184 protein-coding genes, 2 tRNA genes, 3 rRNA genes, 1 other RNA gene and 4 pseudogenes (1 of these 194 only partly in view) are annotated in these 230,686 nt (G+C 69.9%); 77 read left to right on the forward strand and 117 right to left on the reverse strand.

The features are described 5' to 3' along the window. Both OG975_RS18335 and OG975_RS18340 read left to right on the forward strand, forming a co-directional pair. A protein-coding gene (locus OG975_RS18335) for a peptidase domain-containing ABC transporter (RefSeq protein WP_406330351.1) crosses the window boundary here: on the forward strand, positions 1–866 show its 3' portion. 1,222 nt of this gene lie to the left of the window's left edge; 866 of the gene's 2,088 nt are visible here — the last part of the coding sequence; its start codon lies beyond the left edge, outside the window; it ends in the stop codon at positions 864–866. A gap of 42 nt (positions 867–908) precedes the next feature. After that, positions 909–2,210 carry a glycosyltransferase gene (locus OG975_RS18340; RefSeq protein ID WP_406330352.1) on the forward strand — a complete coding sequence of 434 codons (1,302 nt, stop codon included), beginning with the start codon at positions 909–911 and terminating at the stop codon, positions 2,208–2,210. Between the two features lie 66 nt (positions 2,211–2,276). Here OG975_RS18340 and OG975_RS18345 read toward each other — a convergent pair whose 3' ends face one another. Beyond that, positions 2,277–3,029: an MBL fold metallo-hydrolase gene (locus tag OG975_RS18345; RefSeq protein WP_406330354.1), complete on the reverse strand. Its 753-nt coding sequence runs from the start codon at positions 3,027–3,029 to the stop codon at positions 2,277–2,279. A 260-nt stretch (positions 3,030–3,289) separates the two neighbouring features. Between OG975_RS18345 and OG975_RS18350 the strand changes: the two genes are divergently transcribed. After that, a complete protein-coding gene (locus OG975_RS18350; protein ID WP_406330355.1) occupies positions 3,290–3,748 on the forward strand; it encodes a type II toxin-antitoxin system PemK/MazF family toxin in 459 nt (152 codons plus the stop codon). A gap of 244 nt (positions 3,749–3,992) precedes the next feature. Here the strand turns inward: OG975_RS18350 and OG975_RS18355 are convergent, their stop codons facing one another. The 7 genes from OG975_RS18355 to clpS all read right to left on the reverse strand — a co-directional run bounded on the left by OG975_RS18355 (position 3,993) and on the right by clpS (position 8,912). Then, positions 3,993–4,943, reverse strand: coding sequence for a PLP-dependent cysteine synthase family protein (locus OG975_RS18355; RefSeq protein ID WP_406330356.1), 951 nt, complete (start codon positions 4,941–4,943; stop codon positions 3,993–3,995). Positions 4,944–4,960: 17 nt separating this feature from the next. Beyond that, positions 4,961–5,239, reverse strand: a complete 279-nt coding sequence (locus OG975_RS18360; protein ID WP_406330357.1) for a MoaD/ThiS family protein — start codon at positions 5,237–5,239, stop codon at positions 4,961–4,963. A 121-nt stretch (positions 5,240–5,360) separates the two neighbouring features. After that, entirely contained in the window at positions 5,361–5,462 is a 102-nt protein-coding gene (locus OG975_RS18365) for a putative leader peptide (protein ID WP_313904860.1), read from the reverse strand. Between the two features lie 130 nt (positions 5,463–5,592). After that, positions 5,593–6,015, reverse strand: a complete 423-nt coding sequence (locus OG975_RS18370; protein ID WP_406330358.1) for a Mov34/MPN/PAD-1 family protein — start codon at positions 6,013–6,015, stop codon at positions 5,593–5,595. A gap of 112 nt (positions 6,016–6,127) precedes the next feature. Next, positions 6,128–7,597 carry an amino acid permease gene (locus OG975_RS18375; protein ID WP_406330359.1) on the reverse strand — a complete coding sequence of 490 codons (1,470 nt, stop codon included), beginning with the start codon at positions 7,595–7,597 and terminating at the stop codon, positions 6,128–6,130. A gap of 320 nt (positions 7,598–7,917) precedes the next feature. Next, complete coding sequence (locus OG975_RS18380) at positions 7,918–8,523, reverse strand: DUF2017 domain-containing protein (RefSeq protein ID WP_406330361.1); 606 nt, start codon at positions 8,521–8,523, stop codon at positions 7,918–7,920. A gap of 71 nt (positions 8,524–8,594) precedes the next feature. Continuing rightward, the gene (clpS, locus tag OG975_RS18385) at positions 8,595–8,912 is read right to left on the reverse strand and encodes an ATP-dependent Clp protease adapter ClpS (RefSeq protein ID WP_330304891.1); all 318 of its coding nucleotides are present in this window, start codon (positions 8,910–8,912) and stop codon (positions 8,595–8,597) included. A 112-nt stretch (positions 8,913–9,024) separates the two neighbouring features. Here clpS and OG975_RS18390 point away from each other — a divergent pair, with 112 nt between their 5' ends. Next, the gene (locus OG975_RS18390) at positions 9,025–10,353 is read left to right on the forward strand and encodes a nicotinate phosphoribosyltransferase (protein WP_406330362.1); all 1,329 of its coding nucleotides are present in this window, start codon (positions 9,025–9,027) and stop codon (positions 10,351–10,353) included. A gap of 206 nt (positions 10,354–10,559) precedes the next feature. Further along, on the forward strand, positions 10,560–11,144 hold the full coding sequence (locus OG975_RS18395) for an isochorismatase family protein (RefSeq protein WP_406330363.1): 585 nt from the start codon (positions 10,560–10,562) through the stop codon (positions 11,142–11,144). Positions 11,145–11,216: 72 nt separating this feature from the next. Here OG975_RS18395 and OG975_RS18400 read toward each other — a convergent pair whose 3' ends face one another. Then, complete coding sequence (locus tag OG975_RS18400; protein ID WP_406330364.1) at positions 11,217–11,552, reverse strand: hypothetical protein; 336 nt, start codon at positions 11,550–11,552, stop codon at positions 11,217–11,219. A 121-nt stretch (positions 11,553–11,673) separates the two neighbouring features. Then, entirely contained in the window at positions 11,674–14,025 is a 2,352-nt protein-coding gene (locus OG975_RS18405) for an immune inhibitor A domain-containing protein (protein ID WP_406330365.1), read from the reverse strand. A gap of 440 nt (positions 14,026–14,465) precedes the next feature. Between OG975_RS18405 and OG975_RS18410 the strand changes: the two genes are divergently transcribed. Then, positions 14,466–14,756: a hypothetical protein gene (locus OG975_RS18410; RefSeq protein WP_406330366.1), complete on the forward strand. Its 291-nt coding sequence runs from the start codon at positions 14,466–14,468 to the stop codon at positions 14,754–14,756. An 86-nt stretch (positions 14,757–14,842) separates the two neighbouring features. On the opposite strand, the gene OG975_RS18415 is transcribed toward OG975_RS18410, so the two are convergent. Then, positions 14,843–15,544 carry an RDD family protein gene (locus OG975_RS18415; protein ID WP_406330367.1) on the reverse strand — a complete coding sequence of 234 codons (702 nt, stop codon included), beginning with the start codon at positions 15,542–15,544 and terminating at the stop codon, positions 14,843–14,845. Positions 15,545–15,635: 91 nt separating this feature from the next. Next, entirely contained in the window at positions 15,636–17,237 is a 1,602-nt protein-coding gene (locus OG975_RS18420; RefSeq protein WP_406330368.1) for an RDD family protein, read from the reverse strand. A 269-nt stretch (positions 17,238–17,506) separates the two neighbouring features. Here OG975_RS18420 and OG975_RS18425 point away from each other — a divergent pair, with 269 nt between their 5' ends. Continuing rightward, positions 17,507–17,980 carry an SsgA family sporulation/cell division regulator gene (locus OG975_RS18425; protein WP_406330369.1) on the forward strand — a complete coding sequence of 158 codons (474 nt, stop codon included), beginning with the start codon at positions 17,507–17,509 and terminating at the stop codon, positions 17,978–17,980. A 42-nt stretch (positions 17,981–18,022) separates the two neighbouring features. Here OG975_RS18425 and OG975_RS18430 read toward each other — a convergent pair whose 3' ends face one another. Further along, complete coding sequence (locus OG975_RS18430; RefSeq protein ID WP_406330370.1) at positions 18,023–19,438, reverse strand: FAD-binding oxidoreductase; 1,416 nt, start codon at positions 19,436–19,438, stop codon at positions 18,023–18,025. Positions 19,439–19,530: 92 nt separating this feature from the next. On the opposite strand from OG975_RS18430, the gene OG975_RS18435 reads away from it, so the two are divergent. Continuing rightward, complete coding sequence (locus OG975_RS18435) at positions 19,531–21,042, forward strand: tetratricopeptide repeat protein (RefSeq protein WP_406330371.1); 1,512 nt, start codon at positions 19,531–19,533, stop codon at positions 21,040–21,042. 35 nt (positions 21,043–21,077) lie between these two features. Here OG975_RS18435 and nthA read toward each other — a convergent pair whose 3' ends face one another. The 6 genes from nthA to hppD all read right to left on the reverse strand — a co-directional run bounded on the left by nthA (position 21,078) and on the right by hppD (position 24,425). Further along, positions 21,078–21,662 carry a nitrile hydratase subunit alpha gene (nthA, locus tag OG975_RS18440; protein ID WP_406330372.1) on the reverse strand — a complete coding sequence of 195 codons (585 nt, stop codon included), beginning with the start codon at positions 21,660–21,662 and terminating at the stop codon, positions 21,078–21,080. Beyond that, positions 21,652–21,942, reverse strand: a complete 291-nt coding sequence (locus OG975_RS18445) for an SH3-like domain-containing protein (protein ID WP_330304902.1) — start codon at positions 21,940–21,942, stop codon at positions 21,652–21,654. The genes nthA and OG975_RS18445 overlap by 11 nt, the downstream gene beginning before the upstream one ends. Then, positions 21,935–22,216 (reverse strand): hypothetical protein, encoded by a 282-nt coding sequence (locus OG975_RS18450; protein ID WP_406330373.1) that lies wholly within the window; start codon positions 22,214–22,216, stop codon positions 21,935–21,937. Before OG975_RS18450 ends, OG975_RS18445 begins: the two co-directional genes overlap by 8 nt. 19 nt (positions 22,217–22,235) lie before the next feature. After that, a complete protein-coding gene (locus OG975_RS18455; protein WP_406336320.1) occupies positions 22,236–22,997 on the reverse strand; it encodes a Teichoic acid biosynthesis protein C (Precursor) in 762 nt (253 codons plus the stop codon). 3 nt (positions 22,998–23,000) lie between these two features. Then, on the reverse strand, positions 23,001–23,159 hold the full coding sequence (locus OG975_RS18460) for a hypothetical protein (RefSeq protein WP_406330374.1): 159 nt from the start codon (positions 23,157–23,159) through the stop codon (positions 23,001–23,003). A 120-nt stretch (positions 23,160–23,279) separates the two neighbouring features. Beyond that, positions 23,280–24,425: a 4-hydroxyphenylpyruvate dioxygenase gene (hppD, locus tag OG975_RS18465; protein ID WP_406330376.1), complete on the reverse strand. Its 1,146-nt coding sequence runs from the start codon at positions 24,423–24,425 to the stop codon at positions 23,280–23,282. Between the two features lie 147 nt (positions 24,426–24,572). Here hppD and OG975_RS18470 point away from each other — a divergent pair, with 147 nt between their 5' ends. The 7 genes from OG975_RS18470 to OG975_RS18500 all read left to right on the forward strand — a co-directional run bounded on the left by OG975_RS18470 (position 24,573) and on the right by OG975_RS18500 (position 29,790). Further along, positions 24,573–25,043, forward strand: a complete 471-nt coding sequence (locus OG975_RS18470) for an Lrp/AsnC family transcriptional regulator (RefSeq protein WP_327429064.1) — start codon at positions 24,573–24,575, stop codon at positions 25,041–25,043. Positions 25,044–25,085: 42 nt separating this feature from the next. After that, positions 25,086–25,733, forward strand: coding sequence for an ABC transporter permease (locus OG975_RS18475; RefSeq protein ID WP_406330377.1), 648 nt, complete (start codon positions 25,086–25,088; stop codon positions 25,731–25,733). A 34-nt stretch (positions 25,734–25,767) separates the two neighbouring features. Continuing rightward, entirely contained in the window at positions 25,768–27,018 is a 1,251-nt protein-coding gene (locus OG975_RS18480) for a betaine/proline/choline family ABC transporter ATP-binding protein (protein ID WP_406336322.1), read from the forward strand. Beyond that, complete coding sequence (locus tag OG975_RS18485) at positions 27,015–27,869, forward strand: ABC transporter permease (RefSeq protein ID WP_406330378.1); 855 nt, start codon at positions 27,015–27,017, stop codon at positions 27,867–27,869. The genes OG975_RS18480 and OG975_RS18485 overlap by 4 nt, the downstream gene beginning before the upstream one ends. A gap of 32 nt (positions 27,870–27,901) precedes the next feature. After that, positions 27,902–28,882 carry a glycine betaine ABC transporter substrate-binding protein gene (locus OG975_RS18490; RefSeq protein WP_406336324.1) on the forward strand — a complete coding sequence of 327 codons (981 nt, stop codon included), beginning with the start codon at positions 27,902–27,904 and terminating at the stop codon, positions 28,880–28,882. Positions 28,883–28,983: 101 nt separating this feature from the next. Continuing rightward, positions 28,984–29,592 carry an ArsR/SmtB family transcription factor gene (locus OG975_RS18495; RefSeq protein WP_406330379.1) on the forward strand — a complete coding sequence of 203 codons (609 nt, stop codon included), beginning with the start codon at positions 28,984–28,986 and terminating at the stop codon, positions 29,590–29,592. A gap of 12 nt (positions 29,593–29,604) precedes the next feature. Continuing rightward, positions 29,605–29,790, forward strand: a complete 186-nt coding sequence (locus OG975_RS18500) for a hypothetical protein (RefSeq protein WP_406336326.1) — start codon at positions 29,605–29,607, stop codon at positions 29,788–29,790. A 7-nt stretch (positions 29,791–29,797) separates the two neighbouring features. On the opposite strand, the gene OG975_RS18505 is transcribed toward OG975_RS18500, so the two are convergent. Genes OG975_RS18505 through OG975_RS18515 form a run of 3 tightly spaced genes read right to left on the reverse strand, consistent with a single transcriptional unit; the run spans position 29,798 to position 32,508 of the window. Then, positions 29,798–30,586, reverse strand: coding sequence for a S16 family serine protease (locus OG975_RS18505; protein WP_406330380.1), 789 nt, complete (start codon positions 30,584–30,586; stop codon positions 29,798–29,800). Between the two features lie 15 nt (positions 30,587–30,601). Continuing rightward, the gene (gene menC / locus OG975_RS18510; RefSeq protein ID WP_406330381.1) at positions 30,602–31,723 is read right to left on the reverse strand and encodes an o-succinylbenzoate synthase; all 1,122 of its coding nucleotides are present in this window, start codon (positions 31,721–31,723) and stop codon (positions 30,602–30,604) included. Further along, positions 31,720–32,508 (reverse strand): chorismate synthase, encoded by a 789-nt coding sequence (locus OG975_RS18515; RefSeq protein ID WP_406330382.1) that lies wholly within the window; start codon positions 32,506–32,508, stop codon positions 31,720–31,722. Before OG975_RS18515 ends, menC begins: the two co-directional genes overlap by 4 nt. 112 nt (positions 32,509–32,620) lie before the next feature. Between OG975_RS18515 and OG975_RS18520 the strand changes: the two genes are divergently transcribed. Further along, entirely contained in the window at positions 32,621–34,192 is a 1,572-nt protein-coding gene (locus tag OG975_RS18520; RefSeq protein ID WP_406330383.1) for a PucR family transcriptional regulator, read from the forward strand. Here the strand turns inward: OG975_RS18520 and dapE are convergent. The 5 genes from dapE to OG975_RS18545 all read right to left on the reverse strand — a co-directional run bounded on the left by dapE (position 34,189) and on the right by OG975_RS18545 (position 41,817). Beyond that, positions 34,189–35,307 (reverse strand): succinyl-diaminopimelate desuccinylase, encoded by a 1,119-nt coding sequence (gene dapE, locus OG975_RS18525; protein WP_406330385.1) that lies wholly within the window; start codon positions 35,305–35,307, stop codon positions 34,189–34,191. The two genes, OG975_RS18520 and dapE, sit on opposite strands and share 4 nt — an antisense overlap. Next, positions 35,304–36,797, reverse strand: a complete 1,494-nt coding sequence (locus OG975_RS18530; protein WP_406330386.1) for an amino acid permease — start codon at positions 36,795–36,797, stop codon at positions 35,304–35,306. The genes dapE and OG975_RS18530 overlap by 4 nt, the downstream gene beginning before the upstream one ends. Before the next feature lie 559 nt (positions 36,798–37,356). Beyond that, positions 37,357–37,998: an IclR family transcriptional regulator gene (locus tag OG975_RS18535; RefSeq protein WP_369259812.1), complete on the reverse strand. Its 642-nt coding sequence runs from the start codon at positions 37,996–37,998 to the stop codon at positions 37,357–37,359. A 435-nt stretch (positions 37,999–38,433) separates the two neighbouring features. Beyond that, positions 38,434–40,236, reverse strand: a complete 1,803-nt coding sequence (locus tag OG975_RS18540) for a DEAD/DEAH box helicase (protein ID WP_406330387.1) — start codon at positions 40,234–40,236, stop codon at positions 38,434–38,436. A 135-nt stretch (positions 40,237–40,371) separates the two neighbouring features. After that, complete coding sequence (locus OG975_RS18545) at positions 40,372–41,817, reverse strand: MFS transporter (protein WP_406330388.1); 1,446 nt, start codon at positions 41,815–41,817, stop codon at positions 40,372–40,374. A gap of 240 nt (positions 41,818–42,057) precedes the next feature. Between OG975_RS18545 and OG975_RS18550 the strand changes: the two genes are divergently transcribed. The 4 genes and pseudogenes from OG975_RS18550 to OG975_RS18565 form a co-directional block, all read left to right on the forward strand. Continuing rightward, positions 42,058–42,155, forward strand: a tRNA-OTHER gene (locus OG975_RS18550). Between the two features lie 8 nt (positions 42,156–42,163). Beyond that, positions 42,164–42,235 (forward strand) — tRNA-Cys (locus OG975_RS18555). A 482-nt stretch (positions 42,236–42,717) separates the two neighbouring features. Beyond that, positions 42,718–43,431 carry a hypothetical protein gene (locus OG975_RS18560; protein WP_406330389.1) on the forward strand — a complete coding sequence of 238 codons (714 nt, stop codon included), beginning with the start codon at positions 42,718–42,720 and terminating at the stop codon, positions 43,429–43,431. 173 nt (positions 43,432–43,604) lie between these two features. Beyond that, a pseudogene (locus tag OG975_RS18565) lies at positions 43,605–43,754 on the forward strand (alkene reductase); the annotation flags it as partial. A gap of 7 nt (positions 43,755–43,761) precedes the next feature. On the opposite strand, the pseudogene OG975_RS18570 reads toward OG975_RS18565, so the two are convergent. After that, positions 43,762–44,009: pseudogene (locus OG975_RS18570) on the reverse strand (GNAT family N-acetyltransferase); the annotation flags it as partial. A 310-nt stretch (positions 44,010–44,319) separates the two neighbouring features. Here OG975_RS18570 and OG975_RS18575 point away from each other — a divergent pair. The 3 genes from OG975_RS18575 to OG975_RS18585 all read left to right on the forward strand — a co-directional run bounded on the left by OG975_RS18575 (position 44,320) and on the right by OG975_RS18585 (position 48,913). Further along, positions 44,320–45,492, forward strand: coding sequence for an IS4 family transposase (locus tag OG975_RS18575; RefSeq protein ID WP_405868176.1), 1,173 nt, complete (start codon positions 44,320–44,322; stop codon positions 45,490–45,492). 321 nt (positions 45,493–45,813) lie between these two features. Next, entirely contained in the window at positions 45,814–47,469 is a 1,656-nt protein-coding gene (locus tag OG975_RS18580) for an IS1182 family transposase (protein ID WP_406326582.1), read from the forward strand. Between the two features lie 685 nt (positions 47,470–48,154). Continuing rightward, entirely contained in the window at positions 48,155–48,913 is a 759-nt protein-coding gene (locus tag OG975_RS18585) for a DUF4365 domain-containing protein (protein WP_406330390.1), read from the forward strand. Positions 48,914–48,986: 73 nt separating this feature from the next. Here OG975_RS18585 and OG975_RS18590 read toward each other — a convergent pair whose 3' ends face one another. The 12 genes from OG975_RS18590 to OG975_RS18645 form a co-directional block, all read right to left on the reverse strand. Beyond that, the gene (locus tag OG975_RS18590; RefSeq protein ID WP_406330391.1) at positions 48,987–50,207 is read right to left on the reverse strand and encodes an SUKH-4 family immunity protein; all 1,221 of its coding nucleotides are present in this window, start codon (positions 50,205–50,207) and stop codon (positions 48,987–48,989) included. Between the two features lie 161 nt (positions 50,208–50,368). Beyond that, positions 50,369–50,533 (reverse strand): hypothetical protein, encoded by a 165-nt coding sequence (locus tag OG975_RS18595; RefSeq protein ID WP_406330392.1) that lies wholly within the window; start codon positions 50,531–50,533, stop codon positions 50,369–50,371. After that, on the reverse strand, positions 50,530–52,839 hold the full coding sequence (locus tag OG975_RS18600) for a xanthine dehydrogenase family protein molybdopterin-binding subunit (RefSeq protein WP_406330393.1): 2,310 nt from the start codon (positions 52,837–52,839) through the stop codon (positions 50,530–50,532). The genes OG975_RS18595 and OG975_RS18600 overlap by 4 nt, the downstream gene beginning before the upstream one ends. After that, complete coding sequence (locus OG975_RS18605) at positions 52,836–54,359, reverse strand: 2Fe-2S iron-sulfur cluster-binding protein (protein WP_406330394.1); 1,524 nt, start codon at positions 54,357–54,359, stop codon at positions 52,836–52,838. Before OG975_RS18605 ends, OG975_RS18600 begins: the two co-directional genes overlap by 4 nt. Next, entirely contained in the window at positions 54,356–55,249 is an 894-nt protein-coding gene (locus OG975_RS18610) for an FAD binding domain-containing protein (RefSeq protein ID WP_406330395.1), read from the reverse strand. Before OG975_RS18610 ends, OG975_RS18605 begins: the two co-directional genes overlap by 4 nt. Before the next feature lie 280 nt (positions 55,250–55,529). After that, the gene (locus OG975_RS18615; protein WP_406330396.1) at positions 55,530–57,194 is read right to left on the reverse strand and encodes a beta-N-acetylhexosaminidase; all 1,665 of its coding nucleotides are present in this window, start codon (positions 57,192–57,194) and stop codon (positions 55,530–55,532) included. A 1-nt stretch (position 57,195) separates the two neighbouring features. Further along, entirely contained in the window at positions 57,196–58,041 is an 846-nt protein-coding gene (locus tag OG975_RS18620) for a carbohydrate ABC transporter permease (RefSeq protein ID WP_406330397.1), read from the reverse strand. Then, positions 58,038–59,039, reverse strand: coding sequence for a carbohydrate ABC transporter permease (locus OG975_RS18625; protein WP_406330398.1), 1,002 nt, complete (start codon positions 59,037–59,039; stop codon positions 58,038–58,040). Before OG975_RS18625 ends, OG975_RS18620 begins: the two co-directional genes overlap by 4 nt. Positions 59,040–59,320: 281 nt before the next feature. After that, positions 59,321–60,628, reverse strand: coding sequence for an extracellular solute-binding protein (locus OG975_RS18630; protein WP_406330399.1), 1,308 nt, complete (start codon positions 60,626–60,628; stop codon positions 59,321–59,323). Then, a complete protein-coding gene (locus OG975_RS18635; RefSeq protein ID WP_406330400.1) occupies positions 60,625–61,629 on the reverse strand; it encodes a tetratricopeptide repeat protein in 1,005 nt (334 codons plus the stop codon). The genes OG975_RS18630 and OG975_RS18635 overlap by 4 nt, the downstream gene beginning before the upstream one ends. Before the next feature lie 100 nt (positions 61,630–61,729). Further along, positions 61,730–62,032: a DUF3039 domain-containing protein gene (locus tag OG975_RS18640; protein WP_327429095.1), complete on the reverse strand. Its 303-nt coding sequence runs from the start codon at positions 62,030–62,032 to the stop codon at positions 61,730–61,732. Positions 62,033–62,107: 75 nt separating this feature from the next. Then, positions 62,108–62,680 carry a YqgE/AlgH family protein gene (locus tag OG975_RS18645; protein WP_406330401.1) on the reverse strand — a complete coding sequence of 191 codons (573 nt, stop codon included), beginning with the start codon at positions 62,678–62,680 and terminating at the stop codon, positions 62,108–62,110. Between the two features lie 282 nt (positions 62,681–62,962). Here OG975_RS18645 and murA point away from each other — a divergent pair, with 282 nt between their 5' ends. Further along, on the forward strand, positions 62,963–64,303 hold the full coding sequence (murA, locus tag OG975_RS18650; protein WP_406330402.1) for a UDP-N-acetylglucosamine 1-carboxyvinyltransferase: 1,341 nt from the start codon (positions 62,963–62,965) through the stop codon (positions 64,301–64,303). A 121-nt stretch (positions 64,304–64,424) separates the two neighbouring features. Here the strand turns inward: murA and OG975_RS18655 are convergent, their stop codons facing one another. The 6 genes from OG975_RS18655 to OG975_RS18680 all read right to left on the reverse strand — a co-directional run bounded on the left by OG975_RS18655 (position 64,425) and on the right by OG975_RS18680 (position 71,702). Then, entirely contained in the window at positions 64,425–64,706 is a 282-nt protein-coding gene (locus OG975_RS18655) for an HU family DNA-binding protein (protein ID WP_007382399.1), read from the reverse strand. A 453-nt stretch (positions 64,707–65,159) separates the two neighbouring features. Next, positions 65,160–66,584: an NAD-dependent malic enzyme gene (locus OG975_RS18660; protein ID WP_330304929.1), complete on the reverse strand. Its 1,425-nt coding sequence runs from the start codon at positions 66,582–66,584 to the stop codon at positions 65,160–65,162. A 431-nt stretch (positions 66,585–67,015) separates the two neighbouring features. Then, positions 67,016–69,457 (reverse strand): HelD family protein, encoded by a 2,442-nt coding sequence (locus tag OG975_RS18665; RefSeq protein ID WP_406330403.1) that lies wholly within the window; start codon positions 69,455–69,457, stop codon positions 67,016–67,018. Positions 69,458–69,539: 82 nt separating this feature from the next. Continuing rightward, entirely contained in the window at positions 69,540–70,322 is a 783-nt protein-coding gene (locus OG975_RS18670) for a zf-HC2 domain-containing protein (protein WP_406330404.1), read from the reverse strand. A 38-nt stretch (positions 70,323–70,360) separates the two neighbouring features. Further along, the gene (locus tag OG975_RS18675; protein WP_037619265.1) at positions 70,361–70,891 is read right to left on the reverse strand and encodes a sigma-70 family RNA polymerase sigma factor; all 531 of its coding nucleotides are present in this window, start codon (positions 70,889–70,891) and stop codon (positions 70,361–70,363) included. A 226-nt stretch (positions 70,892–71,117) separates the two neighbouring features. Beyond that, on the reverse strand, positions 71,118–71,702 hold the full coding sequence (locus OG975_RS18680) for a CGNR zinc finger domain-containing protein (RefSeq protein WP_406330405.1): 585 nt from the start codon (positions 71,700–71,702) through the stop codon (positions 71,118–71,120). Between the two features lie 163 nt (positions 71,703–71,865). Here OG975_RS18680 and OG975_RS18685 point away from each other — a divergent pair, with 163 nt between their 5' ends. Further along, entirely contained in the window at positions 71,866–72,423 is a 558-nt protein-coding gene (locus OG975_RS18685) for a DUF1772 domain-containing protein (RefSeq protein ID WP_406330406.1), read from the forward strand. On the opposite strand, the gene OG975_RS18690 is transcribed toward OG975_RS18685, so the two are convergent. The 3 genes from OG975_RS18690 to OG975_RS18700 form a co-directional block, all read right to left on the reverse strand. Further along, positions 72,372–73,523 (reverse strand): uroporphyrinogen-III synthase, encoded by a 1,152-nt coding sequence (locus OG975_RS18690; protein ID WP_406336328.1) that lies wholly within the window; start codon positions 73,521–73,523, stop codon positions 72,372–72,374. The genes OG975_RS18685 and OG975_RS18690 overlap by 52 nt on opposite strands. 185 nt (positions 73,524–73,708) lie before the next feature. Then, positions 73,709–75,091 carry a nitrate/nitrite transporter gene (locus OG975_RS18695; protein WP_406330407.1) on the reverse strand — a complete coding sequence of 461 codons (1,383 nt, stop codon included), beginning with the start codon at positions 75,089–75,091 and terminating at the stop codon, positions 73,709–73,711. Positions 75,092–75,245: 154 nt separating this feature from the next. After that, positions 75,246–76,259, reverse strand: coding sequence for a hypothetical protein (locus OG975_RS18700; RefSeq protein ID WP_406330408.1), 1,014 nt, complete (start codon positions 76,257–76,259; stop codon positions 75,246–75,248). Positions 76,260–77,022: 763 nt separating this feature from the next. On the opposite strand from OG975_RS18700, the gene OG975_RS18705 reads away from it, so the two are divergent. From OG975_RS18705 to OG975_RS18715, 3 genes are read left to right on the forward strand one after another with little or no spacing between them, the layout of a single operon-like run. After that, a complete protein-coding gene (locus tag OG975_RS18705) occupies positions 77,023–79,254 on the forward strand; it encodes a glycoside hydrolase domain-containing protein (protein ID WP_406330409.1) in 2,232 nt (743 codons plus the stop codon). 30 nt (positions 79,255–79,284) lie between these two features. Further along, on the forward strand, positions 79,285–79,761 hold the full coding sequence (locus OG975_RS18710; RefSeq protein ID WP_406330410.1) for a hypothetical protein: 477 nt from the start codon (positions 79,285–79,287) through the stop codon (positions 79,759–79,761). Next, the gene (locus OG975_RS18715) at positions 79,758–80,549 is read left to right on the forward strand and encodes a hypothetical protein (RefSeq protein WP_406330411.1); all 792 of its coding nucleotides are present in this window, start codon (positions 79,758–79,760) and stop codon (positions 80,547–80,549) included. The genes OG975_RS18710 and OG975_RS18715 overlap by 4 nt, the downstream gene beginning before the upstream one ends. Before the next feature lie 149 nt (positions 80,550–80,698). Here OG975_RS18715 and OG975_RS18720 read toward each other — a convergent pair whose 3' ends face one another. From OG975_RS18720 to OG975_RS18745, 6 genes are all read right to left on the reverse strand, one after another. Further along, positions 80,699–80,917, reverse strand: a complete 219-nt coding sequence (locus tag OG975_RS18720; protein WP_406330413.1) for a hypothetical protein — start codon at positions 80,915–80,917, stop codon at positions 80,699–80,701. Positions 80,918–81,003: 86 nt separating this feature from the next. Further along, on the reverse strand, positions 81,004–81,453 hold the full coding sequence (locus tag OG975_RS18725; protein WP_406330414.1) for a hypothetical protein: 450 nt from the start codon (positions 81,451–81,453) through the stop codon (positions 81,004–81,006). A 277-nt stretch (positions 81,454–81,730) separates the two neighbouring features. Continuing rightward, entirely contained in the window at positions 81,731–82,147 is a 417-nt protein-coding gene (locus tag OG975_RS18730) for a contact-dependent growth inhibition system immunity protein (RefSeq protein WP_406330415.1), read from the reverse strand. A 75-nt stretch (positions 82,148–82,222) separates the two neighbouring features. Next, positions 82,223–86,608, reverse strand: coding sequence for a polymorphic toxin type 28 domain-containing protein (locus OG975_RS18735; RefSeq protein ID WP_406330416.1), 4,386 nt, complete (start codon positions 86,606–86,608; stop codon positions 82,223–82,225). A 7-nt stretch (positions 86,609–86,615) separates the two neighbouring features. Continuing rightward, entirely contained in the window at positions 86,616–86,927 is a 312-nt protein-coding gene (locus OG975_RS18740) for a hypothetical protein (RefSeq protein ID WP_406330417.1), read from the reverse strand. A gap of 142 nt (positions 86,928–87,069) precedes the next feature. Then, positions 87,070–87,522, reverse strand: a complete 453-nt coding sequence (locus tag OG975_RS18745) for an ATP-binding protein (protein ID WP_406330418.1) — start codon at positions 87,520–87,522, stop codon at positions 87,070–87,072. 231 nt (positions 87,523–87,753) lie between these two features. On the opposite strand from OG975_RS18745, the gene OG975_RS18750 reads away from it, so the two are divergent. Together OG975_RS18750 and OG975_RS18755 are read left to right on the forward strand one after the other, a co-directional pair. Then, a complete protein-coding gene (locus OG975_RS18750) occupies positions 87,754–88,608 on the forward strand; it encodes a helix-turn-helix domain-containing protein (RefSeq protein WP_406330420.1) in 855 nt (284 codons plus the stop codon). 71 nt (positions 88,609–88,679) lie between these two features. Beyond that, positions 88,680–88,829 (forward strand): hypothetical protein, encoded by a 150-nt coding sequence (locus OG975_RS18755; RefSeq protein ID WP_406336330.1) that lies wholly within the window; start codon positions 88,680–88,682, stop codon positions 88,827–88,829. On the opposite strand, the gene OG975_RS18760 is transcribed toward OG975_RS18755, so the two are convergent. The 10 genes from OG975_RS18760 to OG975_RS18805 all read right to left on the reverse strand — a co-directional run bounded on the left by OG975_RS18760 (position 88,783) and on the right by OG975_RS18805 (position 100,057). Then, positions 88,783–89,472 (reverse strand): hypothetical protein, encoded by a 690-nt coding sequence (locus OG975_RS18760; RefSeq protein ID WP_406330421.1) that lies wholly within the window; start codon positions 89,470–89,472, stop codon positions 88,783–88,785. The genes OG975_RS18755 and OG975_RS18760 overlap by 47 nt on opposite strands. Positions 89,473–89,491: 19 nt before the next feature. Then, positions 89,492–90,115, reverse strand: a complete 624-nt coding sequence (locus tag OG975_RS18765; protein ID WP_406330422.1) for a hypothetical protein — start codon at positions 90,113–90,115, stop codon at positions 89,492–89,494. Between the two features lie 91 nt (positions 90,116–90,206). Then, positions 90,207–91,553 (reverse strand): putative T7SS-secreted protein, encoded by a 1,347-nt coding sequence (locus tag OG975_RS18770; RefSeq protein ID WP_406330423.1) that lies wholly within the window; start codon positions 91,551–91,553, stop codon positions 90,207–90,209. Then, positions 91,550–91,873, reverse strand: coding sequence for a hypothetical protein (locus OG975_RS18775; protein WP_406330424.1), 324 nt, complete (start codon positions 91,871–91,873; stop codon positions 91,550–91,552). Before OG975_RS18775 ends, OG975_RS18770 begins: the two co-directional genes overlap by 4 nt. Before the next feature lie 128 nt (positions 91,874–92,001). Next, on the reverse strand, positions 92,002–93,045 hold the full coding sequence (locus tag OG975_RS18780) for a hypothetical protein (protein WP_406330425.1): 1,044 nt from the start codon (positions 93,043–93,045) through the stop codon (positions 92,002–92,004). Then, entirely contained in the window at positions 93,033–93,689 is a 657-nt protein-coding gene (locus OG975_RS18785; protein WP_406330426.1) for a hypothetical protein, read from the reverse strand. The genes OG975_RS18780 and OG975_RS18785 overlap by 13 nt, the downstream gene beginning before the upstream one ends. A 241-nt stretch (positions 93,690–93,930) precedes the next feature. Further along, positions 93,931–95,217 (reverse strand): acyltransferase, encoded by a 1,287-nt coding sequence (locus tag OG975_RS18790; protein ID WP_406330427.1) that lies wholly within the window; start codon positions 95,215–95,217, stop codon positions 93,931–93,933. Continuing rightward, complete coding sequence (locus tag OG975_RS18795; protein WP_406330428.1) at positions 95,214–97,451, reverse strand: glycosyltransferase; 2,238 nt, start codon at positions 97,449–97,451, stop codon at positions 95,214–95,216. Before OG975_RS18795 ends, OG975_RS18790 begins: the two co-directional genes overlap by 4 nt. Next, positions 97,451–98,440, reverse strand: a complete 990-nt coding sequence (locus OG975_RS18800) for a hypothetical protein (RefSeq protein WP_406330429.1) — start codon at positions 98,438–98,440, stop codon at positions 97,451–97,453. The genes OG975_RS18795 and OG975_RS18800 overlap by 1 nt, the downstream gene beginning before the upstream one ends. A 552-nt stretch (positions 98,441–98,992) precedes the next feature. After that, a complete protein-coding gene (locus tag OG975_RS18805) occupies positions 98,993–100,057 on the reverse strand; it encodes a LysR family transcriptional regulator (RefSeq protein ID WP_406330430.1) in 1,065 nt (354 codons plus the stop codon). 83 nt (positions 100,058–100,140) lie between these two features. On the opposite strand from OG975_RS18805, the gene OG975_RS18810 reads away from it, so the two are divergent. Beyond that, positions 100,141–101,511 (forward strand): MFS transporter, encoded by a 1,371-nt coding sequence (locus tag OG975_RS18810; RefSeq protein ID WP_406330431.1) that lies wholly within the window; start codon positions 100,141–100,143, stop codon positions 101,509–101,511. A gap of 240 nt (positions 101,512–101,751) precedes the next feature. Next, complete coding sequence (locus OG975_RS18815; RefSeq protein WP_406330432.1) at positions 101,752–102,027, forward strand: hypothetical protein; 276 nt, start codon at positions 101,752–101,754, stop codon at positions 102,025–102,027. A gap of 51 nt (positions 102,028–102,078) precedes the next feature. Here the strand turns inward: OG975_RS18815 and OG975_RS18820 are convergent, their stop codons facing one another. From OG975_RS18820 to OG975_RS18830, 3 genes are read right to left on the reverse strand one after another with little or no spacing between them, the layout of a single operon-like run. Next, complete coding sequence (locus OG975_RS18820; protein ID WP_406330433.1) at positions 102,079–102,888, reverse strand: ABC transporter permease; 810 nt, start codon at positions 102,886–102,888, stop codon at positions 102,079–102,081. After that, positions 102,885–104,513 (reverse strand): ABC transporter permease subunit, encoded by a 1,629-nt coding sequence (locus tag OG975_RS18825; RefSeq protein ID WP_406330434.1) that lies wholly within the window; start codon positions 104,511–104,513, stop codon positions 102,885–102,887. The genes OG975_RS18820 and OG975_RS18825 overlap by 4 nt, the downstream gene beginning before the upstream one ends. Continuing rightward, positions 104,510–105,460, reverse strand: coding sequence for an ABC transporter ATP-binding protein (locus OG975_RS18830; RefSeq protein ID WP_406330435.1), 951 nt, complete (start codon positions 105,458–105,460; stop codon positions 104,510–104,512). The genes OG975_RS18825 and OG975_RS18830 overlap by 4 nt, the downstream gene beginning before the upstream one ends. Positions 105,461–105,587: 127 nt before the next feature. Here OG975_RS18830 and OG975_RS18835 point away from each other — a divergent pair, with 127 nt between their 5' ends. From OG975_RS18835 to OG975_RS18870, 8 genes are all read left to right on the forward strand, one after another. Beyond that, positions 105,588–106,826 carry a sensor histidine kinase gene (locus OG975_RS18835; RefSeq protein ID WP_406336332.1) on the forward strand — a complete coding sequence of 413 codons (1,239 nt, stop codon included), beginning with the start codon at positions 105,588–105,590 and terminating at the stop codon, positions 106,824–106,826. A 25-nt stretch (positions 106,827–106,851) separates the two neighbouring features. Further along, positions 106,852–107,544, forward strand: a complete 693-nt coding sequence (locus OG975_RS18840) for a response regulator transcription factor (RefSeq protein ID WP_406330436.1) — start codon at positions 106,852–106,854, stop codon at positions 107,542–107,544. 198 nt (positions 107,545–107,742) lie between these two features. Then, positions 107,743–109,038, forward strand: coding sequence for an ABC transporter substrate-binding protein (locus OG975_RS18845; RefSeq protein ID WP_406330438.1), 1,296 nt, complete (start codon positions 107,743–107,745; stop codon positions 109,036–109,038). Beyond that, positions 109,035–110,000 carry a sugar ABC transporter permease gene (locus tag OG975_RS18850; RefSeq protein ID WP_327429137.1) on the forward strand — a complete coding sequence of 322 codons (966 nt, stop codon included), beginning with the start codon at positions 109,035–109,037 and terminating at the stop codon, positions 109,998–110,000. Before OG975_RS18845 ends, OG975_RS18850 begins: the two co-directional genes overlap by 4 nt. After that, positions 109,997–110,818: a carbohydrate ABC transporter permease gene (locus OG975_RS18855; protein ID WP_330304964.1), complete on the forward strand. Its 822-nt coding sequence runs from the start codon at positions 109,997–109,999 to the stop codon at positions 110,816–110,818. Before OG975_RS18850 ends, OG975_RS18855 begins: the two co-directional genes overlap by 4 nt. Before the next feature lie 11 nt (positions 110,819–110,829). After that, positions 110,830–113,079 carry an alpha-xylosidase gene (gene yicI, locus OG975_RS18860; RefSeq protein WP_406330439.1) on the forward strand — a complete coding sequence of 750 codons (2,250 nt, stop codon included), beginning with the start codon at positions 110,830–110,832 and terminating at the stop codon, positions 113,077–113,079. 2 nt (positions 113,080–113,081) lie between these two features. Further along, entirely contained in the window at positions 113,082–114,095 is a 1,014-nt protein-coding gene (locus OG975_RS18865; RefSeq protein WP_406330440.1) for a LacI family DNA-binding transcriptional regulator, read from the forward strand. A gap of 119 nt (positions 114,096–114,214) precedes the next feature. Then, positions 114,215–117,097, forward strand: a complete 2,883-nt coding sequence (locus OG975_RS18870; RefSeq protein WP_406330441.1) for a glycoside hydrolase family 3 C-terminal domain-containing protein — start codon at positions 114,215–114,217, stop codon at positions 117,095–117,097. Between the two features lie 79 nt (positions 117,098–117,176). Here OG975_RS18870 and ssrA read toward each other — a convergent pair. The 5 genes from ssrA to ftsE all read right to left on the reverse strand — a co-directional run bounded on the left by ssrA (position 117,177) and on the right by ftsE (position 121,177). Further along, positions 117,177–117,564: a transfer-messenger RNA gene (ssrA, locus tag OG975_RS18875) on the reverse strand. A 98-nt stretch (positions 117,565–117,662) separates the two neighbouring features. After that, complete coding sequence (gene smpB / locus OG975_RS18880) at positions 117,663–118,196, reverse strand: SsrA-binding protein SmpB (protein ID WP_406336334.1); 534 nt, start codon at positions 118,194–118,196, stop codon at positions 117,663–117,665. Between the two features lie 82 nt (positions 118,197–118,278). Continuing rightward, entirely contained in the window at positions 118,279–119,466 is a 1,188-nt protein-coding gene (locus OG975_RS18885; protein WP_406330442.1) for a S41 family peptidase, read from the reverse strand. A gap of 67 nt (positions 119,467–119,533) precedes the next feature. Beyond that, positions 119,534–120,454, reverse strand: a complete 921-nt coding sequence (gene ftsX / locus OG975_RS18890; protein WP_406330443.1) for a permease-like cell division protein FtsX — start codon at positions 120,452–120,454, stop codon at positions 119,534–119,536. A gap of 33 nt (positions 120,455–120,487) precedes the next feature. Beyond that, entirely contained in the window at positions 120,488–121,177 is a 690-nt protein-coding gene (ftsE, locus tag OG975_RS18895) for a cell division ATP-binding protein FtsE (RefSeq protein WP_406330444.1), read from the reverse strand. A 416-nt stretch (positions 121,178–121,593) separates the two neighbouring features. Between ftsE and OG975_RS18900 the strand changes: the two genes are divergently transcribed. After that, positions 121,594–121,785 (forward strand): hypothetical protein, encoded by a 192-nt coding sequence (locus OG975_RS18900; RefSeq protein ID WP_028805018.1) that lies wholly within the window; start codon positions 121,594–121,596, stop codon positions 121,783–121,785. Positions 121,786–121,889: 104 nt separating this feature from the next. On the opposite strand, the gene OG975_RS18905 is transcribed toward OG975_RS18900, so the two are convergent. The 4 genes from OG975_RS18905 to OG975_RS18920 form a co-directional block, all read right to left on the reverse strand. Further along, positions 121,890–122,507 (reverse strand): hypothetical protein, encoded by a 618-nt coding sequence (locus OG975_RS18905; protein ID WP_406330445.1) that lies wholly within the window; start codon positions 122,505–122,507, stop codon positions 121,890–121,892. Between the two features lie 326 nt (positions 122,508–122,833). Beyond that, positions 122,834–123,940 (reverse strand): peptide chain release factor 2, encoded by a 1,107-nt coding sequence (gene prfB, locus OG975_RS18910; protein WP_406330446.1) that lies wholly within the window; start codon positions 123,938–123,940, stop codon positions 122,834–122,836. A gap of 330 nt (positions 123,941–124,270) precedes the next feature. After that, positions 124,271–125,515: a serine/threonine-protein kinase gene (locus tag OG975_RS18915; protein WP_406330447.1), complete on the reverse strand. Its 1,245-nt coding sequence runs from the start codon at positions 125,513–125,515 to the stop codon at positions 124,271–124,273. A 222-nt stretch (positions 125,516–125,737) separates the two neighbouring features. Further along, positions 125,738–127,474 carry a serine/threonine-protein kinase gene (locus tag OG975_RS18920; RefSeq protein WP_406330448.1) on the reverse strand — a complete coding sequence of 579 codons (1,737 nt, stop codon included), beginning with the start codon at positions 127,472–127,474 and terminating at the stop codon, positions 125,738–125,740. A gap of 465 nt (positions 127,475–127,939) precedes the next feature. Here OG975_RS18920 and OG975_RS18925 point away from each other — a divergent pair, with 465 nt between their 5' ends. The 7 genes from OG975_RS18925 to OG975_RS18955 all read left to right on the forward strand — a co-directional run bounded on the left by OG975_RS18925 (position 127,940) and on the right by OG975_RS18955 (position 142,794). After that, positions 127,940–131,719, forward strand: coding sequence for an FHA domain-containing protein (locus OG975_RS18925; protein ID WP_406330449.1), 3,780 nt, complete (start codon positions 127,940–127,942; stop codon positions 131,717–131,719). Positions 131,720–132,073: 354 nt separating this feature from the next. Continuing rightward, entirely contained in the window at positions 132,074–133,489 is a 1,416-nt protein-coding gene (locus OG975_RS18930; RefSeq protein ID WP_406330450.1) for an ABC transporter substrate-binding protein, read from the forward strand. Positions 133,490–133,496: 7 nt separating this feature from the next. Then, complete coding sequence (locus OG975_RS18935) at positions 133,497–134,843, forward strand: carbohydrate ABC transporter permease (RefSeq protein ID WP_406330451.1); 1,347 nt, start codon at positions 133,497–133,499, stop codon at positions 134,841–134,843. Beyond that, entirely contained in the window at positions 134,840–135,748 is a 909-nt protein-coding gene (locus tag OG975_RS18940) for a carbohydrate ABC transporter permease (RefSeq protein ID WP_406330452.1), read from the forward strand. The genes OG975_RS18935 and OG975_RS18940 overlap by 4 nt, the downstream gene beginning before the upstream one ends. A gap of 174 nt (positions 135,749–135,922) precedes the next feature. After that, positions 135,923–138,190: a CDP-glycerol glycerophosphotransferase family protein gene (locus tag OG975_RS18945; protein WP_406330453.1), complete on the forward strand. Its 2,268-nt coding sequence runs from the start codon at positions 135,923–135,925 to the stop codon at positions 138,188–138,190. 154 nt (positions 138,191–138,344) lie between these two features. Continuing rightward, complete coding sequence (locus OG975_RS18950) at positions 138,345–140,540, forward strand: CDP-glycerol glycerophosphotransferase family protein (RefSeq protein WP_406330454.1); 2,196 nt, start codon at positions 138,345–138,347, stop codon at positions 140,538–140,540. A gap of 4 nt (positions 140,541–140,544) precedes the next feature. Continuing rightward, positions 140,545–142,794, forward strand: a complete 2,250-nt coding sequence (locus OG975_RS18955; RefSeq protein WP_406330455.1) for a CDP-glycerol glycerophosphotransferase family protein — start codon at positions 140,545–140,547, stop codon at positions 142,792–142,794. Between the two features lie 25 nt (positions 142,795–142,819). Here OG975_RS18955 and OG975_RS18960 read toward each other — a convergent pair whose 3' ends face one another. Beyond that, on the reverse strand, positions 142,820–144,037 hold the full coding sequence (locus tag OG975_RS18960) for a hypothetical protein (RefSeq protein WP_406330457.1): 1,218 nt from the start codon (positions 144,035–144,037) through the stop codon (positions 142,820–142,822). A 310-nt stretch (positions 144,038–144,347) separates the two neighbouring features. Here OG975_RS18960 and OG975_RS18965 point away from each other — a divergent pair, with 310 nt between their 5' ends. Then, positions 144,348–145,928, forward strand: coding sequence for a hypothetical protein (locus OG975_RS18965; RefSeq protein WP_406330458.1), 1,581 nt, complete (start codon positions 144,348–144,350; stop codon positions 145,926–145,928). A gap of 25 nt (positions 145,929–145,953) precedes the next feature. On the opposite strand, the gene OG975_RS18970 is transcribed toward OG975_RS18965, so the two are convergent. Beyond that, positions 145,954–146,367, reverse strand: a complete 414-nt coding sequence (locus OG975_RS18970) for an organic hydroperoxide resistance protein (RefSeq protein WP_406330459.1) — start codon at positions 146,365–146,367, stop codon at positions 145,954–145,956. 125 nt (positions 146,368–146,492) lie between these two features. On the opposite strand from OG975_RS18970, the gene OG975_RS18975 reads away from it, so the two are divergent. Then, a complete protein-coding gene (locus OG975_RS18975) occupies positions 146,493–147,011 on the forward strand; it encodes a MarR family winged helix-turn-helix transcriptional regulator (RefSeq protein WP_406330461.1) in 519 nt (172 codons plus the stop codon). A gap of 92 nt (positions 147,012–147,103) precedes the next feature. Here the strand turns inward: OG975_RS18975 and OG975_RS18980 are convergent, their stop codons facing one another. Beyond that, positions 147,104–148,651 (reverse strand): glycosyltransferase family 39 protein, encoded by a 1,548-nt coding sequence (locus tag OG975_RS18980; protein WP_406330462.1) that lies wholly within the window; start codon positions 148,649–148,651, stop codon positions 147,104–147,106. Between the two features lie 131 nt (positions 148,652–148,782). Between OG975_RS18980 and OG975_RS18985 the strand changes: the two genes are divergently transcribed. The 3 genes from OG975_RS18985 to galE all read left to right on the forward strand — a co-directional run bounded on the left by OG975_RS18985 (position 148,783) and on the right by galE (position 152,790). Continuing rightward, positions 148,783–150,066 carry a glycosyltransferase 87 family protein gene (locus tag OG975_RS18985; protein ID WP_406330463.1) on the forward strand — a complete coding sequence of 428 codons (1,284 nt, stop codon included), beginning with the start codon at positions 148,783–148,785 and terminating at the stop codon, positions 150,064–150,066. A 55-nt stretch (positions 150,067–150,121) separates the two neighbouring features. Beyond that, on the forward strand, positions 150,122–151,717 hold the full coding sequence (locus OG975_RS18990; RefSeq protein ID WP_406330465.1) for a glycosyltransferase family 2 protein: 1,596 nt from the start codon (positions 150,122–150,124) through the stop codon (positions 151,715–151,717). 92 nt (positions 151,718–151,809) lie between these two features. Then, positions 151,810–152,790, forward strand: a complete 981-nt coding sequence (gene galE, locus OG975_RS18995; RefSeq protein ID WP_406330467.1) for a UDP-glucose 4-epimerase GalE — start codon at positions 151,810–151,812, stop codon at positions 152,788–152,790. Positions 152,791–152,846: 56 nt separating this feature from the next. Here the strand turns inward: galE and OG975_RS19000 are convergent, their stop codons facing one another. Continuing rightward, positions 152,847–153,773: an oxidoreductase gene (locus OG975_RS19000; protein WP_406330469.1), complete on the reverse strand. Its 927-nt coding sequence runs from the start codon at positions 153,771–153,773 to the stop codon at positions 152,847–152,849. A gap of 118 nt (positions 153,774–153,891) precedes the next feature. Between OG975_RS19000 and OG975_RS19005 the strand changes: the two genes are divergently transcribed. Next, complete coding sequence (locus tag OG975_RS19005) at positions 153,892–154,509, forward strand: TetR/AcrR family transcriptional regulator (RefSeq protein ID WP_406330470.1); 618 nt, start codon at positions 153,892–153,894, stop codon at positions 154,507–154,509. A gap of 86 nt (positions 154,510–154,595) precedes the next feature. After that, a complete protein-coding gene (locus OG975_RS19010; protein ID WP_406330472.1) occupies positions 154,596–155,279 on the forward strand; it encodes a class I SAM-dependent methyltransferase in 684 nt (227 codons plus the stop codon). A gap of 19 nt (positions 155,280–155,298) precedes the next feature. Here the strand turns inward: OG975_RS19010 and OG975_RS19015 are convergent, their stop codons facing one another. Together OG975_RS19015 and OG975_RS19020 are read right to left on the reverse strand one after the other, a co-directional pair. Next, positions 155,299–155,946 carry a response regulator gene (locus OG975_RS19015; RefSeq protein ID WP_406330473.1) on the reverse strand — a complete coding sequence of 216 codons (648 nt, stop codon included), beginning with the start codon at positions 155,944–155,946 and terminating at the stop codon, positions 155,299–155,301. Between the two features lie 46 nt (positions 155,947–155,992). Then, a complete protein-coding gene (locus OG975_RS19020) occupies positions 155,993–157,171 on the reverse strand; it encodes a histidine kinase (RefSeq protein WP_406330474.1) in 1,179 nt (392 codons plus the stop codon). A 196-nt stretch (positions 157,172–157,367) separates the two neighbouring features. Between OG975_RS19020 and OG975_RS19025 the strand changes: the two genes are divergently transcribed. Then, a complete protein-coding gene (locus OG975_RS19025; protein WP_406330475.1) occupies positions 157,368–157,559 on the forward strand; it encodes a hypothetical protein in 192 nt (63 codons plus the stop codon). 76 nt (positions 157,560–157,635) lie between these two features. Here the strand turns inward: OG975_RS19025 and OG975_RS19030 are convergent, their stop codons facing one another. Then, a complete protein-coding gene (locus OG975_RS19030) occupies positions 157,636–158,274 on the reverse strand; it encodes a TetR/AcrR family transcriptional regulator (RefSeq protein WP_406330476.1) in 639 nt (212 codons plus the stop codon). Positions 158,275–158,469: 195 nt separating this feature from the next. On the opposite strand from OG975_RS19030, the gene OG975_RS19035 reads away from it, so the two are divergent. Both OG975_RS19035 and OG975_RS19040 read left to right on the forward strand, forming a co-directional pair. After that, positions 158,470–159,390 (forward strand): ABC transporter permease, encoded by a 921-nt coding sequence (locus OG975_RS19035; RefSeq protein ID WP_406330477.1) that lies wholly within the window; start codon positions 158,470–158,472, stop codon positions 159,388–159,390. A 4-nt stretch (positions 159,391–159,394) separates the two neighbouring features. Then, the gene (locus OG975_RS19040) at positions 159,395–160,216 is read left to right on the forward strand and encodes an ABC transporter ATP-binding protein (protein WP_406336336.1); all 822 of its coding nucleotides are present in this window, start codon (positions 159,395–159,397) and stop codon (positions 160,214–160,216) included. A 123-nt stretch (positions 160,217–160,339) separates the two neighbouring features. Here the strand turns inward: OG975_RS19040 and OG975_RS19045 are convergent, their stop codons facing one another. From OG975_RS19045 to OG975_RS19060, 4 genes are all read right to left on the reverse strand, one after another. Continuing rightward, positions 160,340–161,491: a glycosyltransferase gene (locus OG975_RS19045; RefSeq protein WP_406330478.1), complete on the reverse strand. Its 1,152-nt coding sequence runs from the start codon at positions 161,489–161,491 to the stop codon at positions 160,340–160,342. Further along, complete coding sequence (locus OG975_RS19050; protein ID WP_406330479.1) at positions 161,488–164,373, reverse strand: CDP-glycerol glycerophosphotransferase family protein; 2,886 nt, start codon at positions 164,371–164,373, stop codon at positions 161,488–161,490. Before OG975_RS19050 ends, OG975_RS19045 begins: the two co-directional genes overlap by 4 nt. Positions 164,374–164,410: 37 nt before the next feature. Then, entirely contained in the window at positions 164,411–164,968 is a 558-nt protein-coding gene (locus OG975_RS19055) for a GtrA family protein (RefSeq protein WP_406330480.1), read from the reverse strand. 170 nt (positions 164,969–165,138) lie between these two features. Next, positions 165,139–170,079, reverse strand: coding sequence for an NAD-glutamate dehydrogenase (locus OG975_RS19060; RefSeq protein WP_406330481.1), 4,941 nt, complete (start codon positions 170,077–170,079; stop codon positions 165,139–165,141). Positions 170,080–170,837: 758 nt separating this feature from the next. On the opposite strand from OG975_RS19060, the gene OG975_RS19065 reads away from it, so the two are divergent. Next, positions 170,838–171,404 carry a DJ-1/PfpI family protein gene (locus tag OG975_RS19065; RefSeq protein ID WP_327429176.1) on the forward strand — a complete coding sequence of 189 codons (567 nt, stop codon included), beginning with the start codon at positions 170,838–170,840 and terminating at the stop codon, positions 171,402–171,404. A gap of 161 nt (positions 171,405–171,565) precedes the next feature. Here the strand turns inward: OG975_RS19065 and OG975_RS19070 are convergent, their stop codons facing one another. The 3 genes from OG975_RS19070 to OG975_RS19080 form a co-directional block, all read right to left on the reverse strand. Continuing rightward, entirely contained in the window at positions 171,566–172,231 is a 666-nt protein-coding gene (locus OG975_RS19070) for an HAD family hydrolase (protein WP_330305001.1), read from the reverse strand. Positions 172,232–172,379: 148 nt separating this feature from the next. Continuing rightward, complete coding sequence (locus OG975_RS19075) at positions 172,380–172,895, reverse strand: DUF6912 family protein (RefSeq protein ID WP_406330482.1); 516 nt, start codon at positions 172,893–172,895, stop codon at positions 172,380–172,382. 290 nt (positions 172,896–173,185) lie between these two features. Continuing rightward, positions 173,186–173,425, reverse strand: coding sequence for a hypothetical protein (locus OG975_RS19080; protein ID WP_406330483.1), 240 nt, complete (start codon positions 173,423–173,425; stop codon positions 173,186–173,188). 247 nt (positions 173,426–173,672) lie between these two features. Here OG975_RS19080 and OG975_RS19085 point away from each other — a divergent pair, with 247 nt between their 5' ends. After that, entirely contained in the window at positions 173,673–174,083 is a 411-nt protein-coding gene (locus OG975_RS19085; protein ID WP_406330484.1) for an Rv3235 family protein, read from the forward strand. Between the two features lie 173 nt (positions 174,084–174,256). Here OG975_RS19085 and secA read toward each other — a convergent pair whose 3' ends face one another. Continuing rightward, positions 174,257–177,094, reverse strand: a complete 2,838-nt coding sequence (gene secA, locus OG975_RS19090; RefSeq protein ID WP_406330485.1) for a preprotein translocase subunit SecA — start codon at positions 177,092–177,094, stop codon at positions 174,257–174,259. Positions 177,095–177,336: 242 nt separating this feature from the next. On the opposite strand from secA, the gene OG975_RS19095 reads away from it, so the two are divergent. After that, positions 177,337–177,921 carry a GNAT family N-acetyltransferase gene (locus OG975_RS19095; RefSeq protein ID WP_406330486.1) on the forward strand — a complete coding sequence of 195 codons (585 nt, stop codon included), beginning with the start codon at positions 177,337–177,339 and terminating at the stop codon, positions 177,919–177,921. Between the two features lie 333 nt (positions 177,922–178,254). Next, on the forward strand, positions 178,255–179,430 hold the full coding sequence (locus OG975_RS19100; protein ID WP_406330487.1) for a winged helix-turn-helix domain-containing protein: 1,176 nt from the start codon (positions 178,255–178,257) through the stop codon (positions 179,428–179,430). A gap of 64 nt (positions 179,431–179,494) precedes the next feature. Here the strand turns inward: OG975_RS19100 and OG975_RS19105 are convergent, their stop codons facing one another. The 7 genes from OG975_RS19105 to mtnA all read right to left on the reverse strand — a co-directional run bounded on the left by OG975_RS19105 (position 179,495) and on the right by mtnA (position 188,435). Continuing rightward, positions 179,495–180,241 carry a response regulator gene (locus tag OG975_RS19105; RefSeq protein WP_406330488.1) on the reverse strand — a complete coding sequence of 249 codons (747 nt, stop codon included), beginning with the start codon at positions 180,239–180,241 and terminating at the stop codon, positions 179,495–179,497. A 206-nt stretch (positions 180,242–180,447) separates the two neighbouring features. After that, on the reverse strand, positions 180,448–181,140 hold the full coding sequence (hpf, locus tag OG975_RS19110) for a ribosome hibernation-promoting factor, HPF/YfiA family (RefSeq protein ID WP_381254718.1): 693 nt from the start codon (positions 181,138–181,140) through the stop codon (positions 180,448–180,450). 316 nt (positions 181,141–181,456) lie between these two features. Then, positions 181,457–182,431 carry a ComF family protein gene (locus OG975_RS19115; RefSeq protein WP_406330490.1) on the reverse strand — a complete coding sequence of 325 codons (975 nt, stop codon included), beginning with the start codon at positions 182,429–182,431 and terminating at the stop codon, positions 181,457–181,459. A gap of 231 nt (positions 182,432–182,662) precedes the next feature. Beyond that, on the reverse strand, positions 182,663–184,510 hold the full coding sequence (locus tag OG975_RS19120) for an LpqB family beta-propeller domain-containing protein (RefSeq protein WP_406330491.1): 1,848 nt from the start codon (positions 184,508–184,510) through the stop codon (positions 182,663–182,665). Beyond that, positions 184,500–186,590 (reverse strand): MtrAB system histidine kinase MtrB, encoded by a 2,091-nt coding sequence (gene mtrB / locus OG975_RS19125; RefSeq protein WP_406330493.1) that lies wholly within the window; start codon positions 186,588–186,590, stop codon positions 184,500–184,502. The genes OG975_RS19120 and mtrB overlap by 11 nt, the downstream gene beginning before the upstream one ends. Position 186,591: 1 nt before the next feature. Next, positions 186,592–187,281, reverse strand: a complete 690-nt coding sequence (gene mtrA / locus OG975_RS19130; RefSeq protein WP_150136091.1) for a two-component system response regulator MtrA — start codon at positions 187,279–187,281, stop codon at positions 186,592–186,594. Between the two features lie 8 nt (positions 187,282–187,289). Beyond that, a complete protein-coding gene (gene mtnA / locus OG975_RS19135; protein ID WP_406330495.1) occupies positions 187,290–188,435 on the reverse strand; it encodes an S-methyl-5-thioribose-1-phosphate isomerase in 1,146 nt (381 codons plus the stop codon). Between the two features lie 140 nt (positions 188,436–188,575). Between mtnA and OG975_RS19140 the strand changes: the two genes are divergently transcribed. The 5 genes from OG975_RS19140 to OG975_RS19160 are packed head-to-tail and all read left to right on the forward strand — an operon-like array spanning position 188,576 to position 194,210. Continuing rightward, on the forward strand, positions 188,576–189,940 hold the full coding sequence (locus OG975_RS19140) for a glycerophosphoryl diester phosphodiesterase membrane domain-containing protein (protein WP_406330496.1): 1,365 nt from the start codon (positions 188,576–188,578) through the stop codon (positions 189,938–189,940). 4 nt (positions 189,941–189,944) lie between these two features. Then, positions 189,945–190,691: a DUF4129 domain-containing protein gene (locus OG975_RS19145; protein ID WP_406330497.1), complete on the forward strand. Its 747-nt coding sequence runs from the start codon at positions 189,945–189,947 to the stop codon at positions 190,689–190,691. After that, positions 190,688–191,911 carry a DUF4350 domain-containing protein gene (locus OG975_RS19150; RefSeq protein WP_406330498.1) on the forward strand — a complete coding sequence of 408 codons (1,224 nt, stop codon included), beginning with the start codon at positions 190,688–190,690 and terminating at the stop codon, positions 191,909–191,911. The genes OG975_RS19145 and OG975_RS19150 overlap by 4 nt, the downstream gene beginning before the upstream one ends. Continuing rightward, the gene (locus tag OG975_RS19155; protein ID WP_406330499.1) at positions 191,911–192,900 is read left to right on the forward strand and encodes an AAA family ATPase; all 990 of its coding nucleotides are present in this window, start codon (positions 191,911–191,913) and stop codon (positions 192,898–192,900) included. The genes OG975_RS19150 and OG975_RS19155 overlap by 1 nt, the downstream gene beginning before the upstream one ends. Next, positions 192,900–194,210 carry a DUF58 domain-containing protein gene (locus tag OG975_RS19160; RefSeq protein WP_406330500.1) on the forward strand — a complete coding sequence of 437 codons (1,311 nt, stop codon included), beginning with the start codon at positions 192,900–192,902 and terminating at the stop codon, positions 194,208–194,210. Before OG975_RS19155 ends, OG975_RS19160 begins: the two co-directional genes overlap by 1 nt. Before the next feature lie 113 nt (positions 194,211–194,323). Here the strand turns inward: OG975_RS19160 and rrf are convergent. From rrf to OG975_RS19180, 4 genes are all read right to left on the reverse strand, one after another. Further along, a 5S ribosomal RNA gene (rrf, locus tag OG975_RS19165) occupies positions 194,324–194,440 on the reverse strand. 86 nt (positions 194,441–194,526) lie between these two features. Continuing rightward, positions 194,527–197,649, reverse strand: a 23S ribosomal RNA gene (locus OG975_RS19170). 315 nt (positions 197,650–197,964) lie between these two features. Further along, positions 197,965–199,490, reverse strand: a 16S ribosomal RNA gene (locus tag OG975_RS19175). Together the 16S, 23S and 5S rRNA genes form the textbook arrangement of a ribosomal RNA operon. A gap of 610 nt (positions 199,491–200,100) precedes the next feature. Further along, a complete protein-coding gene (locus OG975_RS19180) occupies positions 200,101–201,108 on the reverse strand; it encodes a stage II sporulation protein M (protein ID WP_406330501.1) in 1,008 nt (335 codons plus the stop codon). Between the two features lie 129 nt (positions 201,109–201,237). Between OG975_RS19180 and OG975_RS19185 the strand changes: the two genes are divergently transcribed. Further along, positions 201,238–202,215 carry an RDD family protein gene (locus OG975_RS19185; RefSeq protein WP_406330502.1) on the forward strand — a complete coding sequence of 326 codons (978 nt, stop codon included), beginning with the start codon at positions 201,238–201,240 and terminating at the stop codon, positions 202,213–202,215. Between the two features lie 63 nt (positions 202,216–202,278). Here OG975_RS19185 and OG975_RS19190 read toward each other — a convergent pair whose 3' ends face one another. Together OG975_RS19190 and ahcY are read right to left on the reverse strand one after the other, a co-directional pair. Then, a complete protein-coding gene (locus OG975_RS19190) occupies positions 202,279–202,893 on the reverse strand; it encodes a hypothetical protein (RefSeq protein WP_406330503.1) in 615 nt (204 codons plus the stop codon). 99 nt (positions 202,894–202,992) lie between these two features. Continuing rightward, complete coding sequence (ahcY, locus tag OG975_RS19195; RefSeq protein ID WP_406330505.1) at positions 202,993–204,450, reverse strand: adenosylhomocysteinase; 1,458 nt, start codon at positions 204,448–204,450, stop codon at positions 202,993–202,995. Between the two features lie 314 nt (positions 204,451–204,764). On the opposite strand from ahcY, the pseudogene OG975_RS19200 reads away from it, so the two are divergent. Beyond that, positions 204,765–205,005, forward strand: a pseudogene (locus tag OG975_RS19200) (PTS sugar transporter subunit IIA); the annotation flags it as partial. A gap of 109 nt (positions 205,006–205,114) precedes the next feature. Continuing rightward, positions 205,115–205,801, forward strand: a complete 687-nt coding sequence (gene lepB / locus OG975_RS19205; RefSeq protein WP_406330506.1) for a signal peptidase I — start codon at positions 205,115–205,117, stop codon at positions 205,799–205,801. A gap of 64 nt (positions 205,802–205,865) precedes the next feature. Here lepB and OG975_RS19210 read toward each other — a convergent pair whose 3' ends face one another. From OG975_RS19210 to OG975_RS19240, 7 genes and pseudogenes are all read right to left on the reverse strand, one after another. Next, positions 205,866–206,843, reverse strand: coding sequence for a cation diffusion facilitator family transporter (locus OG975_RS19210; protein ID WP_406330507.1), 978 nt, complete (start codon positions 206,841–206,843; stop codon positions 205,866–205,868). Positions 206,844–206,955: 112 nt separating this feature from the next. Beyond that, on the reverse strand, positions 206,956–208,107 hold the full coding sequence (gene manA, locus OG975_RS19215; protein ID WP_406330508.1) for a mannose-6-phosphate isomerase, class I: 1,152 nt from the start codon (positions 208,105–208,107) through the stop codon (positions 206,956–206,958). A gap of 159 nt (positions 208,108–208,266) precedes the next feature. Next, the gene (locus OG975_RS19220; protein ID WP_406330509.1) at positions 208,267–209,394 is read right to left on the reverse strand and encodes an SIS domain-containing protein; all 1,128 of its coding nucleotides are present in this window, start codon (positions 209,392–209,394) and stop codon (positions 208,267–208,269) included. 80 nt (positions 209,395–209,474) lie between these two features. After that, positions 209,475–209,645 carry a Trm112 family protein gene (locus tag OG975_RS19225; RefSeq protein ID WP_242765862.1) on the reverse strand — a complete coding sequence of 57 codons (171 nt, stop codon included), beginning with the start codon at positions 209,643–209,645 and terminating at the stop codon, positions 209,475–209,477. A 363-nt stretch (positions 209,646–210,008) separates the two neighbouring features. Then, positions 210,009–211,373 (reverse strand): phosphomannomutase/phosphoglucomutase, encoded by a 1,365-nt coding sequence (locus OG975_RS19230; RefSeq protein ID WP_406330511.1) that lies wholly within the window; start codon positions 211,371–211,373, stop codon positions 210,009–210,011. A gap of 136 nt (positions 211,374–211,509) precedes the next feature. Continuing rightward, a pseudogene (locus OG975_RS19235) lies at positions 211,510–213,179 on the reverse strand (L-lactate permease). A gap of 262 nt (positions 213,180–213,441) precedes the next feature. After that, positions 213,442–213,924 carry a DUF3499 domain-containing protein gene (locus tag OG975_RS19240; protein ID WP_406330513.1) on the reverse strand — a complete coding sequence of 161 codons (483 nt, stop codon included), beginning with the start codon at positions 213,922–213,924 and terminating at the stop codon, positions 213,442–213,444. A gap of 272 nt (positions 213,925–214,196) precedes the next feature. Between OG975_RS19240 and OG975_RS19245 the strand changes: the two genes are divergently transcribed. Further along, positions 214,197–214,646, forward strand: coding sequence for a metallopeptidase family protein (locus tag OG975_RS19245; RefSeq protein ID WP_406336338.1), 450 nt, complete (start codon positions 214,197–214,199; stop codon positions 214,644–214,646). A gap of 123 nt (positions 214,647–214,769) precedes the next feature. On the opposite strand, the gene OG975_RS19250 is transcribed toward OG975_RS19245, so the two are convergent. The 3 genes from OG975_RS19250 to OG975_RS19260 all read right to left on the reverse strand — a co-directional run bounded on the left by OG975_RS19250 (position 214,770) and on the right by OG975_RS19260 (position 220,458). Then, positions 214,770–216,269: a DUF5719 family protein gene (locus OG975_RS19250; protein ID WP_406330514.1), complete on the reverse strand. Its 1,500-nt coding sequence runs from the start codon at positions 216,267–216,269 to the stop codon at positions 214,770–214,772. After that, positions 216,266–219,955 (reverse strand): glycosyltransferase, encoded by a 3,690-nt coding sequence (locus tag OG975_RS19255; RefSeq protein ID WP_406330515.1) that lies wholly within the window; start codon positions 219,953–219,955, stop codon positions 216,266–216,268. The genes OG975_RS19250 and OG975_RS19255 overlap by 4 nt, the downstream gene beginning before the upstream one ends. Positions 219,956–220,194: 239 nt before the next feature. Further along, positions 220,195–220,458, reverse strand: coding sequence for a WhiB family transcriptional regulator (locus OG975_RS19260; protein ID WP_003975777.1), 264 nt, complete (start codon positions 220,456–220,458; stop codon positions 220,195–220,197). Between the two features lie 711 nt (positions 220,459–221,169). Between OG975_RS19260 and OG975_RS19265 the strand changes: the two genes are divergently transcribed. The 4 genes from OG975_RS19265 to OG975_RS19280 all read left to right on the forward strand — a co-directional run bounded on the left by OG975_RS19265 (position 221,170) and on the right by OG975_RS19280 (position 225,178). After that, complete coding sequence (locus OG975_RS19265; RefSeq protein WP_406330516.1) at positions 221,170–221,658, forward strand: cysteine dioxygenase; 489 nt, start codon at positions 221,170–221,172, stop codon at positions 221,656–221,658. A 74-nt stretch (positions 221,659–221,732) separates the two neighbouring features. Continuing rightward, complete coding sequence (cofD, locus tag OG975_RS19270) at positions 221,733–222,728, forward strand: 2-phospho-L-lactate transferase (RefSeq protein WP_406330517.1); 996 nt, start codon at positions 221,733–221,735, stop codon at positions 222,726–222,728. Next, positions 222,725–224,047 (forward strand): coenzyme F420-0:L-glutamate ligase, encoded by a 1,323-nt coding sequence (locus OG975_RS19275; RefSeq protein WP_406330518.1) that lies wholly within the window; start codon positions 222,725–222,727, stop codon positions 224,045–224,047. The genes cofD and OG975_RS19275 overlap by 4 nt, the downstream gene beginning before the upstream one ends. Before the next feature lie 129 nt (positions 224,048–224,176). Next, on the forward strand, positions 224,177–225,178 hold the full coding sequence (locus OG975_RS19280; protein ID WP_406330519.1) for a DNA-3-methyladenine glycosylase family protein: 1,002 nt from the start codon (positions 224,177–224,179) through the stop codon (positions 225,176–225,178). 209 nt (positions 225,179–225,387) lie between these two features. Here OG975_RS19280 and OG975_RS19285 read toward each other — a convergent pair whose 3' ends face one another. Then, positions 225,388–226,470 carry a sugar phosphate nucleotidyltransferase gene (locus OG975_RS19285; RefSeq protein ID WP_406330520.1) on the reverse strand — a complete coding sequence of 361 codons (1,083 nt, stop codon included), beginning with the start codon at positions 226,468–226,470 and terminating at the stop codon, positions 225,388–225,390. A 161-nt stretch (positions 226,471–226,631) separates the two neighbouring features. Next, positions 226,632–228,023 (reverse strand): peptidoglycan recognition protein, encoded by a 1,392-nt coding sequence (locus OG975_RS19290; protein ID WP_406336340.1) that lies wholly within the window; start codon positions 228,021–228,023, stop codon positions 226,632–226,634. 111 nt (positions 228,024–228,134) lie between these two features. Between OG975_RS19290 and OG975_RS19295 the strand changes: the two genes are divergently transcribed. Both OG975_RS19295 and OG975_RS19300 read left to right on the forward strand, forming a co-directional pair. Then, a complete protein-coding gene (locus tag OG975_RS19295) occupies positions 228,135–228,890 on the forward strand; it encodes a TIGR03089 family protein (RefSeq protein WP_406330521.1) in 756 nt (251 codons plus the stop codon). 211 nt (positions 228,891–229,101) lie between these two features. Beyond that, positions 229,102–230,454 carry an LCP family protein gene (locus OG975_RS19300; RefSeq protein WP_406330522.1) on the forward strand — a complete coding sequence of 451 codons (1,353 nt, stop codon included), beginning with the start codon at positions 229,102–229,104 and terminating at the stop codon, positions 230,452–230,454. The last annotated feature ends 232 nt before the right edge of the window (positions 230,455–230,686 follow it).

Genomic DNA, 230,686 nt, shown 5'->3' on the forward strand with positions numbered 1-230,686 from the left:
TGGTCGCCTGGGCGGGGCTGACGCAAATGCTCTCCGGCTCGCTCACCGTCGGTCAGGTCTTCGGCTTTCTGACCATGTCCGGCTACTTTCTCGGCTCCATGGACTCCGTCGCCTCCCTTCAGGTCACCGTACAGCGCACCTCGGCCGCCCTCGGCCGCTATCGGGACGTGGTCCTCCAGCGGGACGACGCCCGTCAGGAACTGCCGGAGTCGGAAGCGCAGACACCGCTCGAACCGGCCGACCTCTCCGTCAGATCGCTGCGTTTCTCCTACGAGGGCTCCGGGCGCGACGCGCTCGCGGACTGCGACCTCGATGTCCCCCACGGCACGAGTGTGCTGCTGCGGGGCGCGAACGGATCGGGAAAGAGCACGCTGCTCGCCCTCCTGGCCGGGACGCACTCCGGCTATCGCGGGAGCATCACCCTGGGCGGCGCCGAAGTCAGCCGGATCCGCGAGTCCGAGCTGCGCCGCCGCGTCCTCTACGTACCGGAGAACCCGGTGCTGCTGACCGCGTCCCTGCGCGAGAACCTGACACTCGGCGTCCCCCACGGCGAGGCCGACATCATCGAGGCCTGCCGCGTCGCCTGTTTCCTGGAAGTCCTCGAAACCCTCCCCGAAGGGCTCGACGAACCCGTACGGGACACGGGTGCGGGCCTGTCGCGGGGGCAGATCCAACGGCTCTCGATAGCCCGCGCCGTGCTGCACGCCCCGCAGGTCTATCTCTTCGACGAGTCGTTCAGCGGCATCGACCGTGAGACCTTCACCCGCGTCTGGGGTCACCTCCGAACCGTCAAGGGGACCAAGATCGTGGTCTCGCACGGCCATGTCCAGGACGTCACGTTCGACCTGAGCCACTCCATCGACTGAGCACGCACCGACCGAACTCGATCAGAAGGACCTTGCCACACGATGAAGTTCGCGGAACTGCTGGATCTCGCCCGCACGCCCGACGGCCTCCCCCCGTCCCGGCTCGCGTCCGATCTGGCCCTGGTCACCACCGTGTCGATGGACCTGGCGGCGGCGCGGCTCCCTTCGCCGGACCCGGTCGAACTGGCGGCGCGCTATGAACGCCACCGCCCCGCACCGGTCACGGCCGCGGTCCTCACCCGTGACGAGGAGGACGGCATCGCGCGCTGCCTCACAGCACTCGCCCAGGACATCGACCACTGCCTGCTGATCGACTCCGGGTCCACCGACGCCACTGTGGAGCGGGCCCGCGCGGCCCGCGGTGACGTACGGGTGCTGTCCGCGCCGTGGGTCGACGACTTCTCCCACCACCGGAATCTCGCCCTCCGGCACATCACGGAGGGCTGGATCCTCTACGTGGACGCGGACGAGGTCCTCCAGCTGGAGCACGCGGGCAGATTGAGGCGTGCCCTCGGCCTCCTCGACTTCCTCCTGCCGGCCACCGACTTCGTCGTGTCCCCCGCCATCGTCGACGTCGAAGGGCCGACATACACCAACACCCAACGCGTCCTTCGGGCCGGTGGCCCCTTCCGCTTCCGGGGGCGGGTTCACGAACATCCCTACGACGACGCGGGCAACGCCCCCGCCCGCGTCCAGATCGACGCCCGCCTTGACCATTCGGGATACCTGCCGGAGGTGATCGAGAAGCGCGGAAAACAGGATCTGTACGGCAGGTTGAGCCGGCTGTGCCGCGACGAGGAGCCCGACAACCCGAAGTGGGTCTACTACGAGGTGCGCGACACCGTGGACTACCGGACGGCGTCCAGGGAGGAGCTGATGACTTCCTTCGCCCGGGTGGAGGCGACCGTCGCCGAGCCGGTGGCCGGGGCGCCCGACTACCGGGCGGAGCGGGTCGTCGACGCGTGGATCCTGCTGTGCGAGCTGGCCGTCCGCTTCGGCGGGACGGACCACATCGTGCGGTACGCCGCCCGGCTCGCCGAGGCCGGACGGACGGTGGAAGCCACGTACTACCGCACCGTCATGGAGTCCAGCCGGCTCCTCGGCCGTCTCTCCGCACTCGTCGACGCGGTCGCCGCGGTCGAGCCGGACGAGGAGCCGGGCAACCGCCATCTCATGGCCAGGCTGTTCGAACTGCAGTCGACGCTCGCCCTCGCCAGCGGCAGATACGAGACGGTCGCACCCGCCTACCGCAAGGCCGTCGCCCGCGGTGCCGGGGAGAGCGTGACCGAGGACTTCGAGATGCTGGCGCGCGTACTGCCCGGCGTGCGGGACAGCACCCGATAGGGGCCGCGGCGGCGCGAAGGCCCCCGGAACCGATGGGTTCCGGGGGCCTTGTCCTCCGTACGGGCTCTAGATCTCGTACGACAGCCCGGGCATCGCCAGTTCCGCCGGACCCGCGTACACCGCACGCGCGTCCTCCAGGTTGATCTGGGGGTCCGTCCACGGCGGGATGTGGGTGAGCAGGACGCGGCGGGCTCCGGCGCGGGTGGCGGTCTCGCCTGCCTCGCGGCCGTTGAGGTGGAGGTCGGGGATGTTCTCCTTGCCATGGGTGAACGCCGCCTCGCACAGGAACAGGTCCGTGTCGCGGGCGAGTTCGTCCAGGGCCTCGGTCACGCCCGTGTCCCCGGAGTACGTGAGGGACCTGCCCTCGTGCTCCACTCGGATGCCGTACGCCTCCACGGGGTGGCGCACCCGCTCCGTGTGCACGGTGAACGGGCCGATGTCGAACGTGCCCGGCTTGACGGTGTGGAAGTCGAAGACCTCGCTCATCGAGGAGGCGGACGGCGTGTCGGCGTACGCGGTGGTCAGGCGCTGTTCGGTGCCCTCGGGGCCGTAGACCGGGATGGGGGCGCAGCGGCCGCCGTCATGGCGGTAGTAGCGCGCGACGAAGTACGCGCACATGTCGATGCAGTGGTCGGCGTGCAGATGGCTGAGGAAGATCGCGTCGAGGTCGTAAAGACCGCAGTGGCGCTGCAGCTCGCCAAGGGCACCATTGCCCATGTCGAGAAGCAGCCGGAAGCCGTCGGCCTCTACGAGGTAGCTCGAACAGGCCGATTCCGCGGACGGGAACGACCCCGAGCAGCCGACGACGGTGAGCTTCATATGAGCTGGAACCTCCGCGCTGGCAGGAAGTGCAGAGAGTAGATGCGGGGTGCAGATACTCGGATGCAGATACGGGAACGGGGGTCGTGCGGTCCGTCGAGCGTAAGGCGCAAAAGGGCCGGTCGCTCCTCCGCCAGGGGCCGTTGTGGGCGAACTCACCTGTGCTGTCACCGGTTCGGATGGACATGAGGTGGGCCGGACCCGCCCGGGTCCTTCGAGGCGGGGGGCGAGCGGGGATACGCGCCGGTACCTTCTTCGGTATGGACACGTCCTGGTGGCTCGCGCTCGCGGCGGTGGTGCTGCTCGCGCTGGTCGCGACGCTGGTGGACGGCTGGGGGCGCCGTGGGCGCCGGCCGGCTGGGCGTACGCGTCCGCCGGGGCGGGCGGGTGGGCGTCGGCGGGGGGCGCCGCGGCCTCGCCCCGCGGAGATCTGGTGGGCGAACGTGCCCTACGAGGACGGGCCCGGGGGTAAGGACCGGCCGTGTCTGGTGCTCGCTGTGCGGGGGGATCGGGTGACCGTCGCGAAGATCACCAGCAAGTACCACGATGAGCGGGCCGGGGTGATTCCGCTGCCGCCGGGTGCCGTGGGGGATGCCCACGGGCGGGCCAGCTTCCTTGAGACGGATGAACTGCGGGAGATGCTTGTGTGGGACTTCCGGCGGAGGGTGGGCGTGGTGGATCCGGTGCTGTGGGACCAGGTCCGCTACCTGGCGGGCTGAACAGGCGCTTTGTTCGCCCCCGCCGCCCCTACCCGTCCCATCCCTGGGGGCTCCGCCCCCAGACCCCCCTAAAGATTGCGCAGTTCCCCGCGCCCCTTTTAGGGGCGCGGGGAACTGCGCAATCTTTTGGACCAGCCCCCACCGGCCCGCACCCGACACACAACCGAACGGGGTCGAAGGGGCAGAGCCCCTGGGGATGGGACGGGTAGGGGCGGCGGGGGCGGAGAAAAGGCCGCTGGAGCCCTTACGCCCAGAGCTGGCCCTGCAGAGTCTCGATCGCTTCCTCTGTCGTCGCGGCGGTGTAGACGCCCGTCGAGAGGTACTTCCACCCGCCGTCGGCGACGATGAAGACGATGTCGGCGGGCTCGCCCGACTTGACGGCCTTGTTGCCGACACCGATCGCGGCGTGCAGCGCGGCCCCGGTGGACACCCCCGCGAAGATGCCCTCCTGCTGGAGGAGCTCCCGGGTCCGGGTCACCGCGTCCGCGGAGCCGACCGAGAAACGGCTGGTGAGGACCGACGCGTCGTACAGCTCGGGAACGAAGCCCTCGTCGAGGTTGCGCAGGCCGTACACCAGGTCGTCGTAGCGCGGCTCGGCGGCGACGATCTTGATGTCGGGCTTGTTCTCGCGAAGGAAGCGGCCGACGCCCATCAGCGTCCCCGTCGTCCCCAGCCCGGCCACGAAGTGCGTGATCGAGGGGAGGTCGGCGAGGATCTCGGGCCCGGTCGTCGCGTAGTGCGCGCCCGCGTTGTCCGGGTTGCCGTACTGGTAGAGCATGACCCAGTCGGGATGCTCGGCCGACAGTTCCTTGGCGACCCGTACGGCGGTGTTGGAGCCACCGGCGGCGGGGCTGGAGATGATCTCGGCGCCCCACATGCCCAGCAGGTCACGGCGTTCGTGCGAGGTGTTCTCGGGCATCACGCAGACCATGCGGTAGCCCTTGAGCTTCGCGGCCATGGCCAGGGAGATGCCGGTGTTGCCGGAGGTGGGCTCCAGGATCGTGCAGCCCGGCGTCAGCCGGCCGTCCTTCTCCGCCTGTTCGATCATGTGGAGGGCCGGGCGGTCCTTGACCGAACCCGTCGGGTTGCGGTCCTCCAGCTTCGCCCAGATGCGGACGTCCGCGGACGGCGACAGCCGCGGCAGGCGCACCAGAGGGGTGTTGCCTACCGCGGCGAGCGGGGAGTCGTAGCGCATGAGGGGTCAGCAGCCGATCAGAACATGCCGCCGGCGACGGCCGGCAGGATCGTGACGCTGTCGCCGTCGGTCAGCTTGGTGTTGATGCCGTCGAGGAAGCGGACGTCCTCGTCGTTCAGGTAGACGTTGACGAAGCGGCGCAGCTCGCCGTTGTCCACGATGCGGGCCTGGATGCCCGCGTGCCGGGTCTCGAGGTCGGTGAAGAGCTCGGCGAGGGTCGCGCCGCCGCCCTGGACGGCCTTCTCGCCACCGGTGTAGGTGCGGAGGATGGTGGGGATGCGGACCTCGATGGCCATGGTTGCGGGCTCCTGTCGGAAGGAAAGTCAGGTCGGTGGGCGCGCGGCAGCGCGGTGAAGCGGGAAAGCAAGGGGTACGCCGGGTGCGTAGCCGCGGCTCACGGCCGTACGGCGGCGGCAGTCAGCGCGTACAGATGGCGCTCTGCAGCCTGCACAGGTCGACGTGCAGCCGCGCCACGAGCAGCATGCCCGGCGTCTTGTCGCTCACGTCGTGGGAAACCATGGGCTCATCGTATCGATTCCCGGTCCGGGTCCCGGAGTGTGATCTCGCATACCGGACACTTTTCAACCGGTGGGTGAGATCGGCAGGCGGGTGAGCGGCTCAGTAGCGGCTCAGTATGCGTGTCCGCGGCTCAGTACGTCTCCACGACCCTGATCTCCTCCTCCGTCACGTCGCCCTCCACGATCCGGTAGGAGCGGAACTGGAACGGGCCGGCGTCGTCCGTGTCCGCCGTGGAGACGAGGACGTAGTGCGCGCCCGGCTCGTTCGCGTACGAGAGGTCCGTGCGGGACGGGTACGCCTCGGTCGCCGTGTGGGAGTGGTAGATGATCACCGGCTCCTCGTCGCGGTCGTCCATCTCGCGGTACAGCTTCAGCAGGTCGCCGGAGTCGAACTCGTAGAACGTGGGCGAGCGGGCGGCGTTGAGCATCGGGATGAACCGCTCGGGGCGGCCCGTGCCCGCCGGGCCCGCGACGACGCCGCACGCCTCGTCGGGGTGGTCCTGGCGCGCGTGCGCGACGATCTGGTCGAAGAGGGCCTGGGTGATGGTCAGCATGTTCGTCAGGATAATTCGTCGCGATAAGCAGACGGGCCGCCCCGTACCGAGGCGTGGTACGGGGCGGCCCGCATGGTGAGCTGCTCAAAGAGCCCGGATGCTCACCGGATGCTCAGCCGACCTTCTCGAACTCCGGCTCGCGGCCCTCGCGGCCCTCGATGACCTGCGGGTTCCGGGCCTTCAGGATCGCCCAGCCGACGGCCAGGGCGGCGGCCCAGACGGCCATCACGTAGAGACAGACGCGGGAGTCGGGGTCGTACGCGATGAGGCCGGTGACGAAGAGCAGGAACACCACGGCGATCCAGCTGCACTTCGCGCCGCCCGGGGCCGGGAAGGAGGACGCGGGCAGCCGGCCCGCGTCGACCGCGCGGCGGTACAGGATGTGGCTGACCAGGATCATCAGCCAGGTCCAGATACCGGCCGCGGTGGCCACCGAGGTGACGTAGCCGAAGGCCTTCTCCGGGACGACGTAGTTCAGGACCACGCCGATGCCCATGAAGAGGACCGAGACGGTGATGCCGAGCGCCGGGGTCTTGCTGGCCGACAGCTTGCTGAAGGCGCGCGGGGCCTCGCCGCTCTCGGCGAGGTTGCGCAGCATGCGGCCCGTGGAGTACATGCCCGAGTTGCAGGAGGACAGCGCGGCGGTGAGGACGACGAAGTTGACGATGCCCGCGCCCGCCGGGATGCCGATCATCGCGAAGGCCTTCACGAACGGGCTCACGCCCGGCGCGAACTCGGTCCACTTCACGACGCAGAGGATGACCGTGAGGGCACCGACGTAGAACAGCGCGATGCGCCAGGGCAGGGTGTTGATCGCCTTGGGGAGGGTCTTCTCGGGGTTCTCCGACTCGCCCGCCGTGACACCGACCAGCTCGACGGCCAGGTACGCGAACATCACGCCCTGCAGGGTCATCAGGGACGAGCCGATGCCCTTGGGGAAGAAGCCGTCGAACTCCCAGAGGTTGGAGACCGCGGCGGTGTCGCCGGCCGAGCTGAAGCCGAAGGTGAGCACGCCCAGGCCGATCACGATCATGCCGATGAGGGCGGTGACCTTGATCATCGAGGCCCAGAACTCGATCTCGCCGAACACCTTCACCGAGATCAGGTTGGCGACGAAGAGAACGACCAGGAAGACCAGGGCCGACACCCACTGCGGGATCGCCGGGAACCAGTAGTGGACGTAGATGGCGGCGGCGGTCAGTTCCGCCATGCCGGTGACCACCCACATCAGCCAGTACGTCCAGCCGGTGAAGTAGCCGAAGAAGGGGCCGAGGAACTCGCGGGAGTACTCCGCGAAGGAGCCCGAGACCGGGCGGTAGAGCAGGAGCTCGCCGAGCGCCCGCATGATGAAGAAGATGATCACGCCTGCGAGGGCGTACATCAGGATGAGGCTCGGCCCCGCCTTGGCGATGTTCGCCCCGGCATTCAGGAAGAGGCCCACGCCGATGGCGCCGCCGATCGCGATCATCTGGACCTGACGGCTGCCGAGCCCGCGCTCGTACCCCTCTTCGGGGGCGTCGCCGTTCACGGCCTCACTGCCGGCACGGCCCTGATCGTGCTTACCGACCTGCGAGGAGGTCATGCGTGGTGCGCCTTTCTCCATGCCGATCCGAGCCAGTCCCTTGGCTTCGGATCGGTTTCCGATCCCCCCGGATAGGTGGAGCTGTGCCTGGCCGGCGATCCGCCGGCTCGGTGGCGCACCCGACCGGACATGGGTGGTGTCGGTCGGGCGGTCGTGAAGATCTATCACGGTCGCGACAGGGCACGGCGGTGGCCGATGTAAGGCACACCACAGGGAGAACCGGACAAACGACTACCTAGGCGCGCACAACAGGCCACAGTGGTGACAGGATCGTTATCCGGATTTGAGCGTCCGCTGAGCGAACACCTGATCGGGACGAGTCAGGGCATAAGGGTTTCGACGAGGGTCTCCTGGAGCCCGCCCAGCCACAGATACGCCATCACCATCGGCTTGCGCGGGTCCTCGTCCGGAAGCCGGTAGAGGAGGTCGGTGTCCTCCTCGTCGACGACGTCGAGTCGGGAGCCGATCGCCAGCCGCAGATCGTTCAGGGCGCGCAGCCACTGCTCGGACTCCTCGGCGGACAGCTTGAGGACGGCGCCGCCGTCACCCCCCGTGGTGAGCGCGTCGAGGGAGCGGATCACCGTGAGGGCGTATCCGCGCTTGGCCGCGCGCAGGTCGTTCTCGGTGAAGCGGCGGAACTCCGCGGAGTGCGCGCGCTGCTCCTCGGCCTGCTCGGGCGAGGTGGCCTCGACGTCGGGGCCGCTGTACGCGTCGGGGAACAGGCGCTTCAGCACGGGGTCGGCGGGCGGCTCGCTGGGGCCCTCCGCGAACAGCTCGGCGAGCGGGTCGTCGGGGGCGTTCTCCGCCGGGCCGGGACCGATGAGCTCCAGGAGCTGGACGGCGAGGGAGCGGATGATGGAGATCTCGACCTCGTCGAGCGCGACGGCCGCGCCGCCACCGGGGATCGGTTCGAAGTGTCCTGGCATGGGAGTGAGTTCGCTACTTCCGGTCCTGCGCCTGAATGTGCGGGCTGTACGGGCTGGGCGGACTGTGCGGGCTATTTCCGGTCCTGCTGGAGGGTGGCCCACAGACCGTAGCCGTGCATGGCCTGTACGTCGCGCTCCATCTCCTCGCGCGAGCCACTGGAGACGACCGCCCGGCCCTTGTGGTGGACGTCCATCATGAGCTTGGTGGCCTTGTCCTTGGTGTAGCCGAAGTACGTCTGGAAGACATACGTCACGTAGCTCATGAGGTTGACCGGGTCGTTGTGAACGATCGTCACCCAGGGAACGTCGGGCTCGGGTACGGCGAAGACCTCCTCCGCCGACTCGGTCTTTTCGATCTCTAGGGGTGCGGGAGCCGTCACACCGCCCATGCTGCCACCAGAGGGGGGCACCCGCACAAATGGACCCCCCGAAAACCGTACGGTCCGCGGAAACCGGACCCACAAATCGTCAAGGTGACGAGATGGGGGGTACGATCCCGTCATGAACACAGCGGACCTCGGGCTGCCGGTGGATGTTCCCTCGACGGCGCTCTTCACGGACCAGTACGAGCTGACGATGCTGCAGGCCGCGCTGGCCGCGGGGACCGCCGAGCGGCGCTCGGTCTTCGAGGCCTTCACGCGGCGGCTGCCCGACGGGCGGCGCTACGGAGTCGTGGCGGGCACCGGGCGCGTGCTCGACGCCGTCGAGAACTTCCGCTTCGACGCGGACGTCCTCGGCTTTCTGCGGGAGCGGAGGATCGTGGACGAGCCGACCCTGGAGTGGCTCGCCTCGTACCGCTTCAGCGGCGATGTGTGGGGCTATCCCGAGGGCGAGGTGTACTTCCCGGGCTCGCCGATCCTGCGGGTCGAGGGCTCCTTCGCGGAGTGCGTGCTCCTGGAGACGGTGATCCTCTCCATCCTCAACCACGATTCCGCCATCGCCGCCGCCGCCTCCCGGATGGCCTCCGCCGCCGGTGACCGGCCACTGATCGAGATGGGCGCCCGGCGAACGCACGAGCTGGCCGCCGTCGCCGCCTCACGGGCCGCGTACGTCGGCGGGTTCACCACGACCTCCGACCTGGCCGCCGGGTTCCGGTACGGGATTCCCACCGTCGGCACCTCGGCGCACGCCTTCACCCTGCTGCACGACCACGAGCGGGACGCCTTCCAGGCCCAGGTGAACTCGCTCGGCCGGGGCACGACGCTGCTCGTGGACACGTACGACGTCGCCGAGGCGGTACGGATGGCCGTCGAGGTCGCGGGGACCGAGCTGGGCGCGGTGCGCATCGACTCCGGTGACCTGCTGCTCGTCGCGCACCGGGTGCGGCAGCAGCTGGACGAGCTGGGCGCGGCCAAGACGAAGATCATCGTGACCTCCGACCTGGACGAGTACGCCATCGCCTCGCTGGCGGCGGCGCCCGTGGACGCGTACGGCGTCGGCACCCAGCTGGTGACGGGATCCGGCCATCCCACCTGCTCCATGGTCTACAAGCTGGTCGCCCGCGCCGAGTCGGCGGACCCGAAGGCTCCGCTGGCGCCCGTGGCGAAGAAGTCCTCCGGCGGCAAGACGTCCATCGGCGGGCGCAAGTGGGCCGCGCGGCGCCTGGACGAGCAGGGCATCGCCGAGGCCGAGGTGATCGGCACCGGGCCGGTGCCTGGTGAGCTGGCCGACCGGCAGCTCCTGGTCGAGCTGATCAAGGGCGGGCAGGTCGTCGCCCGCGAGCCCCTCGACGTCGTACGGGACCGGCACGCGGCGGCCCGTGCCAATCTGCCGCTGTCGGCGACGCAGCTGTCGCGCGGGGAGCCGGTGCTTCCCACGGAGTACATCTGAGTTGCCGGAGGTGAGCGGGGCGTGTGTGGCGCCGTGCATGAACCTCCGGTGAGCGGGAATGCAACGGCAGCGTGCCCGCACGGCTCGCGGAAGCCGGATACCCCCTCCCGCAGCGCACGTGAAGTCTCTAGGCTCGGTAGTTCATACATACGGCCGGGCCCGCACCCCTCCCCACCGAACCGCTGCCAAGCCGAAGGACACCGACCATGCGCCGCGCCTTGATCGTCGTAGACGTGCAGAACGACTTCTGCGAGGGCGGCAGCCTCGCGGTGGCCGGGGGTGCCGATGTGGCCGCCGCCATCACGGAGCTGATCGGGCAGGCCCCCGCCGGCTACCGCCATGTCGTCGCGACCCGCGACCTCCACATCGCTCCCGGCGGCCACTTCGCCGACAACCCCGACTTCGTCCACTCCTGGCCCGCGCACTGCGTGGCCGGCACGGAGGGGGTGGGCTTCCACCCGAACTTCGCCCCGGTCGTCGCCTCCGGCGCGATCGACGCCGTCTTCGACAAGGGTGCCTACGCGGCGGCGTACAGCGGCTTCGAGGGCGCCGACGAGAACGGGGTCTCGCTGGGCGACTGGCTGCGGGCCCGCCAGATCGACGAGGTGGACGTGGTCGGCATCGCCACGGACCACTGCGTGCGCGCGACCGCGCTCGACTCGGCGCGCGCGGGCTTCCGCACCCAGGTGCTCCTCGACCTCACCGCAGGGGTGGCCGAGGAGACGACGGAACGGGCGCTGGAGGAGCTGCGGGCGGCCGGGGTAGACCTCACGGGCAAGCCTGTGGTCTGAGGCGCGACACAGGGCCCCCGTCGCCTGAGGCGCGACGCAGGGCCCCGTGGTCCACGACCCGGCACAGGGGGCCTACGCCGGTGCCGCCGGGCGCCTCAGCAGCGCTCTGACCGGGTGCCACAGCTCTTGCGACAGCTCCGCGACACCGTTGTCAGGAGCCATGCGCCATATGAGGCCGTCGGGGTGGTGCAGGACCGCGGTGACCTCGTCCGGAGTGGGGGGCGCCGCGTTGCCGCGGAGGTAGACCGCACGCATGCCCAGGTTGCGCAGCCGCGTCAGGGCGCGGGCGCGGTTCTGGGCGAGGACCAGGAAGCGCACGCTGCCGCCGCCCGAGCCCGGCGGGCTGGGCAGATTCAACGCCACCACCACGCTGCCGTTAGGCAGCTTGCAGAAACCTCCTGCGGCCATGCAGTCACACCCCCGTGCGAGTCAGTGTCAATAAGAGAACCACAGGACGCACCTAAACACGATCGGCGGCAACCCGCCAGAGGGTTGCCGCCGATACGCTTCTGACCTGCGGAAATGCCGACTACTTCACCGCGGGGCCCACCTGGAGCGAGATCGTGGAGCCATCGAAGGCCTCCTTGACGATCTTGATCTTGGTGTTGGTGTCAGTGATCTTGACACCGGCCAGCGGGGTGCTGTCGTCGTAGTAGGTGCTGGTGTGGTCGTTGAAGACCGGCACACCCTTCGACGAGGGGATCTTCGTCGCGACGTCCGCGTTGTGCAGCGTGATGCCGTCCGTGCGGTACAGGCTGAACGGCGAGTCGTACGCCTGGATACGGCTGCGCATCAGCGTGCCGTTCGACCACTTCAGCGCCGCCGGGTGCGAGTCGACCGGCAGGACCAGACCGACGCCCGGGTGGACGCTGGTGTTGTTGTCCGCCTGCGAGGTGTCCCACTTCCAGATCAACAGGCCGTTCTGGTACGGGTAGTGCTCCACCCAGTCCGGACGGGTCGTCGAGAAGCCGAAGTTGTACGGGCCGACCTTGAGGGTCTTGTCGTACGAGACGTACTGGCGGTTCTCCGCGAGGTAGTACTGCGCGTAGTCCTTGGTGAAGGACGCGCCGATGCGGGAGAAGCCGCTCGCCGTCCACGCCGCGTCCGCGCTCTCCGCGTTGTCGGAGAACAGGGCGGTGCCGTCCGCGGTCACGGTGATCTCGTCGGCCGCGAAGCCCTTCTGGGCCACGCCGCCGTCCGTCTGGTAGCGGAAGCGGACGTCGACCTTCTTGCCCGCGTAGGCGTCGAGCGAGTACGACAGCTTCTTGTAGCCGTCGGCCGTGCCGGTGAGGGCGGGCTTGTCGCTGGCGTCACGCGGGATGGCGGCGCCGTCCACCGTGCCGTCGAGCGCCGTCCAGTTGGCGCCGCCGTCCGTGGAGACCTCGGTGTAGAGGTAGTCGTAGTTCGCCTCGATGTCGTAGTAGCCGTCGAGGGTCAGCGTCGCCGAGGACTTGCCCGTGAGGTCCACGGAACGGGTCAGCGTGTTCTTCAGGTTGTCACCGCTGCCGCTCCACCACTGCGTCGAGCCCTGGGCCGGGGTGACGACCGTGGTGGTGACTTCCTTGTCGGGCAGCGAGACCACGAGGGCCTGCTTGTTCTTGGTGTTGTACTCGGCGACACCCAGCTTGTGCTTGGACTTCGTCCCGGCCTTCGCGGTGTCGTAGTTGAGCCAGCCGAGCTGGAGCTTGTCCCAGGCGTTGAAGTTGCCGGGGAGGTCGCCGATGGCTTCCTTGCCGGTGCCGAGCCAGGAACCGGAGGACATCAGGGTCCAGAAGCCGGTGGAGTTCTCACCGCCGCCGGTGGTGTCGTAGTGGTCCGGCAGACCGAGGTCGTGGCCGTACTCGTGGGCGAAGACGCCGAGTCCGCCGTTCTCCGGCTGGATGGTGTAGTCGCCGACCCAGATGCCGGTGTCGCCGATCTGGGCGCCGCCGAGCTTGTTGTCGGACGGGCCCGTGGCGCCCGCGTCGGTGCCGAACGCGTACCAGCGGTGGGCCCAGATCGCGTCGGTGCCCTGGACGCCGCCGCCCGCGGACTCGTCCTCACCGGCGTGCACGATCTGGAAGTGGTCGATGTAACCGTCGGGCTCGTTGAAGTTGCCGTCGCCGTCGAAGTCGTAGCGGTCCCACTGGTCGAAGTTGGCCAGGTCCGCCTTGATGGCCGCGTCGGTCGCCCCGGCCGCCTTCTGCTGGGCGACCCAGGCGGTCACGCCGTCACTGACGACGTTCCACACACTCGGGCAGTTGGTGGAGCCGCAGGCGTTGTTGCCGTAACGGGCCTCGTTGTAGGGGACCTTGACCCAGTCGGCGACCTCGCCGTCGACCGAGTAGCGGCCCGAGGACTGCTTCTCGTAGAAGGTCTTCATCGACGCGGTGCCGGTGCCGAAGTAGAGGTCCTTGTAGTGCGCCTGGTTGTAGTCCGCCTGCCAGGCCGTGCTGTTGTCCTTGGTGCGGTCGGGCTGGGCTATCTGGTTGTGCAGCGGGCCCGCCGTGCCGCCGGCCGTGCTGTCGGTCTTGTCGCCGAACTCGACCAGGATCGTGAAGATCTTGTCGGTCTTCTCGCGGCCGAGCTCGACGTACTTGCTGTCGCCCTTCTTGCTCTTCAGCTGGACGACCTGCGAGCCATTGCGGTCCTGGACCTTGGCGTCGCCGGATATGACCTGGTTCAGGGCCTCCTGGCGCTGAGCGGCCTGGGTCTTGCTGAGCGGGCCGTCGAGGTCGTGGTCGACATCGGTCTTGGCCGGCTGCGGGTCGTGGCGCTCCACGCTCGCCGACGACGATGCGTCGTCGGCCTGCGCCACGGCGAACGTCGAGAACGTGGCGGTGGCCGCCGCGAGGGCTACGCCCACCGCGGTCGCTCTGAACGTCCATGGTCTGCTGGTCACTTGATGTCCTCCCCCGCGCCCGCTCACGCGGAGGGGGATCCCGGTCTCGGAGGTCCGCGCGCGTAACGCGATTCAAGTGACGACATTTGACCGGAGTTACCAAAGAAAAGACAGACCTTGACTTGGACCTGGCAAGTGCCTTATGCGGAGCGTATGTTCGCTATCCGAACACCCCGCGAAGCCCCCAACGGGCGCGCCCGCATGTCCACTTGCTGGACGTGATGACTCCGTGCGCCCCCTGTGCTCCGGCACCGTGGGTAAGGTCACGCTTACCGGACGTTCCACTCGGGCATGCAGGCGAATAGAGTCGATTGGCGGAGCGTCGGAAGTCGGCGGAAAGCCAAGCCGACACCGTTGTCTCACCCCCGATTCTTATCCGCACCCTCCCCCATCGCGAGAGGCACCCGGGGGGAGAACCCCCACCCGAGGACACGATTGCCATGCCTCGTCCGACCGCCGCACAGCTCGCCTACGGTTCCTGCACCGTGATCTTCTCCACCCTCGCCATGCTGCTGCTGTCTCAGACGAGTTCGGGCCTGGGGATCGCGCTGATCACCCTCTCGGCGCTCGCACTCGGGCTGCTCGTGGCCGTGACGGTCCCGCTGCCGAAGCCCGCACCGTCCGCCGCGGCGCCCATGCCGACGCCCGTGCCCGTCCCCGTGCCCCTCAGGGAGGAGCGGGTACCCGTCGCCGCGTCGTCCGAGCCGGTACGCGAACCGGCGGGACCGTGACGCGCCGAGTCCTCGTACGCGAACCGGCAGGCCCGTGAAGCACGGACCCGCCGTTCGTCGGAGCGCTGCCGCCGCCCTGCCGGGCGTCAACTGGTGCTGACCACCACCGTCTTGGCCGCCTTGTCGTGCAGGCCCTGCTTGTAGGGCTTGTCGAAGAAGCTCCAGCCGCCTGCGATCGCGGTCCAGATGCAGGCACAGCAGAACGCGAACGGCAGCCACAGGACCAGCGAGCGGATCAGCATGGTCTGCGCGGAGGGCGTGGCGCCGTTGTCGAGGTTGGCCACCCGCAGGTTGAACACCTTCTTGCCCAGGGTCTGGCCCGACTTGCTCATCATCACGGTGTCGTAGGCGACGTAGAGCACGGCGGCGAGGACTTCCTTCCCGAAGGAATCGCCCCACTTGATCTTGTCCGTGTCCATTGTGTACTGGTGGAACCCGAACGCCCAGGACAGCAGCCACACCACGATGCCTACGAGGATCATGTCCATGATCCTCGCCAGCACCCGTTTGCCGCTGTCGGCGAGCGGAGGCATCCCAGCGAGCGGATCGCCGCCGTAGGGGCCGCCTGCGCCGTAGGGATCGCCACCTCCGTAAGGGGGTGGCTGGCTGCCGCCGAACGGAGGCGGCTGACCGCCTGGCGGGGAGTCGTACGGAGAACCGCCGCCCGCAGGCGGCGGCGTGGGGCTGTCGTACGGGGAACCGCCGCCCTCGGCAGGCGGGGGCTGCTTCTTGAACGGGTCTTCGTCCGGTGGCTGGCCGGAGCCTGGGGGCGGCGGTTCGCTGCTCATGGCCCGAGTCGACCGCGAACCCCCCGGTTCCGCATCCGGCGAGCGGCCGTCCGGGGGACCCCGATCGCCCTGTCCGTACGGCCGCGGACTCCTACGACGACGCGGCTACGAACGTGTGCGCCGCCTTGTCGTGCCAGCACTGGCGCCACGGCTTGTCGAACAGACACCACAACACGCCGACGACACCGACGGCCAGGAGGCCCGGAACGCTGTAGACGAGCCAGCGGCGCAGGGCCCGGCCGAAGGACGGGGGTTCGTGGCCCTCGATGTCGCGCACCTCGATGCCGCACAGCTTCTTGCCGAGGGTGCGGCCCCACTTGGCGGTGGGCAGCGCGTCGTAGAGAACGCCGCAGAGCAGCAGCACGGCGAGGACGATGCCGAGGTAGCCGGCGGTCGTGCCGTCGACCAGCCAGACCGTGACCTTCTCGCCGGAGAGCTTGGCCGCGTCGACCTTTTCGTTGATGTGGTCGACCGCCTTGGTGCCCAGCGGCACGGCGGCCACGGCGGTGACACCGGCCAGCACGACGGTGTCCACGAGCCGTGCGGCCAGCCGCTTGCCCAGGCCCGCGGGCCGCGCCGCCGAGTGCCGCCGCGCGGCCGCCTGGAAGATGTCGTCGACCGGCGGCTTCCACGGCGCGACCGGCTGCCCCTCCTCGCCCGGGGCACCCGCGAGCTGGTGCACCTGCTGGGCCCAGGAGGGCTGACCGCCGCCGGCGCCGCTGGCCATGGGGGTGGAGCCGCCGGACTGCTGGGGAACGGACGGGGAAGCAGGAGTGGCGGGCGTCGCGGGAGCGGCAGGGGTGGCGGGGGCGTTACGGGCAGCGGCGGCGGCCTGGGCGGCCTGCCCGGCGCCGAAGCCACCGCCGGCGCCACCGGAAACGCCGGCGGCACCGGACGTACCGGCCGTGCCCGGCGGAGCGGACTGAGCGGACTGAGCGGACTGAGCGGACTGAGGGGACGCGCCCGCCGACGCGCCCGTGCTCCCGGTCTGCGCCCCGCCCTGCCGCTCCGTGCGCGGGAGCGCACGGAAGGCCATGGTGCCGTCGGAAGGAAGGGGGTCCTGGGCGCCGGGGGTGGCGGAACCCGGGTTCCCAGTACTGCCGGCGCCTGCCGGGCTCTCCGTCCCCGCCGGCCGCACCGGTCCCGTGGGACGGCGGAACACCACGGTGCCACCGGACGCCGGCGGCTGCTGGCCGCCGGCGGAGTCCGCGGGCGGGATCGTCGCCGTGCCGTCCGTGCGGGAGGACTTCCCGTCGGGCTGGACGATCGCGTCCACCGGCTGTGCCGCGCGGGGCACCCGCGGGTCGGCGCCCTGAGGCGCGCCCCAGGACACCCTGCGGTCCTGTTCGCCGCCGAAGCCGGTCTGCTGGGAGCGGTCGGCGCCCCACGCGGCGGCGGACTCGGGCCGGCTGCCGTGCTGCGCCTCGGCGGGGCTCGCCGGACGGGGCTGCGGGTCCTCGTCGAAGAAGTGGGGCCCCGTCTCCTCCGCCGGAGCCGGCGCCGGAGCGGGCACATGCACGGGGCGTGCGCCGGGCGGCGGCGCGAGCGGTTCGCCGTCCAGGGGCGCCGGACGGCTCGTACCCGGCACCCAGGCGGCACCGTTCCAGTACCGGACATATCCAGGAATGGAGGGATCCGGGTAATACCCTTCGCGGGGCCTGTCGTCACCGGGGGCCGGGGTTGGGGCGCTCATGTCCGTCGTCCCGTATCTGCTCGGGGGTCTTTTTGAGGGTCCACATCTATCAGACGGGCGCGCTTGTCACTGCCGCTCCCGCCGTACCCACCCCTTTCGGGCGCGGTTCCGCCATGTCTTGCGAGCGGGCTTCCGGAGCTGTCCGAGCGGTGCCCTGAGCCGGTCCGAAAAAATTTTCCGGAACCCGCGTAATGGTTCCGCGCATACGCGCTCTCCACTCGTACGGGCCCACCCACAGGGCCCCGTACGACGAAAGGAAGCGCACCGACATGCACACCGTGGTGAAACGCGAACTCGAGCTCAAACTCGTCCTGTCGCCCGAGCGCAGCATCCCCGTCCCGGCGCGGCTCAGCTACCGCACCGACGATCCGTACGCCGTCCACATCACCTTCCACATCGGCTCCGACCATCCCGTCAACTGGACGTTCGCCCGCGAGTTGCTCGTCGAGGGGGTGTTCCGGCCGTGCGGGCACGGCGATGTGCGGATCTGGCCGACCAAGGTCGCGGGCCGCAGCGTCGTGCTGATGGCGCTGAGTTCGCCGGGCGGCGACGCGCTGCTCGAAGCGCCCTCCGCGCAGGTGTCCGCCTGGCTGGAGCGCACCCTGCGGGCGGTCCCCCCGGGCTCTGAGGCCGAGCAGCTCGGTATCGACGAGGGCCTCGCCGAGCTGCTCGCGCCCACACCGGCCGACGATCTGTGGCTCCGCGATCCGTGGCCGTCGGACGAGTCCAAGGACGGTGAGTAGGCCTGGGCCGGTCCTCTGGTGCCGGAAGAGCTCGCCCGGGCCTCAGAAGAGCTTGCCCGGGTTCAGGAGCCCCAGCGGGTCGAAGGTCGCCTTGACCGCCCGCTGCATCTCCACGCCCACCGGGCCGATCTCGCGCGCCAGCCACTCCTTCTTCAGGACGCCCACGCCGTGCTCGCCGGTGATCGTGCCGCCGAGTTCCAGGCCGAGGGCCATGATCTCGTCGAAGGACTCGCGGGCGCGCCGGGACTCGTCGGGGTCGGTGGCGTCGAAGCAGACGGTGGGGTGCGTGTTGCCGTCGCCGGCGTGCGCGCAGACCCCGATCGTCAGGGAGTACTTGTCGGCGACGCGCTCGATCCCTTCGAGCATGTCGCCGAGCCGCGAGCGCGGCACGCACACGTCGTCGATCATCGTCGTGCCCTTGACCGCTTCGAGCGCGGTGAGCGACAACCGCCTTGCCTGGAGGAGGAGTTCGGACTCGGCCGCGTCCTCCGCGGGGACCACCTGCGTCGCGCCCGCGGCCTCGCAGAGGGCGCCGACCGCCGCGAGGTCGGCCGCCGGGTCGTGGGTGTCGAAGGCGGCGAGGAGGAGCGCCTCGGTGGTCTCCGGGAGGCCCATGTGCGCCATGTCGTTGACGGCCTTCACCGTCGTACGGTCCATGAGTTCGAGGAGCGACGGCACATGGCCGCCCTCCATGATCCGGCACACGGCGTCGCAGGCGGCCCGCGCCGACCCGAACTCGGCGGCCAGCACCAGCTGCTGGGGCGGCTGCGGCTTGAGCGCCAGGATCGCCCGTACGACGATGCCGAGCGAGCCCTCCGAGCCGACGAAGAGGCGGGTGAGGTCGTAACCGGCGACGCCTTTCGCGGTGCGGCGGCCGGTGGACATGAGCCGTCCGTCGGCGAGCACGACATCCAGTCCCAGTACGTACTCGGCCGTCACCCCGTACTTCACGCAGCACAGGCCGCCGGAGGCCGTGCCGATGTTGCCGCCGATGGTGCACATCTCCCAGCTGGAGGGGTCCGGCGGGTAGTACAGGCCGTGTTCGTTGACGGCGCGGGAGAGCGTGGCGTTGATGACGCCCGGCTCGACGACGGCGATGCGGTCGACCGGGCTGATCTCCAGGATCCGGTCCATCTTCACCAGGGACAGCACGATGCAGCCGTCGGAGGCGTTGGCGGCGCCCGACAGGCCGGTGCGGGCGCCCTGCGGGACGACCGGGACCCGTAGCTCGGTCGCGGTGCGCATCACGTGCTGGACCTGCTCGACGGTGCGGGGCAGGACGACGACGGCCGGAGTGCCCGCCTCGCAGAAGCTCGCCATGTCGTTCGCGTACGAGACCGTGATGTCCGGGTCGATGAGGACGGCCTCGGCCGGCAGGCCGCTCAGCAGGCGGTCCACGAGGTTGCCGGTCGCTGCCGTGCCTTTGTTGTGCGGCGCTTCGCTACGGCTCATGATCACAGCTTCGCACTCAGGGCCATCGGTGTGAACCCCATCCACTCGTGGCTTGGGATGCCGGGGTGTGGTCTTCGTACTGGCGCACAGTGAGCGGCATGGAGATCGAAGAGCGACAGCCGGTCCTCACCGGGCTGCAGCCCGGGAAACCCTCCGGGCCGCGCCTCTCCCCCCTCGCCAAGCGCTTGCTCATCGGTGTGGTCGCGGGCAGCGTCGTCCTCGGCGGTGTGCTGGTGCTGCTGCCCCCGACACGGCATGCCGTGGCGCCGCGGCCCGTGGCGGGTCCGCCGGGCCGGGTGAACACGGCGGTCACGGCCGGGGTGCCCGTCGCGGTGTCCGATCTGGTGGCGGTCATCGGAGACCGCGAGGACCGTCTGCGGACCCATCCGCGCGACGGGCAGGCCTGGGCGGTGCTCGGCAACGCGTATGCGGAGCAGGCGCGGCGGACCGGGATGCCCGCGTACTACCCGAAGGCCGAGAAGGCGCTGCGTGCGTCGCTGCGGTCCAGGCCGGAGAAGAACCAGGCGGCGATGGACGGCCTCACGGCGCTCGCCAACGCGCGGGGCGACTTCCTGGCGGCGAAGGAGTGGGGCGAGGCGGCTGTGGAGCAGTCGCCGAAGCGGTGGACGACGTACGCGCTGCTGATCGACACGTACACCGGCCTCGGTGACTACAAGGCCGCCCGCAGGACCCTCGAAAAGCTCCAGGAACTGCACAAGGGGCCGAGGGTGCTGGCACGGGCCTCGCGCGTCTACTGGAACCTCGGCTGGCGTGAGGACGCCGCCGCCACGATCAGCGACGCGGCGGCGGGCGCGGCGACACCCGCCGAACGGGCGGCCTATCTGCAGCAGGCCGGTGAGCTGGCCTGGGAGCGCGGTGACGTCAAGGAGTCGCTGCGCTACTACAAGGGCGCGCTGGCCAGCGACCCCGACGAGCACGGGTCGCTCGCCGGACAGGGGCGCGCGCTGGCGGCGCTCGGGCGCATGTCGGAGGCGATGCGCTCGTACCAGACGGCGCTCGCCAGGCAGCCCGCGCCGCGGTACGCGCTGGAGCTGGGCGAGCTGTACGAGAAGCTGGGGCTCACGGGGGCCGCGCGCGTGCAGTACGACCTGCTGCGGGACCGGGTGCGGCAGGACGAGGCCGGGGGTGTGGACGACGAGCTGGTCCTCGGGCTCTTCGAGGCGGACCACGGTGACCCGCAGGCGGCGGTGCGGCGGCTGCGCGCCGAGTGGGAGGCGCAGCCCGGCATTCCCGTCGCGGACGCGCTGGGCTGGGCGCTGCACCGGGCCGGGGACGACAAGGAAGCGCTGAAGTTCGCCAAGAAGGCCATGGACAGGGAGCACGGGGGCGGCGTGCGCAGCGCGCTGTACGCCTACCACCGGGGCCAGATCGAACGCGAACTGGACCTCGTCGGCCCGGCCCGCCGCCACCTGGCCGAGGCCCTCCAGATCAACCCGCACTTCTCGCCGCTCTTCGCCCCCTCGGCCCACGCGGCGCTGACGGCGATGGGAGAACCCAGCGAGGCGGGTCCGCCCGATCCGTCGGAGGAGACCGAGGAGCCGGCCGCACCGGAGCGCGCGACGACGCCCGCCCTGAGGCGCCCGGCGTAACGCCGAGCGCCCCGGGGTCACCGGGATCACCGGGTTCAGACGGCCGCCGTGCCGATCAGCGCGTTGCGGGTGACGAGGGCCGCCAGTTCCGTCTCCGGGAGGGACTCCGTGCCGGCGGGGCGGCGCGGAAGGACCATGTACCGCGTCTCCGCGCTGGAGTCCCACACCGAGATCTCGGTGCCGGCCGGGAGGGTGAGGCCGAACTCCGCGAGGACCGCGCGGGGTTCGCGGACGACCCGGGAGCGGTAGGCCTCGGACTTGTACCAGCTCGGGGAGGGGCCGAGAAGGCGGAGCGGGTAGCAGGAGCAGAGGGTGCAGACGATGACGTGGTGCACGGACTCCGTGTTCTCGACCACGCGCAGACGCTGGTACGAGCCCTCCATGAAGCCGAGTTCCTGGACGGCCGCCGTGCCGTCGGTGAGCAGCCGGGACTTGTAGTCCGCGTCCGTCCAGGCGCGCGCCACCACCCGCGCGCCGTTCGCCGGGGACGACCGCGCCAGGAACGCGTCGATCGCCTCGTCCAGCGTCCCGCCGGAGAGCACCCCCTTCTCTTCGAGCAGGGTCTCCAGGCGCCGCACCCTGCGGGAGATCAGCGCGTCGTCGTGGTGGTCACCGCTCATTGTGCCGGTCCTCTTCCAAGTAGCTTTCCCACAAGTCCAGTACGACGTGATGGTCGCCCTCGCCCCACAGATCACGGGCCGCGAACCGGACCGCGTACACCTGCTCGACCGGGGCGTCCGGGCTGCCCTGCGCGCTGACGTCCGCGAGTTCGGCGCGGCCCTCCGGCTCGACCACGACGCCCCGCTTGCCGCGGGCGTAGCGGGGCAGGCGGGTGTGGTGCGCCGGGTCGTGGCCGAAGGTGCGGACACGGGTGCCGGGCGGGAAGCGGTCCTCAGCCATCCAGCTCGCCCGGCTCGATGACGCCCTTGCGCTCCAGCAGGGCGCAGATGGCCGTGAACCAGCGCTCGTAGTACGAGGCCGCCAGGTACTCCTTGGCGGGCATCGACTCGATCGCGTCCCGGAACTCGTTGGTGTTGAACAGCCCTTGCCCGCGCAGGGCGTTGAAGAGGCCGACGACGCGGGCCTCCCAGTCCGCGTGAAAGGGCTCGGTGTCGTCGGTGGTGTCGATGGCACCGAACCCCTGCGTGCCGCCTACGTCGTTGATCCTGGACATGCGGTCAGATTACGGGCTGCTACTGCGCGGGCGTGAACGGCTTGTAGAAGATCGAGAACTTGCGGGCGTTCTCGGCTCCCGAGGCGAGCCCGATGCACAGTCGGGGGCCGCCCTTGCCGGCCTTGCGGCGGATGGCGAGGCCCTCGGGTTCGCGGTAGTCGAGGGAGCGCCCGGCCTCGGTCCGCTCCCGCTGGAGCAGGTTGCCGGTGCGGATGTCGAGGCAGGAGAGGTAGATGTTGCCGTGCCCTGAGGGCGGGTTGGTGGCGTCGTCGTACGCCGTGCCCGCCAGCTGGTAGAGGTGGTCGCCGTGCAGCGCGTAGCCCTGGAACGGGACCTCGGGGTCCGGGTGGGCGCCGGTCTGCGGGAAGTCGGCGAGGTGGGTGGAGTAGTCGCCGGCGGTGAACGTGTCGAGGTCGTAGACGCGGTAGCGCGCGGTGCCGCCGACACGGTGGCGTACGGCGATGCGCTTGCTCGCCATGCAGACGGAGGGCTGGTTGTTGACGGAGCCCGGGATCGGCATGCGGACGTTGACCTTGTCGAGCGTGCGGGTGGCGCCGTCGACGAAGCGGAAGCGGGTGACGCCCTTGCCGTACCCCTTCACCGCCTGGGCCTCGGTCCAGATCCACACCGTGCCGTCGGCGGCGTTCTGGACGCCCATGCTCACCCCGTGCCCGAAGCGCGGCAGCCGCATGTGGCCCAGCCGGTTGCCGTCGTAGTCGAGCTTGCTCAGGACCAGATCCCCCGCCGCCCTGCCGCCCGGCGCGATCTGCAGGACGTACAGCCGCTAGTTCACCTCGTCGAAGGCGAAGGACTGCGGAACCGTCCCCACCTGGAGCGTGGCCTTCTGCCACAGCCAGCGCTCGGCCGCCACGGCGAGGTCTATGTTCCCCCAGAGGGGGGACCCCCAGTCCCCGGTGGTGGTGCCGGCCGGTGTCTCCGCCATGAGGTGCTGTCCTCCCCTGTCCTGTGGACGCCCTCGCGGCGCCCACAGGACCCGAGAGTCCCAACCTGCCTACCTTGGTTGCAAGTTCAACACTCTCGCGCGACCCGATCCACAGCTGGTCTACAGGTTTCCGCGCTTCTCCTGCTCCCGCTCGATCGCCTCGAACAGGGCCTTGAAGTTGCCCTTGCCGAAGCCCATCGAGCCGTGCCGCTCGATGATCTCGAAGAAGACGGTCGGACGGTCCTGGACCGGCTTGGTGAAGATCTGCAGCAGATAGCCGTCCTCGTCGCGGTCGGCGAGGATCTTCAGCTCGCGGAGCGTGTCGACGGGCACGCGGGTGTCGCCGACCCACTCGCCGAGGGTGTCGTAGTACGAGTCCGGGGTGTCGAGGAACTGGACTCCGCCCGCGCGCATGGTGCGTACGGTCTCGACGATGTCGTTCGTGTTCAGCGCGATGTGCTGGACGCCCGCGCCGCCGTAGAACTCCAGGTACTCGTCGATCTGGGACTTCTTCTTGGCGATGGCGGGCTCGTTGATCGGGAACTTGACCTTGAGCGTGCCGTCGGCGACGACCTTCGACATCAGCGCGCTGTACTCGGTCGCGATGTCGTCGCCCACGAACTCCTTCATGTTCGTGAAGCCCATGACCTTGTTGTAGAAGCCGACCCATTCGTTCATCCGGCCGAGCTCGACGTTGCCGACGCAGTGGTCGATGGCCTGGAAGGTGCGGCGGGCCGGCGGCTCGACGATCGGCTTCGCGGCCACGAAGCCGGGGAGGTACGGGCCCTCGTAGCCCGAACGGTCGACCAGGGTGTGGCGGGTCTCGCCGTAGGTCGCGATCGCGGCGAGGACGACCGTGCCGTGCTCGTCCTTGATCTCGTACGGCTCGGTGACCGAGCGGGCGCCGTGCTCGACGGCGTACGCGTACGCGGCGCGCGCGTCCGGGACCTCGATGGAGAGGTCGACGACGCCGTCGCCGTGCGCGGCCACGTGCTCGGCGAGGAAGTGGCCCCAGGGGGTGGCGGCCTTGATGACGGAGGTGAGGACGAAGCGGGCCGAGCCGTTCTCGAGGACGTACGACGCCGTCTCGCGGCTGCCGTTCTCCGGTCCGGAGTACGCCACGAGCTGCATACCGAAGGCCGTGGAGTAGTAGTGCGCGGCCTGCTTGGCGTTGCCGACGGCGAAGACGACCGCGTCCATTCCCTTGACCGGGAAGGGGTCTGCCTGCCGGGCGGTGTCGGGAGTGTGGTGGGTGGTCTGAGTCATGGCGGCAGACTCTCTCCGTTCCGCAAGGTGCGCAATAGTTCGCATTTCAGCTGGGCAATATGCTCAGGAGATGGCGCGTTTCGGCGGGCGTTCTGTACAGGATGACCATCTCGCGAGGCGTACGAACCAGGGAAAGGGGTGGCCCCCGTGGCGATCGATCATCTGGACGGCCGGATCATCGTGCTGCTCGCCGAGGAACCGCGCATCGGCGTCCTGGAGATGTCCCGGCGGCTGGGGGTCGCGCGCGGCACGGTGCAGGCGCGGCTCGACCGGCTTCAGTCCAATGGAGTCATCCGGGGATTCGGGCCGCAGGTGGACCCGGCAGCCCTCGGGTATCCCGTCACCGCGTTCGCGACGCTCCAGATCCGGCAGGGGCAAGGGGCGGACGTACGGGCGCACTTGGCGACCGTCCCGGAGGTGCTGGAACTGCACACGACCACCGGCAGCGGGGACATGCTGTGCCGGCTGGTGGCCCGCTCGAACGCCGATCTCCAGCGTGTGATCGACCGGGTTGTCGGTTTTGATGGCATCGTCCGGGCCGCCACGGCGATCGTCATGGAGAACCCCGTTCCGCTGCGGATCATCCCGCTGGTGGAGCAGGCGTCGGGAGATTCCTGACGCAAAGGGGTCCGGACCGCGGGTGAGGAGAGGTCCGGTGCCGTGAGCTTCTGGGAGTACCTGAGCAGCCGCCATCAGCAGCTGCTCGCGGACGCGTACCAACACGCCAGCGTGGTCTTCCAGTGCATGGTCGTCGCGACGGCCATCGGTGTATTCATCGGCGTCGCCACCTACCGCGTCGAGTGGGCCAGCAATCTCGCCACGACCACCACCTCCACCATCCTGACCATGCCCTCGCTCGCCATGATCGGTCTGCTGATCCCGATCGTGGGCCTGGGCGTGCCGCCGACGGTCATCGCGCTGACGCTGTACGGGCTGCTGCCGATCGTGCGGAACGCGATCGTGGGCCTGCGCGGGGTCGATCCCTCGCTCGTGGACGCGGCGACGGGCATCGGGATGTCGCGGCTCGCCCGTCTCGTGCGGGTCGAGCTGCCGCTGGCCTGGCCGCCGATCCTCACCGGCATCCGGATCTCCACACAGATGCTGATGGGCATCGCGGCCATCGCGGCGTACGCCTCCGGTCCCGGCCTCGGCAACGAGATCTTCCGCGGCATCGGCTCCCTGGGCAGCAAGAACGCGCTCAACCAGGTGCTCGCGGGCACGATCGGGATCATCATTCTGGCGCTGCTGTTCGACGCCGCGTACGTGCTCATCGGACGGCTGACCATTCCGAGGGGGATCCGTGACTGAGTCCGCCGAGTCCGCCACGTCCACCGCGTCCACTGTGAGGACCGCCGGCGGGCACACGTCCACGACCGGCGCGACCATCGAGCTGGAGAACCTCACCAAGCGCTATCCGGGCAGCCGCGAGCCCGCCGTGGACAGTGTCCACATGGAGATCAAGGCGGGCGAGCTCGTCGTCTTCGTCGGCCCGTCCGGCTGCGGGAAGTCGACGACCCTGAAGATGATCAACCGGCTCATCGAACCGACCGGCGGCCGCATCCGCATCGGCGGCGAGGACGTCACCGACATGGACCCGGTGAAGCTGCGCCGCAAGGTCGGGTACGCGATCCAGTCCTCCGGGCTCTTCCCACACATGACGGTCGCCCAGAACATCGCGCTCGTCCCTAGGATGACCGGCTGGTCCAAGTCGAGGATCAAGTCGCGGGTCGAGGAGATGCTGGACCTGGTCGGGCTCGACCCGGGCGAGTTCCACGGCCGCTATCCGCGCCAGCTCTCCGGCGGTCAGCAGCAACGCGTGGGCGTGGCCCGGGCGCTCGCGGCCGATCCGCCCGTCCTGCTGATGGACGAGCCCTTCGGCGCGGTGGACCCGATCACCCGCGACCACCTCCAGGACGAGCTGATCCGGCTCCAGCACGAGCTGCACAAGACGATCGTCTTCGTCACCCACGACTTCGACGAGGCGATCAAGCTGGGCGACCGGATCGCGGTCCTGCGCGAGCGCTCGCACATCGCGCAGTTCGACACCCCGGAGGCGATCCTCACCAACCCGGCCGACGACTTCGTGTCGGGGTTCGTGGGCGCGGGCGCCGCCCTGAAACGGCTCAACCTCACCCGCGTACGGAATGTGGAGATGACCGACTACCCGACGGTGACCGTGGACGACCCGCTCCAGGAGATCTTCAACAAGCTCAGGGGCAGCGGTACGAACGAGATCCTGCTGCTCGACAAGCGCGGCCGCCCCTACAAGTGGCTGCGGCGCGGCGACCTGATGCGGGCCAAGGGCTCGCTCGCCCGGGCGGGCACGCTGGTGCACGACACGGTGACCCGGGACGCCACGCTGCGGGACGCCCTGGAGGCCGTGCTCACCGACAACACGGGCCGGGTCGCGGTCACCGGGCGGCGCGGGGAGTTCATCGGGGTCGTCGACATGGAGACGCTGATGAACTCCGTGCACGAGCTGCTGGAGGCCGACCGGCTGGAGGCGATGGAGCACCAGCACGAACTGGAGGAGGCCCGCGCCCAGCAGACCCACTTCGAGCAGGAGGGCGACGGAGGGGAGAAGAAGGCGTGATCACACCGCCTGTGGATCAGCGGCCCGAGGGCGAGCACGAGGTCAAGGGGCTCGCCTTCCGGGACGAGGGCGAGGCCGAGCAGGAGGCTCCCCCGCCGGTCGTCACGCTCAAGCCCCGGATCACCTGGCAGAAGCTGACCTTCCTGCCCGCCATGATCGTGGCCCTGCTGCTCGCCACCTGGCTCTGGTTCCAGCAGGCGACCCTCGACGCGATCTCCGAGAACGCCCTGTCGAACGGCCAGGTGTCGAAGGCCCTGTGGCAGCACATCCAACTGACCGCGATCTCCACGTTCTTCGTCGTGATCATCGCCATCCCGCTGGGCATCCTGCTCACCCGCAAGGCGTTCCGGAAGGCGACTCCGCTCGCGATGACCATCGCCAACATGGGGCAGGCCACGCCCGCCATCGGCCTGTTGGCGCTCCTGGTGATCTGGCTCGGCACCGGCGAGAAATCGGCCCTGATCGGCATCACCATCTACGCCATCCTGCCGGTCCTGTCCAACACGATCGCGGGCCTGAAGGCCAACGACCCGACGCTTCTGGAGGCCGCGCGCGGCATCGGCATGTCGCCGCTCGGCGTGCTGTCCCGGGTCGAACTCCCACTGGCCGTACCGCTGATCCTCGCGGGCGTCCGTACGGCACTCGTCCTGAACGTGGGCACGGCGACCCTCGCCACCTTCGGCGGAGGCGGCGGCCTCGGCGTACTCATCACCACCGGAATCACCACCCAGCGCATGCCGGTCCTGGTGCTCGGCTCGATCCTCACGGTCTCGCTCGCCCTGCTCGTCGACTGGCTCGCCTCACTGGCCGAACTGCTGCTCAGGCCGCGCGGGCTGGAGGCGGGGTCATGAGAAACGCGAAGCACACGAGGCATGCGAGGCGTATGTGTCTGCCGCCGGCCAGAAGACGTACGTGTCTGCTGCTGGCCGGGGCCCTCGTGCTGGCCTCCGGCTGCGGGCTGACCAGCGGCTCCCCCATGCTCGACGACGTCAAGCCCGGCTCGATCGGGCAGGGCGAACCGCTCAAGGGCGCCCACCTCACCGTGACGTCCAAGGAGTTCACCGAGCAGCTGATCCTCGGCGCGATGATGGGCATCGCCTTCCAGGCGGCCGGCGCGGACGTACTCGACCGCACCGGCATCCAGGGGTCGATCGGCTCCCGCGAGGCCGTCAAGAACGGGGACGCGGACGCCATGTACGAGTACACGGGCACGGCCTGGATCACCTACCTCGGCAACAGCAAGCCCATCCCCGACCCGCAGCAGCAGTGGCAGGCGGTGCGTGACGCCGACCTCAAGAACGGGCTGACCTGGCTGCCGCCGTCCGCCCTCAACAACACGTACGCGCTCGCCATGAACCAGGCCAACTTCAAGAAATACGGCACGAAGACGCTGTCGGACGTGGCGGCGCTGTCCAAGACGGATCCCGGCGCGGTGACGCTCTGCGTGGAGAGCGAGTTCGCCAACCGGGCCGACGGGCTGCCGGGCATGGAGAAGGCGTACGGGATGGATGTGCCCGCGAAGAACATCACGCAGATGGACACCGGGATCATCTACACCCAGGTGGCGAAGGGGAGTTGCACGTACGGAGAGGTGTTCACCACCGACGGGCGCATCAAGTCGATGAACCTGGAGGTGATGCAGGACAACAAGAAGTTCTTCCCCAACTACAACGCGGCGCCTGTGATCAACTCCAAGGCCCTGAAGGAGTATCCGGCGATCGCGGAGGTCATCGATCCCGTGACCAAGAAGCTGAACAACACGGTGGCGCAGGAGTTGAACGCCAAGGTGGATGTGCAGGGGCAGGATCCGCACGAGGTGGCGCTGGACTGGATGACGCAGGAGGGGTTCGTCAAGAGCGGGTGAGTGGCCCCGGGGCGTACGAGGACTCGACTCCGAAGACTTACAAAGGAGTAGTTGCAAAGAACCCCTTGCAACTACTCCTTTGCAACGCTACCTTTGCATGCATGCAGGAGCCCGAAGAACCGACGACACCGGCCTCGAACGAACTGGCCCCCCGCACCCTCGACGCCCGCTCGCTGCGCGGCCTCGCGCACCCGCTGCGCATGCAGCTGCTGAGCGCGCTGCGGCGGGGCGGACCGGCCACCGCGTCCCAACTGGCGGCGAAACTGGGCGAGTCCAGCGGAGCGACCAGCTACCACCTGCGCCAGCTCGCCGCGCACGGCTTCGTCGAGGACGCCCCGGAACACGGCAAGGGGCGGGAGCGCTGGTGGAAGGCCGTCCACCAGGGGCTGATCTACGACAGCACCCGGTTCACGGGCTCCGATCCGGAGTTGCGCGGAGCGGAGGACACCTTCCTGCACGAGATCGCGAACACCCACACCCGCGAGCTGTCCACCTGGATCGCCACCCGGCACGAATGGTCCACGGCTTGGTCCGGGGCCACCGACATGAGCGACATGACGCTACGGCTGACGCCCGAACTCGCCACCGAGCTCGTCGCCAGGATGCACGAACTCATGGACAACTACCGTGCGTTGGCTCCCGCCGAGGGCACCCTTGACGCCGAGCAGGTCCGCATCCACACCCACGTCTTCCCCATCAACCAGGACTGAGAGGCACCGATGCTGCACCCCGACACGCACCTCGCCCTGCACCACACCCGCGCCGCCGAACTCCGCGCCCAGGCCGAAACCCACCGGCTCACCACCGAGGCCAAGCGGCCGAGCGAGCTGCGGGCCCGGCTCGGCTGGACCCTCGTGGAGGTCGGCCTCCGGCTGGCCGCCACCCCCCGGATGGCAGCCGCGCACTAGGCAGCCCCTAGCAGCTCGGAACCGAGCCCTTCCCCTTCTCCAGGGAGACCAGGGCGTCCACCGCGCCCTTCAGCGTGGTCACCGGAACCAGCCGCAGCCCCTTCGGCAGCTCCGACTTCGCGTCCGAGCACTCCGCCTTCGGGACCAGGAAGACCGTCGCGCCGTCCCGGCGGGCGGCCTGGGTCTTGAGGGCGACGCCCCCGACCGCGCCGACCGTGCCGTCCGCGTCGATCGTCCCCGTACCCGCGATGGTGCGTCCGCCCGTGAGGTCGCCGCCGCTGCCGTCGCCGTCCAGCTTGTCGACGATGCCGAGCGAGAAGAGCAGCCCGGCGCTGGGACCGCCCACGTCGGCCAGTTTGAGCGTGACCTTCACGTCGTTCTTCTCGTGCAGATAGGACAGCGCCGCCTCGGTGGCCGTGTCCTGGGACTTCTTCATCTGGTCCGCGTTGTGCTGCTCGATCTCCTTGACGGTGTTCCCGCTCGGGTAGACCGAGTCGCGCGGCATCACGGCCCGGTCCGTGGCGAACCAGCTGTCGAGCACATCGCCGAGGGAGACCCGTGCGTCCGGGCCCGTCGCCTCGATCGTCGTCATCCGCAGCTGCCCGCTGGTGTCCCGCGTGGGCGCTCCGCTGACCGTGATCACCGGGTCGCCCTTGTTCTCGCCGAGGACGTTCGCCGTCATGCCGGGCTGCGCCACGGAGAACGGCAGCGGCGCGAACACCGCCGTGGCGAGCAGAGCCACGACGGGGAGGGCGCAGACGGCGACGGCCTTGGGGCGCGTGAGACGAGAGAGCACGGGATCAATCTAACGTCACCGCACGGTAGGGCCCCCGTACAGGTCCCGTCGTGCGGCCTGGAAGCGGCGCAGCGCCTCCGGCAGCGGCTCGATGCCGATGCCGGGTGTCGTCGGGACCCGCAGATGTCCGTCCTCCAGGACGAAGGGCTCGGTGATGTCCTCGGCGAAGTAGCGGCTGGACGCGGAGGTGTCGCCGGGGAGGGTGAAGCCGGGCAGCGCCGCGAGGGCGAGGTTGGGGGCGCGGCCGATGCCCGTCTCCAGCATGCCGCCGCACCACACCGGCACCCCGTGCGCGTGTGCGACGTCGTGGATGCGGCGGGCCTCCAGATAGCCGCCGACCCGGGCGGGCTTCACATTGACCACCCGGCACGCGTCCATGGCGATCGCGGACGCGGTGTCGCGGGCGCTGTGCAGCGACTCGTCGAGACAGACGGGGGTGGCGATCCGCTTCTGGAGCTGGGCGTGGGCGTGGAGGTTGTTCTCCTCCAGCGGCTCCTCGATGAGCAGCAGCCCGAACGCGTCGAGCCGGCGCAGCTGCTCGGCGTCCGCGAGCGAGTACGCCGTGTTGGCGTCGACCTGGAGGGGCAGCGCGTCCCCGAAGCGCTCCCGTACGGCGCGTACGGGCTCGACGTCCCAGCCCGGTTCGATCTTCAGCTTGATGCGTACGTAGCCCTCGGCCAGGTAGCGCTCGACGTCGTCGAGGAGTGCCGGAACGGAGTCCTTGATGCCGACGGAGACACCCGCCGGCACCCGGTCGTGCACGGCCCCGAGGTAGGTCGCCAGCGACATGCCGTACGCGCGCAGCTCGGCGTCGAGGACCGCCGTCTCCAGGGCCGCCTTGGCCAGCTCGTGCCCCTTGATCTTCGCCATCGCGGGGGCGAGCGCGGCTGCCGTGAGCTGCGGCAGGGCAGCCACACGCGGCAGCAGGAAGTCGCGGAGCACGATCTCGGCACCCGCCACGAACTCCGAGCAGTACAGCGGCTCGGGGTCGGCGGCGAACTCCGACCAGCCCTCGGCCGCGTCCGTGACGACGTGCAGCAGGAAGGTGTCCTTCGTCGTCATGGTCCCGAAGGACGTACGGAACGGGGTGACGAGGGGCAGCGCGATGTGGACGACTTCGACGCGTTCGAGCTTCATGCGGTGCCTTCCTCGGACGGGCGGGTGTCGGACGGGCGGGTGAGGGTGTACCAGCCGTCGCGGGACATCCCGGTGGCGGCGTACCCCTGGGCGAAGGCCTCCGTGAAGACCTCGCGGACGGCGTACCGCCAGCGCAGCGCCAGCAGCGGGTCGGCGGCGCGGAGTTTGACGATGTCGTCCGGTACGCGGCACCAGACGTGGCGGTCGGCGGGGTCGCGGCGGGCCAGCGGGCCGCCGTCGGGGGCGAGGTGGGTGGCGGGCGCGGCGTCGCGGTCGCCTTCCTCGGCCGTACGGTCACGGGGTGCCGCCAAGTCCCACGTCACCGTCAGCCGGTCGCTCTCGTCGCCGTCGTTCACGCCGTCGGCCATGGGCCCGTAGAAGTCGACGAGGTACTCCGTGCCGGCGGCCCCCAGTTTGACCAGGTTGAAGCGGGCGTTGCGGCCGACCAGCGGGTCGAAGGTCCAGCGCATGGAGCGGGCGCCGCGCTCCACGGCCCAGGCCCGCTGGGCCTGCTTCACGGCGTACCCGAGCCCGCGATCGGCCGCGGCGACCAGGGAGTACGTGTCCCGCGACGCCGGCTCCCCGAACACGGCGACGGAGGCTCCGGCGAGCCGCGTTCCGTCGTACGCGGCATGCACCGCACCCCCGGCGTGCACCAGGCTGTGCAGCACCTCCGCCGGATAGGGCGGGGTGCTGCGGGGTGTCTGCCAGACGTCGCTGAAGAAGTCGGCCACAGCGGCGATCCCGGCGACGTCGTGAACGGTACGGATGCTGACTTCGGTCATGAAACCGAGTCTCGGAGCTGGTGACGGCGCTCACGTTGTACATCAGGACAACAACTGCGTACGTTCCTGATGAGATCGGCCAACCATCGCCTCACCCTGGAGGAGGGAACCCATGGACGCCTGCACCCTCGGTGACCTGCTGGACGTCATCGGCGGCCCCTCCGTACGGCTGCACACAGCGCCCGCCGGGCTCACCGTGCCCGTCACGGAGGCGCTGCTGTACGACGCCCACGCACCGCTCCCCCGGGTGCCCGGGGCGCTGCTGCTCGCGGTCGGGGTGCGTGCGTCCGCGGCGGGGCCGCTGGCGCGGGCCGCGGCGGAGGCGGGGATGAGCGGGCTCGTCGTGCGCGGCCCGGACGGCCCGCTCGCGGAGGCGGAGTCCGCGGGTGTGGCCCTGCTGTCCGTGGACGAGGACGCCGCCTGGCACCACGTGCACCTGCTGCTCGCCTCGGCGATCGGCGCCCGCCCTTCAGCCGCCGCCAGCGGCCTGGGCGACCTGTTCGCGCTGGCCGACGCGGTGGCCGCGTCCGTCGGGGGCGCGACCGCCGTCGAGGACCCGCGGCAGCGCATCCTCGCCTACTCGACCGTGCCCGGGCAGCCGGTCGACGAGGACCGCAGACAGGGCATCCTCGGCCTCCAGGTGCCGACGAGCCCTGAGAACAGCGAGCAGTACCGGGTGCTGTTCGCGGCGCCGGGGCCGGTGCGGCTGCCCGCGTTGCGGGACGGGGATCTGCCGCGCCTGGCCGTCGCCGTGCGCGCCGGCGGCGAGACCCTCGGCTCGCTCTGGGTCGTCGACGACGGCAACCTCGCGCCGGACGCCGAAGAGGCCCTCGCCCAGGGCGCGTCCACGGCGGCGCTGCTCCTGCTGCGGGCGCGGGCCGCGCAGGAACTGGCCCGGCACCAGAACGGCGACCTGCTGCGCCGCCTCCTCGACGGCACCGCCGACCCGGCCGGCGCGGCCCACCGCCTGGGCTTCGGCCTCGGCCCGGACGGCAACCCGGCGCCCGTCCGTGTCGCCGCCTTCGTCCTCGACTCGGCGGTCTCGGCGGCGGACGTCGAACAGACCGCGCTACGGCTCCTGGACCTCGTACGCCTCCAGTGCGAGGCGCGCTACGGGCGGCACGCCTGCGTCCTCACCGACGGCGTCGTGTACGCGCTGCTGCCCGCGCTCGGCGAACTCGGCGGTACGCGCCACAAACGCCTGGCGGAGGACATCGTCGGGCGGGCGGGGCAGGCGCTGCGGGTGCCCGTGCGGGCGGGGTTGGGGGATGTGGTGGCGGGGCTCGCCGAGGTGCGGGCCTCCCGGGACGACGCGGACCTCGTGCTGCGCGTGCTCGGCCCGGAGCTGCCCGTGGCGTCCGTGGCGGAGGTACGGCCCCGGGTGACCCTCCTCCGGCTCACCGAAGTCCTCGGCGAACGGCGGGAGTTGAGCACCGGGGCGTGGCGGACGGTCCTCTCGTACGACGCCGAGCACGGCACCGAATACGCCCGCACCCTCGTCTCCTGGCTGGACGCCGGCTGCGACATGGCGGGCGCGGCCCGGCTGCTCGCCGTGCACCCCAACACCTGCCGCTACCGCCTCAAGCAGGCCCAGCAGCAGCTCGGCATCGACCTCGACGATCCGGACGAACGGCTGGTGCTGTGGCTGCAGTTGCGGACCCTTGCGGGGCTCAGGGCCGACTAGGACCCCATCACCGGCTGAAGCCAGCTCCTGAGCCGCTCCTCGCACTCCCTGAGCTGCGCCACCGGCACGTACTCCCCCGCCGTGTGCGCCAACACCGGGTCGCCGGGGCCGTAGTTCAGCGCGGGAACGCCGAGCGCGGCGAACCGGGCGACATCGGTCCAGCCGAGCTTCGGGCGGGGCTCTGCGCCCAGTACGGCGACGAGCGAGGCCACCGCGTCCTGCCCCAGCCCGGGAAGCGCACCCGGCACGACCTCGGTGACGTGGACCTCGTACTCGTCCTCGGGAAACAGATCCCGTACGTACGCCTCCGCCTCCTCGGCCGAACGGCTCGGCGCGAAACGGGCGTTGACGGTGATCACGCACTCGTCGGGTACGACGTTGCCCGCGACCCCGGCCCGTACGGCGACGGCGTTCAGCCCTTCCCGGTACTCCAGGCCGTCGATCACGACCCGCTCGGGCGTGTGGCCGGCGAGCCGCTGGAGGACGGCCCCGGCGCGGTGCGCGGCGTTCACGCCCCGCCATGCCCGCGCGGTGTGGGCGCGCTCGCCGCGCACGGTGATGTCCGCCATCAGGACGCCCTGGCAGCCGGCCTCGACCCCGGCGTCGGACGGCTCCATGAGGATCGCGAAGTCGGCCTTGAGGAGCTCCGGCCGCTCGGTGGCGATCCGGCCGAGCCCGTTGCGGTCGCCCTCGACCTCCTCGCACTCGTAGAAGACGTACGTGAGGTCCCGCGCGGCCGGTGCGGGGACGGTGGCCGCGAGGCGCAGGGCGACCGCGAGACCGCCCTTCATGTCACAGGCGCCGAGGCCGTGGAGGAGGTCGCCGTCGAGGCGGGCGGGGAGATTGCCCGCGGCGGGCACGGTGTCCAAGTGGCCCGCGATCAGTACCCGTTCGGGGTGGCCGAGGTCCGTGCGGGCGACGACCGAGTTGCCGACGCGTTCGACGGTGAGGTGCGGGAGGGCGGCGAGGGCCGTCTCGACGGCGTCCGCGAGGTGGGCCTCCTCGCCGCTCTCGGAGGGGATGTCGACGAGGGCGCGGGTGAGGGTGACGACGTCGGTGGTGAGGTCGACAGACGTATGGGAAGAGGCGTCAAGAGACGTGCCGGGGAAGGTCATGCGGATTCCTGGGCGAGTTCGGGGTCGGGGTCCTGGAACTCGGGGCGCCGGTCGAGCTTGGAGTTCTTGATCCCGTAGAGCCAGTAGATCACCAGCCCGACGGCCATCCACCCGCCGAACGCGACCCATGTGTCCGTCCCCAGGCTGAACAGCATGTACGCGCAGAAGCCGACGCCCAGGATCGGTGTGACCGGCGAGAAGGGCACCCGGAAGGAGCGGGGTGCGTCGGGGCTGCGCCGGCGCAGCAGGATGACGGCCAGGTTGACCAGCATGAAGGCGAAGAGCGTGCCGATGCTGGTGGCGTCGGCGAGGGCGCCCAGCGGGACCAGTGCGGCGAGCACGGCGATGAAGCCGGAGACGATGACGGTGTTGGCGCGCGGCACCCCGGTGGTGGGGTGCACCTTGGAGAACAGCGGCGGCACCAGCCCGTCCCGGGACATCGCGAAGAGGATGCGGATCTGCCCGTACTGCACGGTGAGGACGACGCTGGTCGTGGCGACGACGGCGCCGATGGACAGCAGGATCGGCCAGAGGCTGCCCCCGCCCACCGACTGCACGAGCACCTCGCTGAGCGTGGCCTCCGTGCCCTCGAACTTCTGCCACGGCATCGCGCCGAGCGCGGCGACCGCGACGAGGACGTAGAGGGCGGTGACGAGGACGAGGGAGAGGATGATCGCGCGGGGCAGGTCGCGCTGCGGGTTCTTGGCTTCCTCTCCTGCGGTGGAGGCGGCGTCGAAGCCGATGTAGGAGAAGAAGAGGGAGGCGGCGCCCGCGCTCATGCCGGCGGTGCCGAGCGGGAAGAGCGGGGTGAAGTTCCCGGCACGGAAGGCGGTGAAGGCGACCGCGCAGAACATGACCAGGGCGGCGATCTTCACGCCGACCATGAGGGTGTTCGCGACGGCGCTCTCGCGGGCGCCCCGCAGCAGTACGACCATGGAGAGGACGACGATGGCGGCGGCGGGGATGTTGAGGACGCCCCCTGTGCCGGGCGGCGCGCTGAGCGAGTCGGGCAGGGTGACCCCGACGGTCAGATCGAGCAGTTCGTTGACGTACTGCCCCCAGCCCACGGCCACGGCCGCGACGGACACCCCGTACTCCAGGATCAGACACCAGCCGCAGACCCAGGCGACCAGTTCGCCGAGGGTGGCGTAGGCGTAGCTGTAGGAGGAGCCGGAGCCGGGGATCATGCCGGCCAGCTCGGCGTAGGAGAGAGCGGAGAAGAGAGCGGTCACCCCGGCGAGCACGAACGACACGACGATGGCCGGGCCCGCCTCGGGAACGGCCTCCCCGAGCACCACGAAAATGCCCGTCCCGAGCGTGGCTCCCACACTGAGCAACGTGAGCTGCCCGACCCCCATGGTCCGCTTGAGCGGACTCCCGGCCGCCTCGGCAACCAGCGATCCGACCCCCTGCCGCCGGGTCAGCCGAGCCGCCCACCCGCCGCCTCCTCCGCCGCCGTCCGCCCGCGCACGCACTGTCTCCGTGTCCACGCCCTGCTCCCTCCACCGCACCGTTCCGCCATCAGTGCCCTGATGATGCGGAGGGCGGGGCGACGGACGGTGAGAGCATCGGCCAGAGATGGCGGGGGCGGTTTGGCGGCTTGGCCAAAGCCGGGGGGTGAGTGGAAACACGGGCGGGCGTTGCGTGCAGGCGGGCAGGGGTGGCGTCGCAGCCGCCCCAGCGGTGGGCAATCGTGCCGCTGGGGCGGTGCCCGTCCCGAAGAGAGCGGCACCCCGTACAGTGGTTCGTCGGCTGCGGGGCAGTGGGGGCTGGTCGCGCAGTTCCCCGCGCCCCTCAAAACCGCCGGCCCACCCCAGGTGCCTTTAAGGGGCGCGGGGCTGTGACATTTGCGGCTCCGCCGCGGGGCGCGACCAGCCCCCACCCACCCGCAGCCAAAGAACACACCCCGGGGTCGAAGGGGCGGAGCCCCTGGGGATGGGACGGGTAGGGGCGGCGGGGGCGAAGAACCCCCAGGGCTACCGGGCCGACGCCGGGCCGCGCGACCCTCCCCGAGCTGAGCCCCGGCGCCGGGCACGCGCCGAGCCGGCGTCAGCGCAAGGCGTCCGCGACCTCCCGGGCCGCGTCCACGACCCGCGGTCCCACCCGCTCCGGCACGGAGTCCGCCAGCATGACGACACCCACGCTGCCCTCGACCCCGGTCACACCGATCAGTGGCGCCGCGGCGCCACTGGCCCCCGCCTCCAACTCCCCATGCGTGAGCGTGTACCCGGGCTCCCCCACCGGCGCCTGCCGGGCGGCGAGAATCGCCCGCCCCGCGGCACCCCGGTCCAGCGGATGCCGGAACCCGGCGCGATAGGCGACGTGGTAATCCGTCCACGTCGGCTCCACGACCGCGACGGCCAGTGCCTCGGTCCCGTCGACCAGCGTGAGATGAGCCGTGGCCCCTATGTCCTCGGCCAGCGCCCGCAACGCGGGCAGCGCGGCCTCCCGCACCAGCGGATGCACCTGGCGGCCCAGCCGCAGCACGCCGAGCCCGACCCGGGCGCGGCCACCCAGATCACGGCGTACGAGTGCGTGCTGCTCCAGCGTGGCGAGCAACCGGTACACAACGGTCCGGTTGACGCCCAGTTTGTTCGAGAGCTCGGTGACGGTCAGCCCGTGGTCCGTGTCGGCGAGCAGCTTGAGGACGCGCAGTCCCCGGTCGAGCGTCTGAGAGGTCTCCGCGGTCACGACGCCCACTCCTTAGTGGTGAGGTCGACGGCCCCCTCGCGGCGGTTGCGCCACCGAGTCCCGTCGGCGACGCGCTTCAGAGGCCGCCGGTCGGCTGACGACCCGGGCTCTTCCCGGGCGGAGTCGCTTCACGGCTGCGCTCCGCGGCGGCGCTGCCACGGGGCGTGTGCGTAGCCGGGACAGTAGCGAGCCGGTCCGCTCAGCGGAAGTCCACGTCCAGAATCCGGGCACTGGCTGGTACGGACTGATTCCGTTTGCCCCCATACGCACGGCGCTCATCACACGGCGTGCACGACCCGCGCACACAGCGCACACGCCCACAAACGCGCCCCCGAAAGGGGCGCGAGGAACTGCGCGACCAGCCACAGACGGTCCGCGGCCGAAGAACAACCGGCACACCCCGGAACCGCGACCGCCCCGGCACAGCGCCCAGCGTCACCGCATACGGGTGGCCCACTCCTGCACCTTGGCGATCCGCTGCCGCAGCTGTCCCGCCGTCGCCTCCGCGCTCGGCGGCCCCCCGCACACACGCCGCAGCTCGGTGTGGATCACGCCGTGCGGCTTGCCGCTCTGATGGACGTACGCGCCGACCATGGTGTTGAGCTGTTTCCGCAGCTCCAGCATCTCCTTGTGGGAGACCACGGGCCGCCGCTCGGCGGGCAGTTCGAGCAGATCCGCTTCCTCGTCAGGCTTCTTGCGGCTGTGCGCGATCTGCCGGGCCTGCCGCTTCTGGAGGAGCATCTGCACCTGGTCGGGTTCGAGAAGCCCCGGAATGCCGAGGTAGTCCTGCTCCTCCTCGCTCCCCGGGTGGGCCTGCATCCCGAACTCGGCGCCGTCGTACAGCACCCGGTCGAAGACGGCCTCGGACTCCAGCGCCTCGAAGGAGAACTGCTCCTGCTCGCCGGTGTCCTCGTCCTGCTCCCGGTTCGCCTCGTCCATCTCCTGCTCGGACTCGGCGTACGGGTCCTCCTCGCCCTCCTTCTTGGGCTTGTCGAGGACGTGGTCGCGCTCGACCTCCATCTCGTTGGCGAAGCCCAGGAGGTCGGGGACGGTCGGGAGGAAGACGGAGGCGGTCTCGCCGCGCCGCCGGGACCGTACGAAACGTCCGACGGCCTGGGCGAAGAAGAGGGGCGTGGAGATGGTGGTGGCGTACACGCCGACCGCGAGCCGCGGCACGTCGACGCCCTCGGACACCATCCGCACCGCGACCATCCACCGGTCGTCGCTGTGGCTGAACTCGTCGATGCGGTTCGAGGCGCCGGTGTCGTCGGAGAGGACGAGGGTCGCCTTGGTCCCGGTGATCTCGCGGATCAGCTTGGCGTACGCGCGCGCCGAGTCCTGGTCGGAGGCGATGACGAGCGCACCGGCGTCCGGGATGCCCTTCCTGACCTCGGTCAGCCGCTGGTCGGCGGCGCGGAGCACGCTGGGCATCCATTCGCCGCGCGCGTCGAGGGCGGTGCGCCAGGCCTGCGAGATGGCGTCCTTGGTCATGGGTTCGCCGAGGCGAGCGGCGATTTCGTCGCCCGCCTTGGTGCGCCACCGCATGTTGCCGCTGTAGGAGAGGAAGATGACCGGCCGCACGACCCCGTCGCCGAGGGCGGACCCGTATCCGTACGTGTAGTCGGCGGAGGACCGCCGGATCCCGTCGTTCCCCTCCTCGTACGTCACGAAGGGGATGGGGTTGGTGTCGGACCGGAAGGGCGTACCGGTGAGCGCGAGCCGCCGGGTGGCGGGCTCGAACGCCTCAAGACACGCCTCACCCCAGGACTTGGAGTCACCGGCGTGGTGGATCTCGTCGAGGATGACGAGGGTCTTGCGCTGCTCGACGCGATTGCGGTGCAGCATGGGCCGCACACCGACACCGGCGTACGTCACGGCGACGCCGTGGTACTCCTTGCTGAGCGGCCCCGCGCTGTACTCGGGATCCAGCTTGATCCCTATCCGCGCGGCCGCCTCCGCCCACTGCTTCTTCAGATGCTCGGTCGGCGCGACCACGGTCACCTGCTGCACGACATGGTGGTGCAGCAGCCAGGACGCGAGCGTCAGCGCGAACGTCGTCTTGCCGGCGCCGGGCGTGGCGACGGCCAGGAAGTCGCGCGGCTGCTCCTGGAGGTACCTCTCCAGCGCCCCGTGCTGCCAGGCACGCAGCTTGTTGGCGGTACCCCAGGGGGCGCGTCCAGGGAAGGCGGGTGAGAGGTGGTGCGAGGAGGAGGCGGCACTGGCGGCGGTGGTAGTCACGGTCTCCGTGTTTGGGGTCGAGCGGCTCGGCTACGTATGACAACCGGGCCACCCTACCGGCGACCCGGATGTGTCAACGCGCGGACGACGCCGGGTCACCCGTGGATGGGACTGAGCTCACATCACTGCTACCACTCAAGAGCGTGCCCGCACCCGCGTCGTCACCCAAGCCCCCACCAGCGCCACCCCGGCCATCGGCAGGAACACGGCGGAGAAGGCGGCGGGGTGGGAGCCGGTCGCCGAGGTGGCCGTATCCGTGATGGCGCCGCCGCCGAGGGCCGCGAAGGCCGCGCCGCCCACGGCGAGCAGCAGCACGTTCGACAGACCGTCGGAGATCTGCAGCGCGGCGGAGTTGGCCCCGGTCTCCTCCGGCGCCGAGAGGCGCAGCAGCAGCACGCTGGTCGAGGCCGTCACCAGCCCCATGCCGAAGCAGCCGAAGCCCCAGGCCACGGCGACGATCCACACCGGCACGGAGTGGATCAGCACGCTGGGCACGGTGGCGATGGCGGCCGCGAGCAGCACCATGCCGAGGAACATCAGCCGGGCCCGGTACGGCTCCGTCCGGGGCCGCGACTGCACATACGACCCCAGCGCCCAGGTCCCGCCGGCCGCCGCCAGTGAGAACCCGGCGAGCGTCGGCGACAGCCCGCGCTGGGTGACCAGCATGAGCGGCACGAAGGACTCGGCGGCGATGAAGGCCCCGGCCGCGACCCCGCGCAGCAGCACCACGGACGGCAGCCCGCGCGCCGCCCGGTACGTGCCGCGCGGCAGCAGCCCGAGGACGGCCGGCACGAGCAGCGCCGCGCCGGCGAGGGCGGGGACGAGCGAGAGCCAGTCCAGTTCCTGGGCGGCGTACTGGAGGAGCGCGGCGCCGAGCGAGATCCCGAGCGCGAGCCGGATGCGCCGCCGGTCGAGGGGCGCGCGGCCGGCCGCCTCGCGCGGGCCGGACGTCCGCCGCCGGATCTGCGGCAGCGCGAGCGCCAGCGGAAGGACGACCAGGACTGGTATCCCGGTGAACACCCAGCGCCAGCCGAGGTGTTCGGTGACCGCGCCCGCGATCAGCGGTCCGACCACGGACGGGACGACCCAGCCCGCCGCGAACGCCGCCATGATCGCCGGGCGCAGCCGCTCCGGGTAAGCCCGCGCCACGACGACGTACAACGCGACGACGACCAGCCCGCCGCCGAGCCCCTGCACGGCCCGCCCGAGGATGAACACCCACATGGTCCCGGCGGTCCCGGACAGCAGCAGCCCCGCCGCGAAGGCCGTGATCCCCGTGGTCAGCGGCGCCAGGGGCCCGTCCCGGTCCCCCCACTGCCCGGCAAGCACCATCCCGAACAGACTCGTCGTGAAATACGCCGAGAACGCGAACGCGTACGCCGACACCCCGTCGAGCTCCCGCGCCGCCACGGGCATCGCCGTCCCCACGGCCGTCGCCTCGAACGCGATCAGCAGCTCCACGAACACGATCCCGATACTGAGCGCCCGGTAGGGACGGCTCAGCACACCCCCCTCGGCACCTTCCGACCCCTCGGCCTCGGACGGAACCGGCGTGGCATCCCGCGCTTCCAGTGCTGTCATGACCGCCAGCGTAAGAGTCACACCGGGCGCTGGCCCCTGTCGGAAGACCGTGATCAACTGCGCCTTTGGTCCTACGACCAGCCGCCCCACACCCCCACCAGCCGACCACCACCCGACGTTTCATGAACGGCGTATGGCAGTCCCATTGCAGCACCCACCCACCCCTTGAGCCACGCCCACGCCCCCGCCTACGGTCAACCCATCAGGTCGGAACGAGTGAGCCGTGCCGCACCTGAGTCCGGCCGTGTGCCCGAGTGGTTTAGGGACTCGCCTGCGCTGCATCCATCAGCGGGCTCCGCCCGCGGGGAGTCACGTGGGTTCAATTCCCGCCACGGCCGGTGCGTATGGCCGTGTGCCCGAGTGGTTTAGGGACTCGCCTGCAAAGCGAGTTACGTGGGTTCGATTCCCGCCACGGCCTCAACTGCCTGACCAGGCAAAACGAGAGGGCGGCACCTCAGAGGGGTGCCGCCCTTTTCGTCGGCCGTCTCAGTTGCGAGGCGAGCTTCGCCCAGATCCAACAGTGGACAGTCGATGGGATTTTCAGGGCCACGGAGAGCCACAGCCCACGACGCCAGCAGTGCAAGGCCTGCGCTCGGCACAGTGGGGAGCCTCAGTAGGCGCGGATGGCCATCATCACGACCATGGATGCAGGGCTGTGCGTCAACGACTGACGCCAGGTCGGACCCTTCTGCCGGCCGCCCTCCTCTACGGGAGGGCGGCCGGTCCCGTTGCCCCAAACGGGGGGAAGGGCACGTCTTCGCCCGGCATGGCACCTCACCAGGGATGACGTGGATGCTATGGAGCTCCGGGCGACTACGTAGAGCTCCTGATCGGTTGCAGATAGCGATGATCCCTTTCACGGTGGGCACAAGATCCGACGCACCATCGAAGGGAACATCCATGCCTGCTCTGCCCGCACGGCGCATCGCGTCCTCCGCACTCTGCGCCACGCTCCTGCTCGGGATCGCCGCACCGGCCTCCATAGCCGCGGACAGCGCCTCGGCGCGTGGCCGCACCCACGCGGCGGCACCCGTACCCGGAGCGGACGCGCTTCTCGCGCAGGTCCAGACCCTGGCCGACATCGGCGGCGTACTGACCCCGGTCACCGAACTGCTCACCGCCGCGCTGAAGGCGGACAACGGTCAGCTCTCCGCCGACGAGGCGGCGAAGCTCGGCCAGGCGGTGAAGGACGCGATCGCCAAGGTCACCGCGGCGGCTCCGGCGACGCCTCCGGTCACGTCCACGCTCCCGGCCGCTCCGGCGCTGCCCACCGTGCCCGCGCTGACGAAGAGCGCCGAGGGCAAGGGCGGCGACAGGGCGCCGGGCGCCAAGCAGCCGCGCGCCGAGGCTCCCTCGGACCTCAAGGGTGACGCGCTGGCCGCCCTGCAGAAGGCGGTCGACACCCTGCTCAAGGCGGTCACGTCCGGCGACGTCGCCCAGGTCGCGCCCGCGGTCACCGGCGTGGTGACGGGTCTCGTCAACTTCGTCGTGGCCACGGTGCTCGGCGGCGGTCTGCCGGCGGCGAACCTGCCCGGCCTGCCGGCGCTGCCCAGCGTGACGGGCGCACTGCCCACGGGTTCACTGCCGACGACTGGGGTCCTGCCCGCCGCCTGAGCCCCTGGAGCGATTCCTGAGCCCGGGGCGCCTGCCTGAGGCGAAGCAGCCGCCACCCCGCCGTCGTGCCGACCGTCCCTGGTCGGCACGACGGCGGGGTGTTGTCACGAACATTGCACCATCGACGGCAACCCTGAACCGCGCCGCACTTGAGAACGCGGCCCGGCGGGTGGGCATTCGGCCGCCTGTTCATCGCCAACCCCGACCTCGTACGTCGGATGCGCGAGGACGCACCCCTCAACCACTGGAACCGGCCGACGTTCTACGGCGGCGCCGAGGGCTACACCGACTACCCGGCCCTCCCCGCCGCCAACGGCTCCTGACAGCCCCCAGGACGGACCATTCCAGGCGCTGGTAGCCGCGTTCCACGCAGATCCGCGCGAGTCCCGTCAGGAGTGCCTTGCCGCGGGCGGCGGGGCGTACGTAGAGGTTTCCAGGTAGATGCCGTGGACTCCGCGCCAGGTGGAGAAGTTGAGGAACCACAGGGCGAGCCGACCGGATCGCCCTGTGGTGTCGTCGGCTGACCGACAGCGTTCGGAGGGTCGAAGCCACTGACCCCACGGGGCGGAGGTGGCCACGCTACAAGTCCAGCGACGATGTCACCGTTGCCTTGTGCCAGTGGTGATAGCGACTGGTCAGCACGGGCCCCGACCGTCTCGGTTTCCGTCTCATTCACTCCCGTCCGGAGCCGTCCACGGCCGTTCACGCTCCGGGCGGGAGTACGGGAATGAACGAGGCTGAACACCCCTGGATCAGGCTCTGACCAGTCTGGACGAACCTGCAAAGCGAGTTACGTGGGTTCGATTCCCGCCACGGCCTCTAGCGCCAATGCCGTTGCGTTAGCTTGCGGGCGTACGCTGAAGTTCAGTGGTCCCGGGGGTGGTTCGGGTGGCTGCAAGCGTCTCTGAGTTATCGGGTTTAGGCCTGCTGACCTGGGTCTATCCGCCAGGTCTGGTGGATCGGGTGGTGGCTGCCTGTGGTCGTGTGGAGCAACGCAAGCGCCTGCTCCCGGCCCGGCTGGTGGTGTATTTCGTGCTGGGGCTGGCCCTGTTCTCGCCCGCTCCGTATCTGGACGTGATGCGGCATCTGGTCGAGGGACTGCGCGGTCTGCGCCTGCTGGGCACCTGGCATGTCCCGGCGAAGTCGTCGCTGTTTCGGGCCCGGCAGCGGCTGGGCCCGGAACCGCTGCGGGTGCTGTTCACCACGACCGCGAAACCGATGGGCACCGAAGCCACCCCGGGCGCCTTCTGGCGCGGACTGCGGCTGCTGGCGGTGGACGGGACCTGCTGGGACGTCGCCGACAGCCCGGCCAATGAGGCTGCCTTCGCACGCCCCGGAAACACCCGCGGCCACGACAAAAGCGCCTTTCCCCAGGTGCGGATGGCCTGCCTGGTGGAGGTCGGCACGCACCTCGTACTGGACGCCGAACTCGCCGGCTGCCGCACCGGGGAAGTGACCTTGGTGAGCCGTCTGCCCCGTTCCTGCGGCCCCGGGCAACTGGTCCTGGCCGACCGCGAGTTCCTCGGTGTGCCGTTGTGGCGGTCCTTCACCGCCACCGGCGCTCAGCTGCTGTGGCGGGTGCCCGCCAACCGGGTCCTGCCCGTCGAGCGGCAGTTGCGGGACGGGTCCTGGCTTTCGCGCATCCACGCCCACACCGATCCGGCCCACACCGACCCGGTCACCGTGCGGGTAATGGCCTACCGGCTGAACGGCACCGGCCATGCTGCCGAGGGCTACCGGCTGGTGACCAGTCTGCTCGACGCCCGCCGCTATCCCGCCCGCCAGCTGGCCGCGCTCTACCAGGAGCGCTGGGAAGTAGAGAGCGTCTTCGCCGAGATCAAGACCCATCAACGCGGAGCCCACGTCGTCCTCAGCAGCAAAACCCCCGACGGCGCCCTGCAGCAGATCTGGGCACACCTGCTGGTCCACCACGCCCTGCGCGAACTGATGGTGAGAACGGCCGCGACCCGGGGCCTGGACCCCGACCGGATTTCCTTCACCGAAACTCTGCGCTCCGCCCGACGCAGTGTGACCGTCACGCCGGGCAGTTTTTCCCCCTGACCTCCTGGTCAGAACGCTCGTCCTGCTCCAGCACGACCTACTCGAACGACTCCTGCCGGCCAGACGCCTGCGCAGCCAGCCCCGCGTCATCAAACGCAAGATGTCCAACTACCGGCTCAAACGGGCCGAACACCACACCTGGCCCCAACCCACCCGAACCGGCACCCGAGCAATCACCATTCAACGACCCCAACCCGCAAACCCGTAACGCAACGGCATGACTCTGTTGGTGATCTTGGCGGGGTGGTGACGGCGGTCGCTGGTGGTGGTTGGCTGGTCGGTAGCGGGGCGGCCTCGGTTTAGGGGCGGTGGACGGTGTCGATGCGTCCGGCAAGTTTCCAGCGGATTCCCCCGGTGACGGTCCGGACGGCGTGGGCGGCGTGTCCGAGGGGGACGCCGGTGATGCTGATGCGGGACCGGCTGGATGTGGTGTTCGCCGACGAGGACTTCGCTCATCTGTATCCGGCCGATGGCCGACCGGGTTTCTCGCCAGGGCAGTTGGCGCTGGTGTCGGTGCTGCAGTTCGCGGAGAACCTTTCGGACCGGGCGGCGGCGGATGCGGTGCGCACGAGGATCGACTGGAAGTACGGGCTCGGCCTCGAACTGGACGATCCGGGGTTCGACTATTCGATGCTCAGCGAGTTCCGGGCCCGGTTGGCCGAGGGCGACCGGGCCGATCAACTGCTGCAGTTGATGCTGGACCGCTTGGTGGCGGCCGGGCTGCTCAAGGGGCGGGGCCGACAGCGTACCGACGCCACCCATGTCCTGGCGGCGGTGCGGCGTTTGAGTCGGCTGGAGTTGGCGGGCGAGAGCGTTCGGGCTGCTCTGGAGGAGATCGCCGAGGCCGATCCGGACTGGCTGGTGCCGCTGATCGAGCCCGAGTGGGCCAAGCGGTACGGCCGGAAAGTCGAGATCGGGAAAGTCCCGGGCGGCAAGGTGGCGGTGCGCGAACGCGCCGAGGAGTTCGGCCGGGACGGGCAGAGACTTCTCACCGCGGCCTGGGCGGCCGACGCCCCACCCCGTCTGCAGATGCTGCGGCAGGTGGAGATCCTGCGGCAGGTCTGGATCCACCAGTACTACTGGGATCGCGAGGGGCAGCTGCGCTGGCGGGAGGGCACTGCCCTGCCGCCGGCCTCCCTGCGGTTCGACTCCCCGTATGACACGGACGCGCACTACTGCGTCAAACGTGATGTCGAGTGGAGCGGATACCGGGTTCATTTCACCGAGTCGTGTGATCAGGACCTGCCGCACCTGGTGGTGCACGTGGCCACCACCATTGCTCCCGTCCAGGATGGGCAGTTGACCGAGAAGATCCACGACGACCTCGCGACCCGTCGCCTGGCTCCTGCCGAGCACATCGTGGACACCGCCTACCTCACTCCCGCCCACGTCGAGCGGGCCCAGCGCGTCCACGGCATCACGCTGCTCGGCCCGATCCTCGCCGACAACAGCCGCCAGGCCAAAGCCGGCTCGGGCTTCGACAAGGCGGCCTTCACCATCGACTGGGTCAACGAGCAGGCCATCTGCCCGCGCGGTGCGACCAGTGCGTCCTGGACCAAGCTGAATATCTCCGGCCACACCTATCTTCAGGCCCGCTTCGCCGAGACCGACTGCCGGCCCTGCCCAGACCGTGCCCGGTGCACCTCCTCCGCCACTCGAGCCCGCTCCGTCGCGGTGCTGCCGCGGGCACTGCACGAGATCCAGATGCGCAATCGGCTCGACCAGCAGACCGAGCAGTGGCAACGTCGGTACGCGATCCGCGCCGGCATCGAGGCCACCCTCTCGCAAAACGTCCGAACTCACGGCCTGCGCAGAGCCCGCTATCGAGGCCTGGCCCGCACCCACGTGCAGCACGTCCTGACGGCCATGGCCTGCAACCTCAGCCGCCTCGCAGACTGGAACGACACCGCCCCGTCGGCCCGCCGGGCACCCCGCTTCCGAACTCTCTGCAACACAGCCGGATTCGCGATCACCTGACGCCCGAGATCACCAACAGAGTCACGGCATTGCCTCTAGCGCTGGGCTGACCAGCAAGAACGACCGCATGAGGGCGGTATGACGCACCGTTGGAACGGTGCTGGGCAGTCGCTTGCACGCCTGCGGACGGACGTAGGACGCCCACCCGAGCCCCCGGACAAGGGGCGTCATGAGCACCGCTACGGCCACCAAGCCGCGCAAGAGCCCGTTTCCGGGCCGCTACTGCCGACAAGCGCGGTCAGGCCTATCGGGCGGACGGCGCAGACCGGCATGGCGGGCAGACCGATCAGCGGAATCGGAACAGGGCGTGGTCGTCCATCGGCTCAGGCCGTTTCAGGCCGTCGGAACGCGTCGACGTTACGCGCGCACCAGTCCGCGAAAGTCCGCGGCTCGCGTCCGAGCAGTCGCTCGAAGGTGTCCGTCCGGAACCCGACGGTGTCGGCGCGCATGAGGTTGAAGCCCTCGATTACGGCGACTCCGCCATCACCTGACACTCCCACGCCCCCGTCTGAACAGATCCGGGTTCGATTCCCGCCACGGCCTCCAAAACCGGCGTCGCTGCCGACCACGCGCTCCCGTGGTGCGGGGGCGGCCGCACTCTTTCCGGGCGCTCTCTTCCGGGCGTTCACCGTCACTGCTCCGCCGTAGCCTGTCCCCTTCATCAGGTGTCACGGGGGGCGGCGGTATGGCGAAGGTTCCTGAGAGTCGGCGGGTTGGGCGGGTCGCGGTGAACAAGCTGCGGTCGCTGCTGGAGCAGCATGGCCACATCGTCCAGGAGATCGACGGGGTGAACGACCACGGTGAGGATCTGTACGTCACCTTCGTGCACGCCGGCCGGCGGACCGATGCCTCGGTCGCGGTGCAGGTGAAGGGAGGCGCATCGCATCGCACGCGCCGCGGGTACCGGGTGCCTGTGGGGCAGCACGCCGAGAACTGGCGCAACAGCAATGTGCCCGTGCTGTGCGCGGTCCACGATCCTCAGCCCGACACCCTGTTCTGGGGCAACGCCACGCGTCAGCTTCGAAGGGCACAGGCGCAGCGCAAGACCTTGAAGTCCATTGTCCTCGGCAGGGAATCGGTGCTGAACGACGACACCGTGGACGACTTCGTACGACGGGCCCGCCGTTACGTCGATCTGGAGCGCGAGGGCCTGGGCAGGTGGGCCGACATGGCGGGTGTCGAGTTTGGCGAGACGGACATCGTCAAGCCCTTTGAGAACGAGTACGGCGAGCCCATGGTCTTCTGGCAGCGCAAGGGCGTTCCCCTCGCGACGCTCCTGCACCACGACCTGGACTGGGAACCCGTCCCCATCAGCGAGGACACCCTGAGGTTCGGACCTCTCTTCCCCTCGGTCGCCGGTGTCATCCTCAACGACGCCGAGGCACACTGGCTGGCGGCCTGTTTCAAGGCCAGCGAATGGTGGCGCCGTCCCGAGAGCGATTGAAGGATTGAAGGGCCGAGCGCTCGCCCGTGCCGGACGCTTCTCGCCGCCGCCCCGGCACCGCTTCGCGCGCCCTCTACCCGTACAGCGACCCGTACAGCGTTCCGCCCGCCTGGTCCTCGAATATCTCCGGCCAGTAGCGCCAGCCGTCGTCGCCGGGAAGGGAGAGGGTGGGATCGCAGGCGACCGGGTCGACCGTGGCGAGGGTCTGGGCCATGGTGGCGGCGAGTTGTTCGTAGGAGTCGGTGAGGTGGTGGGCCGCGTCGAGGGACTTCTCGCGGTGGAGCAGCCAGAGCGTGAAGGCGAGGGTGGAGATGTCGGCGTTGAGGGGGCGGAGGGTGAGGTCGGGCTCGCTCCAGGCGAGGACCGCGCCCGTGGTGCCGTCCACGACGAGGCTGGTGTCCTCCAGGAGGTAGCCGAGGCGTATCAGGCGGTCCGCGGTCGTGGGGAGTTCGTCGGCGGAGAACTCGCCCTGGCGCTCGTCCGCGTAGTACTCGGTGAGGGCCGGCAGGGGCACCTCCGTGTCCAGCTGGAAGAGGAAGCCGTCCTCAGGCAGGCCCGTCTCCCGCAGGAAACGGCGGGTGGGCTCGTGCGTCAGCGCGGACGGGAAGTCGACGTCCTCGAAGCGCATGATCTCGCCCGTGCCGAACTCCTCGTCCAGCAGTCGCTTCGGCAGGTCGAGGACAAGCCCCTCGCCGGGGCCCGCGATCCGGGCGAGCGGGCGGATCAGGGCGGCCATGCGCCAGTACGGCGGCACATGCCCGAACACGCCCGCGCCCGCAGCCTCACCCGCGCCCACACCCACACCCACGCCCGACGTGAACATCTCCGTCAGGCGGGCAGTCGTCTCCGTGACCGTCTTCGGGCCGAACGGGCCCCGAGGCGCCGTCAGTTCCTCCGTGGCCGCCGTGAAGCGCAGCAGTGCCTCCAGGGAGGGGGCCAGGGGCGACAGGGGGGACAGGTCCAGCAGGGCGGGGTTCGGGTGGACGTACGTCGTGGAGATCTTCCCGTTCGTCCCGTCCAGCACGATCGACTCAAGGTCCCTGTCCAGGTTCCTCAGCGCCCCTATGACGAGCTGGTCCCGCAGCTCCTCGGCGAGCTTCTCCGCGTCGCCGGCCAGGTCGGCGAGCCTCCGCAGCCCGTGCTCCCGCAGCGCGGCGAACCCCAGCAGCCGGCCGTCGGACGGCAGCCCGGGTCCCCTCAGCCACCGTCGCGTCCCCGCGTGCGTGACGTACGGATCCAGCTCCTCGTCGGTCAGTGTGATCGCGCCGCCGACACCGATGTCAGTCGTGCTCATGGCTCCCCCGCGCAGATGAACACATCGTGCTTCCCCCAGGCAGGAACACCCCGGCGTCCCGCGGCAGTTCCTCATTGAGCCAGAACCATACGCCGCACCACTGACAACGCCGGAAACACGGGGAAACACGCCGGAGCACGCGGAAACAGGGGCCCCGCCCCTCAGCTGAGGTACACGCCGCCCACGACGACCACCAGGGCCGCCAGCACGAACAGCAGCACCCAGATCAGCAACTTCCCGACGCTGGGCGGGGGTTCGTAGCGCGGCTGCTCGGGGCCGTCGTTCAGTGGCGGTTCGCCGCTCAGCGGCTCGTGCGGTGCGCTCATGATCCCGTCACCACCACCGCCGCCTGCGGGCGGATCGGGAGGCGGTTGACCGGCCGTCCCGTCGCCGCCCGTACGGCGGACGCGACCGCCGCGGGGGACGTCACGACCGGCACCGCGCTGACCGCCTTCGCGCCGAACGGGGCGACGACATCGCGCTCCTCGACCAGCTTGACGATGCGGATGTCGGGCGCGTCCAGGGCGGTGGGGAGGGCGTATCCGGTCAGGTCGGGGTGGCGGACCAGGCCGCGGGCCGTGCGCAGGTTCTCCGTGAGCGCGGCGCCGACGCCCTGGGTGACGCCCGCCTCGATCCGGGCCGTCAGCTGCGCCGGGTTGAGGATCCGGCCCACGTCCTGGGCGAGCGCCAGCTCCACCACCCGGACCGAGCCCAGCTCGATGTCGACGTCCACCACCGCGCGGATCGCGCAGAAGGCCAGGCCCACGAAGGCGTCGCCCTGGCCCTCGGCGTCCAGCGGTTCGGTGGGGTGCGGGCGGCACTGGGCCGTGGCCCACAGTTCCTTGCCGTCCATGGCCTCCGTCACGGTCGTGGACAGCACACCGTCGTACGACGTGATCTTGCCGTCGGTGATCTGCAACAGCTCCGTGGACATGCCGAACTTGTGCGCCAGGGGCTGCAGCAGTTGCGTACGGACCATTTTCGCGGCGCGTTCGACCGCTCCGCCCGACACCCATGTGTGGCGGCCACGGCAACTCGGGCCCGCGGGCGGCTGGTCGGTGTCGACCGGCGCCACGTGCACCTCGTCGATGCCGAGCGTCTCCTGGACGATCTGCCGGGCCAGCGTGGTGAAGCCCTGGCCGGTCTCCACGGCCGCGCAGAGCACGGTGGCAACGCCGTCATGGACCTTGACCGTGGCCGTCGAGACCTCGTCCGCGCCCTCCGAGCCGAGCATGTGGACCATGCCGACGCCATAGCCGACACCACGGCGTACGGCACCGGGTTCGCCCGCGCCTTCGAGGCCCCCGGGGAGCAGCCACTCGTCCTCGGGCGTGTCCTTGGGCAGCGCGGGGAGCGGGAAGTCCCGCACGGCCTGCAGCAGTTCGGCGACCGGCGCCGGGCACGTCACCGTCTGGCCGGTCGGCAGGACGTCCCCCGTGGCCATCGCGTTGCGCAGGCGCAGCTCCGCGGGGTCGATGCCGAGCTTCTTGGCCAGCTTGTCCATCTGGGCTTCGTAGGCGGCGCACACCTGCATGGCGCCCTCGCCGCGCACATGGCCGGAGGGCGGGTTGTTGGTGCGTACGGCCCAGCCCTCGATGAAGGCGTTGGGGACGACGTAGGGGCCGCAGGCGAAGGAGACCGCGGCGGCCAGCGACTCGGCGGACGTGTCGGCGTAGGCGCCCGCGTCGAGCAGGATCTGGGCCTCGACCTTCACCAGCCTGCCCTCGGCGTCCGCGTGGTGGCGGTAGCGCAGCAGCGTGGGGTGGCGGTGGGCGTGGCCGAGGAAGGACTCCTCGCGCGTGGCGGTGAGCTTCACCGGGCAGCCGGTCTTCAGGGCCAGCAGGCCGAGCGGGAGCTGGAAGCCCTGGTCCTCGCGGTCGGCGGTGGCTCCGGGGACGCCGGTGACGACGACCTTCACGCGCTCGGGTTCCAGGCCGTAGCAGGCGGCGGCCGCGTCGCGGTCGGTGTGCGGGTCGGTGGACGCCACGTAGAGCTCGACTCCGCCGTCGGGGCGGGGCACGGCGAGGCCCGCCTCCGCGCCGATCGGGGCCGGGTCCTGGCGGCCGATGCGGTACTGGCCCTCGACGACGATCTCGCCGGCCGCCTCCGGGTCGCCGTGGCGCAGCGGGATGTGGCGGATCAGGTTGCCGTCGGGGTGCAGGGGCTCGGCCTCGAAGGCCTGCTCCGGGTCGGTCACCGCGTCGAGTACTTCGTACTCGACGATGACAGCGGCGGCGGCCATCCGCGCGGTGTCCGGGTGGTCGGCGGCGACGGCCGCGATGGGCTCCCCGTGGTGGCGTACGACCTCGGAGGCGAACACCGGGCGGTCCGCACGGCCGCGGCCGTGCAGCGCGCTGCCGGGCACGTCCTCGTGGGTGATGACCGCGCGCACGCCGGGCATCTCGCGCGCGTGGCTGGTGTCGATGGACACGATGCGCGCGTGTGGGTGGGGCGACCTGAGCACGGCGGCCCACAGCAGGCCCTCGGCCCACAGGTCGGCCGCGTACGGGAAGGTGCCCTCGGTCTTGGCGCGGGCCTCGGCGGCGGGCAGCGAGACGCCCAGCCCGTGCGGCAGGGGCTCGGGACCGCTCTCGGGTGCCGCCGGTGTCGCGGTCGCGGCTTCGTTGCTCACGCCTGGCCTCCGTCCTGGCCGTACGGCTGCTCATGCGGCGCTTGGGGGTCGTACGGAGAAGTGGAAGTGTCGTCGTACCGTGCCTGCGGTGCGGCCGGTCCGGCCGATGCCTCGAACGCCGACGGGTGGACGCCGCCCGCGCCGGGACCCGCCTGGTGCGGGATGCGTGCCTCGTCCGCGTCGGGCGCGGCTTCGGCGGCGGCCGCGGAGTGCGCCTCGCGTTCGTTGACGACCTCGCGCACGGCGTCCAGGACCCCGCGGTAGCCGGAGCAGCGGCACAGGTTGCCGCACAGCGCCTGGCGGGCTTCCAGCTCGGTCGGCGCGGGGTTGCCCTCAAGGAGGTCGTGCACGGTCATCGCCATGCCTGGTACGCAGAAACCGCACTGCACGGCGCCGCACTTGGCGAGCGCCCGCTGCACGTCGGAGGGCTGCCCGTCGGTGGCCAGGCCCTCGACGGTGCGCACCTCGCTGCCGGCGGCGGTGACGGCGGGCACCAGGCAGGACGCCACGAGCCGTCCGTCCACCTGGACGTTGCAGGCGCCGCACTCGCCCTGCGAGCAGCCGTCCTTGGCGCCCGCCAGGCCGAGCCGCTCGCGCAGGACGTAGAGCAGCGATTCGCCGATCCAGGCGTCGGTCACGGGACGGTCGGCGCCGTTGACGCGCAGGACGTAGGAGGCGAGGGGGTGTTCGTCGTGCGGGGGCGGCGCGGCGGTGTCGGCGTCCTGCGCCTCTTCGGCGGCGGCCCCCTCGGGAGCCTCGGCGGCCTCGGGGTCCTCGTGCGCCGGGTCCGGTTCGTGCGCCTCCGGAGCCCCGGTGGCCCCGTGCGCGGGCCCGGCGACCGGCGCGGAAGCCTCGTGAGCGGGCTCGGCGGCCCGCTGGGCGGCCTGCGCGGGCGATTCCGTATGAGACCCGGCCGACGGCTCCATGGAGGCCTCAGCGGCCGTTTCCCGCTGCTCGGCCGACCACGCCTGTCCGATGGCCTCCGTGGCCCAGGGGGCGGCCGCGCCGCCGGGGAGCGTGGCGGGCGGTGTCCCGCCCCACTGCTCGACGAGCGCCGAGGTGGTGAACTCGCCCGATTCGTCCGGAAGATCACCGCCGGCCACCGGAATCGACCACTGTCCGGTCACATCGTGCCCGGGGGCGGCGCCCGTCTGCGCGGCCTCGTTGAAGTCCCACTGCCCGGTGGCTCCCGGGTGGTACGCGAACCGGTCGTCGTGCGCGGCGTCGTGCGGCGCGGCGTTCGGATCCGGCCACTGGACGGCGCCGGCCGGCACGGTCCACGTCCCCGTGGCCGCCGGGTCCGTCGCCTCGGGTGTCGCGGGGGTCACGCTGATCTGCGGGGGCACATAGCCATGGCCGGGTGCCGCGAGCGGGCTGTCCCGGTCGGCGAGGAGGGCTTCGATGCCCCCTTCGGGGAGCTTGACGAAGGCGGTGGCGCCGTCGTCGTAGTCGCCCTGGGGCAGCGGATCCCAGCGGCCGCCGCTCGGCGGGGCGCCCTCTCCGTGCTGGTCGTCGGTCACGACAGTGCCCTCCCCAGTGCTCGTCGGGCCAGCGCGGCGACGGTGCGCCGCAGGTGCAGTACGGCGGGCGGAAGCTGCTGCACGGAGCCGTCCGCGTCGGGGACGGGGTCGGGGATGCAGGCCGCGGCCACGTACTCCCCGAACGCGGCGAGCGCCTCCGGCACGATCGTCCGGTTGTTGTCCCAGTCGATCAGCTGGGCGACCCAGGCCTCGGCGTCCAGCGGCCGCAGCGGCATCGGCGCTATGGCTCCGACGGCGCACCGCACTCCGCGCCGCGCGGGGTCGAGGACGAGGGCCACGGACGCGATCGCGCGGCCGGGTCCGGTGCGCCCCGTCGCCTTCAGGAAGACCTGCGGGGCGTGCAGCAGCGGCACGCGCACGTAGCCGATGAGTTCGCCGCCGCGGAGCATCTCCATGCCCGCGAGCAGGTGCGACACGGGGATCTCGCGGCGGGCTCCGCCCTGGCCCGCGATGATCAAGGTGGCTTCCAGAGCGGCCAGTACGGGCAGCGCGTCCCCCGTAGGGGCGGCCGAGGCGATATTGCCGCCCAGGGTGCCCGCGTTACGGATCTGCGGCGGACCGGCGGCGCGCGCGGCGGCGGCCAGTGCCGGGATCAGGGCCGCGAAGTCGGGGCGCCCCATGCGGGCGTGGGTGAGGCCCGCGCCGAGCAGCGCGTGGCCGTCCTGGTACTGCCAGCCGCGGATCTCGCTGATCCGGCCGAGGCCGACGAGCGCGGCGGGCCGCAGCTGTCCGGAGTTGACGGCGGCCATGAGGTCGGTGCCGCCGGCCACCGGAACGGCGGCGGGCATGGCGGCCAGCGCCGCCACTGCTTCGTCCAGCGACGCGGGCAGCGTCACGGCCTGCGCCGCCTGCGGTGCGTGCGTGGTCAAACCGGCTGCCCCTTCCCGCTGCCCCACCTGGTCCCACCTGTGCTGCCGTACGGTACGTGCTGACAGGGCGGACGTGGCAACTCTGGCACATCTTCCCCGGCCCTCGACGCGGGGGTCCGCTAGGAGGCATTCGCCCCTCTCACCAGGGAGATGGTCCGTTTTCGTACGGCATCACCCGTGAGTGCGAATTGCCACTCTTCGGTGACCCTTGGGCGCCTTTTCCCTTGTGGGGCCACAGTTCCAGGGTGAACACCCCGGGACACGCGTCTTCGGAGTCACCTCACACGTTTGGGGGCGCCCCCTCGATCGGGCGTCCGAGGCCACCCGTCATCCCTTCGGGGGCAGGCCGCCGCTGCCACGGCAGCGGACCCGCGGGCGGGCGATAGTCCACTCCAAGGGCGTCAAGTCGCCCGTAGTGGGCGGTCATCCGCCGTTCGAAGCCGGCGAAGTCCCGTTCGGCGGGGGCGGGCAGGGCACTCCAGGCGACCTCGGCGAAGGCCACGAGCCGCGGGTACGTCTGGTAGTCCACGCGCGCGTGGTCCTCCATCACCTCGGTCCACACGTTGGCCTGAGTGCCCAGCACATGCCGTGCCTCCGCCTCGGTGAGCTGCGGCGGCACCGGCTCGAAGCGGTAGACGTCCTCCAGGGTGCGGACATAGCCGATGGGCATCGGCTCGTCCTCGCCGGCGGCCTGACGGTGGTCCAAGTACACCTGCTGCTCGGGGCACATGACGACGTCGTGGCCCGCGCGGGCGGCCGTGACACCGCCCTGGTAGCCGCGCCACGAGGACACGGCCGCGCCGTCCGCGAGCCCGCCCTCCAGGATCTCGTCCCAGCCGATCAGCCGACGCCCGCGGGCGGAGAGCCAGTTGTCGAAGTGCCGGACGAACCAGGACTGCAACTCGTCCTCGTCCGCGAGCCCGAGTTCCTTGATGCGCGCCTGCGCGGTGGGCGACTGCCGCCACTGGTCCTTGGCGCACTCGTCGCCGCCGATGTGCACGAACTCCGAGAAGGGTCCGGCGTCCGCCGGGAACAGGTCGAGGAGTTCCTCGAACACCCCCTCGTAGAAGCGCAGGGTGTTGTCAGTGGGGGCGAGTACGTTTTTGGAGACGCCCCAGTTGTCCCAGACGGAGAGGGAGGTCGTGTCGATGACGTCGGTGTTGCCGAGTTCCGGATACGCGGCGATGGCGGCCTGCGAGTGCCCCGGGATGTCGATTTCGGGGACGACGCTGATATGCCGCTCGGCGGCGTACGCGACGATCTCGCGGATGTCGTCCTGCGTGTAGAAGCCCCCGTGCGGCTTCTCCTCCCACAGCGGCGAGGCGCGATGGCCGAATTTCGTGCGCGCCCGCCAGGACCCGACCTCCGTCAGCTTCGGGTAGCGCTTGATCTGAACACGCCATCCCTGGTCGTCAGTGAGGTGGAAGTGGAAGACGTTGAGTTTGTGGGCGGCCAGGAGGTCGAGATGGCGCAGGACCCCGTCCTTGGGCATGAAGTGCCGGGAGACGTCGAGCATGAGGCCGCGCCAGCGGAATCGCGGGGAGTCCTGGATGTGGGTCACCGGCAGTCGCCACTCCCGGCCGGGAAGCGGCGCCCGCCGGAAAGCGTCGGGGCCGAGCAACTGCCGCAGCGTCTGAGCGCCCCAGAAGAGCCCGGCGGCGCCACCGCCGACGAGGTGCACGCCCTTCGGCGTGACGGCCAGACGGTAGCCCTCGTCGCCGAGGTCCTTGGTCACCATGGAGTGGATGGACACACGGATGACGTCGTCGTCTTCCCCGTCCCCCGGCTTCAGGGGCAGGCCTGTGGCCGCGCCCAGCACGCCCCGCAGCCAGCGTTCCGTCCGCTCCGTGCCCTCACCCGCGGCCAGCTTCGTCCCGGGCCCCAGCTCGTAGAAGTCGGCCCCGTGGTCCGTCACATGGCGGGGCGCCGGAATCACATCAATCACGTCAGTCCTTTACCGCTCCGCCGAGGCCGGAGACCAGTCGTCGCTGTACGAGTACGAAGAAGATCAGCACCGGAATCGTCATCACTGTGGAGGCCGCCATCACGCCGCCCCAGTCCGGCTCGTCCGGCTTGTAGAAGACGAGGAGGGCCATCGGCAGGGTGGACTGCGAGGTGTCGCTGATGATGAAGGACTTGGCGAACAGGAAGTCGTTCCAGGCCGAGATGAAGGAAAAGACGCTCGTGGCCACAAGTCCCGGGAAGACGAGGGGGAAAAGGATCTGCCACAGGAATCGCGCGCGGCTCGCCCCGTCGATGTACGCGGCCTCCTCCAGCGCGTCCGGTACGGCCTTCACAAAACCCCGCAGCATCCAGATCGCGAAGGGCAGCGAGAAGGCGAGGTGCGGCAGGATCAGCGAGCCCAGCGTGTTCAGTTGGCCCATGTCCCGCATGAGGAAGAAGAGGGGGATCGTCAGGGCCTCGACGGGCACCATCTGCGCGACCAGGAACATGATCAGCAGGGTGGTCCGGAATCGGAAGCGGAATCGTGTCACCGCGGTCGCCGCGAGAAACGCGATGAGTGCGGAGGCGACGACCACGGAGCACGCGACCACCAAGCTGTTGAGGAAGTACCGGCCGAATTCCTGCTGCCCGAAGACGCGCCGGAAGGAATCGAGGGAGGGCGAAAGCGTCCAGGGCCGTGGCTCGGTCGACTCGACCTCTCCGGCCGGTTTGAAGGCGCTGAGCACCATCCAGTAGAGGGGGAAGGCGACCACGGCCGCGATCAGCAGCGCGGACACCTCGGCGGCGAGCCGCCACGGGCGCCGTACAAGACCCCTGACGAGGTTCACAGTTCCTCCCCCTGCCTGCGGAGCAGCCGCAGATAGACCAGCGTGACCGCGAGCAGGATCACCAGCATCACCACGCCGATCGCCGAGCCGAGGCTGTACTGCGAGGCGGCGAACGCCTTCTGGTACGCGTACACGTTCAGCACGAGGTTCTGTCCGGCGATGCCGCCGCCGTTGGTCATCACGTAGATCTGCGTGAAGACCTTGAAGTCCCAGATGACCGACTGGATGGTGACGACCACCAGGATCGGCCGGAGCAGCGGCGCGAGCACCGAGCGCCAGATCCGCCACTGCGAGGCACCGTCCAGGGCGGCCGCCTCCAGCACCTCGGCCGGTACGGCACGGATCCCGGCGTACACGGTCACCATCACGAACGGGAAGGAGCACCACACCACTTCGAGGAGCACGAGGGCGAAGGCGCTGTAACGCCCGTACGTCCATGAGTGGTCGCCGATCCCGAGGACCCGGTTGACGGGGCCGAAGTCGGGGTCGAAGAGGAACAGCCAGACCGTGGAGCCGGTGACGGCCGGGGTCGCCCACGCCCCGAGCGCGGCCAGCATCAGGGCCAGCCGGGGCACGGCCCGCACGCGCGTGAGGAGCACCGCGAGCGCGCAGCCGGCCGCCAGCGTGGACACCACACAGGCCGCCGCGAACACCAGCGTCGCGAGGAGCACCTGCCAGAACTGGTCGTCGGCGAACAGCGTCCGGTAGTTGCCGAACCCCTCGAAGGTGGTCGGTTCGCCACCGCTGACCTGGGCCTGGGTGTACCGCAGGAACGAGATCAGGCCGAGCTGATAGATGGGGTAGAGGAGCAGAGCACCGAGCACGACGAGGGCGGGGGCGAGATAGAACCAGGGCGTCCAGCCACCGCGCCCAAGCCGGGACCCCCCGGACACACCCCCGCCGCCACGCCGCCCGGACGCCGACTTCCGTACGGGGGTGCCAGGGCCGGGGCCGGGACCGGGTGAGGCTGGACGCTCCCCCGCAACCTGGCCGGGCAAGGCCGCGTGGTCCACCGCCCCGCGATCGGGGTCGAGGTCGGCGGGATCCGGCTCGCCGGAGCGACCTGCGCCAGCAGCGCTGCCGTGGCTGCCACTGCCTTCGCCGCCGCCAGCGTGATCGCCGCCGCCTTCGCTGCCACTGCCGTCGGCGGGGCCGCGGCCAGGCCCCGCCCCGGATTCGGCGCCGGTTCCTCTGCCTGCGCCCGGGCCCGCACCCTCCGCGGTGCCGGTTGTGCCCTCGGGCGGTGCCCCCGTCGGGGCAAGAGGCTTCTCCATCGGCTTCACCCGGCGGAGCTGAACGCGTCGTTCATCTTCTTCGCCGCGTCCTTCGAGGCCGCCGCCACGTCCTTCTTGCCGCTGACGATCTCCTGGAACATCGTCGGCAGGACGAGCGAGGCGTCGATCTGCGCCCAGGCGGGGGACGCCGGTACGAACTTGGCGCCCGCGGCGAGGGTCTTCACGAAGGGGGCGACGAACGGCTCCTTGGCGGCGACCTCTTCCCGCACGTCGGTGTAGGTCGGCAGGAAGCCCATCGCGTCGAACAGTTCGCCCTGGGTCTTCTTCGACGCGAGCTGCTCCATCAGGTCGACGGCGAGCGTGCGGTGCGAGGTGCTCTTCAGTACGCCGATGTTGTTGCCGCCGGCGAACGCCGGAGCGACCGAGCCCGACGTCAGCCCGGGCAACGGCACGACCGCGTACTTGCCCTTGACCTTGCCGGCCTCGATCGCCGCGTGGCTGAAATCGCCGCCGATGGCCATGCCCGCCTTGCCCGAGGCGAAGGCGGTCACCGTGTCGTTGCCGCCCATGCCCGCGCACTTGGCGGCCGGACAGTTGGTGTCGCCGAAGAGCGAGGTGTAGGCCTTGATGCCCTTCTGGGCGTCCGCGCTGTCGATGGTCGCGGCATAGGAACCGCCCTTGCCCTCGGCGAGTTCACCGCCCTGGGACCAGATGAACGGCATCGCGCCGTACGTGTAGGCGCCGCCGACCGCGAGACCGTACAGGTCGGGTCTGGCCGCGTGGATCTTCCGGGCCGTCTCTGCCAGCTCGGCCTGGGTCTTGGGGACTTCGAGGCCGAGTTCCTTGAGGACGTCCGTGCGGTAGTACAGCGCGCGTACTCCGACGAAGTAGGGGGCGCCGTAGATCTTCCCGTCCACCGTCACCGACTGCCTGGCCGTCGGGTCGGTGTCCTTGGACTCGGACCAGTCGGTGAACTCCTTGGTGATGTCGGCGAGTCCGCCGTCCTTGACGTATCCGGCCGTGTCCGTGTTGCCGTACTCGATGACGTCCGGGGCGCTCTTGGGGTCGTTGAAGGCGGCCTTGATGCGCTGGGCACGGGTCTCCACGGGGATGTACTCGATGGTGACCTTGGTGCCCTTGTGGGCCTTCTTGAAGGTGGCGACGGCCGCGTTGACGACCTTCTGCTTCGGCGCGTTGTTGACCTCCTGGAAGAGCCAGACCCGCAGGGTGCCGGTCTTCTCGTCCTTGCCGGAGGAGGAGTTGTCGGAGGTCTGGGGGGCGCAGGCGGTGGCGGTGAGCCCTGCGACGACGAGGGCGGCTATGGGGGCGACCGTTCGAACAGAGAGCTTCATCGAGCATCCTCCGATGGGGTGCGTTGCAACATGCGCAATGGCGGTTTCGCTCTGCACAACACACCGGAGGCTATGAGTGCATGAACATGCCCACAAGAGGTCTCAACCACTCTGTGACCACGGGACGCACTCCGTGCAACGCTCAGACGCCGGTGGCCTTCTCCCGTTCGGCCCGCACGGCCTCCCGGACCCCCGCCGCGATCTGCGTCCCGATCAGCGCGAGCAGAGACGACGCCCCAGAGCGGAAGGTTCGCCCAGGAGGACTCCGGCCCCGCGAGGGGCATGACGCAGAGGCCGGCCGCGCTCCCCCACCAGCCGAGGGTCACCGCGACCTTCACCCGCGCCTCTCGGCCTCCGCCGCCGTACAGCCGCTCGTTGGTGGCGCGTATCTCGGCGAACCGCGCCGGCCAGCCGAGACCGGCCCGTCGAGGACTTCTCACGAAAAGCACGATCGCCAGGAACGACACGGCCCGCACCGTCTGGAAGCCGGCCCGCAGCCCCTCCGGCCAGTCCCCCACCAAGGTCAGGGTGCCGGCGACCAGGAACACCGCGAGCACCACCCAGATCCACGGGTTCGGCCGCCACGGCTGCCGCAGCGCCCCGCGTCCGCCCCCGAGCTCCTTCGCCCGCTTCCATTCCCGCCGGGCCTCGGCGCCATGGCCGCCCGCCTTGTAGAGGGCCGACCCGAGTGCCCGGTGCGGCGCCGCCTCATCCGGGGCCAGCCGGACGGCAGTGCGCGCCGCGGCGACAGCCGAATCCCCTCGCCCCAGCAGCCAGTCCGCGTCGGCGATCGCGACCCATCCCCGCCAGTCGCCCGGATCGAGCGCCACCGCCCGCTCCGCCAACGGCAAAGCCGCCTCCGGATCACGGAGTTGCAGCAGCACGGACGCCGCCAGGCTGAACTCCTCCGCGCTGCGCGGCTCCGCCCGCTCCACCAGCGCCCGGCTCTCACGGAACTTCCGCGCCCCGGCCAGCTCCCGCGCCCGCAGCAACGACTCCACGCCCCACCCCCACGTACGACAAGACCGCGGCGCCCCTCACCAGGGGCGCCGCGGCCATGCTCGGTCTACGCGGCGTACTGCGCCCGGGGACCCGGTGGCGTTACTTCTTGCCGCCGTCGCCGCCCTTGCCCTTGTCGCCACCGGCGCCCATGGACTCGTAGATCTCCTTGCACATGGGGCACACGGGGTACTTCTTCGGGTCGCGGCCGGGGACCCACACCTTGCCGCAGAGGGCCACGACGGGCGTGCCGTCGAGGGCGCTCGCCATGATCTTGTCCTTCTGGACGTAGTGGGCGAAGCGCTCGTGGTCCCCGTCACCGTGCGACACCTGCGGCGTCGGCTCTACGAGGGTCCCCGTCCCCGTGCCTCGCTGGGGCTGGGTCTCAGGCTCAAGAGTGCTCATAACGCCAAGGGTACTGGGGCCCACACCCTTCAGTTGAGGGAAGGTCGCCCGGTAATCGCCCGGCCGTCGCACTCATTAGTTGAGCGACGGGTCGTCCGGGTACGTCGCCACCATCGCCAGCTCGTTGCGCTGGCGGCGCAGGACCTCGCGCCAGAGCCGTTCGGGGGACGGGGAGGAGACGTCTCCGGGTTCGGACTCGACGACGTACCAGGCGCCCTCGACGAGTTCGTCCTCCAGCTGGCCGGGGCCCCAGCCCGCGTATCCCGCGAAGATGCGCAGGGAGCCGAGAGCCGCGGCGAGGAGTTCGGGCGGGGCCTCCAGGTCGACGAGGCCGATCGCGCCGTGCACGCGGCGCCAGCCGAGGGGGGTGCGTTCGCCGGACGCGCCGCCCGGGATGACCGCGACGCCCAGCGCCGAGTCCAGCGACACCGGGCCGCCCTGGAAGACGACACCGGGTTCGACGGCCAGGTCCGCCCAGGCCTCCAGGATGTCGCCGACGTCCACCGGGGTCGGCCGGTTGAGGACGACACCGAGCGAGCCCTCCTCGTCGTGGTCGAGGAGCAGCACCACCGCGCGGTCGAAGTTGGGGTCCGCCAGGGCGGGCGTGGCCACGAGCAGTCGCCCTGTGAGCGAGGACACCTCGGTCATGCCAGACATGATCCCGCATCTTCCCCAGGTAGGGGGAGCCAATACCCGTACCCGGGTGAATGCAGCTCAGGGCTCACAGAAGCGTCCCCCGCGCACGCCGGTGCCGGTGACCCCGTGTGCCCGATTCGGAACGGTTCGTGTTGTGGCAAAGCTATGACGCACCTGAGTGGTCCTTGGGCTTACTGAGGGGGGGTGGGCGGCCATTACCCTTGCTGTTCGGCTCCTGTAACAAGGGGCCTGCCGTCGAATCACACCTGCCCAACTCATCGGAACGCGAGATACATGACCGTCAATGACGATGTCCTGCTTGTCCACGGCGGAACCCCGCTCGAGGGCGAGATCCGTGTCCGCGGTGCGAAGAATCTCGTACCCAAGGCCATGGTCGCCGCCCTGCTGGGCAGTGAACCGAGCCGGCTGCGCAATGTCCCCGACATCCGCGACGTGCGCGTCGTCCGCGGGCTGCTGCAGCTGCACGGTGTGACGGTCCGTCCGGGTGAGGAACCGGGCGAGTTGGTGCTCGATCCGTCGCACGTCGAGAGCGCGAACGTCGCCGACATCGATGCCCACGCGGGTTCGTCGCGCATCCCGATTCTTTTCTGTGGCCCGCTGTTGCACCGTCTGGGGCACGCGTTCATCCCCGGCCTGGGCGGCTGTGACATCGGCGGCCGGCCGATCGACTTCCACTTCGAGGTGCTGCGGCAGTTCGGCGCGAAGATCGAGAAGCGGGCGGACGGCCAGTACCTGGAGGCCCCGCAGCGGCTGCGCGGCACAAAGATCCAGCTGCCGTACCCGTCCGTCGGCGCGACCGAGCAGGTGCTCCTGACGGCCGTTCTGGCGGAAGGCACCACCGAGCTGTCCAACGCGGCCGTGGAGCCCGAGATCGAGGACCTCATCTGCGTACTGCAGAAGATGGGCGCGATCATCGCCATGGACACCGACCGGACGATCCGCATCACGGGTGTGGACTCGCTCGGCGGCTACACCCACGCGGCCCTCCCGGACCGCCTGGAGGCCGCCTCGTGGGCTTCCGCGGCGCTGGCGACCGAAGGCAACATCTACGTCCGCGGCGCCCAGCAGCGCTCGATGATGACGTTCCTGAACACCTACCGCAAGGTGGGCGGGGCGTTCGCGATCGACGACGAGGGCATCCGCTTCTGGCACCCGGGCAGCCAGCTCAAGTCGATCGCCCTGGAGACGGACGTCCACCCGGGCTTCCAGACCGACTGGCAGCAGCCGTTGGTGGTGGCCCTCACCCAGGCCACCGGCCTGTCCATCATCCACGAGACGGTCTACGAGTCCCGTCTCGGCTTCACCTCCGCGCTCAACCAGATGGGCGCGCACATCCAGCTCTACCGCGAGTGCCTCGGCGGCTCCAACTGCCGCTTCGGCCAGCGCAACTTCCTGCACTCGGCCGTCGTTTCGGGCCCGACGAAGCTCCAGGGCGCCGACCTGGTCATCCCCGACCTCCGCGGCGGCTTCTCGTACCTGATCGCCGCCCTCGCGGCCCAGGGCACCTCCCGGGTCCACGGCATCGACCTCATCAACCGCGGCTACGAGAACTTCATGGAGAAGCTCGTCGAGCTGGGCGCGAAGGTCGAACTGCCGGGCAAGGCGCTCGGGTAACAGCAGTCGTACGTACGACGATGGGGCGGCCCCCGGTGAAGGGGGCCGCCCCATTGGCGTTACTGCCGGCGTTGCTTCGCCTCGTACGCGTCCCGTGGCGTACAGGAACGTACAGGAGGACTTACTTGCCCTTGGCGGCTTCCTTGAGCTTCGAGCCCGCGGAGACCTTCACGCTGTAGCCGGCCGGGATCTGGATCGGGTCGCCGGTCTGCGGGTTGCGCGCGGTGCGAGCGGCACGGTGGGTGCGCTCGAAGGTCAGGAAGCCGGGGATGGTGACCTTCTCGTCGCCCTTGGCGACGATCTCGCCGACGGTCTCGGCGAACGCGGCCAGAACGGCGTCGGCGTCCTTGCGGGTCACCTCGGCGCGGTCGGCCAGCGCGGCCACCAGCTCACTGCGGTTCATGTTGTTACTCCCGTGTTCTTCTTGCTGTTGAGGCGTGCCACGCGGCGGAGCCGCATATTGGGCACAGCGAAGACGATGCTGCCAGGGTCCTCGGTCGGTCCCCGGACCCGGGTCCGTCACCAGACCCTCGCGCCCGAAGACGCATCCTGCCCCCACCTGCGGCGGGAAAGCCAATCCGGCACCCCTGGGAGTCACACGAACACCCTTGGGAGTCACACGAAGAGGCCTGCAAGGCCTGAGCCTGGCCGCCACCCTAGAGGGCGCCCACAGCCCCGGCGTCCCGCGACGCGCCGATGCCCGGGGGCCGTGGCGATCCTCACAGCCCCCGCTCGCGCCTCCAGCGCCGGTCGGCACCACCCAGCCCGTCCGGCGTTTGAGGACGAGGCCGTTCAGGCCGACAGCGGGGGTCTGGGGGCGGCAGCCCCCAGCAAGCCCCACACCAACGCCGGACGCCTACTCAGCAGAGGCCGACGCCCCAGCCGCCCGAGCCGCAGAGCGAACCGCTCCGGCGACCGCGCCCGCGACCTTGTCGTTGAAGACGCTGGGGATGATGTAGTTCGGGTTGAGCTCGTCCTCGGTCACCACGTCCGCCAGGGCGGCCGCGGCGGCCAGCATCATCTCCGTGTTGACCGTGCGGGACTGGGCGTCCAGGAGGCCGCGGAAGACGCCCGGGAAGACCAGGACGTTGTTGATCTGGTTGGGGAAGTCGGAGCGGCCCGTGGCGACAACTGCCGCCGTCTGGCGGGCGATTGCCGGGTCGACCTCGGGGTCGGGGTTCGCGAGCGCGAACACGATGGCGTTCTCGGCCATGGCGGCCACGTCGTCGCCGTCGATGACGTTCGGGGCGGAGACGCCGATGAAGACGTCCGCGCCGCGCACGGCTTCCTTCAACGTGCCCGTGAGGCCCTCGGGGTTGGTGTTGTCGGCGATCCAGCGCAGCGGCGTGCCGGCGGCGGCGTCCACCAGGTCCGTGCGGTCCGCGTGCACGACACCGTGGATGTCGGCGACGACGGCGTTCTTGACGCCGGCGGCGATGAGCAGCTTGAGGATGGCCGTACCGGCCGCGCCCGCACCGGACATGACGACACGGATGTCGCCGATCGCCTTGCCCGCCACACGCAGGGCGTTCGTGAGGGCGGCGAGCACGACGATCGCGGTGCCGTGCTGGTCGTCGTGGAAGACGGGGATGTCGAGGGCCTCGCGCAGCCGGGCCTCGATCTCGAAGCAGCGGGGGGCGGAGATGTCCTCCAGGTTGATGCCCGCGAAGCCGGGGGCGATCGCCTTGACGATCTCGACGATCGCGTCGGTGTCCTGGGTGTCCAGGCAGATCGGCCAGGCGTCGATACCGGCGAAGCGCTTGAAGAGGGCCGCCTTGCCCTCCATGACCGGCAGAGCGGCCATCGGCCCGATGTTGCCCAGGCCCAGCACCGCGGATCCGTCCGTCACGACCGCAACGGAGTTGCGCTTGATGGTGAGGCGGCGGGCGTCCTCGGGGTTCTCGGCGATCGCCATGCACACGCGGGCCACGCCCGGGGTGTAGATCATGGAGAGGTCGTCACGGTTGCGGATCGGGTGCTTGGACTGCATCTCGATCTTGCCGCCGAGGTGCATGAGGAACGTACGGTCCGAGACCTTGCCGAGGGTGACGCCCTCGATGCCGCGGAGCTGCTCGACGATCTCGTCGGCGTGCGCCGTGGAGGTCGCCGCGATCGTGACGTCGATCCGGAGCTTCTCGTGGCCGGAGGCGGTCACGTCGAGGCCGGTCACCGAGCCTCCGTGGGACTCGACGGCCCCGGTGAGCTGGGAGACCGCGGTTCCGCTCGCGGGCACCTCCAGCCGGACCGTCATCGAGTAGGAGACGCTGGGCGCCGTTGCCATGGCCGACTTCCTCTGCTTTCACCGTGTCGCTGGTATGCCGTCCGATCGTCGCACCTACCGCCGAGTACGCGGTAGCCGCCCCGGATTGCGAACGTTTTGTTCACAGCTGAGGGCACAGCTAAGGGCACAGACTTTCGGAAAACAACTTCCACCATACGAGAAACGATCAGGCAACGAAAGAGGCCCACGTCACGGGGTGACGTGGGCCTCTTCTGCGTCCTCATCTTCAAGGACAACGTTCAATGACACCGACCCGCCATGCTCGCCTCGCGGCAAGTGGTCGCTCGTAGCGACGAAGGTTGGGCCCGGGGGCTTGGATCGGGCCGGTGTCACGTCAACGGTAACAAACGATCCCCGCAAGGCAATTCCCGCCCCGAGAGTTCTTTTGCGAGAGGTGAGCCGGACGGGTGGGCGGGAGACCGGGTCGCGCATCAGTCCCGGAGCAGATCTGGCACCCCGTTCGCATCGGGCTCGTCACGGTCGCTGGAGATGACGGTCAACTGCTGAGTGGCCCGCGTGAGGGCGACGTACAGCACACGCAGCCCCGCGGGCGACTCGTCGGCGATCTCAGCGGGCGAGACGACCACCGTGGCGTCGTATTCCAGCCCCTTGGCCTCCAGACTGCCGAGCGCCACCACCCGGTCACCGAGCCCGGCGAGCCAGCGCGCGGCCTCCTCGCGCCGGTTCATGGCGACGACGACGCCCACGGTGCCGTCCACACGGTCGAGCAGCTGGGCCGCCTCGGCGCGCACGGTCTGCGCGAGGGAGTCCCGTACGACCGCGAAGCGCGGCTCGACGCCCGTGGACCGTACGGCCGACGGGGACGTCGAGCCCGGCATCGCGAGCGCGAGGACCTTGGCGGCCAGCTCGGCGATCTCGGCGGGGTTGCGGTAGTTGACGGTGAGGGTGAAGCGGCGCCGGGGACGGGTCCCCAGGGCCTCGTCTCGGGCCTCGGCGGCCTCGTCCGGGTCGGACCACGAGGACTGCGCCGGGTCGCCGACGACCGTCCACGTGGCGTGCCGGCCGCGCCGCCCGACCATCCGCCACTGCATCGGCGTGACGTCCTGCGCCTCGTCGACGATGACGTGCGCGTACTCGGTCCGCTCCTGCGCCAGCCGCTCGGCGCGCTCCCACTGCGTCTCCTCGCGGGTGGGCATGAGCTCTTCGAGGCCGGTGAGCTGGTCGAGCGGGTCCAGCTCGCGCCGCTTCCTGGGCCGGGCGGGGGTGCCGAGGATGGCGTTCAGCTCGTCGAGCATCGCCACGTCGTGCACGGAGAGCCCGTCCCGCTTGAGCGAGCGCGCTACCCGCCGGACCTCGCCGGGGTTGAGGATCCGCCGCGCCCAGCGCCCGAGCCGCCGCTCGTCGGCCATGGCGGCCAGCACGCCCCGCGGGGTCAGCTCCGGCCACCACGCGTCCAGGAACGCGATGAAGCTGTCCTCCGACGTGATGTCCTCGTCGAACGACGACCGCAGCTCGGCGGCCAGCTCCGGGTCCGAGTGCCGCGTCCCGGCGCCCGACTGCGCCCACAGCGCGTCGAGCAGCAGCTTGCGGGCGCGCGGGCGCAGCAGGTTGACGGGGGCGGTCCCGCTCAGCGCGTTGCGCCGGATCCGGTCCAGCTCCGGGGCCTCCAGTTCGAGACGGCGCCCGAACGCGACGACACGGAGCCGGGTGGGCACCGCCGCCGGGCCCTGCGGCTCGGCGTCGTCACCGAAGGCGAGCTGCCCGGCGTCGCCGCCCGCGCCGCGATGCCCGGCGCCGCCGTTCCGCCCGGAGCGCGAGGACCCGGGGTGCGGCGCCGGTTCGAGGATGCCGCGGGCCGCGTGCCGCAGCACCTTCAGCATCCGGTACGAGCCCTTGGCGCGGGCCACGGCCGGAGCGTCGTACAGGGTGGCCTCCGCGCCGTCGACGAGCGAGCCGATGGCGCGGATGGCGACCTGGCCCTCCTCGCCGAGGGAGGGGAGGACGCCCTCGGTGTAGGCGACGAGGAGCGGGGTCGGGGAGACGATCAGGATGCCGCCCGAGTAGCGCCGGCGGTCCTGGTAGAGGAGGTACGCGGCCCGGTGCAGGGCCACCGCCGTCTTGCCCGTGCCCGGGCCGCCCTCGACGTACGCCACCGAGGCGGCGGGGGCGCGGATCACCAGGTCCTGCTCGGCCTGGATGGACGACACGATGTCGCGCATGGTGTGGCTGCGGGCCTGGCCGAGCGCCGCCATCAGCGCGCCGTCGCCGATCACGGGGAGTTCGCGGCCGTCGAGGGAGGCCTTCAGCTCCGGGCGCATCAGGTCGTCCTCGACGCCGAGAACCTTGCGGCCCTTGGAGCGGATGACCCGACGGCGTACGACACGGCCCGGGTCGACCGGCGTCGAGCGGTAGAAGGGAGCCGCGGCGGGCGCCCTCCAGTCGATCACCAGCGGGGCGTAGTCCGTGTCGAGGACGCCGATCCTGCCGATGTGGAGCGTCTCCGCGATGTCCGCGGTGTTGTCCTCGCGGACGGCACCCTCGGCCGGTTCGACCGCGGTGTACGCGCCGTCCGGACCCTTCTTGCCGTCCTTCCCGAGGAGCAGGTCGATACGGCCGAAGAGGAAGTCCTCGAACTCGTTGTTGAGGCGGTTGAGGTGAATTCCCGCGCGGAACACCTGGGCGTCCCGCTCCGCGAGCGCCCCTGGAGTACCGACCTGACCGCGCTTGGCGGCGTCGTTCATCAGGAACTCCGCCTCGTGGATCTTCTCCTCGAGGCGCCGGTACACCCGGTCCAGATGTTCCTGTTCGACGCTGATCTCTCGGTCCCGTACGGAGTCGTCCTTCATGGAGTCGACCGTCACGGATTCATGGACCGAGCCGAGCGCGGTTTCCTGCTGAGCCTGAGCGGCCACCGGGCCCCCTTCTGACGTGCTGGGCAGCCGTCAACCGTACGCGAAGGGGGCTCCGTAATCTACGCGCGCGCTCCGGGTTCGCTCACGCGTTCACCTCCACGAGCCGCTTCCCGTCGAACGTCATGACCTCGAAGTGGTCGATCTGGTTCGGCGAGAAGGCCGCGCCGCCGTGTACGTAGAGCGGGGATTTCGCCTCTTCGGTCTTGGCGTTCGCAATGCCGTAACCCCACTTCGGGACGGCCCAGGAGGTCACCGTCTCGCGCTCGCCGTTCTTGCCGACGGCGATCAGGGAGCACTTGAGCGGGCCCTTGACGTTCTTGAGCTGGAGGACGGCGTGGGTGCCCCAGTCCTTCTTCTCCACGGCGACGACGGCGTTGACCTTGGTGCTCGGGTCGGTGGCCGACTTCTTGTCCGTCATGACGTCGAAGGCCGCCTTGGCCGGGCTGGTGGCCATCGCCACGGGCGGCGACGTACTGCTGTCGCTGCCACCGTTGACCGCCATCACCGTCAGCGGACCGCCGATGATCAGCGCGGCCGCGGCCGCCACCAGGTACATCCCGCGCCGGCGCTTGACGGCGCGCCGCTCCGACACCTCGTCGACCAGCTGCTCCGCGAGCCGTGGGCTCGGGCGTGCGGCCAGCGACTCACCGATGGCCGGCGTGCCCTGCGCGGCGGGGAGATCCGCGAGCGCGGCGAGCATCGGCTCCATCCCGGCGAGCTCGTCGAGCTGCTGGGCGCACCACTCGCAGGTCGCCAGATGCGCCTCGAAAGCGGTTGCTTCGGCGTCGTCGAGAATCCCGAGGGCGTAGGCGCCGACGGTCTCGTGGATGTCTCCGGGGTTCTGCTGTCCCCGTGGACCCTGCATGGCTCCTGGACCACCCGTTCCGTAACCCCCGTACGTGTTCATGCCGTCACCCCCCGCTCCTCCAGCGCCAGCTTCATCGAACGCAGGGCGTAGAAAACCCTTGAGCGCACGGTGCCGCTGGGTATGCCGAGCGTCTCGGCCGCCTCATTGACCGTACGCCCTTTAAAGTATGTTTCGACCAGGACTTCCCTGTGAGCAGGGGTCAGGTCGTCCAGCGCGTCCGACAGTGTCATCAGCCACAACGCCTTATCGATCTCGTCCTCCGCGGGAATGACCTCCAGCGGTGACGGATCCACCTCCTGCGGCCGGGCCTGCCGGCTGCGGTGGCCGTCGATGACGATGCGCCGGGCGACCGTCACCAGCCAGGGTCGTACCGAACCGGTCGCACGATTGAGCTGACCGGCGTTCTTCCAGGCACGGATGAGCGTCTCCTGCACGACGTCCTCGGCGCGCTGCCGGTCTCCCGCGACCAGCCGCAGGACGTACGCGAGCAACGGCCCCGCGTGTTCCCGGTACAGGGCACGCATCAGCTCCTCGTCAGGTTCGGTCGACGAGGACTGCTGGGACATGCGATGTCGGGCCCTGGGCCTTCGTTCATCAGCCACGGCGGAATCCTTACGCACGCCTACCTCCGGTGTCCGGGGGTTCCCCCAGTCGGTCGCTCATCCCGGGGTACGTGCCTGGGCGTGCGTGTGTTCAAAGAGCTCACAGATATTTCTTGTTGGAGTTGTGAAGGCGGTGCGAAGGGCGTGTATTGATCACCTCGGGTCACTGGAAGATCACGTACGGGTGTGGTCAGGCGCGTGCGAGGGCCGCCCGGCGCCGGTGCCGGGCCACTCGCTCCCGGTTGCCGCACACCTCACTGGAACACCATCGTCGGCGACGGCCCCGGGATGTGTCGAGATAGACGATCGGACAGTTGTCCCCCTCGCACTGCCTCAGACTCGCCCGCGCCACCGGATCGGTGAGCAGTTCGAGGGCGTCCCGCGCGACGACACAGAGCAGTTCGGCGCAGCCGGGCGGGGTGCGCAACCGGCGGTGCAGCGAACCGTCGTCCGCGCGTACGGCCCAGGGGGCGGGCGGGGTGCCCAGCGCGACCGCGTTGACGCGGGCGAGCGCCGCGTCGGCGGGCCGTGCGTCGAGTTCGCCGCGCACCAACTGCGCGATGTGTCCGCGCAGTTCCCGGAAGCCCATGAGCCAGGAGGCGTCCGCGTCCAGGGCCGTGCCCGGGGGCACGAGTCCGCACGCGGCGATCCAGGCGCGCAGCCGGACGGCCGTGTCGAGCCGTTCCTCGGGGTGGGTGGTCGCGGTCAGGTCCAGGCAGATCCGCCCGGAGTCGAACCGCAGCTCGTACGAGGCCGTGGCCATGCCCGATGCCATGTGCCTGTCACCGCCTTGGGGTTACCCGCTGTCGTACTCCCTACAGTGCATGCCCGCACGCGCGGCCGGAAGACTCAGTACCGCTCCTCTGCTGGACGCGTGCGTATGCGGCCGCGCGTCTGAGCCATGTCAGCCGTGCCACGGCGCCGGTTGACTGAAGGACATGACAGACAACAGCACGGGGCGGCGTACGACCGCCGGAGGTGTACTGGGTGCGGCCACGGTCGCGATGGGCCTGATCGCCGGGGTCTTCTACATATTCGCCTGCGACGTCATGCCGTCGCTGGCCCGCAGCGACGACCGCGTCTTCATCGAGGTCATGCAGAACATCAACGACGTGATCCAGAACCCGGTGTTCTTCCTGAGCTTCATGGGCGCGCTGGTCCTGACGGCTCTCTCCGCCTGGCAGTTGCGCGGTTCCGGCGCACTCCGGTGGTGGGTGTACGCCGCCCTCACCGCGTACACCCTCGTCTTCCTCGTCACCGTCGCCGTGAACATCCCGCTCAACAACGACCTCGCGAACGCCGGCGACCCGGCGAAGATCGCCGACCCGGCCGCCGTACGCGCGAAGTTCGAGGACACCTGGGTGGCGTGGAACGTCGTACGGGCCCTGCTGTCGACGCTCGCGCTGGCGTGCCTCGCCCGGGCCCTGCTCCTGTACCGACGCCCTTACACGTCCGCGTACTTGGAGTCCGCGGCCGGGTCGAGCGCCAGCCGGTAACCGCGCTTGACGACGGTCTGGATGAGCTTGGGCGCGCCAAGTGCCGTACGCAGCCTGGCCATCGCCGTCTCGACGGCGTGCTCGTCCCGCCCGGCGCCGGGCAGCGCGCGCAGCAGCTCGGCGCGGGCCACCACCCAGCCGGGCCGCCGCGACAGGGCCCGCAGCAGCGACATCCCGGCCGGCGGTACGGGCCGCAGCGCCCCGTCCACCATCACGGCATGCCCGCGGATCTCCACCCGGTGCCCGGCGATGGGCAACGCCCGTGCCCGCCCCGGCAGTTCCTGACACAGCAGCTGTACGAGGGGGCCGAGCCGGAAGCGCTCGGGCTGGACGGTGTCGATGCCCCGGGCCTGCAACGGCAGCGCGGTGACCGGGCCAACACAGGCGGGCAGTACGTCGTGGTGCAGGGCGGCGAGGAGTTCCGGGAGCAGTCCGCGGTCCTCCGCCCTGGACAGCAGGGAGGCGGCGGCGGGCGCGCTGGTGAAGGTGAGCGCGTCCAGGCCGCGGGTCACGGCCGCGTCCAGCAGCCGGTCGACGGGCCCGATGTCCTCCGGCGGCATCCACCGGTACACAGGGACCCCGACGACCTCGGCACCCGCGGCCCGCAGCGACTCCACGAACCCGGGCAGCGGCTCGCCGTGCAGCTGGATGGCGATACGGCGCCCGTCGACGCCCTCGTCGAGCAGCCGGTCGAGCACCTCGGCCATGGACTCGGAGGACGGCGACCACTCCTCCGTCAGCCCCTGGGCCCGTATGGCGCCCTTGACCTTGGGCCCGCGGGCGAGCAGCTCGACCCCGCGCAGCCGGGCCAGCAGATCCTCGCCGAGCCCCCAGCCGTCGGCGGCCTCGACCCAGCCCCGGAAGCCGATGGCGGTGGTCGCCACCACCACGTCCGGCGCGTGGTCGATCAGTTCCTTGGTGGCGGTGAGCAGTTCGCTGTCGTCGGCGAGCGGCACGATGCGCAGGGCCGGCGCGTGCACGACGGAGGCACCGCGCCGCTGGAGCAGCGCCCCGAGCTCGTCGGCCCGGCGCGCGGCGGTCACGCCCACGGTGAATCCGGCCAGGGGACCGTTCTGCGGTCGCTGCTGTTCGTCGTACATGGCTCTCGTCTCGCGCTCGTCGAGTCGTCGTGCAGGGGGTGGTGCTGTGCTGCTGTCCCAGATGCTGCTGGTCGGCTGTCCCAGTTGCTGTGGCCCGGCGCTCTTGGGGCGCTCGCTCATGGCCGAGCCGAGCCTGTCAACGCACCGTGACAGGCTCGGTTCAGTCATATGTCGCTCGTGTTACGTCACACTTCGGCGTAGCTGAGCTGGGCCTTCGTCTCGGTGGAGGCCGTGGCCGGGGCCTCGGCGGCGGCCGGGCGGCGAAGGTATACGGCCCAGGTGACCACGAAGCAGGCCGCGTAGAAGGCGAGGAAGGTGACGAACGCGCCGGTGCCGGAGCCGGAGCTGAGGAACGACTGCCGGAAGGCGAGGTTGATACCGACGCCGCCGAGCGCGCCCACCGCGCCGATGAGCCCCATGGAGGCACCGGAGAGCCGGCGCCCGTACGAGGCCGCTTCCTCACCGCTCAGCCCCTTGGCGACGGCCTTCGCCTGGAAGATCCCGGGGATCATCTTGTACGTCGATCCATTGCCGAGCCCGGTGAGCACGAAGAGCACCACGAACACGCTGACGAACAGCGGCAGCGACTTCTGCATGCTGGCGAAGACCAGGCCACCGGTCGCCGCGGCCATCGCGACGAAGTTCCACAGCGTGATCTTCGCGCCGCCGTACCGGTCGGCCAGCCAGCCGCCGACGGGCCGGATCAGCGAGCCGAGCAGCGGGCCGATGAAGGTGAGGTAGGCGGACTGCAGCGGCGTACGCCCGAACTGCACCTGAAGGACCTGCCCGAAGGCGAAGGCGTAGCCGATGAAGGAGCCGAACGTCCCGATGTAGAGGAAGGACATGATCCAGGTGTGCGCGTCCTTCGCGGCGTCCTTGGCGGCACCGGTGTCGTTCTTCACGGAGGAGATGTTGTCCATGAAGAGGGCGGCGAGCACGGCGGCCACCAGGATGAGCGGGATGTAGATCCCGAGCAGCACCCGCGGCCCACCGCTCGCTCCGATGATGGCGAGCGCCACGAGCTGGATGACGGGTACGCCGATGTTGCCGCCGCCCGCGTTGAGGCCGAGCGCCCAGCCCTTCTTCTTGAGCGGGAAGAAGGCGTTGATGTTGGTCATGGAGGAGGCGAAGTTGCCACCGCCGATGCCGGCCAGCAGACCGACGACCAGGAAGGTGTTGAACGAGGTGCCCGGCTCCATCACCACGAACGCGGCGACGCTCGGTACGAGCAGCAGGGCCGCCGACACGATGGTCCAGTTCCGCCCGCCGAAGATCGCGACAGCGAAGGTGTAGGGCACCCGCACGACCGCGCCGACCAGCGTCACCATGGACGTGAGCAGGAACTTGTCGGCCGGGGTGAGCCCGTACTCGGGCCCCATGAACAGGACCATGACCGACCACATGGTCCAGATCGAGAACCCGATGTGCTCGGAGAGTACGGAGAAGAGCAGATTCCGTCGGGCGACCTTCTCCCCCTTCTCCTGCCAGAAGGCCTCGTCCTCGGGATCCCACTCCTCGATCCAACGGCCTCCCCTGCTTGGTGCGGGGGCTGTACTAGGGGCTGTCATGACGCCTCCACGGGGCTCCGGTGCGGTGCGCGTGTCTTTCCTGGGGATGACAACCGAAGGTAGGGAGGACGCGTTTCGGCCCTGTGGCTGTGGGTGACCGGAAGGGAACGTTGCTCTCACTCGGCGGCGGGGGCGACGGTGAGGGCGCGGCGGCTCACTGCTGCGGGGGCTGCCCCGTGGGGGGCTGGGGCTGACCGCCGTAGGGGTGGGACTGCGGGGGTACGGCGCCGGGCGGGGCGGTGTAGGGGCCGGGGGCCTGCTGACCTGGGGTCTGCTGCCCGGGAACCTGCTGACCAGGGTACGGCGTGCCGGGCGGCTGCTGACCGTACGGGCCGGGGGCCTGCTGACCGTAGGGAGCGGGGGCCTGCGGAGAGTAAGGGCCAGGGACCTGCTGACCGTACGGAGCGGGGGCCTGCGGGGTATAAGGACCGGGGGCCTGCTGACCGTACGGGCCGGGGGCTTGCTGACCGTACGGAGCGGCAGCCTGCGGGGTGTAAGGACCAGGGACCTGCTGACCGTACGGACCGGGGTTCTGCGGAGCGTACGACGCGTAGGGGCCCGGCGCCTGCGCCGCATAAGCCGTCGGCGGCAGATACCGCACCCGCCCGCCCTCCTCCGTCACGGGCGCGAACCCGGCGGCCTGCAAGCGGGCCGCGAACTTGGCGTTGCGCTTGCGGGTGACGACGAAGCCGATGCCGAGGACCGCCATCAGCACCGCCCACACGATGCCCGCCACGGTGAAGGCGATGGTGTCCCCGCCGGTCCGGACCGCGAGGATCACGCACGCGATGGTGAAGCCGACCGCCCCGTATCCCATCCGCTTCTCGGCGTTCTTGCCGGTGAGGTCGAAGTTGATGCGGGCCTTGAGCAGCTCCAGCGCGTCGGGGACGACGGGCGGCAACGACTCTCCGTCGCCGGCCTTCGGATACTGCGCCCAGTTCTGCGCGGCCCGCGTCTGCGCCTGCGGACTGGGGTCGGGCACGATGAGCATCGTGAGCGCGTTGTTGCGCCCGCTGCCCTGACGTACGTCGGCGTACTCGTACCCGAACTGCTGGGCGATGAAGGCGAGTCGGGCCAGTTTCTTCACCGAGGCCATGGGACTCGTGAGCTGGACCGCCTCCCCCGCGGCCATCAACTGGAACATCTTCCGGATCTGCCGCTTACTCATGCAGCCCCCAACTCCCCACCGGGCCAACCGGACCCACCGGACCCACCGGACCCACCCGTTCACTTACGCAACGGAACCAGCCTTTCACGCGCCCTCGCCTCCGCAGAACGGCAGGGCAACCTGGTTTACCGGGCCTTGACCCGGCCTTGACGGGAACGGCGGGACCAAGCCAATTCCCCGCGGGGGACGAGACGTTGGACGAGACCACACCCACCCCTCCGGTTCACAGCAAACGCACAGATCCCGGGCGCATCCACTCTCCCGCCCAGTCTCTCGGACGGCCTCGCGTCCCCGCCGTCGCGATCCGGCCATGCTCCGCACCGCTCTTGCCCGGTGCTCCGCCCGCATGCCTATGGTGATCGCCGTGCCGGGCGGCCCTGACCAGGCCTCCAGGACGCGCTGACCAACACCTGGGGGAACCATGTTCACGGGGGATCGCGCCTCACGCACCGCACACGTCACGTGTGCCTCACCTGTTGTACGAGCCTCACGCGCCGTACACGTCGTACGTGCCCCACGCGCCGTACGTGCCACACGAGCCGCACGCGCCGCACGCGCCTGATCGGCCGTCTCACCACTCCCGCCGCAACACCTCTTCAGCGGACCGGAACGCCCACGTGTCCGGAGCTCCGCCGTGCGCCGCCGTGCGCCGCCCTGCCCTGCATCGCCTTGGCTTGGCCCGCTTTGCTCTGCTTTGCCCTGCATTGCTCTGCCTCGCCGTACGCGACACCCGTAGCCGAAGCCGAAGGAGAACCCGCGCCCCATGGCCGACGAGATGGTCCGGAGAGCTCAGCAGTTCGTCAACCGCACCTACCCCAACATGCTCGGCATCCCTGCGCTGGACGAGAACGGCCAGACCGGCTGGCCGACGATGTACGCGCTGACCCGCGCGCTCCAGTACGAACTCGGTGTCCCGACGCTGTCGGACACGTTCGGCCCCACCACCCTGTCGACGCTCGCCTCGAAGTTCCCGAAGCTGAACGCCTCGACGACCCCCTCGGCGAACTTCGCCCGCATCATCCAGTCCGCCCTGTACTGCAAGGGCTACGACGGCGGTGACATCGACGGGAAGTACAACTCCCGCGTCGAGTCCTCGGTGGCGAAGCTGAAGACGGACATGGGCGTGGACGGCCTGTTCCCCGGCGGCGACCTGATACCCAAGGTCTTCAAGGGCCTGCTGAACATGGACGCCTATGTGACCGTCAACTCCGGTTCCGACGGCATCCGCAGCGTGCAGCGATGGCTGAACGGCCGTTACGTCAACCGCGCGGACTTCTTCATCATCCCGTGCGACGGCCACAACTCCCGTGACGTGTCCAAGTCCATGCTCTACGCCATCCAGTACGAGCTGGGCATGGCCGACGGCACGGCGAACGGCGTCTTCGGTCCCGGTACGAAGTCCGGCCTCAAGTCCCACACCGTCTCGACCGGTTCGTCGGGCACATGGGTCTCCCTCTTCTCCGCGGCGATGATCCTCAACCTGCGGCCGGTCTCCTTCTCCTCCAGTTTCACCTCGTCCCTCGCCGACGCGGTCAGGACGTTCCAGTCGTTCGCCAAGCTCTCGGTGAACGGCAGCGGCGACTTCCAGACCTGGGCCTCGCTCCTCGTCTCGTACGGCGACCAGGACCGCAAGGGCGAGGCGTGCGACGGCGTCACGAAGATCACCGCGGCGCGCGCGGCGGCCCTGAAGGCGGACGGCATCAAGTACGTCGGCCGCTACCTCACCAACCCCAGCACGACCTCACTGCCCGAGAAGGCGATCCAGCCGGGCGAACTCCAGACGATCGCCGACAGCGGCCTGCGCTGCTACCCGATCTACCAGACCTTCGGCCGCGACGCCTCCGGCTTCACCTACCCCGCCGGGCGGGCCGCCGGCTACGCCGCCGTCAACGCGGCGCTGGACCACGGGTTCAAGCCGGGCGCCCGTATCTTCTTCGCCGTCGACTTCGACGCCCTCGACGCCGATGTCACCTCGAACGTCCTGCCCCACTTCAAGGGCATCGAGGACTCGATGGCGGACGCCGGGAACCCGTTCAAGGTCGGTGTGTACGGTCCGCGCAACGTGTGTACGCGGGTCGCCGAGGCCGGCCACTCCACGGCCTCGTTCGTCTCCGACATGTCCTCCGGCTTCTCGGGGAACTACGGCTACCCGCTGCCGAGCGACTGGGCCTACGACCAGGTCGTCACGCGCACCGTCGGCTCCGGCGACGGGAAGATCGAGATCGACAACAACATCGCCTCCGGCCGCGACATCGGCGAGAACTCGTTCAACAAGCCGCGCGGTGTCCTCCCGGACGTCCGCTTCCTCGGCGGCTACCTGAACGCGCTGCATGACGACATCGGCAAGTACATGCAGTCGATCGGCTTCCCGAACGACGGCGGCAACCGCATCTTCAGCCACACCCAGTGCTTCGAGACCGTCCTCGCCAACGACGACGTGGTCACCGCGCAGTCCAACCGCTACAACATGCGCAAGGCGCTGATCCAGACGTCCGCGTACTGGGAGATGCGCCACTACGACATCATCGACCAGGCCGTGGACGCCGCCGTCGTCTACTACCACACCGGTGTCGGCGGCGGCATGACCCCGAAGCGCGACTCGTCCACGGGCATCGCGCAGATCAGCGGCGAGGTCGGCATCCGCGCCTGGAACCACTGCATCAACAAGGGGTACGTCTCCGGCACGATCCTCGACCCCGCCAAGGACGCCGACATCTGGACGATGTGGCAGAAGGTCAACAAGGACAACGCGTACGCCCTCCAGACCGTCTCCCTGATCCACCTGTGGGACGCGGAGGGCAAGCCCGGCGGCCAGAACCCGCCCGCCGGCGAGACCACGCTGCGCTCCATGCGCCTGGACTACACCGAGTCGGAGATCTTCCAGGTCCTGCGCCGCTACCAGGGCTGGGGAACCGAAGCGGAGGAGCACGCGACCAAGCGTATGGCGTTGTACCAGATCTTCGAGAAGTACAACGGCATCGTCCGGAACCTGTAGCCCGCCGAAGAAGCCCCCTGAGGAAGAGACATGAGTGACGACCAGCCCAACGTCATCGCCCTTCTGCTGATCGGCCTCGTAGGCCTGGCCGTCGCCGGCGGGTTCGCGGTGTTCGGCTTCACCACGCTCGCCCGGCACGGCATCAGGCACGCGAAGAGGGAGACCGTGCTCCGCGGCTTCGCGGGCCTGGCCGCCGCGGCGGCGGCCGCCATGTACGTATGGGGCGCCCTCCACCTCGTCAAGGACGAGTCGATGACGACCGAGGCATGCCGCGCCGCGGTGGGCCGGGCACACGCCGCCGACATCACCGGCTCCGACGTCTCCTACCTCCCGCTGCACCTGAACTGCCATGTCAGGGGCGCCGGTTCGTACGCCGCCGCCGTACCGGACTACGTCAACCCCGCAGTCCTGGGCCTGGCCCTGACCGCCGTCGCTCTCGGAGTCTTCGCGGCCTTCGCCTCGGAGCTCCGCGCCAGAGACAACTTCAGGAAAGAGAAGGCCAGTTGAACACCAGCCAGAACACCCCGCAGAACTCCACTCCCGCCGAGGCCACCGACGTATCCCGCCGTACGGTCCTCACGCGCACGGCGGTGATCACGGGCGCGGCGATAGCGGCCTCCCTCCCCGCCTCGCAGTTCCTGGCGAGCCCGGCGTACGCGGCGGGAAGGACCCCGGGCCCGGGCCCCGTCCCCGGCACGAACCCGCTCTCCGCGAAGGTGCGTGAGGCTGTCCGCAAGGCCGAGGCACGCGCCAGACGCGTGATGACGGGCAAGCCGTCCCGCAACGGCTGGGAGATGGAGCGCGTCGCCGACGACGGCGGCAACATCTTCACCCGCCCCGTCCCCGGCACCCCGCTCACGGGCAGCGCGGGCATCGCGGTCCGCATGGGCGACGTCGAGACGGTCCTCGTCCACGTCATCCGCCGCTTCCACTACGAGATCGACGAGCTCCGCAAGGGCGACGTCACCGGCTGGCGCACACCGGCCACGCTCCGCAAGGGCCTGCCAGAATCCAACCAGGCCTCCGGAACAGCGGTACAGATCCGCCCCGGCTCCTACCCGGCGGGCACCCGGGGCGGCTTCTTCCCCCAGCAACAACTGCTGATCAAGGACATCCTCGCCGAACTCAACGGCACGGTCCGCTGGGGCGGCAACGACCCCAAGCCCGACGAGTCCCTCTTCTACATCGCCGTACGCCCCAACGACTCCCGCCTGGCCCGCACCGCAGCCCGCATCCGCCGGTGGGACGAGACGCCGGGGCGGGGGGCGGGGGTGTTGGCGGATGTGACGGGCTGAGACTGGGCGGGGGGCGTTGCGGGCGCGGGGGAACACGGCTCCCGCGACGATGAGCAGGCTTGGTCCGAGGGCTTCGGCCAAGCCTGCCCCCTGCCCGAACACGCCCAGGCACCGGCGGGCGGCGCCGGCGGAGGGGTGCTGCCTGTGGCTCAGGGGCTGTCGGAGGCGAGGTAGCCACGCGCTTTGGCCAGCCGAGCCTTGGCGGCCCGGAACGCGATCCCGGAATCCTCAGACCCCAGCACCACCTCGAAGAACGCACCACCATGGGTGGCCAGGCCCTTTTCCACCCACTCTTCGGGTGGATTCGAGGGGAAGCTCCTCGTATCGAACCCCAGAGTCACCGAGTTTTCACGTTCGTCGATGTGCACGTAGAGGAGACCGCACCGAACTCCACGACGTGTTTGTATCCCTCGCCTGCAGCCTCATCTGATGGACGCGGCGCAAGAATCACCGATCATGGTCGTGTCACGAGCTCTACATGCGCCACGAAGAACTCGAACCGGTACTCCTGCTCGCTGACTGCGGCCACCGTACCGAGGTCATGCGCGAGGAATACCCATGGGGCGTCCCTGGCCTGCCGGATCGAGGTGAACCAGGCAGGCGGCATCCGGAACTCGATCCACGGTGCGAGGTCCAGGTCAGTGAACAAGAAGGCCGCTGTATGGAAGCCGTGCCGGGTAAGGAGTTGCTCCACCCAGGAGCCCAGACGCTCCGGGGGAACGTCGTCGCTCAGTGTCGCGGTCGGCTCGGTGGACATCTCCCAGAAGCCCCGGACGGTCTCCAGAACCCGGTCGGGCACACACTCGGACGTCAGGGTGTGCGCCGTGACGATCCCGGAGGCATCACGCAGCATCCGGTCGAGCTCTTGCCGCTCCCTGAGCCTGCGCTGCAGTTCACTAGCCACCACATTTACCTTGTTTGTAATAGAGATGGTGCTTCGGTTGAATTTCCTTGTAGGTCTTGCCCGTCATGTCCACATCTCAGGGCTTGCCTACGTGTGGTGTTCCCGCATGGAAATGTGGTAGTAGCGCATTGGGCTCAGCTGTATGCCGGTGGAGCTCTTCATCGATCCGGACAAGTCCTGTTCGCTCGCCGCGAGAGGCCTTTAGACTTCGGAACCATAGAAGCCAAAACGCGGCATCGACTCGCCTTCGATTAGTACATCAATTTCGGCGATTCCCTCAAATCCCCTCGGGAAGCGAGGCAAGGAACTCCTCGACCTCCTGTTTCACGTAACGCGAAAGATCGGTCAGCATCGTCACGGCGGTTTTGAGGTCACGGGCGAGTTCGGGGACATCCGCCCACACCTCCGGACTGACGGTGACCACCGCGTACAGCAGGTCGCCGTCGTAAAAGCCGCCCGCTGCCTGGTCGGGCGCGGTGTCCCGCAGGATCTCCACGGCCAGGGGAAGCAGCCAGGGCAGACCGACATTCTGGCCGATCAACCGGGCCAGCTCGTGAGGCTCCAGTGTTCCGATGGGGCGTCGCCGGAGCTCGTGGACGTTCTTGACCATCGAGGTCGTGTCTTCGGGAGGGTCCGGCCAGCGTTGGCCCTCCAACTGTTCAAGCGACTTGCTGCGGTCGATGGGCTGAGACATCGTCGGAGCCTTTCCTTGTGCTGGCCGATGTGGCGAAGGGGAAGTTACCGTTCGCGCTGACATTATGCACTGGGCTTACCCATGGCCGATGGACTGCAGGAAGGCATTCAAGCGCTCTAGCTCCTCAATGGTTTCCTTGCGTTTCTTCTTCAGGACCTCCATGCCGCGCTCAGTGATCGAAGCCGGCGGGTTCTTCAGCTCCGTTTCCAGGGCCTGCCGAACATTGTCCAAACCGTTGCGGGCCTGGGTCAGATCCTTGATGTGGTCGAACGGAGTCCCGTCGGCCTTCCTGGCCACGACTTCACCTCTCGCCTCCCGGCGAGCGGCACTGTAGTGATTGTGGTTTGGCTGGGAGTTTATCTCTCCAATGGGATCCTTCTTGATATTTTCAAGCTTCGTAATCGCCTTTTGTGCCGCCTCCCGCAGTCCAAGTTCGCGGCATTTGGGCGCGAGTCCGAGGGGATCGGTCCACGTCTGAGGGTTGTGGACATACGTGTTGGGGTTTGGAGCCGGAAGCAGCCCAAGAGGGTCGGGTGTGAGGTAGCGGGCACTCTCGGGGTCGTAGTAGCGGAAGTAGTTGTAGTGGAGGTCGGTTTCGGAGTCGTAGTACTGCCCCGGAAACCTCAGAGGTGTGTAGGTAGTACTGCTCGTCGTCCACGCGGTCTTGCCCCAGAGCGTGGATCGCGTGCGCCACGCGATGGCCCCATCCTCGTCGAGGAGTTCTGTGGGGGAGCCGACAAGGTCGGTGATGATCGCGAAGAAACGTGAGTCGATCTCTTCCTGAGGTGCGCCGACGGAGGTGACGCGTTCACTCTGGGCGAGCGGATGCATGCCGTCGTGATCCCAGGTGAGCGTGACCTGCTGGGGCGAAGTCGTGACGGTGGTGGTCTGCTCGCACAGAGTGCTGGAATCCCAGGTGAAGTCGACCTGCTCCGCGACTGTTGTGCCGTCCCGTCCCAGCCTCTGCTTGGCGATGCGGCGTCCCAGGGGGTCGTAGAGATAGCGCCAGACGGTGCCGTCCGGCGTGACGACCGCGGTGAGACGGTCTTCGACATCCCAGGTGTAGCGCCAGGTGTCCGGCTTTCGGGAGAGCCTGGTCTTCTGGCGCAGAGTGATCCGGCCTTGAGCGTCGTGTTCGTAGCGGACGTGCCCAGCCCTTGTGATCCGGTTGCCGTCGTACGCACGTGGTCCGGTGGCCTCGTGGCCCGGGTGATTGACCGGCCATTCCGCTGCGGTCTGGTTACCGGTCTCGTCGTATGCGTAGTGTTCCGTCCAACCCGCCGCCCGGACGTCCGTGACGCGTCCCATAACGTCCAAGGTGAAGCGACGGCTGCCGTTCAGGTGGTCGTTCAGGTGCTCGAGATAGCCGTCCGGTCGGTAGGCGTAGCTGCGCTTCTGGATGACCTGGCCGCCGAGGCTCGTCACGGCCTGGCGGGTGAGACGGCCCACGGCGTCGTAGGCGTTGGCCATGGTGACGGCCTCGCCGATTCGGCGGGCGATTTCCCTCCCGGCGCTGTCGTACTCAAGGCCGATCGTGCGTCCTGCGGTGACCAGCTCGACGAGGTTGTCCGCGACGTCGTGGGTGAAAGTGCTGACTGCGCCGGCGGGGGTGATACGGCTCGCGCGCCGTCCGAGCTCGTCGTATGTGTACGTCGTGGTACGTCCGTTGACGGTCTCGGCGGTCAGGTTGCCGCTACCGTCGAACTGTCGACTCAGCCTCAAATCCGGACAGGCTGCGTGGGTGAGCCTTCCGTTGGAATCGTATGCGTAGGTGGTGACCCGGCCTTGTGCGTTCTTGCGGAGGACCTGGCCAAGGGCGTCGTGCTCGAAGTGGATCGACTGGCCGAGAGCGTTGGTCCGGCTGGCAAGGCGACCGGCGGCGTCGTGGGTATAGCTGAGAGTGCGGCCGTCGAAGTCCGTCTCGGAGGCTAGGCGGCCGGCGGGGTCGAAGTCGTAGTGCCATGTACGGCCTGCAGGATTCGTGACCCGTGTGAGGCGCAGCTCGGTGTCGTGGGCGTACTCGTAGCGCACCCCGTTGGGATCGACACGGGCGGCCAGTAGATCGAAGTGACCGTACTCGAAGTGGGTTACTGAACCGGTCGGACTGGTGTGGCTGGTGCAGTTGCCCTCACCGTCGTACTCCCAGGATTCCGTGCCGCCGTCGGGCATGATGCGTCGCGCGGGCTGCCCGTCAATTGTCCATCCAAGGCGAGTTGTGGCACCCACCGGATCGGTGATCGCGGTGGTGTGGCCGAAGACGTCGCGCTCGTACGCTGTGACGGCGCCCAGCGGATCCTCGATCTGGAGCGGTAGTCCTGCCAGGTTGCTTCGTATGGACGAGGTGTGCCCCAAGACGTCGGTGATCGACACCGGGTGGCCCGAGCGGTTGTAGGTGAAGCGGGTCGTCGCTCCGCTCGGCTCGGTCACGGCAACGCGGTTACCGCGCTCATCGTAGGTTTGGTGCCACACCGAGCCGTCCGAGTCCATCACTGTCTCGATCAGTCCCACGGCGCTGTACGTGGCTGTCGTCTCGTGACCATCGGGCCGGACGACCTTGATCACGTCACCGAGATCGTCGTAACGGAACTCCGTGGTGCACCCCAACTGATCGATGAAGGCAGTGAGGTGCTGTCGGTCATCCCATTCCTGACGGGTGATGTTGCCGAGTGGGTCGGTTTCGCGGATGAGGCGCAGCGACTCGTTGTGTTCGTAGACGCGGGTGTGGCCGAGGGAGTCGGTTACGCGGGTGGTGCGGGTGCCGTCGTCATAGGCGAGGGTGGAGGCCAATGCGTTGCCGGTGCCGCCGGTGGCGACCACTCGGCCCCGTTCGTCGTAGGCGTACCAGTAGGTGGTGCCGTTGCGGTCGGTCCAGGAGGTGATGCGGCCGTCGGCGTCGTAGGTGTACCGCATGGGCAGGCCTGAGGAGTTGGTCTCCTCGGTGAGGCGGCCCTGCTCGTCGTAGGTGAAGGTGAGCAGGGTGGTGCCGGTGGCGTCCGGGCCGGTGGGGTCGATCAGGCGCAGGCCGGTGATGCGGGACAGGACCGGGTGACGGTCCAGGGCTATGTGGTAGCCGCCGGAGTGGACGACCGCGCCGGGTATGTCGCCTTCGGTGTAGACGATGGTGATGCGGTTGCCGTTGCGGTCCTGGATGTGTTGCAGGGGCAGGTCGACCGCTGCGTCATCGGCCGTCGCCACCGGGGAGTGGAAGACGTGGATCAGCCCGGTGTCCGGGTCGGTGATGCGGACGGCGCCGTCAACCTCGTCGTCCCAAGAGAGCGTCAGCCGGGAGCCCGGGGTTTCCGGGAGGACCGGGGTGTTGGCCTCGACGTCCGGCCGGGGGAAGCACAGCCGGGCACCGTCCGCGGCCGCGTACACGAAGCCGTCCTCGTCGGCCTGCACACGCTGGTCGAGCGTCGAGGCCCAGGACGGGCCGAACCAGCCGCCGAACCGGTACGACGAGAGGTGGGTGCGCTCCAGGACCAGCGGCAGCACGCCCGGCAGCTGTACGTCCACGCGCGGCAGGGCCATGTCGCCCGTGGCCACGTCGATCGGGTCCCGCACAAACTTCTTGATCATGTTGCGGATCGAGGCCGGCAGCTTGTTGAAGCCCGGGTTCAGCTTCAGCCGCTCGAACGACGCGCAGTTCAGCTTGAACAACTTGCTGAGCCTGGACAGCTCGGCAGGCTTGAGCGCCTTCAACCCCTTGCCCAGCGCCTTGCCGAGCACGCCGAAGCCGATACCCATCAGGGCACCCTCGGTGAGGATGCCGGCCAGCTTGTCCGGGTCTTTGAACGCCCCCGGGTCCTTAAGCAGCGTCTCGAAGGCGGAGAACTTCGCGCCCTCCTTGGCCATCTTGGCGACCGCCGCGACACCCTTGATCTCCTTCAGCGCCTTCAGCGCCCGCTCCACACCCCGGATGACCTCCAGCACCCCGCGCACGGCGGCGCCCAGTGTGGTGCCCTCTTCCTCGATCCGGGCGATCAACGCGACGATCTTCAGGGCGCGTTCGCCGGCCATCAGGTTGGAGGCCACCTCGGATGCGCCCGCTGTCAGGATCGACAGCGCAAGGCCCGCGATCTCGAACTCGACGATCTCCGCGAGGATGACGCCGATCTCGGACAGCAGCTCGTGCGCCTTGTCGGCGAAATCGTCGAGCGCCTTGGCACCCTCCCGCAGGGAGTGCGCCATGTCGGTCGCGTTCTTACGGGTCGCCTTGGCCCGCTTTTGGAAGGCCTTGGCGGTCTTGCCTTCCCACTCCACATCCGACAGCGCGCGTCCCGCCGCGCCGGCCGCGTCGTCCAGGCCGGTGGCCAGGTGCCGCCACTTCTTGGCGATCTCCCGTACGCCGTCCGGGTCGACCGCGGGATCGGAGATGCCCAAGAACTCCAAGCCACTGGCGACGCTGTCGCCGAACATGTGGTTGAACTTGTTGACGTAATGGAGCGGGTTGAGGTCGACCACGAGCCACTCAGCCCTTCTTGGCCTGCGCGGCCGCGGCCAGCAGGATGTCCAACAGGTCGAAGGCGTCGGACACGTCGCCCATCAGCTTCGCCTCGGCCTGCCACTCCTCGTCCAGCTGCTTGGTCAGCTTGGCCAGGGTGTGCATGCCTTCGCGTATGTCCTCCGTCGCGCCCAGCAGCGAGCCGAGCTTGCCGAGCGCGCCCAAATCATCCGACTCCGCCTTGAACTCCTGCAACGGCTTCGCGGTGTGATGTCCCACCTTGCGCAGCCCCGAAGCCGCCTTGTGCAGCGACGCCGCTTCCTTCTTCAGGTCCGACATGCGGCCCGCCCCCGTAGTTCACTCTGTGCACATGCCAACCCAACGACCGTAGTGAGGAGGGTTATGGGTGCGGTATGGCGTGCATCAAGGAGGAGTAAAGTTCGCCGTCCCCCTGCACTGAGGGCTCGCTACTCCCCCGCGCTCACGCCGCCCGACTTCCGTGACCGAGTCCCCCGACCTCGAACCAGAGCAGCTTTCCCGCACCCGGCCCGAGCGCGTCCCCGCCCCACGAGTCCGCCCATGCCTGCACGAGGAGCAGCCCGCGTCCACTGACTGCGTCCACCGGCGCCGGGCGCGGCTTGGTGCCGGGTAGCTCATCGAAGGGCGCCGGGATGTACGGGTTCGCGTCCCACACGCTCACCCGGAGCCGTCCGCCGCCGAGCGCTGTCAGCCGCAGGGAGGCGGGGCCCTTCGCGTATTGGTAGGCGTTGGCGACCAACTCGGACGTCAACAACTCAATGACATCGAGGACTTCGTACATGCCGTGCCCGTTGAGCGCTGCCCGCACGGTCATACGTGCGACGCGTGCGGCGCGGGGGTCATGGGGCAGGCGGAGTGCGTACACCCAGGTATCGGGCAGGGCTACGGTGACCATGAACACCTCCGGGGAGGAAGGGGACTTGGGCTTGCTCAACGTTGGCGCCGTGCGGCGGCAATGCCTGGGTTGGTGCGCTTCCGGCTTATGGGCGTGAGGAGTTGAGCGTTGAGCAACGTGAGACTCACGATAGGGGTAGCGATGTAAAATTTGACATCAATTGAGAGGAAGAATTGATGATTCCCTCTTGTGAGTGATGCGAGGGAACACGTCCTGACGAGAGAGGGTTCAGTGCCGCCCAGCACCGCCCCCACGCTGCGTCAGCAGCGCCTGGGTACCGAACTGCGAAAGCTCCGGGAGCACGCGGGCCTGACTTCCAGTGCGGCCGCGGGACTGCTCGGCCTCAAGCAGGCGCAGATCAGCAACATCGAGGCGGGCCGGTATGCCGTAAGCGACGACCGCGTCCGCACCTTCGCCAGCAACTACAGCTGCACCGACCCGGCCTTCGTGGACGCGCTGGCCGCAATGACAGGTGGCCGGCAACGCGGGTGGTGGGACGAGTATCGGGAGTACCTACCGGCCACCTTGATCGACCTGGCCGAACTTGAGCACCACGCCGCCGGTCTGCGGGTGGCGCTCGTCATCCACATCCCCGCCCTATTGCAGACCACGGACCACGCACGTGCCCTCTTTCGGCAAGTAGCCCCGCCCATGCGGCAGTACGAGATCGAGCACCGGCTCACGCATCGCATCAAGCGACAGAGCACCCTGCACCAGGAGAACCCGCCCCCGTACACGGCGACCATCCACGAGGCGGCGCTCCGCATGGGCTTCGGCGGTCCGGCCGTCACCCGCGCGCAACTCAAGCACCTCGTCGACATGAGCGAACTGGCCCACGTCACCGTCAGGGTGATTCCCTTCGGCGCGGATCACTACCCGAGCACGGGCCAGTCCTTCGACTACGTCGAAGGCCCCGTCCCACAACTCGACACCGTCCAGCTGGACACACACCACGGTGGCTGCGGATTCCTGGATGCAGAGGCACAGTTGAGTAAGTACCGTTCCGTGCTCGATCACATGGAGCCGTGTGCACTCAGCCCCGCCGAGTCACGCGACTTCATGCATCGCCTCATCCGGGACATCTGAAAGAGAACGACGTGCAGACCATCCACTGGCAGAAGTCCACCTACAGCGGCGACAGTTCGAACTGTGTCTACATGGCCGCCGCTCCCGACGGAACCATCCGCCTTCGTGAGAGCGAGGAGCCGAACGCCGTTCTGACGACCACACCAGGCCGGATGCGGGAACTGATACGGAGTCTCAAGACGCCACGCTCGCTTCCGGTTCCAACGGGTTCTCGAAGCTGACCAGTTCCGCAATCTGTCGGAGGATCGTGCGGTACTGCTCGCGACGAGCCCCGGCCGTTGTGCTCAGGGCGAGAACGACCAGGCGCTTGCAGTCCGGATGTGGCAGATGGGCGTGGATCTGGAGAAGCGGCATCTGAGGGAGACCTCTGTCTGCCTGGGGAATGAGTACCGTCTCGCTGACGGTGGCCGGGCCACAGGGAAGTTCGAGGTACTCGATTCGAGTGTGGCCTGCGGCTGAAGTCACGGCGCGGGCGGCGGTAACGGCGCGTGGGGCCAATGCCGTGTCGCGCCAGGAAAGGGTGAAGAGGGCGAGCAGGGGCTGACCGCTTGTGTTGCCAGCGTCGTCGATGTCGTCACGGTGCAGGCCGATTGAGCAATGGACGGTGCCGATCTCGCACAGGGCACCCAGCAATTGCCTCCCCTGTGCCATTTGGGCAATGAACTGCTGGCGCGCCTTCTCGTCGGGCGCCGCATCGAGGAACGGCGCGAGTACGGCCCGAAGATTGTCGGCGGCCGGAGAGCCGGGCGGGGTCAGCAGGGCGTCGAGGGGGATGGGGGTGAAGCCTTCCGGTTCTGCGAACCAGATGTCTGCGTCCGGGTCCCTGGCTGAGTCGGTGACAACGAAGTGGGGGGCCGTGGTCATGGGGTCCTGTCCGGTGCGGTCAGTACGGGTGCGGTTGCGAGGGCGCCGAGTCGGGAACGTGGGCTCCAGCGCGGCGGGCGCGCTCAAGGGCGGCGGGGCTCGCGTTCCAGGCGGTCGGTTCGATACCCCGGCGGCCTGTGGCCGTGCGCTGGTAGAGGAGGTGCAGCCGCCTGGGGGCGCTGCCACGGCGGCCGGTGGCGGCGACGACGGCGATGAAGCGGGGGTCGCCGGCGAACCAGAGCGGCTCGATCTGTGCTTTCAGCTCCGGTTTGGTGCGGGCAGTGCCGAAGCGCCGCATCCACCAGAAGGTGCGCATGTTCGCGAGGAACAGCAGGGGGATTTGCTCCTCGGGCTTCTCCGGGTTGGAGAACTCGAACCACATCTCGTCCTCCTGGACCTGGGGGTGCTTGTTCCGGCCGCGGGGGATGTCGGTGAGGAGCTGCCAGGGGTATTGCCAGAGGACACGCTGGATGTAGACGGAGGAACGGAGGTACGGGAGCTGGAGTACGGCGCGGAAGGCTGAATAGAGGAGCACCGGAACGAAGAGGAAGGTGTAACCAGGAGTCAGGAACGAAACCAGTAGACCCAGCGAGCCGATCCAGACGGCGATCCAGCCCACCAGCCGCACGACGATCGTGATCATGTGCTGGATCCAGGCCCACCGAGTCGGAGGATGGTCCCAAGCGGTGGGGTAGTCACTGGGGTGCATGCTGCGAGCTCTCTCTGTTCGGGATTCAGAAGACGTGACGGGCGACATCAAAAAGTCCTCCAACGTCAAGGCCAAGCCGTGCTCCATCAATGCCTGCCACGGAGCCGTCCTTGATCCCGTCGTCGTCGGTGTCGACGGCGGTCATGACCAAGCCGAAGCCCGCGGTGGCCACGCCTACCGAAGCTGAGGTGACCTCGACCGCTCTGGTGACCTGGGCTGCTCGAGCACCTCTAATCGCGAAACCAAGCACGGCGTTGTCCAGGTCTGAGATGGACTTCGCATGCTCCATGGTGCTACTTCCGAATCGAGCCAATCGCTGACCCATCGTGACGGCCTCCCCCGCCTCGCCACTAACTCGCAGGGCAGCGGAAGCCCCCTTCCAAGCCGCACCGAGACCGGGCAACGTGCCGAGGACATCACCCCCCACGGTGACGAAATTGCTCCAGAAGTCCGTGTCGAGCTCGCCTTTGGTGAAGCCGTCCTTCAGCGACGCCCACACTGTGGGGTCTCGAGCAATCCGCAAGGCCAACGACGTCGCGCTCAACGCGGCAGCGGCAAGCAGCAGTACGGCGGCTGCCGTGCCGCCCGACACGACGAACAGGGCCACAAGCCCGATGACGGCCGCCACAGTGCTGAGGATGTCCGGAAGGTTCTCGTCGAGCCAGTCAAGCGCCGAGTCGAACCAGCCCGGCTCGTGTGGCACCAGCTTCTTCGTGGCGTCGCGAATCTTGCCTGCCCGGTGCCGGGCTTGCTGTTCGTGTTCGTCCGCGAGCTTTCGGGCCTTGCCCCGGATCTTCTCCAGGGCGTCCTCGGCGTCGTCCACCGCCGTGTTCGCCTTGGTCAGGACCTTCTGCGCCTCGTCGTGCTTGGCGCCCTTCTTGTTCTTGTCCAGGTCGGGGCTGGCGCCCGCCGTGCCGGCATGGCCCTTCGCCCGGTCCACGGCGGCCTGCGCTTCCTTCGCGTCGTCTTCGAGTCGCTTCGCCCGGCGCTGGAAGTCGTCGAGTTCGCCTTCCCAGCGGTCGAGTTGCTTGGCTGCCTTGCGGATGGAGTGCGCGGCGTTCTTCAAGTTCAGGGGCAGTGGGCCGCCGTCGAGTTGCTCGCGGAAGGCAACCGCCGCGTCGCCCTCCCAGTAGCTGCCGTCCATAAGCGTGGTGACAAGGCCATGCGTCTCTTCGAGAACCTTCGCGCAGCCTGAGAGTTTCTTGCGTAAGCCGCTTACGGTCTCGGTGCTCCCCGGGACCGGGTTGAAGCCGAGGTGTGGGTAGCTGGGGTTCGGGATGTGCGGGGCCGACTTGAGGCCTTGTGGTTTGTTGCGGTCAGTTCGGGACTGCGGGTCGAGGGCCGCTCCTGAAGCGCCGGGCGGGTACGTCACTTCGAGGCCCCGCTCTTGCCCTTGCCGGCCCTGGACTTCTGCAGGGCCTCCTCCAGCGCCTTGTCCACCTCGCGGTAGCTGTCCCGGCTCTTTCCGATGATCTTGGCGAGATCTTCGGTCTGCTCACCGATCTGGTCGGTGCCGTACTTCCAGTCGTCCTGGAAGTCCTCGCAGGCGGTGTCGAGGTCATCGGTACCCAGGCCCGTGACAGTCGCGTCTTCCAGCGCCTTGCGCAGCCCCTTCAGCGAGTCGGTCGACTTCCTGAGCAGCTTCATGAAGTGCGCGAGCTCGTCGCCGTCCACGACCAGCCGTTCCGCCATGTTCCCCGTCCCCTCTCCCGGTGCACCTGCACCATGGAGAGGAACGACGTCGGCGATCTTTCGTGGCGTCCGGTGGGGTGCTCCCCTCTTTAGGGGGAGCACTTACCGGACACGGATCGTGGCCACGGTCAGCGGTTGACGGACTGAATCTCCTGGACGACGACGTCCTGGGTGGCCCCGAACGTGCCCTCCGGCAGGTTCTGCGCCTCGGTCACACCAGTGCCCGTCCAGTGGATCTTCCAGGTGATGGTCGCCCTGAGCTTGTACGAGCCATCGCCCGAGGAGCGCAGGTACTTCACACCACAGGGCGGGGTCTCGTCCGACTTGCCCTTGGCGTACGCCTCGCCGATCTGGCCGTTGTTGAACTCGCAGACACCGGATGCCGGGTACGTCGTGGCGTCGTCCGTGCCCGGCTCGATCTTCAGGGAGACCGGTTCCGCCGTGGTCGTGGCCTGGACGTCGAGCAGGGGCACCCGTGCGGTGACGGACACCGGCTTGAACTTCGCCGTGTCCAGCCAGGCCCACGTCGGGAGGTTCACCTTCGTGGTGCCCGCGGGGGCCAGTTCCACCTTCGTCGAGGGGACGCGTATCTCGGCGTAAGCAAGTTGGGCCAGCATCTTGGGCGTGATCGCCTCCGGGATGTCCGCCGGCGGGGCGTCGCCCGTGTCCACCCAGAAGATGTCCTTGGTGCAGTCGAGCGCCCCAGGATCACCTTCGCGGCCCTTGGTGACGTACGAGTCCCACCAATAGCCCTTGCCGGCCTTGTCCTTGTTGAAGTCCTTGTACGGGTCGCCGTCCACGTACTTCTTACGCTGCTCCAAGTCCCACTGCGGGCCAGTCGACCCGGCCTCCCAGATGGGCTCCAGGTACTTCTGCAGCTGGGCCGGTGTGTACTTGGGGGCGTAGTAACAGGCTGGTGGCGTCCAGGTGGTCGTAGAGGTCACCGGGCCCGCTGACTCGCCGGAACCGTTCTTGGAAAGGTCGAAGACGACGGCACCGGCCGTGGCCGAGAGCGTTCCGTCGTCAGTCGCATTGCCTGAAGGGCTGGTTGTGTCGGACCCCTGGCCGTCGCCAGGCCCGTACGCCACAGCCGTACTCGGAAACACTGCGGTGCACGCAGCGACGACCGCTCCCACCGCGATGGTGCGCCCTCGCCTTCCTAGCCGGCGCATGTCTTGTCTCCCCGCTTCGAAATCAGGTTGGTGGCTTGCCACACGCCCTGCGCGTTCTTCTCAAGACGCGTGTTGTACAGCACGTACGGGCTCTCATCCGAAGGCGTCTTGTCGACCTTGTTGGTCTTCCGGTTCTTGTTGAACCCCTTGCTCTCGTCAGCGCAATAGACAACAGACGCCGACTTCGCGCCGGACAGCGTGACTTGAGGGCTGTAGTAGCGAGTGGTGCCGGTGAAGGAGAGATTGGCGTCCACGTAGGCCTGCACCCACTGCACCGCACCGCTGAGGGCCTTGTCCCGGTAATAGAACGCAAGCCCGGGGGCTCCGGTGTCGCCACTCAGGATTGCGGCGTTCGTAGCATCGATGCGACTGGCCGTGTCCGTCAGGATCTCGTCCTTGGCCTTGTCGCCGGTCTGCCAGCTCTCGTACTTGTCCTTGACGTCGGACGGCAGGTTGACCTTGGGCCGGTCGGCGACGGCCGTCGCGCTCGCGCTAGGCGATGCCGACGTCGTCTCGCCCGTATCAGCCCCAGCAATCTTGTCGTTCCCCTTCGACCCACCGCCTCCCCCACCACACCCAGTCAGAAGCAGCGCAGCAGCCGCACCGACGGCGGCTGTAGTAAGCAGGCGGGGACGGCGGTTCACGGCAGGCTCCTGTGCGGCGTGGGGTTCGGGAGGGCAGCAATACGCTATCGGGGGCCCGTGTGACGACACCAGAGCGAATGACGCCAAGAGGCGAGGCAAGTCGGGCATAGCCGTACAGAGCGTGCCCAAATCGAGGTCTACGACCTTCGATTGAGTGATGTTGGAGGGTGGGATGCGTCACCGTGTTGGCCACCGCAAAGGCCGATGACGTCCCACCGATGACGCCCCACCTCGGACTTGCTCAGCCACTCCCCCGGTGAGCCCCCGCCCCTACCCGCCCATCACGAGCACGCCCGCGGCCCTGTGTCTTGCTCTTGCCCTTCCCCCGCACCCCGTTGGGCCAAAGCCTCGCCCCCCTCTTCGCCGCGATGTCCTCGATCCATCCAAACGCAACGATCGTCAGCCCGATCAACGGCCACACCAGCAAGAACATCCACACCATGTACGACGAGTCCAGCACCCCCACCGCCCGATCGCTCTGCATGAACGGCAAGTTGTACGCCTGGTCGATGATCGGAACCGTGGCCATGATGAGCATGTTGTGCCAGAGGTAGATCGTGACGGCGCGGTTGTTGGAGAGGGTGACCAGCTTGTCCCAGCGGGCCAGGCGGCCCGGTAGCTCCTGCCAGGACGGGCTGTACTGGAGCAGGATGACGACGAAGCCGAAGGACCAGGTGGCCTGGGCCAGGGGGATGTCGTTCAGGTCCCAGCCGTCGGGGCCCAGGTGGCCCGACGCCCACCACAGGCCGAAGGCCATGAGCAGGGCCGAGGCGGAGACGGCCACGTAGCGGGGGACTTTCGCCAGTGCGCCCTCGTGGTGGGCGAAGCCCAGGACCCAGCAGCCGCCGAAGACCGCGAAGTCCGAGACAGCGTTGCCCGTTTCGCCGGGGATGGCCACCAGGCCGGTGCCGACGACGGCGGTCAGGGCGAGGGGGGCCAGAAGCGTGGCCCACGGCACCCTGCGGAACGCCCACAGCAGCAGCGGGGACGCCACCACGAACCACAGGTACGCGCGCAGGTACCAGAGCGGGCCCGTCGCCTGCACCGCCCAAGTGTCCTCCAGCAGACCCGACTTGGAGCCTATGTGCCAGGGGAAGGGTGGGGCGCCGATCGGGATGACGTAGTTGATCAGGTCGACCACGCCCCAGGTGCCGCCGTGGTCCGGGTCCTTCACCGGATTCCAGCCGCCCGCTAACATCAGCGTCAGCGCCACCACGCTGAACGCCCACAGAGGGGGCAGCAATCGGCGGACGCGGCCCCTGATCACGCCCCACGCCGGGCGGCTCAGCGAGCGTGCCATCAGCGAGCCCGCCAACGCGAACATCACGCCCATGGAGGGGAAGAGGACCGTCAGCCATGCCCAGCCGAACAGGTGGTACACGACCACTCGGACCAGGGCTATCGAGCGGAGGAGGTCCAGGTAGCGGTCACGGCCGCCCGGCGGCTTCCGGCGTGTCGGTGGCAGTGGCGGTGGCGATGTCGGCGTCGGATTCGGTGTCGCCCCCGCCGCGTACTCATGCGTCGTCATCCCACCGGCCTCCGGTCCCTACCGCCGCTTTCCGCCCGCTGTCGTGGGATCGAGCCCGGCGCCTCCACCACTCCCGTGCGCCGCAGCTTCTGCCAGCGCAGGCGGCCTCCGGTGAGGGCGGTGATCCAGGATTGGAGCAGAACCACGTACATCAACTGCCTGTAGAGAATTTGTTGGAGGGGGAGGGATATCAGGTGTGTCATACGTTCTCTGTCCAGGCGGAAGGCGTACGCCGCGCACGCCGCCTGGATGGCCAGCACGCCCAGCCAGGCGACGATCGTCTTCTGTGTCGGGCCGAAGACCACTCCGTAGAGGAGGAATACGTCGATCAGCGGGGCCAGTAGCGGGGCCAGGACCATGAACAGCGACACCAGGGGCAGGCCCACTCGGCCGAAGCGGCCCGACGGGCCGCGCTCGACCAGCGCGCGCCGGTGCTTCCAGATCGCCTGCATCGTGCCGTACGACCAGCGGTAGCGCTGCGACCAGAGTTGCTGGACCGTCTCCGGGGCTTCCGTCCAGGCTCGCGCCTTCTCGGCGTAGACGACACGCCAGCCGTCGCGGTGCATGGCCATCGTGATGTCCGTGTCCTCGGCGAGCGTGTCGTCGCTCATGCCGCCGACGCGTTCCAGAGCGGAGCGCCGGAAAGCTCCGACCGCGCCCGGGATCGTCGGCATGCAGCGCAGGATGTCGTACATACGGCGGTCGAGGTTGAAGCCCATCACGTACTCGATGTGCTGCCAGGCGCCGATGAGGGAGTCGCGGTTGCCGACCTTCGCGTTGCCCGCGACCGCGCCGACCGACGGGTCGGCGAAGGGCTGGACCAGCTCTCGTACCGTCGCCGGTTCGAAGACGGTGTCGCCGTCCATCATCACGATGATGTCGTAACGGGCGTTCGCCAGGCCCCGGTTGAGGGCCGAAGGCTTGCCCGCGTTGTGCTGGCGTACGACGCGTACGTTCGGCAGGCGCAGGTCTTCGACGATGCGGGCCGTGCCGTCGCTCGAACCGTCGTCGATGACGATGACCTCGACGGGGTGTTCGCTCGCCATCAAGGAGCGGACGGTGTTCTCGATGCACTTCGCCTCGTTGTACGCGGGGACCAGCACCGACACCGGTTCGGTGATCGGGGCCGGGCCCCAGCGGAAGTCCGGCTTGCGCACCCGGCGGGCGTGTGCGGCGGAGAGCAGGAGCATCAGGCCGAAGCGGGTGAAGACGAGGACGCCGGTCACCGCGATGCCCACGACCAGGGCTTCGGTGATCCCGTCCGAGGCCTGCACCAGGTAGATCCAGGCCTTGCCCTTCCACAGGTTGAGGCCAGTGACCTCGGTGTGGGCGCTGGGCGCGTGGAGCGCCTCGGTGAGGTTCTGGAACTCGTAGCCCTGGCGCTGGAGTTGGGGCACGAACGTGTCGAGTGCCTGCACCGTCTGGTGGCGGTCGCCGCCGGAGTCGTGCATCAGGACGATCGAGCCCTTGCCGCCGTGCGGGGTGGCGCGGCGAATGATCTCGTCGACTCCCGGCTTCTGCCAGTCCTCGCTGTCGGTGTTGTTGACGACGGTGATGTAGCCGCGCGTGCCGATGTACTCCGTCACAGGCCAGGACTTGTTGTCCATGGCGTCCGCGAAGGACGAGTACGGAGGGCGGAAGAGGGACGTACGGATGCCGGCCGCGCCCGCGAGCGCCAACTGGCTCTGGGAAAGCTCCCAGTCGATGCGCTTCTTGGACTGGTAGGAGAGATCGGGGTGATTGAAGGTGTGCAGGCCGACCTCATGGCCCTCCGCCACCATGCGGTGCACCAGCTCCGGGTAGCGCGAGGCCATGGTGCCGGTGACGAAGAAGACGGCGTGGGCGTGGTGCTCGCGCAGTACGTCGAGCACCTTCGGCGTCCACTGGGGGTCCGGGCCGTCGTCGAAGGTGAGGACCAGGCGGTGGTCGGGCACGTTCAGGCTGGTCGTGCGGCCGCTGCGGGTGTCGATGACCGGGCCGCCCTCAAGGATCTTCTCCGGCACCTTGTCGGTGGCCGCCTCGGGCTGGATGCGGTGGTCGGCGAGGATCTCGCTGTGTACGTAGCCGCGCAGCATCAGCATCGCCATCAGCGCGACGAGGATGAGCGAGGGCAGCAGGAAGCGCATGGGCAGGCGGCGGCGCCGGGCGGCATGGGGGACCTCGCGCCGCGTCCTCCGCGCGGGTGCGGGTGCGGGTACGGGTACCGGTCCGTGACGGCTGGTGCGGGATGCCATCAGAGAATGCTCTCCGGGTACGAGGAGGAAGAGCCCGAGGTGGCAGAGCCCGCGGAAGACGAGCCCGAGGAAGAGGCGTCTGAGGAAGCGGACGAGGAGCTGGTGGTGATCGGCTGCTCGGGTTCCAGCGAGGCCTGCTCGACCTGCGATGCCGCGCCGTCCGCGAGGGTTCCGGAGCCGGACCCGCCCGTGACCGGGCTCCCCGAGGGGTCGGCCGTGGTGGCACCGCTGCCGGACGGGCTGGGGTCCGGCGGGTTGACCACCGGGTCGGTCGGGTCGGGGTCCGGGGCCGGGTCCTTGGTGGTGCTGGTGCCCGGGTTCGGCTTGGTCGTGGCGGACGCCGAGGGGTCGGGGTCCGTGGACTTGCCCGGGGTGGCGGCACCGCCCGAGGCGCCCGGCGTCGTACTCGCGCCCGGCGACCGCGTCGTACCGTCCCCGCCCGTCGCGCTCGCACCCGGCGAGGCGCTGCCCGTGCCGGACGGGGACACCGACTCGGCGGGGAGCGGCGACGAGTCGACCCTGCCGGCCGGCTGATCGTCCTGCTGGCCCGGCACCGGAAGCCAGGGCGCGTTGGAGTTGCCCGACAGCAGCGTGGCGACGATGACGACGGCGTAGACCGCGCAGGCGATGCCTACGAGGATGCCGAATCGCCGGAATCTACGGCTGCGACGGCCCGACTCGTCGACGAACACCGGTCCGTCCGAGCCGCCCTCCTGGACCCGCGGGGCACCCTTGGCCTGTTGGACCAGCCGATCATCCAACTGACGGCCTGTACCGTCGAGTTGGACCGTCACCTCGTTCGGATCGTGGGTGTGGCCGGGGTCGTCCGAGCGCTCCCAGGAAGGCTGTTCGCCCAGGTGGCCGCGGTGCGGGCGCGCCGCGCCGGAGGCATCGTTCGCTCGGGAGGCCGGGTTCGCGCCGGAGGCCGAGGCCGTACCGTAACCCCGGCTCGCGCCGGAAGCCCGGCCCAGAACGGAAGCCTGGCCCAAGCCGGAAAACGGGTCCGCGCCGGAAACGGGCCTCGATAGCAGCTCGGGCTCCGACTCGGATTCCGGCTCCGGCTCCGGCGCCAGCTCCAACTCCTGGTGCGGGTCACGCTCGGGACCACGCCCGGAGCTCCGCCCGGCCTGAGGCCAGGACTCCGTTCTACGGCCGGCCTCCGGCCAGACGACGACGCCCGGCTCGTCAACTCCCCGTCGCGACGGCCCTCGCGACGGCCCTTCAGATCCTCGCCGGGACTCTTCAGTCCCCCGCGGTAACTCTTCGGATCCTCTCAGGGACTCCTCAGGTGACGGATCGGCTCCACGCCCACCCTGCTGATCAATTTCTTGTTGATCCAGTTGGGCGTCTTTCCGCCAATGTTTCACGCGCACGCACATCCCCCCACGGGACAGTTCACGGGTGCGCGACGACTCCGGGCACTTCTCAATTGCCGTCCAGACCGGGCCCCCACCCGATCCGAGCGCCCCCCTTTATCACGTTTATCACGCTGCGCCCGGACGACGAATGTAGCGCAGGTGAAGGACACGTGTACTCGAGTGTTAGTTGTGACTCACCATGACGAGTGAATCGGTGGCCGGAATCCACCCCTCCTCAGGGCGCCGCAACCACCCTTCCTCGTCCGCGAGTTCGGCTGCGGCTCGTCGAAGGGCATCGATCCCTGGGTGCACCAGTCCCTTCCGCCACACCAGTGACACCGGTGACAGGGGAACGGGGTCGACAAGGGGCCTCAACACGGCTTCAGGCATGGCCGGAAAGTCCACCACGGCGAGGACGGGGTTCCGTTTCTTGGCCATGATCCGCCGGAACTCCTCGGGACCGACGGCCACCGGCGCGGGCGGCGCGAGCGCGATGCCCCGGCCCTCGAAAAGGCGACGCGCCAGGTCGGTCCACTCCAGTGTGCTGGGGTTTCCCGCACCCGCGTACACGGTCTCGCCGGCGAGTGCGGCCAACGGCACCGCGTCCAGGGCCGCGAGGTGATGGTCCTCGGGCAGGACGACGGCCATCGGCTCGTACCGTACGGGCTGGTGCTCCAGCCTGGCCCGCACCACCGGGTCCAGCCCCGCGAACCGCCCGAACGACGCGTCCAGCCGTCCGGCTAGCAACTCCCCCGCTGCGCCGGTGAGTCCGCTCTCGAAGCGGGCCATCAGCTCGCTGCCGGGGGCGAGTTCGCGGGCGCGCTCCAGCACGCGACTGGAGATGAGCCCCGGGGAGTTGACGTCGACGAGCAGGGGCCGCTGTTCGCTCGGGCCTCGCGCGAACGCGGCCAGCAGCGTGTCCTGCGCCTCCAGCACACTCCGCGCGTACGGCAACAGCCGCTCGCCGTCCGCCGTCAGTGCCACCTGCCGGGTGGTCCGCACGAACAGCTCCGCCCCCAGCTCCCGTTCGAGCCGCCGGATGTCCCGGCTCAGGGCCTGCTGAGCGACGTACAGCCGGGCGGCGGCACGCGTGAAGTGCAACTCGTCGGCGACGGCGAGGAAGGCGCGCAGGAGGCGGGGGTCGATGTGACCGCCAAGACCACCACCGAGGCGACCTTCGAGGTGGCCTTCGAGATGGCCTTCGAGGCGACTGTCACGGTGGCCTTCGAGACGCTGTTGACCAGGCATTGCGCGAATCTACAACCCAGGTGCGTCAATCACCACGGAGTAAGTGTTGGACCGCCCGCCCCGCCCGCCGCGAGGCTTGATCCATGCCGCAACAGCCCTCCGAGCAGGGACAATCCCCCCTGCCCTTCCTCACCGTCACCGGCGACACCCTGGTGGCCACCGCCTTCCGCCCGCACGACCGCGAAGCGAGCACCCGCCGCAACCCGAGCCACCACAGCCCGCGCCGCCACCGCACCCCGTACCACCGTCTCTTCGCCCACCCCGGCGCCCGCGCCTTCACCCTCGGCAACCTCATCGCACGACTCCCCATGGGCATGTTCAGCGTGAGCGCGGTCATCATGATCGCCGGTTCGCGGGGCTCGTACGCGCTCGCCGGTGCCGTCACGGCGACCGGTCTGGCGGCGACCGCGGTTGTCGCCCCCTGGACCGCGCGTCTCGTCGACCGGTACGGGCAGGCCCGTGTGGCCGTGCCCGCCACGGCGTTCGCCCTGCTCGGCGACATCGCGCTGGTGCTGTGCGTGCACTACGGAGCGCCCGACTGGACGCTCTTCGCCGCGTACGCCGCCACGGCCACGACGCCGAACATGGGTGGCATGTCACGCGCCCGCTGGGCCCACCTCTTCAAGGGTGACCCGGCGGCGATCCACACCGCGAACTCCTTCGAACAGGCCGCGGACGAACTGTGTTTCATGCTGGGCCCGGTGTTCGCGGCCTTCCTGTGCGGAGCCTTCTTCCCGGAGGCGGGCACGCTGGTCGGGGACGTCCTGATGATGACCGGCGTACTGATCTTCGCCGCCCAGCGCTCCACGGAACCCCCACCCCAGCAACGTACGGAGAAATCGGAGCAGTCAGAGAAGTCCAAGTCCCCCGTCCAGGCAGCCGGAATGCCCCCTCTCCTCCTCGGATTCCTCGCCATGGGCGCGGTGTTCGGCTCGATGGAGGTCGTCACGCTCGCGTTCGCCGACGCGCAGGGGCACAAGTCGGCCGCGGGCGCCGTCCTCGCCCTCCAGGCGGCGGGCTCGTGCATCGCGGGTCTGCTGTACGGCGCCCTGAAGCCGGCCGGTCCCGCCGAACGGCGATACCCGCTGTGCGTCGCCGCCATGACGGTGCTGATGACCCTGCCGCTCCTCACGGCCTCCCTGACGGGCTCCCTCCTGGCCCTCGCGGGAGCCCTGCTCGTCGCCGGGATGGCCACCGCCCCGACCATGGTCACCGGCATGACACTGGTCCAACACCGCACCCCCGAGGGCCGGTTGAACGAGGGCATGACCCTCGCGGTGACCGGCCTCCTCGGCGGGATTGCCTGCGGCTCGGCGACCGGCGGATGGGTGGTGGAGCACCTGTCGACGACGGCGGGGTACGGGGTTCCGGTCGCGGCGGCGGCACTCGCGCTGACGATCTCCGCGGCGGGCGCGGCGCGGCGGGCGGTACGGCGCCAGGTCGTACGCCGCTGAGCGCGCATGCCTTGCCCAGGGAACGTTCTTCATCAGGAAACGTCCCTCATCACCACGCACGCCGCTCCAGCCCACGCCCCTTCACAGGTAAGTCCCACATCATGCGCACGTGAAGGTCATCAGCCCATCCTCGCTGCCCCTCCGAAGAACGTTGCCCCTGGGCCTTGAGGGGCTCCTCGCCTTCGGCCTGTACCTCGGCCCGGGCACCGCCGATTGGTACCTGGAGTGCTGAGGCGACGCATGGCCGTGCTGGTGCCGGAGGCGGTGTTCGCGTTCTTCGTCGCCGTCTGCCTCCTCGCGTCGAACCGGGACGCGTACTGCTCGTTCGACGCCCAGCACCAGCAGACCGCGGCGGCATGCGTACTGCTGGCCACCCTCGTGGCGACGACGACGATGGCTTTCCGCGTCGGCCGGTGGTGGCGCGGCGCCCTCTGGCTGACCGTCACGGCCAGGGTCCTCTTCACCGGCCTGGCCAGCCTGCTCATGCTCGCGGAGCAGGGCGTCAGCCTCTGCTGAACACCAAACGACAGGCCCCAGCTGTACTGAAAACGCCTGGGTCGCGGTCGCTCACACATCGCGCGCCCGCAGCAGCCCCCCGCCGAGGAGGAGCGCCCCGGCAGCCCAGGCGGCGGGGACGCCGAGGCCTTGCCAGGGGCTGAGGGGCAACTCGTCCAGGCCGGTGGTGGCCTGGATGTACAGCCCCGCGGTCATCGGCGCGATCTGCTCCAGATGCCGGTGCCAGTGCGGGTCGCTGACCGCGTTGGCGAGGATCGGAAACAAGTAGAGCAGGCCGAGGACGATCCCGACGGCCATGGCCGCGTCACGGACGGCGGTGGCGATGCCGAGGGCGAGCAGGGCGATCAGCGCCAGGTAGAGGACGGACCCGGTGGCGGCGCGCAGCATCGGCCCGTGGTCCAGGGACAGCGACGGGTATCCGTGCGCCGGTGTGAAGCCGTGGCCGGGCAGGATGAGCCGGCCGACCAGCATGGAAGCGGCCACGGCGACGGCTCCGGTCGCCAGCACCAGGCCGGTGACGACGGCCGCTTTGGCGGCGAGGACGGTGGTCCGGCGCGGCATCGCGGTGAAAGTGGTGCGGATCATGCCGTTGCTGTACTCACCGCTGACGGCCAGCACGGCCACGAGGACCGCGATCGTCTGGCTGAGGTAGATCCCCGCGAGGCTGCTCCTGGCGGGGTCCCCGCCGCAGCCGGCAGCTGTGCACTTGAGGGCCGTGGTCGCCGCCACGGCTACCGCCACGGTCAGCGCGATGACGGCCACCAGCAGCCAGAACGTGCTGCCGGTGGTACGTGCCTTCGTCCACTCCGCGCGCAGCACCGCCCCGGCATGCGCCCGTTCCACCGGCGCGGCCCGCCTCATACGTCCCTCCGGCGCAGCAGGAAGGCGGCCAGGCCCAGGGCGACGGCTGCCCAGGCGCACAGCACCGCGAAGCCCGCCCAGGGCGCCAGCGGGTAGTAGCCGTTCGGGGGTGTGTAGGAGAAGTCGACTTGTGCATACCGCGGATACGGCTGCTGGACGGCGAAGGCGGCGGCCGGGGTGAGCCGCAGCAGCCAGTTCGTGACGCCGGCCGGCAGGAAGGAGACGCCGCCCACCGCGAGGAAGTACGGCAGGACGATCGCCACGATGACGGCGACGACCGCGATCGCGCTGCGCCGCAGCACGGTGCCGATGGCGAGGGCGAGGACCGCGGCGACGGCGAGCAGCGCCGCGGTGCCGGCCACGATGCGCACCAGGGTGAGCGTGGACACCGGGTCGATGGAGACACCGTCGGCGCGCATCTGCCGCTCGCCGATCACGAGGGCGCCGGTGACGGCGACGAGGCCGGCCACGAAGGTGACCGCGCCGATCACGACGGCCTTTGCGGCCAGCACCCGGCCGCGCCGGGGACTCGCGGAGAGCGTGGTGCGGATCAGGCCCCGCCGGTACTCCGAGGTGATGAACACCGTGCCCACGACGACCATCGCGATCAGCCCGGCGAACATGCCGACAAGGGTGTCCGAGAGGGACACGCCGCTGCTCGGTCCGCCGGGAACGGCCGGTGCGATGTCGCCGGAACCGGTCACCGTGAGCGTGCCGCCGCTCTGCCGGAACGCACCTCCTCGTACCGGGTACACGGAGCCGCCGTCGCCGCCCGTCTGGCCGCCGGCCCACACGCCGCCGGGCTTGGCGCCCTGGAGGTCGAGCTTGTCGATGGCGGCGGTGATCTGGGTGGGGCCGGCTGTTCCGGTCTGCGAGGTGACGCTCTGGGAAACCACCTTCGTGTGGACCGGGGAGGCGGCGAACAGCCCGATCTGCGCGGTGGCGGGCAGTCCGGCCAGGGTGACGGCATCGACCTTCGTCCAGTGGGTGCCGTCCGCCGAGTCGTACCCGGTGATCGTGTCACCGGAGCGGGTCAGCCGCAGCCATCGCGGGGATGCCGCGGAGACGTCACCGGCGAGGCCGGGCCGGTCGTGGGTGTAGTCGTACTGCATCCGCACCCCGTGGCTGCCGGTCACCATCATCGCCGCGTACGCGGATCCCGGGGCGGTGCCGTCCTTGATGATGATCCCGGCCTTCCCCCAGGGCTGGAGACCGGGTTTCATGCCCGCCGTCGGGTTCTGCCCCGGGCCGGCGCCGACCGGCGAGCCGCCGTTCTCGGAGTACAGGCCGGTCAGTGACGTCATCCGGACGGTGATGCTGCCGTCCCCGTGCAGCGGCTGGTGCACGAAGTAGAAGGTGTCGGTCACCGCCCCGCCGTCCGGCCCCACCGGGGGGCTGGGGCAGTCCGAGCCGTTGATACTGCAGGAACTGTGCACGAGCAGGGTCAGACCCATGGTCGCCAGGACCGCGACGACCAGGCCGATGGCCCAGCCCCGGACGGTCCTGAACTTGGTCAGCTCGGCGCGCAGCAGCGGCGCGAAGCCACCGCGCCCGGGCCGCAGCTCCGACCGGTACGGCGCGGTGCTGCCCGTGCTGCCGGTGGTGCCCGTGGTGTCCGTGTTCATCGGGTCGCCTCCCTGTCCACCCGGGAAGCGGAGGGGTCGGTGGCGTGGAACTCGACCGCCTTCCTGGTGAGTTCGAGGTACGCCTCCTCCAGCGTGGCCCGGTGTGCGGATACTTCGGCGAACGGCACCGCGCTCGCGGCGAGCACCGCGACGACGCGCTCCGCCGCCAGCCCGGACACGGTGAGTGTGCCGGGCCCGGTGGCGGCCACGTCGGCCCCGGCGTGTTCGAGCACGCCCATCGCCCGCGGGCCCGCGGTGGTGCGCAGCGTGACCCGGTCCCCGGACGCCTCGGCGAGCAGTTCGCGGACGCTCGTGTCGGCGATGACCTTGCCCCGGCCGACCACCACCAGATGGTCCGCGGCGTCCTGGAGCTCGCTCATCAGATGGCTGGAGACCAGCACGGCGCGGCCCTGTGCGGCCAGCGTCCGCAGGAGCCCGCGCATCCACACGATGCCCTCGGGGTCCATGCCGTTGAACGGCTCGTCCAGCATGAGGATGGGCGGGTCACCGAGCAGCGCGGCGGCGATCCCCAGACGCTGCCGCATGCCCAGGGAGTAGCCGCCCGCCTTCCGCCGGATCACCGACCGCAGACCGGCCTGCTCGACCACTTCGTCGACCCGCGCGGCGGTCAGACCCTGGGAGTGCGCCAGCCACAGCAGGTGGTTGCGCGCGGTCCGGCTCGGCTGCAGTGCGGCGGCGTCGAGCAGCGACCCGACGTGGGTCAGCGGGTGCCGCAGTGACTGATAGGGCTGCCCGCTGACCGTCGCGGAGCCCGCGTCTGCCGTGTCCAGGCCGAGGACGACCCGCATGGTGGTGGACTTCCCCGCGCCGTTGGGGCCGACGAACCCGGTGACCTGGCCGGGCAGCACGGTGAAGGACATCCCGTCGAGCGCCTGTGTCGCCCCGAAGTGCTTGCGCAGTCCGGAGATTTCAATGGTTGCTTCCATGCACACAGTTGTCGGGCACCGGACATAACGCGGGCCGAACGCCGGCCGTTATTCCGCTGTTAGGTCCAGCGCGGCATCCTGGAGGCCGGAATCGCGGTGCCTGGCCCCCGGGGAGACGAACGTGAGCATGCAGCCGGCCGCGACCGCCAGGCAGCGGCCCCGGCCATGGTCGCGACGTACCGTGCGGCTGCGGCTGACCGCCCTGTACGGCACCCTGTTCCTGCTGTCCGGCGCCGTGCTGCTGGCCATCTCCGGCGGCCTGTTGGTGGGGAGCTCCACGACGTCCGCCAACGTCAACGCCCCGCCCACGAACGCGGGGAGTCAGACGTCGGATTCGGCGCTGACGCAGGCCCGGTCCCGGATCCGGACGCTGGAGAAACAGCTGGCGGCCGAGCACGAGCAAGCGAATTCCGGCATACCGCAGGCCGTCCTGGAATCGTCGTTGGTCGCGCTCGGTGTCATGGCGGTGGCATCGGTCGCGCTCGGCTGGGGCGTCGCGGGCCGCGTGCTGCGGCCACTGCGCGAGATGACGGCGGCCACTCGGCGGTTCTCGGCCGACAGCCTGCACGAGCGGCTGGGCTTGTCAGGACCCGCCGACGAGGTCAAGGAACTGGCCGACACCATCGACGAGTTGCTGGAGCGGCTGGAGGGCGCCTTCGTCGCGCAGCGCCGGTTTGTCGCCAACGCCTCTCACGAGCTGCGCACCCCACTGGCCACGATTCGTGCCTCGCTGGACGTGGCGGTGGCCAAGCCGGAACCGGTGCCCGCACAGACCACCGCCCTGGCCGGCCGGCTCCATGTCGAACTCGACCGGATCGACGGCCTGCTGGACGGCCTCCTCGCGCTCGCCCGCGCGCAGCACGGCGATCTGCCCGGCCGCACCACGCTGTCGCTCGACGCGGTCGTGTCCGCGACCCTGGCCACGCGAGCCGAGGCCATCACCGCCGCCGGCCTGACCGTGCGTCATACCAGCAGTCCAGGAGGTGCCTGGGTGGAGGGAAGCCAGGAGCTGGTGTGCCGCATGGTCGACAACGTCATGGAGAACGCGATCGTCCACAACGACGAAGGGGGCTGGATCCAGGTCGACACCGGGACACGCGGTCCGCTGGCCTGTCTGACCGTGGAGACCGGAGGGAAGCTTCTCGACCAGGAGCAGGTCCAGCAGTTGATCCAGCCGTTCCGCCGGCTCCGCGCCGACCGGACCGGCTCGGACAACGGAGCGGGTCTCGGCCTGTCCATCGTCGCGGCGGTCGCCGAGGCGCACGGCGGCACCCTGGACCTGACCGCCCGAGCCGGCGGCGGACTGCGCGTCAGCATCGCGCTGCCGCCGGCGCAGCGGATCCCCTCGGTGGGAGACACGGCATGAGGGTCCTGTCAGTGGGAGACCCGACATGAGGGTCCTGGTCGTCGAGGACTCCCGGTCCCTCGCCGATGTCCTCACCGAAGGGCTCCGCGATCAGGGAATGGCCGTGGACACGGCCCGGGACGGGCTGGAGGCCGCGGCCAAGCTCGATCTCAACGCTTATGACGTGGTGGTACTCGACCGCGACCTGCCGGGCATCCACGGCGACACCCTCTGCCGGATGATCACCGAAGGCGACAACCGCATCATGGTCCTCATGCTCACCGCGGCCGGATCGCCCGGGGACCGCGTCAGCGGCCTCGGCCTGGGTGCCGACGACTACCTCGGCAAACCGTTCCACTTCCCCGAGCTGGTCCTGCGCATCCGCGCCCTGGCCCGCCGCCAGCCCGCCGCGCGGGCCCGGATCCTGCGCGCGGCCGGCGTGGAGCTCGATCCGCTGCGCCGCACGGTCACCCGCGACGGGCGCCAACTCGACCTGTCGGTCAAGGAATTCGGGGTGCTGGAGGCACTGCTCCGCGCCACGCCCGCCTTCCTCCGCGCCGAGGACCTGCTGGAGCAGGTCTGGGACGAGCACGCCGACCCGTTCACCAATACCGTCACCGTCACCATCGGCCGCCTGCGACGCAAGCTCGGAGACCCGCCGGTCATCACCACCACACCGGGTGTGGGGTACCGCGTCACCGGGGGGCAGATGAGGGACGACGCGATCGGCGGCGGCTGACAGATCCGCGTCGGCGCCCATGTCGCCCATCCGTCCGACCCGTCGAACCCCCGCCCCAATTCCGACGCACCCCATTGACGCGCTCACAGCCCCCACATACCTTCCCCCGTCGAAGCGCTTCGACGTCACGCATCGAATCGATTCGATGAACGCTGCGTGACGGCCCCGAAACCCATCCAACTCCCCTGGAGGCAATGGATGTCGACGACACGAAGGCGTGTGGTGGCGACGGCTGCGGTGGCCCTGGCGGGCACCCTGCTGCTGGCCTCATGCGGCGACTCGGACAATGGTTCCTCGGACGGCAAGACGCTGAAACTGTGGCACTACGAAGGGCCGGACAGCGCGATGGGCGCGGCCTGGAAGGAGGCCATCAAGGAGTTCGAGGCGACGCATCCGGGCGTGAAGGTGAAGTTCGAGGAGAAGGGCTTCGAGCAGATCCAGAAGACGGCCCAGATGGTCCTCAACTCGAACGACGCGCCGGACATCATGGAGTACAACAAGGGCAACGCGACCGCCGGTCTGCTCTCGAAGCAGGGCCTGCTGACCGACCTCACCGCCGAGGCCGCCAAACGCGGCTGGGACAAGAAGGTCAGCGGCGGTGTGCGGACCATCAGCCAGTACGACGCCAACGGGGTCATGGGCTCCGGCAAGTGGTACGGCGTGCCCAACTACGCCGAGTACACGATGGTGTTCTACAACAAGGACCTCTTCAAGAAGTACGGCATCGCCGAGCCCACCAGCCTTGCCGAACTCACCGCCGCCATGGACACGTTCGTGGCGAAGGGCATCACCCCGCTCGCGAACGCCGGCGCCGAGTACATGGCCCAGCAGTACCTCTACCAGCTGGCCCTGTCGAAGGCCGACCGCGCGTGGGTCGACTCGTACGAGCTGTACAAGGGCAAGACCGACTTCCATGACGCCGCCTGGACGTATGCCGCCGAGACCTTCGCCGACTGGGTGAAGAAGGGCTACATCAGCAAGAAGTCCAGCGGCACCAAGGCCGAGGACGCGGGCGTCTCCTTCATCCAGGGCAAGAGCCCGATCCTGTTCTCCGGCAGCTGGTGGTACGGCCGCTTCAAGACGGAGAACAAGTTCGACTGGGGCACCTTCCTCTGGCCGGACACGGGCCTCACCCTCGGCTCCGGCGGCAACATCTGGGTCGTCCCCAAGGGCGCCAAGAACAAGGATCTCGCCTACGACTTCATCGACATCACCATGTCGAAGAAGATCCAGAACCTGCTCGGCAACAAGGGCGGAGTCCCGGTGGCCGCCGACCCGGCCGCCATCACCGACCCGCAGGCCAAGACACTCATCGCCAACTTCAACACCCTCTCCGGGAAAGACGGCCTGGCCTTCTATCCCGACTGGCCGGTCGCCGGCTTCTACGACGTCCTCGTCTCCGAGACGCAGAAGCTGATCACCGGGAGCGAGAAACCGGACGCCTATCTGAGCGCGTTGCAGAAGGCGTACGACAAGGGCGTACCGAAGACATGACGGTCACCGTCGAGCGGGACGGCCGGGTGCTCCACACACCGCACGAGGTGAGGCACCCGCGCCGCCCCCGCGACTCCTACGCCCTCTTCCTGCTCCCCGGCGTCCTCGCCTTCCTCACGGTGATCGTCGTCCCGTTCCTGATGAACACCGGCGTCAGCTTCACCGACTGGCAGGGCGTCGGCAGCCCGAAGTGGTCCGGGCTCGCCAACTACCGTGAGCTGCTGGACGATTCCGAGTTCTGGGCGTCGTTCCGGCACAGCCTCTTCATGGTCCTCGCCATGGCCGCCGTACCGACGGTCCTCGGACTCGTCCTGGCCGCCGCCCTCTTCGACTTCGTCGGCAAGCACTTCGGAACGAAGACCGCCGCGGTCCTGCGTGCCTGCTTCTACCTCCCCCAGGTCCTGCCGATCGCCGTCGCCGGCATCGTCTGGAGCTGGATCCTCGCTCCCGACAACGGCTCCCTGAACGAGCTCCTGAAGGCCGTCCACCTCGGATCGCTCCAGCAGGACTGGCTCGGTGACCCCGACATCGCCCTCTACAGCGTCATGGGCGTGATGGTGTGGGTGCAGATCGGCTTCCCGCTGGTGGTCTTCATGGCGGGGCTGCAACGCGTCGATCCGCAGCTGTACGAGGCCGCCGAGCTGGACGGCGCGGGCTGGTGGCGGCGCTTCTGGCACATCACGCTGCCGCAGATCAGGCCCGAGATCTACGTCGTCCTGCTGTGGTGCACGATCGCCGCGCTGAAGGTGTTCGGAGCGGTGTACGTCCTCACGAAGGGCGGCCCGGGCGGCGCCACCGACGTGCCCTCCTACTTCTCCTTCACCACCTTCTTCGAGAAGACCCAGGTCGGCTACGGCGCCGCGATCTCCACCGTGCTGACGGTGATCATCCTCGCTCTGGCCCTCATCGGCCTCAAGCTCCAGACCCGCGCCGAGGACGCCGAGGAAGGACTCCGCACATGACCGCCCTGCGTCGCTATCCGGTTCTCCTCGCCCTGGTGATCGCGGCCCTCTTCATGGTGCTGCCGTTCGGCATCGTCGCGATCAACGCGGTCAAGTCCCCCGCCGAATACTCCGCGCACGGCCCGCTCAGCCTCCCCAAGGGCCTCTACCTCGACGGCCTGAAGGACTTCTGGCAGCGCGTGGACTTCGGCCAGAAGCTCGTCAACTCGATCCTCATCTCCGGCTCGGTGGCGATCGGCGCCGCCGTCCTCTCCGTCCTCAACGCATACGCGATCGGCATCGGCCGGATCAAGGGCCGCACCTGGGTGCTCGCCTTCTTCGTCCTCGCGAACATGCTGCCGCAGGAGGCGCTGGTCTACCCGGTCTACTACCTGAGCAAGCAGGCGGGCCTCTACGACACCCGGCTCAGCGTGATCATCGTGTTCACCGTCATCCAGGCGGCCTTCGGGACCTATCTCCTGTCCTCCGTCCTCGGCCAGTTCCCCCGCGAAATCATCGAAGCCGCCCGGATCGACGGGGCGAACAAATGGCAGGTGCTGTGGCGGATCGTGGTCCCCGTCAGCCGCCCCACGATCGGCGTGCTCCTGGTCTTCTTCTTCATCTGGACCTGGAACGAGTTCCTGCTGCCCCTGGTCATGCTGATCTCCAACGACAACCAGACGGTGTCGGTGGCACTCGGCGTCCTCCAGGGCCAACGCCTGATGGACGCCACGATGACCAACGCGGCCGCCCTCCTCGGTGTCCTCCCCGCCATCGTCTTCTTCCTCGTCTTCCAGCGGACCCTCACCCGCGGCATCGCCGTCGGCGCAGTGAAGTAAGGGGTACGAAAGTGAAGTTCACCGACGGCTACTGGCTGCTGCGCGAAGGCGTCACCGCCGCGCACCCGGTCGAGGTCCTCGATGTCAGCGCGCCCCAGGGAACCCTGGAGATCCACGCGCCGACGCAGCCCATCCGCCACCGAGGCGACCTGCTGAAGGGACCGGTCGTGACGATCAGCGCGCACGCGCCGATACCCGACGTCATCGGCGTCACGTTCACGCACTTCCAGGGCGAGGAGCCGAGGAAGCCCCAATTCGAGGTCCAGAAGGCCGAGTTCACTCCGGTCGCGGAGTACGACGACGACCACGCGACCCTCACCGCCGGGGCGCTCTCCCTCAAGGTCGCCCGCACCACCCCCTGGCACGTCGACTTCCTCGCCCACGGCCGCACCCTCACCACCAGCGGCCCCAAGGGCATGGGCATCATGCGGGACGCCACCGGCGCCCACTATCTGCGCGAACAGCTGAACCTCGGCGTCGGGACACAGGTCTTCGGTCTCGGCGAACGGTTCGGGCCGCTCGTCAAGAACGGCCAGGTCGTCGACATGTGGAACGCCGACGGCGGCACGGCCACCGAACAGGCCTACAAGAACGTGCCGTTCTATCTGACGGACGCGGGGTACGGGGTCTTCGTCGACCATCCGGGGCGGGTGTCTTTCGAGGTCGGTTCGGAGGCGGTCTCCCGGGTGCAGTTCAGCGCCGAGACGCAACAGCTGACGTACTACGTCATCTACGGTCCGACGCCCAAGGACATCCTGCGCAAGTACACGGCGCTCACCGGACGTCCGGCCCTCCCGCCCGCCTGGTCGTTCGGGCTGTGGCTGTCGACGTCCTTCACCACCTCCTACGACGAGGCCACCGTCACGTCCTTCATCGACGGGATGCGGGAGCGCGAACTCCCGCTCTCCGTCTTCCACTTCGACTGCTTCTGGATGCGCGAGTTCAACTGGTGCGACTTCCAGTGGGATCCCCGGGTGTTCCCCGATCCGGAGGGGATGCTGGCGCGGCTGAAGGACAAGGGGCTGCGGATCTGCGTATGGATCAATCCGTACATCGCGCAGCGTTCGCCGCTCTTCGCGGAGGGGCGGGCCCTCGGGCATCTGCTCAAGCGGCCCGACGGCAGTGTCTGGCAGTGGGACCTGTGGCAGCCGGGCATGGCGCTGGTCGACTTCACGAGCGAGGCCGCCCGGGAGTGGTACGCGGCCAAGCTGGAGGCGCTGCTCGCGCAGGGCGTCGACTGCTTCAAGACCGACTTCGGCGAGCGGGTCCCGGTGGATGTGGCGTACGCGGACGGCGCCGACCCCGAGCGGATGCACAACTACTACACCTACCTCTACAACCAGACCGTCTTCGATGTGCTCCGCAAACACCGGGGCGAGCACGAGGCCGTCGTCTTCGCGCGCTCGGCGACGACCGGCAGTCAGAAGTTCCCGGTGCACTGGGGCGGCGACTGCGAGGCAACGTACGAGTCGATGGCCGAGTCGCTGCGCGGCGGGCTCAGCCTCGGTATGTCGGGGTTCGGGTTCTGGAGCCATGACATCGGCGGGTTCGAGGGGACGCCGACGCCCGCACTGTTCAAGCGGTGGATCGCCTTCGGTCTGCTGTCCTCGCACAGCAGACTGCACGGATCGTCCTCGTACCGCGTGCCCTGGCTCTTCGACGAGGAGGCCGTGGACGTCCTGCGGCTGTTCACCCGGCTGAAGCTCGGCCTCATGCCCTATCTGTACGAGGCTGCCCGCGCCGCCCACGCGGAGGGCGTGCCGATGATGCGGGCGATGGTGCTGGAGTTCCCGGACGACCCCGGGTGCGCGCATCTGGAGCGGCAGTACATGCTCGGCCCGGATCTGCTGGTCGCGCCCGTCTTCAGCGACGACGGGGATGTCTCGTACTACGTGCCCGAGGGGACCTGGACCCACTTCCTGAGCGGGCGGACGGTGACCGGTCCGCGCTGGGTGCGCGAGCGGCACGGCTTCCTGAGCGTGCCGCTCCTCGTCCGGCCGGGCGCGGTGATTCCGGTCGGGGCGGTGGACGACCGGCCCGACTACGACCACGCCGACGGGGTCACCCTGCGCGCGTACGGCCTGGAGCGGGGCACGCAGGTGACGGTGCCGGTCGGCGGCGTCACCTTCACCGTCGTACGTGAGGGGGACACGCTGCGGGCTTCGTCCAGTGATCCCTCGGCGCCCTGGGGGCTGGCCGCGGGCGGGCGTGAGGTGCGGGCGAAGGCCGGGACGGGCTTCCTGTCGTTGGAGTTGAACTGAGCATGGTCAAGATCACCGATGTGGCGCGGCACGCCGGGGTGTCCCCCAGCACCGTCTCGTACGCCCTCAGCGGCAAGCGCCCGATCTCCGAGGAGACGCGGCAGCGCATCGAGGCGAGCATCCGCGAGCTGGGCTACCGGCCGCACGCGGGCGCGCGGGCGCTGGCCAGCAGCCGGTCGAACGTCCTGGCGCTGGTGGTGCCGCTGCGGGCGGGCATCCATGTGCCGGTCGTGATGCAGTTCGCGGTGTCGGTGGTGACGGCGGCGCGGCAGCACGACCACGACGTCCTGCTGCTCACCCAGGAGGAGGGCGAGGACGGGCTGCGGCGGGTCGCGGACACCGCGCTGGTGGACGCGCTGATCGTGATGGACGTACAACTCCACGACGCCCGGCTGCCGTTGCTGCGCGCACTGGACCGGCCTTCCGTGCTCATCGGGTTCCCCGCGAAGCCGGACGGGCTGACCTGCATCGACCTCGACTTCAAGGCCGCCGGCGAGCTGTGCGTCGAGCGCCTTGCCGGGCTCGGGCACCGGGTCGTGGCGCTGGTCGGTTCGCCGCCCGAGGTGTACGTACGGGGGACGGCGTTCGCCCAGCGCGTGGTGGAGGGGTTCACGGCGGCCGCCGACCGGGGCGGACTCGCGTCCTCCGTGCACCCCTGCGAGGCCTCGCCCGCCGCCGCCCGCCGGGTCGCCGAGCAACTGCTCCGTGAACAGCCGGCGTTGACCGGTGTCGTCGTGCACAACGAGCCGGTCCTGGAGCCGCTGATCGACGCCTTCGAGCAGCTCGGTCTGCGGGTCCCCGGCGATCTGTCGGTCACCGCCATCTGCCCGGACGAACTCGCCGAGGGCGTCCGCGTCCCTGTCACCTCCATCGCCATCCCGTCCGCCGAAGTCGGGGCGCAGGCGGTGGAGTTGCTGATGAAGAAGCTCGACGGCACGCCCGTACCGGAGGCGACCCTGCTCGCTCCCCGGATGGCGGAGCGGGCCAGCACCGCACCGCGCACGCTGACCTCCTAAGGAGCCGTGTCATGAGGAAAGGCAAGAAGAGAAGAGGACCGAGAACCGCACCCGGAAGACCCAGAACGGCGGCCGCAGGGCTGGGAACAGCGGTCGGAAGACCGAGAACAGCGGCCCTGGTGACCGTGGCCCTCGCGCTGATCGCGGGCCTGGCCACCACCACGGGCCCCGCCACCGCCTCCTCGTACCCCTACCCCTTCCGCGACCCCCGGCTCCCCGTCACCGAACGCGTCGACGACCTCCTGGGAAGACTGACCCTCGACGAGAAGGTCTCCCTCCTCCACCAGTACGAGCCCGCGATCCCCCGCCTCGGCATCCAGGCGTTCCGCACCGGCACCGAGGCCCTGCACGGCGTCGCCTGGCTCGGCAAGACGACCGTGTTCCCGCAGGCCATCGGGCTCGCCTCGACCTGGGACCCGGCGCTGATCGAGCAGGTCGGTTCGGCGGTCGGCGACGAGGCGCGCGGCTTCCAGCAGGAGCGCCCGGACGGCTGGGGCCTCAACCTCTGGGCGCCGGTGGTGAACCTGCTGCGCGACCCGCGCTGGGGGCGCAACGAGGAGGGCTACTCCGAGGACCCGTACCTGACCGGCTCGATCTCCACGGCGTACGGCGACGGCCTGACCGGCGGCGACCCCGACCACCTCAAGACGGCGCCCACCCTCAAGCACTACCTCGCCAACAACAACGAGGTGCACCGCGCGACCACATCCTCCGACCTGCGCCCGCGCGTGCAGCACGAGTACGACGAGGCGGCGTTCAAGCCGGCCATCGCGGCGGACGCGGCGACGGGCGTCATGTCCTCCTACAACCTGGTCAACGGCCGCCCCGACACGGTCAATCCGGACCTGAACGACGTCGTACGGTCCTGGAGTTCACGTGATCTGCTCAACGTCACCGACGCCTTCGCCCCCGGCAACCTGCTCCCCGGCACCCAGAACTACTACCCCACGCTCGCCGAGGGCGACGCGGCCGCACTGAAGGCCGGCATCGACAGCTTCACGGACAACAGCGCGGACTCGGCCCCGACCACGACAGCCGTCAACTCGGCCTTGTCCACAGGCCTGTTGAAGGAGTCGGACGTCGACACGGCCGTCTCCCACATCCTCGCCATCCGTGTCCGGCTCGGCGAATTCGACCCGAACGGCGGGAAGTACGGCTCCATCGACTCGTCCGTGATCAACAGCCCGGCCCACCAGAAGCTGGCCCGGAAGGCGGCGACGGAGGCGGCCGTTCTGCTGAAGAACGACAACGCGCTGCCGCTGAAGCCGTCTTCGAAGAACGTCGCCGTCGTCGGCCCCCTCGCCGACACCCTCTACACCGACTGGTACTCGGGCACACTCCCGTACGCGGTCACGCCCAAGCAGGGCATCGAGACGAAACTCGGCACGTCGGTGGCGAGCAGCGAGGGCGCGGACCGCATCGCGCTGAAGGACACCACGACGGGGAAGTACGTCACGGCGGGCACCTCCGATGCCGGTTCGGCCCTGAAGGAGAGCACGGACACCGGTACGGCGTCCCAGTTCGACGTCTTCGACTGGGGCTCCGGCATCGTGACCCTGCGCTCGGCCGCCAACGGCAAGTACGTCGGCTACAACTGGTCGAACTTCGTCAACGACCAGGTCCAGCCCAACGGCTGGTTCGTGCAGCAGCAGTTCAAGCTGGAGAAGCAGGACGACGGCAGCTACCTGCTCCGGTACGCCGGATACGAGACCGGCGAGTCCTGGTGGTCGAACCCCGTCTACCTCGGCCCGGCCGGCGACGACGGCACCCTCGGCCTGGTCACCAAGGAACAGGCCGCCCACTACGCCAAGGACGTCGTCCGCAGCGGTGTCGACGAGGCCGTGGCCGCGGTGAAGGGCAAGGACACGGCGGTGGTCGTGGTCGGCTCGATGCCGTCGATCAACGGCCGCGAGGACCACGACCGCACCGACATGGGCCTGGCACCCTCGCAGGAAGCCCTGGTCAAGGCGGTGCACGCGGCCAACCCGAAGACGGTCGTGGTCGTCGAGAACAGCTACCCGACCACCCTCGGCGCCCTCCAGAAGGACGTCCCCGCCCTCCTGTGGACCACCCACGCGGGCCAGGAAACCGGCAACGCCCTCGCCGACCTCCTCTACGGCGACGCGAACCCGGCGGGCCGCCTCACCCAGACCTGGTACCAGTCGGAGTCGGACCTCCCGTCGATCCTCGACTACGACATCATCAAGTCCGACCGCACCTACCAGTACTTCAAGGGGCAGCCCCTCTACCCCTTCGGCTACGGCCTCTCGTACACCTCGTTCCGCTACGGCGCCCTCAAGCGCGTGGACGGCGGTTACGAGGTCGCCGTCACCAACACCGGCAAGCGCGCCGGCGACGAGGTCGTCCAGCTCTACACACACCAGCGGGTGTCCCGCGACAAACAGCCGCTGAAGCAGCTGAAGGCCTACGCCCGGGTGTCGCTGAAGCCGGGCGAGACGAAGACGGTGAAGCTGAAGCTGCGCACGAAGGACCTCGCCCACTGGGACGTCACGCGCTCGAAGTGGGTGGTGGAGAAGGGGACTTATGACGTCCTGGCCGGCGCCTCCTCCTCCGACATCCGCTCCCGTACGACGCTGACGGCACAGGGCGAGACGATCCCGGCCCGGGATCTCACCAAGGTGACGCGGGCGGAGAACTTCGACGACTACGCGGACGTCCGCCTGGTCGACGAGTCGAAGGCGCGCGGCACCGCGGTGGGGTCGTCGGGCGACGGCGCCTGGCTGAGGTTCAGCGACGCCCAGCTCGGCGCGGGCGCTTCGCGGTTCACCGGACAGCTGGCGGGGACCTCCGCCGGCACGGTCGAGATCCGCCTCGGGTCGCCCACGGGAACCCTGGTCGGCACGGCGCACACGGACGGCACGTCATCCGCGTACGACTACAAGACGGTGACGGCCGACCTTTCCTCGGCGGCGAAGGGCCGCCAGGACGTGTATCTGGTGCTGAGCGGGGGTCTGCGACTTTCGACGTTCTCGCTTCGCTGAAAGTCACCGAAAGTCAGGGAAGGCCAGGGAAAGGGTAAAGCCCCGCTGCCGAGGCAGCGGGGCTTTACCCACATGGGATGAGTGGAGATGGCGGGAATCGAACCCGCGTCCAACGGTGCAGAATCAGGGCTTCTCCGAGCGCAGTTCGCTGTGATTTTCTCGGCCCCGGTGATCTCGCGAACAAGTCTCCGACGGGCCCAGCCACTGTTTGATTTCCCACCGAACCCCGTGACCGGGCTCGGCGGTTTAGTTCCCTAGATTATGCCAGGATCCGGGTCGGGAACACTCCCGGGCTGACACCCTTTTAGGGTCCTTCAGTCGCTGTTATTAGGCAGCGAGGGCGAAGGACTGGGAATCGCTCTTGGAATTGGCGATTATTGGTTGCGACATATGGTTTACGAGATCATTGCCGCTTCCTCGGCTCGCTTCCCCTGCTTCGACAGCCGCTGTCGAAACCGATCATCCCCATGTTGATTTTTCAATGCTCACACCGGTTGCCCGGTGTTGGTGCCATCTTACGTGACCAACGCACGACGATGCCAGCCTATTCCCGCGGGGCAGCCGCCTACTGGCCGCGCTGCTTCCGCTTCGCCGCCGCGATCGCGCGGTCCGACTCCCGCCGGTCCTGCTTCTCGCGCAGGGTCTGCCGCTTGTCGTACTCCTTCTTACCGCGGGCGAGCGCGATCTCGGCCTTCGCGCGACCGTCCTTGAAGTACAGGACGAGGGGCACGATCGTGTGACCCGTCTCCTCGGACTTCGACGCCAGCTTGTCGATCTCCTCGCGGTGCAGGAGCAGCTTGCGCTTGCGGCGCGCGGAGTGGTTGGTCCAGCTGCCCTGGGTGTACTCGGGGATGTGGGCGTTGTGCAGCCACGCCTCGCCCCCGTCGATCTGGACGAAACCGTCGGCCAGCGAGGCGCGGCCCTGGCGCAGCGACTTCACCTCGGTGCCGGTCAGGACGAGCCCGGCCTCGTAGGTGTCGATGATCGCGTAGTCGTGCCGTGCCTTCTTGTTCTGGGCGACGATCTTGCGCTTGCCGTCCTTGGGCTTGCCGGAGCCCGCCCCGCCCTGCTTGGGCTGGGACTCCTTCGGTACATACATTCCCTTGCTCATAGTGCTGGCCATTTTCGCACTACAGGGGGGCCGGAGGGAAAGGTGATTACGAGGCCCCGCGAACGGTCGGCTACGACGCGTCGCCGAGCCCGCTCAGCACGGTCTCGGCCCGCTCCAGGGACCGCGTGTCCGCCTCCAGGTCGGGGGTGATGCCCCGGCCGTCGACACCGCGTCCGGAGGGGGTGCGGTAGTGCCCGACGGTCAGCTCGGCGACGGAGCCGTCGGGCAGCCGGCTCGGCATCTGGACCGAGCCCTTGCCGAAGGTCCTGGAGCCCACGACGACCGCGCGGCCACGGTCCTGGAGGGCTCCGGTGAGCAGCTCGGCCGCGCTCATCGTGCCGCCGTCGACGAGCGCGACCAGGGGTCTGGCCGTGTCCCCGCCGGGGTCGGCGTGCAGGGCGCGCTGCTGTCCGTCCACGTCGTAGGTGGCGACGAGGCCGCCGTCGAGGAAGGCGGAGGCGGCGGTGACGGCCTCGGTGACCAGGCCTCCGGAGTTGCCGCGCAGGTCGAGGACGATCCCGCCGTCCTCGGGCGCCTGGTCGACGGCGGCCCGTACGGCGTCGCCGACGCCCTTGGTGAAGGCGGCGACCTTGATCACGGTGACGCCGCCGGGGAGTGTGCGCACCGTCACGGAGTCCGTGGAGAGCCGGGCCCGGCGCAAGGTCTCGCGCCACGCGCGCGTGCCGCGCTCCAGGCCGAGGGAGACCTCCGTACCGGCGGCCGCGTCGTCCGCGTCGCCGCGCAGTAAGGAGACGACCTCGGTGACCGGCCGGCCGTCCACCTTCTCGCCGTCGACGCTGCGCAGCCGGTCGCCCTTGCGGATCCCGGCGGCCGCCGCGGGCGAGCCCGTCCGGACGCGGGTCACCTCGATCCGTCCGTCACGCTCGCGCCGGGCCCACAGCCCGACGCCGGTGTACTGGCCGTCGAGGGCCTCCTCGAACTCCTCGTAGTCGCCCTGGGAGTAGACCGCGCCCCAGCGGTCGCCGCTGCGGCTGACGGCGCGCTCGGCGGCCTCCATGGGCGACTTGCCGTCGGCCATCGCCTCGGCGGCGGCCTCCGCGACGTCCTCGTGGTGGCTCGTGGCCGCCGAACGAGCCGCGGAAGAAGGAAGGGAAGAGGGGGAGGAAGAGGATTTCGGACCCGGGTCGGAGAAGGATCCGGTCGCCGCACCGGCGACGAGGACGCTCGCGAACACCAATGTCAGGGCGGCCCCGCGGCGGATGCGGCGGGGCTCACAGAACAGGTCACGACCTGACATGGCGGTGAGTCTAGGACAACGCAAGGGGCCGCACCGCCGGTTGGCAGTACGGCCCCCTTGGCATGCGTCACACCTTGAGGTACTTGCGCAACGCGAAGAAAGCGGCCAGCGCGGGCATCAGCAGACTCGTCGCGAGGATGAGCGGCAGCTTCGTCAGAACGGCGTCCCAGCCGATGAAGTTGATCAGGTTCAGCTTCTCGGACAGGGCCAGACCGTGGTCGATGATGAAGTAGCGGGCGATCAGCAGGAAGCCGCAGGCGACACCACCGCCGATGAGCCCGGCGACCGCGGCCTCCATGATGAACGGCGCCTGGATATAGAACCCGGAGGCGCCGACGAGCCGCATGATCCCGGTCTCGCGCCGCCGGCTGAAGGCGGACACGCGCACGGTGTTGACGATCAGCATGAGCGCGACGACGAGCATCATGGCCATCACCGCCCGTGCGGCCCAGTTCATGCCGTTGAGCAGCCCGAAGAGGTTGTCCAGGATGCCCTTCTGGTCCTGCACGGACTGCACGCCGTCCCGCCCGTCGAAGGCGGTCGCGATGACCTGGTACTTCTCCGGGTCCTTCAGCTTGATGCGGTACGACTCCTGCATCTGGTCCGGCGTGAGGGAGCTGGCCAGCGGGGAGTCGCCGAACTGCTCCTTGTAGTGCTTGTAGGCCTGGTCCGACGACTCGTAGGTGACCTTCTGGACGACCGTCGACATCTTGTCCAGGTCGGCGAGGATCTGCTTCTTCTGGTCGGTGGTCACCGCGCCCTTGGCGCAGTTGGGGTCGGACTCGGCGTCGCTCTTGTTGCAGAGGAAGATCGAGACGTTGACCTTGTCGTACCAGTAGCCCTTCATCGTGCTCACCTGGTCGCTCATCAGGAGCGAACCGCCGAACAGGGCGAGCGAGAGGGCGACCGAGACGACGACCGCGAAGGTCATGGTCAGATTGCGGCGGAGACCGACACCGATCTCCGACAGAACGAACTGGGCGCGCATGGCGTCTTCTTCAGACCTTTCCGTGGACGATGATCAGTGCTGGTAGCCGTAGACGCCGCGCGCCTGGTCGCGGACGAGACGGCCCTGCTCCAGCTCGATGACGCGCTTGCGCATCTGGTCCACGATGTTCTGGTCGTGCGTCGCCATCAGCACAGTCGTGCCCGTCCGGTTGATGCGGTCGAGCAGCTTCATGATGCCGACGGAGGTCTGCGGGTCGAGGTTTCCGGTCGGCTCGTCGGCGATGAGGAGCTTGGGCCGGTTCACGAAGGCTCTCGCGATGGCCACGCGCTGCTGCTCACCACCGGACAGCTCGCCGGGCATCCGGTCCTCCTTGCCGCCCAGACCGACGAGGTCGAGCACCTGGGGCACGGACTTGCGGATCTCACCGCGCGACTTGCCGATGACCTCCTGTGCGAAGGCCACGTTCTCGGCGACCGTCTTGTTCGGCAGGAGACGGAAGTCCTGGAAGACGGTCCCCAGCTGGCGCCGCATCTGCGGCACCTTCCAGTTGGAGAGGCGCGCGAGGTCCTTGCCCAGGACGTGCACCTGGCCGTGACTGGTCCGCTCCTCGCGGAGGATCAGCCGCAGGAAGGTGGACTTTCCGGAGCCGGAGGACCCCACGAGGAACACGAACTCTCCGCGCTCGACCTCCAGGGTGACATCCCTGAGAGCGGGCCGGGTCTGCTTGGGGTAGACCTTGGAGACGTTGTCGAATCGGATCACGGATGCACCACGGGTCGCCGGGGGTAGGTGTGCGTGACCATACGCGACCCGAGCACGCAAGCGCAGGCGCTGGTAGGGCTTGCACGGGGCTTGTACGTATTTGTGCAGAACTTCGCACAGAGCTTTGTACAGGGTTTTGTATAGGGCTTCGACCGGTGCTTGGAAACGCCCCCAGTGGAGCGCCCCAAAGGGGCGCGAGGAACTGCGCGCCCAGCCCCCACCGGACCGCCAGCCGCGCCCCGAACCCCAGCCACCCCACCCAGAGCGCCCGGCCTAACCCGCGGAGCGCAGGGCAGGATAAGGCGAACCGCGCCGAAATCCGTGGAACCTGGCACAGTGGAAGGGGAACGGTTGCGTTCCCCGCAGCGTTAAGTAGAGCGTTGTGTACGCCGAGAAGGCGCAAGGAGGGCGAGCGCATGACGTACGACCGATTGGTGTGCGCTAACTGCGCGGCGCCTGTGAGCGAGGGCCGCTGCCCCGTCTGCCGCGCGAACCGGGAGCGACTCCAGCAGGAGAGCCCCTTCGCCGGCCTGAACCCCATGGCACTGATCGCCCTGCTGGCCGTGCTGATCGCGGCTCTGGCGCTGGTGGCCCACCAGACGGTGTGAGAACCGCGAAGGCGGCGTTACGGCGCTCAGCCCCACCCCTGTGACACGAGAAGGGCCCGGAGCGGTTGCTCCGGGCCCTTCTCACGCACAGGTACGTCAGTACGTCACGCAGCGGCGCCGCGGCCGCCCGCGAGACGCGGCAGCAGGCGGAAGCCGATACCGCCGGCGATCATCGTGGCGGCACCGATGAGCAGGAACGCGGTCTGACCGGCACCCGTCTCGGCCAGCTCGCCGTCGCTCTTGCCCTGGGCCGAGGTGTCCGAGCCCGTGTCGGTGAGGGCCGAGGAGCCCTCTTCCTGGGTGGAGGACCCGCCGTCGGGGTCGGTGTTGCTGTTGCCGCCGGTGGAGCCGGAGCCGCTGGTGGAGCCGTCCGAGGGCTCGGTCGTGGCGGTCGGGTCCGGGTCCTCCGTCGGCTCGGTCGGCTCCTCGGTGGGCTCCGTCGGGTCGTCGGTCGGCGTGGTGGCCGTCGGCTCCGGGTCGGTGCTCGGCGGGTCGGTCGGGACCGTCTCGGTGGGCGCCGGGTCCGTGGTCGGGTCCGTGGGCGTCGTCGGGATGCCGGTCTCGGTCGGAGTCGGGCTCGGGTCCTCGTCGCCCGCGTTGACACCGATGCCGACATTGAGGTCGAGCGCCGAGGCGGCACCCGCCGCGGTCAGCGAAGCACCGGCGGCAATCACCGCACCGGCGGCTATCCGCGCCACACGGATCCGCGTCTTCTTGGTCATCTGCCTGCTACCCCCAGTAGCTGATCGTCAATGGAGCAGCGCCCGGGGCCACGGCGTCACAGGTGGCTTTTCTCAAGCCCCCCGGTTCACATGCGCCCCAGAGATACGCATGCCACCCGTTACCCTTCCCAGTTTTCAAAGCAACGTCAAGGTCGTTGCGTACGCGATGTCCGGATCAACATCATTTGCCTGCCGTGAGGACATGTGACTGTGACGTAAAACCCAGACAACCCTCACACAAAAGGCAACTGCCGCCCGATGGGCGGCAGTTGCCTTGTCGACAAAGAGGCGTCAAAGGGGCGCGAATGCGCCCGCGCAATGCCCGCCTACTTCTCCTGCTGCTTGCGCCAGCGAATTCCGGCCTCCAGGAAGCCGTCGATCTCACCGTTGAACACGGACTCCGGGTTACCGACTTCGAACTCGGTGCGCAGGTCCTTGACCATCTGGTACGGGTGCAGGACGTACGAACGCATCTGGTTGCCCCAGGAGTTGCCGCCGTCGCCCTTGAGGGCGTCCATCTTGGCCTGCTCCTCCTGCCGGCGCCGCTCAAGGAGCTTGGCCTGCAGAACGTTCATGGCGCTGGCCTTGTTCTGGATCTGCGACCGCTCGTTCTGACACGACACGACGATGCCGGTGGGAAGGTGGGTCAGCCGCACCGCGGAGTCGGTGGTGTTGACGCCCTGGCCGCCGGGGCCCGACGACCGGTACACATCCACCCGCAGCTCGGACTCGTCGATCTCGATGTGGTCGGTCTGCTCGACCACGGGCAGGATCTCGACACCGGCGAAGGAGGTCTGGCGACGCCCCTGGTTGTCGAACGGCGAGATGCGCACGAGCCGGTGGGTGCCCTGCTCCACGGAGAGCGTGCCGTACGCGTACGGGACGTGGACGGCGAAGGTGGTGGACTTGATCCCCGCCTCTTCCGCGTACGAGGTCTCGTAGAGCTCCGTCTTGTAGCCGTGGCGCTCGGCCCAGCGCAGGTACATGCGCTGCAGCTTCTCGGCGAAGTCGGAGGCGTCGACGCCGCCGGCCTCGGCACGGATGGTGACGACGGCCTCACGGGAGTCGTACTCCCCGGAGAGCAGCGTCCGGACTTCCATCTCGTCCAGCGCCTTCTTGACGGCGACGAGCTCGGCGTCGGCCTCGGCACGGGTGTCCGGGTCGTCCTCCTCCTCGGCCATCTCGAAGAGCACGCTCAGATCGTCGATACGCCCGCGCAGCGCCTCGGCCTTCCTGACCTCCGCCTGGAGGTGGCTCAGCTTGCTGGTGATCTTCTGCGCCTCGTCCGGGTCGTCCCACAGGGACGGCGCGGCCGCCTGCTCCTCGAGCACGGCGACATCTGCCCTCAGCTTGTCGAGGTCCAGGACGGCCTCGATCGACTCCATGGTCGAGGAGAGGGACTTGAGCTCTTCGGATACATCGACGACTGCCACGCCTCCAGCGTAACGGCTACGACAAGCGGGGCTCGCCCCTCGCCCCTGCGGGGCCGGTACGCCGACGTCGACCGCTATGGGGGTGGGATTTTCGGCTGCGGGTGGGTGAGGGCTGGTCGCGCAGTTCCCCGCGCCCCTGACGGCTCGGGGCTACGCCCCATCGCCCCCGGCCCGCCCCGGGTGCTGTTGTCTTTTGTCTTTTAGGGGCGCGGGGAACTGCGCGACCAGCCCCCACCGCCCCGCAGACGACACACAACCCAGGGGGGTCTGGGGGCGCAGCCCCCAGGAACGGGATGGGACGGGTAGGGGCGGCGGGGGCGAAAGAACGCCCTACGGAGAGGCCGGTGCCGAGTTCTTCGTGTCCTGGGGGGTCGCGTCGGCGTCGTCGCCCGACGTGGCGAGCCAGGTACCGACCCCCACCGCGGCGACGAGAACGACAGCCGCCGCCCCCAGCGTGATCCGCCGCCGCCGGGCGGAGGCCCGATGCCGGGCCGACCCCGGCCGGGGAGCCCCCGCGGCCCGCGGCGCGCGAGCCGTACCGCGAGCGCCCCCCGCCAGCTCGTCCGGCCCGGGCACCCTCATCGACGTATGGGTGTCCCGGTTGGAGTCGGGCGCGGCCCCGGACACCAGCGGCACAGCCCCCCGCCGAACCCGCGCCGAGGCGGGAGCGGACGGCTCCGCCGCCTCCTCGTACGCCTCGTCCCCGTCCTCCGACTCCGCGTCCGGCGAATCCACGTCCAACGGCGGCATCCCCGCCAGCAACGGCAACTGCTCCCGCAGCCGCGCCCCCAGCTCCGACGCTCGCAGCCGCGACGCCGGCGCCTTCGCCAGGCACTGCACGATCAGCTGCCAGAGCTCGTCCGGGATGCCGGGGAGCGGGACCACGGTCTCCGTGACATGGCGGCGCAGGACCGCGCCCGGGTGTCCGCCCCCGAAGGGCGTGAAGCCGGCGAGGAGCTCGTACAGGACGGTCGCCAGCGCGTAGATGTCGACGGCGGCCCGCGGCGGCAGCCCCTCGATGATCTCGGGCGCGAGGTAGTCCGGCGTACCGATGATCTTCGTGGCCCGGGTCCGGCGAGGTGAGTCGATGAGTTTCGCCACACCGAAATCGGTCAGCAGCGCGGGGTGCGATCCGCCGGGGCCGAGCGGGCCCTGCATGTCGAGCAGGACGTTCTCGGGCTTCACGTCCCGGTGGACGACCCCGGCGGCGTGCGCGGCCGCGAGCCCGTCCGCGACATCCGCGACGATCGCGACCGCGGCCTCGGGGGCGAGCCGCCGCTCCCGGTCGAGCCGGGTGCGGAGATCCGTACCCCGTACGAGATCCATGACGAGCGCGAGGTCGTTCCCGTCCACCACCAGGTCGCGGACCGCGACCACATGCGGGTCGTCGAGGCCCAGCAGCGCCGTGCGCTCCTGGACGAAACGCCCGACGAGCTCCTGGTCGGACGCGAGGTCCTCGCGCAGCAGCTTGATGGCGACGGGCCCCTCCGGCCCCTCGCCCAGCCACACCGTGCCGGCGCTGCCCCGCCCCAGAATCTGGTTCGCGGTGTACCGGCTCCCGATCTTGCGTGCCAAGACTGCTCCTACAGACGCGTGGTTGTCGCTGCTGCGCCGTCCCGGGGGTGACCCCCGGCCCCCAGCCGACAAAACTACGCGTCCGACGAGCCGATCCTCACCTCGGGGACGGAAATCACCCGTCAGGTGTCGACAAATCTCCAGAGTCAGCTGTCCCTAGGGGCAGTTGTCCCCAGGGACAGGTCTCCAGGGGCAGGTCCCAGAGACAGTCGTTCCCGAGGTTCAGTTGCCGGAGGAGCCGCCCCCGCCGAGATCGCCGATCCAGCCGCTGACGGTGTTGAACCAGTCCTTCAGCTGGGCGAAGTAGCTCTTGCCCGAACCGATCCAGTCCTGGAGGGGACTGAACTCCCAGACCAGCCACCCGGCGACGAACAGGATGACGATGGTGAACAGGCATCCCTTCAGACAGCCGAGCCCCGGAATCTTCATGGGGTTGGAGCTGCGCTGACGGGGCTGTCGCGGCGCGGGCTGCTGGGGCTCCTGCGGCGCCGGCGCGTACCGCTGCGGCTGAGGCTGCTGCTGGGGCGCGGGGGCGTACCGCTGCGGCTGCTGGTGCTGGGGCTGCTGCGGTGCGTACTGCTGCGGCTGCTGAGGCGCGTACTGCTGCGGCTGCTGCTGCGGATACCCGTACCCGGGCGGCGGCTGCTGGCCCTGCGGCGGTCGCTGCTGCTGAGGGCGCTGCTGGGGGCGTGCGACCTGCCGCTGGGGACGGCGGCGCAGCGGGTCCTCGTTCGGGTCGAGGTACTGGATCTGCGTCTGTTCGTTGCGGTCGCGGGCCGCGCGCAGCTGGTTCTGCCAGGGATGCGGGTCCTCGGCCTGACCGGGCTGGCCGAACTGGCCGGGCTGCCCGCCCGGCTGGTGCTGCGGCACGGGCGGCATGACGGCGGTCGGATCGGCCGCGCCACGGTGCGGGAGGACGGAGGTGGGGTCGGCGTCACCGGTGTGCGGCAGGACGCTGGTCGCGCCGTTCGGGTCGTACGCGCCCGCGCCGTGCGGCAGCACCTGCGTGGGATCGGCGGCTCCGGGCATGCCCGGGACGGCCGCCGGGGCCGGGTCGGGGGCGAGCAGTGCCCCCACGGCGTCGGCGGCGGCGATCTGCGCGGCGTTCGCGTGCACACCGACGCCCGCGGCGACGGCGCGCAGCCCGCGCGCGAGGTTCTCGGCGCTCGGCCGCTCGTCCGGGTTCTTGCGCAGACAGCGTTCTATGACGGTCCACAGCGGGTCCGGGACGGTCGAAGGGCGGCGCGGCTCGGCGCTCAGGTGCTGGTGCAGCACCTCGAGGGCGGAGCCGCCGCCGAACGGCGGACGCCCGGTGACCAGCTCGTACAGCAGGATGCCCGCTCCGTAGATGTCGACGGCGGACGTCTGCGGACGCCCCTCCGCGGACTCGGGCGCGACATAGGCGGGGGTGCCGACGAACTCGTGGGTGCGGGTGAGGCCCGGGGAGTCGGCGAGCCGGGCGATGCCGAAGTCCGTGAGCATCGGGTGCATCTGGCCGCCGTCCTGCTTGAGCAGGACGTTCGCGGGCTTCAGGTCGCGGTGGACGACGCCGTCGGCATGGCTGGCGGCGAGCGCGTCGGCGACCTGCGCGGTGAGGAGGGCGGCGGCGACGGGGCTGAAGGGCCCGTTCTCGCGCAGGTAGCGGTGCAGATCGGGCCCGTCGATCAGGTCCATGACGAGGGCGAGCAGATCGCCTTCGACGACGAGGTCCCGTACGCGCACGATGTTCGGGTGGGTCAGCCGGAGCAGCACGGAGCGCTCCCGCAGGAACCGCATCACGATGTCCGCGTCGCTGGCGAGCTCCTCCTTGAGGACCTTGATCGCCACGGTCTCGCCGGGCTGCCCGGCCACGGCCGCCTCGGCGCCCGCGGTCTCCCTCTGGCGGGCTCGCCAGACGGTGCCTGTGGCGCCGCGCCCCAGCGGCTCCTCAAGGAGGTACTTGCTCCCTACCGGCCGCACGTCATGCGCTCCCTGTTGCTTGCTTGCCTGGTCCATCCATCGTGATCACCGTGGTACAGGTGTTCCGACCCACTGTAGTGCCGCCGTACAGGGCACTGGGCTGTTGTCTTTCTGTGCTTCCCATGGGTCCCACAGGCGGTTGTGTTCCGCATAAGCGGTTACGTACGCCTTCCCGTACATGTTCGATGGAAAGACGCTCGGCCGGGGTCGTTGGTTGCCGGAGTGCGGGCGTGACCGATCTCAAGCGGGCACCGGTCGGGCACTGGGCAGGCACTTTTGCGGGCAGAGCCGACCAATCAAGATCACTTACGGGTGGGTGCCGGGCGTGTTGTCAGTGGCAGGTGCGAGGATGCCTTCAGTACTGGCCGACGTGCCCGTGTGCGGTGGGGGAATCTGCGGTGGGGGGACCACAGCGCAGCCTCGTCCTCGTCGCGGACACCTGCGCGGAAGGGACCGCTGACGGCGATGCAGATCCGGCTGACCGTCGTAGACCCGCTGGGCCCGCCCTCGGAGCCGCGGGGGCGAGCCGCGGCCTGCGATGTGCTGGTCACCGCGCCCGCCGGGACGGCGCTGGCCGCGGTCGCGTCGGGGCTCGCCTCGGCGGTCGGCGGGGGTGATTACAGCCAGGTCGTGCTGTACGCGGGCGCGGAGCGCCTCGACGCGCAGCGCTGCACACTGGGCGAGCCGCCCCTGACGGACGGTGCCGTGCTGTCCCTGGGCAGCCCCGCGGAGCCCGGCCCCGACGTGGACGACGGCGCCGCCCAGCTCCATGTGGTCGCGGGCCCCGACGCCGGCGGCGTCCACCTCCTGCACGGCGGCCAGATCCACATCGGCCGCTCCGCCGACGCGGACGTGCCTCTGGACGACCCCGACGTCTCCCGCCTGCACTGCGCGGTCACGGTCACCCCCGAGGGCCGCGTCTCGGTCGCCGACCTCGGCTCCACGAACGGCACGACGCTGGACGGCACCCGCGTCGGCACCCGCCCGGTCCGCCTCGCTCCGGGTGCCCTCCTCAGGGTCGGCGAGACCGCACTGCGGCTGACTCCGCCCGGGGCCACGGGGGCCCTGGGGACGGCGCCGGACGGCGAGGGGCACGTGCGCGTGACCGCCGCTGCCGGGCCCGGCACGGGAACCCGGGGTGACGGCAGCGCCGCCCGCCCAGGGCCGGCGTCACCGGCCGCGACCGTGCCCCACGCGCGCGTGGGGGGCGCCGCCCGCACCCCGGCCGCCGGGAAACCCGGCGGCACCGCGGTCCCGCCGCCCGCCGGTGACACGCATCACGCCTATGGATCGGCGGAGTGGGGAGCCGCGGGAGGAGTCCCGGGCGGGGGCGGGACGCAGGAGCGCGGTCCGGCCGACCCGCACACCGCGCCGTCCGGCAGGCCCATTCCCACACCCTCCGTGGTGCCCGAACAGGGCGGGGCGCCCCGCATCGAGACCCGGCCGCGCGACGGCGCCGGACGCGACGGCACCTCCGCGCCCGGCGGACACGGCGAACCCCCGGCCGGGGGTGAGGACGATGCCTCCGGCCCGGGAACCGGAGGCACCCGCAAGGGCACTCCCCAGCGGGGCACGGACGTCCCGCCGGGCGTGCGCAGGCGCGGCGGGATCGGCGCGTGGGCCCGGCGGCTGACCGGCGGACGCGGTGGACCGACGGGAGCCGGACAGGACCCGTACGACGACGAGGAAACCGCGGCGGAGGACCCCCTCCCGACGGTGTCCCAGTCCCCGGAGAGCTGGCCCGACCCCGCGACGCTGCTGCTCACCGCGCTGGGGCCGGGACCCCGGCTGTGGGAGCGCGGCCCCGGTCACCCGGAGGCGCTGACCGTGCGGCTGGGCACGGCCGACCGTGCGGCGCCCGACGGCTCGGGCCTGCTGCCCGCGGTGCCGGTCACCGCGGGGCTGCGGGAGGCCGGCGCGCTGGGCCTGGCCGGACCGCGTCCGCGCCTCGCGGGCCTGGCCCGCGCGGTGGTGGCCCAGCTCACCGCGCTGCACTCCCCCGACGCCCTCGAAATCGTCCTGATCAGCACGGACCGCTCCCGCACCGTCCAGGAGCGCACCGCCGAGTGGTCCTGGCTGGGCTGGCTCCCCCACGTCCGCCCCACCCACGGCCAGGACTGCCGCCTCCTCCTCGCCTACGACCGCGAACAGGCGACGGCCCGCATGGACGAACTCCTCCGCCGCCTGGAGGACCACCTGACGGAAACGGGTGGCACGGCGGGCGGTCCCGCCCCGATCAGCACCTACGGCGTCGGCGGCACGCAGGCCCGGGACGATCGCCAGGGCACCGACCTGCGCGGCGGGGCCCGGCGGCCCTCCTGGGCGCGGGACGAGGACCCGGCGGACACGGGCTTCGACGGGCCGTACACCGTGGTGGTCGTGGACGGGGACCCCGGGGGCGCCGACGTACGCGAGGCCGTGGTGCGGCTGGCGCACGAGGGGGCGCGGGCCGGGATCCATGTGGTGTGCCTCGCCGAGACCCCGGCGGCGTCGCCCGCGTCACCGGTGACGGAGACGTACGAAGCGGCATGCGAGGCGTCGCCCGCGTTCCGGGAGTGCGGGGCGGTCGCCCTGCTCAGCGGAGACGTGGCCACGGCACTGCGGCTGATGCGGATCGCGCCGGGCGGCCCCGCGAGCTCCCCACCGAGGGGAGCCACACGGCACGGGCAGGGTGACGCAGCGGGGGCCGGCCGGGCCGGACTCGGAGGGTCCACGCGAGCCGAATCCGTGGACCGCCCGCGTGGCGGGGCCGCCGCCGGACAGCCCCACGGCGAGCACGCTCACGGCGGATCCCCACGCGGCGGACCGGCCCACGGCGGTTCGACGCACCCCGGGCCCGCCCACACGGGCTCCCCGAACACCGGGTCCGCAGACGGCAGTTCGCCGCACGGCGGCCACACCCACCCCGGCTTCACCGGACACCGGCCGCGCGGTCCCGTGGGCCACGGCACCGTCGCGGCGATCGACGCCGTGTCGGTCGCGTGGGCCGAGCGGTTCGCGCGGGCCCTCGCGCCCTTGCGCACGGACGGCACGCACGGCACCTACGGCGACCGGCACGCGCGCGTGTCCGCGCCCTTGCCCCCCATGTCCCGTCTGCTCGACGAGTTGGGGCTCGCACGAGCCACTCCCGCCTCCCTGATGGCACGTTGGGCGGACGCGGCGGACGACACGGAAGCACTCGGTGGGCGCGCCCGGGCCGTCCTCGGCGCCGGGCCGCGCGGGCCAGTCGCCGTGGATCTCCCCGCCGAGGGCCCGCATCTGCTGATCGAGGGCCCGTCGGGCAGCGGCCGTACGGAACTGCTGCGCTCGATCGCCGCGTCCCTCGCCGCGGCGGAGCGGCCCGACCGGCTCGGGATCGTCCTGATAGACGGGCGGGACGGCATCGGGGGCAATGGCGCGGGGCGGGGCGAGGGGCTCCAGGTCTGTACGGATCTCCCGCATGTCACCACCCACCTCACCGCCAACGACCCCGTACGGATGCGGGAGTTCGCCCAGGCCCTCAGTGCCGAGCTGAAGCGGCGGGCCGAGCTGCTGGGGCGGCTCGACTTCGTGGAGTGGCATACCCGGCGACAGGTGCCCGGCCGGATCGTGGCTCAGCGCTCGGCCAAGTCGGCTTCGTCCGGCATGGTGCCCGGTGCGTCGTCGTCCGGTGCCGCGGATCTCGACGCGCCGCCGAGTTCGACCATGCGGTTGCGGCCTGCGGCTTCGCGGGAGCGTACGGAGCCCGGGCCGCCGCTCGCCCGGCTTGTCGTGGTGGTCGATGATCTGGACGCGCTGCTCTCTCCGGCGTTGGGGTCGCCCGGGCGGCCCTCGGCGGGGTCGGTCGTGCGGGCGTTGGAGGCCGTTGCCCGTGAGGGGGAGCGGTTGGGGGTGCACCTGGTGGCGGCGGCCGGGGTGGATGGGCGTACGGCGGGGTCCGAGCTGGCTCGGTCCGCCGCGCTGCGTATCGCGCTCGACGTGCCGTCGGTGGGACCGGACGAACCCGGTCCCGGTCGAGGGCGGCTCCTCCGCCCCGACGGCCGGGACACTCCCTTCCAGGGCGGTCGGGTCACCGGACGCATCCCTCGCACCGCCACCCTCCGCCCCACCGTCGTCCCCCTGGAGTGGCACCGCATGGGCGACCCTCCGGCCCGCCGCCCCGTACGCGAACTCGGCAACGGCCCCACGGACTTGGCCCTCCTCGCCAGCGCCCTGGAACGAGCGGCCCGCTCCGTCTCCGCGTCCGAGGTGCCCTCGCTGCTGTAGCGTCTTCCGCCCCCGCCGCCCCTACCCGTCCCATCCCCAGGGGCTCCGCCCCTTCGACCCCGGGGGGTTGCGTGTCGGCTGCGGGTGGGTGGGGGCTGGTCCAAAAGATTGCGCAGTTCCCCGCGCCCCTAAAAGGGGCGCGGGGAACTGCGCAATCTTTTAGCGGGGGTCTGGGGGCGCAGCCCCCAGGGATGGGACGGGTAGGGGCGGCGGGAGCGAGAACACGTCACGACCCAATCACGATCACCCACTTGACACTGGTGGCGCTCTTGCCGCCCTCACAGACACGGGCGTAGACCAGACGGCACGGGACAGCGCTCGTACGTTCGACGAAGAACGAAGAACGGGGCAGTGATGCGCAGCAATCTTCGTACACGCAGGTCGCCCAATCACTCCACCAGTCACCCCACGCACAGGTCACACAGAGCCGCACAAGCCACCGCAGCCGCCGTCATCGCCGGCGCCCTCACCCTCACCGCCTGCGGCGGCGACAACAAGAACGACAAGGCCGGCAACGGCACGGAAAGCAGCGCCGGCAGCGGCGGCACCGTCACCCTTCCCAAGCTCGACGGCGCCAGTCTGGAAGTCGCCGCCGTGTGGACCGGCCCCGAACAGGCCAACTTCAAGAAGGTGCTGGCGGAGTTCGAGAAGCGCACCGGCGCGAAGGTCACCTTCGTACCCGCGCAGGACCCGATCATCAACTTCCTCGGTTCGAAGATCGCGGGCGGCGCTCCACCGGACGTCGCGATGCTTCCGCAGGTCGGCGCCATCAAGCAGGCCGTCGAGAAGAAGTGGGCGAAGCCGGTCGGCAGCGACGCCCAGGCCCAGCTCGCCAAGAACTACTCGCAAGGGTGGCAGGACCTCGGCAAGGTCGACGGCAAGCAGTACGGCGTCTACTTCAAGGCCGCCAACAAGTCCCTTGTCTGGTACAACGCCAAGGTCTTCGAGAACGCGGGGGCGAAGGAACCCGCGACCTGGAAGGACTTCCTCTCCGTCGCCCAGACCATCTACGACTCGGGTGTCACCCCCGTCTCCGTAGGCGGCGCGGACGGCTGGACCCTCACCGACTGGTTCGAGAACATCTATCTCTCCCAGGCGGGGCCGGAGAAGTACGACCAGCTCGCACAGCACAAGATCAAGTGGACGGACCCGTCCGTGAAGGACGCGCTGACCACGCTCGCCCAGCTGTGGGGCAACAAGAACTACATCGCGGGCGGCGCGGACGGCGCACTGCAGACGGAGTTCCCGGCGTCCGTGACGCAGACGTTCACCGGCGGCGACCAGCCCAAGGCGGGCATGGTCTTCGAGGGCGACTTCGTGGGCGTCAACATCGCGGAGACCAAGGCGAAGATCGGCACGGACGCGAAGGTGTTCCCGTTCCCGGCGGTGGGCAGCAGCGCCCCCGTCGTCAGCGGCGGCGACGCGGCCGTACTGCTGAAGGAGTCCAAGGCCGGTCAGGCGCTGCTCACCTTCCTCGCCTCGCCCGACGCGGCGACGATCTGGGCGAAGCTCGGCGGCTATCTCTCCCCCAACAAGAGTGTGGCCAACTCCGCGTACCCGAACGCCGTCCAGCAGTCGATGGCGAAGGCCCTGATCGCCGCCGGCGACGACTTCCGCTTCGACATGTCCGACCAGGCCCCGCAGGCCTTCGGCGGTACACCCGGCAAGGGTGAGTGGAAGGACCTCCAGGACTTCCTGAAGAACCCGAAGGACGTGGCAGGGGCGCAGGCGAAGCTCGAAGCGGACGCGGCCGCGGCGTACAAGGGCTGATCCGGCGATGTCGTCGGCAACGGCGGGAGGGACCGGAAGCCCGGTTCCTCCCGCGGCACCACGGCACAAGAGCGTGACCGGCACCCGCAAGACCGTGGCAGCGCTCTTCCTGCTGCCCGCTCTGGTGCTGCTCGGCGCGCTCGTGGTCTACCCGATCGGGTACTCGGTCGTCCGCAGTTTCTCCAACCAGTCCGGCGACGGGTTCGCCGGAATCGACAACTACAAGGCCCTGTTCACCGACGACGGCATCCGTACCGCGCTCAAGAACAACATCATCTGGGTCGTCTTCGCGCCGACCGTCGCGACCGCGCTCGGACTCGTCTTCGCCGTGCTCACCGAACGGGTGCGCTGGGGTACGGCGTTCAAGCTGGTCGTCTTCATGCCGATGGCGATCTCGATGCTCGCCGCGGGCATCATCTTCCGGCTGGTGTACGACCAGGACCCGGACAAGGGTGTCGCCAACGCGGTCTGGGTGGGAGTGCACGACACGTTCGCCGAGTCGTCCGCGTTCCCGAAGGCCCACCCGGGGCGGCAGTCACCACTCGAAGCCCAAGGTGGCGGGTTCCTCACCAAGAGCCCCGTCCACGTCGGGCAGTCCGTCACCCTCCCGCTCGTCGGTGTCGCCCCCGATCAGATGCCGGGCAGTGCCAAGAAGGCCGTCCAGGCCAAGGCCGAGCCCGGCAAGGTCACCGGCACCGCCTGGCAGGACTTCACCCGAGGCAAGGGCGTCGGGACGCTCGGCCAGGTGGACGCGAGTGAGCTCGGCTACGCGGGGATGAAGGTCGAGGCCGTGAAGGGCGGCAAGGTCGTCGATTCGGCGACGGTGCGCGACGACGGGACCTTCACCCTCTCCGCCAAGGCCGACGGGGCTCAACTCCGGCTCCCGGCAAGCAACTTCAAGGAGCCGTACAACGGCCTCGACTGGCTCGGACCGTCGCTGGTCACCCCGGCCATCATCGGCTCGTACATCTGGATGTGGGCCGGTTTCGCGATGGTGCTGATCGCCGCGGGGCTCGCGGGTGTGCCGCGGGAGCTGCTCGAAGCCGCCCGGGTCGACGGCGCGAACGAGTGGCAGGTCTTCCGAAGGGTCACCGTGCCGCTGCTCGCGCCCGTGCTCGCGGTCGTCACCGTCACCCTGATGATCAACGTCCTGAAGGTCTTCGACCTGGTCTTCATCATCGCGCCGGGCTCGTCCCAGGACGACGCCAACGTGCTGGCCCTGGAGCTGTACCGCAAGGGCTTCGCCGAGGACCAGCCGGGCATCGCGAGCGCCATCGCGGTGTTCCTGCTGCTGCTCGTGATCCCGGTGATGCTCTTCAATGTCCGGCGGCTCAGGCGGGAGGTGCGGCGATGACCACGGATGCCGGAAGTCTCGGGAAGACGGCGCCCGTCACCGTCGTCAAGGCCAAGCCGTCACTCGGCTCCCGGCTCGCGAGCGGGGTCAGCGGCGGGATCGTACGCGTCTTCCTGCTGCTCGTCGGCCTGTTCTGGCTGGTGCCGACCATCGGGCTGCTGGTGTCCTCGCTGCGCAAGCCGGAGGACATGAGCGCGAGCGGCTGGTGGAAGGTCTTCAGCGAGCCCTCGCAGCTCACCGTGGACAGCTACCAAAAGCTCCTGGAGAACAGCGACATCACCAACTCGCTGGTCAACACGGCGCTGATCACGGTCCCGGCGACCCTCCTCGTCGTCGTCATCGGCTCGCTCGCGGGCTACGCCTTCGCGTGGATGGAGTTCCCGGGCCGCGACTGGTGGTTCCTGGGCGTGGTCGGCCTGCTGGTCGTGCCCGTGCAGGTCGCGCTGATCCCGATCGCCGAACTCTTCGGGAAGATCGGGATCTTCGGGTCGATCACCGGCGTGGTCTTCTTCCACGTGGGCTTCGGTCTGCCCTTCGCGGTGTTCCTGCTGCGGAACTTCTTCGCGGAGATCCCTCGGGAGCTCCTGGAGGCGGCCCGTCTCGACGGCGCGGGTGAACTGCGCCTGTTCGTACGGGTCGTGATGCCGCTCGGCGGTCCCGCGATCGCCTCGCTCGGGATCTTCCAGTTCCTGTGGGTGTGGAACGACATGCTGGTCGCGCTGGTGTTCTCCGACTCGGGCAGCCAGCCGATCACGGTCGCGCTGCAGACGCAGGTACGCCAGTTCGGCAACAACATCGACGTACTGGCGCCGGGGGCCTTCATCTCGATGGTGATCCCGCTGGCCGTGTTCTTCGCGTTCCAGCGGCAGTTCGTGTCCGGGGTGATGGCCGGCGCGGTGAAATAGCCCTGCGCACAAGGCGTTTGAGGGGTGGGCCGGCGCCGGCCCGCCCCTCCTCGCTGTCACCGGAACGTATCGGCGCGTTCACCGTGCGTCCCCCGTATGCCACATCTGGCGTAACCAAGTCACCCCTTCGGCCGTTCCCGGGCAGGTATGCCCGCGCCGACCCATGGATGTCCGTTGCCCAGGTTCAGTGTCATCGTCCCCGCGTACAAGGTTCAGGCGTACCTGCACGAGTGCCTGGAATCCGTTCTGGAACAGTCCTATCCGGACCTCGAACTGATCGCGGTCGACGACTGCTCGCCCGATGCCTGTGGCGCGATCATCGACGAGTTCGCGGCCCGCGACTCCCGCGTACGCGCCGTGCACCTGACGGAGAACGTGGGTCTGGGCCGCGCCCGCAACGCGGGCCTGAAGCACGCCACCGGCGACTATCTGGTCTTCCTCGACAGCGACGACACCCTCACCCCGGACGCGCTGCGCGCGATCGCCGACCGGCTGAAGGAGACCTCCGAACCGGACGTCCTGGTCTACGACTACGCGCGCACCTACTGGTCGGGCGAGGCGGTCCGCAACCAGTTCGCGGTGCAGCTGACGGAGGAGGGCCCGGCGCCGTTCCGGCTCGACGACCGGCCGGGGCTGCTCAGGGTCCTGATGGTGGTGTGGAACAAGGCGTACCGCCGGGAGTTCGTCGAGCGCGAGGGCTTCACCTTCCCGGCCGGGTACTACGAGGACACGCCCTGGACTTATCCGGTGCTGATGTCCGCGGAGACGATCGCCACCCTCGACCGGGTCTGCGTCCACTACCGCCAGCGGCGGCACGGCAGCATCCTGGGCACCAGCAGCGTTAAGCACTTCGACATCTTCGGGCAGTACGACCGGGTCTTCGCGCACATCGACACGCACCCGGAGCTGTCCCACTGGCGCCCGGTCCTGTTCCGCCGGATGATCGACCACTTCTCGAACGTGTTCCTCAAGCCCGGCCGGCTGCCGCGCGGCTCCCGGGCCGACTTCCTGCGCAAGTCCCGTTCCCACTACCGCCGTTACCGCACGCCGGGCGCCCCCGTCCGCCTGCGCACCCGTGTGCGGCACGCGCTGGTGAGGCTGGGCGCCTACCGCTCGTACCGTCTGCTGTCCTTCCTGTCGCGCGCGCACAAGAGAACCGTGCGCCTGGCCACCGCCCTGCTGCGCACCGCACGCGGCGGCGCGCTCCAGCTGCACTACCGCGTCCAGCTCCGCCTACCGCTGCGCGCCGACCGTGCCGTGTTCTCCAGCTACTGGGGGCGCGGCCACGGCTGCAACCCGGGCGCCCTGGAGACCGCGTTCCGCACGTACGCGCCGGGCGTGCGCACCGCGTGGATCGCGCACCCCGAGCACCACCACACGATCCCGGCGTCGACGCGCAGGCTGGCGCCCGGTACGGCCGGGTACTGGACGGCGCTCGCCCGCTCCAAGTACCTGGTGAACAACGTCAACTTCGACCGGCGGCTGGTGAAGCGCCCCGGCCAGATCATGATCCAGACGCAGCACGGGACCCCGCTCAAGTTCATGGGCCTCGACCTCCAGGACCGCCCGGCGGCCGCACGTGACACGGACTTCGCCGAGCTGCTGCGCAGTGTCGACAAGTGGGACTACTGCCTGTCGGCCAACCGCCACTCCACCCTGGTCTGGGAGCGTGTCTTCCCCGCCGGGTTCACGACGCTGGAGTACGGCCTCCCCCGCAACGACGTGTTCCAGCAGGCGACTTCGGCGGACGTGACCCGGCTGCGCCAGTCGCTCGGCATCCCCGAGGGCGCGGTCGCCGTGCTCTACGCGCCGACGTACCGCGACTACCGCCGCACCCAGCGCCGCCCCCTCGACCTGGAGCGCGTCCTGCGTCAACTCGGCCCGCGTTTCGTGGTGCTGACCCGCGCGCACCACTCGTACGAGGCGCCGCTCACGAGCTCCGCGGGCGGCCGGCTGATCGACGTGTCCGACCATCCGAGCATCGAGTCGCTGTGTCTCGCCTCGGACGCCCTGATCACCGACTACTCGTCCCTGATGTTCGACTACGCGGGCCTCGACCGCCCGATCGTCGTCCACGCGGACGACTGGGAGGCGTACGAGGCGGCCCGCGGCACCTACTTCGACCTGCGCGCCTTCCCGCCGGGCGCGGTCGCGCGCAGCGAGGACGAGCTGATCGACATCTTCGCGACGGGGCACTGGCGCGGCTCGCGTTCGGTGCAGCTGCGGGCCGCGTTCCGCGAGCGCTTCTGCCCGTACGACGACGGGCGGGCCGCCGAGCGCGTCGTACGGCGTGTGGTGCTGGGCGAGACGGCCGGACTGCCGCCGTTCATCCCGCTCGCCGAACGGCACCCCGTCCCGTCGGCCGTGGCCGCCCGCCCGACGGAGCCCGTCGCGACGGTGCCCGCGCCCGGCGGTGCCGTCCCCCTCACCGAGCATCTCTGAACCGGAATCCGCGTGCCCTCCAGCCCCTCGCGGCCCACGCCGACCCGGCCCACCACCTGGCGGCCCACCGGGCGGCCCGGGCGATGAAACGCCGGCTCAGCGCCCCTTGAGCGAGCTCTCCCCGGAGAGAACGCTCCCTGAGAGAAAGATCAGAATGCCCCGCTTCAGCGTCATCGTGCCCACCCATGGAGTCGCCGGGCGACTGGCCCAAGCGCTGGACTCGGTCCTCAGCCAGTCCTTCGGCGACTTCGAGCTGATCCCGGTCTGCGACGCGCCGGACACCCCGGCCGGGACGGTCGCCGCCGCGTACGCCGCGCGGGACGCGCGGGTCGCACCGGTCCACTCGCCCCCGCCGGGCGGGCTGAGCGCGGCGCGCAATGCCGGGATCGGCGCGGCGAACGGCGCGTATCTGCTCTTCCTCGACGGCGACGACGTCCTCGTGCCGGGCGCGCTGGGCGCCCTGGACGCGGGGCTCCGCACCGATGTGGACGTCCTCTACTTCGGGCACGAGCGGGTGCACTGGTGGGAGGGCGAGTCGAGCACGCCCCCGCTCGGCAAGGACCCGGACGTCGTCGGCGTACACGTGCCCGCGTGGAGCGCGGCCTACCGTCGCTCCTTCCTCGCCGAGCACCGGCTCACCTTCCCCGAGGGGCACTTCACGGACACCGGGTGGGGCGGTCTGGTGACCCTCGCGACCGAGCGGGCGTCGGTGCTGGACTCGGTCTGCGTACGGCATCACCTGCGCCGCCAGGGCAGCCGGCTCAACACGCCGGGTGAGCACCACTTCGAGCTCCTCGACCAAATCGAATTGGTGCTCACCCAGGCCGCCGCCCGGACCCGGGACGCCGGCCGGACGACCGGGCAGGCCGTGTCCGCGGCCAAGGCGCACGCGCTGTTCGGGCAGCTTTTCGCCCTCGTGCTGAAGACGGCGGCCCATCCGACGCGGGTGCCCGCGCGCCGCCGCCGGGCCTTCTTCCGCCGCGCGGGCCGGCTCTACCGGCTGTACCGCCCGGCCGGGTTCCCGCAGCCGGCGGGCAGTCTCGGCGTGCAGCACCGGCTGCTCGCGACCGGCGCCTACAGCGCGTTCCGGGCGCTGCGCGGCGCCAACCAGGCGACGGCGAAGGCGGCGCAGCGGGTGCCGCGCCCGAGGATGCTGCGGACCCGCGCGCTGTACGCGGCGCAGCTGCGCCGTCCCCTCGACGAGAACCTCGCCGTGTACTGCGCGTACTGGGGCCGCGGCTACGCCTGCAACCCCGCCGCGATCCACTCGGCCGCCCAGCGGCTGGCTCCGCACATCCGCTCGGTGTTCCTTGTCACCGAGGACGCGGTGGAGCACCTGCCGAAGGGCATCGACCACGCGGTGATCGGCAGCCGCCGCTACTGGGAGGTGCTGGCCCGCGCCAAGTACCTGGTCAACAACGCCAACTTCGAGGGTGCCGTCGTCAAGCGCCCCGGCGCCGTTCACCTGTCGACCCAGCACGGCACGCCGCTGAAGAAGATGGGCGTCGAGCAGGCCGAGTACCCGATCGTCGCCGCCGCCACCGGAAGCTTCGACCGCCTGCTGAGCCGCGCCGACCGCTGGGACTACAACCTCAGCTCGAACCGGCTCTCCACGGAGGTGTGGGAGCGGTCCTTCCCGTCCTCCTACGAGATGCTCGAATACGGCTACCCGCGCAACGACGTCTACTACACGTCGTCGGCGGCCGACGTGCACCGCATCCGCAAGCAGCTCGGTGTCCCCGAAGGCCGCACGGCGCTCCTGTACGCGCCGACGCACCGCGACTACCACACCGGTTTCAGCACACAACTCGATCTGAAGGCGTTGTGCGACGCCCTCGGGGACGACTTCGTGATCCTGCTGCGCGCCCACTACTTCTACGACGGCGACCAGGGACGCCCGCGCGACGAGCGTGTCATCGACGTCACCGGACACCGTTCGTCCGAGGACGTCTGTCTCGCCGCGGACGCCCTCATCACCGACTACTCGTCGATCGTGTTCGACTACGCCAACCTGGACCGGCCCATCGTCGTGTACGCCGACGACTGGGACGTGTACCGCGAGACGCGCGGAGTCACCTTCGACTTCCTGGGTTCCCCGCCCGGCCCGGTCGCCCGCACCGCCGGCGAACTGGCCGCCGTCTTCCGCTCCGGTTCCTGGGCGGGAGCGGAGTCGGCCGCGCTCCGTGCCCGCTTCCGCGCCCGGTTCTGTGAGTTCGACGACGGCCGCGCCGCCGACCGCGTCGTCCGCCGCGTGCTGCTCGGGGAACCGGCCGAGGCCATCGAGCCGCCGGTTCCGCTCGCGCGGCGCACCCCCGCGCCCGCCGCCGTGACGACCGCCCCGAGGAGCTGACACCGTGCCCCGCTTCAGCATCATCGTCCCCGTCTTCAAGGTCCAGGGGTTCCTGCGCGAATGCCTCGACTCCGTGCTCGGCCAGTCCTTCACCGACCTCGAAGTGATCGCCGTCGACGACTGCTCGCCCGACGGCTCCGGTGCGATCCTCGACGAGTACGCGGCCCGTGATCCGCGGATGAAGGCCGTTCACCTGCCCGAGAACGTGGGCCTCGGCCGCGCCCGCAACGCCGGCCTTCCGCACGCCCGCGGTGACTACGTCCTGTTCCTCGACAGCGACGACCGCTACACGCCCGGGCTGCTGCGGGCGGTCGCCGACCGGCTCGACGTGACCCGCGACCCCGACATCCTGGTCTTCGACCACGTGCGCACCCACTGGTGGGGCCGCGGCGGCCGAAGCGACGCCGCCGGACTCCTCGAACAGGCCGGCACCAGCACGTTCAGCATCCGCGACCATCCCGAGTACCTGCGCCTGTTCCTGGTCGCCTGGAACAAGGCGTACCGCCGGGACTTCTTCCTCGGGCACAGCTTCCAGTACCAGCCAGGGCTGTACGAGGACGCCCCCGTCACCTACCAGACGATGGTCACGGCGGAGCGGATCGCCTGTCTGGACCGGGTGGGTGTCGAATACCGGCAGCGGCGGCAGGGTGCGATCACCCGTACTCCGGGGCGCAGGCATTTCGAGATCTTCGAGCAGTACGAGGGGCTCTTCGCCTTCCTCGCCGAGCGGCCCGGCCTGGACTGGGCCCGACCGCTGCTGTTCGAACGGGCCCTGGACCACATGCTGTTCGCCCTGGCCCGTCCCGAACGTGTGCTGCGCGGCGACCGAAGGGAGTTCTACCGGCGGACCCGGGCGTTCTACCGAAAGCATGTGCCGCCGGGCTTCGTCCCACCGCGCGAGAGTCGCCGCACGGAGCTGCGGCTGCTGGCCGTCGCTCCACACCGTGCCCATGCCGCCCTCGGTGCGCTGCGACGCGTGCGCCGGGCACTGGGAAGCAGGAAGCTGAGGCTGCGCAACGTCGTCGCCCGGCGGATCATGCGGTGCTGGTACCGGCTCCAGTCGAAGCGTGCCCTCGACCCGAATCTCGTCGTCTACTCCGCCGGGCACAGCCGTGCCGTGAACGGCGATCCGTACGCGATCCATGCGCGGGCCGCCGAACTGGCGCCGCACCTCCGCGGCGTGTGGGTCGTCCGGCCCGAGGCGGTGGAGCTGCTGCCACCGGGCACGGAGCATGTGACGCTGGGGTCCTGGCGCTACTACCGGGTGATGGCGCGCGCGAAGTACTGGGTCAACAATCGCAACTGGGCCGGTGATCTGGTCAAACGCCCCGGTGCCGTGCACGTCCACACCCACCAGGGCACGCCTCTCAAGTACATGGCGCTGGACCTCCTCGACCGTCCGGGGGCCCGGCACGGCACGGACGTCCGCGCGATGCTGCGCCGCAGCGACCGGTGGGACGTCAGCCTGGTCGCGAACCGGTACAGCGAGGAGATCTGGCAGCGGGCCTACCCCTGTCACTTCACCTCACTGCGCAGTGGCAGCCCCCGCAACGACGTCCTCGTCCGGGGCGGGACCGCACGCGCCGCCGAGGTGCGCGACCGGCTCGGCATCCAGCCGTCGGAGACGGTGCTGCTGTACGCGCCGACTCTGCGCGACTACCGCAAGGGCGGCCATGTCTGGCGTGTCGACCTGGAGACGCTGGCCGGTTCGCTCGGTCCCGGACACCGGCTGCTCGTCCGCCTGCACCCGAGCCTGGCCCGCCATCACGAACGGGCGCTGCTGCTGGGCGATCTGCACCGCCGCGGCACGCTGACCGACGTCACCGACGAGCCGCACGTCGAGGACGTCATGCTGGCCAGCGACGCCCTGATCACCGACTACTCGGCCCTGATGTTCGACTACGCGTGCCTCGACCGGCCCATCGTCGTGCACGCCGACGACTGGGCCGCCCATCTGGCGGCCCGGGGCGCCTACTTCGACATCACCGCCGAACCACCGGGACACGTGACCCGTTCCGAGGAGGAACTGGCGAAGGTGCTCGTCTCCGGCGCCTGGCGGGACGCCGAGTCGAACCGTCTGCGCGGGGCGTTCCGGGAGCGCTTCTGCGAGTACGACGACGGGCGGGCCGCGGAACGCGTCGTACGGCAGGTGTTGCTGGGCGAGCCGGCCGATTCGGTGGCCGGCGGCGACGGAGGGGTGGTCAACATCCCTGCGGCCGCCGACCGTTCGGCCCGCCTTCCCGAGTACAGCTGACCTGAACGCGGCCGGTCGTGCGAGCTCAGCGCGAGACGGACTCGGGTGCCGGCGACTGACGGCCCACGCGAGGGGGCAGGACCGCGTCCTGCCCCCTCATGCCGTACCGACGCGCATGGCTCTCGACAAGCAGCGGGATACCGCACACGGGAAGCAGCATCGCCATCACCATCAGCCGTGGACCCATGGCCGTCTCAGGATGTCCGGCCTGGTTCACGAAGCCCGCGACGGCGGTCCCGAGCATCACGCACGCGAACGGACGGTGGTACCGGAAGGCTCCCCAGGCCCCGCCCGCGAGGAGAAGGAGCACCAGCGGCTCCATCAGCGCGGCACGCAGCCATTCCTTCCAGAAGGCGGCACTCAGGCGCAGGAATGCGTGCCAGGGGTGCGGAGCCATGCTCCTCGAGTAGTGAACGGTCAGCAGATCCTGGAGACCGGACCGGGTACTCGGCAGTGCGAGGGCGGTGATGACGAGCTGAAGGGCCACCGTGAACGCGGCCGTCACGGCGAGAACCGCCAACTCCGGCCGGGCGAACTCCCGTCGCCGCACCCGGCGCGCGCAGACGAGGAGTGCGGTCATGGCCGCGATTCCGGCGACGGCCAGCAGGGTCTGCGCGTATTTGACACCTGCCGCGCCGGCGAACGCCAAGAGGGTGAGCGCCGTTCCTGACGCGATCCGTCCCCGCAGTATGCGGACACATCCGAGGATGCCGGCGAGCAGGAGACACAGAAGCAGCCCTTCGCACAGCGGCTGCATGGCCTCCCGTCCCGTCGGCAGCGCGTAGTAGAGCACCTGCCCCAGCAGGGCGAGCGGAACGGAGACGCCCAGTGTCCGCAGAATCAGGACCACGAAGCCACTGGCCAGGACCGTCGCCACGAGTGAAGCCGCCCACAGGCCGACGGCCAGGCCGAACACGCGGATGAAGGGAATCGTGTACAGCGGGTATCCGGGTCTGGTCGCGAAGATCACGGAGATGCGCGGATGACTGAACAGTGCCATGTAGCCGGTCACATCGGTGCGTTCGGCATTACGTGCGACGCGTTCCCGGCTCGAGTTCCGGCACTCCTGATACGCGGCAATTCCGGTGTTCTTGCTCCGGTAGCTCGCCAGATCCCCGTTCGCACGCTCCACGGACCTGACGCGCACGCTGTCGCAGAAATAGTCCACCGCCCGCAGAGAGGCCCCTTCCCGGCCGAGCCCTTGCAGCATGTAACTGTGCGCCACGTATTGGCGCGTGTCCATGGCGGCACGTCCCTGGATCTGGACCGACTGCGCTCCGGTGAATACCAGGGCGAAAACAAAGAACCAGAAAATGAGTAGACGTCGGTCACGTGGCGGCGACGGTCGCAGGAACCTCTCTGTTTTCCACATCGTCGAATGGCCTATCACACACCTCTGAGTCTGATGAGCGATCAACTCGCGCGATGTATGGATTCTTTGCCGGGCTCCGGACATCACTCGAAGGCATGAAATAAGGAGAACAGGGTGACCCCTGGTGGAAGAACCGATGAATGCGTCACACTATTGACCCCTCCTCCTCGCCCACCGCCCGGTGAGCGCCGACCTCCTCGTCCGGCGCGCGGTACGCGGCGCCACGGCCCTGCGCGGCGGCGCCGGTTGGCGTCCGACGCCGTACCAGGTCTTCGGTGGCCTGTTCTGGCTGGTGATGTCCCTGGCCTCCTGGCGCCTGCCGATGTGCTGCGACTTCGGCCAGCACGCGGCGGTCGTCGAGCGCCTCAAGGCGAACCTGTTCCATCCGGCCCATCCGATGGCGGACCTGCCGGGCGCGGGCAGTCCGTACTACTCGCCGTACGCGGTCGCCCAGGGCGCGTTCGCCCGGCTGACGGGTCTGACCGGCTATCAGGTCGTACGTCTCAGCGGTCCGCTGAACCTGCTGGTCCTGCTGACCGGCATCGGCCGCTTCGTCCGCGTCCTGACGCCTCGTATCTGGGCACCGGTCCTGTCGCTCCTCGCGATGGTGCTGCTGTGGGGCACCAGGCGCGCCTGGTGGAGCGGTTACCTCGGGCTGATGTCGATGACGGGGAACCTCCCCTACCCGTCCACGTTCGCCATCGGACTGGCCTTCTGGGCCTGGGCGTTGACGGGGACGCGCGCGCGAGGCATGGGCGGCCTGGTCCGGTACGTCGGCCCGAGCGGGCTCAGGAGTTTCTCCGGGTACGCCGGGCTCGGCGCCCTGTACGGGCTGATCCTGCTCGTGCACCCGATCACCTCCATCGCGGCGGTGCTCGGGGCGGTGGCGTTCGCCGCCGGGTGGCAGAGCGGGTGGCGGGCGGCGATCGTGGGCCGGTGGACGCTGGCCGGTGCGGCGGCGCTGCTGGTCGGATACTGCTGGCCGTACTTCGACGTCTTCGCGCTGACCGGGGACCGCAGCGTGGACGCGCTGCACGAGCGGCTGTACGTGGGGATGCCGGGGCACTTCTGGCTGGCGCTGATCGGGGTGCCCGCGCTGTGGCTGCGCGCGCGGCAGGCGAAGCGGAGCGAGGGGCACCGGTGGCGCGATCCGCTGGTGCTGATGTTCGCGCTGGAGTGCGCGACGGTGGCGTACGGCTGGATCAGCGGGCACTACACGTACGGCAGGATCCTGGGGCTCACGCTGGTGCCGTTGCAGTTCGCGCTCGGGGTGGAGCTGGCGGCGCCCCGGCCGTGGGGATCCGGGCGACGGCGGCTGGGGCTGGTGGCGGCCGTCGGGGCCTGCATCGGCTTCCTCACCGTGCAGGCCGGCGCGGTCGTGCCGCGCTCGCTCGACCCGGTCGGCTTCGACCAGCCGCCGCGCTGGCCGACGTACGAGTGGGCGGCACGGCACATCAAGCCCGGCGAGGCGGTCATCACGGACGGGTTCTACGACGTGCACTCGATCGCGGCGTACGGCCCCGACCTCGCCGCGCCCCTGTGGCCCGATCCCGCTCTCGACGAGCGGGAGCGGCTGCGGCGGCGCGCGGCGGTCCGCGCCTACCTCAACCCGGCGTCGACCCGCGCCGAACGCACCGCCATCGCCCGCCGGTACCACGTCCGCTGGCTGCTGATGACGCGCTGGCACCAGGTGCCCGAGGAGGCGACGGTGGTGGAGCGGAGCCGGAAGACCGGAGAGGTGCTGGCCAGGGTCGGGGGCTGAACCGACCCTGCCGGCCGCCCTGTGACTACTCGACCACGAGCTCCACCGGGATGTTGCCGCGGGTGGCGTTGGAGTAGGGGCAGACCTGGTGGGCCTGCTCGACCAGCTTGCGGCCGGTGGCCTCGTCGACGCTGTCGGGCAGCTCGATGCGCAGCGTCACCTTGAGGGCGAAGCCCTCGCCCTGCTTGCCGATGCCGACCTCGCCGGTCACCGCGGCCTCGCTGACGTCGACCTTCGCGGCGCGGCCGACGAGGCCGAGGGCGCTGGCGAAACACGCGGCGTAACCGGCGGCGAAGAGCTGCTCCGGGTTGGTGCCCTGCCCGTTGCCGCCCAGCTCCACCGGCATGGCCAGCTGGAGGTCGAGCTTGCCGTCGGAGCTGACGGTGCGGCCCTCGCGGCCGTGGGTGGCGGTGGCGACAGCGGTGTAGATCGCGTCCATGGGGACCATCCCTCTCAGGTCTGAAGTCTTGCCGGGGCGGCCGGTCCGACCGCCTCACGACCACAATTAGAGCACGCAATTCAATTGCGCACAACTTAATGGCGGACAAGAGCTACCCTGGTCGCATGACCGCAACGCCCACCACCCCGAGCACGCCGAGCGCCACGAGTACCCCGGTCCCGCCCGACGGGGACTACCTCCGCCTCGACGAGCAGATCTGCTTCTCCCTGAACGCCGCGTCGCGCGCCTTCGGCGGCGTCTACCGCGTGCTCCTCAAGGACCTCGGGATCACCTATCCCCAGTACCTGGTGATGCTGGTGCTGTGGGAGCACGGCGAGCTGCCCGTGAAGAAGCTCGGCGAGCACCTGCGGCTCGACTCCGGGACGCTGTCGCCGCTGCTCAAGCGGCTGGAGGCGGCGGGGCTCGTACGGCGGGAGCGGAGTGTGCGGGACGAGCGGTCAGTGCACGTCCATCTCACCGATGAGGGTGTTGCCCTGCGGGAGCGGGCGTTGGCCGTGCCTCGGCGGATCGCTGCCGCGACGGGGGCGAGTCTTGAGGAGATCCGGGAACTTCGGGCTCGGCTGGATCGGTTGACTGTGGCGCTGGATGAGGCGGCGTTGGAGTCTGAACCGGGGTGTGCCTAGCTCCGCTGGATGGGTAGTTCGCTGGCTGCGGGACGGTGGGGGCCTGTCGCGCCCACGCGGCGGAGCCGCATATCGGTACAGCCCCGCGCCCCTTACGGGGCGCGTGGTGGTCTGCGGATGTACAGGCGCAGGGTCACGCCTCCTCGGGTGATCTCCTGGAGGGGGACGAACTCCTCCTCCACCAGGGTGAGTTTGAGGCGTTCCGTGGGGGTGTCCGGGGTCCAGGTCGGGCGGGTCGCGAAGGGTTCGGCGACGAGCCAGACGTGGTCGAGGCGGGAGAGGCGGCGGCGGAGTTCCGAGGGGGCCGCCTCCTGTCCGTAGAGGGTTCCGGAGGACGGGCCCGGGGCGGTCAGGGCGATGTCGCGGATTCCGCGGAAGCCGTTCGGGTACGCCAGTGCCGAGCGTCGCACGATCGAGGGCAGGAACAGGACCGGGTCGCCGGGGCGCAGTTCACGCCCTGCGGTGGCGGAGACGGTGGCGAGGTTGTCGGCTCGGTGGTCGGGGGTGCGGTCCAGGCGGAAGAGGGGGAGCTGGAAGGCGAAGCCGAGGGTGACGGCCAGGGCGCCGATGAGGGTGACGCGCGCTCCGGTGGGGACGGTGAGGCGCAGCCGGGGCAGCAGGCTCACCAGCCGTTCGGCGCCCGCAGCGGCGAGCAGCGGTGCCCCGGCGAGGGCGTACAGCACATAGCGGTCGTCGTACAGCGGCCAGAACTGCGAGACGGTCATCAGCACGGCCGGCGGGACGACCATGAGGGGCAGGGCGACCGCCTGGAGCGACAGCTCGCCCCGCCGCGCGAAGGGCCGCCACAGGGCGAGGGCGATGAGGACCAGGTGCGGCACGACCACCAGCCGGTCCGGGCCTGCGAACGCCGACAGCAGTCGCACCACGCTCCCGAAGGCGGGCCGCGGCAACCACGCGACCTGCGCGGACTGCGCGTGCGAGACGAGGACGAGCGGCACCAGCGCCAGGACCACGGCTCCCGCCGCGCACCCCCACGCCCGCCACACTCGCGCCGGCACCCGCGCGAGCGCCAGTGTCCCCGCGTGCGCGAACAGCAGGAGCACCGCCAGCTCGTGAAGCAGACAGGTGACGGCGACCGCCGCTCCGTACGCCCACCAGTACCGGCTCGCCGCCCTCCCCCAAGTCCTCGACTTCGTACGAGCAGGGGGGACCGTCATGGCCCGCACCAGCAGCCAGGTCGCTGCCGCCGCTCCGGCCGCGACGAGCGCGTACGACCGGCCCTCCTGCGCGAAGTGCCCGGTCATGGGCGTGACGGCGTACAGCAGCCCCGCCCAGAGACCGACCCGCGGGCGGCACAGGCGGACGCCGAGGGCGGCGACGAGACCCGCGGTCGCGGCGGTGGCGCAGACCGAGGGGAGCCGGAGGGCGACCTCGCCGGGGTGTGGGGCGAGGACGGGATGCATCAGGAGGTAGTACAGGCCGTGCACCGCGTCGACGGAGTGCAGCAGCTGCCAGATCTGCGGCACCGAACGCCGCGCGACCTGGAACGTCACCCCCTCGTCGCGCCACATGCCACCGCGGTCGAGCCCCCAGAGCCCCACCGCGAGCATCACGAGCACGGGCAGGAGGACCGCCAGGACCGCCATCGCCTCCGGACGCCCGACCCCGGACCGTCTCACCCACGCACTCACCATGAGACCGATTTTTTGCTATTAACCAACGTTGGAAGGGTATTGACGGCGTATCAACCCACATGACCCATCCATGCGGCTTACGATCCGGGCTTGATGAGCGCCTGGAGAGTCCCTTGATGAGTCCTTTGAAGAAACATCGCCGCCCGCTCGCCCTCGCCGCCGCCTGGCTGGTCACCCGCTCGCTGATGCTGTGGATGCTCGCCCACGACGAGCTCGCCCCGCTCGGCCGGGGCGGGGTCTCGAAGGAGGTGGGCCAGCTGTACTTCCGCTGGTACGGCGTCCTGTCGCACGGCGCGTTTCCGGCGGACGACCGCATGTGGCAGTACCCGCCGGGCGCGGGCCCGGTGCTGCTCGCGCCGGCGCTGCTGCCGATGCTGACGTACTTCACGGCCTTCGTGACGCTCACCCTCGCCACGGACGCCGTGATCACCGTCGCCCTCGCGCGCGCGGGCGGGCGCCCTGGCCGCAGCCTGCGCGGTGCCGCCCTGTGGACGCTGGCGCTCCCCCTGCTCCTGCACATCCCGCTCGCCCGGTACGACGTCGAGGTCACCGCCTTCGCCGTCATCTCCCTGTTGACGTTGTCGCGCTCCACGCGTGCGTGCGGCGCGTTCGCCGCGATGGGGGCCCTGGTGAAGGTTTGGCCCGCGCTGACGCTGATCGGCACCCCGCGGGGCCGTACGACACGGGAGGCCTGGACGTCGGCGGCGGTCACGGCGGGCGCGCTGCTCACCCTTCTGGCGGCCGTCTTCAGCAACCCTTTCGGCTTCCTGCGCCAGCAGGGCGGCCGTGGCGTGCAGATCGAGTCGCTCGGGGGCACGGTCCTGGGCTTCGCGCGCCGCGCCGGGTGGCCGGGGACGGTGCGCTACCAGTACGGCGCGATGGAGTTCGTGGGCCCGTACGTCTCCACGGTCGCCGCCGTCTCGCTCGCCCTGACGGTCGCCGCGTTCGGGCTCCTGCTGCTGTGGCGGGTGCGGGCGCGGCGCTGGACTCCGGCGACTCCGTACGACGCGGCGCTCGCCGCCGTGCTGCTGTTCACGGTGACGAGCCGGGTGATCAGCCCCCAGTACATGGTGTGGCTGCTCGGCCTGTCCGCCGTGTGCCTGACCTCGCGGCACACCACGCAGCGCCCGGTGGCCGCGCTGCTCGTGGCGGCGACGGCGGTCAGCTCGGTCGCGTACCCCGGCCTGTACGGGGACGTCGTCCACAGCACCTGGGCGGGCTGCCTGCTGATGCTCGTACGCAATGGACTGCTGGCGACGGCCGCCGGGCTGTCGTTCGCGCGGCTGTGGCGGTCGGGCCGCCCTGTGACAGATGGCCACCCTGTGACAGATGGGGCGAAATCAGACGCGTCCGCGCGGAACGCTCACCCCATTCCTGCCGTCTTCCCGACGAGACACTAAGTACCTCTTAACGGAAAATTACCCGCAACACCTACCGTTCCGGCACGTGGATCCCATGAACCCTCACCCCCCGCAGGTCAGTGTCGTCGTCATCGGGTACAACGACGCCCCCCATGTGACCGACGCGGTGCGCTCGGCGCTCGCGCAGGGCCCGGCGGTCCGTGAGGTGATCGCGGTGGACGACTGCTCGACGGACGGCAGCGGGGACCTCCTCGACGGCCTCGCCGCCGGGGAGCCGCGTCTGAGAGTGATCCGCCGGGCGGTCAACAGCGGGGGCTGCGGCAGCCCCCGCAACGACGGGATGGACGCCGCGACAGCCCCGTACGTGATGTTCCTGGACAGCGACGACGTGCTGCCGCCCGGCGCGGTGGACGCACTGCTGGGCGCGGCGCGCGAGCAGCGCGCGCCGGTCGCGTCCGGGCTCTGCGTGCGCCGTGAGCTGCCCTCGGGGCGCGAAGTCCCGTGGGAGCGCGCCCTGTACGCGCGCCCCGCGCTGGTCCCGCACCCCGCACGGCGCACGCGCCTGGTGCACGACACCCTCTGCGTCAACAAGCTGTACCGCACCGACTTCCTGCGCGAGCACGGGATCCGCTTCCCCGAGGGCCGCTTCCGCTACGAGGACTTCCTCTTCACCGCGCGCGTGCTGGCCGCCGGACCGCGCATCGCGCTGATCCCCGACACGGTGTACGTCTGGCACGTGCGGCGCGACGCGGCCCGGCTGTCGATCTCGCTCGACCGGGCGGACATCGACAACTGGCGGGCGCGGACCGAGGCCAACCAGGCGGCGTACGAGATCCTGCTGGGCGCCGGTGAGAAGCGGCTCGCGCAGGCCGTGCACGCCAAGTTCCTCGACCACGAGCTGCGGATGTACACGCGCGAACTGGAGCTGCGCGGTCCCGAGTACCGCAGCGCGTGGTGGGAGCTCACGCGCGCGCACCTGTCGACGTTCGACGCGACCGACTTCACCGTCAACCCGACCGCCCCCGGCCGCCTCGTCGCCCGCGTGGTGCTGGCCTCCCCCGCACCCCGTGACCTGCCCCGCCTCAAGGAGCTCGCGGCCCGCCCGGCCAGGCTGCTCCCGCCGTACGCGCGCGCTTCCGACGGGACGCCCATCTGGTCGGACGACCTCCCCCAGGTGACGCTGGACCACTTCCTCGTCCGCCCCGCGCATCTGCTGCCGGCCTCCGTCGACGCGGAACTGCGGCCACGCGCGCGTGGCACCCACCTGCGGCTGCGTCTGCACGAGCTGTACGGGCGGATGACGGAGGCGGGTCCGGCGTCGGTGGAGGTGGAGTTCGTGCACCGGGAGGAGGGCCGGGTGGGCGGGCGCGTCGCCGCGGTCTTCGTGCCCGACCGGTACGGGGACCTCTGGACCGCCGGGACGCCGGTGGACCTGTCGGCGCTGGGCGCGGGCGTCTGGGACCTCCGGCTGAAGCTCGTCTTCCGCGACGGCACGAGCCGCGAGGCCACGGCGCACGCGCTCACGGGCCCCGGCCTGCTGCGCCGCCGCGCGGTCCCGGACGCCCGCCACGGGGTCCTGCTGGTGCAGCCGTACCGCACGCACGCGGGGGCGCTGGCACTGCGCACGGCGTCCGGATGGAGAGGAATGACCGAAGTCGTACGCCGCCGGCTCGGCCGCCTGCTTCACTGATACGCGACCGAAGCCGCATGCAATGGCACCCGCACCACACGAACACCACCACGCACACCACCACGGGCTCACCGACAAGGGGACGACCGCACATGACCTGGCTGATCACCGGCGGCGCCGGCTACATCGGGGCGCACATCGTCCGCGCGATGCTCGACGCGGGCGAACAGGCCGTGGTCTACGACGACTTGTCCACGGGGATCGCGGAGCGGGTGCCGTCCGGAGTGCCGCTGGTGGTCGGCTCGACCCTGGACGCGGATCTGCTGGCCCGGACCCTTGAGGAGCACTCCGTCACCGGTGTCGTCCATCTGGCGGCGAAGAAGCAGGTCGGCGAGTCGGTGGAACTCCCGCTGCACTACTACCGGGAGAACGTCGAGGGCCTGCGGGTCCTGCTGGAGGCGGTGACGGTCGCGGGGGTCGGCTCCTTCGTGTTCTCGTCCTCGGCGGCGGTGTACGGCATGCCGGATGTGGACCTGGTCACGGAGGAGACGCCGTGCGTGCCGATGAGCCCGTACGGCGAGACGAAGCTGGCGGGCGAGTGGCTGGTCCGCGCGACGGGCCGGGCGACGGGCCTGTCCACGGCGTCGCTGCGCTACTTCAACGTGGCGGGGGCGGCGACACCGGAACTGGCCGACGTGGGCGTCTTCAACCTGATCCCCATGGTCTTCGAGAAGCTCACGGAGGACGCCCCGCCGCGCGTCTTCGGCGACGACTACCCGACCCCCGACGGGACGTGCGTCCGGGACTACATCCATGTGGTCGACCTGGCCGAGGCCCATGTGGCCGCGGCCCGCGCCCTGGAGGCGTCCCCGGGCACCGACCTCACCCTCAACATCGGCCGTGGCGAAGGCGTCTCGGTCCGCGAGATGATCGACCGCATCAACGCCCTCACCGGCTACGACCGTCCCCCGGTCACCACTCCTCGCCGCCCCGGCGACCCGGCCCGGGTGGTCGCCTCCGCCGACCGCATCGCCACCGCACTGGGCTGGAAGGCGAAGTACGACGTCCAGGACATGATCACGTCGGCGTGGGCGGGGTGGGTACGTCTGCATCCTGGGGCGGCGCGCGACTAGGGACTTCCAGGGCCTAGGGAGCTAGGGGGGCTAGGGGAGCTAGGGGAGCTAGGGGGCTAGAGAGCCGCCTTCGCCTCGCTCAGCTGGGGGAAGGTGACGCCGGTCAGCTCCTCGGAGGCCCTCCACAGGTGGACGGCGGACACCGGGTCGCTGGCCGCGGCCGAGCGGCCGACGAGGGTCGGTCCGCCGCGCATCTCGGCGAACCCGTCCGGGCCGACGTAGCTGGCTCCGGGCAGATCCTGGGTGGCGGCGTACAGCGTGGGCAGGGCGCCCGCCTTGTTGTCCTGGGCGATGAACCGGTTGCCCACCGACATCAGGGCCCGCCGGACCACGCTGGCGTCGTGGCCCTGGAGGTTGGTGGCGGCCCAGCCGGGGTGCGCGGCGAGGGCCCGCACGGGCCACCCCTCGGAGGCGAGACGGCTCTGCAGTTCCAGGGTGAACAGCAGATTGGCGAGCTTGGACTGGCTGTAGGCGGTCATGGGCGAGTACGCGCCGCCGGTCAGGTTCAGATTGTCGAAGTGCATGTGGTTGCTGCTGGGGATCTTGTGGGCCCCGGAGGCCACGGTGACCACCCGGTCGGTCACGTGCGGCAGCAGCAGGTTGGTCAGGGCGAAGTGGCCCAGGTGATTGGTGCCGAACTGCATCTCGAAGCCGTCCTTGGTGCGGGCCTCGGGGATGTTCATGACTCCGGCGTTGTTGATGAGCAGATCGAGGTCGCCGGTCCAGGAAGCGGCGAACTCCCGTACGGAGGAGAGGTCGGCCAGGTCGAGCCGCCGCACCTCCACACTCCCCTTGACGTCCTTCACGGTGCCGGCGGCCGCCTCGCCGCGCCGCACGTCCCGTACGGCGAGCACCACGTGGGCACCGGCCCGGGCGAGGGCGTCGACGGTGGCGATGCCGAGCCCGCTGTTGGCGCCGGTGACGACCGCCGTACGGCCGGTCTGGTCCTCGATGTCGCTTGCGTTCCACTGCTGCTTGGCCATGCGTTTCAATGTAGGCGTCGACAACAATGCTGTCAACGACAACAATGATGACGATGCCAACAATAGTGACAGCGCCAACAATGTAGCCGGTGAACACATGCGCACTACACTGACCGCTATGCAGACTGGCCAGACACGTCGTTACCACCACGGAGACCTGCGCGCCGCGCTGCTGATCCGCGCCGAGGAGACGCTCAAGGAGAAGGGCCCGGCCGCCCTGTCCCTGCGCGAACTGGCCCGCGACCTCGGCGTCAGCCACGCCGCGCCGAGCCGCCACTTCAAGGACAAGCAGGCCCTGCTGGACGCACTGGCCGAGACCGGCTTCGACCGCCTCTCCGAAGCGCTGGCCGCGTCCCAGGAAACGGCGGACGAGTCCTTCGCCGACCGCCTGGGCGCCCTGGCCCGCGCCTACGTGGGCTTCGCCACCGCCAACGCGGAACTCCTCGACCTCATGTTCTCCATCAAGCACGACCCGGCCGCCTCCGACGCCCTGATCAAGGCCGCCCAGGGCATGTCGGTCCTGGCCCTGCACCTGATCGAGGACGGCCAGCGCCGCGGCGAGGTCCGCGAGGGCCCGGTCGCCAGCATCGCCACCCCTCTCTTCACCACCCTCCACGGCTTCGCCGCCCTCGCCGTGTCCGGCACCCTCCCCTCCGGAACCCTGAAGACAGACCTGGAGTACGTCATCGCCCACACCCTCCGGGGCTGCGCACCGGACGCTCCGGGGCGGGCCTGATCCGTACCGCCCGCCGGATGGCCGAGTGACCATGCCCTGAGCGAACAACTCAGACGGCCCCGGGCGGCGTCCCTAGCATCGGCGTCATGGGACCCAAGGCGACAGGAACGACACCGGCGTACGACGAACACGCCGACTGGTACAACGACTTCATGTCGGCCGGCACGGCCGGGGCGTTCATCGAGCGGGTGCACGCCTCGATCGTGGAGTTGCTGGGGACCGGCGAGGGGATGTGTCTGGACGTCTGCTGCGGTACGGGGGCCCACGCGCCCGCGCTGGGCGGGCTCGGGTGGACGCCGGTCGGGGTGGATCTGTCGGGCGGTCAACTGCGGCACGCGGTGGGGAAGTTGCCCGTCGCGCAGGCGGACGCGACGGCGCTTCCGTTCGGTGACGGCTCCGTGCCCGCCGTCGCGTGCGTGCTGGCCCACACCGACGTGCCCGACTACGCGGCCGTGCTGCGGGAGGTCGCCCGGGTGCTGCGGCCCGGCGGGCGGTTCCTGCACCTGGGTGTGCATCCGTGTTTCATCGGCGCGTTCGCCGACTGGAGCGACCGGCCCAGGGTGCTGCTCGACGAGCGGTACGCCGACCGGTCCCGCAGCTTCGAGGCGTGGAGCCCGGCGGGTGTCCGGGCCCGCGTCGGCGCCTGGCACCTCCCGCTCGCGGAGCTGCTCAACGCCACGACGGCGGCCGGGCTCCGGCTGGTGCGCACCGCCGAGGCGGGCCCGGGCGGGGTCCCGGACCTGTTCGGCTTCCTGGCAATGAAGGACTGATCGAAGGGGCTGGGCGACCTCACAGGCCCTTGTTCAGGTACGCCAGCACCGCCAGCACCCGGCGGTGCCCGCTGTCGGTCGGCGGCAGGCCCAGCTTGGTGAACACATTGCCGATGTGCTTGCTGACCGCGCTGTCGGAGAGGACCAGGGTCTTGCTTATCGTCGCATTGTCGAGGCCCTCGGCCATCAGTTTGAGGACCTCGCGTTCGCGCGGGGTCAGCGAGTCGAGGGGTGAGTCCCGGCGGCGGGTGAGGAGTTCGGTGACGACCTCGGGGTCCAGGGCCGTGCCGCCGGCCGCGACCCGGTCCAGCGCGTCCAGGAACTCGTCGACCCGGCCGACGCGGTCCTTGAGCAGATAGCCGACGCCGCTCGCACCACCGCCGAGCAACTCGGCCGCGTACGACTCCTCGACGTACTGCGAGAGCACCAGCACCGGCAGCCCGGGGATCTCCGCCCGGGCGGCGAGTGCCGCGCGCAGCCCCTCGTCGCGGAAGCCGGGCGGCATCCGGACGTCGAGGACGGCGACGTCCGGGCGGTGCGCCAGGAGGGCCGGGAGCACCTCGGGCCCGCTGCCCGCGACGGCCACCACCTCGTGCCCGGACGAAGTCAGCAACAGCACCAGGCCCTCCCGCAGCAGAGCGTTGTCCTCGGCGATCACCACACGCACGGCAGCCCACCCATTGTTTCCGCCCCCGCGAGGGCCTCGGTCACCGTCACCACACGCACGGCAGTTCCACCTCGATCACCGTCGGCCCCCCGACGGGGCTCGTCACCATCAGCGTTCCGTCGAGCGCGGCCACGCGTCGCTGCATGCCGAGCAGTCCGGAGCCCCCCGCCTCGTCGGCGCCGCCCCGCCCCTCGTCCCGTACGACCACCCTCAACCCGGCCGGGAGCCGCGCCAGTTCGACCGACGCCCGCTCCGCCCCACTGTGCTTCACCGCGTTCGTGAGCGACTCGGCCACCACGAAGTACGCCGCCGCCTCGACGGCCGCCGGAGGCCGCGCGCCGCCCTCCGGGGCGCCCTCCGAACGGTCCTCCAGGCCGCCGTCCACCCTCACGGTGACATCGAGCCCGCTGCTCGCCGCGAGCGCGCGCACCGCACCCGCGAGGCCCCGGTCGGTGAGGATCGGCGGATGGATGCCGCGCACCACGTGCCGCAGCTCCGTCAGGGCCGCCTCGGCCTGGTCCTGGGCGTCGTCGAGGAGTTTGCGCGCGGCCTCCGGGTCACGGTCGTACGCCCGCTTCGCGAGGCCGATCCGCATCGAGAGGGAGACCAGGCGCGCCTGCGTGCCGTCGTGCAGATCCCGTTCGATACGGCGCAGTTCGGCGCCGTGCGCGGCGACCGCGCCCGCCCGGGTCTCGGTCAGCTCCTCGACCCGCTCGGCCAGCCGCGCCTTGGGCGAGGGCTTGAGCAGGGCGGTCGACCACCGCGCGTCGAGGTCGGCGAGCCGGCTGATCAGCGGGAGTACGACGGCTTCACGGCCCACCAGTCCCTGCCACACGCCGTCGACGACCAGGCCGACCGGCCACAACGGCAGCGCGAGGGCGCCGAGAAAGCCGTAGAAGTAGTGGGCGATCATCCAGCGCAGGTCGGTGAAGGTGCCGGGGTCACGGACCGCCGTGCGCAGCCGCTCGCGGAGCCGGCCCTTGATGGGCAGATACGCCTCGGGGATCTCCTGGCCGGTCCAGTCGGCCACCATGCGCCGCTTGGCCCCGGCGATGCGCCGTATCACCAGCACCGTCTCGGGCAGCATCGCGGCGCCGACCACCGCGAGCGTGGCGACGACCGTGATGATCAGCACGGTGATGAAGATGATCGTGGCGAACGACAGTACGGCGGCCAGGACGAGGTGCACCGTCGCCCGCCACGCCTGTCGCACTGTCGTCCGCATGGCGTTCAGATTAGGCGACCCGGCATCCGCCCGGGGCCCATGGTGCAGCGGGCTGCACCCCCACTTCGGCAGTGCGCTCCCTCGAAACGGCGCCCGCACGACGGGATCGTTGATCTCGGAAGTTCACCGCTCCCCGAGACCCGCACTCGGGGTTCACGGCCCGCCCGCAGGGCCCCGTCCCAGAAGGAAACCTGCCATGAAGTCGCTGATGTCCTCGAAGCCCGTTCTCTGGTTCCTGTTCCTGTTCAACCTCGTCGTCGCCGCGGCGGCCCCGTTCGTGGTCGACGGCTCGCAGGGCGTCATGACCGCGGTCGGCATGGGCGTCGTCTCGCTGGGGGCGGGCGCCAGCCTCCTGAAGGGCCGCAGGCAGGGGCAGCACGCCGCCTGACCAGGCAGATGACTGACCGGACAGATGCCTGACCAGGCAGATCATGACCGGAACCGGTCAGAGCAACCGGAACCGGTCAGAGCGCCTTGAGCGCCGCCGCCGTCGCCCGGGCCAGGCTCGCCAGATACCCCTTCGGCAGTTTCGGCCCACGGACCACGACCGCCCGCCAGTACAGGGGTCCGGACATCAGGTCGAGCGCGAGTTCGAGGTCGATCCCCTCGCGCACCTCACCCCGCGCGGCCGCCGCCGCGACGATCCCGCTCGCGACCCCCTGCTGACCCTCGCGCAGCGCCTTCTGCATGGCATCCGCGATCTCGGGGTTGCGGGCCGCCTCGGCCTGGAGGTCGGGGATGATCTGGCCGGCGACGGGGTGGCGCAGCGCGCGCGAGGTGACCTCGTACAGCAGGCGCAGGTCGCCCTCCAGGGAGCCCGTGTCAGGGGCGGGCAGCCCCTGGACCGCGACCGCCGAGACCAGGTCGAGCACCAGGTGGAGCTTCGAGCGCCAGCGCCGGTACACCGCGGTCTTGCCGACACCCGCACGGCGGGCGATGCCCTCGATGGACATCCGGGCGTAGCCGACGGCCGCGAGTTCCTCGAAGACGGCGGCGCGGATGGCCTCGGTCACGTCCTCCCGGAGGACGGCCGCCCCGGCGGGGGCCCGGCGGCGCGGCGGCTTCCCCTCGGGAGGCGCGGGCGCATCGGCGTTCGTCGTCATGCGGACCAGCATAGGCCGTTACGACGAAACGGTTGCGTTCCGACGACCAGAAGGCCTACGCTCGCGTTGCGACGATACGGTCCCGTCCCGACGTAAGAAGACGGCAAGGACGACGTAAGAAACGTTGACGTTGACGACGTAAGAAGCGTCAAGGACGGACCCGCGCACCCCACCCCCCGAGCGAAAGCAGCGGATGTGAGCCAGGTCCTCCACACACCGCCCCCGACAGCGACACCGGGCTCCCCCACCGACGACGCCGCGGCGCTCGCCGCCCGGTACGGCCTCACCGTCAGCGGCGCCCGTCCGACCCTGCCCGCGTACGTCCGCGAGCTGTGGGCGCGGCGCCACTTCATCACCGCCTTCGCCACCGCCAAGCTCACCGCCCAGTACAGCCAGGCGAAGCTCGGCCAGGTGTGGCAGGTGATGACCCCGCTGCTGAACGCGGCGGTCTACTACTTCATCTTCGGCATCCTGATGGGCACCAGCAAAGGCGTGCCGGACTTCATCCCGTTCCTGGTCACCGGCGTCTTCGTGTGGACCTTCACACAGAGTTCGATCATGGCGGGCACCCGCGCGATCTCCGGAAGCCTGGGGCTCGTCCGGGCCCTGCACTTTCCGCGGGCCGCGCTGCCGGTGTCGTACGCCCTCCAGCAGCTCCAGCAGCTGCTGTTCTCGATGGCCGCGCTGGTCGTGATCCTGCTCTGCTTCGGGGTGCCGCTCAGCCTGTCCTGGCTGCTCGTCATCCCGGCACTCACACTCCAGTTCGTCTTCAACGCGGGCGTAGCGATGGTCATGGCCCGGATGGGCGCCAAGACGCCGGACATCGCGCAGCTCATGCCGTTCCTGCTGCGCACGTGGATGTACGTCTCGGGTGTCATGTGGAGCATCGAGAAGATGCTGAAGAACCAGGACCTGCCGCACGCCGTCCTGGTCGCGCTGCAGTGCAACCCGGCCGCCGTCTACATCGACCTGATGCGGTTCGCGCTGATCGACAGCTTCCACGCGCGCCAGCTGCCGCCCCACGTGTGGGCACTCGCGGTCGGCTGGGCGCTGATCGCCGGGGTCGGCGGCTTCATCTACTTCTGGAAGGCCGAGGAGACGTACGGACGTGGCTGACATCATGACCAAGACGTACGAGGACGCCCCAGCGGGCGCCTCCGCGAACGCCCCCGAGGCGCGTGTCCCCACCGTCGTCGCCGACCGCGTCGACATCGTCTACCGCGTCAACGGCACGGGCGCCGGACGGGGCAGCGCCACCGCCGCCCTGAACCGCATCCTGCGCCGCGAGCAGACCGAGAAGGCGGCCGGGGTGCGCAAGGTGCACGCCGTCAAGAGCGTCTCCTTCACGGCGTACCGGGGCGAGGCCATCGGTCTGATCGGCACCAACGGCTCGGGCAAGTCCACCCTGCTCAAGGCGGTCGCGGGCCTCCTCCCCGTGGAGAACGGCAAGATCTACACCGACGGTCAGCCCTCGCTCCTCGGCGTCAACGCGGCCCTGATGAACGACCTCACCGGCGAGCGGAACGTCTACCTCGGCGGGCTGGCCATGGGCATGTCGCGCGAGCAGGTGAAGGAGCGTTTCCAGGAGATCGTCGACTTCTCCGGCATCAACGAGAAGGGCGACTTCATCACGCTGCCCATGCGGACGTACTCCTCCGGGATGGCGGCGCGGCTCCGGTTCTCCATCGCCGCGGCCAAGGACCACGACGTACTGATGATCGACGAGGCCCTGGCAACGGGGGATCGCTCCTTCCAGAAGCGCTCTGAGGCTCGGATTCGGGAGTTGCGGAAGAGTGCGGGGACCGTGTTCCTGGTGAGCCACAACAACAAGTCGATCCGGGATACGTGTGATCGGGTGTTGTGGCTGGAACGGGGGGAGCTCCGCATGGACGGGGCTACGGAGGATGTGCTGAAGGAGTACGAGAAGTTCACGGGGAAGTAGGGCTCGGCTCTGCGGGGAACTGTGCGACGTCGGCTGCGGGTTCGTCGTGGCTGGTCGCGCAGTTCCCCGCGCCCCTAAAGGGGCGCGCCTCGGTGGGCCGGAGGTCTTGACGAGCCGGAAATCTCACCTCTCCAGGAACGCGAACAACTCCTCCCACCTCTGCACGATCTCGTCCGTCGTATAGCGCTGGATGTTCGTGCGCGCCACGTCGCCCATCGTGTCCCGCAGGGTCCTGTCGGACATCAACGTGTCGAGGCGGCGGGCGAGTTCGCCGGTGTTGCCGAGGGTGGCGAGGAGGCCGTCCTCGCCGTCGTGGATGATCTCGTGGACGCCGGGGGCGCAGTCGAAGGCGGCGCAGGGGAGGGCGGTGGCCATGGCTTCCATGAGGGCGAGGGGGAAGCCCTCGCCGCGGGAGGAGAGGACGAAGACGGAGCCGCCGCGCAGTGCGGACGGGACGTCGCTCGTGCTGCCCATCCAGTCGACGGAGTCGTCGAGGCCGAGGGCGGTGCACTGCTTCTTCAGGATCTCCTCGTCCTCGCCCGAGCCGTAGATGCGCAGCTGCCAGTCGGGGTGGCGCGGCGCGACCTCGGCCCAGGTGTCGAGGAGCATGTCGATGCCCTTCTGGTCGTGCAGCCGGCCGACGCTGACGACCACGTTCTCGGTGCGCGGCGAGGGCACGCCGGGCATGAACGGGATGGGGTTCGGCATGAAGGACGCGTTGTTCATGCCCTGCCCGATCCACAGGTCGGCGTCCTCGCGGGTGAGCGCCAGCATCCGGTCGACGTTCTTGTAGTGCTTCAGGACGCGTCGGAAGCGCGAGGTCTTCTTGCAGTACTCGAAGGACTCATGGCTCATGCCGATGACGGTCAGGCCGGTGGTGTCGGCGAGCTCCACCCACTCCATGGCCCACACCTGCGTGACGATCACGACGGCACCGGGGCGCGCGGAGCGGAACAGCGCGGTCAGCTTGGCGGCCTGTTCCCGCATGCCCGCCGCGCGTTCGGCGCGCAGCTTCCGTTCGGTGACGTCGAGCCGCCCCTTGATGCCGCGCGCGGAGCCCACGTGGGGCGGGTGGACGTCGTACAACGTCGTGGTGGGGTACGGGAGTTCGCCCAGTTCCTGGACGACGGCGGGCTCGGTGATGCCGACGACGTGGACGCGGTGGCCGTTCTCGGTGAAGAGGCGGGCCATCTGGTGGGACCAGCTGGTCACCCCGCCGAGCTCGTCGACACTGTTGGAGACGAAGAAGACGTCCCGCTGCGGATACTCGGTCATCCACGCCTCCACTGCGCGAAGAACTGGTCGACGATGCTCAGGGCCGCGGTGCCCTTGTCGTACTCGCCGAACTCGGCGGTGAACTGCTCGCGCCGGGCCGCGTACTTGGTCACCTGCTCCTCCAACGAGCCGAGGGCCGTGTGCAGTTCGTCCTCGGTGCGCACGACGGGACCGGGCGCCCTCTCCAACAGGTCGAAGTAGGTCCCGCGGCCCTCGTGCACGTACTCCTCGTAGTCGTAGGCGAAGAAGAACATCGGCCGGTCGAGGAGGGCGTAGTCGAACATCACCGAGGAGTAGTCGGTGATCAGACCGTCGGCGAGCGCGAGCAGCGGGGTCATGTCGTGGTGCGCCGTCACGTCGACGACGCGGCCGCGCACGGAGGGCGGCAGGACGACGTGGTTGAGGTAGTGGGAGCGGACGAGGAGGACGTAGCGGTCGCCGAAGGTGTCGGCGAAGCGCTCCACGTCGAAGGGCAGCTCGAACCGCCGCTGTCCCGCGCCGCCGCGCTGCCGGAAGGTCGGGGCGTACAGCAGGATCTGTTTGTCCTCGGGGATGCCCAACTTGACGGCAAGGGGCCCGCGTTCACGACGCCCGGTGTCCTCTTCCCGTTCCCTGGCCCGGACGAGCGCGTCGTTGCGCGGGTAGCCCACCCGCAGCAGCGTCCGCTCCTGGAGCCGGAACGCCCGTGCGAGGGTGCGCACATCGTGCTCGGAGCGGATCAGGAACCGGTCGAAGCGGTCGAGGGTGCGCTGCTGCTCGGCCTGCGCCGCACGGGACTTGACCTTCCACTCGGGTTCGTCGAAGCCCATCCGTTTGAGCGCGGAGCCGTGCCAGGTCTGGAGGTACGTCGTCTGCGGCCGCTTGGTGAGCTTCAGCGGATAGCTCTGGTTGTCGACCCAGAACTCGGCCTGCGCGAGCGCCTTGAGATACGGCACCGACCAGCGGCGTACGAGGGTGGCGTCGGAGGGGAAGCCCTCCGGACCGCTCGCGTACGCCCACACCGCCTCGAACTCCAGTCCCTGGCGGCGCATCTCCTCGTAGATCGCCCTGGGGCTGTCGCTGTACTGCCGGCCCAGGTGGCTCTCGAAGACGACGAGGCCCTTCCTGACCGGCAGCCGGCTGAACACCTCGTGGTACAGCCGGAGTTTGGTGTCACCGGAGGTGAGCTCCTTGCGCAGCGCCCTGGCCCTGCGGTAGCCGGACTTGGCGAGCGTGCCGGCCCGGCCGTGCACACCCCGCTGGACGAGTTCGTTCGCCTTCTTGTCGGGGACGAGCCGGAAGGAGAGGTGTCCGCGCGAGGAGACCATCGGCTCGATGCGGTCGGCCACCAGACGGGTGAGCCGGGGTCGCACGGGCGACGGGCCGGCGGCCAGGTCGGGTGCGGCGGCCGTGAGCCGGGTCGTGGTGCGTACGTCGTCGACGTCGAGGTGGAGTCGTACGTCCCACACGGCGTCCACGATGCCCAGCGGTCTGACGGCCGCGAGGTCGACCGGGGTCTCCCAGGCGATGGCCCGGCCCTCGTGCCGCACGCTCGCCACCGGGAAGCGGAACGTCTGGAAGCGCACGCCCGGACGGCGGGCGTAGAACTCCAGTTCCCCGGCGAGCCGGGCGCCGGGCGGGATCACCCCGAGCGGGTTGGTGATCCGCCCGGCCAGCCGCACCTCTCCGTGGGACTCCTCGGACTCCTCGTAGGAGGTCAGCTCGTTGCGCAGGAACATCTTCTCGACCGGCTTGGCGTGGTGGCCGAGTTCGGTGACGTCCAGGACATGCCGGCCGAAGGGGTCGTCCAGGTGCTCGGCGCACCAGTACACGCGCCCGTCGCGCTCGACGAGCGGAGAGGAGATCTTGTCGCGGTTGGTGAGCGTGTCCACGGCGGGGAGCAGGTTGTCCCAGTCGCCCACCTGGAGGAGATAGGCGCAGATGGCGTGGATGGGCTCGGTCTCGTCGAAGGCGGCGCGGTCGATCGACTCCAGGTACGCGCGGGCGATCTCCGCGAACTCCTGCCGGTAGGCCGCGTCACGGAACGGCAGTTCACGCAGATGCAGCACGAGGTCGTGCTTGAGCCACTTGACGTCCTTGGCGAACTTCAGCTCCAGCAGGCCGTTGTCGGCGAGGAGCCGGTCGACCCGGCGGTGGATCTCCATGCGGTGCGTGAAGTTGGCGATCTCGTCACGCCGGTTGCTGATGGACCTGGCCGCCGCCTCCGGCGGTTTCTCCACGACCCGCCAGTCGTAGACCCGGTTGGGGATGAGGGTGATGCGGCGGGCGGCCACGTACGCCTGCGCGGAGAAGAGCAGGTCCTCGTAGTGGATCCCGACCGGGAACTCCAGGCCCGCGTCCAGCAGGAACCGCCTGCGGTAGCACTTGTTCGTGGACAGGGTGTCGAAGACCAGCAGGTCCGGCAGCTCGGAGATCGACTCCAGGGTGCGGGTGCGCTCGTACAGCCAGGGGTACCACTTGACCTCCTTGCCCGTGCGCGAGTCCACGTGCACCCGCACGCACAGGCCGGCGACGAGGTCGGCGCCGGTGGTCTCGGCGGCCTCCAGCATGTTGCGGCAGGCGTTGCGCTCCAGTACGTCGTCGCTGTCGAGGAAGAGGACGTAGTCGCCGCGGGCCTGGCGGACGCCGTGGTTGCGGGGGGCGCCGCAGCCGCCGCTGTTCTCCGGCAGCTGGAAGGCGCGCACGCGGTCGGGGTGCTCGGCGGCCAGTCCCCGCGCCACCTCGTACGAGCCGTCCGTGCTGCGGTCGTCGACGATGACGATCTCGACGCCGCGCAGCGTCTGGCCGAGGACGGAGCGCACGGCCGTGGGCAGCCGGGCGGCGTCGTTGTAGACGATGACGATCACAGATATGGCAGGTGGGCGGCGCTGATCCACATTCATCCTATTAATACTAGACATAACCCTCGGCAACGGCTCGTTACCGGCCGTGCTTCGCCTGCTCGAACACCCACGTCCGGTACACCAGGAACCGGAAGGCCGAGGCCAGCACGATCGACACCGCCTTGGCCAGGTTCGAGCCGAGCGGGCCGCTCATCCCCAGGCCGTGGTAGCCGACATAGAAGAGCGCGCTCTCCATGACGACCCCGATGCCGCTGAAGACGAAGAACAGGGCGATCTGCCGCCGGGTGCGCGAGGCCCGGTCGCGGTACGCGAAGAACCGGAAGCCGAGGTAGTTGGTCGCCATGGCGACGCAGCTGGCGATGACCGTGGCGGCCATCGGGGCCCACTTCAGGCCGTGCAGAAGAAGGTTGAAGACCAGAAAGTTGACCGCGACTCCGCTGCCGCCGACGACCCCGAACTTGGCCACTTCGAGGGCGATCCGCCGGGTCCGCGCGAGCACTCCGGGACGGGTGACGGGCGGGACGGTCGTCGACGCGGGAGCCTGACGGGGCGCGGGAGCCTGGGGCGGCGCGGGAGCCTGAGGGGGCGCGGCGGCCTGGCGGCCCACACGGGCCCGCCCCTCGGAGAGATTCACAGTCACAATTGTCCCTTTTATCAGTAATAGGTAAATTCCAGGTTCGGTTTCTCCCAGAGATCGACAAGAAAACGGGGGCGCCCCCCGGCCATCAAGACCGGGGGGCGCCCCCATCGACGTACGAGATGTATGAGATGTACGAGACGTACAAGACATACGGAACGTACGAACTACGAATGTGTCCTCAGCAGCGTCCTCATGGTCCGCATCGCCACCGAGAGATTCGCCAGGTCGAACGAGTCCGAGCCCTGGATCTCCTCCAGGGTCGTGCGGGCCCGCCCGAGGATCGCCGCGTTCTTCTCCTCCCAGGCCTTGAAGCGCTGCTCGGGAGTCGACGTGCCGTTGCCCACCGCCAGAACGTCGGCGGTGAGCGCCGCGTGGGCCGCGTACAGGTCCTCGCGGATCGACGCGCGGGCCATGGACTGCCAGCGGTCGGCGCGCGGGAGCTCGATGATGCGGTCCATGAGCTGGGTGATGCCGAGACGGTCGGCGAGGTCGTAGTAGACCTCGGCGACGGCCATCGGGTCCTTGCCCATGCGGTCGGCCACGGCGACGATGTCCAGCGTCGGGAAGGCGGAGGAGAACCCGGCCACGCGGGTGGCCAGCTCGTCCGGGACGCCGGCGCCCGACAGCTCGTCGTAGATCTGCTGGTACCACTCCAGATCCGCGCCGCGCAGCAGCTTGGGCAGCTCCGACCAGACCTGCTCGACACCATCGCTGAAGAAGGTGATCGTCTCGGCGAGCTGGAGCGGCTGCGGCCGGTTGTTGAGCAGCCAGCGCGTGCCGCGCTCGACGAGCCGGCGGGAGTGCAGCCGGATCCGGGTCTGGACGTCGGCGGCGACGACGCTGTCGAGCGCCTCCACCGCGTCCCACACCTTGCTCGACTCGAAGATCGCGCGGGCCGCGGTCTGCGCCCGGACGATCTCCTCCAGCGAGGCACCGGTCTCCTCGCGGAGGCGGTGCAGGAAGCTCGTACCGCCCGTGTTGACCGTGTCGTTGACCAGGACGGTCGTCACGATCTCGCGGCGCAGCGCGTGCGCTTCGATCTGCTCGCGGAACTTCTCGCGCAGCGCCGTCGGGAAGTACGCGAACAGCAGGCTCTGCAGATACGCGTCGTCGGGCAGCGAGGTGGCGAGCAGCTCGTCGGAGACCGTGATCTTCGTGTACGCCAGCAGGACGGCCGTCTCCGGACCGGTCAGCCCCTGCCCGGAGTTGAGCCGCTCACGGATCTGCCGCTCGGTGGGCAGGAACTCCAGGGCCCGGTCGAGGTGCCCCTCGCGCACCAGATGGCGCAGGAAGCGCTGCTGGGCGTGGAGCATGCTCGGGGACTGGGCGAGGGCGTTGGAGATCGCCACGTTCTGCGCGTAGTTGTTGCGCAGCACCAGGGCGCCGACCTCGTCGGTCATCTCGGCGAGCTGCTTGTTGCGCTGCTTGACGGTCAGATCGCCGTTGGCCACCACCGCGTTGAGCAGGATCTTGATGTTCACCTCGTGGTCGGAGGTGTCCACGCCCGCGCTGTTGTCGATGGCGTCCGTGTTGATCTTGCCGCCGTGCTGGGCGAACTCGATCCGGCCGAGCTGGGTCAGACCCAGGTTGCCGCCCTCGCCGACGACCCGGACGCGCAGATCGGCGCCGTCCACGCGGATCGCGTCGTTGGCCTTGTCGCCCACGTCGGCGTGCGACTCGGCGTGCGACTTCACGTACGTGCCGATGCCGCCGTTCCACAGCAGGTCGACCTGCGCCTGGAGGATGGCCTTCATCAGGTCGGCCGGGGTCATCTTGACGATGCCGGACTCGATGCCGAGGGCCTCGCGGACATGCGCGTTGATCGGGATGGCCTTGGCGGTACGCGGGAAGACTCCGCCGCCGGACGAGATCAGCTCGCTGTTGTAGTCGGCCCACGACGAGCGCGGCAGCTCGAAGAGGCGGCGGCGCTCGGCGTACGAGGTCTCCGCGTCCGGGTGCGGGTCGATGAAGATGTGCCGGTGGTCGAAGGCCGCGACCAGCCGGATGTGCTCGCTGAGCAGCATGCCGTTGCCGAACACGTCACCGGACATGTCGCCGACGCCAACCACGGTGAAGTCCTGCGTCTGGGTGTTCACGCCCAGCTCCCGGAAGTGCCGCTTCACGGACTCCCAGGCACCGCGCGCGGTGATGCCCATCTTCTTGTGGTCGTAACCGGCGGAGCCGCCGGAGGCGAAGGCATCGCCCAGCCAGAAGTTGTAGCTCTCCGCGACTTCGTTGGCGATGTCCGAGAAGGTCGCGGTGCCCTTGTCGGCGGCGACGACGAGGTAGGTGTCGTCCCCGTCGTGACGGACCACGTCCGCCGGGGGCACGACCTCCCCGCCGACCATGTTGTCGGTGATGTCGAGCAGGGCGGAGATGAACATCCGGTAGCTGCGGATGCCCTCGGCCAGCCAGGCGTCGCGGTCCACGGACGGGTCGGGCAGCTGCTTGGCGACGAAGCCGCCCTTGGCGCCGACGGGCACGATGACGGTGTTCTTCACCATCTGCGCCTTCACCAGGCCGAGGATCTCCGTCCGGAAGTCCTCACGCCGGTCGGACCAGCGCAGGCCGCCTCGGGCGACCTTGCCGAACCGCAGGTGCACGCCCTCGACACGCGGCGAGTACACCCAGATCTCGTACGCCGGCCGCGGCGCCGGAAGCTCCGGGATGGCCTGCGGGTCGAACTTCATGGAGACGTACTCGTGTGGCGTGGCGCGCACCGTCTCCTGGAAGAAATTGGTGCGCAGGGTCGCCTTGATGAGGTTGAGGAAGGACCGCAGGATCCGGTCCTCGTCCAGGGACGCGACCTGGTCGAGCGCCGCGTCCAGCTCCTCCATCAGGGCGTCGGTCAGCTCGACGCCGGCGCGCTGGCGGTCCGGCGACATCCGCGCCTCGAACAGCGAGACGAGCAGCCGGGTGGTGTGGACGTTGTTGCGGAGGGTGTCCTCCATGTAGTCCTGGCTGAACGTGGAGCCGGCCTGCCGCAGGTACTTCGCGTAGGCGCGCAGCACCATCGCCTGCCGCCAGGTCAGCGCGGCGCTCAGCACGAGGGCGTTGAAGCCGTCGTTCTCGGCCTGCCCGGTCCAGGTGGCGGCGAAGGCCTCCTGGAACCGCTCACGGCCGTCGTCACCGAGGGAGTCGCCGTTGCCGTTCATGGACTTGGGCAGGCGCAGCCCGAAGTCGTAGATCCAGGCGGTCGTGCGGTCCGAGCAGCGCAGCTCGTACGGCCGCTCGTCGGTGACCTCGACGCCCATGCGGTTCAGGGCGGGCAGCACGGCGGAGAGCGAGACCTGCTCGCCGGTGCGGTAGATCTTGAAACGGCGCTCGCCGGGCGCGGCACCCACCGGCTCGTACAGGCTGAGCGCGAAGTCCTTGCTCGCGTCGCGCGTGAGCGCTTCGAGGTGGACCAGGTCGGCGACGGCGGCGCGCGGGTTGTGGTCGGCCTTGTAGCCCTCGGGGAACGCGTTGCCGTAGCGGCGCAGCAGTTCGGCGGCGCGCTCCTCGCCGCACTCGGCGGTCAGCGCCTCCGCGAAGCCGTCGGCCCAGGAGCGGGCGGCCTCGACGAGTCGCGCCTCGATGCGGTCCTTGTCGACGTCGGACAGCTGCGGCAGCTCGGTGCCCGGCGGGACGCGGACCACGAAGTGCAGCCGGGACAGGATCGACTCGGTGTTCCAGGCCGTGAAGTCGACGCTGGTGCCGTTGAGCTCTTCCTTGAGGATGTCGATGATCCGCAGGCGTACGCCGGTGGTGTAGCGGTCACGCGGCAGGTAGACGAGAGCGGAGTAGTAGCGCCCGTACTCGTCCTGGCGCAGGTAGAGCCGCAGCCGGCGCCGCTCCTGGAGGTACAGCACGGAGGTGACGATGGCGCGCAGCTCGTCGGGGGGCGTCTGGAAGAGTTCGTCGCGCGGGTACGTCTCCAGGATCTGGAGGAGGTCGCGCCCGTCGTGGCTGTTGGGCGAGAACCCGGCACCCTTGAGGACTTCGTCCACCTTGCGGCGTACGACGGGGACGCGCCGCACGGACTCGGTGTACGCCGCGGACGAGAAGAGCCCGAGGAAACGCCGCTCCCCGATGACGTTGCCATGCTCGTCGAACTTCTTGACCCCGACGTAGTCGAGGTAGGACGGCCGGTGCACGGTCGCCCGGCTGTTGGCCTTGGTCAGCACCAGCAGCTTGTGCTCACGGGCCTTGGCGCGGGCGTCGGCGGGCAGCCGCTCGAAGGACGGGCTGACCGGGTGGCTGTCCTCGCCGGCGTGGTGCGGGTCGGAGCGCAGGATGCCGAGTCCGGTGCCGGGCACGGCGGCGAGCGAGTCGTCGTCGCGAAGCTGGTACTCGCGGTACCCCAGGAAGGTGAAGTGGTCGTCCGCGAGCCAGCGCAGCAGCTCACGGGCCTCCTCGACCTCCTGGTCGCGCAGGTCGTCCGCGGTCGGCTCCTTGGGCAGCTCCTCCGCCATGCGCAGCGCGGAGTCGCGCATCTTCTCCCAGTCCTCGACGGACTCACGCACGTCGGACAGGACGCGCAGCAGATCGGCGGTGATCTGCTTCAGATCGGAGCGGTCCGTCTCCCGGTCGATCTCGACGTGGATCCAGGACTCGACGTGGGTGTCGTGCGGAAGCTCCTCGGCGGCGGGCCGGCCGGGCAGCACCTCGATGAGCTTGCCGGTCAGATCACGCCGTACGACGAACTGCGGGTGGATCACGACATGGATGCCGCGCCCCTGCCGCGAAAGCTCATTGGTGACCGAGTCGACGAGGAAAGGCATGTCGTCGGTGACGACCTCGACGACGGAGTGGCTGCACATCCAGCCGTTCTCTTCGACGGTCGGGGTGTGGACCCGCACGTTGGCCGTGCCCTGCGGGCGGTTCTCGGCCAGCCGGTAGTGCGAGAAGGCGGCTCCGAAGACATCGACCGGGTCGCGGTCGGTGAGGTCCTCCGGGGCGGTGTGCAGGTAGTAGCGCTGGAGGAACGCGAGCACGGTGTCCCGGTCGGGTGTGCCCTCGCCCGTCGTCCCAGTCGGTAGGTGCCCCCCGACCGGGCTGTTCTCAGCTACCCGGGCGGCCCGTTCGAGCAGCTCGGCCTTTGCTTCGTCCAGCTTGGTCTGCATTGTCCTCTGGCTCCTGTCGCGCGCCGTTGCGTGACGTTGAAGGAAGTACGGTCTCTTCGCTTCCGACGTAACGCCGAGACGCGGGGTGTCCGGTCTGCTTCGACGCTATGCCGCAAGGTGAGATGAGCGGTGGGTTATCGGCCAATTTCGGCGCCCCTGAAGACTGTGACGCTGCTCTCGGCGACGTCCGTTCCCGGGGTGTCCTCGGCGTCCGGAGTGCGTGTGCCGCGTGTGCCGCGTTCGCCGTCCCGTCCCGCCCACAAAGATCAGCGACCGCCGCCCGGTCACGGATGTGGTCCGTGCTCACCGGGCGCAGGGCAGGGGCGACGATGCCCCCGCGAGATATCGCGCTGATCACGCCACAAGGCTATCGCCCCCTACCCGGGGGTCGTCATGAGCCGTATGTGTACAAAACCGGGGGTGGAACTTTGACAGTATGCACAGGGACGAAACGGGCGGGTGCGTGCAGTCCCCCACGGTCGTGGCCGTGAGCATCCGGGCACTGCCGTGGGCGTGAGCAGGCGGGCCGCTGGGGGTCCTGAGCCCGCGGGGCCGCAGGGAGGGTGGCGCCCGTCCCTCGGAAGACGGCGCCCCGCGTACGCCGGCCGGTGTGCCATCCGGCCGGTGCACTCTCCCGCGCTCGGCACCCACGTCGGATACTGGAAAGCGCACGGCCCCTTGGCAAGCCCCGCCCGCGGAGGCACGTTGACCGGGACGGCCAACGGAGGCGCAAGCACAGCTGACGGGAGCGGAGCGACATGACAGCGAAGATCCTGATCGTCACCGGTGACGCGGCGGAATCACTGGAAGTCCTGTACCCCTACCAGCGCCTGCGCGAAGAGGGTTACGAGGTCCATATCGCCGCCCCCACCCGCAAGCAGCTCCAGTTCGTGGTCCACGACTTCGAACCCGGCTTCGACACGTACACGGAGAAGCCCGGCTACACCTGGCCCGCGGACCTCGCGTTCTCGGAGGTCGACCCCGGCGACTACGTCGCCGTCGTCATCCCCGGCGGCCGGGCCCCGGAATACCTCCGCAACGACCCCGAACTCCGCAAGATCCTCAAGTCCTTCTTCGACACGGACAGGCCCGTGGCCCAGATCTGCCACGGCCCCCTTCTCACGGCGGCCGTCGACGCCCTGCGCGGCCGGCGCGTCACGGCCTACCCCGCGCTGGAACTCGACATGCAGGCGGCCGGCGCGACCTTCCAGGACGCCGAAGCGGTGGTCGACGGCACCCTGGTATCCGCCCGCGCCTGGCCGGACCACTCCGGCTGGATGCGCGAGTTCCTGACGGTGCTGCGCGCGAAGGCTCCGGTGACCTGACTCGACAGGGGCGGCGGCTGTCCTGGCGACGGGGACGGCCGCCGCGCCACCGGGACGAGACGGCGGGAGTTTGCCTCGCCGCAGCCCGGGACGAGACCACCGCTCAGGCCACCCGTCACCCTCCGGCTCCGCTCAGGCCGCCGGTCACCCTCAGGCTCCGCTCAGGCCGCCAGTCGCTCGGCCTCCTCGACCGCTTCCGCCAGGCTGTCCACCACGGGCACGCCCACCTCCTCCAGGCTGGCGCGACTGTGGGAACCCCCGGTGTAGAGGACCGCCCGCGCACCCACATGCCGGGCGGCGATCCCGTCGTCGGCCGCGTCGCCGATCACCACCACGCGGGACGGCCGCACACCGTCGAGCGCGCCCAGGTGCCGCACCATGTGCTCGGCCTTGCTGCCGCCGGAGGGGCCGGTCCGCCCGTCGACCCGTATGAAATGCGGCTCGATCCCGAACCCTCGTACCAGCGGGACCAGTTCGTCATGCCCGTACATGCTGAGGATCGACTGACTGCGCCCCGCCGACCCCCACTCGGCGAGCAGCGCCGGCACACCCTCGGTGAGCTCGCACGCTATCCGGTGCTCCGTGTAGTAGCGGTGGAAGGTCTCGTCCATGACCTGCCACTCGGCATCCGTGGGCAGCCGCCCCATCAGCCGCTCATAGAACTTCGGCACGGGCACGCAGTACAACGCCCGGTACCGCTCCAGCGTGATCGGCTCCAGCCCCAGCTCGGCGAACGCCGCGTTCGTCGCCCCGATGATCGCGTCATTGTCGTGGAACAGCGTGCCGTTCCAGTCCCACACAATGTGCGCAGATTCGTTCGTCCCCATACCAAGAACGTACCCGCCGCCACTGACAACGCCCCACGAGGCCTGGAAATACCTGGGGGCACCGGGAGTGCCGGGGTGCGTGCGCGCCGGGCCGCGAGCAGCCGGGAGCCGGTCGGATGTGGGGAGCCGGGAGCCGGTCGGGAGCCGGTCAGTCCCCCAGTCCCACCAGATTGGGGATCTCCTGCGTGGCGAACCACAGCAGCTCGTGGTCCTCGGCCCCGTCGACGATGAACTGGGCGTCGTCGTCCCCGACGTCCGCCGCGCCCAGCGCCTGGGCCGCGGCGGTGACATCCGCCTCGGCGTCGGCCGAGTCGACGTGCACGGCGGCCGCCTTGGACAGGGGCATGGCCTGGGAGACCCGCACCTCACCGAGCGCCGCGGGATCGAGCCCCCGGTCGGGATCGGCGACCGCGGCCCCGTCCGGGACGTCGACCGCGACGACGACCCGCCGCCGCGCCACCCCCGGATCGACCGCGAGCAGCCGCAGCGAGGCCAGCGCGGCACGGTTCAGCGCCGCGTACTCGAGCTCCTCGATGTCGTCGGAGAGGTACCACTCACGCAACGCGGGTGTGACGGCGTACGCGGCGAACGGGCCCGCCTCCAGCTCCCCCGTCTTGTACGCCTCGGCGAGACCGGAGAGGGTCAGGGGGACGTAGACGCGCATGGCTGGCCGCTTTCGTAGTCGGAGGGCTCCGAGGAGGCGGTCACGCGCCTCCCTGGAGGGCCTTCAGGATACGTGCGGGCGTCCCCTTTCGAGTCCCCCGCCGCCCCCTCCGCGGCGTCCACCCCGCGCCCCGGACTCACCCGGTACACCCCGCTCCCGCCAAGGCTCCCGAACCTCCGGGTCACCCTGATAGGTGAACTCCCCGGCCGCTCCGGCGCGCGTCCGGCATCCTTGCGGCGGCCCGCTCCCGCCTCGTACAAGATCCCCAACACGAAAGTTACCGCCCGGTATCAATCGGGCCCCAGCGAGCGGGGACGCCACATGAACAAGGTGATGACCAGGACGAAGCGCCTCCCGGGCAGCCGCCCGCCCGGCCGCCAGGACACCCGCCGCCCGGGCACCCCGCCACGCACGCCGGGAGCGGACATCCCCGCCAGGCCCCCGGTCGACAGCCCACCGCCACGGCCCGGCACGGCCACCTCGCGAACGACGCCGACCACGACCGGCCAGGCGACGGCACCGACCGCCACCCGACCGCCAGGCGCACCGGGCGGCACCCTTCGGCCGGTGGGGCCGAGTGGACGTCGACCGCCGGTCGGACCAGGCGGAGGTCAGCTGCCGGGGGCGCCGACCCGAAGCCGGCCGCCGACGGCACCGGGAGGAGGTCGCCCGCCGGGAGCACCGACCCGTAACCCTGCCCGTACGACGCCCGCCCACAGCCCGCTGCGCTCCGCGGCCCCCAGTGGCAGCCCTCTCCTCCCGTCGAGGGACGCCACCGTGCCGTCACCGGGCGGCGGAGCCCCGACCCTCACCGCCCCCGCCGAAGGCTTTCGCAGGCCCGCGCCGCAGCCCCGCCCCACCGACCTCTTCGCCGACCGCCTGCTCGCCGTACTGAGCGGCCAACGCCCCGTCCACTGCATGCTGCGCCACACCGCGGGACGCGCCTACGACGAACTGGCCTGGCTCGCCGAACGCGGCCCCCTGCGTGCCCGCGGCACCCGGCCGGTCGTCCGCGACATCGGCTACTACGAGCCGCGCCCCGGCGCGATCGAGGCTTTCGCCCGCATCGGCGCCGGTGAGCAGCTGCGCGCCATGGCCTTCCGCCTCGAACAGGGCCCCGACCTCCGCTGGCGCTGCACGGCGGTGGAACTCGGCGGCCCCCGCATGCCCCGCGCGGACGACGACTGAGCACCTGCCCAGGCAACACCGACGCCCCCTGAGAGCCCCTGTCCGGGCAGCACCGGACAGCCGAGCCGCAGCTGGACAACGCCGAGGGCCGGGCACCCGAAGGTGCCCGGCCCTCACTGCGTCATCGATGGGTACCGCGCGGTGGCGGAGCTACCGCCCGCGCGCGGCGACCGTCACTTCTTGCGGCGACGCGCGCCCTTCTGCTGCTTGCGGCGCTCCGCGCGCGTGAGGCCGTCCGCCTCGGAGCGCACGACGTCGTCGTCGCTGGCGAAGTCGCCCTCGACGATGCCGCCCTCGCCGTCCACGGTCGGCGCGGAGAAGTGCAGCCGGTCGGGACGCTGCGGAGCGTCGAGCCCCTTGGCACGGATCTCGGGACGCGCACCCGCCGTGACGACGTCCTCCTTGTCGAGGGAAGGCGCGGAGTCCTCGACCGGGACCTCCTCGACCTGCTGCTCGACCTGGACCTCCAGGTTGAACAGATAGCCGACGGACTCCTCCTTGATGCCGTCCATCATGGCGGAGAACATGTCGAAGCCCTCGCGCTGGTACTCGACCAGCGGGTCCTTCTGCGCCATCGCGCGCAGGCCGATGCCCTCCTGGAGGTAGTCCATCTCGTAGAGGTGCTCGCGCCACTTGCGGTCCAGGACCGACAGCACGACGCGGCGCTCCAGCTCACGCATGATCTCGGAGCCGAGCTGCCCCTCACGGCCCTCGTACTGCTCGTGGATGTCGTCCTTGATGGACTCGGAGATGAACTCGGCGGTCAGACCGGCACGGTCACCGGCCGCCTCTTCCAGCTCTTCGACCGTGACCTTCACCGGGTAGAGCTGCTTGAAGGCGCCCCACAGCCGGTCCACGTCCCATTCCTCGGCGAAGCCCTCGGCGGTCTCGGCCGAGATGTACGCGTCGATCGTGTCGTCCATGAAGTGCACGATCTGGTCCTGCAGGTCCTCGCCCTCCAGGACGCGGCGGCGCTCGCCGTAGATGACCTCGCGCTGCCGGTTGAGGACCTCGTCGTACTTCAGAACGTTCTTACGGGTCTCGAAGTTCTGCTGCTCGACCTGCGACTGGGCGGACGCGATCGCGCGCGTGACCATCTTGTTCTCGATCGGCACGTCGTCGGGGACGTTCGCCATCGACATCACGCGCTCGACCATCTGGGCCTTGAAGAGCCTCATCAGGTCGTCGCCCAGCGACAGGTAGAAGCGGGACTCGCCCGGGTCGCCCTGACGGCCGGAGCGACCGCGCAGCTGGTTGTCGATACGACGCGACTCGTGGCGCTCGGTGCCGAGGACGTAGAGCCCACCGAGCTCCTTGACCTCCTCGAACTCCGCCTTCACGGCCTTCTCGGCGCGCTCCAGGGCGGCGGGCAGCGCGGCGGCCCACTCCTCGATGTGCTCCTCGGGGTCGAGGCCGCGCTGGCGCAGCTCGGCCTCGGCGAGGTCGTCGGGGTTGCCGCCGAGCTTGATGTCCGTACCACGGCCGGCCATGTTCGTGGCCACGGTGACGGCGCCCTTGCGGCCGGCCTGGGCGACGATCGTCGCCTCCCGGTCGTGCTGCTTGGCGTTCAGCACTTCGTGCTGAATACCGCGCTTGCTCAGCTGCTGCGAGAGGTACTCGGACTTCTCGACCGACGTCGTACCGACGAGGATCGGCTGGCCCTTCTCGTGCTTCTCGGCGATGTCGTCGACGACCGCCTCGAACTTCGCGACCTCGGTGCGGTAGATCAGGTCGGACTGGTCCTTGCGGACCATCGGCCGGTTGGTCGGGATCGGGACGACGCCGAGCTTGTAGATCTGGTGGAACTCGGCGGCCTCGGTCATCGCCGTACCGGTCATGCCGGAGAGGCCGGGCAGTTCCTTGCCCTCCTGGTCGTGGCGCTTGTAGAGACGGAAGAAGTTCTGCAGGGTGATCGTGGCGAGCGTCTGGTTCTCGTCCTTGATGTCCACCCCTTCCTTCGCCTCGATCGCCTGGTGCATGCCCTCGTTGTAACGGCGACCGGCGAGGATACGGCCGGTGTGCTCGTCGACGATCATGACTTCGCCGTCGATGACGACGTAGTCCTTGTCCTTCTTGAAGAGCTCCTTGGCCTTGATGGCGTTGTTCAGGTAGCCCACAAGCGGGGTGTTGACCGACTCGTAGAGGTTGTCGATGCCCAGCCAGTCCTCGACCTTGGAGACGCCGGGCTCGTGGATGGCGACGGTGCGCTTCTTCTCGTCGACCTCGTAGTCCCCGGTCTCCTCGATGCCCTTGAGGGAGTTGCCCGCCTCGCCCTGCTTCAGTCGGGTGACCAGCTTGGCGAAGTCGCCGTACCACTTGGTGGCCTGGTCGGCCGGGCCGGAGATGATCAGCGGCGTACGGGCCTCGTCGACGAGGATGGAGTCGACCTCGTCGACGATCGCGAAGTTGTGGCCGCGCTGCACCAGTTCGTCCTGCGACCACGCCATGTTGTCGCGCAGGTAGTCGAAGCCGAACTCGTTGTTCGTGCCGTAGGTGATGTCGCACGCGTACTGCTCGCGGCGCTGGGCCGGCGTCATGTTGGCGAGGATGCAGCCGACCTCGAGCCCGAGGAACTTGTGGACGCGCCCCATCATTTCGGAGTCGCGCTCGGCCAGGTAGTCGTTGACCGTGATGAGGTGAACGCCTTCTCCGGAGAGGGCGTTCAGATACGCGGGCAGGGTGCCGACGAGCGTCTTGCCCTCACCGGTCTTCATCTCCGCGACGTAGCCGAGGTGGAGCGCGGCGCCACCCATCATCTGCACGTCGTAGTGGCGCTGGCCCAGGACACGCTTGGCCGCCTCACGGACGGTCGCGAAGGCCTCGGGCAGCAGGTCGTCGAGGCTTTCGCCGTCGGCGTACCGCTGCTTGTACTCAACGGTGAGGGCCCGCAGCTCGGCGTCGGAGAGGTCGACGAAGTCCTCTTCGATGGAGGCGACCTGGTCCGCGATGCGGTGCAGCTTGCGCAGGATCTTGCCTTCGCCTGCACGCATGATCTTCGAGAGGACGGACACGGGGGTTTGTCTCCTTGCCGGTCGGGCCTGGGACGGTCGGTTTCAATGACAGTTCAATAGCAGCTTGAGCAACGGCCATCGTAAGCGAGGACCACACCGCGCCGGGAGGTCTGCCTGTGACAGCCACTAAGACAACGGACAGGGGTTGCTGAAGGTGCCGCGTTCCCGCTTCGAAAAGTAACGGTCCTCTCACTCACAGCAAAGGAATGGCGCCCTTCCGGTTGCCCGAGCAGAATCGGCCGATGGACCCCGTCACCCTGACCACCGACCGTCTCGCCCTGCGCACCGTGGGCCCGCACGACGCGGACACCGTGTACGACGCCGTCCAGGATCCCGACATCCAGCGCTGGACGACGATCCCGTCGCCCTACCTCCGCGAGCACGCCCTGAGCTTCACGGACCAGATGGTGCCCGACGGCTGGGCGGACGGCTCCATGTTCACCTTCGGGGTCTTCCTCCCCTCCGGGGATCTGGTCGGCATGCTCGCCCTCACCATGCGTTCCCTCGGCGTCGGCGAGGTCGGCTTCTGGTCGGCAAAACAACACCGCGGCAACGGCTACACCACCGAAGCCACCGTCGCCGTCTCCCGCTGGGCCTTCACGGACCTGTCCATCGACCGAGTCGAATGGCGCGCCGAGGTCGGCAACACCGCCTCCCGCGCCGTCGCCGAACGCGCCGGCTTCACCCTGGAAGGCACCCTCCGCTCCGCCCTCAACAACAAAGGCGTCCGCCGAGACTGCTGGGTGGGCTCTCTGCTCCCGTCGGACTTGGGCCTGCCGTCGACGGCCCCGTATCTGCCGGCACCACCCAGCCCGTCCGGCGCTTGAGGACAATCCCGCACCACCCCAGTCCCCCACCCGGCCCGTCCGGCGCATAAGGACAAGCCCGTTCAGGCCGGAGGCGGGGGTCTGGGGGGCGCAGCCCCCCAGAAAGGGGCGCGGGGAACTGCGCGCCCAGCCCCCACCCACCCGCACCCAAAGAACCCACCCCCGGGGTCAAAGGGGCAGAGCCCCTGGGGGATGGGACGGGTAGGGGCGGCGGGGGCGAAACCCGGTGGGGCAACACAACCGCCGGCCCCCAAGAACCCACCGGCCACCCCTGCCATGCCCCCAAAACCCCAGCCCCACCCCGTTGTCAGTGGCACCGCCTACCGTGTGGGCATGACGAGCCTCCCGCGTCCCACCACCGAGCTCTCCACCGACGAAGCCCGCCGCCTAGCCCTCCGGGCCCAAGGCTTCCTGGGTGCCCCGGACCGCAAGTCCGGCGTCCGCGGAGTCCTACGACACCTGGGCGCGGTCCAACTCGACACCATCTCCGTCCTCGCCCGCTCCCACGAACTCATCCCGTACGCCCGTCTCGGCGCAGTAGGCCGCACAACGGTCGACCAGGCCTACTGGACCGACACACACGCCTTCGAGTACTGGTCCCACGCGGCCTGCATCCTCCCCGTCGAGGAGTGGCCCCACTTCGCCTTCCGCCGCCGCGCCTACAGATCCCGCCCGCACTGGAACCACGCCCTGCCGGACGGCACCTACGACCAGGTCATCAAACAGCTCCGCACCGAAGGCCCCCTCACAGCCACGGAATTGGGCGGCGCGAAGAAGACCAGCGAGTGGTGGGACTGGTCGGGCACCAAGGTCGCCGTCGAGCGCGCCCTGATGTACGGCGAGGTGGTGTGCACGGAACGCCGCGGCTGGAAGCGGGTGTACGACCTGGCCGAGCGCGCCATCCCCGAGGCGCTGCTCCACGACGAGCTGGACGACACGGAGTGCCTGCGCCGCCTCGTCCGCCTCGCGGGCCAGTCCCTCGGCGTCGGCACGCGCGCGGACATCGCCGACTACCACCGCCTCAAGGGCGAGCAGGTCGACGCGGTCATCGCGGACTCGGGCCTGGTCCCCGTGACGGTGGAGGGCTGGGGCAAACCGGCCTGGGCCGACCCGGCAGCCCTGGAGACGGCCCCGCGCGGCCGCCACCGTACGACGCTGCTGTCACCGTTCGACTCACTCATCTGGGAACGGGCCCGCACGGAGCGCATCTTCGGCTTCACCCACCGCCTGGAGGCGTACACACCCAAGCCGAAGCGGATCTACGGCTACTTCGCAATGCCGGTCCTGGCCGGCGGCCATCTCGTCGGCCGCGTGGACCCCGCCCGCGAGGGCCGCACCCTGGTCGCCAAGCAGGTCACTCTGGACGGCCCCAAGGCGGTCCCGGCGGTGGCCCAGGCCCTGGTGGAGGCCGCGAGCTGGGTGGACTGCACAAACGTACGCCTGGAGCGAGTGGACGCCCCAGAGCTGCGCGACCCCCTGACAAGGGAGCTGTCGCGCGCCCTCGCGTAACCACGGACCAGGCCGACCGGCCTACTGGTCCACCGGTCCAGGCGTGGCTGCGGCCTACGCGCGGCTAGCGGATCTCCAGGATCTTCTCCCGCATCGCGTACACCACGGCCTCCATCCTGGAATGCAGCTGGAGCTTCTCCAGGATGTTGCGCACGTGGTTCTTCACCGTGTTCTCGGAGATGAACAACTCCTTGGCGATGTCCCGGTTGTTCATCCCGGTCGCGACGAGCTTGAGAACCTCCAGCTCACGATCGGTGAGCCGCGGCGCGGGCACCAGCCGCCGCTCATCGGTCCGCTGGATCATCGACTTGAACTCGGTGAGGAGTTTCGACGCCATCGAGGGGCTGATCTGCGACTGCCCGTCGGCCACCGCGCGGATGGCCGTGGCCACCTCGTCCGTGGAGATCTCCTTGAGGAGATAACCCGTGGCACCAGCCTTGATCGCGTCGTAGAGGTCGGCCTCCTCGTCGCTGATCGTCAGCATGATGATCTTCGCGCTGGGGACGACCTCCTTGATGGAGGTGCACGCCTCGATGCCGCCACGCTTCGGCATGCGTACGTCCATCAGCACGATGTCGGGCAGCAGATCGGCCGCCTTGTCGACCGCCTCCGCCCCGTCACCCGCCTCACCGACGACCTGGATGTCCTCCTCGGCCGCGAGCACGATCTCCAGACCGCGGCGGAAGAGGGCGTGATCGTCCACGACAAGGACCCTGATGGGCTCCTTGCGCGGGGAGCCCGCGTCCGGGCCCATGCCGACGACGCCGTCGTCGGCATCGTCGTCACGCATCGGTCCGAAGCTGTCCGCCATCGTTCCTCCCCCTGAAGGCCGTGGCCTGTGTTCCTGTGCCATCGCCAACCCAAGGCAACGGCCCACCGGTTGGGGCCGGTGCGGCCATGATTTCATGCCCGGACGACAGTGCGGTGACAGAGCGGGTTGCGAAGTGGTCGCACACCGGTGCCCCTGGGGGCGCACACGCGCTCCAGGGGCACCGACTCAGCTGTCACCGGGGAGGGTCAGCCGCCGAGCGCACCGCCCGGCGCATCCGCTCCGGCCTGGGCGACCATCGGGTCCGTGTTGAGGTGGATGACGCCGTAGTCGTACGCGTGCCGTCGGTAGACGACACTCGGTTCCTTCGTCTCCGAGTCGACGAACAGATAGAAGTCGTGCCCGACCAGCTCCATCTCGTAGAGCGCCTGGTCGAGCGTCATCGGGGCAGCCACGTGGGTCTTCTCACGGACGACGAGCGGGCCTTCGCCCATGACCTCGAGGGAGCCGATCCTCTTGGTCGGCACGCTGTCGGGTTCCTCGTCGTGGACGACGCTGCCGTTGCCGTTCAGCGTCGCGGCACCCGGGACGTGGTCGGCGACCTCGGCGGCCGAGATCCTGCCGTTGCCACGGCGGGTATAGCGCTTGTCGTGCTGCTTGCGCAGCCGGGCTTCGAGCTTGTCCGCGGCCAGGTCGAGTGCTGCATACGGATCGCTCGCCGCTGCCTCCGCCCGGATCACCGGACCGCGGGAGCGGAGCGTGATCTCCACTCGGTCACAACGGTCGGCCTGTCGGGGGTTGGGCTCCTTGGACACCTCGACGTCGAGGCTGATCACCTTGCCATCGAGCTTCTGGATCTTCTCCAGCTTCAGCTTCTCGGCCACGTGCTTGCGGAACCTCTCGGGCACCTCGGTCTTGCGGCCCTTGACGACGATGTCCACGCAGAACTCCGTTCCCGGATAGCCCCGCTCCACTGGCGGAGCATCTCCCTTTTGCACCAGGCTCCGGTGAGCCCCGGAACCTCGGACTCGGTGACTTTCACCTCCTCCTCCCCCATGGGCAAGATCTCCACCCCACCGACGCGGGTGATTGCAGAAAACCCGCAGCACAGCATCGAGATGTTCGAAGGTACGGCCTGCGCCATTGCCTCACAACCGAACATATCTCGCCCGGACGGATGTCGTCACCCTCTACCGCGACGTACCTCCGTTCAGGTGAATTGACCCTCTCATTACCTGCAACGATGCAAGTTCCCAGTCAGTTCCGGTTTATTTCGAACGAGTCTGGCGGTGCTGCGATCACAGCCGCGCAGATCGTGTCGCAGCCGGTGTCTCCGACTTCACCCGTACCCGCCATTCGCGGGACCACTTCTGTCAGATCCGCCCCCTCGCCCCTTGCCTCCACGGCCCGTACGGCCCGCGCCGCCTCCGTCAACGAGGCGCCCGTCGTCATCAGGTCGTCCACGAGCACGACCGGGCCACCGCCCGCCAGCAGCCGGGCACCCCCGGCAGCCACCTCCAGGGCGCCCGCGAGATTGTCCAGCCGCTGCCGGGAGTTGAGCCCCGACTGATCGGCCACGGCACGCCGCTGCCGCAGCACGCTCAGCACCCGGGCCGGCGTCCCCGTACGCCGCAGCTCACCCGCCGCCGCGAGCGCGATCCGCCGCGCCGGGTCGTGCCCCCGCGCCCGCACCGCCCACCGCGCCGACGGCACGGGAACGAGCAGCACGGGCCCTCGCTCGACTCCGCCGGCGGCCCCCAGCGGCACCCGGCCGTTCCCCGACGGCGGCTGCTCGCCGCCACCGAGCCGGTCGTCTTCGCGCCATGGCCGCTGTCCGCCGGCCCCGGCCCGGTCGCCCTCGCCCCACAGTTGCCCCTTCCCGAGCCTCAGCCGCCCCTCCGGAGCCGTGAGCCGTCCGTCCGCACCAGGACGTCGTACGTACCCCAGCCCCGCCCGCACAGCCCCCGCCAGGGCCACTCCGAGCGGAGCCGCGAGCGCCAGCGCGCCCCGTTCCTTGTGGGCGAGCAGCACGGCCCGTACCTCGTCCTCGTAGGGAGCCGCCGCGTGCACCACCGGCAGCCCGGGCGGCTCCGGCACCGGTCGCACCCGGCACGGTGCGGCCCCGGTCAGGGCGGCACGGCACTCAGGGCAGAGCACCGTGCGAGGCCTCCCGCAGCCTCCGCACTCGGCCGGCAGCACCAGATCGGTGAGGTCCTGCCACCACCCCCGCATGCCCACCACTGTGCCAACGCACGGGCCGCCCGGCCACCCCTGTGGATAACTCTGGACAACTCCCTGTGGATAACTAGTCACCGCTGTCCTCGCGGCAGTCCCGCACCGGTCACGCCGCCACAGGAGGCGGGCCGTCCCCGCCCCGGAAAGGCAAGTGGGCCCACCCCACAAAAGAGGCGGGCCCACCAGGGAAAACCAGGGGACAGGGAAAACCAGCGAAACGAGCAGGGCCTACCCGGGATAGACCGGCGCCGTCCCGTCCTTGTCCACCTTCTGCCACTGCTCCCCGGACGACAGCCGTACGATCCCGTCCTCGAGCGAGTGCGCCACCAGCGGCAGCCGCTCGTCCTCGGACGCGGCGATCTCCTTGACGCCCGTCAGCGCGGAGGGAGCGGTGCCCACCGGAGTGGAGCCGTCGACCTGGACGTACCGCATCTGCTGGACGCCCCCCTTCTCGCTTCCGACGACCACGAGCCGGTTGTCCCCGGCCCACGACATGGCCGTGACCTCCTCCAGCTGGGGTGCCACGGAACGCGGTTCGATGATCGAGACGGCGGGCCGCTCACCGGCCTGGGAGTCGCGCACGATGCGCCCGATCTGCAGCGACCTCTTGCCGTCCTTCTCGACGATCAGCGCGATCCGCACCCCGTCGGCGGCCACCCGCACGGCCTCGACACGCCCGTCGAGGTTCGGAGTCTGGACCACCAGCGGTTCGCCCGCCCCCTTCTGCAACAGAAGGAGCCGGGGGTTCTTCAGGTCACGGTCGGCCACCCACAGGTCGCCCTGCGCGTCCCAGCTGGGCGTCGTCAGCCGATCGTCCGCCGTCTTGCCCTGGCTGTGCAGCACCGCTTCGCCGAGCGAGCCACCCGACACCAGCGACCCGACGTACAGCGAACTCCCGTCGGCCGACACGCCGGCCGCGCTGCTCTCGTCCCGCGACACCGCGGCCGACCGCAGCTTCTTGTCGCCGTCGCCCAGCGCACCGGGCACCGGCTCGGGCTTCTTGTCGCTGTTGGCGCTGGGCATCCGCACGAGCCGCTGCCGGTCGTCGATGAAGTACTGGTACTCGGGGCGCTGCCCCGTACCGTGCGAGGCGATGGTCTTGGCCTGGACCTCGGTGACCACGCACAGCTGCGAGCCGTCCGACTTCTGCAGTTCCACCTCGACCACGCCGGTGGGCGTCAGGTCCTGGAAGGTGAAGAGGAGTTGGGCCGCCATCTTGGTGCACTGGGACCGGCCGACGTGGTCCGCCTTCCGGTTCAGCGGCACCGTGACCCGGTTCCGGTCGTCGGGCGACAAGGACTCGACGCCCTTCTTCAGCTCCGTTCCCGAGGGGAAACTCGACGTGACCACCGGGTCCAGCCAGCGTGTGGGCCCCTTCAGGAGCGCGCGGACGATCTGCGTCATCGGGTCCACCTGCTCGCGCACATAGACCGGATCGGCGACGGTCCCCAGCGGTGTGCCCGTCCCGGAGGTCACGTTCGACGCGTAGTAGTACTTGTTGACGGACACGTAGTTGCGCTGGAAGTCGGACTTGCCCATCACCACGCCCTGCGGCAGCCCGTCGATGCGCCACTGCTTGCTGTTCTTCAGCCGTGTGAGATGCACCGTCCTGTTGTACGAGCCGTCGTCCGGCGCGTACGCGTGCTGCGCGTCGACCGTGGCGACCTTGCCGCCGCTCAGCCGGTACAAGAAACCCTCGCCGGTGTCTTCCCCGGTCCCGGCGTGCGCCGGTTCGGGGTCCGGCGCGTCCGCGAGAACCGTCGTGGACCGGTCCGGATCCCACGTCTTGCGGGCGCTCGCCGTCAGGTACTTGCGCGCCGTCTCGTACTGCGGGTCGTCGCTGGTGAGCGCCTCCAGAAAGCCCTGCACGATCTCCGCGGACGAGGCGTCCTCCCGCGGCGGCATGGCGAAGACGCGGACCTGTGAGTCCTGCCTCGGTGTGGACTCGACGTCGCGCAGATCCCCGCTGTCCGGCATCGAGGCGCACCCGGCCAGCAGCAGGGCACCGCAACCGACGTACGCCGCCAAGCGCACGGGACGTCTGCGGCCGCGGCTCCCCTCGCGGTCAGCGCCCACGAAATGCCTCCCCTTGTCCAAGCTCCTTCGGCTCCCCGCCGTCCGTCCCGTGCCCTTCCACGGTCCGCTCCCCGCCCGCGCCGGACGCGTCGTCCGCCCGTCGTGCGGCCCCGGTGGGCCGTGGCACCACGCGCGCGCCGTTGCCTGGCAGAGCCGTCGGATCGGCCGTGGGCGACACCCCGGCCAGTCGCGGCCCGATGGGCACACGCGGCGGCATCGGAGGCGGCACAGCCCCTCCCACGGGCTGCTGCACCGGCACGGTGGCGAGCTTGCCACCGCCGCCGTCCGGCAAACCGGCGTCATTAAGTCCGCGATTACGCCGTGAGTCCTTGGGCTCCAGGGGTATCGGCGACCCCCGCAGCGGCTCGTCCGCCGTCCGCGGCAGCGTCAGCCGGAACTGCGAACCGCCGCCCGGCTCTCCCCACGCCTGCAGCCAGCCGCCGTGCAGCCGTGCGTCCTCCAGGGCGATGGACAGCCCGAGACCCGTGCCGCCGGTGGTACGCGCGCGTGCCGGGTCCGCCCGCCAGAAGCGGCTGAACACCCGCGTCGCCTCGCCGGGCTTGAGGCCCACGCCGTAGTCGCGCACGGCGACCGCGACCGCCCCGCCCGCCGCGGCGAGCTTGACCACCACGTCCTTGCCCTCGCCGTGCTCCACGGCGTTGACGACGAGATTGCGCAGCACGCGCTCCACCCGCCGGGCATCCGCCTCGGCGACCACCGGCTGCTGGTCACCGACCACGCGTATGTGCGTGCCCTTGCGCTCGGCGAGCGGCTCGGCCCCGCTGACCACCCGTCGTACGACTTCTCGGAGGTCTATCGCGTCGGCTTCCAGCGCCGCCGCGCCCGCGTCGAACCGGCTGATCTCCAGCAGGTCCGCGAGCAGCGACTCGAACCGGTCCAGCTGATCCGCCAGCAGCTCCGCGGACCGCGCGGTCACCGGGTCGAAGTCCACTCGCGCGTCGTGGATGACGTCGGCAGCCATCCGCACGGTCGTCAGCGGCGTACGCAGTTCGTGCGACACATCGGACACGAACCGCCGCTGCATCCGCGACAGGTCCTCCAGCTGCTGGATCTTCAGCTGGAGGTTCTGCGCCATCTTGTTGAAGGCTTCGCCGAGCCGCGCGATGTCGTCCTCGCCGGTGACCTTCATACGTTCCTGGAGGCGTCCGGCGGACAGCCGCTCGGCGATCCCCGCAGCCATCCGCACGGGCGTGACGACCTGGCGCACCACGAGCCAGGCAATGGCCCCCAGCAGCACCACGACGAACAGTCCGGCGGTCGCGAGCGTCCCCTTGACCAGGCTCAGCGACTTCTCCTCCTGCGTCAGCGGGAAGAGGTAGTAGAGCTGGTACGGGTCTCCGTTGGGGTCGTTGACCTGCTTGCCGATGACCAGCGCCGGCTGCGCTTCCCTGCCGTCCCGGTAGACGACACGGGTGTAGCTCTGAGCCGCCAGCGTGCTGCCGTCGATTCGGGCGCGCAGGTTCTGCGGCACGCTGACCGTCGGATCGACCTGGCCCGAGTAGCGCGGTGCGAGCCCGCCGCCGCCGTTGCCGTCCGCGGTCGAGCTGAGGGTCACCACGTCGAAGGCGCCCTGGCCACCGCTGGAGAGGGACTCCGCGAGGTCGCCCATCCACTGGCTGACGTTCTTGGACTGACGGCCGTCCGCGGTCGAGCCGTCGGCGCCGTTCGCCGTAGCGGCGGCGTCCGCCTTCTGTTTGGCCACCGAGAAACCACCCGTGGCCTGGCTCTGCGACGCCTTCACCTTGGCGTCCAGCAGTCCGTTGCGCACCTGCCCGATCACGACGAAGCCGAGCAGCAGCACCACACCCAGCGACATCAGCAGCGTCGTGACGACGATCTTGAGCTGGATGTTGCGCCGCCACAGCCGCATCACGGGCAGCAGCGGACGGCGCACCCAGCGCATGAACAGCCGAAGGACCGGGCTGCCCTGGACTCCGCCCTGGAGCAGCCCGCCCTCCATGAACCGTCCCCAGTGGGAGCCCGTCACCTTCCGGCCGACAGGCCGCCCCGAACGGACCCCCGGCTCACCGGGCGCCGAAGCGGCACTGTCCCGGGACATGTCAGCTCGGTCCGGCCTTGTAACCGACACCACGGACGGTCACGACGATCTCCGGCCGCTCCGGGTCCTTCTCGACCTTGGAGCGCAGCCGCTGGACATGGACGTTGACCAGGCGGGTGTCCGCCGCGTGGCGGTAGCCCCACACCTGCTCCAGCAGGACCTCACGCGTGAACACCTGCCACGGCTTGCGGGCCAGCGCGACCAGCAGGTCGAACTCCAGCGGCGTCAGCGCTATCGACTGCCCCTCCCGCTTCACAGAGTGACCGGCCACATCGATGACGAGGTCCCCGATGGCCAGCTGTTCGGGCGCCGGCTCCTCCGATCGGCGCAGCCGCGCCCTGATCCGTGCCACCAGCTCCTTTGGCTTGAACGGCTTCACGATGTAGTCGTCGGCACCCGACTCGAGGCCGACCACGACATCGACGGTGTCGCTCTTCGCCGTGAGCATCACGATCGGCACCCCGGACTCCGCCCTGATCAGGCGGCACACCTCGATACCGTCCCGGCCGGGAAGCATCAGGTCCAGGAGCACCAGATCGGGCTTGGTCTCACGGAAAGCGGCCAGCGCCTTGTCGCCGTCGGCTACGAAAGACGGCTCAAAACCTTCACCACGCAACACAATGCCGAGCATCTCGGCCAGTGCGGTGTCGTCATCGACGACAAGGACTCGTCCCTTCATAAACGACATCATCCCATTAACTAAATCGTTACCTGGCGTGACCTGTCACACAGCTCGGCAAGCGCCTCAGCCGTCACGGGCGACACGGCGCCCTCTTCGGTGACGATTGCCGTCACCAACTCCGGCGGCGTCACGTCGAACGCCGGGTTGTACGCCTGGGTCCCCAGGGGTGCCACCCGTATCCCGCCTCCCGCTTCCGCTCCCGCTCCCGCCGCCTGAGGTGCTGTGACCTCGGTCACTTCATGACCTGAGCGCTGTTCGACCTCGATGGACGCTCCGTCCGGGGTGTCCAGATCGACCGTCGTCACCGGCGCCACCACGATGAACGGCACATGGTGATACCGGGCCAGCACCGCGAGCGGATAGCTCCCCACCTTGTTCGCCACCGAACCGTCGGCCGCGATCCGATCGGCCCCGATCAGCACCGCGTCCACCTCCCCGGCCGCGAAGAGCGAGCCCGCCGCGTTGTCCGTGAGCAAGGTGTACGCCATTCCGTTGCGCGCCGCTTCGTAGGCCGTCAGGCGAGCACCTTGCAGCAACGGCCGCGTTTCGTCCACCCAGAGCCGCCGCAACTGCCCCGCCCGATGCGCCGCGAGCGCCACCGCGAACGCCGTTCCTTCCCCGCCCGACACCAGCGCGCCGGTGTTGCAGTGCGTCAGAACCCGGTGTCCGCCGCCCGGCAGCAGCTCGTCGAGCAGCGCAAGCCCGTGCTCCGCCATCCGCGCGCTGGCCTCGGCGTCCTCCCGGTGCAGCGCCCGCGCCGCGGCGAGCGCCGCCTCGGCGGCCTGCCGCTGATCGCCGCCACGGGAGAGCGCGGCACCGTACGCCTCCCGCGCCCTGCGGACGCCGACAGCCAGGTTCACCGCGGTCGGCCGGGCACCGGCCAGCGCACGCGCGGCCTCGTCCACGTCGAAGCCGCGCGCGGCGGCGAGCGCGACGCCGTACGCCCCGGCGATGCCGAGCAGCGGCGCCCCGCGCACGGCGAGCGTGCGGATCGCCTCCACCAGCGCCGGCGCGTCCGTGCACACCAGCTCGACCTCCTCGGCGGGCAGCCGTGTCTGATCGAGAAGGACCAGGACGGGGCCTTCGGGCGGCTCGTCCCAGCGGATAGCCGGTATCTCCGTGCGCCCGCTGTCCTCACGGGATTGCGCGTACTGATCAGCCATCCGCCCAGTCTGCCCCGTACCCGGCGGACAATTGAAGGTGCGCAGCCCATACTGCGGCCGGTCCCTTGCCGGGCGCACCGTGACACGATGGCTGCCAACCTGCCGCCGCGACCGCGGACGGGCACCGTGAAGGAGCGACGATGAAAGACACTCCGGGCTGGGCCTCGCCCGGATCTGCCCCCTCCGACGGGCAGGAGCCGGACTCCTCCGGCGCCGCGCAGCCCACGGAGCAGCCCTCGGACCAGGGCGGCACCGACCAGCCGGAGCCGCCGTCGAAGTGGTCCAAGGAGCAGCCCCCGCCCGGTCAGTGGTCCGCTCCCAGCCCGCAGGGCCCCGGCCAGGCCCCGCCACCACCTCCGCCCGGCCCGGGCTGGGGCGGCCGGCCCCCCGGCGGCCCTGGCGGCCACGGAGCCCCGGGCGGCGGTTACCCAGGCTGGGGAGGCCCCGGCCGCGGATACGGCGGCCCCACCGGTCCCGGCGGCTGGGGAGGCAACTGGGGTGGCCCGCCGCCCGCTGCCAAGCCCGGCGTCATCCCGCTCCGCCCGCTCGGCGTCGGCGAGATCCTCGACGGCGCGGTCTCCACGATGCGCACCTACTGGCGCACCGTCCTCGGCATCTCGCTGACCGTCGCGGTCGTCACGGAGATCGCGATCATCCTGCTCCAGGGCTTCGTCCTGGACGACAGCGCCAGCACGGACGTCCTCAACGACCCGAGCGCCACCGTCGGCGAGCTGAGCCGCGCCCTGGGCGACACCCTTCTGAGCTCCGGTGTCGTCCTGCTCATCACCCTGCTCGGCACCATCGTCGCGACGGCCCTGCTCACGTCCGTGACCAGCCGCGCGGTGCTCGGCAAGCCGGTGACCACGGCGGAGGCCTGGCGCGATGCCCGTCCTCAGCTGCCGAAACTGTTCGGGCTGACCTTCCTGCTGCCGCTCATCGCCGTCGCGGTCGTTGCCGTCGGCACTCTGCCCGGCGTGCTTGCCGCGGTGGCCGGCGCCGGCGACGCGGGCATCACGCTCGCCGTCATCGGTGGACTCGGCGCGGGCGTCGTCGCGCTCTGGCTGATGATCCGCTTCTCCCTCGCCTCTCCCGCCCTGATGCTGGAGAAGCAGGGCATCCTGAAGGCGATGAGCCGCTCCGCGAAGCTCGTGCGCGGCTCCTGGTGGCGCGTCTTCGGCATTCAGCTGCTCGCCACGATCATCGCCAACATCGTGGCGTCGATCGTCGTCATCCCCTTCGCCTTCCTCGCCGCGGCCCTGAGCGGCGACGGCGTCACCGGCCTCCTCAGCAGCGGCAGCGGCAGCCTCGGCTGGACGTTCCTCATCGTCAGCGGCGTCGGCTCGGTGATCGGATCCATGCTCACCTTCCCGATCACCGCCGGCGTCACCGTGCTCCTCTACATCGACCAGCGCATCCGCCGCGAGGCCCTCGACCTCGACCTGGCCCGCGCCGCCGGCGTCCAGGACTACGGCTCCGACACCCCCGGCACCACTCCGGGGAGCTGATGCGGTGAGCCCGGCGGGGGGAGTTCTCACAGCAGTACTGGCACTGCCGCACACCGGCACCACAGCCGTCCTCGCGCTGCCGCGCGGCGACGAGCCACCGGTGACGACCCCGCGCGACCCCGCGCGGGAGGCGGCCAAGCGCGAGCTGTCCAAGCGGATGTACCACGAGAACGACCCCAGCCTGCTCCAGCGCGCCCTGAACGCCTTCTGGGACTGGGTCGGCAAGCTGTTCAGCGCCGCCTCCACCGCAACACCCGGCGGAACGCTCGGACTTGTCGTCATCCTGCTGGCCGTTGTCGCCGTCGTCGCCGCGCTGTGGTGGCGCCTGGGCACCCCGCGCCGCACACCCACGTCGTCCGCCGCGCTCTTCGACGACCGCCCCAAAAGCGCGGCCGAACACCGCGCGGCCGCCGAGGCGCACGCCGCCCAGGGCCACTGGAACCAGGCCGTCCAGGAACGCATGCGCGCTGTCGTCCGCTCCTTGGAAGAGCGCGCTCTCCTCGACCCGCGCCCCGGCCGCACGGCGGACGAGGCGGCCGCCGAAGCAAGCCGCACCCTGCCCGCCCACACGGACCGACTGCGCGCCGCGGCCCGGGACTTCGACGACGTCACATACGGCGGACGAGCGGCGGACTCGCACACATACCACCGCCTCACCGAGCTCGACCGCGACCTGGAGCGCACCAAACCCGTACTCGCGAACAGCGCCCACAGCACGGCCCACAACGCCCGCCAGGGAGCCGCCTCATGACGACCGAGGCGACTGAGGCAACCGGGAAGACCGAGGCCACGCCCCTCGCATCCACCTCGGCCTCGCCCACCACCCGCCAGCTGTGGACCCGCGCCCGAGGAGTCGTACTCGCGCTCGTGATCCTGCTGGTGGCCGCCATCGCGATCGCCGCGATCCGCTCGGGCGCCCAGCACGGTCGCCTCGACCCGCGATCCGCCGATCCCTACGGCAGCCGCGCCGTCGCCGAACTCCTCGCCGACCGGGGGGTCTCCACGCGCGTGGTCACCACCCTGGACGAAGCCCGCGCCGCGGCCGGCTCCGACACCACTCTCCTGATCGCCGCCCCCGACCTGCTGACCAAACATCAGCAGACGCTCCTCCACACGGCGACCGAGAACTCCGACGGCCGGACGATCCTGATCTCCCCCGGATCCCCCTCCCTCGGCACCCTCGCCCCCGAAGTAACCGCCGACCCCGCGGTCAGCTTCGACTCGACGCTCTCCCCCGGCTGCTCCCTGCCCGCCGCCACGCGAGCGGGCAGCGCCGACACCGGAGGCTTCCGCTACACCACCACCAACCTCGACGCCGACGCCTGCTACCTCAGCGACGGCCTGCCCACGCTCCTGCGCATCCCGGCGACCTCCGGGAGCGGCGACACCGTCGTGCTCGGCGCCCCCGACATCCTCTACAACGACCGTCTCGACGAGCAGGGCAACGCCTCGCTCGCCCTTCAACTGCTCGGTTCCCGCTCCCACTTGGTCTGGTACCTCCCCTCGCTCTCCGACGCCTCGGCCACCGACGCGGGCGACCAGAGCTTCTTCGACCTGCTCCCCTCGGGCTGGCTCTGGGGCACGCTGCAGCTCTTCATCGCGGCAGCCCTGGCCGCCCTCTGGCGGGCACGCCGGCTCGGCCCCCTCGTGCCCGAACGCCTCCCCGTCGCGATCCGCGCCTCCGAAACCGTCGAAGGCCGCGCCCGCCTCTACCGCAAGGCCAACGCCCGCGACCGCGCCACGGCAGCCCTGCGCTCCACCACCCGCACCCGCCTCGCCCCCCTCGTCGGCGTAACCCCCGCCCAGGCGCACACGCCCGAGGCCCTGCTCCCCGCCCTGTCCGCCCACCTCCAAGGTGACGGCCAGGCCCTCCACAACCTCCTCTTCGGGCCGCCGCCCCGCGACGACGCGGCCCTCGTCTCCCTCGCCGACCAACTCGACGCCCTCGAAAGAGAGGTACGCCGTTCATGATGGACCCGACCACTGACAACGCCGGGTACGCCGGGGATCCGGGCACCGCCCGCTCCTCCCTGGAGGCCCTGCGCGCCGAGATCGCCAAAGCCGTGGTCGGCCAGGACCCCGCCGTGACCGGCCTAGTCGTCGCCCTCCTCTGCCGCGGACACGTTCTACTTGAAGGAGTCCCCGGAGTCGCCAAAACGTTGCTCGTCCGCGCCCTCGCATCCGCACTCGAACTCGACACCAAGCGCGTCCAGTTCACCCCGGACCTGATGCCCAGCGACGTCACCGGCTCCCTCGTCTACGACGCCCGCACCGCCGAGTTCTCCTTCCAGCCCGGCCCGGTCTTCACCAACCTCCTGCTGGCCGACGAGATCAACCGCACCCCTCCCAAGACCCAGTCGTCCCTCCTCGAAGCGATGGAAGAACGCCAGGTCACGGTCGACGGCACACCCCGCCTGCTCCCGGAGCCCTTCCTGGTCGCCGCGACCCAGAACCCGGTCGAGTACGAGGGAACGTATCCTCTCCCCGAGGCCCAACTGGACCGCTTCCTCCTCAAACTGACGATCCCTCTGCCCTCCCGCCAGGACGAGATCAGCGTCGTCACCCGCCACGCCGAGGGCTTCAACCCACGCGACCTGCGCGCCGCCGGCCTACGCCCCGTAGCGGGCCCCGCCGACCTGGAAGCCGCCCGCGCGGCCGTCGCCAAGACAACGGTCTCCCCCGAAATCACCGGCTACGTAGTGGACATCTGCCGCGCCACCCGCGAATCGCCGTCCCTCACCCTCGGCGTCTCCCCCCGCGGCGCCACCGCGCTCCTCGCCACGGCCCGCGCCTGGGCCTGGCTGACAGGCCGCGACTACGTCATCCCCGACGACGTAAAGGCCCTGGCCCTCCCCACACTCCGCCACCGCATCCAACTCCGCCCCGAGGCCGAGATGGAGGGCGTGACCGCCGACTCCGTCATCAACGCGATCCTCGCCCACGTCCCCGTCCCCCGCTGATGGCACTCACCGGACGCGCCGCTCTGCTCGCGGCCCTCGGCGCCCTCCCCGTCGGCATCTGGGAGCCGAGTTGGACGGGCATCCTCGCCGTGAACGCCCCCCTGGCCCTGGCCTGCGCCTGCGACGCCGCCCTGGCAGCACCCGTACGCCGCCTCGGCCTGACCCGCTCCGGCGACACCTCCGCACGCCTCGGCGAAACCGCCGACATCACCCTGACCGTCACCAACCCGTCCAGCCGCCCCCTACGCGCCCACCTCCGCGACGCCTGGCCCCCGAGCAGTTGGGAACCCGGCACGGAAATCGCCGCCTCCCGCCACCGCCTCACGGTCCCCGCCGGCGAGCGCCGACGCCTGACGACCCGCCTGCGCCCCACCCGCCGCGGCGACCGCCAGGCAGACCGCGTCACCATCCGCTCGTACGGCCCCCTCGGCCTCTTCTCCCGCCAGGGCAGCCACAAAGTTCCCTGGACGGTACGCGTGCTGCCGCCCTTCACCAGCCGGAAGCACCTCCCCTCCAAACTGGCCCGCCTGCGCGAACTCGACGGCCGCACCAGCGTGCTGACCCGCGGCGAGGGCACGGAATTCGACAGTCTTCGCGAGTACGTCCCCGGCGACGACACCCGCTCCATCGACTGGCGCGCAACCGCCCGTCAGACCACGGTCGCCGTGCGCACCTGGCGCCCCGAACGCGACCGCCACATCCTCCTCGTCCTCGACACCGGCCGCACCTCGGCGGGCCGCGTCGGCGACGCCCCCCGCCTCGACGCCTCCATGGACGCGGCCCTCCTCCTGGCAGCCCTGGCCTCCCGGGCCGGCGACCGCGTGGACCTCCTCGCCTACGACCGCCGAGTACGCGCCCTCGTCCAGGGCCGCGCGGCAGGCGAGGTCCTCCCGTCCCTGGTCAACGCGATGGCGACCCTGGAACCAGAACTCGTCGAAACGGACGCCCGCGGCCTCACCGCCACAGCACTTCGTACGGCCCCACGCCGCTCCTTGATCGTCCTGCTGACCAGCCTCGACGCGGCCCCCGTCGAGGAGGGCCTGCTTCCCGTACTCCCCCTCCTCACTCAGCGCCATACGGTTCTGGTGGCATCGGTGGCCGATCCGCACATCGCCCGCATGGCGACGGCTCGGGGAAACACCGAGGCGGTGTACGAGGCGGCAGCCGCGGCCCAGGCCCAGACGGAACGCCACCGAACGGCCGAACAACTTCAGCGCCACGGCGTTACGGTCGTCGACGCGACCCCGGACGAACTGGCGCCGGTTCTCGCGGACGCGTATCTGGCGCTCAAGGCGGCGGGGCGACTGTAGACGCGCATAAAAAAAAGGGGACCTCTTGGAGAAGAGGCCCCCTGAATTAAATGATCCAGAACGCAGAAAACCCCCGTACCGTTTTCCCGGTACGGGGGTTTTCTCTAAAATTTGTTCGGCGGCGTCCTACTCTCCCACAGGGTCCCCCCTGCAGTACCATCGGCGCTGTGAGGCTTAGCTTCCGGGTTCGGAATGTAACCGGGCGTTTCCCTCACGCTATGACCACCGAAACACTATGAAACTGTCAACCGGAGCCGTGGCATAGCTACGACGGTTGTTCGTGGTTTCAGAACCAACACAGTGGACGCGAGCAACTGAGGACAAGCCCTCGGCCTATTAGTACCAGTCACCTCCACCCGTTACCGGGCTTCCAGATCTGGCCTATCAACCCAGTCGTCTACTGGGAGCCTTACCCTCTCAAGGAGGTGGGAATACTCATCTCGAAGCAGGCTTCCCGCTTAGATGCTTTCAGCGGTTATCCCTCCCGAACGTAGCCAACCAGCCATGCCCTTGGCAGGACAACTGGCACACCAGAGGTTCGTCCGTCCCGGTCCTCTCGTACTAGGGACAGCCCTTCTCAATATTCCTACGCGCACAGCGGATAGGGACCGAACTGTCTCACGACGTTCTAAACCCAGCTCGCGTACCGCTTTAATGGGCGAACAGCCCAACCCTTGGGACCGACTCCAGCCCCAGGATGCGACGAGCCGACATCGAGGTGCCAAACCATCCCGTCGATATGGACTCTTGGGGAAGATCAGCCTGTTATCCCCGGGGTACCTTTTATCCGTTGAGCGACGGCGCTTCCACAAGCCACCGCCGGATCACTAGTCCCGACTTTCGTCCCTGCTCGACCCGTCGGTCTCACAGTCAAGCTCCCTTGTGCACTTACACTCAACACCTGATTACCAACCAGGCTGAGGGAACCTTTGGGCGCCTCCGTTACTCTTTAGGAGGCAACCGCCCCAGTTAAACTACCCATCAGACACTGTCCCTGATCCGGATCACGGACCCAGGTTAGACATCCAGCACGACCAGACTGGTATTTCAACGACGACTCCACAAACACTGGCGTGCCTGCTTCAAAGTCTCCCAGCTATCCTACACAAGCCGAACCGAACACCAATATCAAACTGTAGTAAAGGTCCCGGGGTCTTTCCGTCCTGCTGCGCGAAACGAGCATCTTTACTCGTAGTGCAATTTCACCGGGCCTATGGTTGAGACAGTCGAGAAGTCGTTACGCCATTCGTGCAGGTCGGAACTTACCCGACAAGGAATTTCGCTACCTTAGGATGGTTATAGTTACCACCGCCGTTTACTGGCGCTTAAGTTCTCAGCTTCGCCACCCCGAAGAGTGACTAACCGGTCCCCTTAACGTTCCAGCACCGGGCAGGCGTCAGTCCGTATACATCGCCTTACGGCTTCGCACGGACCTGTGTTTTTAGTAAACAGTCGCTTCTCGCTGGTCTCTGCGGCCACCCCCAGCTCATGAAGTAAATTCAATCACCGGTGATGGCCCCCCTTCTCCCGAAGTTACGGGGGCATTTTGCCGAGTTCCTTAACCATAGTTCACCCGAACGCCTCGGTATTCTCTACCTGACCACCTGAGTCGGTTTAGGGTACGGGCCGCCATGAAACTCGCTAGAGGCTTTTCTCGACAGCATAGGATCATCCACTTCACCACAATCGGCTCGGCATCAGGTCTCAGCCTTGATGTGCGACGGATTTGCCTATCGCACGGCCTACACCCTTACCCCGGGACAACCACCGCCCGGGATGGACTACCTTCCTGCGTCACCCCATCACTCACCTACTGCAGGTCTGGTCCGTCGGCTCCACCACTCCCCTTTGCCCGAAGGCTCCGGGGCGGCTTCACGGACTTAGCATCGCCTGGTTCAATGTTTGACGCTTCACAGCGGGTACCGGAATATCAACCGGTTATCCATCGACTACGCCTGTCGGCCTCGCCTTAGGTCCCGACTTACCCTGGGCAGATCAGCTTGACCCAGGAACCCTTAGTCAATCGGCGCACACGTTTCTCACGTGTGTATCGCTACTCATGCCTGCATTCTCACTCGTGAACCGTCCACCACTGCCTTCCGGCGCGGCTTCACCCGGCACACGACGCTCCCCTACCCATCACAGCGGGCGTTGGCCCTATTGCTGCAATGACACGACTTCGGCGGTACGCTTGAGCCCCGCTACATTGTCGGCGCGGAATCACTAGACCAGTGAGCTATTACGCACTCTTTCAAGGGTGGCTGCTTCTAAGCCAACCTCCTGGTTGTCTCTGCGACTCCACATCCTTTCCCACTTAGCGTACGCTTAGGGGCCTTAGTCGATGCTCTGGGCTGTTTCCCTCTCGACCATGGAGCTTATCCCCCACAGTCTCACTGCCGCGCTCTCACTTACCGGCATTCGGAGTTTGGCTAAGGTCAGTAACCCGGTAGGGCCCATCGCCTATCCAGTGCTCTACCTCCGGCAAGAAACACACGACGCTGCACCTAAATGCATTTCGGGGAGAACCAGCTATCACGGAGTTTGATTGGCCTTTCACCCCTAACCACAGGTCATCCCCCAGGTTTTCAACCCTGGTGGGTTCGGTCCTCCACGACCTCTTACAGCCGCTTCAACCTGCCCATGGCTAGATCACTCCGCTTCGGGTCTTGAGCGCGCTACTGAATCGCCCTATTCGGACTCGCTTTCGCTACGGCTTCCCCACACGGGTTAACCTCGCAACACACCGCAAACTCGCAGGCTCATTCTTCAAAAGGCACGCAGTCACGAGAGTGCATGCAAGCATGCACTCCGACGCTCCCACGGCTTGTAGGCACACGGTTTCAGGTACTATTTCACTCCGCTCCCGCGGTACTTTTCACCATTCCCTCACGGTACTATCCGCTATCGGTCACCAGGGAATATTTAGGCTTAGCGGGTGGTCCCGCCAGATTCACACGGGATTTCTCGGGCCCCGTGCTACTTGGGTGTCTCTCAAACGAGCCGTTGATGTTTCGACTACGGGGGTCTTACCCTCTACGCCGGACCTTTCGCATGTCCTTCGCCTACATCAACGGTTTCTGACTCGCCTCACAGCCGGCAGACTGTGAAAGAGAGATCCCACAACCCCACATGCGCAACCCCTGCCGGGTCTCACACGCATATGGTTTGGCCTCATCCAGTTTCGCTCGCCACTACTCCCGGAATCACGGTTGTTTTCTCTTCCTGCGGGTACTGAGATGTTTCACTTCCCCGCGTTCCCTCCACATACCCTATGTGTTCAGGTATGGGTGACAGCCCATGACGACTGCCGGGTTTCCCCATTCGGAAACCCCCGGATCAAAGCCTGGTTGACGGCTCCCCGGGGACTATCGTGGCCTCCCACGTCCTTCATCGGTTCCTGGTGCCAAGGCATCCACCGTGCGCCCTTAAAAACTTGGCCACAGATGCTCGCGTCCACTGTGCAGTTCTCAAACAACGACCAACCACCCATCACCCCCGGTTACCACCGGAGTTCACTGGGGCCGGCACTGAAGGCAGCCGTAATCGGCCGTACCTTCAGACACCCAACAGCGTGCCCGACACCCTCGCCACTCATGATCAGCTTTCCACGCCCCGAAGGACAGTACTCACAGCCCGAGATGACTGACGGTGCCGAATAATCAACGTTCCACCCATGAGCAACCACCGTCGGACGTGTGCCGACGTAATGGCCCTGGACCACCAAGCAAAGCTCGGCGGCCTAGATGCTCCTTAGAAAGGAGGTGATCCAGCCGCACCTTCCGGTACGGCTACCTTGTTACGACTTCGTCCCAATCGCCAGTCCCACCTTCGACAGCTCCCTCCCACAAGGGGTTGGGCCACCGGCTTCGGGTGTTACCGACTTTCGTGACGTGACGGGCGGTGTGTACAAGGCCCGGGAACGTATTCACCGCAGCAATGCTGATCTGCGATTACTAGCAACTCCGACTTCATGGGGTCGAGTTGCAGACCCCAATCCGAACTGAGACAGGCTTTTTGAGATTCGCTCCGCCTCGCGGCTTCGCAGCTCTTTGTACCTGCCATTGTAGCACGTGTGCAGCCCAAGACATAAGGGGCATGATGACTTGACGTCGTCCCCACCTTCCTCCGAGTTGACCCCGGCAGTCTCCTGTGAGTCCCCATCACCCCGAAGGGCATGCTGGCAACACAGAACAAGGGTTGCGCTCGTTGCGGGACTTAACCCAACATCTCACGACACGAGCTGACGACAGCCATGCACCACCTGTACACCGACCACAAGGGGGCGACCATCTCTGGCCGTTTCCGGTGTATGTCAAGCCTTGGTAAGGTTCTTCGCGTTGCGTCGAATTAAGCCACATGCTCCGCTGCTTGTGCGGGCCCCCGTCAATTCCTTTGAGTTTTAGCCTTGCGGCCGTACTCCCCAGGCGGGGAACTTAATGCGTTAGCTGCGGCACCGACGACGTGGAATGTCGCCAACACCTAGTTCCCACCGTTTACGGCGTGGACTACCAGGGTATCTAATCCTGTTCGCTCCCCACGCTTTCGCTCCTCAGCGTCAGTAATGGCCCAGAGATCCGCCTTCGCCACCGGTGTTCCTCCTGATATCTGCGCATTTCACCGCTACACCAGGAATTCCGATCTCCCCTACCACACTCTAGCTAGCCCGTATCGAATGCAGACCCGGGGTTAAGCCCCGGGCTTTCACACCCGACGTGACAAGCCGCCTACGAGCTCTTTACGCCCAATAATTCCGGACAACGCTTGCGCCCTACGTATTACCGCGGCTGCTGGCACGTAGTTAGCCGGCGCTTCTTCTGCAGGTACCGTCACTTTCGCTTCTTCCCTGCTGAAAGAGGTTTACAACCCGAAGGCCGTCATCCCTCACGCGGCGTCGCTGCATCAGGCTTTCGCCCATTGTGCAATATTCCCCACTGCTGCCTCCCGTAGGAGTCTGGGCCGTGTCTCAGTCCCAGTGTGGCCGGTCGCCCTCTCAGGCCGGCTACCCGTCGTCGCCTTGGTGAGCCACTACCTCACCAACAAGCTGATAGGCCGCGGGCTCATCCTTCACCGCCGGAGCTTTTAACCCCCACCCATGCAGGCAGAAGTATTATCCGGTATTAGACCCCGTTTCCAGGGCTTGTCCCAGAGTGAAGGGCAGATTGCCCACGTGTTACTCACCCGTTCGCCACTAATCCACCCCGAAGGGCTTCATCGTTCGACTTGCATGTGTTAAGCACGCCGCCAGCGTTCGTCCTGAGCCAGGATCAAACTCTCCGTGAATGTTTACCCGTAATCGGGTGGACACCACGAGAGCGGAACCAAGGAGAGGAATAATCCCCTCGGTTCACAGCGTCCTCGCTGTGCGCCTACCGAACATCGTCCGGCAGGACTTTTTCAAAGGAACCTCGTCCCAGCCGATCGGCCGGAGACGGGGTATCAACATATCTGGCGTTGATTTTTGGCACGCTGTTGAGTTCTCAAGGAACGGACGCTTCCTTTGTACTCACCCTCTCGGGCTTTCCTCCGGGCGCTTCCCTTCGGTCTTGCTTTGTTTTTGTTTCGTTCTTGCGTTTCCGACTCTATCAGATCGTTTCCGGTCCGATTTCCCTCGGTGCTTTCCAGGTTTCCGCTCTCGCGTTTCCCTTTCCGGCGGTTCCGACTTTATCAGAAGTCTTGGGCCGGATTGACCGGCATCCATTTCTGAATCATCGGGAGTGGCTTCTCCGAAATCGAAGTGTCGATTTCTTCGGGAAGCAGGCAGACACTAACCTGTGCCACCGGACATGTCCAGTTCTAGGCAACTGTTCGAATCTACCTCCCCACCAGCTCCGTGTCAACGGCTCTTGTGGGGCGAAGAGGAGACTAGCAGGTCAGCGGGCGTGCACGCACATCAGGCGGCCGTCGGGAGCGTGGCGCTTCGCTCGGGCTCGTCGACATCACCCGCGTCGCCGGCGCGTGCCGCGCGACCGCCCAGAACATAGACGTACGCGAGAAAGGCCAGTTCAGCCGCGATTCCGATGCCGATACGGGCCCAGGTGGGGAGACCGGACGGCGTGACAAAGCCTTCGATGGCGCCCGAGACGAAGAGGATCAGTGCCAGGCCTATCGCCATGCCCAGCGCGGCTCGGCCCTCTTCTGCGAGCGCCGTGCGACGGGAACGCGGGCCCGGGTCGATCACGGTCCAGCCCAGTCGCAGACCTGTGCCGGCGGCGACGAAGACGGCGGTCAGTTCCAGAAGCCCGTGCGGGAGGACGAGCCCCAGGAAGGTGTCGAGCCGGCCGGCCGAGGACATCAGGCCGATGCCGACGCCCAGGTTGAGCATGTTCTGGAAGAGGATCCAGAGGACCGGAATGCCCAGGAAGACGCCCAGGACCAGGCACATCGCGGCGGCCTGGGCGTTGTTCGTCCACACCTGGGCCGCGAAGGAGGCGGCGGGGTGGCTGGAGTAGTACGTCTCGTACTGGCCACCGGGGCGAGTGAGGTCCCGCAGTTCGCTGGGGGCCGCGATCGAGGACTGGACCTCGGGGTGCGTGCCGATCCACCAGCCCAGGAGAGTCGCTATGACGGTGGAGAGGAGCGCCGTGGGTACCCACCAGTGGCGTGAGCGGTAGACCGCTGCCGGGAAACCGTGTGTCAGGAAGCGGGTGACATCGCGCCAGGAGGCACGGCGGGTTCCTGTCACCGCACTACGCGCGCGTGCCACGAGTTGGCTGAGACGGCCGGTGAGCTGGGGATCCGGGGCGCTGGACTGGATCAGGGAGAGGTGAGTGGCGGTGCGTTGGTACAGGGCGACGAGTTCGTCGGCCTCGGCTCCGGTGAGACGGCGCTGGCGGCGCAGCAGGGCGTCGAGCCTGTCCCACTCGGCGCGGTGGGCGGAGACGAAGACGTCGAGGTCCATCGGTTTGCCTGCTCCTCGGCTGCTCGTCGGCGGCTCGTCGTGGATGTCAGCTTGTCCTACTGCGGCGCGATGCGCCCTCAGCTTGGCAGACTGGCCGTTCACGGGGCAGGTCAGGGAAGGACGGCGAGCGTGAGTGAGCTAGTGACGGGCGAGGCGGTGGCGCTGGAGCTGCGCCCCGCGAAGCTGCCGAGCCGAGCGCTGGCCGTGTTGCTGGACCTGGCCGTGGCCATGGCCGTCTATGTCGTCGTGACCATCGGTCTGGTGGCGTCAACGGCCGCCCTGGACGACGCGGCGCAGCTCGCGGTGTCCATCGCCAGCTTCATTCTCGTGCTGGTGGGCGGGCCGATCGCGGTGGAGACCCTCAGTCACGGCCGCTCGCTCGGGAAGCTGGCGTGCGGGCTGCGGGTGGTGCGGGACGACGGTGGGCCGGTCCGGTTCCGGCATGCGCTGGTGCGCGGCGCTGTCGGTGTGGTCGAGATTCTGATGACGTTCGGGATCGTCGCGTGCATCGCCTCGCTGGTGTCGGCGCGGGGGCGACGGCTCGGTGACGTCTTCGCGGGGACTCTCGTCGTACGGGAGAGGATTCCGGTCGGCCATATGCCCTTCGTGCCTCCGCCACCGCCCTGGTTGGCCGGGCGGTTCTCCGGGCTTGACCTGTCCGCGGTGCCCGACGGGTTGTGGCTGGCCATCCGCCAGTACCTGACACGGATGCGGCAGTTGGATCCGCAGGTCGGCGGCGCCATGGCGGAACGGCTCGCCCTGGATCTCGCGGCCCGTACGGGGGCTCCGGCGCCGCAGGGGGTTCCGCCTGCCGCGTATCTGGCGGCCGTGGTGCAGGAGCGGCAGGCGCGGGAGGTCAGGCGGGCGTTTGGGGGCGGGGCGGCCGGGATCTCTCAGCCCGGCCCTGGTGGGTACCCGACCGGAGTGCCGAGCCCGGCAGGACCGGCGGCGCAGCCGTCAGACGCACAGTCCTACCGCTACCCGTCAGCTCCCTCGGCGGTTCCGGGAGCGGCGTCGCAACAGGTGCCGCAAGCGCCGCCGCGGCCCACCGCGCCGCAGGCCGACCAGATCGATCGCCCCGCGACCGGCTTCGTGCCGCCCGCGTAGTCAGCCGTCGCGGCCCGCCCGCGCAACCAGCCGTCATGGCGCCGGCGGGTCGAGACGTCGTCGTCAGGCGAATACCGACGGCGGCGATTCGAGGTGTTCGAGCTCGATGCCGGGCGCCGCCAGCACCACGTCTCCGGAGATGTGCACGGCGTGCTGCTCCCCCGTGTCCAGCGCTGTGACCTGGTATTCGTCCACGGTCAGAGGGCCGTTGTCAGTGGCGTGTGTTTCTCTCGAGATCAAGGCCCAGGACTGGTCGAGTGTGCGCGGGGCGAGGACTGGGTCGGTGAAGGCGACGAGGCGTACGCGGGTCGCGGCGGCGGAGGGGGTGAGGCGAAGGAGACGGGCGGTGGCGATGAGGAACGCGGGGGACGTACCGGTGAAGGCGTGGGCCTGGACATTGCCTTCGGTGGCCTCCGTGCCGGTGGGGTCGGTGCGGACCCAGGTCACACCGTCGATCGCGGCGCCGCGGATCTGCCAGCTCGCGGCGTGCAGTTCGAGTCGGATGGGGCGGCCGAGTTCGTCGAGGGCGAGGTCGACGGAGCCGGAGTGGTCGCCGGAGGGGGTGGTGAGTTGGGAGACGTAGCGCCAGCCGGAGGGGCCGGGCGCGCAGTGGAAGTGCTCTTCAGCGAGGGGGGTGTGATCGTGCGGATCATGGAGCGAATAACGGCCGCGGGGCATGGGCGTTCAGGTCCTCATCGGGGACAGGCCCCCGCCACGAGAGCGAGGGCCTGCTGACATCCGTACGCCGAGCGGTGGTACCGCTGCTCGGCGGGGTGCTCAGTAGCGGTAGTGGTCCGACTTGTACGGGCCGTCGACCTCTACGCCGATGTACGAGGCCTGCTCGGGGCGCAGCGTCGTCAGCTTCACGCCGAGCGAGTCGAGGTGGAGGCGGGCGACCTTCTCGTCCAGGTGCTTGGGCAGCACGTAGACGTCGGTCGGGTACTCCTCGGGCTTCGTGAACAGCTCGATCTGGGCCAGAGTCTGGTCCGCGAACGAGTTGGACATCACGAAGGAGGGGTGACCGGTGGCGTTGCCCAGGTTCAGCAGGCGGCCCTCCGACAGCACGATGAGCACCTTGCCGTCGGGGAACTTCCAGGTGTGGACCTGCGGCTTGACCTCGTCCTTGACGATGCCCGGGATCTTCGCGAGGCCGGCCATGTCGATCTCGTTGTCGAAGTGACCGATGTTGCCGACGATCGCCTGGTGCTTCATCTTGGCCATGTCCGCGGCCATGATGATGTCCTTGTTGCCGGTCGTGGTGACGAAGATGTCGGCCTTGTCGATGACCTCGTCGAGCGTCGTGACCTGGTAGCCGTCCATCGCCGCCTGCAGCGCGCAGATCGGGTCGATCTCGGTGATGATCACGCGGGCGCCCTGGCCGCGCAGGGACTCCGCGCAGCCCTTGCCCACGTCTCCGTAGCCGCAGACGACGGCGGTCTTGCCGCCGATCAGGACGTCGGTGGCGCGGTTGATGCCGTCGATCAGGGAGTGGCGGCAGCCGTACTTGTTGTCGAACTTCGACTTCGTCACGGCGTCGTTCACGTTGATCGCCGGGAACAGCAGGGTGCCGTCGCGGTGCATCTCGTAGAGACGGTGGACGCCGGTCGTGGTCTCCTCGGTCACGCCGCGGATCTCCGAGGCGAGCTGGGTCCACTTCTGGGAGCCGTCGGTGATGGTGCGGTTCAGGAGTTCGAGGACGACGCGGTGCTCGTCGGACTCGGCGGTGTCGACCGAGGGGACCTTGCCGTCCTTCTCGTACTCGACGCCCTTGTGGACGAGGAGGGTGGCGTCACCGCCGTCGTCCAGGATCATGTTCGGGCCGCCGGTGGGGGTGTTCGGCCAGGTCAGCGCCTGCTCCGTGCACCACCAGTACTCCTCCAGGGTCTCGCCCTTCCAGGCGAAGACCGGGACGCCCTGCGGGTTGTCGGGCGTGCCGTCCGGGCCGACCGCGATGGCGGCGGCGGCGTGGTCCTGGGTGGAGAAGATGTTGCAGGAGGCCCAGCGGACCTCGGCGCCCAGGGCGACCAGGGTCTCGATGAGAACGGCGGTCTGCACCGTCATGTGCAGGGAGCCGGTGACGCGGGCGCCCGCGAGGGGCTGCGCCTCGGCGTACTCCTTGCGGATCGACATCAGGCCGGGCATCTCGTGCTCGGCGAGGGTGATCTCCTTGCGGCCGAACTCGGCCAGGGAGAGGTCGGCGACCTTGAAGTCCTGTCGGTTGTCGACAGTCGTCATGGCGAGCTGCTCCTTGGGGTCGGGATTGGGGCGAGGTGGATACGGCTGTCTGCGCGGCGGCGGGCATACCCATACCCGAGCTGGGCACGGAGGTGCCCGGCAGGGCACAGGTGTGCCTGATGCGCGCAGCGCAGTCGTCGGAGGCCCTCTCTCCCTCGGCCGGTCCGCGGTGGGACCGCCCGACCGCCATCAGCAGCGACGTCTGGCTAAGCCACCAAGCTACACCGGTGGACCCGGCCGTCCCCAGTCCGCCTTCGGACACAGCGGGGTCCCGCGCGCATGGATCAGGCCGATGACGGGAGGTCTTCGGCACCAGGACGGATGCGATGACCGCGCCGGTCGTCGGGTTCGCGCGGTCCGCCGAGGGCATCGAGTGGGGTGCGCCCGACGGGGCCAAGCAGGTGTTCACGATCTCCGTGCCGGAGGCGGCCGCGGGCGACGAGCATCTGCGGATCCTGGCGATGTTGTCGCGGAATGTGGAGGGACCCCGGGTTCCGGGAGCGGCTGACTGAGGCGGCGGACGTGGGCGCGATCCTCGGCGTGCTGGGCGAGATGCATTGGGGCCCCGGCCCCGTGGTCGCGAGGCCGGAGCCCCTCGCCGTGCGTTCACAGGAAGCCGCTAGCCTCTGCGCGCGCGGGAGTGCCGTGCGGGGAGGGGTTGGGGATGCGCAGGGGGCGAGGGCTGGCCGTCACGGCGTGGGTGCTGGGGCCGTTGGGTTTGGTGTTGCTGCTCGGGTCCTTGATGTATGCGCGCAGCGCCTATACGACGGCCGCGGTGCGGAGCGGGAGCATGACGCCCACGTACACGGTCGGTGAGCGGCTGTTCGTGGAGCGCGTCGGCGGGGAGCGGATACGGCGTGGTGACGTGGTGCTGTTCTCCGCGCCGGAGCGGTACGGCTCGGCGGGAAGTGTCATACAGCGCGTCATCGGGGTCGGTGGCGACCGCGTGGCGTGCTGCGGGGGTGCGGGGCCGGACGAGCGGATCACCGTCAACGGGAAGCCGCTCGACGAGCCGTATCTGCAGGACGGCGTCGTCGACGAAACGCACAGGCAGTACGACCCGTACGACGTCACGGTGCCCGAAGGACGGCTGTTCCTGCTCGGCGATCAGCGCCTGAACGCGCGGGACTCCCGTTACTTCCTCGACGACCACGGCGGGACGGTGCCCGTCGGCGCGGTGCAGGGTCGGGTGGTCGACCATCGCGCGGTGCCCATCGCGCTTGCGGTGACAGGGATGCTCGGGGTGCCGATCGCGCTCGCCGGGGTCGGCTTCGGGATCGCCGCCTTTGTCGTACGACGGCGGAGTCGGGCGGTGCCGCCGGCGCCGCCGTGGGCCGTGCAGCAGGTGTGAACGACGGTGGGGGCCCGCCCGGACGACTCCGGGCGGGCCCCCACCACGTACAGGCAAGGTGACATCAGTGCTCGGGTGCCGGGGACGGTCCCCCGGGCGTCGCCTCGCGGTCCGGGCCCTTGGCCGCCTCCGCCTCGTTGTAGATGTCCGGCTCGAGGTAGATCACGCGGGCGATCGGGACGGCGGTGCGGATGCGGGACTCTGCGGCGTTGATCGCGGAGGCGACCTCGGCGGCCGTGTCGTCGTGCTGGACGGCGATCTTGGCGGCGATCAGGAGCTCCTCCGGGCCGAGGTGGAGGGTGCGCATGTGGATGATGCCGGTGACCGTGTCGCCGTCGACGATGGCGTCCTCGATCTTCTTGACGTCATCGGTGCCCGCGGCCTCGCCGAGGAGGAGGGACTTGGTCTCGGCGGCCAGGACCAGGGCGATCAGGATGAGCAGGACGCCGATGCAGACCGTGCCGATGCCGTCCCAGACGCCGTCGCCGGTGAGCAGGGCCAGGCCGACGCCGCCGAGCGCGAGGACCAGACCGATCAGCGCGCCGAAGTCCTCCAGGAGGACGACCGGCAGCTCGGGGGCCTTGGCGCGGCGGATGAACTGTGCCCAGGACAGCGTGCCGCGCAGTTCGTTGGACTCCTTGATGGCCGTGCGGAAGGAGAAGCCCTCGGCGATGATCGCGAACACCAGGACGCCCACCGGCCAGTACCAGTGGTCGATCTCGTGGGGGTGCTTGATCTTCTCGTAGCCCTCGTAGACGGCGAACATGCCGCCGACCGAGAAGAGGACGATCGAGACGAGGAAGGCGTAGATGTAGCGCTCGCGGCCGTAGCCGAAGGGGTGTTGCGGGGTCGCCTCGCGCTGGGCCTTCTTGCCGCCGATCAGGAGGAGCGCCTGGTTGCCGGAGTCGGCGAGCGAGTGGACGCCCTCGGCGAGCATCGATGACGAGCCGCTGAAGGCGAACGCGACGAACTTCGCTGCCGCGATCGCGAGGTTGGCGCCGAGTGCCGCCACGATCGCTTTGGTGCCGCCTGAAGCGCTCATGTGCTCCTGCTGTCCCTTCGTACGCCGTCCAGGGCTTTGCCTGCCTTTTGCCCGTGGGCCATTGTTGCAGCCCGCTCGGACAACGGCGCCTCAGGTCACCACAGTCGTCCCGTCAGGCCACCACTGTCGCACGGAAGATCGTGCCGTTCCCGGACACTTCCGCCTTTTCGCCTGCCGGTACGAAGACCGACTGGCCGGGGGCCAGTGTGCTGCCGTCCGCGTGTACGGAACCCGCCGTGCAGAGCAGGATCTGCGGGGTCTCGCGCGTGAGGTCGCGTGGGGCGGCGCCCTCCGCCAGGACGTACCGGGAGAGGCGGAACTCGTCGATGGGGGTCGCGTAGACCTCCTCGCCGTCGGGGGACGCCTCCGGGCGCAGGACGCCGGGGTCGCTCGCCTCGAAGTGGACGACGCGCAGGAGTTCGGGGACGTCGACGTGCTTGGGGGTCAGGCCGCAGCGCAGGACGTTGTCGGAGTTGGCCATGATCTCGACGCCGAGGCCGTTCAAGTACGCGTGCGGGACTCCGGCGCCGAGGAACAGGGCCTCTCCGGGCTGCAGCTGGACGTAGTTGAGGAGCATCGCGGCGAGGACGCCGGGGTCGCCCGGGTAGTGGTGGGCGATGTCGGCGTACGGGGCGTAGTCGCCGCCGAGGCGGGCGCAGGCGGCCGCGGCCTCGGTGACCGTGCGGGACATGTCCTCGGGGTCCGCGCTCAGCACCGCCGTCAGGATCTCGCGCAGCGCCGCGTCCTCCGGGTGGGCGTGCAGCAGGTCGACGTACGGCTTGAGGGAGTCGACGTCCAGGCCCGCGAGGAGTTCGGCGGCCTCGTCGGGCGCGCGGAAGCCGCACAGGCCGTCGAACTCCGTGAGGGCGCAGATCAGTTCGGGCTTGTGATTGGCGTCCTTGTAGTTGCGGTGCGGGGCGTCGATCGGGATGCCGCGGCTCTCCTCGTCCTCGTAACCCTCCCTCGCCTGCTCCAGGTTGGGGTGCACCTGGAGGGAGAGGGGGCCGCCCGCGGCGAGGATCTTCAGCAGGAACGGCAGGCGGGGGCCGAACTTGGCGACGACCGCGCGGCCGAGTTCCTTCCCGGGGTCCTCGGCGATGACCTCGTTGAGCGGACCGCGCGCGGTGCGCGAGGGCGCGCCCGGATGGGCGCCCATCCACATCTCCGCCTGCGGTTCACCGGTCGGCTCCACGCCGAGCAGTCGCGGGATGGCAGTCGTCGAACCCCAGGCGTAGGGGCGGATGGTGTTGTCGAGGCGATCCATACGAGTCTCTACGGTTCCTTCTGCGTACGACGCGGGGGCTCGCCCCCGGCACGCGGGTCCCACGGGGAAGGCGTGGACCTTCATCCGCGTGCGCTGGACCTTCCTCCACGTGCGGTGGGCCTTCCTCCGCGTACGAAGGTCAGGGTGTCGGAGTCAAGATCAGGCGCCCGAAGCAAGCGCCAGGTAAACGGCGGCGAAATCCGTGATGGCGATCAGTTCGGCGAGGGTCTCCAGCTCGCCGCCCTCCTCGGGTTCGAGTTCGCTGATCGCGGTGTCGTGGCTGAGGGCGAGTTCGCGGGCGCCGGGCGCCGCGCTGATTCCGCCGATCGGGCGGTCGCGGAGCAGCACCACGCGCGCGTGCAGGGCCTGTGCCTCCGTGACGCGGTCGCGGAAGAAGTCGTCGGGGTCGGCACCGGCGGCGAGTGCGCCCGCGAGCAGCACGCTGTGCGAGGCGAGCGCCTCGGGGAGTTCGGCGGTGAGCGCGGGGCGGCCCGCGAGCTCGGCGAGCGCGGCGGTGAAACGGCGGCCCGCGGGGCCCGCGGAGGTGCCCTCCGTCCAGATCACGGGGAGCGCCTCGGCCAGCTCGACGGCGAGCGTCTTGGCGGGGTTGCTGTAGGTCGCGATGGCCGGACCGCAGCGCTCGGCGATGTGGTCGAGGCGGTCGGCGACCTTCTGGAGAGCCTCGGGCGGGGCCGAGACCAGGCCGGTGCGGTCAAGGAGGGCGAGCAGCGGGGTGAGCAGCGCCCACAGGACGCCGGGCGCGGAGGCGGCCAGGGGTTCGTCGTGCTCGTAGGGGGCGGTCGCCATCGGTACGAAGAGGCCGTGCGCGCCGTCCACCCACTCGGCGAGGGGGGAGCCGGCCGGGGCCACCGCGGCGACGGTGGAGCCGCGACGGTAAGCCGACTCGATCAGCAGTTCGAGTCCCGGTTCGCTGCCGTCGGGCGTGGCGACCAGGAGGAGGTCTACGGGGCCCGCCCAGCCGGGCAGCTCCCAGCGTAGGGCGCCCGCGGCGGGGGCGACCCCGGCGGGGGTGAGCCGAGTGAGGGGGCAGCTCGCTCCGGCGAGGGTGCCGAGCAGTTCGGCGACGCCGGTGGCGGCCATGCCGGGGCCCGCGATCAGGACGGCGCGCGGGCGGCCGTCCGGCTTCAGCTCGGGGATTCCGGCCTCGGTGGCGTGCCGGACCGCGGTGCGGACCCGGGCGCCGGCCTCGGCGGCACCGCGGAGTAGCGCGCGGCGGTCGGCGCGGGTGAGTGCGTCGGGGTCGTCGAGCAGCGATTCGTCGAGCATGGGGTCGGGAGCCTCCGATCGCCGGGGGTCGCTTTCGCGCTGACGCGTGTGTCGTTACGCGTGTGTCGCCGAGGGGTCGCTCACGCGGGGCGGCGGGCCTCGTCGACGAGGAGTACGGGGATGCCGTCCCGGACGGGGTAGGCGAGGCCGCAGTCTGCTCCCGTGCAGATCAGCTCGGTGTCCTGCTCCTTGAGCGGGGCGTGACAGGCCGGGCAGGCGAGGATCTCCAGGAGGCCGGCTTCGAGCGGCATGGGGTGTCCTTTCGAACGGGTGGATGCGGCCTGGTCAGGGTACCGCTGTGGGGGCCTGGGTGTCGGGGCGCGGCGCTGGCTTGTGGGGTGGGGTTGGGGGGTGCGTGGGGGTTGTTCTTTGGCTGCGGGTGGGTGTGGGCTGGGCTAAAAGATTGCGCAGTTCCCCGCGCCCCTTAAATGAACCCGGGGCGGGCCGGGGTGTTTTTAGGGGCGCGGGGAACTGCGCGAGCAACCCCCACCGGCCCGCAGACGTCGTTCAGGGGCGCGGGGAACGGCGCGATCTTTTAGGGGTGTCTGGGGGCGCAGCCCCCAGGGATGGGACGGGTAGGGGCGGCGGGGGCGAGAAACGCGCCCCGTGCGGTCTCAGGCTCGGATGGTTGCCAGTACCTCGTCGCGGATCTTCGCCATTGTCGGCTCGTCCCTGGCTTCGGCGTTGAGGCGGAGGAGGGGCTCGGTGTTGGAGGGGCGGACGTTGAACCACCAGTCGGCGGCGGTGACGGTGAGGCCGTCGAGTTCGTCGAGGGCGATGCCGTCGCGGCCCTGGTACGCGGCCTTGATGGCGGCGAGGCGGCCGGCCTGGTCGTCGACGGTGGAGTTGATCTCGCCGGAGCCGACGTAGCGGTCGTACTCGGCGACGAGCTGGGAGAGCGGGCCGTCCTGGCCGCCGAGAGCGGCGAGGACGTGCAGGGCGGCCAGCATGCCCGTGTCGGCGTTCCAGAAGTCACGGAAGTAGTAGTGCGCGGAGTGCTCGCCGCCGAAGATCGCGCCGGAGCGGGCCATCTCGGCCTTGATGAAGGAGTGGCCGACGCGGGTGCGGACCGGGGTGCCGCCCTGCTCGCGGACGACCTCCGGGACCGACCAGGAGGTGATCAGGTTGTGGATGACCGTGCCCTTGCCGCCGTTCTTCGCCAGCTCGCGGGAGGCGACCAGGGCAGTGATCGCGGACGGGGAGACCGGGTCGCCGTGCTGGTCGACGACGAAGCAGCGGTCCGCGTCGCCGTCGAAGGCGATGCCGAGGTCGGCGCCCTCCTCGGGCACGCGCTTCTGGAGGTCCACGATGTTCGCCGGGTCGAGCGGGTTGGCCTCGTGGTTGGGGAACGTGCCGTCCAGCTCGAAGTACATCGGGACGAGGTCCAGGGGCAGGCCGGCGAAGACGGTGGGGACCGTGTGTCCGCCCATGCCGTTGCCCGCGTCGACCACGACCTTCAGGGGGCGGATCGAGGTCAGGTCGACGAGTGCGCGGAGGTGCGCCGCGTAATCCTCCAACGTGTCCCGCTGCGTGATCGTTCCCGGCGTCGCGTCGAAGGCCGGGGCGCCCGAGTCGAGCCAGGACTCGACGAGTTCGCGGATCTCGGAGAGGCCGGTGTCCTGGCCGACCGGGGCGGCGCCCGCCCGGCACATCTTGATGCCGTTGTACTGGGCGGGGTTGTGCGAGGCCGTGAACATGGCGCCCGGGAGATCGAACGCGCCCGACGCGTAGTACAGCTGGTCCGTCGAGCACAGGCCGATCTCGGTCACGTCGACACCACGGGCCACCGCTCCACGCGCGAAGGCACGGGACAGGCCGGGCGACGAGGGGCGCATGTCATGCCCGATCACGATCGCGTCCGCTCCGGTCACCTGGACGAAGGCCGCGCCGAACAGCTCGGCCATGGGCTCGTCCCACTGGTCCGGGACCACACCTCGTACGTCGTACGCCTTCACGAGCTGCGACAGATCAGCAGTCACGGCCAACCCTCCAGAAGTCCACATCGGTCGCCCCAAACTACCCGCCCCGGCTGACACTCCGGTGTGCGGCCGCTGAGTGGACGCGCATCCGTGACCTGCGCACCTGTGTCCGTCACCTGGGGGAAACCCGCCCGTCTCAGGGGAGCATCCAAGCGAGCACCGGTGAACTCTGTCCCACCACGATCAGGCACATGATCAGCAGCAGCCCGGCGCTCCACGGCAGCACCTTGCGCAGCAGGTCGCCCTCGCGGCCCGCGAGCCCGACCGCCGCGCACGCGATGGTCAGGTTCTGCGGCGAGATCATCTTGCCGAGCACACCGCCCGAACTGTTGGCGGCGGCGAGCAGTTCGGGAGACAGCCCCGACTCACGGGCCGCGCTCACCTGGAGGGCACCGAAAAGGGCGTTCGCCGAGGTGTCGGAGCCGGAGACGGCCACCCCGAACCAGCCCAGAACGGGTGACAGGAAGGCGAGCCCGGCGCCGGCCGCCGCCACGAAGTGGCCGATCGTGGCGGCCTGTCCGGAGAGGTTCATGACGTAGGCGAGGGCCAGCACGGACGTCACGGTGAGGATGGCGAACCTCAACTCGTGGACCGTCGCCGCCCATTCCCTGACGGCCACGCGCGCGTGCACCCCGAGTACGGCGGCCGTGCACAGTCCGGCGAGCAGCACGAGGGTGCCGCCGGTCGACACGATCGGCCAGGTGAAGACGTTCCCGCCGACCGGCTTCCCGTCCGGGTTGACGACGTCCAGGAAGGGCCAGTCGTACGTCCTGGTCGCCTGCGCCAGCCAGTCCTTCACTGCCGGGATCTGCGCGATCGAGAAGATGGCGACGATCAGCGCGTAGGGGGCGTAGGCCCGCGCGACTTCGGCGCGCGGGTCCTCCTCGTCCAGGTCCTCGCTGCGTACGCCGGTCAGGACCGCCGCTCGTACGGACTCGGTGGCGGGCACGCGTGCGTGCGGTACGGCGATCAGGGCGGCCGCGCCCGCCAAGGAGGCGCCGATGTCGGCGAGTTGCGCGGAGACGTAGTTCGAGGCGGCGAACTGGGCGGCGGCGAAGGCGACTCCGCACGCCAGGGCGGGCACCCAGGTCTCGCTCCCACCCGTCGCCCGACCACCGCCCCTCAACGACGCGCTTCGCGCGGCCCCTTCTGATTGCGCCGGCCGTCGACCAGACCGACCAGCAGCAGGGGCACGACGAGGGCCAGCAGCGGGGTCTGACGGCCCACTACGGAGGCGACGGAATCCAGTGGCAGGCCGGTGACTTGGGCGAGCGTCACGACCGGTGTGCCCATCGCGCCGAACGCGACCGGCGCGGTGTTGGCGACCAGCGCGACCACCGCCGCGCGCACCGGGTCGAAGCCGAGCGCGACCAGCATCACCGAGCAGATCGCGACGGGCGCCCCGAAGCCCGCGAGGGCTTCCAGGAGCGCGCCGAAGCAGAAGGCGACCACGAGCGCCTGGATGCGTGGGTCGTCGGACAGCCGCCCGAACGAGCGGCGCAGGATGTCGAAGTGCCGGGTGCGGACGGTCATCCGGTACACCCACAGGGCGTTGACGACGATCCACAGGATGGGGAAGAGGCCGAAAACGGCGCCCTGGGCTGCGCTGGAGAGCGTCTGACCGACCGGCATGCCGTACGCGAGCCAGGCGACCAGGGAGGCCGCCAGAAGGCCGATGAGCCCGGCCCGGTGCGCCTTCATGCGGACGCCGCCGAGCAGGACCAGCACGACGGCCAGGGGCAGGACGGCGACGAGGGCGGACAGGCCGAGCGAGTCGGCGACGGGTTCCAGTTCCTGGACGTACACGAGCGCCTCCCCGGATTCCGTGATGCGGAAAGCGATTTCTCACGGCAAACGGAATGGTCGTGTCCGCGACAACTTCACGTCAATGGGTGTGCGTCAGCCAGCGAGATCGGGCGTACAGGCGGGCGTACAGGGCAGAGGCGCACGCGGGGACGAAGGGCGCACGGAGAAGGGGCGCACGCCGGTACGGGGAACACCCGGAAGGAAGAGGCGCACAAAGGGAAGAGGGGCGTGCAGAAAGGGCGCGCGGAGAAGCGAGGGGCTCTCAGTTGTCCGGCGAGCGCAGCACCCGCAGGTGGCCGCGGCGCGCGACCTCCATCGGGTCCGCCGAGCGCGCGCTCACGCCGCCACCGGCCCCCGCGGCGCGCCGCTGCGGACGTGCCGCCTCGCGCACCGCGTTGGCAAGCGCTTCCAGATCGTCGCCACTGGGACGCGAGGGACCGGAGGAGTCGGCGAGCCGGACGACCTCCCAGCCGCGCGGCGCGGTGAGGCGCTCGGAGTGCTCGGCGCACAGGTCGTAGCAGTGGGGTTCGGCGTAGGTGGCGAGCGGGCCGAGGACCGCGGTCGAGTCGGCGTAGACGTACGTCAGCGTCGCGACGGCGGGACGGCCGCAAGCGGTTCGCGAACAGCGACGTACAGGGCTCACGACGTTGGACGGTACCGCACTCTTGAGCGGGCCGCGACGACTCTCCCCCAGGTCACCCCACCGTGTCGTGCTGTGAGACGGCCCACACGGACCTCCGCACATCCAGCCCTGACCTGGGGCGACATCACGTGACGGGATGCCGAACAGACCTGAATCCGGTCACCACTTGGTGCAAACCATGTCAATTGCCCTGTGAGCGACGGTCTTGGAGGGATACGGAATCGAGCCCAACCTTGGCCGGAATGGTCATCGAGCGACATCCGGCATGATCACCGGACTTCGCGCCCCACTCCGCCCACGGTCCGCCCACCGTCCGCGGGCAGCCGCGTGGGGGTCGGGCACACGGGCCTTCCTGGGACTACGCTGCGTCAGTGATGGACAACCCCGTACCGCCCCGCGCCGCCGCACCCGGGCCCCGCCGTCGTGACCGCCATGGCAGGGGCATGCGTGGCCCCGTCGCGCCACCCCAGGTGCCGCTCGCCGCGAGCCGCGCCGAGGTGTTCGCGGACCTGGTGCAGGACTCCGTGGAGCGGCTGGAGCGGCGCTGGCCGCAGCTCGCCGACATCGACTTCCTGGTCCTCGAAGTGCCCCGCCTGGAAGGCTCCGGCGACGGCTGGAGCGACGAGGCGGTGCCTCTGGGCGGCACGATTCCGGCACACGAGGGCCACCCCGCGCGGGTGGTCGTCTACCGCCGCCCGGTCGAGATCCGCACCAAGGGCCGCGACGAGCGCGCCGCCCTGGTGCACGAGGTCGTCGTGGAGCAGGTCGCGGAACTGCTGGGGCTGACACCGGAGACGGTGGATCCGCGGTACGGCGAGGACTGACACCCGTACTGGGCGAACTGACACCCGTACGAGTACTAAGACTTCACGGCACGCACGCGTGCGGGGCGAGAACTATCGCAGCACCCCGCACGCGCGCGTGGAGTCCGTTTTCCCCGGCCCGCCCTACTTCAGCAGCACCGAGAGATCCTGATCGGCCGCCGGTACCGCGACCGTTCCCCGGTCGTCCGGGAGGGTCTGGACCGTGAAGCCGGGGACGCCCTCCTCGGTGACGGCGAGCATCCGGGAGGCGTAGACGGGGCCTCCGGAGACCGGTTCGACCGTGAGCGCGTACGTCCCCTTGAGGCCGGCCGGGACCGGTGCCTCGACGTTCTGGGTCGTGCCGGCCTTGATCGTGAACGTCTTCGTCACGGCCGTACCGCCCTCGCTGCCCGCGGACGCGGTGACCTTGACCTGAGCGGCGCGGCCGGGGGCGGCCAGGGCGAGCGTGGAGCCCTTGGAGCGGTTGTCCGCGACCGTCGCGCGCGTGCCGACCTGGCCGGTGGCGGGGATGAAAGCGGTCTCCTGCTTGCCGCCCGTGCCGCGCACGACCCGCAGGGCGGCGACGACCGGAACCGACGTGCCGGTCGGCGTCAGCACCAGGGAGCCCGCTTCGCCCCGTGTGACGTCACCGAGGTCGATCGCGGCGGTCATGCCGGCCTTCACGTGCAGCGTCTCGTGCCCCGCGGGTGTGATCAGCCCCGAAGGGGTGGCGAGGCGCACCTTCAGGTCGGCGTCGGTGTCGCCGGGCACGAAGGCGACCAGGCGCACGGATGTGGCGTCCTTGGGGATGCCCGGCAGGACGAGGCTGCCCGCGGGGTCGGTGGAGGCGGCCAGCCAGTCGCCGCCGAGCTTGTCGTCCAGGGCCTGCACGGTGGCTCCGACACGGCCGCTGCGGACCGTCACGTGCACGGTGAGGTTGGTCTGCGCGTCGTCGGTGAGCGTGTTCAGCAGGATCGGCTCGCTGGCGTGGGGCTGGACCGTGATTCCGTCGCCCACCGTGGACTTGAGGGCGCCGTCCTTGCCGTACAGCTCGATGTCGACGACGGCGGCCGAGTCGTCGGGATTGGTCAGGTGCACGTAGTCGGTGCGGTCGGCGGCGGTGCTGGCGCCCGGGAACCAGAACTCGGTGTCCGGGGCGGTGCAGTTGGTGCCGAGCAGACCGCGTCCGGTGCCCGCGGCGACCTCGGTGGTCTCCTGGACGGTCCAGCCCGGCGCGAACCTGCCCTCGGCGGTGCCGACGAGGGCGGGCGCCTCGGCACCCGAGCTGTCGCCGGTGGCCGGCTTGCCGGGCTCCTTGAGTGTCACGACCGGCTTGTCGGCACTCTTGCCGCTCTTCTTGCCGCCGGCCGCGTCCGCCGACTCCTCGGTAGCCGACTGGAGTTCGGCCTTGCCGCTGTCACCGGTGCCCTTCGAGACGGGCGTGAAGGACGTGTACGCGGTCTCGGCGATGTCGGAGGTGCTGGGCTGCGGGCAGAGCAGGCTGGTGCGCTCCACGGGCAGTTGGGCGGCCGTCCTGGCGGTGCTCGCGTCGCCGGAGGCGGCCGGTGCGCTGAGCGCGGCGAAGCCGGTGACGGCGGCGAGCGCGGTCGCGCCGGCGATCAGGGACAGGGTGGTGCGGTTCACTGCTGGCTCCCGTCGGGGCGCTCACTGTCGGTGCCGTGCGGCGGCTGCGCGGGCATCGGGGGCTGCGCCGGGTCGTACGCCGGGTCGTAGCCCTGGCCCGCCGTGTCGTAGCCCTGGCCGCCGTACGTCTGGTCGTACGACGTCGTGCCCCCGTAGGCGTACGGGTCGTACTGGCCGCTCTGGTAGGGGTCTGCCTGGTACGGCTGTTCGTAGGTGCCCGCCGGGTACTGCTGCTGGCCCTGGTACTGCTCGCCGCCGTAGGTGCCGTAGTCGGCGCCCGCGTAGCTCGGTGTGTCCCACTCGCCGTACGCCTGCTGTTGCGGGACGGCGGCCGGGACTTCCTCCTCCTCCGGAGGAGGAAGGGTGTCTGCCTCTTCGGCGTCTTCGGCGTTCTCGGCGGCCTGCTCGGCCTCCGCCTCGGCCTGGGCTCGCAGACGGCGGGCGCGCCGGCCCTCGCCCGTGACGTCCTGGGCGGGGACGGCCTGCTCCTCGGGGAGGTCGTCGTCGACGTCCCGGCGCCGCCCGGGCAGGGCGAGCACCACGAGGACGACGGCGAGCGCGCCCTGCGCCCAAAGCCAGGCGGTGTGGCTCACCGGAGCGTCGAAGGTGACGTCCAACGTGCCGCCGGTGGTGGGCAGTTCGAAGCCCTGCGCCCAGCCGTCGACCGTGGTGCGGGTGAGCGGCTTTCCGTCCAGGGTCGCCGTCCAGCCCTCGTTGGCCGTGTCTGCGAGGCGCAGGACGCGGCCGTCGGCTCCGGCGGGGATGGTCGTGTGCAGCTCGACGGGTCCGGCCGCGATGGACGTCGCGTCGCCGGACTTGGGGACGATCGCGGCGCGCGAGACCTGCCGGTCGACGCGCCACAGGGCGCTGCCGTCCTGCTGGCTGAGCCGGGTCAGGCCCGGCGTGGCGTCCAGGACGCGGCTCATCTCGCGGGGCGCGCCCTTGCGGACGAGGACGTAGCGCACGGCGAAGCCGCCGAGTTCGTCGGCCTGGTCGGCGCCGGAGCCGGCCACGAGGTTGGCGACGACCTTGTCGAGCTTCTTGTTCGCGCCGTCCGCCGCCGCGAGTTCGGCGTCGCCGAGGCGGGCGCCGGAGCCGCGCACGAGGGTGTAGCCGACCTTGGCGGCCGAGCGGCTGTCGAGGACGAGGGTGCGGGCCTGGTCGCGCGTGCCGCTCTCCTCGGCGACGAACGCGGGCACCTGCACCGGGTCGCGGCGCTCCACGGGCCCGTCGGCGCCCCCGATGATCCACCCGGCGGCGACGAGCAGCGGCCCCGCCGCGCAGGCGAAGGCGATGAGCGCGGCCACCGGCTGGCGCCAGCCGAAGCTCTGCTCGGCCACGCGCGCGCGTGCCCCGTCGGCGCCGACCGCCGCGGCGGCAAGGAGCGCGAGGCCGTAGACGAGGGTCGCGGGCCCGGCCCAGGTGGAGCTGTTGGACAGCACGGCGAAGACGAGCGCGACCAGGGCGGCAGCCCAGGCGACCCACACCGACTGCTGTCGCCCGCCGCGCAGCAGGGCAGCCAGCGCGGCCAGCACGATGCCGAACAGCATCAGCCCGCTGACGGTCCCGGGGCCGCCCGGACTGGCGCCGAGCAGGTCGAGCGCGGAGGCCGCGCTGTCGCCGTACTCCAGACCGGCTTCCTTGAAGAAGCCGAACGGGAGCAGCGTCAGCGACCAGGGGGCGAGGATCAGCAGCGGGGTGCCGAGCTGGGCCAGGAAACGCAGCCCGTAGGCGACGATCTCGTTCCTGCGCACTACGAGGAGTGCGATGCCAAGGACCAGCGCGATGGACCACACGATCGGCGTGAACGCCGTGGTGAACGTCAGCAGCAGGGCGTACGCCCAGGTGGCGCGCCAGCTGCCGCGCGCCCCGGAGGAGTGCGTCAGCCCGCTCGCGGCCATGCCCGCGCGCGCGATGAGCGGCAGCAGGATCGCGAGGACGGCGGTGCCGATACGGCCGCCCGCGAGCGCGCCGGTGGCGGCGGGCAGGAAGGCGTACGCCACGGACGCCCAGGCGCGCAGCAGGCGCGACTCGACGAGGGGGCGCGAGGCGAAGTACGCGGCGAAACCGGCGAGCGGCACGGAGGCCACCAGGAGCACGGTGACCGCGAGCCCGGTGGAGCCGAGGAGCAGCGAGGACAGCAGCGCGACGAGCGCGAGGTAGGGCGGCGCGGACTGGGTGCCGCCCGCGCCCACCGGATGCCAGCCGTCGAGGTAGCGCGACCACAGCTCGGAGGAGTCCGCGGGCGCGGGCAGCAGCGCGCCGCCCGCGAGCGCCCCGCTGCCGAGCAGTTGGCGGCAGGCCAGGAGCGAGACGAACAGCAGGACCAGGAAGAGCATCGGACCGGGGTTGCGGGCGACCCGCTTGAGCCGCGCGAACTGCTCGATCTCCAGGAAGTCCGCGTCGTCGCCGCCCGGTCCGGACTCGACCGCGCTGCCGTGCCGTCCGGCACCGGTCGTGGCCTCGGGGTCGGAGCTGCCCCCGAGGTTGCTCGCGACCTGTTCGACGGTGGCCCGCACGGTCGCGCCGGGCGGCGGGAACAGTGCCCGCAGCTCGCCCTTGTCGACCTGGGGCCGGCCGCGCCTGCGGCGGCCCGCGATGATCCGCTCCGGGCGCAGCAGGGTGCCCAGGAGACCGCGGATCTCGTCGACCGCCTGTCCGGGGACCTTGCCGACGAGATACGCGACCGTGCGCAGCAGGGTGCCGAGGACCAGGCGGATCAGGATCCAGGGCAGCTGCGCGGTACGGGCGTTGACGAGGAGGGTGTAGACGGCGCCCGCCTTGTCGACCTTGTGCGGGGAGGCGGAGGTGCGGCCCACGCAGTCGACGGTGCGGCGCTCGCGGGAGGCCGCCTCGGCGTGCCGTACGACCGCTTCGGGGGCGACGAGGACGCGGTGGCCCGCGGTCTGGGCGCGCCAGCACAGGTCGACGTCGTCGCGCATCAGCGGCAGTCGGCGGTCGAAGCCGCCGAGTTCCTCGAAGACATCGCGCCGGATCAGCATTCCGGCGGTGGAGACGGACAGCACGGGGTGGACGTGGTCGTGCTGGCCCTGGTCCTGTTCGCGGCGGTCCAGACCCGTCCAGCGGCGGCCGGAGTTGGCGATGGTGACGCCGACTTCGAGCAGCTGACGGCGGTCGTACCAGCCGCGGAGCTTGGGGCCTACGACGGCGACGTCCTGGCCGAGCTCCCGCTCGTTCTCCACGACCCGCAGCATCTGTGCCAGGGCGTCCGGCTCGGGGGCGCTGTCGTCGTGCAGCAGCCACAGCCACTGCTCGGGCTCGCCGTGCGGGAGGTCCGGCATGTCGTACGCGTCGTCGCGCCACGTGCGCGTGACGGGGTCCCAGCCGCTGGGGCGCTTCAGGTAGGGCAGGTCGTCCGGGGTGAGCACACTGGCGCTGCGGGTGGCCTCTTCGACGGCCTGGCCGAAACCGGTGCGGCGGGCGAGATGCAGCACACGGTCGGCGCCGAGGGCGTCGGTGAGCAGCTGGGCGGAGTCGTCCGCGCTGCCGGTGTCGGCCGCCACCGCGTTCTGCACGGGGCGCTCCTGGCCGAGCAGCCCGGCGAGCGCCTCGGGCAGCCAGCGGGCGCCGTCGTGGGAGACGAGCACCGCGGTCACCACGTGGCGCGGGAACTCAGGGGTGGCGGCGGCGTCTTGATGGGCTGCCGAATGGCTGTGCACGGACATCGAGGTACGGGCCCCGGTTCGATGGACTGCGGTGGACGTCTGTGTCCGGCGGGGACAGCGGGACGTCTCGGACGAGGGCCCACACTAACGGCTGGGCAAGACGGCGGCCCGCCGCCTGTGGATAACCCACCTGCGACGGGCCGTTCGTTACGTAGGAGTGTGTGCCGTTTGGTCAGGGGCACACACGCGCGCGTACGACTGTTCTCAGTACCGCTCTGTACTGCTCCGTACCGCTTCTTTCAGACGGCTGCCTTCTTCAGGCGACGCCGCTCACGCTCGGACAGACCACCCCAGATGCCGAACCGCTCGTCGTTGGCGAGCGCGTATTCGAGGCACTCGGAGCGGACCTCACAGGCGAGGCAGACCTTCTTGGCCTCGCGGGTGGATCCGCCCTTCTCGGGGAAGAAGGACTCGGGGTCGGTCTGGGCGCACAGCGCGCGCTCCTGCCAGCCGAGTTCCTCGTCCGCGTCGTCGACCAGCAGTTGCTGCACCAGCTCGGTCATGTGCGCCCCTCGTCTGTCTTTCGCGTCCCCGTGATGCTGCCGTTACCGATTTCGGCTGAACGACACGAGTGAAATTACAAGTGTGCCGATCCGGGCCAGTCAAGCCGAGATCTGCTATTGGGTCCCTTATTCACTCTGCGGAACCAAGGCTATGCGGAAAGTGTTCAAATCGGCATAAACCCTGACAGCCCAAGGGGGTCCCGGTCGGACGCCCGGCCCCTTCACAGGGGAGGACGCCCAGGAGTTCGATCTCGTTCCGACGCGGACCCTGAAGCGAACCGGATCACATTTCGATCACGGGGTCGCAGTGAGGTTTGTGCGCCCGGTTGTGCGCCATGTGTCCGGGGCGGCTCCTGAACAAACCTTTCGCCTGCCAGATGAACCGGATGAGGTGAAACATCTCCCACATGGCGGACATGAAGTTGACAGTGGGAGTGTGAACCGGGGACCTTATGGGCATGCTCGCGAACTTGGCGCTCGCCTCGACCCGCACCGCCGGGTCCCACGGTGCTGCCCGCGCTCGCTGTAGCTGTTGTTGCTGTTCCAGCTGTTGAGCCTTACCGCGCTCCGGCTGCCTCGCCGCCACTGAGGCGAATCCCCGCCCCCTTCCAGGGCGAACGCCCGCACCAGGGCAACCCCTCCCGTCCGTGACCCGGACGGAAATGGTCCGCGACACCCCAGCACTCTCCCGCCGAGGAACCACCGCACCCCATGAACAGCGACAACGACCTCCAGATCGCCGGCGACATCCTCGAAGTACCGCACCTGCTCCAGCCGCCGCGCGAGCACCCCGGCACCGTGGCCGAGTTCGTCGGCCTCGCCCGCTCCATCGCCGCCGACCGCTCCCAGTGGGAGCACCTCGTCCAGTACGACGCGACCTCGCGCTGGTACCACCGGCTGAGCACCGGCCCCGGCTACGAGGTGTGGCTGCTCTCCTGGGTGCCCGGGCAGGGCAGCGGGCTGCACGACCACGGCGGCTCCTCCGGCGTACTGACGGTCCTGGACGGCGCGCTGACCGAGCGCACGGAGCGCGGCACGCGCGCGTTGAGCGCCGGATCGCAGCGGGTGTTCGCGCCCCGCTACATCCACGAAGTCGTCAACGACTCCCTCGAACCGGCCGTGAGCCTGCACGTTTATTACCCGGGTCTTACCGAGATGCCGATGCACGCCGCGCGGTGCGCCGTCGCCGAGGTCTCCTGACCGCCCGGTCCCGTGACCGCCGGGTCTCGTAACCGCGTGACGCGTTGTCGTACCCGCCTGCAAGACTGAGTCTCATGCGCATTGTGGTTCTGGCAGGCGGTATCGGTGGTGCCCGGTTCCTGCGTGGTCTCCAGCGGGCCGTGCCGGACGCGGACATCACGGTCATCGGCAACACCGGCGACGACATCCACCTCTTCGGGCTGAAGGTCTGCCCGGACCTCGACACGGTGATGTACACGCTCGGCGGCGGCATCAACGAGGAGCAGGGCTGGGGTCGGGCCGAGGAGACCTTCCATCTGAAGGAGGAGCTCGCGGCGTACGGGGTCGGGCCTGCGTGGTTCGGGCTCGGCGACCGCGACTTCGCGACGCACATCGTGCGGACACAGATGCTGGGCGCGGGCTATCCGCTCAGCGCCGTCACCGAGGCGCTGTGCGACCGGTGGAAGCCGGGCGTCCGGCTCATCCCCATGTCCGACGACCGCGTCGAGACGCATGTCGCCGTCACACTGCCCGCCGACGACTCCGGCTCCGGCTCCGGCTCCGGCTCCGGCGAGCGCAAGGTCGTCCACTTCCAGGAGTACTGGGTGCGGCTGCGGGCCTCCGTGCCGGCCGAGGCGATCGTGCCGGTCGGCGCCGAGCAGGCCAAGCCCGCGCCCGGGGTGCTCGAAGCCATCGCCGAGGCGGACGTCGTGCTCTTCCCGCCGTCCAACCCCGTCGTGTCCGTCGGCACCATCCTCGCCGTGCCCGGCATTCGCGAGGCCATCGCCGAGGCGGGCGTGCCCGTGGTCGGCCTCTCCCCCATCGTCGGGGACGCGCCGGTGCGCGGCATGGCCGACAAGGTGCTCGCCGCGGTGGGCGTCGAGTCCACGGCCGCGGCGGTCGCCGAGCACTACGGCTCGGGGCTCCTCGACGGCTGGCTCGTCGACACGGTGGACGCCTCCGCAGTGGAGCGTGTGGAGGCGGCCGGAATCCGGTGCCGGGCCGTGCCCCTGATGATGTCCGACCTCGACGCGACGGCGCAGATGGCGCGTGAGGCGCTGGCACTGGCGGAGGAGGTACGGGCGTCTTGAGCGGACAGGGCGGACAGGGCGGTGCCACGGGCTATCGGGTCTGGGCGCTGGACGGGCTTCCCGAGGTGCGTCAGGGCGACGACCTCGCGAAGCTCATCGCCGCGACCGAGCCCGGGCTCGTCGACGGGGACGTACTCCTCGTCACCTCCAAGATCGTGTCCAAGGCGGAGGGGCGGATCGTCGAGGCCGTCGACCGTGAGGCCGCCATAGACGCCGAGACCGTACGGGTCGTGGCGCGGCGCGGGACCCTGCGGATCGTCGAGAACCGGCAGGGGCTCGTCATGGCCGCCGCCGGTGTCGATGCCTCCAACACCCCCGCCGGGACCGTGCTGTTGCTGCCCGAGGACCCCGACGCGTCGGCGCGGGCGATTCGGGAAGGGCTGCGGGACACACTCGGGGTCGAGGTCGGTGTCGTGATCACCGACACCTTCGGGCGGCCCTGGCGCACCGGGCTCACCGATGTCGCCATCGGCGCCGCGGGCGTACACGTACTCGACGATCTGCGCGGCGGCACGGACGCGTACGGCAATCCGCTGAGCGCGACCGTCGTCGCCACCGCCGACGAGCTCGCCTCCGCCGGTGACCTGGTCAAGGGCAAGGCCTCCGGGCTGCCCGTCGCCGTCGTGCGCGGGCTGCCGCACGTGGTGGCCGAGGACGACGGCGAGGGGGCGAGGGCGATGGTGCGCGGCGCGCACGACGACATGTTCCGGCTGGGCACCTCGGAAGCCGTACGGGAGGCGGTGACCCAGCGGCGTACCGTACGGGCGTTCACCGACGAGCCCGTCGACCCCGGTGCCGTACGGCGTGCGGTCGCCGCGGCGGTGACCGCTCCGGCGCCGCATCACACCACTCCCTGGCGGTTCGTCCTCCTTGAGTCGCAGGAGTCCCGGACGCGGCTGCTGGACGCCATGCGGGACGCGTGGATCGCGGATCTGCGGGGGGATGAGAAGAGCGAGGAGTCCATCGCCAAGCGGGTGCGACGGGGGGACGTGCTGCGCAACGCGCCGTACCTCGTGGTGCCGTGCCTGGTCATGGACGGGTCCCATACGTACGGCGACGTACGGCGGGACGGGGCCGAGCGCGAGATGTTCGTGGTCGCCGCCGGGGCGGGGGTGCAGAACTTCCTGGTCGCGCTGGCCGGGGAGCGGCTCGGGTCCGCGTGGGTGTCGTCGACGATGTTCTGCCGGGATGTCGTACGGGAAGTGCTGGGGCTTCCGGAGGGATGGGATCCGATGGGGGCCGTGGCCGTGGGGCATGCGGCGGAGGCGCCGAGGGCTCGGCCGGAGCGGGACGCGGGGGCGTTCATCGAGGTGCGCTGAGGCGTCCGACGCCTACGGGGCATCCGCAGCGCCTACTCTCGTAAGGCACCCTGAGCATCCCTGGGACCTCCATGGGCGTCCCTGGGACCTCGACCTCCATCAGGACCTCATTCGTGTAGGACCTCATTCGTGGCTGGACGTTTCGCTCCTCGGCCGACGCGTACCACCGTGCGCGGCGGGCATGTCGTCGTGCCTGGCGGGGTGCCTCGGCAGGCGCCCGTGGCCGGGCTCAGTCGTACGTGGACACCGGCCGGACCGCTCGATCTCGGGCTCGTGCTCGGGCCGCTGCGGCGTGGGCCGGGCGATCCGACGTTCCGGGCGACGGCGGACGGGGCCGTGTGGCGGGCCAGCCTTACGCCCGGCGGGCCCGGGACCCTGCGGGTCGTGGTGCGGGGCGGGGTGGTTCAGGGCGAGGCGTGGGGGCCGGGGGCCGAGTGGCTGCTCGACCGGCTTCCCGAACTGCTCGGGGCGGCGGACGATCCGGACGCCTTCGAGCCGCGGCACCGGCTGGTCGCTCTCACGCGGCATCGGCGGCCGGGGCTGCGGCTGACGCGTACCGGGCTCGTGCTGGAGTCGCTGATTCCGTCCGTGCTGGAGCAGAAGGTGACCACGGACGAGGCTTATCGGGCGTGGCGGTTGCTCGTGCGGAAGTTCGGGGAGCCTGCGCCGGGGCCCGCGCCGGAGCGGATGTACGTCATGCCGGCGCCGCGGACGTGGGCGTTGATCCCGTCCTGGGAGTGGCATCGGGCCGGGGTCGACAACAAGAGGGCTTCCACGGTGCTTCGGGCTGTGCGGGTTGCTGCGCGGCTTGAGGAGGCGGTGTCGTTCGATCCTGTGCGGGCTCAGGCTCGGCTTGAGTTGGTGTCCGGGGTGGGGCCCTGGACCTCTGCGGAGGTTGTGCAGCGGAGTCATGGGGCCGCGGATGCGGTGACCGTGGGGGATCTTCATCTTCCCGGCATCGTGGGGTATGCCCTGGCGGATGACCGGGATGCGGATGACTCTGTGATGCTCTCGCTGCTCGAGCCGTATGCGGGGCAGCGGCATCGGGCGGCTCGGCTCATTCTGCTGTCGGGGCGGACGCCGCCGCGGCGTGTGCCGAAGATGCCACGCGGGGATATCGGGCGGTTGTGATCGCCCCCGCCGCCCCTACCCGTCCCATCCCTTCCTGGGGGCTGCGCCCCCAGACCCCCCTCAAAGATTGCGCCGTTCCCCGCGCCCCTGAAAGTCGTCTGCGGGCCAGTGGGGGTTGTTCGCGCAGTTCCCCGCGCCCCTTAAGGGGCGCGGGGAACTGCGCAATCTTTTGGACCAGCCCCCACCCACCGCGGAGCCCCCGCGGAGGGTTACTGGTCCGAGGAGAAGCGGAGTGAGGCCGCTGGGATGTGGGCGTCGCACCAGACGCGTACGCCCTCGCGGAGTTCGTTGTCGGGGCCGACGGTCGCGCCATCGCCGATGACCGTGTTGGTGAGGACGGTGCGTTCGCCGATGTGGGCGCGGGCGCCGATGAGGGAGTCGGTGATGACGGCGCCGGGGGCGATCACCGCGCCCGAGAGGATCGTGCTGCCGGTGATGCGGGCGCCCTCGCCGACGCGGGCGCCGTCGCCCACCACCGTGCCGCCGGTGAGTTTGGCGTCGGGAGCGACCGTGGCCGTGGGCAGGATCAGGCGGTCGCCGCAGCGGCCGGGGACGGCCGGGGACGGGGCGCGGCCGAGGACGAGGTCCGCGGAGCCGCGGACGAAAGCCTGCGGGGTGCCCAGGTCCAGCCAGTAGGTGGAGTCCACCATGCCCTGGAGGTGGGCTCCGGTGGCCAGCAGCTCGGGGAAGGTCTCGCGTTCGACCGAGACGGGGCGGCCCTCGGGGATCGTGTCGATGACCGCGCGGCGGAAGACGTACGCCCCCGCGTTGATCTGGTCGGTGACGATCTCCTCGGGGGTCTGGGGCTTCTCCAGGAAGGCCGTGACGCGGCCGGTGGCATCCGTGGGGACCAGGCCGTACGCGCGCGGGTCCTCGACACGGGTGAGGTGGAGGGAGACGTCCGCGCCGGTCGTCTCGTGGGTGCGGACCAGGGCCGGGATGTCCAGGCCCGTGAGAATGTCACCGTTGAAGATCAGTACCGGGTCGTCGGGGCCCGAGTGGAGCCGGGACGCCACGTTGCGGATGGCGCCGCCCGTGCCGAGGGGCTCTTCCTCGGTGACGTACTCGAGGTGGAGGCCCAGGGAGGAGCCGTCGCCGAAGTACGGCTCGAAGACCTCGGCCAGGTAGGAGGTCGCCAGGACGATGTGCTCGACGCCCGCCGCCCTCGCCCGCGCCAGCTGGTGTGTGAGGAAGGGGACCCCGGCCGCCGGAACCATCGGCTTGGGAGTGTGCACCGTGAGCGGACGCAGCCGGGTGCCTCTGCCGCCGACCAGGAGGATCGCTTCTGTCACCTGTCGTCTCTGCTTCCTGCCGGGACCGGCCGAACTGTGTTTCGGCCGGCCAGTGTATGCAGACTGTTCGATGGCGCCTTCGACGGGCGTGCGGTGTCCTTCGATGACCCTCTGACGACCGGTGGTTCTGTCGGCCCCGTTCTCCCGCTGGGTCGGACGCCCTACCGTCCCTGGTAGCGCGCCGCCGTTTTGCGGGCCGAACCGAGCTTGCCGTACAGGAGCCTTCCTGGGCACTCCGTCGCGAATCCGTCCCGATGGCCGGAGATCACATTCAGTCGCACGCTCTTTCCCTTTTGGTAGAGATTGCCACCGCCCGACGTCAGGTATGTCTTGCCACGCGGATTCGCTCCGTAGAGGCCGAGTTTCCAGGCCGTGAGACGCGCGATGGCTTGGACCGCGGAGCTCGACGGCTTCGTTTTGCCGAAGCTGCCGAGAACGGCGATCCCCATGCTGTTGGTGTTGAAACCGAGAGTGTGGGCGCCCCTGACGGCCTTCGCCACACCCCCGGCGCGCCCCTCGTAGATGTTTCCGCACTTGTCGACGAGGAAGTTGTAGCCGATGTCGCGCCAGCCGCTGCTCACCACGTGGTAGCGGTAGATACTGCGGATGACCGAAGGGGCTTGGGAGCAGCTGTAGTTGTTGCCCGAGGCCGTGTGGTGGACGAAGGCGGCCTTGACCTTCTTCGTGTAGACGAAGCCGCGCTCGCGCAGGTTCTCGTTCGCGCCCCAGCCGCGGCGCGTGATGATGCGCGGGCGTGCGCCGATGTACGGCTTCGCGCGCTGCTCGCCCCGGCGTGCGGCGAGGAATTCGCGCTCCGTCTCCTCCTGGGAGAGCGCGGGGATCTCCAGCGCGCCGAGGGGCGCGAGATCGGCGTTGACGGCGGACGTGGCGGCGGCCTGGGGGGAGAGTGCGCCGTGGCGCGCGTCGTCCATGCCGGCGCTCTCGTGAGCGCTCAGGCGCGGGTCGCCCGCCGGTGCGCCCGCGGGTGGGGCGTCCGCGCCGGGGTCGACGAGTTCGAGGTGGAGCCCCGTGGGGAGCGGTGAGTCGCCCGGAGCCGTCGCCCGTTCGTCCTCCTCCGCCTGGACGCGCACTTCGACGCCGTCCGAGTTCCCCACCCACAGGGGCGCCGTGGAGCCGCGTACCCGGCCCGATTCGCCCTCGGCGGTGTCCGGGTCGGCCGCGTGCTCGTGGTTGTGCGTCTCGACGTCCTGCCAGCCGGACCAGTCGCCGTTCGCGACCGTACGGGTACGGACCTGGACGCGTCCGTACAGCTCAGTGTCCGGGTTGTCCCAGACGACGCCGACCAGGGAGAACGGCCGTACGTCCCGTCGCGTGAGCCCCTGTTCGGGCGCTGCGGAGCCGAGAGAGCGCTCGCCGGAGAGCGGGGCGAGCGGCAGGGACTGGGTGCTGCCGGGGACGGCCGGCTCGGACGTCCCCGCCGGGGGCTCTGCCTGCGCCGGGGCGGTCAGGGCCAGTGGAAGGGCGAGTGCGGCCGCGCAGGTGACGCCGACCGAGGAAGCAAGGAATCCGCGCATGCCCCCGATCGTGGACATAGTCATACATATCTGTCCATCGGGGAATTGACGGACCGTCGGGGGGCGCTCGTCCGAACCGGTGGCGCGGGCGGCCGGTCCCGCGCGCCGCCCCCGCGTACGCTTGCGCGCGTGAACGCCACCGACCGCACCCCCGCCGACCTGCTGCGATCCGCGCTCGCCGCGGACCCCGCGCGCCCCCTGGTGACCTTCTACGACGACGCCACGGGCGAACGTGTCGAATTGTCCGTGGCCACCTTCGCCAATTGGGTGGCCAAGACCGCCAATCTGCTCCAGAACGAGCTGTCCGCCGAGCCCGGCGAACGGGTCGCGCTGCTGCTGCCCGCGCACTGGCAGACGGCGGCGTGGCTCCTCGCGTGCTCCTCGGTCGGGGTCATCGCCGATGTCGGGGGCGATCCCGCCGCCGCGGACCTCGTGGTGAGCGGACCGGACACGCTGGATGCGGCCCGCGCGTGCTCCGGGGAGCGGGTGGCGCTCGCGCTGCGGCCCCTCGGCGGGCGCTTTCCGCAGCCACCGGAGGGCTTCGCCGATTACGCCGTGGAGGTGCCGAGCCAGGGTGACCGCTTCATGCCGTACGCACCGGTGGACCCGGAGGAGCCGGCGCTGATCGTCGCCGGAGCCGAGTACACGGGGGCCGAGGTTGTCGAGCGGGCTCGGGCTGACGCCCCCGGGTTCGATCTCACGGGGCCGGGGTCCCGGATTCTGTCGGCGCTCCCCTATGACACCTGGGAGGGGCTCAGCGCCGGGTTGTACGCGCCGCTCGCCACCGGAGGGTCCGTGGTGCTGTGCCGCCATTTGGATCAGCTCGGGGAGGATGCTGTGGCCAAGCGGGTGGAGAGTGAGCGGGTGACTGCGACGGCTCGCTGAGGGAGCCCTTGGGGGTTGTTTGTCGGCCGCGGGCCGGTGGGGGCTTGTCGCGCAGTTCCCCGCGCCCCTGAAGGGGCGCCTTCCCGCACCCGGAGTCATCCGTTCGGCCTATCAGCGCCCCGCCCCCACCCCCACCCCGGGCCATGGTCGTAAGAGCACCGCAGCACGCTCGTACGCCCGGACTCGTACGCCATGAGGGGTGGACCGACACGTGACCGACACCGTAGGCGCGCCCTCCGGACGGCCGGAAGGGCCGGGGCTCGGGGCGTCGCCCAGCGGAGGCGGGCTCATACGTCGGCGGCGGCGGTGGCTGCGTTACACGGCGATCGGTGTGGCCGTCGTGGTGCTGGGCGCCGTGGGGGTCGGCTGGGCGGCGTACGAGAAACTGAACGCGAACATCACGCCGGACAACGCCGCCGCCGCCGAGCTCGCCCGGTATGAGAAGGAGCGGCCCACCGCGCTGGTGCGGGACGCGCAGAACATCCTGCTGATCGGGTCGGACTCGCGCTCGGGGGACGGGAACCAGAAGTACGGGCGGGACTCCGGGACCGAGCGCTCCGACACCACGATCCTGCTGCACCTGGCCGGAAACCGGCGCAGCGCGACCGCCGTCTCGCTGCCCCGCGATCTGATGGTGGACATGCCGAGCTGCCGGCGTCCGGACGGCAGCCGCACCAAGCCGGTGTTCGCGATGTTCAACTCGGCCTTCGAGGTGGGCGGTTCGGCCTGCACGATCCGGACCGTCGAGAAGCTCACGAACATCCGCGTCGACCACCACATGGTCGTCGACTTCCACGGGTTCAAGGACATGGTCGATGCCGTGGACGGCGTCGAGGTGTGCCTGAAGGAACCCATCGACGACAAGGAAGCCAAGCTGAAGCTGCCCGCGGGCAAGGTCGTGCTCAGCGGCGAGCAGGCCCTCGGATACGTCCGCGCCCGCAAGAGCATCGGCGACGGCAGCGACACCGACCGTATGGACCGCCAGCAGCGGTTCCTCGGCGCGCTCGTCAACAAGGTGCGCAGCAATGACGTCCTGCTCAATCCGGCGAAGCTCTATCCCGTGCTCGACGCGGCCACCTCGTCGCTCACCACGGACCCGGAACTGGCGAGCCTGCGCGGGCTGTACGACCTGGTGCGCGGCATGCGCAACATCCCCACGGAACGTGTGCAGTTCCTGACGGTGCCCCGGACGTCGTACGTCCTGAACGTGAATCGCGACCAGCTCGTGGAGCCCGCGGCGGCGGAACTCTTCGCGCGGCTGCGGGCGGACGCGCCGGTGGTGGTCTCGAAGAACCTTCCGGAGGATTCCGCCGCCCTTCCGGAGGCTTCCGCCGCCCTTCCGGAGGTTTCCGCCACAAAGAGCGGCAATACGACAGGCGAAAGCACGTACGACCCCTCGGGCAACTCCTCGGGCGGCTACTCCCGCGACTCCTCGCGCAACTACGAAGAGGAGTCATACGGCGACGGAAAGTCGAGGGGAAAACTGCCTGGCGGACCGGCCGGCACCCCCGAACCCGCGCCGACTTTCCGGGGGAACACGGCAGCCGAGGACGCCTGCGGGTAAAGCGCACACCAAGGCGGGGAACTGCTGAGCTAAGAAGTCTCTGAGAAATAGGGCGGATTGCCCAGTTGTAGGGGCGTTGAATTTGTCACGGCCGTCGCTCGACGCTGAACTGGGCGGATAGTGTGAGCGATCCGGTGCACCCGGCCACGAGGTCCGTCCTGGAGGTCGCGCACTGGTTGACCGAGACCCGAGCGCCTTAAGAGGGGGAAAGGCGCCGCGTGGCCCCGACGGA

The organism is Streptomyces sp. NBC_00203, assembly GCF_045206325.1.
GTDB classification, from domain to species: domain Bacteria; phylum Actinomycetota; class Actinomycetes; order Streptomycetales; family Streptomycetaceae; genus Streptomyces; species Streptomyces lutosisoli.

What these genes read in the sequence shown, in the direction of transcription:
- OG975_RS18340 (WP_406330352.1), top strand. Translation starts at nt 909, where the DNA reads ATGAAGTTCGCGGAACTGCTGGATCTCGCCCGCACGCCCGACGGCCTC.
- OG975_RS18345 (WP_406330354.1), bottom strand. Translation starts at nt 3,029, where the DNA reads ATGAAGCTCACCGTCGTCGGCTGCTCGGGGTCGTTCCCGTCCGCGGAA.
- OG975_RS18350 (WP_406330355.1), top strand. Translation starts at nt 3,290, where the DNA reads ATGGACACGTCCTGGTGGCTCGCGCTCGCGGCGGTGGTGCTGCTCGCG.
- OG975_RS18355 (WP_406330356.1), bottom strand. Translation starts at nt 4,943, where the DNA reads ATGCGCTACGACTCCCCGCTCGCCGCGGTAGGCAACACCCCTCTGGTG.
- OG975_RS18360 (WP_406330357.1), bottom strand. Translation starts at nt 5,239, where the DNA reads ATGGCCATCGAGGTCCGCATCCCCACCATCCTCCGCACCTACACCGGT.
- OG975_RS18365 (WP_313904860.1), bottom strand. Translation starts at nt 5,462, where the DNA reads ATGGTTTCCCACGACGTGAGCGACAAGACGCCGGGCATGCTGCTCGTG.
- OG975_RS18370 (WP_406330358.1), bottom strand. Translation starts at nt 6,015, where the DNA reads ATGCTGACCATCACCCAGGCCCTCTTCGACCAGATCGTCGCGCACGCG.
- OG975_RS18375 (WP_406330359.1), bottom strand. Translation starts at nt 7,597, where the DNA reads ATGACCTCCTCGCAGGTCGGTAAGCACGATCAGGGCCGTGCCGGCAGT.
- OG975_RS18380 (WP_406330361.1), bottom strand. Translation starts at nt 8,523, where the DNA reads ATGCCAGGACACTTCGAACCGATCCCCGGTGGCGGCGCGGCCGTCGCG.
- clpS (WP_330304891.1), bottom strand. Translation starts at nt 8,912, where the DNA reads ATGGGCGGTGTGACGGCTCCCGCACCCCTAGAGATCGAAAAGACCGAG.
- OG975_RS18390 (WP_406330362.1), top strand. Translation starts at nt 9,025, where the DNA reads ATGAACACAGCGGACCTCGGGCTGCCGGTGGATGTTCCCTCGACGGCG.
- OG975_RS18395 (WP_406330363.1), top strand. Translation starts at nt 10,560, where the DNA reads ATGCGCCGCGCCTTGATCGTCGTAGACGTGCAGAACGACTTCTGCGAG.
- OG975_RS18400 (WP_406330364.1), bottom strand. Translation starts at nt 11,552, where the DNA reads ATGGCCGCAGGAGGTTTCTGCAAGCTGCCTAACGGCAGCGTGGTGGTG.
- OG975_RS18410 (WP_406330366.1), top strand. Translation starts at nt 14,466, where the DNA reads ATGCCTCGTCCGACCGCCGCACAGCTCGCCTACGGTTCCTGCACCGTG.
- OG975_RS18415 (WP_406330367.1), bottom strand. Translation starts at nt 15,544, where the DNA reads ATGAGCAGCGAACCGCCGCCCCCAGGCTCCGGCCAGCCACCGGACGAA.
- OG975_RS18420 (WP_406330368.1), bottom strand. Translation starts at nt 17,237, where the DNA reads ATGAGCGCCCCAACCCCGGCCCCCGGTGACGACAGGCCCCGCGAAGGG.
- OG975_RS18425 (WP_406330369.1), top strand. Translation starts at nt 17,507, where the DNA reads ATGCACACCGTGGTGAAACGCGAACTCGAGCTCAAACTCGTCCTGTCG.
- OG975_RS18435 (WP_406330371.1), top strand. Translation starts at nt 19,531, where the DNA reads ATGGAGATCGAAGAGCGACAGCCGGTCCTCACCGGGCTGCAGCCCGGG.
- nthA (WP_406330372.1), bottom strand. Translation starts at nt 21,662, where the DNA reads ATGAGCGGTGACCACCACGACGACGCGCTGATCTCCCGCAGGGTGCGG.
- OG975_RS18445 (WP_330304902.1), bottom strand. Translation starts at nt 21,942, where the DNA reads ATGGCTGAGGACCGCTTCCCGCCCGGCACCCGTGTCCGCACCTTCGGC.
- OG975_RS18450 (WP_406330373.1), bottom strand. Translation starts at nt 22,216, where the DNA reads ATGTCCAGGATCAACGACGTAGGCGGCACGCAGGGGTTCGGTGCCATC.
- OG975_RS18460 (WP_406330374.1), bottom strand. Translation starts at nt 23,159, where the DNA reads ATGGCGGAGACACCGGCCGGCACCACCACCGGGGACTGGGGGTCCCCC.
- hppD (WP_406330376.1), bottom strand. Translation starts at nt 24,425, where the DNA reads ATGACTCAGACCACCCACCACACTCCCGACACCGCCCGGCAGGCAGAC.
- OG975_RS18490 (WP_406336324.1), top strand. Translation starts at nt 27,902, where the DNA reads ATGTGTCTGCCGCCGGCCAGAAGACGTACGTGTCTGCTGCTGGCCGGG.
- OG975_RS18495 (WP_406330379.1), top strand. Translation starts at nt 28,984, where the DNA reads ATGCAGGAGCCCGAAGAACCGACGACACCGGCCTCGAACGAACTGGCC.
- menC (WP_406330381.1), bottom strand. Translation starts at nt 31,723, where the DNA reads ATGAAGCTCGAACGCGTCGAAGTCGTCCACATCGCGCTGCCCCTCGTC.
- OG975_RS18515 (WP_406330382.1), bottom strand. Translation starts at nt 32,508, where the DNA reads ATGACCGAAGTCAGCATCCGTACCGTTCACGACGTCGCCGGGATCGCC.
- OG975_RS18520 (WP_406330383.1), top strand. Translation starts at nt 32,621, where the DNA reads ATGGACGCCTGCACCCTCGGTGACCTGCTGGACGTCATCGGCGGCCCC.
- dapE (WP_406330385.1), bottom strand. Translation starts at nt 35,307, where the DNA reads ATGACCTTCCCCGGCACGTCTCTTGACGCCTCTTCCCATACGTCTGTC.
- OG975_RS18545 (WP_406330388.1), bottom strand. Translation starts at nt 41,817, where the DNA reads ATGACAGCACTGGAAGCGCGGGATGCCACGCCGGTTCCGTCCGAGGCC.
- OG975_RS18560 (WP_406330389.1), top strand. Translation starts at nt 42,718, where the DNA reads ATGCCTGCTCTGCCCGCACGGCGCATCGCGTCCTCCGCACTCTGCGCC.
- OG975_RS18580 (WP_406326582.1), top strand. Translation starts at nt 45,814, where the DNA reads ATGCGTCCGGCAAGTTTCCAGCGGATTCCCCCGGTGACGGTCCGGACG.
- OG975_RS18585 (WP_406330390.1), top strand. Translation starts at nt 48,155, where the DNA reads ATGGCGAAGGTTCCTGAGAGTCGGCGGGTTGGGCGGGTCGCGGTGAAC.
- OG975_RS18590 (WP_406330391.1), bottom strand. Translation starts at nt 50,207, where the DNA reads ATGAGCACGACTGACATCGGTGTCGGCGGCGCGATCACACTGACCGAC.
- OG975_RS18595 (WP_406330392.1), bottom strand. Translation starts at nt 50,533, where the DNA reads ATGAGCGCACCGCACGAGCCGCTGAGCGGCGAACCGCCACTGAACGAC.
- OG975_RS18630 (WP_406330399.1), bottom strand. Translation starts at nt 60,628, where the DNA reads ATGAAGCTCTCTGTTCGAACGGTCGCCCCCATAGCCGCCCTCGTCGTC.
- OG975_RS18640 (WP_327429095.1), bottom strand. Translation starts at nt 62,032, where the DNA reads ATGAGCACTCTTGAGCCTGAGACCCAGCCCCAGCGAGGCACGGGGACG.
- OG975_RS18645 (WP_406330401.1), bottom strand. Translation starts at nt 62,680, where the DNA reads ATGACCGAGGTGTCCTCGCTCACAGGGCGACTGCTCGTGGCCACGCCC.
- murA (WP_406330402.1), top strand. Translation starts at nt 62,963, where the DNA reads ATGACCGTCAATGACGATGTCCTGCTTGTCCACGGCGGAACCCCGCTC.
- OG975_RS18655 (WP_007382399.1), bottom strand. Translation starts at nt 64,706, where the DNA reads ATGAACCGCAGTGAGCTGGTGGCCGCGCTGGCCGACCGCGCCGAGGTG.
- OG975_RS18660 (WP_330304929.1), bottom strand. Translation starts at nt 66,584, where the DNA reads ATGGCAACGGCGCCCAGCGTCTCCTACTCGATGACGGTCCGGCTGGAG.
- OG975_RS18670 (WP_406330404.1), bottom strand. Translation starts at nt 70,322, where the DNA reads ATGCAGGGTCCACGGGGACAGCAGAACCCCGGAGACATCCACGAGACC.
- OG975_RS18675 (WP_037619265.1), bottom strand. Translation starts at nt 70,891, where the DNA reads ATGTCCCAGCAGTCCTCGTCGACCGAACCTGACGAGGAGCTGATGCGT.
- OG975_RS18680 (WP_406330405.1), bottom strand. Translation starts at nt 71,702, where the DNA reads ATGGCATCGGGCATGGCCACGGCCTCGTACGAGCTGCGGTTCGACTCC.
- OG975_RS18685 (WP_406330406.1), top strand. Translation starts at nt 71,866, where the DNA reads ATGACAGACAACAGCACGGGGCGGCGTACGACCGCCGGAGGTGTACTG.
- OG975_RS18690 (WP_406336328.1), bottom strand. Translation starts at nt 73,523, where the DNA reads ATGTACGACGAACAGCAGCGACCGCAGAACGGTCCCCTGGCCGGATTC.
- OG975_RS18695 (WP_406330407.1), bottom strand. Translation starts at nt 75,091, where the DNA reads ATGACAGCCCCTAGTACAGCCCCCGCACCAAGCAGGGGAGGCCGTTGG.
- OG975_RS18700 (WP_406330408.1), bottom strand. Translation starts at nt 76,259, where the DNA reads ATGAGTAAGCGGCAGATCCGGAAGATGTTCCAGTTGATGGCCGCGGGG.
- OG975_RS18705 (WP_406330409.1), top strand. Translation starts at nt 77,023, where the DNA reads ATGGCCGACGAGATGGTCCGGAGAGCTCAGCAGTTCGTCAACCGCACC.
- OG975_RS18710 (WP_406330410.1), top strand. Translation starts at nt 79,285, where the DNA reads ATGAGTGACGACCAGCCCAACGTCATCGCCCTTCTGCTGATCGGCCTC.
- OG975_RS18730 (WP_406330415.1), bottom strand. Translation starts at nt 82,147, where the DNA reads ATGTCTCAGCCCATCGACCGCAGCAAGTCGCTTGAACAGTTGGAGGGC.
- OG975_RS18740 (WP_406330417.1), bottom strand. Translation starts at nt 86,927, where the DNA reads ATGTCGGACCTGAAGAAGGAAGCGGCGTCGCTGCACAAGGCGGCTTCG.
- OG975_RS18745 (WP_406330418.1), bottom strand. Translation starts at nt 87,522, where the DNA reads ATGGTCACCGTAGCCCTGCCCGATACCTGGGTGTACGCACTCCGCCTG.
- OG975_RS18755 (WP_406336330.1), top strand. Translation starts at nt 88,680, where the DNA reads ATGGCCGCCGCTCCCGACGGAACCATCCGCCTTCGTGAGAGCGAGGAG.
- OG975_RS18760 (WP_406330421.1), bottom strand. Translation starts at nt 89,472, where the DNA reads ATGACCACGGCCCCCCACTTCGTTGTCACCGACTCAGCCAGGGACCCG.
- OG975_RS18765 (WP_406330422.1), bottom strand. Translation starts at nt 90,115, where the DNA reads ATGATCACGATCGTCGTGCGGCTGGTGGGCTGGATCGCCGTCTGGATC.
- OG975_RS18775 (WP_406330424.1), bottom strand. Translation starts at nt 91,873, where the DNA reads ATGGCGGAACGGCTGGTCGTGGACGGCGACGAGCTCGCGCACTTCATG.
- OG975_RS18780 (WP_406330425.1), bottom strand. Translation starts at nt 93,045, where the DNA reads ATGCGCCGGCTAGGAAGGCGAGGGCGCACCATCGCGGTGGGAGCGGTC.
- OG975_RS18790 (WP_406330427.1), bottom strand. Translation starts at nt 95,217, where the DNA reads ATGACGACGCATGAGTACGCGGCGGGGGCGACACCGAATCCGACGCCG.
- OG975_RS18795 (WP_406330428.1), bottom strand. Translation starts at nt 97,451, where the DNA reads ATGGCATCCCGCACCAGCCGTCACGGACCGGTACCCGTACCCGCACCC.
- OG975_RS18805 (WP_406330430.1), bottom strand. Translation starts at nt 100,057, where the DNA reads ATGCCTGGTCAACAGCGTCTCGAAGGCCACCGTGACAGTCGCCTCGAA.
- OG975_RS18810 (WP_406330431.1), top strand. Translation starts at nt 100,141, where the DNA reads ATGCCGCAACAGCCCTCCGAGCAGGGACAATCCCCCCTGCCCTTCCTC.
- OG975_RS18815 (WP_406330432.1), top strand. Translation starts at nt 101,752, where the DNA reads ATGGCCGTGCTGGTGCCGGAGGCGGTGTTCGCGTTCTTCGTCGCCGTC.
- OG975_RS18820 (WP_406330433.1), bottom strand. Translation starts at nt 102,888, where the DNA reads ATGAGGCGGGCCGCGCCGGTGGAACGGGCGCATGCCGGGGCGGTGCTG.
- OG975_RS18825 (WP_406330434.1), bottom strand. Translation starts at nt 104,513, where the DNA reads ATGAACACGGACACCACGGGCACCACCGGCAGCACGGGCAGCACCGCG.
- OG975_RS18830 (WP_406330435.1), bottom strand. Translation starts at nt 105,460, where the DNA reads ATGGAAGCAACCATTGAAATCTCCGGACTGCGCAAGCACTTCGGGGCG.
- OG975_RS18835 (WP_406336332.1), top strand. Translation starts at nt 105,588, where the DNA reads ATGCAGCCGGCCGCGACCGCCAGGCAGCGGCCCCGGCCATGGTCGCGA.
- OG975_RS18840 (WP_406330436.1), top strand. Translation starts at nt 106,852, where the DNA reads ATGAGGGTCCTGGTCGTCGAGGACTCCCGGTCCCTCGCCGATGTCCTC.
- OG975_RS18845 (WP_406330438.1), top strand. Translation starts at nt 107,743, where the DNA reads ATGTCGACGACACGAAGGCGTGTGGTGGCGACGGCTGCGGTGGCCCTG.
- OG975_RS18850 (WP_327429137.1), top strand. Translation starts at nt 109,035, where the DNA reads ATGACGGTCACCGTCGAGCGGGACGGCCGGGTGCTCCACACACCGCAC.
- OG975_RS18855 (WP_330304964.1), top strand. Translation starts at nt 109,997, where the DNA reads ATGACCGCCCTGCGTCGCTATCCGGTTCTCCTCGCCCTGGTGATCGCG.
- OG975_RS18865 (WP_406330440.1), top strand. Translation starts at nt 113,082, where the DNA reads ATGGTCAAGATCACCGATGTGGCGCGGCACGCCGGGGTGTCCCCCAGC.
- smpB (WP_406336334.1), bottom strand. Translation starts at nt 118,196, where the DNA reads ATGTATGTACCGAAGGAGTCCCAGCCCAAGCAGGGCGGGGCGGGCTCC.
- OG975_RS18885 (WP_406330442.1), bottom strand. Translation starts at nt 119,466, where the DNA reads ATGTCAGGTCGTGACCTGTTCTGTGAGCCCCGCCGCATCCGCCGCGGG.
- ftsX (WP_406330443.1), bottom strand. Translation starts at nt 120,454, where the DNA reads ATGCGCGCCCAGTTCGTTCTGTCGGAGATCGGTGTCGGTCTCCGCCGC.
- OG975_RS18900 (WP_028805018.1), top strand. Translation starts at nt 121,594, where the DNA reads ATGACGTACGACCGATTGGTGTGCGCTAACTGCGCGGCGCCTGTGAGC.
- OG975_RS18905 (WP_406330445.1), bottom strand. Translation starts at nt 122,507, where the DNA reads ATGACCAAGAAGACGCGGATCCGTGTGGCGCGGATAGCCGCCGGTGCG.
- OG975_RS18925 (WP_406330449.1), top strand. Translation starts at nt 127,940, where the DNA reads ATGCAGATCCGGCTGACCGTCGTAGACCCGCTGGGCCCGCCCTCGGAG.
- OG975_RS18930 (WP_406330450.1), top strand. Translation starts at nt 132,074, where the DNA reads ATGCGCAGCAATCTTCGTACACGCAGGTCGCCCAATCACTCCACCAGT.
- OG975_RS18935 (WP_406330451.1), top strand. Translation starts at nt 133,497, where the DNA reads ATGTCGTCGGCAACGGCGGGAGGGACCGGAAGCCCGGTTCCTCCCGCG.
- OG975_RS18940 (WP_406330452.1), top strand. Translation starts at nt 134,840, where the DNA reads ATGACCACGGATGCCGGAAGTCTCGGGAAGACGGCGCCCGTCACCGTC.
- OG975_RS18950 (WP_406330454.1), top strand. Translation starts at nt 138,345, where the DNA reads ATGCCCCGCTTCAGCGTCATCGTGCCCACCCATGGAGTCGCCGGGCGA.
- OG975_RS18960 (WP_406330457.1), bottom strand. Translation starts at nt 144,037, where the DNA reads ATGGACACGCGCCAATACGTGGCGCACAGTTACATGCTGCAAGGGCTC.
- OG975_RS18970 (WP_406330459.1), bottom strand. Translation starts at nt 146,367, where the DNA reads ATGGACGCGATCTACACCGCTGTCGCCACCGCCACCCACGGCCGCGAG.
- OG975_RS18975 (WP_406330461.1), top strand. Translation starts at nt 146,493, where the DNA reads ATGACCGCAACGCCCACCACCCCGAGCACGCCGAGCGCCACGAGTACC.
- OG975_RS18985 (WP_406330463.1), top strand. Translation starts at nt 148,783, where the DNA reads ATGAGTCCTTTGAAGAAACATCGCCGCCCGCTCGCCCTCGCCGCCGCC.
- OG975_RS18990 (WP_406330465.1), top strand. Translation starts at nt 150,122, where the DNA reads ATGAACCCTCACCCCCCGCAGGTCAGTGTCGTCGTCATCGGGTACAAC.
- galE (WP_406330467.1), top strand. Translation starts at nt 151,810, where the DNA reads ATGACCTGGCTGATCACCGGCGGCGCCGGCTACATCGGGGCGCACATC.
- OG975_RS19000 (WP_406330469.1), bottom strand. Translation starts at nt 153,773, where the DNA reads ATGGCCAAGCAGCAGTGGAACGCAAGCGACATCGAGGACCAGACCGGC.
- OG975_RS19005 (WP_406330470.1), top strand. Translation starts at nt 153,892, where the DNA reads ATGCAGACTGGCCAGACACGTCGTTACCACCACGGAGACCTGCGCGCC.
- OG975_RS19010 (WP_406330472.1), top strand. Translation starts at nt 154,596, where the DNA reads ATGGGACCCAAGGCGACAGGAACGACACCGGCGTACGACGAACACGCC.
- OG975_RS19020 (WP_406330474.1), bottom strand. Translation starts at nt 157,171, where the DNA reads ATGCGGACGACAGTGCGACAGGCGTGGCGGGCGACGGTGCACCTCGTC.
- OG975_RS19025 (WP_406330475.1), top strand. Translation starts at nt 157,368, where the DNA reads ATGAAGTCGCTGATGTCCTCGAAGCCCGTTCTCTGGTTCCTGTTCCTG.
- OG975_RS19030 (WP_406330476.1), bottom strand. Translation starts at nt 158,274, where the DNA reads ATGACGACGAACGCCGATGCGCCCGCGCCTCCCGAGGGGAAGCCGCCG.
- OG975_RS19040 (WP_406336336.1), top strand. Translation starts at nt 159,395, where the DNA reads ATGACCAAGACGTACGAGGACGCCCCAGCGGGCGCCTCCGCGAACGCC.
- OG975_RS19045 (WP_406330478.1), bottom strand. Translation starts at nt 161,491, where the DNA reads ATGACCGAGTATCCGCAGCGGGACGTCTTCTTCGTCTCCAACAGTGTC.
- OG975_RS19050 (WP_406330479.1), bottom strand. Translation starts at nt 164,373, where the DNA reads ATGAATGTGGATCAGCGCCGCCCACCTGCCATATCTGTGATCGTCATC.
- OG975_RS19060 (WP_406330481.1), bottom strand. Translation starts at nt 170,079, where the DNA reads ATGCAGACCAAGCTGGACGAAGCAAAGGCCGAGCTGCTCGAACGGGCC.
- OG975_RS19065 (WP_327429176.1), top strand. Translation starts at nt 170,838, where the DNA reads ATGACAGCGAAGATCCTGATCGTCACCGGTGACGCGGCGGAATCACTG.
- OG975_RS19070 (WP_330305001.1), bottom strand. Translation starts at nt 172,231, where the DNA reads ATGGGGACGAACGAATCTGCGCACATTGTGTGGGACTGGAACGGCACG.
- OG975_RS19075 (WP_406330482.1), bottom strand. Translation starts at nt 172,895, where the DNA reads ATGCGCGTCTACGTCCCCCTGACCCTCTCCGGTCTCGCCGAGGCGTAC.
- OG975_RS19095 (WP_406330486.1), top strand. Translation starts at nt 177,337, where the DNA reads ATGGACCCCGTCACCCTGACCACCGACCGTCTCGCCCTGCGCACCGTG.
- OG975_RS19100 (WP_406330487.1), top strand. Translation starts at nt 178,255, where the DNA reads ATGACGAGCCTCCCGCGTCCCACCACCGAGCTCTCCACCGACGAAGCC.
- OG975_RS19105 (WP_406330488.1), bottom strand. Translation starts at nt 180,241, where the DNA reads ATGGCGGACAGCTTCGGACCGATGCGTGACGACGATGCCGACGACGGC.
- OG975_RS19115 (WP_406330490.1), bottom strand. Translation starts at nt 182,431, where the DNA reads ATGCGGGGGTGGTGGCAGGACCTCACCGATCTGGTGCTGCCGGCCGAG.
- mtrB (WP_406330493.1), bottom strand. Translation starts at nt 186,590, where the DNA reads ATGTCCCGGGACAGTGCCGCTTCGGCGCCCGGTGAGCCGGGGGTCCGT.
- mtrA (WP_150136091.1), bottom strand. Translation starts at nt 187,281, where the DNA reads ATGATGTCGTTTATGAAGGGACGAGTCCTTGTCGTCGATGACGACACC.
- mtnA (WP_406330495.1), bottom strand. Translation starts at nt 188,435, where the DNA reads ATGGCTGATCAGTACGCGCAATCCCGTGAGGACAGCGGGCGCACGGAG.
- OG975_RS19140 (WP_406330496.1), top strand. Translation starts at nt 188,576, where the DNA reads ATGAAAGACACTCCGGGCTGGGCCTCGCCCGGATCTGCCCCCTCCGAC.
- OG975_RS19150 (WP_406330498.1), top strand. Translation starts at nt 190,688, where the DNA reads ATGACGACCGAGGCGACTGAGGCAACCGGGAAGACCGAGGCCACGCCC.
- OG975_RS19155 (WP_406330499.1), top strand. Translation starts at nt 191,911, where the DNA reads ATGGACCCGACCACTGACAACGCCGGGTACGCCGGGGATCCGGGCACC.
- OG975_RS19160 (WP_406330500.1), top strand. Translation starts at nt 192,900, where the DNA reads ATGGCACTCACCGGACGCGCCGCTCTGCTCGCGGCCCTCGGCGCCCTC.
- OG975_RS19180 (WP_406330501.1), bottom strand. Translation starts at nt 201,108, where the DNA reads ATGGACCTCGACGTCTTCGTCTCCGCCCACCGCGCCGAGTGGGACAGG.
- OG975_RS19190 (WP_406330503.1), bottom strand. Translation starts at nt 202,893, where the DNA reads ATGCCCCGCGGCCGTTATTCGCTCCATGATCCGCACGATCACACCCCC.
- ahcY (WP_406330505.1), bottom strand. Translation starts at nt 204,450, where the DNA reads ATGACGACTGTCGACAACCGACAGGACTTCAAGGTCGCCGACCTCTCC.
- lepB (WP_406330506.1), top strand. Translation starts at nt 205,115, where the DNA reads ATGCGCAGGGGGCGAGGGCTGGCCGTCACGGCGTGGGTGCTGGGGCCG.
- OG975_RS19210 (WP_406330507.1), bottom strand. Translation starts at nt 206,843, where the DNA reads ATGAGCGCTTCAGGCGGCACCAAAGCGATCGTGGCGGCACTCGGCGCC.
- manA (WP_406330508.1), bottom strand. Translation starts at nt 208,107, where the DNA reads ATGGATCGCCTCGACAACACCATCCGCCCCTACGCCTGGGGTTCGACG.
- OG975_RS19220 (WP_406330509.1), bottom strand. Translation starts at nt 209,394, where the DNA reads ATGCTCGACGAATCGCTGCTCGACGACCCCGACGCACTCACCCGCGCC.
- OG975_RS19225 (WP_242765862.1), bottom strand. Translation starts at nt 209,645, where the DNA reads ATGCCGCTCGAAGCCGGCCTCCTGGAGATCCTCGCCTGCCCGGCCTGT.
- OG975_RS19240 (WP_406330513.1), bottom strand. Translation starts at nt 213,924, where the DNA reads ATGTGCGGAGGTCCGTGTGGGCCGTCTCACAGCACGACACGGTGGGGT.
- OG975_RS19245 (WP_406336338.1), top strand. Translation starts at nt 214,197, where the DNA reads ATGGACAACCCCGTACCGCCCCGCGCCGCCGCACCCGGGCCCCGCCGT.
- OG975_RS19255 (WP_406330515.1), bottom strand. Translation starts at nt 219,955, where the DNA reads ATGTCCGTGCACAGCCATTCGGCAGCCCATCAAGACGCCGCCGCCACC.
- OG975_RS19260 (WP_003975777.1), bottom strand. Translation starts at nt 220,458, where the DNA reads ATGACCGAGCTGGTGCAGCAACTGCTGGTCGACGACGCGGACGAGGAA.
- OG975_RS19265 (WP_406330516.1), top strand. Translation starts at nt 221,170, where the DNA reads ATGAACAGCGACAACGACCTCCAGATCGCCGGCGACATCCTCGAAGTA.
- cofD (WP_406330517.1), top strand. Translation starts at nt 221,733, where the DNA reads ATGCGCATTGTGGTTCTGGCAGGCGGTATCGGTGGTGCCCGGTTCCTG.
- OG975_RS19290 (WP_406336340.1), bottom strand. Translation starts at nt 228,023, where the DNA reads ATGTCCACGATCGGGGGCATGCGCGGATTCCTTGCTTCCTCGGTCGGC.